The organism is Dinoroseobacter sp. PD6 (assembly GCF_028807315.1).
GTDB lineage: Bacteria > Pseudomonadota > Alphaproteobacteria > Rhodobacterales > Rhodobacteraceae > Dinoroseobacter > Dinoroseobacter shibae.
Map to the genome: position 1 here is coordinate 1 of NZ_JARAMN010000002.1, position 222,245 is coordinate 222,245.

General features: G+C 65.6%; 224 protein-coding genes, 3 tRNA genes, 1 pseudogene and 1 riboswitch (1 of these 229 running past the window's edge). Of the genes and pseudogenes, 111 read left to right on the forward strand and 117 right to left on the reverse strand.

Features of this window, described 5'->3' with window-relative positions; all coding sequences use genetic code 11:
• Positions 1 to 53 precede the first annotated feature (53 nt).
• Both trpA and PVW48_RS03375 read right to left on the reverse strand, forming a co-directional pair.
• Entirely contained in the window at positions 54 to 845 is a 792-nt protein-coding gene (gene trpA, locus PVW48_RS03370) for a tryptophan synthase subunit alpha (RefSeq protein ID WP_274580283.1), read from the reverse strand.
• 62 nt (positions 846 to 907) lie between these two features.
• Positions 908 to 2,254: an MATE family efflux transporter gene (locus PVW48_RS03375; protein ID WP_274580284.1), complete on the reverse strand. Its 1,347-nt coding sequence runs from the start codon at positions 2,252 to 2,254 to the stop codon at positions 908 to 910.
• A 256-nt stretch (positions 2,255 to 2,510) separates the two neighbouring features.
• On the opposite strand from PVW48_RS03375, the gene ychF reads away from it, so the two are divergent.
• On the forward strand, positions 2,511 to 3,608 hold the full coding sequence (gene ychF, locus PVW48_RS03380) for a redox-regulated ATPase YchF (RefSeq protein ID WP_012177631.1): 1,098 nt from the start codon (positions 2,511 to 2,513) through the stop codon (positions 3,606 to 3,608).
• A gap of 36 nt (positions 3,609 to 3,644) precedes the next feature.
• Here the strand turns inward: ychF and PVW48_RS03385 are convergent, their stop codons facing one another.
• From PVW48_RS03385 to PVW48_RS03405, 5 genes are all read right to left on the reverse strand, one after another.
• Positions 3,645 to 4,340 carry an aspartate/glutamate racemase family protein gene (locus PVW48_RS03385; protein WP_012177632.1) on the reverse strand — a complete coding sequence of 232 codons (696 nt, stop codon included), beginning with the start codon at positions 4,338 to 4,340 and terminating at the stop codon, positions 3,645 to 3,647.
• Positions 4,340 to 5,626 carry a TRAP transporter large permease gene (locus PVW48_RS03390; RefSeq protein ID WP_274580291.1) on the reverse strand — a complete coding sequence of 429 codons (1,287 nt, stop codon included), beginning with the start codon at positions 5,624 to 5,626 and terminating at the stop codon, positions 4,340 to 4,342. The genes PVW48_RS03385 and PVW48_RS03390 overlap by 1 nt, the downstream gene beginning before the upstream one ends.
• On the reverse strand, positions 5,626 to 6,147 hold the full coding sequence (locus PVW48_RS03395) for a TRAP transporter small permease (RefSeq protein WP_012177634.1): 522 nt from the start codon (positions 6,145 to 6,147) through the stop codon (positions 5,626 to 5,628). Before PVW48_RS03395 ends, PVW48_RS03390 begins: the two co-directional genes overlap by 1 nt.
• A gap of 22 nt (positions 6,148 to 6,169) precedes the next feature.
• The gene (locus PVW48_RS03400; RefSeq protein WP_274580292.1) at positions 6,170 to 7,150 is read right to left on the reverse strand and encodes a TRAP transporter substrate-binding protein; all 981 of its coding nucleotides are present in this window, start codon (positions 7,148 to 7,150) and stop codon (positions 6,170 to 6,172) included.
• Positions 7,151 to 7,367: 217 nt separating this feature from the next.
• On the reverse strand, positions 7,368 to 8,213 hold the full coding sequence (locus PVW48_RS03405; RefSeq protein WP_274580293.1) for a MurR/RpiR family transcriptional regulator: 846 nt from the start codon (positions 8,211 to 8,213) through the stop codon (positions 7,368 to 7,370).
• 203 nt (positions 8,214 to 8,416) lie between these two features.
• Between PVW48_RS03405 and PVW48_RS03410 the strand changes: the two genes are divergently transcribed.
• Entirely contained in the window at positions 8,417 to 9,097 is a 681-nt protein-coding gene (locus tag PVW48_RS03410) for a GntR family transcriptional regulator (protein ID WP_274580294.1), read from the forward strand.
• 115 nt (positions 9,098 to 9,212) lie between these two features.
• Here the strand turns inward: PVW48_RS03410 and PVW48_RS03415 are convergent, their stop codons facing one another.
• From PVW48_RS03415 to PVW48_RS03445, 7 genes are all read right to left on the reverse strand, one after another.
• A complete protein-coding gene (locus tag PVW48_RS03415; RefSeq protein WP_274580295.1) occupies positions 9,213 to 9,716 on the reverse strand; it encodes a dioxygenase in 504 nt (167 codons plus the stop codon).
• A 10-nt stretch (positions 9,717 to 9,726) separates the two neighbouring features.
• Entirely contained in the window at positions 9,727 to 10,971 is a 1,245-nt protein-coding gene (locus PVW48_RS03420) for a TRAP transporter large permease (RefSeq protein ID WP_338020464.1), read from the reverse strand.
• Between the two features lie 170 nt (positions 10,972 to 11,141).
• The gene (locus PVW48_RS03425; protein WP_274580296.1) at positions 11,142 to 11,426 is read right to left on the reverse strand and encodes a TRAP transporter small permease subunit; all 285 of its coding nucleotides are present in this window, start codon (positions 11,424 to 11,426) and stop codon (positions 11,142 to 11,144) included.
• Between the two features lie 16 nt (positions 11,427 to 11,442).
• Positions 11,443 to 11,655: a hypothetical protein gene (locus PVW48_RS03430; RefSeq protein ID WP_274580297.1), complete on the reverse strand. Its 213-nt coding sequence runs from the start codon at positions 11,653 to 11,655 to the stop codon at positions 11,443 to 11,445.
• Between the two features lie 301 nt (positions 11,656 to 11,956).
• Positions 11,957 to 12,352, reverse strand: coding sequence for a malonic semialdehyde reductase (locus tag PVW48_RS03435; RefSeq protein WP_274580649.1), 396 nt, complete (start codon positions 12,350 to 12,352; stop codon positions 11,957 to 11,959).
• A gap of 9 nt (positions 12,353 to 12,361) precedes the next feature.
• Positions 12,362 to 12,619, reverse strand: a complete 258-nt coding sequence (locus PVW48_RS03440; protein WP_274580299.1) for a hypothetical protein — start codon at positions 12,617 to 12,619, stop codon at positions 12,362 to 12,364.
• Complete coding sequence (locus PVW48_RS03445; RefSeq protein WP_274580300.1) at positions 12,619 to 13,503, reverse strand: fumarylacetoacetate hydrolase family protein; 885 nt, start codon at positions 13,501 to 13,503, stop codon at positions 12,619 to 12,621. Before PVW48_RS03445 ends, PVW48_RS03440 begins: the two co-directional genes overlap by 1 nt.
• Here PVW48_RS03445 and PVW48_RS03450 point away from each other — a divergent pair.
• Positions 13,483 to 14,046 (forward strand): YciI family protein, encoded by a 564-nt coding sequence (locus PVW48_RS03450; protein WP_274580302.1) that lies wholly within the window; start codon positions 13,483 to 13,485, stop codon positions 14,044 to 14,046. The two genes, PVW48_RS03445 and PVW48_RS03450, sit on opposite strands and share 21 nt — an antisense overlap.
• On the opposite strand, the gene PVW48_RS03455 is transcribed toward PVW48_RS03450, so the two are convergent.
• From PVW48_RS03455 to PVW48_RS03485, 7 genes are all read right to left on the reverse strand, one after another.
• Positions 14,009 to 15,508, reverse strand: a complete 1,500-nt coding sequence (locus PVW48_RS03455) for a mannitol dehydrogenase family protein (protein ID WP_274580304.1) — start codon at positions 15,506 to 15,508, stop codon at positions 14,009 to 14,011. The genes PVW48_RS03450 and PVW48_RS03455 overlap by 38 nt on opposite strands.
• The gene (locus PVW48_RS03460; protein ID WP_274580305.1) at positions 15,496 to 15,999 is read right to left on the reverse strand and encodes a hypothetical protein; all 504 of its coding nucleotides are present in this window, start codon (positions 15,997 to 15,999) and stop codon (positions 15,496 to 15,498) included. The genes PVW48_RS03455 and PVW48_RS03460 overlap by 13 nt, the downstream gene beginning before the upstream one ends.
• Entirely contained in the window at positions 15,999 to 17,003 is a 1,005-nt protein-coding gene (locus PVW48_RS03465; protein ID WP_274580306.1) for an ABC transporter ATP-binding protein, read from the reverse strand. Before PVW48_RS03465 ends, PVW48_RS03460 begins: the two co-directional genes overlap by 1 nt.
• Positions 17,004 to 17,015: 12 nt before the next feature.
• The gene (locus PVW48_RS03470; protein ID WP_012177646.1) at positions 17,016 to 17,846 is read right to left on the reverse strand and encodes a carbohydrate ABC transporter permease; all 831 of its coding nucleotides are present in this window, start codon (positions 17,844 to 17,846) and stop codon (positions 17,016 to 17,018) included.
• Positions 17,847 to 17,856: 10 nt separating this feature from the next.
• Entirely contained in the window at positions 17,857 to 18,723 is an 867-nt protein-coding gene (locus PVW48_RS03475; protein WP_012177647.1) for a carbohydrate ABC transporter permease, read from the reverse strand.
• A 113-nt stretch (positions 18,724 to 18,836) separates the two neighbouring features.
• Positions 18,837 to 20,144, reverse strand: coding sequence for an ABC transporter substrate-binding protein (locus tag PVW48_RS03480; RefSeq protein WP_012177648.1), 1,308 nt, complete (start codon positions 20,142 to 20,144; stop codon positions 18,837 to 18,839).
• Between the two features lie 114 nt (positions 20,145 to 20,258).
• Positions 20,259 to 21,293 carry a LacI family DNA-binding transcriptional regulator gene (locus PVW48_RS03485; protein WP_274580308.1) on the reverse strand — a complete coding sequence of 345 codons (1,035 nt, stop codon included), beginning with the start codon at positions 21,291 to 21,293 and terminating at the stop codon, positions 20,259 to 20,261.
• Between the two features lie 217 nt (positions 21,294 to 21,510).
• Between PVW48_RS03485 and PVW48_RS03490 the strand changes: the two genes are divergently transcribed.
• Positions 21,511 to 21,951: a hypothetical protein gene (locus tag PVW48_RS03490; protein ID WP_274580309.1), complete on the forward strand. Its 441-nt coding sequence runs from the start codon at positions 21,511 to 21,513 to the stop codon at positions 21,949 to 21,951.
• Here the strand turns inward: PVW48_RS03490 and PVW48_RS03495 are convergent.
• Positions 21,930 to 22,004 (reverse strand) — tRNA-Thr (locus tag PVW48_RS03495). The two genes, PVW48_RS03490 and PVW48_RS03495, sit on opposite strands and share 22 nt — an antisense overlap.
• 102 nt (positions 22,005 to 22,106) lie before the next feature.
• Here PVW48_RS03495 and PVW48_RS03500 point away from each other — a divergent pair.
• The 11 genes from PVW48_RS03500 (at position 22,107) to PVW48_RS03550 (ending at position 28,714) form a co-directional block, all read left to right on the forward strand.
• Complete coding sequence (locus PVW48_RS03500) at positions 22,107 to 22,286, forward strand: hypothetical protein (RefSeq protein ID WP_044027640.1); 180 nt, start codon at positions 22,107 to 22,109, stop codon at positions 22,284 to 22,286.
• 12 nt (positions 22,287 to 22,298) lie between these two features.
• The gene (gene murA / locus PVW48_RS03505) at positions 22,299 to 23,567 is read left to right on the forward strand and encodes a UDP-N-acetylglucosamine 1-carboxyvinyltransferase (protein ID WP_274580310.1); all 1,269 of its coding nucleotides are present in this window, start codon (positions 22,299 to 22,301) and stop codon (positions 23,565 to 23,567) included.
• Positions 23,564 to 24,040, forward strand: a complete 477-nt coding sequence (locus PVW48_RS03510; RefSeq protein ID WP_012177652.1) for a DUF2948 family protein — start codon at positions 23,564 to 23,566, stop codon at positions 24,038 to 24,040. Before murA ends, PVW48_RS03510 begins: the two co-directional genes overlap by 4 nt.
• A 60-nt stretch (positions 24,041 to 24,100) precedes the next feature.
• Positions 24,101 to 25,417: a histidinol dehydrogenase gene (hisD, locus tag PVW48_RS03515; protein WP_274580313.1), complete on the forward strand. Its 1,317-nt coding sequence runs from the start codon at positions 24,101 to 24,103 to the stop codon at positions 25,415 to 25,417.
• Entirely contained in the window at positions 25,414 to 25,893 is a 480-nt protein-coding gene (locus PVW48_RS03520; RefSeq protein WP_012177654.1) for a UPF0262 family protein, read from the forward strand. Before hisD ends, PVW48_RS03520 begins: the two co-directional genes overlap by 4 nt.
• 3 nt (positions 25,894 to 25,896) lie before the next feature.
• Positions 25,897 to 26,352, forward strand: a complete 456-nt coding sequence (locus PVW48_RS03525) for an arsenate-mycothiol transferase ArsC (protein WP_012177655.1) — start codon at positions 25,897 to 25,899, stop codon at positions 26,350 to 26,352.
• Between the two features lie 149 nt (positions 26,353 to 26,501).
• Positions 26,502 to 26,720, forward strand: a complete 219-nt coding sequence (infA, locus tag PVW48_RS03530) for a translation initiation factor IF-1 (protein ID WP_007205486.1) — start codon at positions 26,502 to 26,504, stop codon at positions 26,718 to 26,720.
• 2 nt (positions 26,721 to 26,722) lie between these two features.
• Complete coding sequence (locus tag PVW48_RS03535) at positions 26,723 to 27,307, forward strand: Maf family protein (RefSeq protein WP_012177656.1); 585 nt, start codon at positions 26,723 to 26,725, stop codon at positions 27,305 to 27,307.
• Positions 27,304 to 28,347: a ribonuclease E/G gene (locus PVW48_RS03540; protein ID WP_274580315.1), complete on the forward strand. Its 1,044-nt coding sequence runs from the start codon at positions 27,304 to 27,306 to the stop codon at positions 28,345 to 28,347. The genes PVW48_RS03535 and PVW48_RS03540 overlap by 4 nt, the downstream gene beginning before the upstream one ends.
• A complete protein-coding gene (locus PVW48_RS03545; protein WP_274580316.1) occupies positions 28,344 to 28,550 on the forward strand; it encodes a DNA gyrase inhibitor YacG in 207 nt (68 codons plus the stop codon). Before PVW48_RS03540 ends, PVW48_RS03545 begins: the two co-directional genes overlap by 4 nt.
• Before the next feature lie 89 nt (positions 28,551 to 28,639).
• Positions 28,640 to 28,714: transfer RNA gene (locus tag PVW48_RS03550), tRNA-Phe, on the forward strand.
• 47 nt (positions 28,715 to 28,761) lie between these two features.
• Here PVW48_RS03550 and PVW48_RS03555 read toward each other — a convergent pair.
• From PVW48_RS03555 to PVW48_RS03565, 3 genes are read right to left on the reverse strand one after another with little or no spacing between them, the layout of a single operon-like run.
• Positions 28,762 to 29,859 (reverse strand): tyrosine-type recombinase/integrase, encoded by a 1,098-nt coding sequence (locus PVW48_RS03555; protein ID WP_274580318.1) that lies wholly within the window; start codon positions 29,857 to 29,859, stop codon positions 28,762 to 28,764.
• Positions 29,856 to 30,095 carry a hypothetical protein gene (locus PVW48_RS03560; RefSeq protein ID WP_274580319.1) on the reverse strand — a complete coding sequence of 80 codons (240 nt, stop codon included), beginning with the start codon at positions 30,093 to 30,095 and terminating at the stop codon, positions 29,856 to 29,858. The genes PVW48_RS03555 and PVW48_RS03560 overlap by 4 nt, the downstream gene beginning before the upstream one ends.
• Positions 30,096 to 30,110: 15 nt before the next feature.
• Positions 30,111 to 30,335: a hypothetical protein gene (locus PVW48_RS03565; RefSeq protein ID WP_274580320.1), complete on the reverse strand. Its 225-nt coding sequence runs from the start codon at positions 30,333 to 30,335 to the stop codon at positions 30,111 to 30,113.
• Between the two features lie 141 nt (positions 30,336 to 30,476).
• On the opposite strand from PVW48_RS03565, the gene PVW48_RS03570 reads away from it, so the two are divergent.
• Positions 30,477 to 30,899: a helix-turn-helix domain-containing protein gene (locus tag PVW48_RS03570; RefSeq protein WP_274580321.1), complete on the forward strand. Its 423-nt coding sequence runs from the start codon at positions 30,477 to 30,479 to the stop codon at positions 30,897 to 30,899.
• Positions 30,896 to 31,186 carry a hypothetical protein gene (locus PVW48_RS03575; RefSeq protein WP_274580322.1) on the forward strand — a complete coding sequence of 97 codons (291 nt, stop codon included), beginning with the start codon at positions 30,896 to 30,898 and terminating at the stop codon, positions 31,184 to 31,186. The genes PVW48_RS03570 and PVW48_RS03575 overlap by 4 nt, the downstream gene beginning before the upstream one ends.
• A 42-nt stretch (positions 31,187 to 31,228) precedes the next feature.
• Here PVW48_RS03575 and PVW48_RS03580 read toward each other — a convergent pair whose 3' ends face one another.
• A complete protein-coding gene (locus PVW48_RS03580; protein WP_274580323.1) occupies positions 31,229 to 31,690 on the reverse strand; it encodes a very short patch repair endonuclease in 462 nt (153 codons plus the stop codon).
• Positions 31,691 to 31,757: 67 nt separating this feature from the next.
• Here PVW48_RS03580 and PVW48_RS03585 point away from each other — a divergent pair, with 67 nt between their 5' ends.
• The 5 genes from PVW48_RS03585 to PVW48_RS03605 all read left to right on the forward strand — a co-directional run bounded on the left by PVW48_RS03585 (position 31,758) and on the right by PVW48_RS03605 (position 40,628).
• Positions 31,758 to 33,311 carry a DNA cytosine methyltransferase gene (locus PVW48_RS03585; protein ID WP_274580324.1) on the forward strand — a complete coding sequence of 518 codons (1,554 nt, stop codon included), beginning with the start codon at positions 31,758 to 31,760 and terminating at the stop codon, positions 33,309 to 33,311.
• A gap of 64 nt (positions 33,312 to 33,375) precedes the next feature.
• Entirely contained in the window at positions 33,376 to 34,869 is a 1,494-nt protein-coding gene (locus PVW48_RS03590; RefSeq protein ID WP_274580325.1) for an ATP-binding protein, read from the forward strand.
• Positions 34,866 to 37,598 (forward strand): Z1 domain-containing protein, encoded by a 2,733-nt coding sequence (locus PVW48_RS03595; protein ID WP_274580326.1) that lies wholly within the window; start codon positions 34,866 to 34,868, stop codon positions 37,596 to 37,598. Before PVW48_RS03590 ends, PVW48_RS03595 begins: the two co-directional genes overlap by 4 nt.
• On the forward strand, positions 37,585 to 38,559 hold the full coding sequence (locus tag PVW48_RS03600; protein WP_274580327.1) for a PD-(D/E)XK motif protein: 975 nt from the start codon (positions 37,585 to 37,587) through the stop codon (positions 38,557 to 38,559). The genes PVW48_RS03595 and PVW48_RS03600 overlap by 14 nt, the downstream gene beginning before the upstream one ends.
• A complete protein-coding gene (locus tag PVW48_RS03605; protein WP_274580328.1) occupies positions 38,556 to 40,628 on the forward strand; it encodes an AIPR family protein in 2,073 nt (690 codons plus the stop codon). The genes PVW48_RS03600 and PVW48_RS03605 overlap by 4 nt, the downstream gene beginning before the upstream one ends.
• 104 nt (positions 40,629 to 40,732) lie before the next feature.
• Here the strand turns inward: PVW48_RS03605 and PVW48_RS03610 are convergent, their stop codons facing one another.
• The 5 genes from PVW48_RS03610 to PVW48_RS03630 all read right to left on the reverse strand — a co-directional run bounded on the left by PVW48_RS03610 (position 40,733) and on the right by PVW48_RS03630 (position 45,805).
• The gene (locus PVW48_RS03610) at positions 40,733 to 41,665 is read right to left on the reverse strand and encodes a hypothetical protein (RefSeq protein WP_274580329.1); all 933 of its coding nucleotides are present in this window, start codon (positions 41,663 to 41,665) and stop codon (positions 40,733 to 40,735) included.
• A 3-nt stretch (positions 41,666 to 41,668) separates the two neighbouring features.
• Complete coding sequence (locus PVW48_RS03615) at positions 41,669 to 42,871, reverse strand: DUF3696 domain-containing protein (protein WP_274580330.1); 1,203 nt, start codon at positions 42,869 to 42,871, stop codon at positions 41,669 to 41,671.
• The gene (locus PVW48_RS03620; RefSeq protein ID WP_274580331.1) at positions 42,864 to 44,018 is read right to left on the reverse strand and encodes a DUF262 domain-containing protein; all 1,155 of its coding nucleotides are present in this window, start codon (positions 44,016 to 44,018) and stop codon (positions 42,864 to 42,866) included. The genes PVW48_RS03615 and PVW48_RS03620 overlap by 8 nt, the downstream gene beginning before the upstream one ends.
• Positions 44,019 to 44,237: 219 nt before the next feature.
• Entirely contained in the window at positions 44,238 to 45,554 is a 1,317-nt protein-coding gene (locus PVW48_RS03625) for a type II toxin-antitoxin system HipA family toxin (RefSeq protein ID WP_274580332.1), read from the reverse strand.
• Positions 45,554 to 45,805: a helix-turn-helix domain-containing protein gene (locus PVW48_RS03630; protein ID WP_274580333.1), complete on the reverse strand. Its 252-nt coding sequence runs from the start codon at positions 45,803 to 45,805 to the stop codon at positions 45,554 to 45,556. Before PVW48_RS03630 ends, PVW48_RS03625 begins: the two co-directional genes overlap by 1 nt.
• A gap of 292 nt (positions 45,806 to 46,097) precedes the next feature.
• Between PVW48_RS03630 and PVW48_RS03635 the strand changes: the two genes are divergently transcribed.
• Positions 46,098 to 46,346 (forward strand): helix-turn-helix domain-containing protein, encoded by a 249-nt coding sequence (locus PVW48_RS03635; RefSeq protein WP_274580334.1) that lies wholly within the window; start codon positions 46,098 to 46,100, stop codon positions 46,344 to 46,346.
• A 1-nt stretch (position 46,347) separates the two neighbouring features.
• Positions 46,348 to 47,673 (forward strand): type II toxin-antitoxin system HipA family toxin, encoded by a 1,326-nt coding sequence (locus tag PVW48_RS03640; protein ID WP_274580336.1) that lies wholly within the window; start codon positions 46,348 to 46,350, stop codon positions 47,671 to 47,673.
• Here PVW48_RS03640 and PVW48_RS03645 read toward each other — a convergent pair.
• A complete protein-coding gene (locus tag PVW48_RS03645) occupies positions 47,670 to 48,245 on the reverse strand; it encodes a helix-turn-helix domain-containing protein (protein ID WP_274580338.1) in 576 nt (191 codons plus the stop codon). The two genes, PVW48_RS03640 and PVW48_RS03645, sit on opposite strands and share 4 nt — an antisense overlap.
• Before the next feature lie 275 nt (positions 48,246 to 48,520).
• Positions 48,521 to 49,384, reverse strand: a complete 864-nt coding sequence (locus PVW48_RS03650; RefSeq protein ID WP_274580340.1) for a hypothetical protein — start codon at positions 49,382 to 49,384, stop codon at positions 48,521 to 48,523.
• Positions 49,385 to 49,875: 491 nt separating this feature from the next.
• Between PVW48_RS03650 and PVW48_RS03655 the strand changes: the two genes are divergently transcribed.
• Together PVW48_RS03655 and PVW48_RS03660 are read left to right on the forward strand one after the other, a co-directional pair.
• Positions 49,876 to 50,388, forward strand: a complete 513-nt coding sequence (locus PVW48_RS03655; protein WP_274580341.1) for a hypothetical protein — start codon at positions 49,876 to 49,878, stop codon at positions 50,386 to 50,388.
• 30 nt (positions 50,389 to 50,418) lie between these two features.
• Complete coding sequence (locus PVW48_RS03660) at positions 50,419 to 50,823, forward strand: hypothetical protein (protein ID WP_274580342.1); 405 nt, start codon at positions 50,419 to 50,421, stop codon at positions 50,821 to 50,823.
• Positions 50,824 to 50,909: 86 nt separating this feature from the next.
• Here the strand turns inward: PVW48_RS03660 and PVW48_RS03665 are convergent, their stop codons facing one another.
• The 9 genes from PVW48_RS03665 to PVW48_RS03705 form a co-directional block, all read right to left on the reverse strand.
• Positions 50,910 to 51,272 (reverse strand): helix-turn-helix domain-containing protein, encoded by a 363-nt coding sequence (locus PVW48_RS03665; RefSeq protein WP_274580343.1) that lies wholly within the window; start codon positions 51,270 to 51,272, stop codon positions 50,910 to 50,912.
• A gap of 5 nt (positions 51,273 to 51,277) precedes the next feature.
• Positions 51,278 to 51,631 (reverse strand): type II toxin-antitoxin system RelE/ParE family toxin, encoded by a 354-nt coding sequence (locus PVW48_RS03670; protein ID WP_274580344.1) that lies wholly within the window; start codon positions 51,629 to 51,631, stop codon positions 51,278 to 51,280.
• A 100-nt stretch (positions 51,632 to 51,731) separates the two neighbouring features.
• Positions 51,732 to 51,923, reverse strand: a complete 192-nt coding sequence (locus PVW48_RS03675; protein WP_274580345.1) for a hypothetical protein — start codon at positions 51,921 to 51,923, stop codon at positions 51,732 to 51,734.
• A gap of 28 nt (positions 51,924 to 51,951) precedes the next feature.
• The gene (locus tag PVW48_RS03680) at positions 51,952 to 53,049 is read right to left on the reverse strand and encodes a tyrosine-type recombinase/integrase (protein ID WP_274580346.1); all 1,098 of its coding nucleotides are present in this window, start codon (positions 53,047 to 53,049) and stop codon (positions 51,952 to 51,954) included.
• Positions 53,050 to 53,089: 40 nt separating this feature from the next.
• Complete coding sequence (locus PVW48_RS03685) at positions 53,090 to 53,329, reverse strand: helix-turn-helix transcriptional regulator (RefSeq protein ID WP_012177662.1); 240 nt, start codon at positions 53,327 to 53,329, stop codon at positions 53,090 to 53,092.
• Between the two features lie 768 nt (positions 53,330 to 54,097).
• The gene (locus PVW48_RS03690; protein WP_012177663.1) at positions 54,098 to 58,777 is read right to left on the reverse strand and encodes a DUF3320 domain-containing protein; all 4,680 of its coding nucleotides are present in this window, start codon (positions 58,775 to 58,777) and stop codon (positions 54,098 to 54,100) included.
• Positions 58,778 to 58,989: 212 nt separating this feature from the next.
• Entirely contained in the window at positions 58,990 to 62,457 is a 3,468-nt protein-coding gene (locus tag PVW48_RS03695) for a phospholipase D family protein (RefSeq protein WP_012177664.1), read from the reverse strand.
• Between the two features lie 57 nt (positions 62,458 to 62,514).
• Positions 62,515 to 65,256, reverse strand: a complete 2,742-nt coding sequence (locus PVW48_RS03700) for a DUF3427 domain-containing protein (RefSeq protein ID WP_274580347.1) — start codon at positions 65,254 to 65,256, stop codon at positions 62,515 to 62,517.
• 406 nt (positions 65,257 to 65,662) lie between these two features.
• Positions 65,663 to 65,830 carry a hypothetical protein gene (locus PVW48_RS03705; protein WP_274580349.1) on the reverse strand — a complete coding sequence of 56 codons (168 nt, stop codon included), beginning with the start codon at positions 65,828 to 65,830 and terminating at the stop codon, positions 65,663 to 65,665.
• 97 nt (positions 65,831 to 65,927) lie between these two features.
• Here PVW48_RS03705 and PVW48_RS03710 point away from each other — a divergent pair, with 97 nt between their 5' ends.
• Positions 65,928 to 66,296, forward strand: coding sequence for a hypothetical protein (locus PVW48_RS03710; RefSeq protein WP_274580350.1), 369 nt, complete (start codon positions 65,928 to 65,930; stop codon positions 66,294 to 66,296).
• Between the two features lie 329 nt (positions 66,297 to 66,625).
• Here the strand turns inward: PVW48_RS03710 and PVW48_RS03715 are convergent.
• Positions 66,626 to 66,715 (reverse strand) — tRNA-Ser (locus PVW48_RS03715).
• A 290-nt stretch (positions 66,716 to 67,005) separates the two neighbouring features.
• Between PVW48_RS03715 and PVW48_RS03720 the strand changes: the two genes are divergently transcribed.
• Both PVW48_RS03720 and PVW48_RS03725 read left to right on the forward strand, forming a co-directional pair.
• Positions 67,006 to 67,977 carry a TAXI family TRAP transporter solute-binding subunit gene (locus PVW48_RS03720; RefSeq protein ID WP_274580352.1) on the forward strand — a complete coding sequence of 324 codons (972 nt, stop codon included), beginning with the start codon at positions 67,006 to 67,008 and terminating at the stop codon, positions 67,975 to 67,977.
• A gap of 66 nt (positions 67,978 to 68,043) precedes the next feature.
• Complete coding sequence (locus PVW48_RS03725; RefSeq protein WP_274580353.1) at positions 68,044 to 69,963, forward strand: TRAP transporter permease; 1,920 nt, start codon at positions 68,044 to 68,046, stop codon at positions 69,961 to 69,963.
• Here PVW48_RS03725 and PVW48_RS03730 read toward each other — a convergent pair.
• Positions 69,960 to 70,865, reverse strand: a complete 906-nt coding sequence (locus PVW48_RS03730; protein ID WP_274580354.1) for a LysR family transcriptional regulator — start codon at positions 70,863 to 70,865, stop codon at positions 69,960 to 69,962. The two genes, PVW48_RS03725 and PVW48_RS03730, sit on opposite strands and share 4 nt — an antisense overlap.
• Positions 70,866 to 70,965: 100 nt before the next feature.
• On the opposite strand from PVW48_RS03730, the gene PVW48_RS03735 reads away from it, so the two are divergent.
• Both PVW48_RS03735 and PVW48_RS03740 read left to right on the forward strand, forming a co-directional pair.
• Complete coding sequence (locus PVW48_RS03735) at positions 70,966 to 72,471, forward strand: proton-conducting transporter transmembrane domain-containing protein (RefSeq protein WP_274580356.1); 1,506 nt, start codon at positions 70,966 to 70,968, stop codon at positions 72,469 to 72,471.
• A gap of 29 nt (positions 72,472 to 72,500) precedes the next feature.
• Positions 72,501 to 74,876, forward strand: a complete 2,376-nt coding sequence (locus PVW48_RS03740) for a YbcC family protein (protein WP_274580358.1) — start codon at positions 72,501 to 72,503, stop codon at positions 74,874 to 74,876.
• Between the two features lie 30 nt (positions 74,877 to 74,906).
• Here the strand turns inward: PVW48_RS03740 and ade are convergent, their stop codons facing one another.
• From ade to PVW48_RS03775, 7 genes are all read right to left on the reverse strand, one after another.
• Complete coding sequence (gene ade, locus PVW48_RS03745) at positions 74,907 to 76,601, reverse strand: adenine deaminase (protein ID WP_274580359.1); 1,695 nt, start codon at positions 76,599 to 76,601, stop codon at positions 74,907 to 74,909.
• 52 nt (positions 76,602 to 76,653) lie between these two features.
• Positions 76,654 to 77,535, reverse strand: coding sequence for a bile acid:sodium symporter family protein (locus PVW48_RS03750; RefSeq protein ID WP_012177672.1), 882 nt, complete (start codon positions 77,533 to 77,535; stop codon positions 76,654 to 76,656).
• 3 nt (positions 77,536 to 77,538) lie between these two features.
• Positions 77,539 to 79,260 carry an AMP-binding protein gene (locus PVW48_RS03755; RefSeq protein WP_274580360.1) on the reverse strand — a complete coding sequence of 574 codons (1,722 nt, stop codon included), beginning with the start codon at positions 79,258 to 79,260 and terminating at the stop codon, positions 77,539 to 77,541.
• A gap of 91 nt (positions 79,261 to 79,351) precedes the next feature.
• On the reverse strand, positions 79,352 to 80,302 hold the full coding sequence (locus PVW48_RS03760) for a hydroxyacid dehydrogenase (protein WP_274580361.1): 951 nt from the start codon (positions 80,300 to 80,302) through the stop codon (positions 79,352 to 79,354).
• Positions 80,303 to 80,434: 132 nt separating this feature from the next.
• A complete protein-coding gene (locus PVW48_RS03765) occupies positions 80,435 to 81,577 on the reverse strand; it encodes a trans-sulfuration enzyme family protein (protein WP_274580362.1) in 1,143 nt (380 codons plus the stop codon).
• A 14-nt stretch (positions 81,578 to 81,591) separates the two neighbouring features.
• The gene (locus PVW48_RS03770) at positions 81,592 to 82,605 is read right to left on the reverse strand and encodes a phosphotransferase family protein (protein WP_274580363.1); all 1,014 of its coding nucleotides are present in this window, start codon (positions 82,603 to 82,605) and stop codon (positions 81,592 to 81,594) included.
• Positions 82,602 to 83,819, reverse strand: a complete 1,218-nt coding sequence (locus tag PVW48_RS03775; protein ID WP_274580365.1) for an acyl-CoA dehydrogenase family protein — start codon at positions 83,817 to 83,819, stop codon at positions 82,602 to 82,604. Before PVW48_RS03775 ends, PVW48_RS03770 begins: the two co-directional genes overlap by 4 nt.
• Positions 83,820 to 83,915: 96 nt before the next feature.
• Between PVW48_RS03775 and PVW48_RS03780 the strand changes: the two genes are divergently transcribed.
• The gene (locus tag PVW48_RS03780; protein ID WP_274580366.1) at positions 83,916 to 84,872 is read left to right on the forward strand and encodes a YihY/virulence factor BrkB family protein; all 957 of its coding nucleotides are present in this window, start codon (positions 83,916 to 83,918) and stop codon (positions 84,870 to 84,872) included.
• Here PVW48_RS03780 and PVW48_RS03785 read toward each other — a convergent pair.
• Positions 84,869 to 86,092 carry a TCR/Tet family MFS transporter gene (locus PVW48_RS03785; RefSeq protein ID WP_274580367.1) on the reverse strand — a complete coding sequence of 408 codons (1,224 nt, stop codon included), beginning with the start codon at positions 86,090 to 86,092 and terminating at the stop codon, positions 84,869 to 84,871. The two genes, PVW48_RS03780 and PVW48_RS03785, sit on opposite strands and share 4 nt — an antisense overlap.
• Before the next feature lie 406 nt (positions 86,093 to 86,498).
• Between PVW48_RS03785 and PVW48_RS03790 the strand changes: the two genes are divergently transcribed.
• On the forward strand, positions 86,499 to 87,530 hold the full coding sequence (locus tag PVW48_RS03790; RefSeq protein ID WP_274580368.1) for a hypothetical protein: 1,032 nt from the start codon (positions 86,499 to 86,501) through the stop codon (positions 87,528 to 87,530).
• Between the two features lie 33 nt (positions 87,531 to 87,563).
• Here the strand turns inward: PVW48_RS03790 and pcaD are convergent, their stop codons facing one another.
• The 4 genes from pcaD to fabA are packed head-to-tail and all read right to left on the reverse strand — an operon-like array spanning position 87,564 to position 90,980.
• Positions 87,564 to 88,394, reverse strand: a complete 831-nt coding sequence (pcaD, locus tag PVW48_RS03795) for a 3-oxoadipate enol-lactonase (protein ID WP_274580369.1) — start codon at positions 88,392 to 88,394, stop codon at positions 87,564 to 87,566.
• Between the two features lie 11 nt (positions 88,395 to 88,405).
• Positions 88,406 to 89,194, reverse strand: a complete 789-nt coding sequence (locus PVW48_RS03800) for an enoyl-ACP reductase FabI (protein ID WP_012177681.1) — start codon at positions 89,192 to 89,194, stop codon at positions 88,406 to 88,408.
• Between the two features lie 24 nt (positions 89,195 to 89,218).
• Positions 89,219 to 90,448, reverse strand: coding sequence for a beta-ketoacyl-ACP synthase I (gene fabB, locus PVW48_RS03805; RefSeq protein ID WP_274580370.1), 1,230 nt, complete (start codon positions 90,446 to 90,448; stop codon positions 89,219 to 89,221).
• A 22-nt stretch (positions 90,449 to 90,470) separates the two neighbouring features.
• Positions 90,471 to 90,980, reverse strand: coding sequence for a bifunctional 3-hydroxydecanoyl-ACP dehydratase/trans-2-decenoyl-ACP isomerase (gene fabA, locus PVW48_RS03810; RefSeq protein WP_274580372.1), 510 nt, complete (start codon positions 90,978 to 90,980; stop codon positions 90,471 to 90,473).
• Positions 90,981 to 91,162: 182 nt separating this feature from the next.
• On the opposite strand from fabA, the gene irrA reads away from it, so the two are divergent.
• Entirely contained in the window at positions 91,163 to 91,579 is a 417-nt protein-coding gene (irrA, locus tag PVW48_RS03815; RefSeq protein ID WP_012177684.1) for an iron response transcriptional regulator IrrA, read from the forward strand.
• Positions 91,580 to 91,843: 264 nt separating this feature from the next.
• Here the strand turns inward: irrA and metK are convergent, their stop codons facing one another.
• The 5 genes from metK to PVW48_RS03840 form a co-directional block, all read right to left on the reverse strand.
• A complete protein-coding gene (gene metK / locus PVW48_RS03820) occupies positions 91,844 to 93,028 on the reverse strand; it encodes a methionine adenosyltransferase (RefSeq protein ID WP_274580375.1) in 1,185 nt (394 codons plus the stop codon).
• 5 nt (positions 93,029 to 93,033) lie between these two features.
• A riboswitch (SAM-SAH riboswitch) is annotated at positions 93,034 to 93,082 on the reverse strand.
• A gap of 33 nt (positions 93,083 to 93,115) precedes the next feature.
• Positions 93,116 to 94,609, reverse strand: coding sequence for an apolipoprotein N-acyltransferase (gene lnt / locus PVW48_RS03825; protein WP_274580376.1), 1,494 nt, complete (start codon positions 94,607 to 94,609; stop codon positions 93,116 to 93,118).
• 2 nt (positions 94,610 to 94,611) lie between these two features.
• Complete coding sequence (locus PVW48_RS03830) at positions 94,612 to 95,520, reverse strand: hemolysin family protein (protein ID WP_012177687.1); 909 nt, start codon at positions 95,518 to 95,520, stop codon at positions 94,612 to 94,614.
• Between the two features lie 41 nt (positions 95,521 to 95,561).
• Positions 95,562 to 96,107: an rRNA maturation RNase YbeY gene (gene ybeY, locus PVW48_RS03835; protein WP_274580377.1), complete on the reverse strand. Its 546-nt coding sequence runs from the start codon at positions 96,105 to 96,107 to the stop codon at positions 95,562 to 95,564.
• Positions 96,085 to 97,098 (reverse strand): PhoH family protein, encoded by a 1,014-nt coding sequence (locus tag PVW48_RS03840; RefSeq protein WP_274580378.1) that lies wholly within the window; start codon positions 97,096 to 97,098, stop codon positions 96,085 to 96,087. Before PVW48_RS03840 ends, ybeY begins: the two co-directional genes overlap by 23 nt.
• A 280-nt stretch (positions 97,099 to 97,378) precedes the next feature.
• On the opposite strand from PVW48_RS03840, the gene PVW48_RS03845 reads away from it, so the two are divergent.
• Positions 97,379 to 99,487 carry a TonB-dependent receptor domain-containing protein gene (locus PVW48_RS03845; protein WP_274580379.1) on the forward strand — a complete coding sequence of 703 codons (2,109 nt, stop codon included), beginning with the start codon at positions 97,379 to 97,381 and terminating at the stop codon, positions 99,485 to 99,487.
• 65 nt (positions 99,488 to 99,552) lie between these two features.
• A complete protein-coding gene (locus tag PVW48_RS03850) occupies positions 99,553 to 99,819 on the forward strand; it encodes a hypothetical protein (RefSeq protein ID WP_274580380.1) in 267 nt (88 codons plus the stop codon).
• Positions 99,820 to 99,830: 11 nt separating this feature from the next.
• Here the strand turns inward: PVW48_RS03850 and miaB are convergent, their stop codons facing one another.
• Complete coding sequence (miaB, locus tag PVW48_RS03855; RefSeq protein WP_274580381.1) at positions 99,831 to 101,144, reverse strand: tRNA (N6-isopentenyl adenosine(37)-C2)-methylthiotransferase MiaB; 1,314 nt, start codon at positions 101,142 to 101,144, stop codon at positions 99,831 to 99,833.
• Positions 101,145 to 101,280: 136 nt separating this feature from the next.
• On the opposite strand from miaB, the gene PVW48_RS03860 reads away from it, so the two are divergent.
• From PVW48_RS03860 to rpsA, 6 genes are all read left to right on the forward strand, one after another.
• A complete protein-coding gene (locus PVW48_RS03860) occupies positions 101,281 to 102,177 on the forward strand; it encodes a hypothetical protein (protein WP_274580382.1) in 897 nt (298 codons plus the stop codon).
• 452 nt (positions 102,178 to 102,629) lie between these two features.
• The gene (trmB, locus tag PVW48_RS03865; protein ID WP_274580383.1) at positions 102,630 to 103,361 is read left to right on the forward strand and encodes a tRNA (guanine(46)-N(7))-methyltransferase TrmB; all 732 of its coding nucleotides are present in this window, start codon (positions 102,630 to 102,632) and stop codon (positions 103,359 to 103,361) included.
• A 112-nt stretch (positions 103,362 to 103,473) separates the two neighbouring features.
• Positions 103,474 to 104,826, forward strand: a complete 1,353-nt coding sequence (aroA, locus tag PVW48_RS03870) for a 3-phosphoshikimate 1-carboxyvinyltransferase (RefSeq protein ID WP_274580384.1) — start codon at positions 103,474 to 103,476, stop codon at positions 104,824 to 104,826.
• 17 nt (positions 104,827 to 104,843) lie between these two features.
• The gene (locus PVW48_RS03875) at positions 104,844 to 105,482 is read left to right on the forward strand and encodes a (d)CMP kinase (protein ID WP_274580385.1); all 639 of its coding nucleotides are present in this window, start codon (positions 104,844 to 104,846) and stop codon (positions 105,480 to 105,482) included.
• Positions 105,483 to 105,630: 148 nt separating this feature from the next.
• A complete protein-coding gene (locus PVW48_RS03880) occupies positions 105,631 to 105,921 on the forward strand; it encodes an H-NS histone family protein (protein ID WP_274580386.1) in 291 nt (96 codons plus the stop codon).
• Positions 105,922 to 106,113: 192 nt separating this feature from the next.
• The gene (rpsA, locus tag PVW48_RS03885) at positions 106,114 to 107,820 is read left to right on the forward strand and encodes a 30S ribosomal protein S1 (RefSeq protein WP_274580650.1); all 1,707 of its coding nucleotides are present in this window, start codon (positions 106,114 to 106,116) and stop codon (positions 107,818 to 107,820) included.
• A 48-nt stretch (positions 107,821 to 107,868) separates the two neighbouring features.
• On the opposite strand, the gene PVW48_RS03890 is transcribed toward rpsA, so the two are convergent.
• Positions 107,869 to 108,432: an inner membrane-spanning protein YciB gene (locus PVW48_RS03890; protein ID WP_274580387.1), complete on the reverse strand. Its 564-nt coding sequence runs from the start codon at positions 108,430 to 108,432 to the stop codon at positions 107,869 to 107,871.
• A gap of 363 nt (positions 108,433 to 108,795) precedes the next feature.
• Here PVW48_RS03890 and ihfB point away from each other — a divergent pair, with 363 nt between their 5' ends.
• From ihfB to PVW48_RS03945, 11 genes are all read left to right on the forward strand, one after another.
• On the forward strand, positions 108,796 to 109,083 hold the full coding sequence (gene ihfB / locus PVW48_RS03895; RefSeq protein WP_012177700.1) for an integration host factor subunit beta: 288 nt from the start codon (positions 108,796 to 108,798) through the stop codon (positions 109,081 to 109,083).
• 4 nt (positions 109,084 to 109,087) lie between these two features.
• Complete coding sequence (locus PVW48_RS03900) at positions 109,088 to 109,453, forward strand: LapA family protein (RefSeq protein WP_012177701.1); 366 nt, start codon at positions 109,088 to 109,090, stop codon at positions 109,451 to 109,453.
• Between the two features lie 12 nt (positions 109,454 to 109,465).
• A complete protein-coding gene (locus PVW48_RS03905; protein WP_274580388.1) occupies positions 109,466 to 110,152 on the forward strand; it encodes a phosphoribosylanthranilate isomerase in 687 nt (228 codons plus the stop codon).
• A 55-nt stretch (positions 110,153 to 110,207) separates the two neighbouring features.
• The gene (locus tag PVW48_RS03910; RefSeq protein ID WP_274580389.1) at positions 110,208 to 110,417 is read left to right on the forward strand and encodes an N-(5'-phosphoribosyl)anthranilate isomerase; all 210 of its coding nucleotides are present in this window, start codon (positions 110,208 to 110,210) and stop codon (positions 110,415 to 110,417) included.
• Between the two features lie 161 nt (positions 110,418 to 110,578).
• Positions 110,579 to 111,811, forward strand: a complete 1,233-nt coding sequence (gene trpB, locus PVW48_RS03915; RefSeq protein WP_012177704.1) for a tryptophan synthase subunit beta — start codon at positions 110,579 to 110,581, stop codon at positions 111,809 to 111,811.
• A 224-nt stretch (positions 111,812 to 112,035) separates the two neighbouring features.
• The gene (locus tag PVW48_RS03920; protein WP_274580390.1) at positions 112,036 to 112,449 is read left to right on the forward strand and encodes a hypothetical protein; all 414 of its coding nucleotides are present in this window, start codon (positions 112,036 to 112,038) and stop codon (positions 112,447 to 112,449) included.
• 81 nt (positions 112,450 to 112,530) lie between these two features.
• Positions 112,531 to 112,998, forward strand: a complete 468-nt coding sequence (locus PVW48_RS03925; protein WP_274580391.1) for a hypothetical protein — start codon at positions 112,531 to 112,533, stop codon at positions 112,996 to 112,998.
• Positions 112,991 to 113,533, forward strand: a complete 543-nt coding sequence (locus PVW48_RS03930) for a helix-turn-helix transcriptional regulator (protein WP_012177707.1) — start codon at positions 112,991 to 112,993, stop codon at positions 113,531 to 113,533. Before PVW48_RS03925 ends, PVW48_RS03930 begins: the two co-directional genes overlap by 8 nt.
• Positions 113,534 to 113,918: 385 nt before the next feature.
• Entirely contained in the window at positions 113,919 to 114,893 is a 975-nt protein-coding gene (locus PVW48_RS03935; RefSeq protein ID WP_012177708.1) for a TRAP transporter substrate-binding protein, read from the forward strand.
• A 52-nt stretch (positions 114,894 to 114,945) separates the two neighbouring features.
• Positions 114,946 to 115,491 (forward strand): TRAP transporter small permease, encoded by a 546-nt coding sequence (locus tag PVW48_RS03940; protein WP_012177709.1) that lies wholly within the window; start codon positions 114,946 to 114,948, stop codon positions 115,489 to 115,491.
• A 30-nt stretch (positions 115,492 to 115,521) separates the two neighbouring features.
• Complete coding sequence (locus PVW48_RS03945) at positions 115,522 to 116,826, forward strand: TRAP transporter large permease (protein WP_012177710.1); 1,305 nt, start codon at positions 115,522 to 115,524, stop codon at positions 116,824 to 116,826.
• On the opposite strand, the gene PVW48_RS03950 is transcribed toward PVW48_RS03945, so the two are convergent.
• Genes PVW48_RS03950 through PVW48_RS03975 form a run of 6 tightly spaced genes read right to left on the reverse strand, consistent with a single transcriptional unit; the run spans position 116,823 to position 123,912 of the window.
• The gene (locus PVW48_RS03950) at positions 116,823 to 117,575 is read right to left on the reverse strand and encodes a maleate cis-trans isomerase family protein (protein ID WP_274580392.1); all 753 of its coding nucleotides are present in this window, start codon (positions 117,573 to 117,575) and stop codon (positions 116,823 to 116,825) included. The genes PVW48_RS03945 and PVW48_RS03950 overlap by 4 nt on opposite strands.
• A complete protein-coding gene (locus tag PVW48_RS03955; protein WP_274580393.1) occupies positions 117,572 to 118,780 on the reverse strand; it encodes an FAD-dependent oxidoreductase in 1,209 nt (402 codons plus the stop codon). The genes PVW48_RS03950 and PVW48_RS03955 overlap by 4 nt, the downstream gene beginning before the upstream one ends.
• The gene (locus PVW48_RS03960) at positions 118,777 to 121,068 is read right to left on the reverse strand and encodes a xanthine dehydrogenase family protein molybdopterin-binding subunit (protein WP_274580394.1); all 2,292 of its coding nucleotides are present in this window, start codon (positions 121,066 to 121,068) and stop codon (positions 118,777 to 118,779) included. The genes PVW48_RS03955 and PVW48_RS03960 overlap by 4 nt, the downstream gene beginning before the upstream one ends.
• A gap of 2 nt (positions 121,069 to 121,070) precedes the next feature.
• Entirely contained in the window at positions 121,071 to 122,384 is a 1,314-nt protein-coding gene (locus PVW48_RS03965) for a TRAP transporter large permease (protein ID WP_274580395.1), read from the reverse strand.
• 9 nt (positions 122,385 to 122,393) lie between these two features.
• Positions 122,394 to 122,900: a TRAP transporter small permease gene (locus PVW48_RS03970; protein ID WP_012177715.1), complete on the reverse strand. Its 507-nt coding sequence runs from the start codon at positions 122,898 to 122,900 to the stop codon at positions 122,394 to 122,396.
• A 16-nt stretch (positions 122,901 to 122,916) separates the two neighbouring features.
• The gene (locus tag PVW48_RS03975) at positions 122,917 to 123,912 is read right to left on the reverse strand and encodes a C4-dicarboxylate ABC transporter substrate-binding protein (RefSeq protein ID WP_274580396.1); all 996 of its coding nucleotides are present in this window, start codon (positions 123,910 to 123,912) and stop codon (positions 122,917 to 122,919) included.
• A gap of 503 nt (positions 123,913 to 124,415) precedes the next feature.
• Between PVW48_RS03975 and PVW48_RS03980 the strand changes: the two genes are divergently transcribed.
• Genes PVW48_RS03980 through PVW48_RS03990 form a run of 3 tightly spaced genes read left to right on the forward strand, consistent with a single transcriptional unit; the run spans position 124,416 to position 127,089 of the window.
• Entirely contained in the window at positions 124,416 to 125,120 is a 705-nt protein-coding gene (locus tag PVW48_RS03980) for a GntR family transcriptional regulator (protein WP_274580397.1), read from the forward strand.
• Positions 125,117 to 125,962, forward strand: a complete 846-nt coding sequence (locus PVW48_RS03985; protein WP_274580398.1) for an HpcH/HpaI aldolase/citrate lyase family protein — start codon at positions 125,117 to 125,119, stop codon at positions 125,960 to 125,962. Before PVW48_RS03980 ends, PVW48_RS03985 begins: the two co-directional genes overlap by 4 nt.
• Positions 125,959 to 127,089: an amidase family protein gene (locus PVW48_RS03990; protein WP_012177719.1), complete on the forward strand. Its 1,131-nt coding sequence runs from the start codon at positions 125,959 to 125,961 to the stop codon at positions 127,087 to 127,089. Before PVW48_RS03985 ends, PVW48_RS03990 begins: the two co-directional genes overlap by 4 nt.
• A gap of 497 nt (positions 127,090 to 127,586) precedes the next feature.
• On the opposite strand, the pseudogene PVW48_RS20110 reads toward PVW48_RS03990, so the two are convergent.
• The 5 genes and pseudogenes from PVW48_RS20110 to PVW48_RS04015 form a co-directional block, all read right to left on the reverse strand.
• Positions 127,587 to 128,066, reverse strand: a pseudogene (locus PVW48_RS20110) (hypothetical protein); the annotation flags it as partial.
• Positions 127,948 to 128,760, reverse strand: coding sequence for an enoyl-CoA hydratase (locus PVW48_RS04000; protein WP_274580400.1), 813 nt, complete (start codon positions 128,758 to 128,760; stop codon positions 127,948 to 127,950). The gene PVW48_RS04000 and the pseudogene PVW48_RS20110, both read right to left, overlap by 119 nt.
• On the reverse strand, positions 128,742 to 129,527 hold the full coding sequence (locus PVW48_RS04005) for an SDR family oxidoreductase (RefSeq protein WP_274580401.1): 786 nt from the start codon (positions 129,525 to 129,527) through the stop codon (positions 128,742 to 128,744). The genes PVW48_RS04000 and PVW48_RS04005 overlap by 19 nt, the downstream gene beginning before the upstream one ends.
• Positions 129,528 to 129,534: 7 nt before the next feature.
• Complete coding sequence (locus PVW48_RS04010; protein WP_274580402.1) at positions 129,535 to 129,909, reverse strand: cupin domain-containing protein; 375 nt, start codon at positions 129,907 to 129,909, stop codon at positions 129,535 to 129,537.
• Positions 129,899 to 131,248, reverse strand: coding sequence for an MmgE/PrpD family protein (locus PVW48_RS04015; RefSeq protein ID WP_274580403.1), 1,350 nt, complete (start codon positions 131,246 to 131,248; stop codon positions 129,899 to 129,901). The genes PVW48_RS04010 and PVW48_RS04015 overlap by 11 nt, the downstream gene beginning before the upstream one ends.
• A 425-nt stretch (positions 131,249 to 131,673) precedes the next feature.
• Between PVW48_RS04015 and PVW48_RS04020 the strand changes: the two genes are divergently transcribed.
• From PVW48_RS04020 to PVW48_RS04050, 7 genes are read left to right on the forward strand one after another with little or no spacing between them, the layout of a single operon-like run.
• Entirely contained in the window at positions 131,674 to 132,837 is a 1,164-nt protein-coding gene (locus tag PVW48_RS04020; RefSeq protein WP_274580404.1) for an ABC transporter substrate-binding protein, read from the forward strand.
• A 3-nt stretch (positions 132,838 to 132,840) separates the two neighbouring features.
• A complete protein-coding gene (locus PVW48_RS04025; protein WP_274580405.1) occupies positions 132,841 to 133,758 on the forward strand; it encodes an ABC transporter permease in 918 nt (305 codons plus the stop codon).
• A gap of 10 nt (positions 133,759 to 133,768) precedes the next feature.
• On the forward strand, positions 133,769 to 134,659 hold the full coding sequence (locus PVW48_RS04030) for an ABC transporter permease (protein WP_274580407.1): 891 nt from the start codon (positions 133,769 to 133,771) through the stop codon (positions 134,657 to 134,659).
• An 8-nt stretch (positions 134,660 to 134,667) separates the two neighbouring features.
• Positions 134,668 to 135,768 (forward strand): ABC transporter ATP-binding protein, encoded by a 1,101-nt coding sequence (locus PVW48_RS04035; RefSeq protein WP_274580408.1) that lies wholly within the window; start codon positions 134,668 to 134,670, stop codon positions 135,766 to 135,768.
• A gap of 11 nt (positions 135,769 to 135,779) precedes the next feature.
• The gene (locus PVW48_RS04040) at positions 135,780 to 136,688 is read left to right on the forward strand and encodes a polysaccharide deacetylase family protein (protein WP_274580409.1); all 909 of its coding nucleotides are present in this window, start codon (positions 135,780 to 135,782) and stop codon (positions 136,686 to 136,688) included.
• Positions 136,685 to 137,872 (forward strand): CaiB/BaiF CoA transferase family protein, encoded by a 1,188-nt coding sequence (locus PVW48_RS04045; protein WP_274580410.1) that lies wholly within the window; start codon positions 136,685 to 136,687, stop codon positions 137,870 to 137,872. Before PVW48_RS04040 ends, PVW48_RS04045 begins: the two co-directional genes overlap by 4 nt.
• A gap of 11 nt (positions 137,873 to 137,883) precedes the next feature.
• On the forward strand, positions 137,884 to 139,074 hold the full coding sequence (locus PVW48_RS04050; RefSeq protein WP_274580411.1) for an acyl-CoA dehydrogenase family protein: 1,191 nt from the start codon (positions 137,884 to 137,886) through the stop codon (positions 139,072 to 139,074).
• A gap of 19 nt (positions 139,075 to 139,093) precedes the next feature.
• On the opposite strand, the gene PVW48_RS04055 is transcribed toward PVW48_RS04050, so the two are convergent.
• The 6 genes from PVW48_RS04055 to ruvX form a co-directional block, all read right to left on the reverse strand.
• The gene (locus PVW48_RS04055) at positions 139,094 to 140,293 is read right to left on the reverse strand and encodes a porin family protein (protein ID WP_274580412.1); all 1,200 of its coding nucleotides are present in this window, start codon (positions 140,291 to 140,293) and stop codon (positions 139,094 to 139,096) included.
• A gap of 121 nt (positions 140,294 to 140,414) precedes the next feature.
• Positions 140,415 to 141,293, reverse strand: a complete 879-nt coding sequence (locus PVW48_RS04060) for a transferrin-binding protein-like solute binding protein (RefSeq protein ID WP_274580413.1) — start codon at positions 141,291 to 141,293, stop codon at positions 140,415 to 140,417.
• Positions 141,294 to 141,482: 189 nt separating this feature from the next.
• Complete coding sequence (locus PVW48_RS04065; protein ID WP_274580414.1) at positions 141,483 to 142,328, reverse strand: hypothetical protein; 846 nt, start codon at positions 142,326 to 142,328, stop codon at positions 141,483 to 141,485.
• 59 nt (positions 142,329 to 142,387) lie between these two features.
• Entirely contained in the window at positions 142,388 to 143,005 is a 618-nt protein-coding gene (locus PVW48_RS04070; protein ID WP_274580415.1) for a methyltransferase family protein, read from the reverse strand.
• Positions 143,006 to 143,084: 79 nt separating this feature from the next.
• The gene (locus PVW48_RS04075; protein ID WP_012177736.1) at positions 143,085 to 143,321 is read right to left on the reverse strand and encodes a DUF1289 domain-containing protein; all 237 of its coding nucleotides are present in this window, start codon (positions 143,319 to 143,321) and stop codon (positions 143,085 to 143,087) included.
• Positions 143,314 to 143,799, reverse strand: a complete 486-nt coding sequence (gene ruvX / locus PVW48_RS04080) for a Holliday junction resolvase RuvX (RefSeq protein ID WP_044028430.1) — start codon at positions 143,797 to 143,799, stop codon at positions 143,314 to 143,316. Before ruvX ends, PVW48_RS04075 begins: the two co-directional genes overlap by 8 nt.
• 415 nt (positions 143,800 to 144,214) lie before the next feature.
• Here ruvX and PVW48_RS04085 point away from each other — a divergent pair, with 415 nt between their 5' ends.
• The 3 genes from PVW48_RS04085 (at position 144,215) to PVW48_RS04095 (ending at position 145,820) form a co-directional block, all read left to right on the forward strand.
• Positions 144,215 to 144,454, forward strand: coding sequence for a hypothetical protein (locus PVW48_RS04085; protein ID WP_274580416.1), 240 nt, complete (start codon positions 144,215 to 144,217; stop codon positions 144,452 to 144,454).
• An 81-nt stretch (positions 144,455 to 144,535) separates the two neighbouring features.
• The gene (locus PVW48_RS04090; protein WP_274580417.1) at positions 144,536 to 144,964 is read left to right on the forward strand and encodes a hypothetical protein; all 429 of its coding nucleotides are present in this window, start codon (positions 144,536 to 144,538) and stop codon (positions 144,962 to 144,964) included.
• Positions 144,965 to 145,220: 256 nt separating this feature from the next.
• Positions 145,221 to 145,820 carry a superoxide dismutase gene (locus PVW48_RS04095; RefSeq protein WP_012177740.1) on the forward strand — a complete coding sequence of 200 codons (600 nt, stop codon included), beginning with the start codon at positions 145,221 to 145,223 and terminating at the stop codon, positions 145,818 to 145,820.
• Positions 145,821 to 145,899: 79 nt separating this feature from the next.
• Here PVW48_RS04095 and PVW48_RS04100 read toward each other — a convergent pair whose 3' ends face one another.
• On the reverse strand, positions 145,900 to 146,301 hold the full coding sequence (locus PVW48_RS04100) for a hypothetical protein (RefSeq protein ID WP_274580418.1): 402 nt from the start codon (positions 146,299 to 146,301) through the stop codon (positions 145,900 to 145,902).
• A gap of 175 nt (positions 146,302 to 146,476) precedes the next feature.
• On the opposite strand from PVW48_RS04100, the gene PVW48_RS04105 reads away from it, so the two are divergent.
• Complete coding sequence (locus PVW48_RS04105; RefSeq protein WP_044028434.1) at positions 146,477 to 146,905, forward strand: SufE family protein; 429 nt, start codon at positions 146,477 to 146,479, stop codon at positions 146,903 to 146,905.
• A 187-nt stretch (positions 146,906 to 147,092) separates the two neighbouring features.
• Here the strand turns inward: PVW48_RS04105 and PVW48_RS04110 are convergent, their stop codons facing one another.
• The 6 genes from PVW48_RS04110 to PVW48_RS04135 all read right to left on the reverse strand — a co-directional run bounded on the left by PVW48_RS04110 (position 147,093) and on the right by PVW48_RS04135 (position 150,759).
• Positions 147,093 to 147,725, reverse strand: coding sequence for a DUF1638 domain-containing protein (locus PVW48_RS04110; RefSeq protein WP_274580419.1), 633 nt, complete (start codon positions 147,723 to 147,725; stop codon positions 147,093 to 147,095).
• Entirely contained in the window at positions 147,722 to 148,057 is a 336-nt protein-coding gene (locus PVW48_RS04115) for a YbjQ family protein (protein ID WP_012177744.1), read from the reverse strand. The genes PVW48_RS04110 and PVW48_RS04115 overlap by 4 nt, the downstream gene beginning before the upstream one ends.
• Positions 148,038 to 148,256 carry a hypothetical protein gene (locus tag PVW48_RS04120; RefSeq protein WP_012177745.1) on the reverse strand — a complete coding sequence of 73 codons (219 nt, stop codon included), beginning with the start codon at positions 148,254 to 148,256 and terminating at the stop codon, positions 148,038 to 148,040. Before PVW48_RS04120 ends, PVW48_RS04115 begins: the two co-directional genes overlap by 20 nt.
• A gap of 58 nt (positions 148,257 to 148,314) precedes the next feature.
• Positions 148,315 to 149,019 carry a corrinoid protein gene (locus tag PVW48_RS04125; RefSeq protein ID WP_044028438.1) on the reverse strand — a complete coding sequence of 235 codons (705 nt, stop codon included), beginning with the start codon at positions 149,017 to 149,019 and terminating at the stop codon, positions 148,315 to 148,317.
• 106 nt (positions 149,020 to 149,125) lie between these two features.
• Positions 149,126 to 150,151: a betaine--homocysteine S-methyltransferase gene (gene bmt, locus PVW48_RS04130; protein WP_274580420.1), complete on the reverse strand. Its 1,026-nt coding sequence runs from the start codon at positions 150,149 to 150,151 to the stop codon at positions 149,126 to 149,128.
• Positions 150,152 to 150,444: 293 nt separating this feature from the next.
• On the reverse strand, positions 150,445 to 150,759 hold the full coding sequence (locus PVW48_RS04135; protein WP_012177748.1) for a DUF1476 domain-containing protein: 315 nt from the start codon (positions 150,757 to 150,759) through the stop codon (positions 150,445 to 150,447).
• Positions 150,760 to 150,934: 175 nt separating this feature from the next.
• Here PVW48_RS04135 and purC point away from each other — a divergent pair, with 175 nt between their 5' ends.
• From purC to PVW48_RS04165, 6 genes are all read left to right on the forward strand, one after another.
• A complete protein-coding gene (gene purC / locus PVW48_RS04140; RefSeq protein WP_274580421.1) occupies positions 150,935 to 151,696 on the forward strand; it encodes a phosphoribosylaminoimidazolesuccinocarboxamide synthase in 762 nt (253 codons plus the stop codon).
• Between the two features lie 89 nt (positions 151,697 to 151,785).
• A complete protein-coding gene (gene purS / locus PVW48_RS04145) occupies positions 151,786 to 152,016 on the forward strand; it encodes a phosphoribosylformylglycinamidine synthase subunit PurS (RefSeq protein WP_012177750.1) in 231 nt (76 codons plus the stop codon).
• On the forward strand, positions 152,016 to 153,053 hold the full coding sequence (locus tag PVW48_RS04150) for a zinc-dependent alcohol dehydrogenase family protein (RefSeq protein WP_012177751.1): 1,038 nt from the start codon (positions 152,016 to 152,018) through the stop codon (positions 153,051 to 153,053). The genes purS and PVW48_RS04150 overlap by 1 nt, the downstream gene beginning before the upstream one ends.
• A gap of 12 nt (positions 153,054 to 153,065) precedes the next feature.
• Positions 153,066 to 153,737: a phosphoribosylformylglycinamidine synthase subunit PurQ gene (gene purQ / locus PVW48_RS04155; protein ID WP_274580423.1), complete on the forward strand. Its 672-nt coding sequence runs from the start codon at positions 153,066 to 153,068 to the stop codon at positions 153,735 to 153,737.
• Between the two features lie 121 nt (positions 153,738 to 153,858).
• Complete coding sequence (locus tag PVW48_RS04160; RefSeq protein WP_274580651.1) at positions 153,859 to 155,568, forward strand: sensor histidine kinase; 1,710 nt, start codon at positions 153,859 to 153,861, stop codon at positions 155,566 to 155,568.
• 27 nt (positions 155,569 to 155,595) lie between these two features.
• On the forward strand, positions 155,596 to 156,921 hold the full coding sequence (locus tag PVW48_RS04165) for a sigma-54-dependent transcriptional regulator (protein ID WP_012177754.1): 1,326 nt from the start codon (positions 155,596 to 155,598) through the stop codon (positions 156,919 to 156,921).
• A 103-nt stretch (positions 156,922 to 157,024) separates the two neighbouring features.
• On the opposite strand, the gene PVW48_RS04170 is transcribed toward PVW48_RS04165, so the two are convergent.
• The 4 genes from PVW48_RS04170 to PVW48_RS04185 form a co-directional block, all read right to left on the reverse strand.
• A complete protein-coding gene (locus PVW48_RS04170; RefSeq protein WP_274580424.1) occupies positions 157,025 to 157,882 on the reverse strand; it encodes an arginyltransferase in 858 nt (285 codons plus the stop codon).
• A gap of 70 nt (positions 157,883 to 157,952) precedes the next feature.
• The gene (locus PVW48_RS04175) at positions 157,953 to 158,393 is read right to left on the reverse strand and encodes an RDD family protein (protein ID WP_012177756.1); all 441 of its coding nucleotides are present in this window, start codon (positions 158,391 to 158,393) and stop codon (positions 157,953 to 157,955) included.
• Positions 158,394 to 158,471: 78 nt separating this feature from the next.
• Positions 158,472 to 158,882, reverse strand: a complete 411-nt coding sequence (locus tag PVW48_RS04180) for a DUF2852 domain-containing protein (RefSeq protein ID WP_274580426.1) — start codon at positions 158,880 to 158,882, stop codon at positions 158,472 to 158,474.
• 132 nt (positions 158,883 to 159,014) lie between these two features.
• A complete protein-coding gene (locus tag PVW48_RS04185; RefSeq protein WP_274580427.1) occupies positions 159,015 to 159,485 on the reverse strand; it encodes a YbaK/EbsC family protein in 471 nt (156 codons plus the stop codon).
• A gap of 106 nt (positions 159,486 to 159,591) precedes the next feature.
• Here PVW48_RS04185 and PVW48_RS04190 point away from each other — a divergent pair, with 106 nt between their 5' ends.
• The 10 genes from PVW48_RS04190 (at position 159,592) to adh (ending at position 169,987) form a co-directional block, all read left to right on the forward strand.
• Entirely contained in the window at positions 159,592 to 160,020 is a 429-nt protein-coding gene (locus PVW48_RS04190) for a hypothetical protein (protein WP_012177759.1), read from the forward strand.
• Positions 160,021 to 160,142: 122 nt separating this feature from the next.
• Entirely contained in the window at positions 160,143 to 161,102 is a 960-nt protein-coding gene (locus PVW48_RS04195) for a TAXI family TRAP transporter solute-binding subunit (protein WP_274580428.1), read from the forward strand.
• Between the two features lie 12 nt (positions 161,103 to 161,114).
• Entirely contained in the window at positions 161,115 to 162,902 is a 1,788-nt protein-coding gene (locus PVW48_RS04200; RefSeq protein WP_274580429.1) for a TRAP transporter permease, read from the forward strand.
• Positions 162,903 to 162,985: 83 nt separating this feature from the next.
• The gene (locus PVW48_RS04205; protein ID WP_274580430.1) at positions 162,986 to 163,978 is read left to right on the forward strand and encodes a TRAP transporter substrate-binding protein; all 993 of its coding nucleotides are present in this window, start codon (positions 162,986 to 162,988) and stop codon (positions 163,976 to 163,978) included.
• A 61-nt stretch (positions 163,979 to 164,039) separates the two neighbouring features.
• The gene (locus PVW48_RS04210; RefSeq protein ID WP_274580431.1) at positions 164,040 to 164,537 is read left to right on the forward strand and encodes a TRAP transporter small permease; all 498 of its coding nucleotides are present in this window, start codon (positions 164,040 to 164,042) and stop codon (positions 164,535 to 164,537) included.
• The gene (locus PVW48_RS04215; protein WP_274580432.1) at positions 164,534 to 165,808 is read left to right on the forward strand and encodes a TRAP transporter large permease; all 1,275 of its coding nucleotides are present in this window, start codon (positions 164,534 to 164,536) and stop codon (positions 165,806 to 165,808) included. The genes PVW48_RS04210 and PVW48_RS04215 overlap by 4 nt, the downstream gene beginning before the upstream one ends.
• Before the next feature lie 4 nt (positions 165,809 to 165,812).
• Entirely contained in the window at positions 165,813 to 166,694 is an 882-nt protein-coding gene (locus PVW48_RS04220; protein ID WP_274580433.1) for an isocitrate lyase/PEP mutase family protein, read from the forward strand.
• A 325-nt stretch (positions 166,695 to 167,019) separates the two neighbouring features.
• Complete coding sequence (locus tag PVW48_RS04225; RefSeq protein WP_274580434.1) at positions 167,020 to 167,283, forward strand: hypothetical protein; 264 nt, start codon at positions 167,020 to 167,022, stop codon at positions 167,281 to 167,283.
• Between the two features lie 80 nt (positions 167,284 to 167,363).
• The gene (locus PVW48_RS04230) at positions 167,364 to 168,353 is read left to right on the forward strand and encodes a GAF domain-containing protein (protein WP_274580435.1); all 990 of its coding nucleotides are present in this window, start codon (positions 167,364 to 167,366) and stop codon (positions 168,351 to 168,353) included.
• Positions 168,354 to 168,466: 113 nt separating this feature from the next.
• Positions 168,467 to 169,987 (forward strand): aldehyde dehydrogenase, encoded by a 1,521-nt coding sequence (adh, locus tag PVW48_RS04235; RefSeq protein ID WP_012177768.1) that lies wholly within the window; start codon positions 168,467 to 168,469, stop codon positions 169,985 to 169,987.
• A 55-nt stretch (positions 169,988 to 170,042) separates the two neighbouring features.
• On the opposite strand, the gene PVW48_RS04240 is transcribed toward adh, so the two are convergent.
• Both PVW48_RS04240 and PVW48_RS04245 read right to left on the reverse strand, forming a co-directional pair.
• Positions 170,043 to 170,723: an SGNH/GDSL hydrolase family protein gene (locus PVW48_RS04240; protein ID WP_274580436.1), complete on the reverse strand. Its 681-nt coding sequence runs from the start codon at positions 170,721 to 170,723 to the stop codon at positions 170,043 to 170,045.
• A gap of 145 nt (positions 170,724 to 170,868) precedes the next feature.
• Positions 170,869 to 171,936 (reverse strand): YeeE/YedE family protein, encoded by a 1,068-nt coding sequence (locus PVW48_RS04245; protein ID WP_274580437.1) that lies wholly within the window; start codon positions 171,934 to 171,936, stop codon positions 170,869 to 170,871.
• A 112-nt stretch (positions 171,937 to 172,048) separates the two neighbouring features.
• On the opposite strand from PVW48_RS04245, the gene PVW48_RS04250 reads away from it, so the two are divergent.
• From PVW48_RS04250 to PVW48_RS04265, 4 genes are all read left to right on the forward strand, one after another.
• Positions 172,049 to 173,278 carry an MFS transporter gene (locus PVW48_RS04250; RefSeq protein WP_274580438.1) on the forward strand — a complete coding sequence of 410 codons (1,230 nt, stop codon included), beginning with the start codon at positions 172,049 to 172,051 and terminating at the stop codon, positions 173,276 to 173,278.
• Positions 173,279 to 173,332: 54 nt separating this feature from the next.
• Complete coding sequence (gene msrA / locus PVW48_RS04255) at positions 173,333 to 173,995, forward strand: peptide-methionine (S)-S-oxide reductase MsrA (protein WP_274580439.1); 663 nt, start codon at positions 173,333 to 173,335, stop codon at positions 173,993 to 173,995.
• Positions 173,996 to 174,089: 94 nt separating this feature from the next.
• Complete coding sequence (locus PVW48_RS04260) at positions 174,090 to 174,959, forward strand: 50S ribosomal protein L11 methyltransferase (protein WP_274580440.1); 870 nt, start codon at positions 174,090 to 174,092, stop codon at positions 174,957 to 174,959.
• A 64-nt stretch (positions 174,960 to 175,023) separates the two neighbouring features.
• Entirely contained in the window at positions 175,024 to 175,347 is a 324-nt protein-coding gene (locus tag PVW48_RS04265; protein ID WP_012177774.1) for a hypothetical protein, read from the forward strand.
• 76 nt (positions 175,348 to 175,423) lie between these two features.
• Here the strand turns inward: PVW48_RS04265 and PVW48_RS04270 are convergent, their stop codons facing one another.
• Entirely contained in the window at positions 175,424 to 175,621 is a 198-nt protein-coding gene (locus PVW48_RS04270; protein ID WP_274580441.1) for a DUF1127 domain-containing protein, read from the reverse strand.
• Positions 175,622 to 175,933: 312 nt separating this feature from the next.
• On the opposite strand from PVW48_RS04270, the gene ruvC reads away from it, so the two are divergent.
• From ruvC to PVW48_RS04340, 14 genes are all read left to right on the forward strand, one after another.
• The gene (gene ruvC, locus PVW48_RS04275; protein WP_274580442.1) at positions 175,934 to 176,464 is read left to right on the forward strand and encodes a crossover junction endodeoxyribonuclease RuvC; all 531 of its coding nucleotides are present in this window, start codon (positions 175,934 to 175,936) and stop codon (positions 176,462 to 176,464) included.
• A complete protein-coding gene (gene ruvA, locus PVW48_RS04280) occupies positions 176,461 to 177,135 on the forward strand; it encodes a Holliday junction branch migration protein RuvA (RefSeq protein ID WP_012177777.1) in 675 nt (224 codons plus the stop codon). Before ruvC ends, ruvA begins: the two co-directional genes overlap by 4 nt.
• Positions 177,136 to 177,138: 3 nt before the next feature.
• Positions 177,139 to 178,212, forward strand: a complete 1,074-nt coding sequence (gene ruvB / locus PVW48_RS04285) for a Holliday junction branch migration DNA helicase RuvB (RefSeq protein WP_012177778.1) — start codon at positions 177,139 to 177,141, stop codon at positions 178,210 to 178,212.
• Positions 178,213 to 178,275: 63 nt separating this feature from the next.
• Complete coding sequence (locus PVW48_RS04290; RefSeq protein WP_012177779.1) at positions 178,276 to 178,902, forward strand: hypothetical protein; 627 nt, start codon at positions 178,276 to 178,278, stop codon at positions 178,900 to 178,902.
• The gene (ybgC, locus tag PVW48_RS04295) at positions 178,899 to 179,309 is read left to right on the forward strand and encodes a tol-pal system-associated acyl-CoA thioesterase (RefSeq protein ID WP_012177780.1); all 411 of its coding nucleotides are present in this window, start codon (positions 178,899 to 178,901) and stop codon (positions 179,307 to 179,309) included. The genes PVW48_RS04290 and ybgC overlap by 4 nt, the downstream gene beginning before the upstream one ends.
• Positions 179,310 to 179,404: 95 nt before the next feature.
• Positions 179,405 to 180,079: a protein TolQ gene (tolQ, locus tag PVW48_RS04300; RefSeq protein ID WP_274580443.1), complete on the forward strand. Its 675-nt coding sequence runs from the start codon at positions 179,405 to 179,407 to the stop codon at positions 180,077 to 180,079.
• A gap of 87 nt (positions 180,080 to 180,166) precedes the next feature.
• Complete coding sequence (gene tolR / locus PVW48_RS04305) at positions 180,167 to 180,571, forward strand: protein TolR (protein WP_274580652.1); 405 nt, start codon at positions 180,167 to 180,169, stop codon at positions 180,569 to 180,571.
• A 25-nt stretch (positions 180,572 to 180,596) separates the two neighbouring features.
• Complete coding sequence (locus PVW48_RS04310; protein ID WP_274580653.1) at positions 180,597 to 181,646, forward strand: energy transducer TonB; 1,050 nt, start codon at positions 180,597 to 180,599, stop codon at positions 181,644 to 181,646.
• Complete coding sequence (tolB, locus tag PVW48_RS04315) at positions 181,643 to 182,983, forward strand: Tol-Pal system beta propeller repeat protein TolB (RefSeq protein WP_274580444.1); 1,341 nt, start codon at positions 181,643 to 181,645, stop codon at positions 182,981 to 182,983. Before PVW48_RS04310 ends, tolB begins: the two co-directional genes overlap by 4 nt.
• Positions 182,984 to 183,049: 66 nt before the next feature.
• Positions 183,050 to 183,577 carry a peptidoglycan-associated lipoprotein Pal gene (gene pal, locus PVW48_RS04320; protein WP_012177785.1) on the forward strand — a complete coding sequence of 176 codons (528 nt, stop codon included), beginning with the start codon at positions 183,050 to 183,052 and terminating at the stop codon, positions 183,575 to 183,577.
• 20 nt (positions 183,578 to 183,597) lie between these two features.
• The gene (gene ybgF, locus PVW48_RS04325; RefSeq protein ID WP_012177786.1) at positions 183,598 to 184,416 is read left to right on the forward strand and encodes a tol-pal system protein YbgF; all 819 of its coding nucleotides are present in this window, start codon (positions 183,598 to 183,600) and stop codon (positions 184,414 to 184,416) included.
• Positions 184,413 to 185,666 (forward strand): tRNA lysidine(34) synthetase TilS, encoded by a 1,254-nt coding sequence (tilS, locus tag PVW48_RS04330; RefSeq protein ID WP_274580445.1) that lies wholly within the window; start codon positions 184,413 to 184,415, stop codon positions 185,664 to 185,666. The genes ybgF and tilS overlap by 4 nt, the downstream gene beginning before the upstream one ends.
• Positions 185,667 to 185,747: 81 nt before the next feature.
• Positions 185,748 to 187,664, forward strand: coding sequence for an ATP-dependent zinc metalloprotease FtsH (ftsH, locus tag PVW48_RS04335; protein WP_012177788.1), 1,917 nt, complete (start codon positions 185,748 to 185,750; stop codon positions 187,662 to 187,664).
• A gap of 139 nt (positions 187,665 to 187,803) precedes the next feature.
• On the forward strand, positions 187,804 to 188,415 hold the full coding sequence (locus PVW48_RS04340) for a hypothetical protein (protein WP_274580446.1): 612 nt from the start codon (positions 187,804 to 187,806) through the stop codon (positions 188,413 to 188,415).
• An 81-nt stretch (positions 188,416 to 188,496) separates the two neighbouring features.
• Here PVW48_RS04340 and PVW48_RS04345 read toward each other — a convergent pair whose 3' ends face one another.
• The 16 genes from PVW48_RS04345 to PVW48_RS04420 form a co-directional block, all read right to left on the reverse strand.
• On the reverse strand, positions 188,497 to 188,913 hold the full coding sequence (locus tag PVW48_RS04345) for a PaaI family thioesterase (RefSeq protein ID WP_274580447.1): 417 nt from the start codon (positions 188,911 to 188,913) through the stop codon (positions 188,497 to 188,499).
• Positions 188,910 to 189,605: a ligase-associated DNA damage response endonuclease PdeM gene (pdeM, locus tag PVW48_RS04350; RefSeq protein WP_274580448.1), complete on the reverse strand. Its 696-nt coding sequence runs from the start codon at positions 189,603 to 189,605 to the stop codon at positions 188,910 to 188,912. The genes PVW48_RS04345 and pdeM overlap by 4 nt, the downstream gene beginning before the upstream one ends.
• 41 nt (positions 189,606 to 189,646) lie before the next feature.
• Positions 189,647 to 192,070, reverse strand: coding sequence for a ligase-associated DNA damage response DEXH box helicase (locus tag PVW48_RS04355; RefSeq protein ID WP_274580449.1), 2,424 nt, complete (start codon positions 192,068 to 192,070; stop codon positions 189,647 to 189,649).
• A 48-nt stretch (positions 192,071 to 192,118) separates the two neighbouring features.
• Positions 192,119 to 193,426, reverse strand: a complete 1,308-nt coding sequence (locus PVW48_RS04360) for an ATPase (protein ID WP_274580450.1) — start codon at positions 193,424 to 193,426, stop codon at positions 192,119 to 192,121.
• Between the two features lie 36 nt (positions 193,427 to 193,462).
• Positions 193,463 to 193,972, reverse strand: coding sequence for an A24 family peptidase (locus PVW48_RS04365; protein WP_274580451.1), 510 nt, complete (start codon positions 193,970 to 193,972; stop codon positions 193,463 to 193,465).
• Between the two features lie 7 nt (positions 193,973 to 193,979).
• Positions 193,980 to 194,831, reverse strand: a complete 852-nt coding sequence (locus PVW48_RS04370) for a tetratricopeptide repeat protein (protein WP_012177795.1) — start codon at positions 194,829 to 194,831, stop codon at positions 193,980 to 193,982.
• Positions 194,832 to 194,878: 47 nt separating this feature from the next.
• Positions 194,879 to 195,493: a tetratricopeptide repeat protein gene (locus PVW48_RS04375; RefSeq protein ID WP_245533059.1), complete on the reverse strand. Its 615-nt coding sequence runs from the start codon at positions 195,491 to 195,493 to the stop codon at positions 194,879 to 194,881.
• A complete protein-coding gene (locus PVW48_RS04380) occupies positions 195,462 to 196,457 on the reverse strand; it encodes a type II secretion system F family protein (RefSeq protein ID WP_012177797.1) in 996 nt (331 codons plus the stop codon). Before PVW48_RS04380 ends, PVW48_RS04375 begins: the two co-directional genes overlap by 32 nt.
• A gap of 4 nt (positions 196,458 to 196,461) precedes the next feature.
• Positions 196,462 to 197,430 carry a type II secretion system F family protein gene (locus PVW48_RS04385; protein ID WP_012177798.1) on the reverse strand — a complete coding sequence of 323 codons (969 nt, stop codon included), beginning with the start codon at positions 197,428 to 197,430 and terminating at the stop codon, positions 196,462 to 196,464.
• A 2-nt stretch (positions 197,431 to 197,432) separates the two neighbouring features.
• Positions 197,433 to 198,887 (reverse strand): CpaF family protein, encoded by a 1,455-nt coding sequence (locus tag PVW48_RS04390; protein WP_012177799.1) that lies wholly within the window; start codon positions 198,885 to 198,887, stop codon positions 197,433 to 197,435.
• 19 nt (positions 198,888 to 198,906) lie between these two features.
• Positions 198,907 to 200,214, reverse strand: coding sequence for an AAA family ATPase (locus tag PVW48_RS04395; RefSeq protein WP_012177800.1), 1,308 nt, complete (start codon positions 200,212 to 200,214; stop codon positions 198,907 to 198,909).
• Between the two features lie 196 nt (positions 200,215 to 200,410).
• Positions 200,411 to 201,049 (reverse strand): OmpA family protein, encoded by a 639-nt coding sequence (locus PVW48_RS04400; protein WP_012177801.1) that lies wholly within the window; start codon positions 201,047 to 201,049, stop codon positions 200,411 to 200,413.
• A gap of 4 nt (positions 201,050 to 201,053) precedes the next feature.
• Positions 201,054 to 202,478 (reverse strand): type II and III secretion system protein family protein, encoded by a 1,425-nt coding sequence (locus PVW48_RS04405; RefSeq protein ID WP_012177802.1) that lies wholly within the window; start codon positions 202,476 to 202,478, stop codon positions 201,054 to 201,056.
• Positions 202,479 to 202,671: 193 nt separating this feature from the next.
• Positions 202,672 to 203,514, reverse strand: a complete 843-nt coding sequence (cpaB, locus tag PVW48_RS04410; RefSeq protein WP_012177803.1) for a Flp pilus assembly protein CpaB — start codon at positions 203,512 to 203,514, stop codon at positions 202,672 to 202,674.
• A 175-nt stretch (positions 203,515 to 203,689) separates the two neighbouring features.
• Positions 203,690 to 203,902 (reverse strand): hypothetical protein, encoded by a 213-nt coding sequence (locus PVW48_RS04415; protein ID WP_012177804.1) that lies wholly within the window; start codon positions 203,900 to 203,902, stop codon positions 203,690 to 203,692.
• A gap of 234 nt (positions 203,903 to 204,136) precedes the next feature.
• Entirely contained in the window at positions 204,137 to 204,349 is a 213-nt protein-coding gene (locus PVW48_RS04420) for a hypothetical protein (protein ID WP_012177804.1), read from the reverse strand.
• A 327-nt stretch (positions 204,350 to 204,676) separates the two neighbouring features.
• Here PVW48_RS04420 and PVW48_RS04425 point away from each other — a divergent pair, with 327 nt between their 5' ends.
• Positions 204,677 to 205,525 carry a lytic transglycosylase domain-containing protein gene (locus tag PVW48_RS04425; protein ID WP_274580452.1) on the forward strand — a complete coding sequence of 283 codons (849 nt, stop codon included), beginning with the start codon at positions 204,677 to 204,679 and terminating at the stop codon, positions 205,523 to 205,525.
• A gap of 90 nt (positions 205,526 to 205,615) precedes the next feature.
• On the opposite strand, the gene PVW48_RS04430 is transcribed toward PVW48_RS04425, so the two are convergent.
• The 6 genes from PVW48_RS04430 to tldD form a co-directional block, all read right to left on the reverse strand.
• Complete coding sequence (locus PVW48_RS04430; RefSeq protein WP_012177806.1) at positions 205,616 to 206,242, reverse strand: CoA transferase subunit B; 627 nt, start codon at positions 206,240 to 206,242, stop codon at positions 205,616 to 205,618.
• Between the two features lie 26 nt (positions 206,243 to 206,268).
• On the reverse strand, positions 206,269 to 207,285 hold the full coding sequence (locus PVW48_RS04435; RefSeq protein ID WP_012177807.1) for a PAS domain-containing protein: 1,017 nt from the start codon (positions 207,283 to 207,285) through the stop codon (positions 206,269 to 206,271).
• A gap of 17 nt (positions 207,286 to 207,302) precedes the next feature.
• A complete protein-coding gene (locus PVW48_RS04440) occupies positions 207,303 to 207,998 on the reverse strand; it encodes a CoA transferase subunit A (protein WP_274580453.1) in 696 nt (231 codons plus the stop codon).
• Positions 207,999 to 208,097: 99 nt separating this feature from the next.
• A complete protein-coding gene (gene topA / locus PVW48_RS04445; RefSeq protein ID WP_274580454.1) occupies positions 208,098 to 210,800 on the reverse strand; it encodes a type I DNA topoisomerase in 2,703 nt (900 codons plus the stop codon).
• Positions 210,801 to 211,047: 247 nt separating this feature from the next.
• Positions 211,048 to 212,187, reverse strand: coding sequence for a DNA-processing protein DprA (dprA, locus tag PVW48_RS04450; protein WP_012177810.1), 1,140 nt, complete (start codon positions 212,185 to 212,187; stop codon positions 211,048 to 211,050).
• Between the two features lie 271 nt (positions 212,188 to 212,458).
• Positions 212,459 to 213,880 carry a metalloprotease TldD gene (gene tldD / locus PVW48_RS04455; protein WP_274580455.1) on the reverse strand — a complete coding sequence of 474 codons (1,422 nt, stop codon included), beginning with the start codon at positions 213,878 to 213,880 and terminating at the stop codon, positions 212,459 to 212,461.
• 219 nt (positions 213,881 to 214,099) lie between these two features.
• On the opposite strand from tldD, the gene coxB reads away from it, so the two are divergent.
• The 9 genes from coxB (at position 214,100) to PVW48_RS04500 (ending at position 221,651) form a co-directional block, all read left to right on the forward strand.
• Positions 214,100 to 214,954 (forward strand): cytochrome c oxidase subunit II, encoded by an 855-nt coding sequence (gene coxB / locus PVW48_RS04460; protein ID WP_443112667.1) that lies wholly within the window; start codon positions 214,100 to 214,102, stop codon positions 214,952 to 214,954.
• Between the two features lie 59 nt (positions 214,955 to 215,013).
• Complete coding sequence (gene cyoE, locus PVW48_RS04465) at positions 215,014 to 215,961, forward strand: heme o synthase (protein ID WP_274580456.1); 948 nt, start codon at positions 215,014 to 215,016, stop codon at positions 215,959 to 215,961.
• Positions 215,962 to 215,964: 3 nt separating this feature from the next.
• Positions 215,965 to 216,150 carry a hypothetical protein gene (locus PVW48_RS04470; RefSeq protein WP_012177814.1) on the forward strand — a complete coding sequence of 62 codons (186 nt, stop codon included), beginning with the start codon at positions 215,965 to 215,967 and terminating at the stop codon, positions 216,148 to 216,150.
• The gene (locus tag PVW48_RS04475) at positions 216,147 to 216,758 is read left to right on the forward strand and encodes a cytochrome c oxidase assembly protein (protein WP_274580457.1); all 612 of its coding nucleotides are present in this window, start codon (positions 216,147 to 216,149) and stop codon (positions 216,756 to 216,758) included. The genes PVW48_RS04470 and PVW48_RS04475 overlap by 4 nt, the downstream gene beginning before the upstream one ends.
• Before the next feature lie 21 nt (positions 216,759 to 216,779).
• Complete coding sequence (locus PVW48_RS04480) at positions 216,780 to 217,586, forward strand: cytochrome c oxidase subunit 3 (protein WP_012177816.1); 807 nt, start codon at positions 216,780 to 216,782, stop codon at positions 217,584 to 217,586.
• 97 nt (positions 217,587 to 217,683) lie between these two features.
• Positions 217,684 to 218,385, forward strand: a complete 702-nt coding sequence (locus PVW48_RS04485) for an SURF1 family protein (RefSeq protein ID WP_274580458.1) — start codon at positions 217,684 to 217,686, stop codon at positions 218,383 to 218,385.
• A gap of 13 nt (positions 218,386 to 218,398) precedes the next feature.
• Positions 218,399 to 219,790: a threonine synthase gene (gene thrC, locus PVW48_RS04490; protein ID WP_274580459.1), complete on the forward strand. Its 1,392-nt coding sequence runs from the start codon at positions 218,399 to 218,401 to the stop codon at positions 219,788 to 219,790.
• Complete coding sequence (locus PVW48_RS04495) at positions 219,787 to 221,067, forward strand: M16 family metallopeptidase (protein ID WP_274580460.1); 1,281 nt, start codon at positions 219,787 to 219,789, stop codon at positions 221,065 to 221,067. Before thrC ends, PVW48_RS04495 begins: the two co-directional genes overlap by 4 nt.
• The gene (locus PVW48_RS04500) at positions 221,067 to 221,651 is read left to right on the forward strand and encodes a GNAT family N-acetyltransferase (protein ID WP_274580461.1); all 585 of its coding nucleotides are present in this window, start codon (positions 221,067 to 221,069) and stop codon (positions 221,649 to 221,651) included. Before PVW48_RS04495 ends, PVW48_RS04500 begins: the two co-directional genes overlap by 1 nt.
• Positions 221,652 to 221,796: 145 nt before the next feature.
• Here PVW48_RS04500 and infC read toward each other — a convergent pair whose 3' ends face one another.
• Positions 221,797 to 222,245 carry the 3' portion of a translation initiation factor IF-3 gene (gene infC, locus PVW48_RS04505; RefSeq protein WP_274580462.1) on the reverse strand. It continues 46 nt past the right edge of the window, so only the last 449 of its 495 coding nucleotides appear in the window; the start codon falls outside the window, past its right edge — the gene reads right to left on this strand; the stop codon is at positions 221,797 to 221,799.

Consider the following 222,245-nt stretch of genomic DNA (forward strand, 5'->3'; position numbering starts at 1 on the left):
GTGGGGGGCGTGAACAGCCCTTCCCGACGGGGAAGATGGGGTGGTTTCGGGCCTCAGGCCCGGTGCGCGCCCGCGGCGAGATCGGCCACGAAGCCCAGGATCTCCGGCACGGGCTTGCCGTCCTCGATCATCTTGACGATGGCGGAGCCCACCACGGTGCCGTCAGCCACGCCCGCGATGCTCTCGGCCAGCTCGGGGGTCTTGACGCCGAAGCCCACGATAACCGGCAGGTCGGTGGCGGATTTGATCCGGGCCACTTCCGGGGCCACATCGCTGGCCTGCGCTTGCGCCGCGCCGGTGATCCCGGTGATCGACACGTAGTAGACGAAGCCGGACGTGTTCTGCAGCACCTTGGGCAGGCGCGCGTCGTCGGTTGTGGGTGTGGCCAGCCGGATGAAGTTCAGACCCGCGGCCTGGGCGGGGATGCAAAGCTCGCTGTCTTCCTCGGGGGGCAGGTCCACGACGATCAGCCCGTCGATCCCGGCGTCTTTGGCATCCGCGAGAAAACGGTCCACCCCGCGGGAATAGATCGGGTTGTAGTAGCCCATCATCACGATCGGTGTCGCATCGTCGGTCTCGCGCAGGGCGCGGGCGAGATCGAGGGTCTTGTCGAGGGTCTGGCCCGCCTCCAGCGCGCGCTGGCCCGCAAGCTGGATCGTGGGGCCGTCGGCCATGGGGTCGGTGAAGGGCATGCCAAGCTCGATGATGTCGACGCCTGCCGCGGGCAGGCCGCGCACGATCTCCAGCGAGGTGTCGTAATCCGGATCGCCGCCCATCACATAGGCCACGAAGGCTTTCTTGCCCTCTGCCCGCAGCCGCGCGAATGTCTCGTCGATCCGTGTCATGGTCAGCCCTGCGTCCCTGTAGCCCATCGTTCGCAGCGGTTTGGGCCAAGGGCGCGCGGAAATCAATGCCCGATCTGCATCGCAGGTGCCCTGCCCGTAAGGTGCCAGAAGCGCAGGGGCAACATGATGGCGGCGATGGCGAGGCCCAGACCGAAGCCGACCCAGAGCCCGAGCGCCCCCAGCCCCGCCCAGAACCCGAGCGCGTAGGCCGCGGGCAGGGCCAGAGGCCAATAGGCGATAAGCGACATGGCGGTGGGCCAGCGCATGTCGCCCATGCCGCGCAGAGCGCCGAGGCTGGTCGATTGCACCCCGTCGGCGATCTGCATGCAGGCGAGGGCGATGAACAGCGTGGCGGCCAGCGCGACGACCTCCGGGTCGTCCGACAGCAGGCCCGAGAGCCAGTCGCCCGCGATCAGGAAGAAGGCCATCAGCAGGATCATCCAGCCGGTGACCACGGTCAGGGCGGCGCGCAGGATCGCGCGCAGTCGTCCGGTCTGGCCCGCGCCATGGGCCAGGCCCACCCGGATCGAGGCCGCCATGGCCATGCCCAGCGGAAACACGTAGCCCACCGCGCCGACGGTATGCACGATCTGGTTCGCGGCCAGCGCCGTGGCCCCGACCCAGCCCATCATCACCCCGATCAGGGCATAGGCCCCGCCTTCGCCCGCATAGCCCACCACCAGCGGCCAGCCATCCCGGATCTGGGCGCGCAGGCGCAGTGCGCCCGCGGGCACCGGCACCCGCCAGGGGGCGAGGCCCTTCGCGCGGCGCCAGACCAACCAGGCCGCCCCGAGGGCGAGGGTCTGGCTAAGGATGCTGGCAAGGCCCGCGCCGAGCAGTCCCAGCCCCGCGGGATAGATCAGCAGCCAGTTCAGCGGCAGGTTCACCACCACGCCGAGATAGCTGAGCGCCACCCCGGCCCAGGGACGGTCCACCGCGTCGAACAGCCCCTTGATCACGTAGAACGCCGTGAAGGGCAGCAGCCAGACCGCCATGGACACCCAGTAGCCGGGCAGGATCGCGCGCACGCTGTCGGGTTGGCCCAGCAGCCCCAGCGCAGGCAGGATCGCCAGCATCAGGGCCATGCCAAGCCCCCCGGCCGCCAGGCTCAGCCAGAGCCCGGTCTTCAGCTCGATCGCTACGCCCGGACGGTCGCCCGCGCCTTCGGCCTGTGCGATGCGGATACCTGTCATGGTCACGAGGCCCCACAGGCTGGACAGCAGGATGATGACCACCGAAGTGGTGATCCCGGCGGCGGCCAGGGGCTCTGTCCCGAGGGGGGCGATCATCACCGTGTCGATCACCCCGATCAGCATCGGGGCGGCGAGCCCGATCATCAGCGGGATCGACAGGCGCAGGAGGGGGGCGAGTTCGGATATGGTGGTGGGGATGGGAGATGCGTGGGACATGGGCAAGGCTCTGACGCCCTGCGGCGGGCCCCCGCGGAACGGTTTGCGTGTCTTGCCCCAGCCACACGGGGACGGCCGCGCCGTAGTCTTGGTCTAGCGATCCGGGCGCAGGGGGCAAGTTCGGACTCTGTGCGGGATTGCAGAGGCCGGGGGTGGCCCTGTTCCCCGCCGCGCAGGCGGTGCAGGCCCGTGCTTGCGGCGCGCGGGGCTTCCGCCTAAGACACCGGCAAACCGGATCAGGCAAAGGACACGGGCGATGGGCTTCAAGATGGGTATTGTCGGGCTGCCGAATGTGGGCAAGTCGACGCTGTTCAACGCGCTGACCCGAACGGCGGCGGCGCAGGCGGCGAACTTTCCCTTCTGCACCATCGAGCCGAATGTGGGCGAGGTGGCGGTGCCCGACCCGCGGCTTGATAGGCTGGCGGAGATCGCGGGGTCCAAGCAGGTGATCCCGACGCGGATGACCTTCGTGGATATTGCCGGTCTGGTGAAGGGCGCCTCCAAGGGGGAGGGGCTGGGCAACCAGTTTCTCGCCAATATCCGCGAGGTGGATGCCATCGCCCATGTGCTGCGCTGCTTCGAGGATGGGGATGTGACCCATGTGGAGGGGCGCGTCGATCCTATCGCCGACGCCGCCACGATCGAGACCGAGCTGATGCTGGCGGATATGGAGAGTATCGAGAAGCGGCTGCAGAACATCGTGCGCAAGGTGCGCGGCGGCGACAAGGAAGCCGTGCAGCAGGAGCGTCTGATGCGCGCGGCCATGGCGGCGCTGGAAGAGGGCAAGCCCGCCCGCGCGGTTGCGGTCGACGCGGAGGACGCGAAGGCGTGGCGGATGTTGCAGCTGCTGACCACCAAGCCGATCCTGTATGTGTGCAACGTGGATGAGGCCAGCGCCGGGTCGGGCAACGCCCATTCCAAGGCGGTGGCGACCATGGCGGCCGAGCAGGGCGCGGCCCATGTGGTGATCTCGGCCCAGATCGAGGAAGAGATCAGCCAGCTCGACCCGGAAGAGGCAGAGATGTTTCTGTCGGAGATGGGGCTGGAGGAAGCCGGGCTCGATCGTCTGATCAAGGCTGGCTACGCGCTCTTGCACCTCGAGACCTATTTCACCGCCGGGCCGAAGGAGGCGCGCGCCTGGACGATCCCGGCGGGGACCCACGCACCCCAGGCCGCGGGTGTGATCCATGGCGATTTCGAGCGCGGCTTCATCCGGGCCGAGACGATTGCCTATGACGACTACGTGGCGCTCGGCGGCGAGCAGGCCGCGAAGGAGGCCGGCAAGATGCGGGCGGAGGGCAAGAGCTACGTCGTCAAGGATGGCGACGTGCTGCATTTCCTGTTCAACACCTGATCCTGACCTTTCCAGGGGGCTCCGGTTTATGCGGGCTCAGGTCTCGGCGGGCGCGGCGGCTCGGCGGGGTTCGTGGTCGCCTCTGGGGGCGGCCACGGCCCGGATCAGGCTGATCGCGGCCTGGGTGCCGTCGATGATGGGGATGGGGCAGGTCGGGGCGAGGCTGCGGGCCATGCCCGCGAGCGGCCCGCCGCCCATGACGATGCTGCGTGCGCCCCGTTGGTGCATATCGGCACAAAGGGCTTCCAGTTCGGAGCGGAAGCGGGTCTGAACCTCGCCTGGGTCGCCGAACTCCTCCCCCGCGACGCAGGAGATGCCAAGCAGCGCGTCCGACAGGCCTGCCTCGTCCACCTTGGCCTGCAGGCCTGGCACGAGGCCCTTGCCGAAGGTCACGATACCGAACGGCCCGCCAAGGGCGCGCGCGGTGGCGAATGCGGCGCTGGCGATGCCGACCACGGGGATGCTTGGGCGCAAGGCGCGCACCGGGTCCGCGCCGGTATTGCCGAAAGAGGCCAGAACGATCCCGTCGCAGGGCCCTTTGAAGCCGCGCACGGTGTCGACCACCGCCTGCCGGGCGAGGGCCGCGTCCTGCTCGGTCACGATCAACTCCGGCCCGTAGGCGGGGCAGAGGGTGGTGAACCGGTCGCCGGGCAGGGCCATGGCATCGGCGGCCTCCCGGATGCGGTTGGTCACCCCGCGGGAGGTGTTGGGATTGATCACCAGAAGCCGCATCACAGGATCACCGACGGCAACCACAGCGACAGGGCCGGGAACAGGTTGATCAGCAACAGGGCCACCAGCATCGCGCCGATGAACATCAGCATCGAGGGAATGATCTTGGCGATGGAAATCTTGGCGATGGCGCAGGTGATCAGCACCACCGAGGCCACGGGCGGCGTCTGTTGCCCGATGCCGAGGTTGATCGTCAGGATCAGACCAAAATGCACCCGGTCGATACCCAGCTGGTCCGCGAGGGGAAGGAAGATCGGCACCAGCATCAGGATCGCGGGCGTGCCGTGGATGATGGTGCCCGCCAGCAGGAAGAACACGTTGATCGCCAGCAGGATCACCCAGTAGTTGTCGGACAGCCCGAGGATGCCTTCGGCGATGTCCTGGGGGATGCGCTGGTTGGTGAGGTACCAGCCGAGCAGGGTGGAGGTCGCCACGATGAACATCAGCATGGCCGAGCGTTTACCCGCGATGCGCAGGGTGTCGATCAGGGTGCCGAGCTTGACCGTGCGGTAGATGAAAGCGGCCAGCACGATGGACCAGAAGGCGGCGATGGCCCCGGCCTCGGTCGCGGTGAAGATGCCGCCCAGGATACCTGCGAGCACGAGGATCGGCAGGGTGAGGGGGATGGCCGCGTCCTTGCCGGTCTCGGCCACGCGGCCCCAGGAAAACGCGCCTTCGGTCGGATAGCCGCGCTTGACCGAGATGATATAGGCCGTGCCCATCAGCAGGCCGCAGACGAGGAACCCGGGCACGATCCCGGCGGCGAAAAGCTCGGCAATCGAGGCGTTCGCCACATAGGCATACAGGATCAGGTTCAGCGAGGGCGGCACGATGATCGCCATGGTCGCCGAGGTCGAGGTGACCGCGGCGGCGAAGGCGGCCGGGTAGCCGCGCTTGCGCATCTGGGGGATCATGACCGAGCCGATGGCGGCGGCATCCGACGTGGCGGTGCCGGAGATTTCCGAGAAGAACAGCGAGGTGAGGATGTTCACATGGGCCAGCCCGCCCCGGATATGGCCCACCAGCGAGGAGGCGAAGGCAATAAGCTTCTCTGCGATCTTGCCCTGGTTCATGATCTCGCCCGCGATCATGAACAACAACGCCGCCACCAGCAGGTAGTTGTTGGCCCCGCCGAAGGGGATCAGCCCCATGATCTGCGGCACGACCGCAGGGTCCAGCAGGATCATCACCGCCGCGGTCACGCCGAGCACGAAGGCAATCGGCAGCCCGGCAATCAGCAGCACGACGAGCAGGATCAGGATGATCCATCCAGGGTCCAGGAACATCAGGCGTCACTTTCCGGCAAGAGGTCGAGCGGATCGATCCGCCCGGTCACGATCCCGGCGAGCCGCACCGCGCAGAACAGCGCGATCAACGCACCCCCGAGCGGCATTGCCCCCCGAAACAGCATCATCGGCAGGTCCACGGAGATCAGCGAGCGGGCCCCGAAGCTGGCCGCCGCGATCCCGCCGTACCAGGCGAGCATCGCGCCGAACGCCCCCATCAGGACCAGATTGAGCGCGGTCACCCAGCGCTGCATCCCCGGCGGCATCACCCGCAACACTGCGTCGAAGCCGAGGTGTTCATTGGTGCGCGTCAGGTAGGCCGCGCCGATGAAGGTCAGCATGGCCAGCAGGTGGGCGGGCAACTCCTCCCCCCAGGAGACGCTGTCGTTGAGGATGAACCGGGCGAAGACCGCCCAGTTCAGAAGCAGCAGCAAGAGCCCCGCGAGCGTGATTACCATCACGTCCAGAACCGCGCCGAGCCAGCGGTCGGCGGTGTCGATGACGGTATCGAGGCGATCCATTCCGTGGGCTCCTGCGCTGGGCTTATTCGATGCCGAGGGCGGTTTTCGTCGCCGCGATCATATCGGCGCCGATCACGTCCACGAAGGTCGGGCTGTCATAGAGCGGTGCTGCGGCAGACTGGAAAGCCGCGAAGTCGATCTCGTTGACCTCCAGCTTCTCCTGCAAGGCCGCGATGGTCTCTGTATCGCTGTTTTCGCCCCACTCGAAGCTCCACGGACCGACCTCCTTGGCGACCGAGATCACGGTCTCGCGCAACTCTGGCGTGAGCGAGTTCAGGAACGGCTCGCCGATCACGAAAAAGGTGGGCAGATAGACGTGGTTGGTCAGGGACATGTAGCCCTGCACCTCGAAGAGCTTTGCAGTCTCGACCACGTTGGCGGGGTTTTCCTGGCCGTCGATGGTGCCCTGGTCGAGGGCGGAGTAGACCTCCCCGAACGAAAGCGGCGTGGCGTTGGCGCCGAGGGTGTTGAACATCTCTACCCGCTGGCGGTTGGTGGGGGTGCGGATTTTCAGACCGTCGAGGTCAGCGGGGGTCACGATGGGGCGCACATTGTTGGTGATCTGTCGGAACCCGTTGTCCCACATGGCCGCCAGCACCATGCCTGTGCCGTCGAAGCCGTCGGCCAGCATTTCGCCCGCCGGGCTGTCGATGAAGGTCTGTACGGCGGCGCGGTCCTCGAACAGGTAGGGCAGATCGAAGATCGAGGTGCGGTTGTTCACCTGTGCCACGGCGGAGGCGGAAAGCGAGGCCTGGTGCGTGCCGAAACCGAGGCCCTGCAGGACGTCTTCTTCCTTGCCCAGGGTGTTGGACATGAAGATCTGCACGTCGATCTCGCCCGGGGCGGCGGCCTCCAGGCGCTGCTCGTACTCTTGCAGGAAGACATGGGCGAAGGAGCCTTCGGGCAGGGAAGAGTTGATCTGCATGACGGCTTCGGCGGCGGCGGCCGCCGGCATGAGCATCGCGCTGGCCGCAGCGATCAGGGCAAGACGGGAAGTGGTCATGGTGTGGTCCTTTCAATCTCGGTGAGGAGGGACGAATCGATACCTGATTGTGAAAACAATTTTTCAAACACTACCACGGAGAAATAAATTTTTCACACCGTTTCTTGCGACGAGACGTGATCTGCCGCGAAATCCAGCGGTTTTTATCGACTGACGTCGGGAAACAGGCAGGGGGAGCCCCGGGTGCCAGGGGGCGGCTCCCTTGGGGGAAGCACGGCTAAAGCTCGTCGAAGCGCCGGTGACTTTCCTCGATCGCGGCCATCCGCGCGCGGCCGGCCGCGCCCGACAATTCGATGATCCGCGCGCCGATCAGGTTGCAGACCGCCATGCTGCTGACATGGTTCATCAACGGCGCGGTGGTCGAGGTCGCCGATGTCAGGTGCCAGTCCGCGCCTGCGAGGTCGGGAGTGGGGCCATCCGCGAGCACCGCAAGGGCCGCGCCGGCCTGTTTCGTCGCCTCCGCGACCGCTTGGGTCAGCTTCGGCTTGCGGCGCAGGGCGACCAGGAAGACCACGTCGCGCGCATCGAGCGAGGCGAAGCTTTCGGCCAGTGTCTCTCCCGCGCGGGGCAGCACGGTGACCAGGGGCAGCACCTGGGAGCATTGCCAGCCGAGATATTGCGCGAAGGATTGCCCGGCGCGGAACCCGACGAACCAGACCCGTGGCGCGGCGATCATCGCTTCGGCAAGGTTGTCGATCACGGTGTCGTCCAGCCCGCCATAGGTCAGCTCGAGGTTCTGCTGGGAGGCCATGAGATGACGCGCGACCGCGCCGCCGCTCTGGGGCGTGTCCGCGGACATCCGCAACAGGGCGGTCCCGGCCTGCTGCTCGTCGCGGACCGCGCGGCGCGCCTCGTCGAACGACCCATAGCCGATGCGCCGCACGAAGCGGGACACCGTGGCGTTCGACACATTGGCCAGTTCGGCGATCTCGGTGGCCGTGTAGCCCGCCATCTCGCCGGGAAAGTCGAGCACCAGTTCCGCCAGCTTGCGCTCGCTGGGGTGCAGGTCGGGCAACGCGTCGCTGACGCGCGCGAGGAACGGCTTGGGGGTCGAGACGGTCATGGCACCACGATGCGTGGCTGCGCGGGGCGCGTAAACGGGTTTTTTGCCAGAGCAGGGGGCGGCGCGGCAGCGCAGGGGGGGGATCGCTGGGCGGATGGCCCGCCGCGACATCGACGGTCAAAACATCGATTTTTCTCGATTTCGGAGCATATATCGTTTTATTGTCAGGCCACACGCAAATTCGGCGGTTCCAAGGAGCGCGCATGACCATTCAAGGTTTCGACACGCGACCCGGCGAGGGGTCGGCGACACAGCGTGCCTATCAAATGCTGCGCCACATGATCGTCACCGGCGTCTTGCGGCCTGGCGAAAAGCTCAAGATCGACGCCTTGCGGCGCAAGTTGGACACCGGGGCGTCGCCGATCCGGGAGGCGCTGAGCCTGCTGACCTCGGACAACCTGGTGGAGCGGATCGACCAGCGTGGGTTTCGCACCGCGGAGATCAGTGCCGAGAACTTCCAGGAGATCCTCAGCCTGCGCTGCACGCTGGAGGCGCTGGCGCTGGGCGAGAGCATCGCGCGGGCCACGGAGGGCTGGGAGGAGGGCGTCGTGCTGGCCCATCACCGGATGCAGCGCGCCAAGCAGGCCGGCAGCGAGATGTTCGAGCAGCGCCACAAAGAGTTCCACATGGCGCTGCTGGCCAATGCGCCGTCGCCTATCTTGCTGAAATTCTGCTCGCAGCTCTATGACCTCAACATCCGTTACAGGTACCTGGCCGGGAATGCGCTGGACTACCGGCGCCGGGATGTGAGCGATGAGCATCAGGCGATCCTCGATGCGGTCGTCGCGCGGGATGTGGACCGCGCCCGGGAGGCGTTGATCAGCCACTACAAGATGACCGGCGCCTTTCTCGCAGGGCTTCTGGGCGATGGCGCGCTCAGCTAGGTGGGGACCAGTGTGAGGTCGAATTCGACCTTGAGCCAGGGGCCGTCCACCTTGCCCGAGAGATCGAACCCCTCGGCGGGGAAGGTGCCCGCGGGTTGTTCCATGTACTGCATGATCAGATCCGACCGCACGCCGAAGACCGCGTCCTGGCTGGAATAGAGGCCGTTCGGGACGGTTTGCCAGTGTCCAACTCGGCCCCTTCGATGGGCGTGCCATTGATGCTGCGCACCACGCCCGTGGCCAGCAGGACCGGGCCGGGGTAGTGGTGCTTAAGGTCATGGCCGATGGGGATCCTGGGTGAGCCGCTCACGTGAAAGGGCCCGAGCACCGAGGAGTTGGTCCCGCCCGGCACCGTGTTGATTATGTCCACCAGCGAAGACAGGCCGAGAACGTCCGACAGCAGTACGAACTCATGCCGCTCCCGGGTGGTGAACTCGGTCATGCGTTCGAGAAACGGAATGCCCTGGTCCCATTCCGCGTGGGTCAGATTCACCTGCCTGGCAAATGCATGCAGGTGGCGGGTCAGGGCGGTCATGACCTCCTTGAACCGCGGGTCGGTGTCGCGGCCGAAATAGGCCTCAAACGCGTCGGTGAGGGTGTCCTCGGTGACGTTTCTCATCAGGCTCTCCTCAGTTCAGGATGGCAAGGCTCAGGGCCGGGAAGCGGATCAGCAGGATCAGCACCAGCAGCATCACGAAGGCGATGGGCGGGGCGCCAAGGAACACGTCCTTGAGCTTGATCCGATCATTGTCGAGCGTGGCCTTGATCACGAAACAACTGAGCCCCAGCGGCGGGGTCAACAGGCCGATCTCGGGGGCGACCACCGCGACGATGCCGAACCACACAAGGCTCAGCCCCATGGTGTCGATCAGCGGCAGGAAGAGCGGCAAGACGATCAGGATGATCGAGGCGGTGTCGAGGATCGTGCCTAGAAACAGCATCAGCACCACCAGGAGGAACATGATCCGGAAGAAATCGAGGGCGTTCTCGGCCTGGATGGTCTGCAGTTCGTTCGGCAGGCCAGCGAGGCCGAGCATCCGGGCATACATCGACGCCGCGGTGATCAAAAACAGGATGGCGGCGGTGATATGGCCGGTTTCGATCACCGTTTCCCAGAAGGAGGTGAGGTTGAACCGCCCGCGGGCGGCGGCGATCACGATGCCGAGCAGAGATCCGGCCGCCCCCGCCTCGACCGGGGTTGTCCAGCCGGTATAGATCCCGCCCGGCACCACCACGAGGATCAGCGCCGCGATCGGCAGGGTTTTCGCCGCGATCTTGGACCAGGGCATCAGGTCGCTCGTCTCGATCTTGGTGCCGCCAACGAAGGCCGAGGTGAAACGCCCCATGAACCAGATCGCCACGATATAGGCCGCTGCCAGTAGCAGCCCGGGCACGACACAGGCGAGGAACATCTCGCCCACCGATTGTTCGGCAACGAAGGAATAGATGATCAGCATCGCCGAGGGCGGGATGATCATGCCCAGCACCGAGGATCCCGCGGCCACCCCCACGGCAAAGCGCGGATTGTAGTCATGGCGCAGCATCTCGGGCACGGACATCTTCGAGAACACCGAGGCCGAGGCGATGGAGGACCCGGTCACGGCGGCAAAGACCGCGTTGGCCCCCACCGTGGGCATGCCGATCCCCCGGGTGATGCGGCGGAACCCCTGGTTCATGGCCGAGTAGATATCCGCACCAGGCCCGGCCCTGGACACGATCAGCCGCATGAAGGTGAAGAGCGGAATGGTGGCGAAGGTGTATCCCATAGCGCTGTCGCCGATGGCGATCTTCAGCAGCGCAAAGGACAGGTCCATGCTGTCGCGCATGATCCGGATCGCGATGAAGCTGACGAGGCCCAGGGCAATGGGGATAATGCACCGTGCACAGGCAGGCGCTCAGGAAGATCACGAGCTTGACCGGCCACCAGGGCGCAGTGAATACGCCGGGCGTCGAAGTAGTCCTTGGTTGCCCACATATCTAGAAACTCTGGCCAGATCGCGATGGCGACCGGCACCATGAAAAGCGCGCTGACCAGATCGATCACCTAGCTCAGGCGGCTGCCGAGGGCCGGGCGACGCGCCGGCATCAGCATCAGGAACCCGTCCGAGCGGGTCAGGCGTCCGACGCGGATCATGTCCGGCAGTTGCAAAAACACGATGAGAACCATCGAGAATTGCACCACCTCGACCGCGCCGAGGAAGGGTTTGTTGAACAGCCCGCGTGCCACGATGTCGTAGTTGATGACGACGATCATCGCCATGACCACGAAGGTGCCAGCGGCATTTGCCGCCATGGAAATGCCGCTGACAATTCTTGCGAAAAGGGTCATGGGGCCTGACGCCTGATCAGTTAGTCGCTGTGTCGCCGGACCAGTTACGCACCGGGGTGAACCCGGCCTCGACCAGCTTTTTCATGTAGGGGTTGCGCATCTCCGTGCCGGGCTGTCCGGCCACCGCGCACCCCTCGATCCCTTCGAGATAGCGCAGGTTCATGCCGGCGCCGGCGACCTTGGTCCCTTCGAGATCCGACAGCCCCGAGATCGGCGCGTGGGAGAACACCTGGTAGTCTGGCTGGGAAGTTTGGAGCTGTGGAAGATGGTCGTGACGATGCTGATGTCCCCGAGGCCCAGCTTCACGCCTTCGAGCATGCTCTTGGGCTTGGCGATGGTGCCACCATAGTTTTCCGTCCAGTCCATTTTATTATTGCCTGTCTCGGCGAGGCGCCTGCCGAGGGCCGGCCGCGGGTCCGTCTGTGCGGAACCAGTCCTGCACCGAGCCTGGGCGCGGGGTGCACGCGATCAGGGGGATGTGAGCCTGTCCGATGGTGGTGTCCTGTCTTCGCGCGCACCGCCATCAGCCCTCACAGTATCTCGCATATATCGTCAAAGGCGAAACGTGGCAGTTTCTGGAACAGGGCGGCTTCGTCCGCGTAGCCGATGTTGCACAGGAAGTTCGACTTCCAGCCATTCTCGGCAAAGAACTCCTTATCCACGATCTGGTTTGAAAACCCGGACATCGCACCCACGTCCAGACCCATGGCACGGGCCGCGATCATGAAATACGCGCCCTGCAGGGTGGAGTTGCGATACGCGGTGTTGTTGGCGTAGTCTTTGTTCCCGTCGAAGAGCGGCTTGCGGTCTTCGGGCGAGAAGAGAAAGTCGAGCTTCTGCCAATAGAGCGGGTCCCATGCGATGATCGCGGTCACCGGCGCTCTGCGCATCTTGTCGACATTCTTGGGATTGAGCGACTTGGCCAGGTGGTTTTTCTAGGCGTCACTGCGCACGAAAAGGAACCGCGCCGGGCAGGTGTTCATGCTGGTCGGTCCGGCGATGGCGATCTCGAACCGCGTGTGCAGCATCTCGTCGCTGACCGGGCGGTCGGTCCAGGCATAATGCGAGCGCGCATCGCGCAGGAACAGGTCGATGGCATCGTCGTCCAGACGCGGCTTGCGGCGGCGCAGGACGCGCACTGCCTCCTGCGCCTGCGTGCGCAGATCGGTCTGGGATTGCGCCGGGGCGGTCATCACTCCGCCGACGTTCTTGCCGCTATGGCGGTCTCGTCCACCACGGGGTTGGCGCAGGTCCCGATGCCTTCGATTTCCACCTCGATCACTTCTCCGGGGCGCAGCCAGCGGGGGCCGGGCTTCTTCGCATGGCCGACGCCGGGCGGTGTGCCGAGCGCGATCAGGTCTCCGGGCTCCAGCGTGGTGTATTCCGAGATGATCGAGAGGGTCTTGGCCGCGCCCCAGATCATGTTTTCAGTGTTGGAGGATTGCAGGATCTCATTGCCCACACGGCTCTCTATCTTCAGCCCCTTCGCGCCTTCTGGCAACTCGCCCGGGGTCACCACGATGGGGCCGACGGCCCCGGTCGCGTCGAAATTCTTGCCCGGGGTCCATTGGTGGGTCTTGCGCTGGTATTCCCGCACAGAGCCGTCGTTGAAGGTGGTGTATCCAAAGACATGCTCCAGCGCCGCGTCCTCGGGGATGTGGCGGCCGCCCTCGCCGACGATCAGCATCAGTTCGGCTTCGTAATCCAGTGTCTCGGAGCAGGCGGGGCGCACCATGGGGGCGCCGGAGGGCATGATCGAGTTGCGCCCCCGCATGAACAGGGCCGGATAGTCCGGAATCTCGTAGCCACCTTCGCGGATGTGTTCGACATAGTTCAGGCCAAGGCAGATGATGGTGCCGGGATGCGCGATGGGCAGGGCGGGGGTGATGTCGGTCACTTGGGTCTGCGGGCCCTGTCCAACGAGGCTTGCGGCCTTCGTCACAAGCTCGTGATCCCGGGTCAGCGCCGCCAGGTCGGTGCCGATTTCCGGCATCAGGGCGGTCAGGTTTGTTGCCGCCTCTTCCACGATTGCAAAGACGCCCGGCTGGCCTTGGACATGCCCAACAAGAAACCGCATGGATACCTCTCCCGCTTGCTCGACTCTTCTTTTGACGATAAACGGGCTCTGGGTAAAATAAAATCGATTTTTTGCAGGGCGGGAGAAATCTCGCAGATGCGCGCATGGGCAGACTATAAATCCGAAGCAAAGAGCAGGGGCGCTCTGGCCGAGGAGCTTTACGCGGTGCTCTCGAGCCCGGCCGGGGCGTCGGCAGATGTGCGCGTGAACCTTCCCGCGCATCTGGCGTACCAGGAAGCCAGCGGAGCGCTCTTTCTTGCGGGACCGGTCTCCGATGAGAGCGGCGAGATGATGGAGGGGATGGGCCTGATCAACTATCGTGTTGTTTCGCTTGACGCGGCGCCGGCAATCGCCGAGGCGGACCCGATGCACAGAAGCGGGGCGCGCAGCTTCGTGCTGCGGCGGTGGCTGGTCAACGAGGGGGCCCTGACCTTGAGGGAGCCTGGCAGCGCAAGGCGTGCGCTTCCGCTGACTTTGGGTTGGTACTGGGCGGGCGAGCGCGGGTTCAGGACGCCGTGGCCGTGTGCCGCTCCTTGCCGGTGATATAGCGGCGCAGGGCCGCCTCGCAGCCTTTGTCCCAGATCAGCGCGAGCCAGGCGCAGAACGCGTCCGCGAAGGGTTCCGATTGCTTGAGATCACCGTAGAGCCCGGTTTGCCCGAGCCAGAGCGCCGGATCGGTCCGCGCCGCGCTAGCCACGGGGACAAGCGCGTCCCAGAGCGGGTCGTTCGGCGCGATCTCGGTCCCGTCCTCGCGCACCCCGGCGCACATCCGCGCCCAGAGCGCCTCGACCAGCGCCAGGCCCTCGACAGAGCGTCCGGCCGCAAGCTGGTCCCGTACGATCGGCAGGACAAAGCCGGGATGCCGGGCTGAGCCATCGAAGGCCACGCGCCGGGTCGTGTCGACGATCCGCGGGTTGGCAAAGCGGGTTTCGATCAGGTTGACATAGGATGCAGGCGTCTTGCCGGGGACCGGGGCGACCGTCGGCGCGATCTCTTCCCGCTGCACCTTGCCGAAGAAGGCCGCGATGCCGGGATGGGCCATGCAGCCGGAAATCGTCTCGATCCCGAGATTCTCGCCCGCATTCGCCAACACCTGGTGGCCCGCGTTCAGAATGCGGATCTTCATTGTCTCGTAGGCATGCACATCGTCGGAGAAGGTCGCCCCGACCGCGTCCCAGTTGGGGCGGCCCGCGCAGAACTCATCCTCGATCACCCATTGGCGGAAGGCTTCGTGGGTGACGACAGCCGCGTCCCGGATGCCGAACTGAGCAGCAAGGGCCAGCTCCTTGGGGCCGGTGGCGGGCGCGATGCAATCGACCATGGAGTTGGGGAAACTGGCATGGGTGTCGATCCAGTCGGCCAGTGCCGGATCGGTCAGGCGCGCAAGGGAGACCACGGTCTGGCGCAGGATATCGCCATTGCCCTGCAGGTTGTCGCAGCTCAGGCAGGTGAAGGGACCGTGGCCCGCGGCCCGTCGCACACGGAGGGCAGCGACGATGGCGCCGAAGGCTGTGCGCGGCCGGTCCGGCTGCGCCGCATCATGGACGAGATCCGGGTGCGAGGCATCGAACCCCTTGGTTACCGGATCGATGTAATAGCCGCTCTCGGTGACGGTCATGGCGACGATCCGGATCGCCGGGTCCGCCATCTGGGCGATGAGCGGGCGGTTGCCCTCCACGATGGGCAGGTAGTCGATCATCGAGCCGATAACCTCGGCGGAGACGTTGTCGGGATCCAGTTCGATCAGGGTGGTCAGGCAATTCTGCGCTAGGAGCTTGTCGCGCATGGCCGCGTCATAGGGGCGAACCCCTGCGCCGATGATCGCCCAGTCGAGCGCTTGGCCCGCCTGCATCAGGCGGTGCAAGTACCAGGCCTGGTGGGCCCGGTGGAAATTGCCGACGCCGATATGCACGATCCCGGGCGTCAGACGGCTCCGGTCGTATCGGGGGCGTTCGATGGCCAGTTGCCCCAGGGTCGCGTTTGAGAGGGAGATCAGCTGATCCATTGTCCACCATCCACGTTGCAGGTTTGCGCGACGATAGCATCGGCCTCCTCCGAGGTCGGGGACACCGCCATGCCGGTCAGGTCTTCTGCGGGGCCCGTATCTCCGTAGGGAACAGTGGCGCCGATTTTCTTGGTCTTCTGGCCCGGGGCGTCTTGCGCATGTTCGGTGCGAAAAGCACCGATGCCGCCCCGGTATTCGTTACCTATTGCGCCGGGCGAGCGCGCCCTGAGGGTGACCTTGTGCCCGATCCGGTCAAGCGTCGCTGCCGTGTTGGCGTCATGGCTCTCCCCGAAGCGTTTTCCGCGTCGCCCCACACCGCTGATCCTATCAGCGGTCTTTTCGGCGCCACCATGGGCGATGAACTGCCAGCCCGCGGTGCCTGGTAGGCAAGGTGTGCGGTCGACCGTGATGTCGAGAACCCCCTGGTCGTAGGGTCGCCCGATCCCCCGGGCGGCCTCCGTGATCGGGGCTGAGTTCACAGCCGGATGCATCAGGAAACCCGCAGGCCCTGGGCGTCGAACTTGTGCAGCTTGTCCAGCTGCGGCGTCAGGAAGATCTTGTCGCCATGCTTGACCGGCAACTCGCCATCCACGCGCACGGTCATAGGGTCGCAATCCGGCACGCCGTGGATGTGCAGGAAGGTGTCGGAGCCGAGATGCTCGGCCACCCCGACACGACCTTCCCAAAGCCCCTCGGTGGTGCTGACGTCGGTATGCTCGGGGCGGATGCCGATGGTGGCGACCCCGTGCTTTGCGGCCTCGGTCCCCTTGATGAGGTTCATCTTGGGCGAGCCGATGAAGCCGGCGACGAACTCGTTGCGGGGGCTGTGGTACAGCTCCAGCGGCGAGCCCACCTGCTCGATATGACCGGCGCGCAGAACCACGATCTTGTCGGCCATGGTCATGGCTTCGACCTGGTCGTGGGTGACGTAGATCATCGTTGTCTCCAGCCGCTTGTGCAACTCGGAGATTTCCAGCCGCATCCCCACCCGCAGAGCCGCGTCGAGGTTCGACAGAGGCTCATCGAAGAGGAATGCCGCTGGTTCGCGGACAATGGCGCGACCGATGGCCACCCGCTGGCGCTGGCCGCCGGACAACTGGCCCGGACGGCGGTCGAGATAGTCTGTGAGATTCAGCGCCTTGGCGGCGGCGTCGATCCGGCGCTGTTGCTCGGCTTCGTCGATGCCCGCCATCTTCATCGGGAAGGCGATGTTCTTGCGCACCGACATATGCGGATAGAGCGCGTAGGATTGGAACACCATCGCCAGGCCGCGCTTGGCCGGGGGCACGTTGGTCGCATCCTTGCCGTCGATCTCGATATGGCCCGAGGTGATGTCCTCCAGCCCCGCGATCAGGCGAAGAAGGGTGGACTTGCCGCAGCCCGAGGGGCCGACGAACACTGCGAACTCGCCATCCTCGATGGTCAGATCCAGAGGCGGAATGACCTCCACGTCGCCGAAGCTTTTCGTCACCTGGTTGAGCTTGATTTGTCCCATGGGTCTAGGTCCTTATTTCACAGCGCCGAAGGTGAGGCCGCTGACGAGTTGCTTCTGGCTGAACCAGCCGAGGATGAGGATCGGTGCGATGGCCATGGTCGAGGCTGCACTGAGTTTCGCAAAGAACAGGCCTTCGGGGCTGGAATAGCTGGCGATGAAGGCCGTCAGGGGGGCTGCATTGGCCGCCGTCAGGTTCAGGGTCCAGAACGCCTCGTTCCAGGCCAGGATGAAGTTCAGCAGCAGGGTCGAGGCGATGCCCGGGATCGCCATGGGCGTGAGCACGTAGAGGATCTCTTCCTTCAGGGACGCGCCGTCCATGCGGGCGGCCTCCAGGATCTCGCCGGGGATTTCCTTGAAATAGGTGTAGAGCATCCAGACGATGATCGGCAGGTTCATCAGCATCAGGATGACCACGAGGGCGACACGGCTGTCGAGAATGCCAAGCTCGATGCAGATCAGGTAGATCGGGTAGAGCACACCCACCGCCGGCAGCATCTTGGTCGACAGCATCCACAGCAGGATGTCCTTGGTGCGCCGCGAGGGCACAAAGGCCATGGACCAGGCCGCGGGAACCGCGATCATGATGCCGAGGATGGTCGAGCCCCCGGCGATGATGATCGAGTTCCACAGGAACTTGGCGTAGTTCGACCGTTCCAGGACCGCGGTATAGTTCTCCAGTGTCCAGTCGAACGCCAGGAACACGGGCGGGTCTGCAATCGCCGTGGCCTCGGTCTTGAAGCTGGTCAGGATGGTCCAGAGGATCGGGAAGAAGATTAGCAGTCCGATGCCCCAGGCCAGGGTGGTATTGATGAGCTTGCGTTGTTGGGTAACTGCGCGGGCCATGATGTCCTCCTCACGCGTCCAGGTTCTTGCCGACGATGCGCATCAGGAAGATGGCAACGATATTGGCGAGAATGATTGCGTACACCCCTCCGGCAGAGCCGAGGCCGACATTCTGGCTTTCGAGCACGCGTTGGAAGATCAGGTAAGTGAGCGTCCGTGTGCCGAAGGCGCCGCCCGTGGTCACGAAGATCTCGGCGAAGATCGCCAGCAGAAAGATCGTCTGGATGAGCAGCACGATGGTGATGGCGCGGCTCAGGTGGGGCAGGGTGATGAAGGCGAAGCGTTTCACCGGCGGGGCCCCGTCCATCTCGGCGGCTTCCAGCTGCTCGCTGTCGAGCGACTGGATCGCCGTCAGCAGGATGAGCGTCGCGAAGGGCAGCCATTGCCAGGACACGATCATGATGATCGAGGTCATCGAGGCCTCCGACAGCCACGAAACCGGCTCGGCCCCGAAGAAGCGCCACAGATGCGCCAACAGCCCGTTGGTCGGATCCATGAACATGTTCTTCCAGACCAGTGCGGATACGGTGGGCATCACGAAGAAGGGCGCGATCACCAGGATCCGGACAACGCCCTGACCCCACATCGGCTGGTTGAGAAGGATCGCGAGCAAGACGCCCAGGGTAATCGTGATCGCCAGCACGCCACCGACGATGATCAAGGTGGCTGTAACCGAGGGCCAGAAGGCACTCGAAGAAACGAAACGAATGTAGTTGTCAAATCCCACCCAACCCAGGTCGCCACCCCGCAGGGGCAGATACTGCTTGAACGAGAACAGCAGGGTCATTGTCAGGGGGACAAGCATCCAGCCGAGGAGCAGGATGACCGCCGGAGCCATCATCAGGCGCGCCGCTGATCGGGAATGTTTGGTTGCCATCAGGCATACCTCCTCTGTTGATCGCCGACAGGCTATCTGGAACGGGAGCTGCGATTTTCGGGAATGAAAGTCCCGGGGCGCGGGCCAACCGCGCGCCCCGGGGGGAGGAGTGCTTAGCGGTAGCCGGCGGCTTCCATGGCGTCGTTGGTCAGGGCCTGGGCTTTCTCAAGCGCCTCTTCGACGGTCTGCTGACCGGCATAGACGGCGGAGAATTCCTGGCTGACTTCGGTGGCGATGCCCGCAAATTCGGGGATAGCGACGAACTGGATGCCAACATAGGGCACCGGGTCCACGGTCGGGTCGGTCGGATCGGCAGCCAGGATCGAATCCAGGGTCATCTTGGCGAACGGAATGTCCTTGTAGTTCTCGTTCTCATAGAGCGAGGTCCGCGCACCCGGAGGCACGTTGGCCCAACCTTCGTTCGCGGCCACCAACTCGATATAATCGGTCGAGGTGGCCCACTCGATGAATTCCTTGGCGGCATCGGCCTTCTGCGTGCCGGCGGGGATCGCCAGGGCCCAGGCCCAGAGCCAGTTCGCGCGCTTCTCGATGCCCTCGCTGTTCGGGGCGAGGGCGAAGCCCACCTGGTCGGCCACGGTCGAGTCGTTGGGGTTGGTCACGAAGGACGCCGCCACCGTGGCGTCGATCCACATGCCGCACTTGCCCTGCTGGAACAGGTTCAGGTTCTCGTTGAAGCCGTTGGTGGCGTAGCCGTTCGGCCCGGACTCGTTCATCATGCCGACGAAGAATTCCAGCGCCTCTTTCCACTCGGGTTGGTCGAATTGGGCGTTCCAGTCCTCGTCGAACCAGCGCGCGCCAAAGGAGTTCGCGGTGACGGTGATGAACGCGCCGCCTTCGCCCCAGCCGGCCTTGCCGCGCAGGCAGATGCCGTTGATGTCGTTCTCGCGGTCGGTCATGGCGGCGGCCGCTTCGCGGATGAACTGCCAGGTCGGCGCATCGGGCATTTCCAGCCCGGCCTTCTCCATCAGGTCCTTGCGGTACATGATCATGGAGCTTTCGCCGTAGAACGGCGCAGCATAGAGCGTGCCGTCATGGCTCAGACCGGCGCGCATCGCGGGCAGAATATCGTCGGCGTTGTAGTCCGCGGACAGATCGTCCAGCGGCACGAGCCAGCCATTGGCGCCCCAGATCGGAGTTTCGTACATGCCGATGGTCATGATGTCGAAGGAGCCGCCCTTGGCAGCAATATCCGTCGTGACGCGCTGGCGCAGGACGTTCTCTTCGAGGGTCACCCACTCGACCGTGTGGCCGGTCTTGTCGGTAAAATCCTGGGTCAGACCCTGCATCCGGATCATGTCGCCATTGTTGACGGTTGCGATTACCAGGTTTTCGCTTGCCATGGCGCCCGAGCTTACAAGGGTCAGGGCGGTGGCCGCGTAAAGTGCGTTCTTCAAGGACATCCGGAAAGTTCCTCCTCGTTGGATGATGTCATTGACCTTAACCAATGAGGTGACGCGAAGTCAAACTAGAATTTGCGCGCGTAAAATTTATAGACAGCTCATTTTTTCAACGCTTTATGCGGAATCTCGCATAATCAGACGACCTTCGAACAAGGTTTCTTCGCGCGCGGGGAGGTGGCCATCATCCTCGAGGATGCGGAACAATGTCCGCACGGCTCGAATCGCAATGGCCTCGTAATCCTGTGCGATCGTGGTCAGGGGTGGGCATGTGAAGCGCGAGAACGGGTGGTCGTCATGTCCGGCGATCCGGATCTTGCAGTCGGGGCCGTGGCCCACGGGCAGGTGCAGTCGATATGCCGCTGACAGCATCCCGATGGCCAGCCGGTCGTTGCTGCACAGGATCGTGTTGGTCTCGAACGCCCCCTCTGCAAGCAGGCGCCCGCCTTCGGTGCTGCCGATCTCCTCGAAATTCCAGCCGCCGCCCTCGGCTTGGTGCACGTGGGGCGTTTCCCCGTGCCGTTCCATGCTCTCGATATAGGCGTGCCGATGCACGAAGGCGTTCGGATGGGTGGGGTGCTTCATTTCGAAAAAACAGGGTGGCTCACCGCTGCGACACAAGTATTCCACCATAAGGTCAATGCTTTGAATATGGTTCGTGCCGACGAAGGCCTGCCCGGTCTCGGGCATGTTGGCGTCGAACAGGACCAGCGGAAAATCCTCGCTGAAGGCCCGCACGGCCTCCCGGTCCGACAGTCTCCGGCCAAAGGGGGCCAGCAAGACGCCGGCGGGTTTCAGTGATCGGAGGGACTTTAGGTTGTCGCGCTCCCGGTCCGGGCTGCCGTGGGAGCTGAGCAGGATCGGGCTGTAGCCTGCCTCAATGCAGGCTAATTCGACGCGCCGCGCGATCTCCGAGAAGAACGGGTCGGCCAGGTTCGGCACCAGAACGCCGATATTCTTGGTCTTGCGCCGGTTCTGGTTCATGGCGAAGACGTTCGGTTCATAGGCGTGCTTGGCCAGCGCGGCTTCAATCTTCTTGCGGGTGGTGGCCCGGACGCTGTCGGGGTCGTTGAAGTATTTCGACACGGTTGGGCGGGAGATGCCGCTGATTGCCGCAAATTCTTCCATATTGCGAATTTTCGGCTGAGCCATCTTAACACCTGAATTTTCAAAAAATGCCGCGCGACAAGTTTTAAGATAGGTGCCCCACCGTCTCTACGTCAAGGTCGATCTTGCGTGGCGATCACGGGCGCGTCCGGCGCTGGGGGTTAGAGCTCTTCGGTCCCGGGCGGGTTTACGCAACAAAGGGCGGCAACAAGCCGACCGCGCTGCCGTTCGATACTTCGCTATTTGACATACGCGCCAGCTTATGCGGCTTGCGTCAGCACAAGGCGATAAGGAAGCGCTCAAGAAGCAGCTTGCCGATGTTGAGCGCCAGATCGAAAACCTTCTGGATCGGCTTGTCGAAACCGAAAAAGCCTCGGTTGTCGCGGCCTGCGAAGCGCGCATCGATAGGCTGGAGCGTGAGAAGCTGGTGCTTTCCGAGAGACTGGAGAAAACAGCCCCACCGAAGGGACAGCTGGAGGATTGTATTGAACTCGCCCTTAAGTTTCTAGCAAGTCCTTGGCGTTTATACAAAAATGGAGATCACGCCATGCGTCAGCTAGTGCTTAGACTGGCGTTTTCGAGGCCGCTTCGGTACTTCCAAAATGGGATGTATAGAACACCAAAATTTTCTTTTCTTTTTCAGATACTTAGGGCAAAATTCTGGCTCAAAAAAAATCGAGATGGTGCTGCTGGAGAGAATTGAACTCTCGACCTCTCCCTTACCAAGGGAGTGCTCTACCTCTGAGCTACAGCAGCACGGGTCGTGGATATGTCACGATGGGCGGCTGATTACGCGCAATCTTAGCGCGGCGCAAGCGCAATCTGGACGGTTTTTTCGTACTGGTCTAAGACACCGATATGGGGCGAGAAGATCCGAAGGAACCGGTGGATAAGTCTGTGTCGGCGCGTGCTGCGCGCGACGCGCGCTTGAAGGCTGCGCTCAAGGCCAATATGCAACGACGCAAGGCTCAGGCCCGTGCGCGGCAGGCTTCGACGAACGAGGACGCGGCGCCGGACGATGGCTCGGAACAGGCGTAAGGACAGGCGGATATGGACCAGATCGTGATCCGGGGGGGCATGCCCCTTCATGGGGCCATTCCCATTGCGGGGGCCAAGAATGCCTGTCTGACGTTGATGCCGGCCACCTTGCTGAGCGATGAGCCTCTGACCCTGACCAATGCGCCGCGTCTGAGCGACATCGCCACGATGACCGCATTGCTGCGCTCGCTCGGGGCCGAGGTCAGCGCGCTGCAAGATGGCAAGGTCCTGGCGCTGTCGAGCCACAAGATCGACAACCATACCGCCGAGTATGATATCGTTCGCAAGATGCGGGCCTCGATCCTGGTGCTGGGGCCGATGCTGGCGCGGGATGGTCATGCGGTTGTTTCGCTTCCGGGGGGCTGCGCCATCGGCGCGCGTCCCGTTGACCTGCACCTCAAGGGATTGGAAGCGCTGGGCGCGGATCTGACGCTGACGGACGGCTATGTTCACGCCAAGGCGCCCGGGGGCCTGAAGGGCGCTGTGTTCGAGTTTCCGTTCGTGTCCGTCGGCGCCACGGAAAACATCCTGATGGCCGCCACGCTCGCCAAGGGCACCACTGTGTTGAAAAACGCTGCGCGCGAGCCTGAGATAGTCGATCTGGCCCGGTGTCTGCGCAAGATGGGGGCGCAGATCGAGGGCGAGGGCACATCCCGGATCACGGTTCAGGGAGTGGACCGGCTGCACGGCGCGACCCATCCAGTGGTGACCGACCGGATCGAGTTGGGGACCTACATGCTGGCCCCGGCCATCACTGGCGGAGAGGTCGAGTTGATCGGTGGACGGCTCGACCTGGTCGCAGCCTTTGCAGAGCGCCTCGCGGCGGCTGGCGTCGATGTGTCCGAAACCGCCCATGGCCTGACTGTCAAGCGCGCCAATGGCCGGGTCGGGGCAGTGGACGTGGTCACAGAACCCTTCCCCGGCTTCCCTACGGATTTGCAGGCGCAGATGATGGCGCTCCTGTGCACCGCGGACGGGGTTTCCGTGCTCGAAGAGCGGATTTTCGAGAACCGCTTCATGCATGCGCCCGAACTGATCCGCATGGGTGCGCGGATCGACGTCCATGGCGGGACCGCCACGGTCACCGGGGTGCCACAACTCAAGGGCGCGCCGGTGATGGCCACGGACCTGCGCGCGAGCGTGTCGCTTATCCTCGCGGCCCTCGCCGCCGAGGGCGAAACCGTCGTCAGTCGTGTCTATCACCTTGACCGCGGGTACGAGCGGGTCGAAGAGAAGCTCAGCGCTTGTGGCGCGCAGATCGAGCGGGTGAAGGAAACATGACCGAGGATGCGCGTTTCGAAGAGGGCGGCGAGCGCCCGTTGCGACTGCGGGCCGAAGATGCCGACGATTTGCAGGTCATCTCCGCCTTGACCCAGGATGCGGTGTTTCCGGCCTCCGAGATCGCCTGGCGCGCGTCGGAACGGCGTTTGGCCCTGCTCATCAATCGCTTCCGCTGGGAGGACAAGCCCCGGGCGGAGCGTCGTGGCCGTCCGGTCGAGCGGGTGCAGTCCATGCTGGTCATCGACGATGTGCTGAAGGTCCGCAGCGCCGGTGTGCAGCGCGGAGATGCGGATACCATCCTTTCGATCCTGTCGTTGAACTTCGCCGCCGGGGAGGATGGCAGCGGCACGGTCGAGCTGATCCTTGCCGGCGATGGCGCCATCGCGGCGCAGGTTGAATGCCTGAACGTCACGTTGCAGGACGTGACCCGTCCCTATCTCGCACCCTCGCGCAAGGCCCCATCCCACGATTGAGCCTTGCCTTGAGGCTCTGTGCCGCGCCGGGTAATAGATCGGCCAAGAAGGAGACACTCGATGCCCCTGTTCCTGTCCAGCGCCGAGGCCGGCTTCGAGGCCGCGTTCGCACAGCTTCTGACCATGAAGCGCGAGGATGCGGTGGATGTGGACGACACGGTCGCGGGAATCATCGCCGATGTCCGCGCCCGGGGCGATGCGGCGGTGATCGAGCTGACGTCCCGGTTCGACCGTCTGACGTTGATACCGCAGACCCTGGCGTTCAGCGCCGAAGAGATCGCGGCGGAAATCGCGAAAGTGTCCGAGGAAGACCGCGCAGCGCTTGAACTGGCCGCGGAAAGGATCCGCGCCTACCACGCGCGCCAGATGCCGCAGGATGCCCGCTGGACCGAGCCCACGGGGGCTGAACTCGGCTGGCGCTGGACCCCGGTTTCGGCAGCAGGGCTTTATGTGCCCGGTGGGCTGGCAAGCTACCCCTCCAGCGTGCTGATGAACGCGATCCCGGCCCAGGTGGCAGGGGTTGAGCGGCTGGTGATCTGTGCGCCGACCCCGGACGGGGTGGTCAACCCGCTTGTCCTGCTGGCGGCCAGCTTGTCGGGTGTCGACACCGTATACCGGGTCGGCGGGGCGCAGGCGATCGCCGCGCTGGCCTACGGCACCGAGACCATCGCGCCGGTCGACAAGATCACCGGGCCCGGCAATGCCTTCGTGGCGGCGGCCAAGCGGCGCGTGTTCGGGCGGGTGGGGATCGACATGATCGCGGGTCCGTCCGAGATCCTCGTGATCGCTGATCGCGATAACGACCCTGACTGGATCGCGGTGGACCTGCTCAGCCAGGCCGAGCATGACGAAAGCGCCCAGTCTATGCTGATCACCGACGATGCCGCCTTCGGGCAGGCCGTGGCTGCGGCGGTCGAGGCGCGGCTCGAAACGCTGGAGCGGCGCGCCATTGCGGGGCCGAGCTGGCGGGATTTCGGCGCGGTGATCACCGTGCGCAACCTGGCCGAGGCGGCGGAGTTGTCCAACCGTATCGCACCCGAGCACCTGGAGCTGTGCGTCGCGGACCCTGACGGGCTCGCCGAACACATCACCCATGCCGGGGCGATCTTTCTCGGGGCGTGGACGCCCGAGGCCATCGGTGACTATATCGGTGGACCCAATCACGTTCTGCCAACCGCGCGCTCGGCGCGCTTCTCCTCGGGCCTGTCGGTGATGGATTTCGTCAAACGCACGACACTTGCCAAAATGACCCCCGCCGCCCTCGCCGAGATCGGCCCGGCGGCCGAACGCCTTGCGATTTCCGAAAGCCTCGAGGCCCATGGCCTGAGCGTGCGCGCCCGGCTCGACCGGCTCAACAGGGGGGAGGCCGCGGAATGAGCCATCTCATCGACATCTCGATAGACGACAGTGCCCTGCCGCCGCCGACGCCCGAGATCGAGCAGGAGCGCAAGGTCGCGATCTTCGACCTCCTGGAGGACAATTCCTTCAAACTTCCCGCGCGCGAAGACCGCGACGTGCCGCCCGGTCCCTTCAGCCTGACCCTTGCGATCCGCGAGCGGCGCCTGGTCTTCGATGTTACCGGACCCGAAGGCGCACAGGTCGCGGAGTTCCACCTCTCCCTTGGGCCATTCCGCCAAGTGGTGAAGGATTATTGGCAGATCTGCGAAAGCTATTTCGACGCCGTCAAGAAGCTCCCTCCCAGCCAGATCGAAGCGATCGACATGGCCCGGCGCGGTATCCACAACGAGGGCGCCCGCATCCTGCTGGAGCGTCTCGATGGCAAGGCGGAGGTGGATATCGACACGTCCCGACGGCTGTTCACCCTGATCTGCGTGCTGCATTTCGGGGCTTGAGGCGTGGCCTTCCCCTCCTCGGTGCTGTTCTGCTGCGATCACAACGCGATCCGCTCGCCCATGGCCGAGGGCATGATGAAGAAATACTACGGCCAGCGCGCCTATGTGCAATCGGCCGGAGTGAAGAACGATCTCGACATCGACGGCTTTGCCGTCACCGTGTGCAGCGAGATCGGCGTGACGCTGGATGCCCATCGCACCCGATCCTTCGAGGACATGCAGAATTGGGGCGACGATCTCTCGTCCTTCGATCTGATCGTGGCCCTCTCGCCGGCCAGCCAGCGTCAGGCCCTCGAACTGACCCGGCTCTTTCACCTGACGGTCGAATACTGGCCGATCATGGATCCCGTCGGCATTGCCGAGGGCCGGGAGGCCAAGCTGCGCGCCTATCGGCAGACCCGCGACCAGATCCGGGAGCGGATGCTGGACCGGTTCGGGCCGGCCCAAGTCGAACCGTGACACCAAACACCGTGCCAGTTGCGGACACGGACAGTGCGGCGGTTGTTACAAATCCCGTGCTGCCGCAAACTTCGCCTTGAAATACGCCGCAAACACGCGCATATCGTGCCTCGCCCGCCATTGCGCGGTCAACCACAACTGGAGACACCATGGCCAAGGAAGAACTGCTCGAATTTCCCGGCGTCGTGAAGGAACTCCTGCCCAACGCGACATTCCGGGTCGAGCTTGAAAACGGCCATGAAATCATTGCGCATACGGCAGGCAAGATGCGCAAGAACCGCATCCGCGTCCTCGCAGGCGACAAGGTTCAGGTCGAAATGACCCCCTACGATCTGACCAAGGGTCGGATCAACTACCGCTTCAAGTAACGGTGCCCCCCGGGCCCCGCTTTATCCTCGGTTCCGGATCGCCCCGCCGACAGGAGTTGCTGGCGCAGATCGGGTATGTGCCCGATGCGATCCGTGCTGCGGATATCGACGAGACACCGCACCCCGGGGAGCGGCCCTTGGCCTATGTGCGCCGCATGGCCGTTGAGAAATCCGCGGCCCTCGAACTGGCTGAGAACGAGGTGCTGCTGACCGCCGACACGACGGTGTGTGTCGGTCTGCGTATTCTTGGCAAACCCGAAGATGCCGAAGAGGCGCGCGCCTTTTTGCGCCTGATGTCCGGGCGGCGTCACCGGGTCATCACCGCCATCGCGGTGCGCACGTCCACACGGACCTTGGCGCGCGATGTCAGCACCACCTTGCGCATGCTCCCGCTGACGGACGCGGATATCGACGCCTATCTCGCCAGTGGGGAGTGGCGCGGCAAGGCCGGGGGCTACGGCATCCAGGGCATTGCGGGCGCGTTCATTCCCTGGATCAGCGGATCGTACACCGCGGTCGTGGGCCTGCCACTTGCCGAAACCGCCGCTTCTCTGCGCAGTGCGGGTGTCACGAGGCAAGCTGGATGAAGGGCAATGTGATCGTTCTGGACCATCTGGGTGCGCGGCGTGCGGCGGCGCGGCTGACCGATGGGCGACTAGAAGACCTCGCCATCGATCCGGCCGAGGACGCGCCGCCGCTGCCCGGCGCCATCTTCCGTGCCGTGATCGACCGCCCCGTGAAGGGGCAGGGCGGCGCCTTCGTCAAGCTGGATGGGGCCATGGGCTTTCTGCGGGGCGGAAGCGCACGCCGTCCGGGGGATCGCCTGCTGGTCCAGGTCTCCGGTGTGGCGGAGCCGGGCAAGGCGGTTCCCGTCACTGACCGCGTACTCTACAAAAGCCGCTATGTGATCGTGACACCGAATGCGCCGGGCGTGAACGTGGCCCGGTCGATCCGGGAAGAGGAGCGCCGCGCCAGTCTGCGCCTGCTGGCCGAGGATGTGCTGGACGGGGCAGATACCGGGCTGATCTTGCGCTCGGCTGCGGCGCAAGCGGATGAAGACACCCTCAGGGAAGACATTTCGGAGACCCTCGCATTGGCTATGGCCGTTCAAGCGGATGCGGAAGGGGAGGGATCCGCGCTACTTCTGGATGCGCCGGACGCACATCATCTGGCCTGGCGAGACTGGTCGGACCCGGTGCCCGACGAGATCGTGACCGATCCGGGCGGGTTCGAACGGCATGGGGTCCTCGATGCGCTCCACGCGCTGGTGGACCCCCAGGTCAGCCTGTCCGGAGGGGCGTCGGTGTTCATCGAGCCTACCCGTGCCCTGGTTGCGGTAGACGTGAACACCGGGCGCGACGTCTCGCCGGCGGCAGGGCTGAAGGCCAATCTTGCAGCAGCGCGCGCATTGCCGCGACAGTTGCGTCTGCGCGGGCTTGGCGGGCAGATCGTGGTGGACTTTGCCCCGATGCCCAAGAAGGACCGCAAGCAGCTGGAACAATCTCTCAGTGCGGCGTTCCGCGCCGACCCGGTGGAGACCAGCCTTGTCGGCTGGACCCCGTTGGGCCATTACGAGTTGCAACGCAAGCGCGACCGCGCGTCCCTGCGCCGGAGCGATCTTCCTTGACCTGTCCGATCTGCCGAAAACCGACGCTGCACGCCTATCGCCCGTTCTGTTCGAAACGATGTTCCGACGTGGACCTGGGGCGCTGGCTGACCGGTGGATATGCTATCCCCTCGGAGCGCGAAGAAGACGCCGAAGAGGCTGAAGATGCGGCCCGAGAGGCCGGGTCGTCAGCCGCCCAAGACACTGATCCCACGCACCATTGAACGCGCACATTTTTTGCTACGCTCCCTCTGGACACTCCTCGACCCCGCGTCTAGAACCGGCACACCCTGAGGCGGCCAAGCCTCCCCGTGCCCGGGTAGCTCAGGGGTAGAGCAGTGGATTGAAAATCCTCGTGTCGGTGGTTCGATTCCGCCCCCGGGCACCACTTAAAAAGCTGAAATCTTTGGGTTTTGTGGTCATGTCTGGTCCTTGTTAGGATCGGGTTTGACGCTTTTCGGCGACAGGTTTGACAATCTTCGCGCGTCTCGCGTTCTCTTTTTCCAGCGTCGCCATCGTCTCGCGGTTCTTGTCGGCAAGGTTCGCGGACCGCGAATAGTGCCGCGCCATCGATGGCGTTTTCTGCCCCAACAGGTCCGCGATGCGCCGCTCATCGAGCCCAGCCTCACGCAGCGTCGTCGCCACGGTGTGGCGCAGGCCCTTGAGCGTGAGGCCCGTGGCGATCACCCCTTCCTCCTCCAGCCTTGTCTTGAAGCGGTGCCAGACGGTGGAAAAACCGTTGTAGGTCCATGCCGCGCCCTGCGAGCTGGCCAGCACGGTAGCCGCCTCATGCACGGGGATGCTGTCGAGGGCTGCCTGCAGGGTCGGGCTGACGGGAATCGCAACCTCCTCCCCCGTCTTGCCGCGCACGCCCCAGATCGTGTCGCCATCGATCTGGTCCTTGCGCAGCTTCAACGCGTCCGAGGGATCAAGGCCAGTGTTCATCATCAGCGCCAGCGCCACCCGCACATGCGGTTTGGCGCGGGTCAGGACGATGTCGCGCTCCTCGATGGTCCAGGGGCGGTTGGCATAGGCGCGGTCGCGGGGGCGGCGCTTGGGAATTACATCCTTGGCGTAGTTGGCGGCGATCAGCCCTTGGGGGATGGCGTGGCGGAACACTTCGCTCAGCAGCGTGCGCACCATGTTGGCCCGCCGCCAGCCGATCTTTTTCGCGGCCTTGTCGTGGATGCCCGCGATCAGCGGCGTGTCGATCACATGGACCGGCGTGTCTCGGATCGGGGCAAGGAAATCGGCGCATTTACGGTAATCGCGGCGCGTGGCCTCCGCCAGATTGGCGAAATGCCCGGTTTCGAAATAGCCCTTGATCAGCCCGCCCAAGGTGCCTGCACGCGGGCCTTTCTGCTTCTGCGCCGCGGCGATGGCACGGATCGTCTCGCATTGTGCCAGAAACTCGGCAGACCCCAGCGGTGCCTCGGTCAGGTCGATCTTGTGCCCCGTCGCGCGGTGGTAGCAGCGCATACGCCCGTGACGATCCTTGAATATCTTGAACCCCTTGACGCGCACATGGGTCATGACAGCCGGTCCAGGATGTCGTCGCGCGTCATCTCGACATGGTCGGCCTTCATCGTGTCGATCCAGCGATCGATGTCGCGCCGGTCCCACAGCAGGGTGCCCCGCGCCAGCTCGACGGGCCGCACGGGGCAGCTTGCCTTGAAATGCTTGATGGCGAGGCCCGTGTAGCTGGCGGCCTCGGATTGTTTCAGCATGCGCTTGTCGATCACGCTGATGTTGAGATTGGTCGTGCCCATCGGCTCTCCCCCTGATCAATTCACACTCGACACCGAACCATCCCTCTCCCTCTCGTCCCCGCGCAGCTTGGTGGCGCGCTTCTGGAACCGCTCCCAACCCGTCATGGTCAGCAGGCGGGTCTTGGGCGTGATCTCGACGAATTCGAGCCGCCCGTCGTTCATCAAGGCACGAATCTGCGCCGTGCTGAGCCCCACAAGGGCGCCAAGTTCCTTGGGTGACAGCAGTCTTTCCTGTGACAAACCCCTCTCCTTTCCTGCAAATGGACGAAAACGCATTGAATGCGGTGCTTGGCCGTGGTTCGGTGGTGGAACGCAGGCGTTAACGCACAAACGTGCGCTTATATGCGTTCATGCGTCACAACAAGCTGATTGATGGCAATAATGGTGAATCGTCAGGATACCTACCTCGGCGGCCTCGGCGCGCGCATGGCGATCGCGCGCAACGAGCTTGGCCTGTCGCAGGCCCGGATGGCCGAGGCTCTCGGCATGTCGCAGCGGGCTTATCAGAGCTACGAGACCGGCAAACGCTCGATCCCGGTGGAGGCGCTGGTCGACATGCACCGCCAGTTCGGCGTGGACCTGAACTGGATCCTGCTGGGGGTCGAAGCGGTGCGCCTGGGCCACGACCTGGCAGCGCTGGAAGGGTTCGAGACGGCGCTGGACCGTCACCTCGGCGCGACCGGCATCCGCCTGAAAAGCGAGAAACGAGGGGCGATCGTGGCGCGCTGGTATCGGTCGTTCCTGGAAGGGAAGGAAATCCCCATGGACGACGTCCACACCTGGATCGAATTGTTGAGAGAATGATGATGGAAATCGAGAAGAGCGACGCGTGGCAGCGTCACCAGCTGGCGACGGTGGAGCGGATGCAGCGCGATCTGGCGCGCTTGATGCATCCGGTGATCCGGGCGGTGGGGCTTTGCGGGGTAGCGTATCTGGTGAGCTGGGCGGCGATGATGGTGCTTGGGGCTGCTGCCGGGGCGATGGTGGTCGTGGCGGCGGTGTCGGCCGCTGTGCTGGTGCTTGGTGCTCCGGCCTTTGCCCTCGCGGTGGGGGTGGAGCGGTATCTTCGGGGGCGCTTGGAGAAGGTCTGACGAATTCGAATGGCCGATCATGAGTTTGGGCGCTAAAGCCGCTCAGGAACCCGCATACTTCTCGCCGATTTCAATGAATGATCCGCCTTCGAGTATCCAATCCGTCAATTTCTCGTCGATGAGTTCAAGATTGGCCTGCTTTTTCAGCGCGCATTCCCAGACAATCGCGATCCGCCAGCCCTCGTCCGACAGCGTTGCCACGACCTTCTGATCGCGTTGGATATTGGCCGCGAACTTCGCCGCCCAGAATTCGGGGCGCGTGGCGGGCGTCGATGCAAATCGACAGCCTTCATGTCGGTGCCAGAAGCATCCATGCACGAAAACGGCGACCCTGTGTTTGGGCAGGACCATATCCGGTCGGCCGCTCATGGTCTTGGGGTGAAGCCGGTAGCGGAACCCGCGCGCATGAAGGGCGCGGCGCAGCAAGAGCTCTGGCCGCGTGTCCTTGCCACGTATTCCCGACATCATCCGGGAACGGGTCTCCTTGTTGACAATATCTGCCATTTGGCTCCTGGCATCGCCCCGCTCACTTGGTATACAGGCACCAGTCCCCTGACGAGAGGTCCCTGATTTGCCAGCCAAATTCGGCATTGTCGATCTGTTTGCCGGTCCTGGCGGGCTGGGCGAGGGTTTCTCCTGCGTCAAGGTGGGTGACCACACCCCCTTTCACATCGGCATCTCGGTCGAAAAGGAAGCCTCGGCGCATCGGACACTCAGGCTGCGGGCCTTCCTGCGGGAACATCAGGCGCAGCATGGAACGCTGCCCCAAGCCTTCGTCGATTTCCATGCCGGGCTCTCGGATGAACCGGAATGGCACGAGATCGACGCCCATACATGGACGCAGGCCGAGGCAGAGGCGCGCTGCCTCGAACTGGGGACCGAGGACGCAGGCAAGGCCATCGACGCAGCTATCGCGAGCCTGCGCCGGGACTACGACGACACGATCCTGATCGGCGGGCCGCCCTGTCAGGCCTATTCGCTGGTTGGCCGCGCCAGATCGAAGGGGAAGGTCGGCTATGTCCCTGAGGACGATGAGCGGCACTACCTGTTCCGGGAATACATCAGCGTTCTGAACCGTCTGCGCCCGGCGGCATTCGTGATGGAAAACGTCAAGGGCATGCTCTCCTCGACCATCGAAAGCCGTCTCGTGTTCGAGATGCTGATGGAGGACCTGGCATCGCTCGGCACGGGCAAGGGCCACCAGTACGAGCTACGCGCGATCCATGTCGAAGACGGCAGGGCCAGCTTGCACGAGGCAGCGCAGCCATCCGATTTCATCGTGCGGGCAGAACGCTTCGGCGTGCCGCAGCGCCGTCACCGCGTCATCATCATCGGGATCCGCACGGACCTTGCCAAGGGCGCTAGCAGTGCCGAAATTGCCGTGTCGCATGTCGCCCGAACGGTCGATGACGTGATCGGGAACATGCCGATGCTGCGCAGCGGGATCAGCCGGGGGCAGGATGATCCGGACGCATGGCGGACGGTTGTCGCCGATGCTGCCCGGCTGCTGGCCAATCTTCATGGCGGCAAGGCGAATTCGCAGATCCGGAGCGTCTTCAAGGATGTCGCGAAACGGCTGAAGGCGGGCGGCACAGCGGCCCGCTCGGCGTCACGAATGCCAGAGGGGTATGGCACCTCCAACGACGCTCTGCTGCAGTGGCTGGAAAGGCCGGGGCTGCGCGGGCTGGCGCAGCACGAGACGCGGGGGCACATGGCTTCAGACCTTGGCCGCTACCTGTTCGCGGCCGTGTTCGGTGACGTGCATGGATACAGCCCGAAGGCCGCCGACTTCCCGTATCTCATCAGCCCGGACCACAAGAACTGGGACAGCGGGAAGTTCAACGACAGGTTCCGGGTGCAGCTGGCGGACGAGGCCTCCACGACCGTTACGAGCCACATTTCGAAGGATGGTCACTACTTCATCCATCCGGATCCCATCCAGTGCCGCAGCCTGACGGTGCGCGAGGCTGCGCGCCTGCAGACCTTCCCTGACGACTATCTGTTCCTCGGCAACCGGACACAGCAGTACGTGCAGGTGGGGAACGCCGTGCCGCCGTTCCTTGCACGGCAGATCGCTGAACTTGTACATGCTTCGCTGACAAACAAGGGCAAACTAGAGCCCTGAAATCCTTGCAATATCGAGCTCCTGTCGCCAAGTTGTTGGGAAGCCAGGAGAAACGAAGGATCGCATGCAGGAAGTTGTTTCGACACGTCGCGCCGATGCAACTCCGCATGCAGCCTCGTTGATCGAGGGTTTGAGGGATATCGGCTACTCCCTCGAGACCGCAATTTCCGATGTCATCGACAATTCGATAACTGCAGGAGCGCGGCGCGTCCGGATCGTGACCGAGACTTTCGCGGACGAGCCCCATATCGCCATCATCGATGATGGTGGCGGGATGACGGAAGAGGAACTGATTGCGGCCATGCGTCCGGGGAGCCGCCACCCCTTGGCATCACGGGATGAACCCGACCTTGGCCGTTTCGGTCTTGGCATGAAGAGCGCAAGTTTTTCGCAATGCCGTCGGCTGACCGTCGTGTCGCGGAGGGCTGGCAGGACATCGGCGGCTGTCTGGGATCTCGACGATGTCGCGGAGCGGAACGAGTGGGCGGTGCAGCTACCGGATGACGTTTCGGGAATTCCCGAGGTCGAAAAGCTGGGAGAAACCGGCACCCTCGTACTTTGGGAAAAGCTTGATCGCTTGTCGGGCGGGTACGCCCATAACGCTGCAAAGCGGGCCGAGGTGATCAATCAGCGTATTGCCGAAACGGAAAGGCATCTGCGCCTCGTCTTCCACCGTTTCATGGAAGACGCAAAACCGCTTTCGATCTCGCTGAATGGCCGGGTGCTTCCGCCTCTCGATCCATTTGCCCGAAAAAACCCGGCAACCATTCCAGACCCTGTGGAGCGGCTTTCGCTGATCCGGGGTGATGTCGAAATCCAGAGCTTCACCCTTCCGCACCACAAACAGATGGGCAAGACGGACTGGGAAGACATCGCCGGACCGGAGGGCCACCTGAAGTCGCAAGGCTTCTATCTGTATCGTGGCAAGAGGCTGATCCTGTACGGGACCTGGTTCGGTCTGTGCCGACAGTCGGAACTGACGAAGCTTTCGCGGGTCAGGATCGACATTCCGAACAGCATGGACGCCGACTGGAAGATCGACGTCAAGAAATCCTCCGCGCAGTTGCCGCCCATCGTCAGGGACCGCCTCAAGAAGGTCATTGAGCGGATTCAGGACGGATCAAAGCGCACCTACCGCAAGCGCGGTCAGAAGCTGGTCGATCACGAGCGTCTGCCCATGTGGCATCGCATCCAGGCCGAGGGGCAGATCCGTTACAGACCCAACGTCGAGCATCCGGCCTTCGCTGACTTTGCCGAAAGCCTGCCCCCAGACCTGCGCCGCGGTTTCTTCAATTGCATCGCTCTGGTCGGTGCGTCCCTGCCGATCGAGACGCTCCACGCCGACATGGCTGGGACGGCCGAAGAGATCGTGCCTGATCGGGTGGACGAGGACACCCTCGCGCAGGCCGTTCAGGCGACCCTTTCCGTTCTCATGGGAGCGCGGAAGGATATCAAGGAAATCATGGCCTTGATGAAGGACGTTGATCCGTTTCGGTCTGCCTGGGACGATACGCAGCGCATCATCGCGACGACGCTTGAAGAAAAGGAGCAGCAATGACCCCGCTTCTCAGCAGTCTCGAGGGCATGACGTCCATGTACATGGCGTCCCAGGCGGGGCCTCATACTGCACAGTCCATTCGGGACATAATCGCCCAGCTTCGCGAAACGCCGATGTTCGCGGGCAAGATTGAGGACGAGGACGCCGAGGAACTGGCGCGCCTGATCGAGGAGAAATACGGCATCAGCATGGGCTTGGGCGCCATCGTGGATGCCGAAGACTTCAAGCCCTGGCTTCATGACGCGCGGATCAATGGCGAGGTCGGGGATTTCTACTGGGGGCGGTATCGCAAGCTTCTGGGCCTGAAGGGGCTTCCCAAGTCGGTGATCGATGGCACGGACGAGGTCACGGACAAGGTGCTGGACCGCCTCGGCAACCCGAACAACCTGAGCCCCTGGAGCCGCCGGGGCATGGTCGTGGGGCATGTCCAGAGCGGCAAGACCGCAAACTATACCGGCCTGATCTGCAAGGCGGCGGATGCAGGATACCGGCTGATCGTGGTGATCGCGGGCATCCACAACAACCTGCGCAACCAGACCCAGGCGCGGATCGACGAAGGCTTCATCGGTCGGGATACCGGGCGGCTGGCCCATGCCAACAAGGCGCAGCGGCAGAAGATCATCGGCGTTGGCCAGTTCGATCAGCGCGAGTTTCCGGTGTCGCTGACAAACACCCTGCGCGATTTCAACAAGGCTACCGCAACGACCTTTACCGCGCAGCTGAGCCAGATCAACGTGCCGGTAGTGCTTGTGATCAAGAAGAACTCCAGCACCTTGAAGAACCTGCTGGAATGGCTGAAGGAACATTCCGTTCACCAGAGCACGCAGATGGTCAGCCAGCCCATGCTGCTGATCGATGACGAGGCAGACAACGCCTCGATCAACACGGCCTATCAGCGGGACGAGGTGACGCGGATCAACAGCCAGATCCGCGAGCTGCTCTCGCTGTTTCATCGCAGTTGCTATGTCGGCTATACCGCGACGCCCTTCGCCAACATCTTCATCGATCCCGACACCGATGACGAGGCGCTGAAACAGGACCTGTTTCCTAGGGATTTCATCATCGGGTTGGATGCGCCGTCGAACTATTTCGGGGCGCAGAAGATCTTCCTCGACGCGCGCGATCAGCACATCCGGCTGATCGACGACAACGAGGACGTGCTGCCGATGAAGCACAAGATCGACCATCCGGTCGATGTGCTGCCCGGCAGTCTGGTGGAGGCCGTGCGCGCCTTCATCGTGGCTCGGGCGATCCGGAATGCGCGCGGGCAGCAGGCTGGCCATGCGTCGATGCTGGTCAACGCCTCGCGGTTCACGGACGTTCAGGGGCGCTTGCGGTCGCGGATCGCGGATGTCGTGGCACGTATCCGTGACGCCGTGGCCGTCGACGCCGCAAAGGGTCCGGCGGCGCTGCGGAACCCCGAGATCGCTGCGCTGCACGCGACATGGAAACGGGAATTTGCCGACGCGGAGGCGGCCGACTGGCCATCGGTGCAGGCTCGGTTGCACGAGGTGCTGGTGGCGGCCCGCGTGGTCGAGGTCAATGCTTCCAAGCGGGCCCGGGCGTTGGACTATGACCATGTCGGGGAACACGGGATCACGGTGATCGCGGTCGGTGGCTTCTCCCTTTCGCGGGGCCTGACCCTCGAAGGGCTGACGGTCAGCTACTTCCTGCGCAATTCCATGATGTACGATACGCTGATGCAGATGGGCCGCTGGTTCGGCTACCGCCCGGGCTACGAGGACCTGTGCCGCGTCTGGATGCCTGCAGATGGCGTCGGCTGGTATGCCCATATTCACGAAGCCATGGACGACCTGCAGACCCAGCTGAAGCGGATGGAGCTTGCCAAGGCGACGCCTGCGCAATTCGGCCTCGCCGTGCGCAGTCACCCCGAGGCGCTGATCGTGACGGCGCGCAACAAGATGGGGACGGGCAAGGAGTTGCCGGTCAAGGTCGGGCTGGCGGAGAACCTTATCGAGACCACGCGGATTGTCCTCGACCACGCGCAGCTTGATGCAAACCTGCGTGCGGGCGAGGAACTCCTGTCTGTCGCTGCCAGTATGGGAATACCTCGCTCCAAACGGCCGAGGGGCTACCTGCTGTCCGGGGTCGGCGTCGAGTCGATCAGGGATTTCCTTCGAAAATACCGAACAGAACCCGGGCTTCGACCGGTAAATCCGCTTACGGATCCCAAGTTGATCAACGATTACATCGAAGCGCGGGCTGATGATGAGCTTGCGAAATGGGATGTCTTCATCGCCAGCTCCACTCGCAAGGACATGGACCCCATACCCTTTGCAGGGCTCGATATCGTGCCCTACGAGCTTTCCGTTGATCCGGACCTCGCAAAGGGCGGTGTTCTTGCCTTCAGTGGTTCCAGCCGTCGGATTGGCTCTGCCGAGGACGAAACCGAAGGCCTGACCGCAACGCAGATTGCCGATGCGCGTGAAGCATTCCGCCTTTCCCGGCCAGATCAGAAGCTGCCCAAGACCGTCAACCCGAGGATCTACCGCCAAGTTCCCGACCGCCGCCCGTTGCTGATCCTTCGTCTCGTCAAGCCGAAGCTGGACGATCCGACCATGCCGGAAGGGGTGCTTGTGTGGGGCCTCTCGTTCCCGTCCAGCAGTATCGGTGGTGGCACGGTCGAATACGTCGTGAACACGATCCGCATGCGCGAGATGTTCGGCGAGGAGGAAATCGAGGAGGAGGCGCTTGGTGATCCCGAATGACACTCCTTGGTCCGGCCTCGAGGCAGGAAAGGTCGATACGCGGCGGGTGGATGCCGCGGCGCGATGGAACTGGTTCTGGGCAGTCATGCCGCGGGCAGATGCGACGCTGGTGCTGCAGCTCAGTGATCTGCCGCGCCCCGTCCCGGACCTCCCCAAGCTCAAGAACCTTGAAATCCGCTTCCAGACCCTGCCGGGCGGCTCGATCCTCTATATCCGATTGAAGGACAACGCCCAGATGGAGCTGTTCGAGACGCTCTGCCGCGACGTGATGGCTGTGGGCGAACTCGCCGAGACGGAGGCGGAGGCCCTGGAGCGGGCCATAGGGCGCACCTTCCGGTGGCACTACCTTTTGCGCGGCGGCAAGCCGGAGGTGCTGTCCGAGGAGGCGCAGAAGGGTCTGATCGGCGAAATCGAGGTTCTGAAGCTTCTGATCGCCGAGCTTGGGCCGAAGCCCGCCCTTTCCGCATGGATGGGACCATCCGGCGCGCCCAAGGACTTCGAACTCAAGGCGGATTGCATCGAGGTCAAGGCCCGTCGCGGCGCGTCCCAGCCTTTCGTCAAGATCACCAGCGAGCATCAGCTCGCCGATGTGCCTGATCGCCGTATCTGGCTGGCCGTGCTGGCTGTCGACAAGGTGCAGCCGCCGCATGGGCGGACCCTGACCGAACATGTTGAAATGGTCACGGAGCTTCTGGAGCGCACTGAACCATCATCAGTAATGGATTGGGACCTGCACCTCGCGGATGTCGGCTATGATGCCCAGCATGACTATTCGGCATGGCGCTGGATCGTGTCCGTGCCCGAGTTTTTTGCGGTCACAGACGAGTTTCCACGGATCGCTGCACCGGTCCCGCTCGGCGTGTCCGGCGTCACCTACGCGCTGGCGCTTTCGGCCTGTTCGCCCTTCCTCAAGGCTTGGGATGATGTGCGGGCCGGCTTGACCGAAGGTGGGCAGGCATGAGCGAGCTTCAGGAATACCATCAGAACCTTATGGCCGACATCCGCCGCGAAGCCGACGCCAGTGGGATCTTCCCGGTCGAGGCCTTTTTCGACCGGATGACCGAGCGCCTGACGGAAGCGGGTGAACTCGAGGTTGCGGATCGTTCCTACTACCAGAGCGGCGAGGGCGGGCAAAGGCTCAGGATCGACGGATACGCAGGAGACCCGCGTGACAGCGGGGGCGTGTTGGGTCTGATCGTCTGCGACTTCGTAGACAGCGAAGAGATCCAGACCTTCGGAAAGGGCGATGTGCCGCCCATCCTGAACCCCTTGATCCGTTTTCTTAAAAAGGCCCGGACGGAAGATTTCCGTGATGCCCTGAACGAGGTGAGCCCCGCATTTCAGGTCTCGGACCTGATCATCACGACTTGGTCGCAGGTCACCAAGGTCAAGCTGATCCTGGTGTCGAACCGCCAGTACATCGGTCGTGACGATGCGGTGAAGCTGCAGGAACTCGATGACGTTCCGGTCACATGGTCGGTCTGGGACCTTGCCCGCTTCGAGCGCTTTGATCGTTCCGGCCAGGCGCGCGAGGACATGGTGATCGACTTCGCCGGGGACTTCGGCGGGCCATTGCCGGCGCTGAAGGCGTCACAGACGGGCGCAGCACTGGAAAGCTATCTCCTGATCGTGCCGGGCGAACAGTTGGCTTCGATCTACGACCGCTGGGGTGCAAGGCTTCTCGAGGCCAATGTGCGCTCGTTCCTCCAGGCGCGGGCCAAGACCAACAAAGGCATCCAGAAGACGATCAAGGAAGAGCCGGAGCTGTTCTTTCCCTACAACAACGGGCTGTCCGCGACTGCCGACGACGTGACCTGCGTCCGCACAGATGACGGTCTTGCGATCGCCTCGATCAGCAATCTGCAGATCGTGAACGGCGCCCAGACGACCGGTTCGATCCACACCGGGCTGAAGAATGCCCGCGAGCAGCTTCCGCAGGTTTTTGTCCAGATGAAGCTGACCGTGGTGCCGCCCGACCGGTCAGAGGAGATCGTGCCGAAGATTTCCGAATTCGCGAACACCCAGAACAAGGTGAACGCGGCAGATTTCTTCTCGAACCATCCCTTCCACATCCGGATCGAACAATTCTCGCGCAGCGTGATCTTCACGGCCCGCGAAGGCGAGCGCCATGACAGCAAGTGGTTCTACGAGCGATCCCGCGGTCAATTTATCAACGCGCGCGGGCGCCTGACGCCTGCGCAGCAGAAGAAGTTCGACCTCGAGTTCCCCAAGGCACAGCTCTTCAGCAAGACGGACCTCGCGAAGTTCGAGTACTCCGCCGCTGGGCAGCCACATATCGTGTCCCGTGGCGCACAGAAGAACTTCGCCGAATTCGCCAAGGAAATAGGGGAGGCCTGGGCCAAGAGCGATGCCCGATATGATGAGCTCTGGTATCGGCGGCTGATCGCGAAGGCCATCATCTTCAGGAAGCTGGAAACCGAGGTGCCGAAACAGCCTTGGTACGAAGGGGGCTACCGCGCGAACATCGTGACCTACGCCATGGCGAAGGTCTTCCATGACGCAACCAGCGACAAGCAGGTGCTGGATATCGATGCCATCTGGCGACGTCAGGCAGTCTCGGACGCCTTGTTGCGTGCGCTGCTCGTCGCCGCGGCCGAAGCCAACGATGTCATCACCCACCCACCGGCCGGCGTCCGGAACATGTCTGAGTGGGCAAAGCAACAGGCGTGCTGGAATGGTCTCAAGGGGAGGCAGCTCGACTACGATGACGACTTTGCCAGCTGCCTGACGCTGGTGGAGTCCGTGCGAACCGCGGTACGGGACGCGAAGGCCAAGAAGGCGTTGACCGAAGGCATCAACGCCCAGACCGAGGTGGTCAATCTCGGGGCCGAGTTCTGGGCCAAGGTGATGGACTGGGGGAAGGCTGAAAGGAAGCTGTCACCCAAGGATTTGCAGATCCTGCAGATATGCGCTTCGATGCCGCGCAGGATCCCGTCGGATTTCCAAGCGAAGCATGCCATGGACGTGTTAAACAGGATGAGGGATCAGGGTTTTGAGGTCCAACAATGACTCTTTCGGCCCACACCCGTCTTTGGCCGCTTGACTAAATTGCTACGCTGCAGCCAGCAAGATCGGAGATTTGTCTTGGCTAGCTTTCCGAGCCAATTGGTCTGCTAGTCTTCAGAAACGATCCTTAAGTGTTTGCCCACGTAGCCAATCTCGATTGCCGATTGCTCAGCGATCTCCCTGAGATGGATTCTTGCCCCGTCATGCAGTCGTGCGTGCTTTTCGAAAGTCGCGTTCTGCCCGTTACTTGAGCGAAAAACCCTATCGCCGCCATACTTTTGCATTGTTGACGCAGATTCGCCCGTCACCTTGCAGATGTAAGTGGGTGTTGGACTGTTCGTTGCGTCCCAATCAGCAGCCGAGGTATTCAGGTCCACTAACCTGCTGACAGCACTGGAAAACAGGTCAGACCCTATTGCCTTTAGTTGTTTCTCGACGTCGAGCCCAAAGACCAGATTGGGAAATAGATCAGCGCGTCTGTTCCAAAGCTCGTCAGGTGAAATACCAACTAAATCCGTGGCAATCAGTCGATCCGCTGTATCTCGAGCGCTTTCGACTGAGAAAACATTCTCTACTTCGACTGTCCTCGAATGAGCGCCATTCCGGATCAGACGAAGTGACAACGGATTCCGGTGCCAATCAGTGTTTGGTGAAAGGCTAACCGAAACCTTTGTGGCGGATATCGCGCACCACAAAAGATCGGTGCAATGGGGTAGCCCGTCAACTTCTTCATCCAAGAAATTGCCCAAATCTGCTGCTTCAACCCCATCATCGATCGGACATCGCGTCGAGAGTTGGAGCATGAATCTAGCCTTGTCTCTACTCCTGCCGAGGTAATCGCGGAAAAGTTCGGTCAAGCTCGTTCCATCGCAGACAACTATCGCGTATGGTTGATCCTTCATCCACAGATGACGGGCAATGTGCTTGCGCGCGGACAAGAACAGTAGCCCTGTCGCGACGCTGTCCAGCGCGTCCAGAGCATCTTCCCGAGATGCAAACTGGACCGACAAACCTTCACTATTGAGAACGGCTTCACGCATTGTTCAATCTATCGGCCCTAAAAGACCCAAAAGGTTTTCGTCTTTCTCGTCGAAGAATCCCTTTGGCCAGTCAGAAAGACTGCCGTCGCTCTGAAGGCGCGGGCTTGTAACATAGCTTTCCGCCCCTTCTCGAGTAAAAAAGTGGATTTTTGCTAGGTCGCTTGCCACTCTGCCACGCCGTACGTCCAGTCGAACCCCGTCCAAGAAATGATCGCTATGTGTTTCAACAACTACCTGGACACCCGCCGCCGAGGCGCGGACTGCAAGCTCTCCCATTTTGGTTTGCCCTCGGGGATGAAGGTGGGCTTCAGGGTTTTCGATGATTACGAAGTCTCCTGGTTCCGCACCAATGAGAGCTGTCAAGACTGGCAGCGCATAGGACACGCCGAAACCAACATTCGTTGCTCGGAAAGGCTTTGAGCCGACGTCACCTGAACGACTGAACGAATACCTCGCTGATAAAGCATCGATTTCTCTCATTTCGGAAATTTCTAGGTTTGCTCCAGGACTCGTTTCTTGCAGCCAAGCGGTCACCTGCCCCTCGATCGTCTGGGTCCTTTCTAGGTCTTTGATCCTCGGATCATCTTCGCCAAGTGTCCTTGAGCCATGCTCGGCTAGGTAAGCAAGGACATGCTCCCCTTGTGCCCCGAGTGATCTCATAGAAACTTGTTCTTCGGACCACGGAAGCGACTTCCTTGGGCCGAAACGCTCTGCCGCTAGGTACTGAAATCCCCTAGATGAAAAGAAGGATCGAAAAGATGGTCCTGTAAGGTCTCTAGATGCCTCTCTTGTTATGTCGAGCCATTCCCCCTCATCGCTTTTGAAAGTTTCCCTCGTTGAGCGGCCCATACGGTTTTCGCCAAATTTTAAGGACAGCCGGTCTCCCTCACGAGAGTAGGCAAACGCATACTCAGATCGTCGATTTCCACCGGACTCTAGAACAAACGCGAGCTCGTCTTCATCCGCTAAGTCGAAGAGGACATCCGCTCCAGTGCCCAAATCAACGAGATCACCAGACAATCGAAGCCTGCGTTGGATACGATTGACAGTAAAAGATTGCCGTAGAAGCAGCATCGCTTGTATGACAGTGCTTTTGCCGACGCCATTTAATCCAGACAGAACCGTGAGCATTCCCAACTCAATACGTTGAGCCCGAAAGCACTTGAAGTTCTTGAGTTCAATTGCCGACAAGGGGACGCTACGCATTTGCTAATTCTCCATCGACCAGTTCCTCGATTGTAGAAAAACGCTTGTGAACCCGGCCTGGTACACCCGTGGCGTAGGAAATCGAGACCTCGAAATCGCGGTCTTCTGAGAGGGTGGTCATGAACTTCTGATGGATAGCGGTCCCATTTTCGGCCAAGAGATTAACTTGTTGCTCGTCTAGCCTAGACAGAGCGACAGACCATGTTTCAAACAAGGCCTTGCTGATAGGGCTCTTGGAAGCATCGGGGCGATAACGCTTTCTAAATGCCTCATCCCCCAGGACCTTGTGTGAAGCGGCCATCGACCTCTTGAATGCAGATTTGAGCTCATCACGAGCATCATACGACATTTCGTTTATTCTCTTCATCGTTGCGTTCAGGAAGCCATCGAGGTCATTGTTCTTGTATTCTTTCCAATTGGAAAGGTAGAATGCGCAAAATCGTAACGCACACTCCCGAGCCGACATCCTGTCATCACTAACACTGTCCAGTGTCGCGGTTCTAAACTCTTTAGTCGAAACCAAATCCAAAAGAAATGACCGCACAGGCCCCTTATTCAGGGCATGCCTGATTTCTTGAGCATTCAAGGTCATGCCGCCAGTGTTGATCCGGCTGAAGATATTGAACATTACCTCCTCGGGCGTCCCCGGTTGGATTACATTTATCACAAGCTCAGTTTCTTCTATCCGACGCTGCATGTTGCGAGGCAGCTCTGAAAACTTTGCCTTCTCAAACTGGACGAGGTACTCCAATCCCCTTAGAGGAAACTCGTCATTCACAAAGTCGTGGATCGTCGTCATACGTTGCAAACCATCCACAACTGCCCAAACGTCTCTTAGGTCGCTTGCAACGTAGAAAACTGGCAACGGAATGCGAAGCAAAATAGACTCAATTAGTCGACCTTTTCGACCTTGGTCCCAGATCCTCGCGCGGCGCTGAAACTCAGGAGCTAGATCAATTTCATCATGGTCAATCCTTGTACAGAGCAAAGACACCGTTTTCGTTTCCCTAGCGACTTTGATTTTATCAGGGTCGAAAGGGCGTTCAATTTGCACTATATCTTGGCTTGGGTCCGACCGTTCTTCTTCAATCCCGGTCGCTTCACCGTCTTCCAGCAATTCAGTGACTACGTTTTTTGTCTCTTCCATAATTTCCGCACCGACTGAATTCGTTTGTGCCGCGCATGGGCTCTTGAGACGATACCCTACGTCGAACTTGCTTTCTATACCATCTAGGAGCTATCTGATCTTCGACTTTGCGCCCCATCGGATGCCAAAAGCAGCTTAGCTAGCCTACGATCACCGCTCCGATGTCTCAGAATAAGGAGTGTTGTGGCTGCGGCGAATGATCGGCGTTGGCCATGCACGTCATCCATCGTTCCCCGCGACCAGCCGTGCCACCCGCTGCTCGTACCCCTGCCTCACAGACGCCACCAGCCCCTCGGGAAACCCCGGCGGCATCTCCGCCAATGCCCCATCAAATGCCCGCTCCGCCCGCCCCCGAATGTCCTCAAACACCCCCGCCACCTGTTCACGCGAGAATCCCGCCGCCAGCGCCGTCTTCACGAAGTGCCGCCCGTGGATGTCCGCCACGCGGTAATGCCGCCCCGTGCCCGCGCGCATGGCGAGCTTCATGTCCTTGACCTGCAAGGTCCCCGCATCCAGCGAGGGCTGCACCGTCAGCACGTCGTAAAGCGGCGTCATGCGGAAGCGTCCGCCGGGCATCAAGGCGATGCTGAAGTTCTTGGCGTGCCCGTCCGTCGCCCCGATCAGCCAGAACAGGATCACGGCCTTCAGGAAATCCGCCCGGTCGCGCTGCGGCTCGTCACTGCCGGTCAGCAGGTCACAGATCTCCACGATCCCCGGGCCGCCCTCGTTCTGGTATTTGCGGGTCGGGGGCACCGACAGGGCCTGGCAGCAATCCTCCTGCGGCAGGCGGATCAGGCGGCCGTCGCGGGCGCGCAGCCGGTCGAAGCGCTCGATGACCAGCGCGCGCGTCTCAGCGAAATCCGCGATCTCGGTCCGTGCCACGGGCAGGCCGAAGCCCGCCAGCAGGCGCAGGCAGAAGTGCTCGTTCTCGATGCTGTCGGTCAGGTCCATTCCGTTGGGCAGGCGGCCGATGGCAGGCTTCAGGATGTGGGTCGTCGGCGTTGTGCCGGAAGGCAACACCCATCGGCCGTCATGGAACAAAAGCGCCGTTTTCTCCTGCGCACCGGCGACGGAGATGCGGAAATCCTGCTCGGCCCGGATGCCAAGCGGGGTTTGCGCCAGATCCTGCAGCATGGTGCCGATCAGGGCATCGCTCAACGGCTCACCGGTCAGCGCGCGGGCGTCGCCTGGCTGCTCGCCCTCGGGCAGGAATTGCAGCGCGCCCACGCAATCGCGCCCGATCCGGGCGAGCAGGCTGTAGGCGTCCACACCATCCGCGCCCACGCGTTCCGCCACGCGGCGGCGGATCAGGTCGCTGTCGGGCAGCAGGTTCTCGAAAACCGCGATCACGGGCGGGCCGGTGTAGCGCTCGGGTCGCAGGGGCAGGGCGCGCGAGATGGGCAGCGTGTTCTCCCAGGCCAGCCATTCCGGCGCGTAGGTGAAGGCGAAGGCCCCGTCCGGCGCGCGGAAATACTGGCCCACGCGGCGGCCGTTCATGTAGACGTCGAGCGGCGCATAGGTGCGCTTGCGCCCCATCAGAAGATGTCCTCGAGATCACGCTGGGTCATCTTGCTGCGCGGCACGATCCGCAGTTCGAGGTCGAGCGCCGCGAGCAGGTCGAAGATCGTCTCCGCCTTGGCGCCGCTGGCACCGGTCTCGATGTTGGACACCGTGCGCTGCCAGACGCCCGCGTGGGCGGCAAGCTCGGCCTGCGTCAGGCCCTTGGCCTTGCGGGCGGCGCGCAGGGTCTGGCCGAGATCCTTGGTGGTGCGGGCGATCTGATCCATCCAGGTAATCCTTTCCCGATGAGGATGATCGGGAGGTCATATGGAGTCAATACGTTCTTCGGGTGATAATTGTGATTTATGATCCCAAGGATATTTCTCATGGGGTTTGTTTTTGCCTTCGGCGGGGCAAGTGGTGCTGGATCGTCGACCGTGTATGGCATGGCTGCTTGATGCCGATCGGCATGAATTTTCCCTAGGCACAGAGATCGACAATTAGCCCATGGGCTATATGCGACGCTTATAGCTCCCGCGCTATATTGACAAATTATCGCCCTTGAGCTATCGAAATGACATGGACAGCTTGCCCGCATACCCCATCCGAAGCCTGCGCCAAGCCGGGGCCGTGCTGAAGGCGCGGCGCGCGGCGCGGAAGATCAGCCAGAAGCAGCTTGGCGAGATGACGGGAACGGCGCAATCCACCATTTCCGACATCGAGAACGGCGTCGTGTCCGTCAGCCTTGATGTCTATCTGCGCCTCCTCGAGGCCCTTGGCGCGGAACTGTCCGCGACGGATCGTATAGCCGACCCTGGGCAGCGCTAGGATGGCACGCATCGCCCGCGCGGGCCGCCGCACACGCCAAAGCACGACCGCCGTCTGGTACGAAAGGGCGCGGGTGGGCACGCTGACCCGCGCGACGGATGGGGCCATTGCCTTCACCTATGATCCCGGCTGGCTCGCGTCCGAAGCCTCTTTTCCAGTGGCCAGCGCCCTGCCGCTGACCAAGCTGAAATGGCAGGGCGATCCCGTTATCGCTGCCTTCGACAACCTCTTGCCCGATGCCGAAGGCGAGCTGCGCGAGAAAATTGCCGCGCGCGTAGGCGCACAGGGCAAGGATGTGTTCTCTCTACTGTCCGTGCTCGGGCGCGACTGTGTCGGCGCGCTGCAATTCCTGCCGTTGGACGAGGCCCCGTCCGAACAGGACATGCAGTATCGCGTCATTTCGGAAGAAGAGATGGTCGCCGACCTGAAGAACCTCGCCGCCGCGCCGCTCGCCCTGGGTGAAGACGAGGATTTCCGGATTTCCATCGCCGGCGCGCAGGAGAAGACGGCCTATCTGCGTATCAATGGCCAATGGGCCAAGCCGCGGGGCATCACGCCGACCAGCCATATCTTCAAGACGCCCATGGGCATCATTCCCGGTCCCGAGCAGATCGACCTGAGCGACAGCGTCGAGAACGAGTTGTTCTGCATGACCTTGGCACGCGAGATCGGCCTGCCCGTCGCGCATGTCGAAAAGCTTACCCTTCCCGGGCAGGTCGTGCTCTCGGTCGAGCGGTTCGACCGCGTCTGGCAGGGCGACACCCTGAAACGCCTGCCGCAAGAAGATATCTGCCAGTCGCTGGGCTACCCTTCTACCATGAAATACCAGAGGCTGGGCGGCCCCGGCATCGCGCAGATCATGGAGCTTTTGCGGGAATCGGACACGCCCATCGAGGATCGGGAGACGTTCTTCCGGGCGCAGATCTTCTTCTTCCTGATCGGGGCCTCGGACGGGCACGCCAAGAACTTCAGCCTGCGTCTGGGGCGTCGGGCGCGGTTCACCCTCGCGCCCCTCTATGACATCCTGAGCGTCGCCCCGGTCGTCCGCGCCGGACGGTTGCAGCGCAAGCGCTACCGCCTCGCCATGTCTATCAATGGGCACTACGGCATCGACGAGATCGTGCCACGCCACTTCGAGGCCGAGGGCCGCTCGGCGGGTTTACCCAAGGGCCGCGCCTTGGAGCTGTTGCAGGATATGACCGATCGGCTGGATCCTGCTTTGGAGCGGACGCTTTTGGCGGTGGGCGATCAGGTCCCAGCGGCGGTCAGCGAACCGGTCGCAAGCGATGCGATGCAGCGGGCGGCGCAGATGCAGGACCTGCTTTAGGGTTCCGGTGCCTCTGCAGCTAACCCCTCCAGCGCCTTGTCGACCTCGCGCGTCTTCGCGGCCAGCTCAGCCGCCCAAAGGATGCGGAACGCATCGGCGAATTCGACCAGGCCCCCGGCAAACGTGCGGATCGTGGTCATGTCGTCATCGGTGAACGGGATCGGGCGGCCGCGCAGTTTGGCCTCGTTCAGCTTGCGGGCAATTTGGTTGACTGCCGTGCCTTCGGTCGCGACCTGCGCGCCCCAAGCTTGCAGATGGTCGCGCACGACCGGATCGACCGGGCGCAGCAGGATGTCGGCAGCCCCCATCAGGCGGCGCAGGGCGGCGGGTTGGTCGATGATGCCGCGGCGATCAAGCGCGGCCTGAAACCCCGCCAACTGGCGCGCGCTTAGGCGGGTGCTGATCGTCGTGGTGGGGCCCTGCCGCACGCCTTTGGCCCGGCTCAGCGTATTGTAAATCGTCCGGGGCGAGACCCCGAAGCGGTGGGCTAGAGCGGCGGCAGGGGTGCCTCCAGCGCGGGCCTCGATGATCTGACGGCGTTCGTCGTCGGTCAGTTTGCGATGGTGGCGCATGTGAAGTTTACGTTCCTATTTCTTGCCAACTTCCTCCAAGCCCCCCGCCTCCCAGCGTTAGCGGAGGCGGGTCAGGGGCTTGGAGTCCATTTCTGTGGCTGTGCTTGTTGGGACGGGGCGCAGGGCACGCGATGCAGGAAACGCGATGCACTGTGCGTGAAAAACTGGACGCGGCGCAAAAGACGCGGTGCGCGATGCGAAGAGCACGCCACAGGCGACGCGCGACGCGATGCACGGGACGCGATGCGCAACGCATCTTGCGGAAAACGCGCCCCTCATGCCGCCAACCCAGTCGCGCGCAGCTGGCCATCGGTCACCAGCCCCGACGCGATAAGTGCTGCCACCTGCGGGGCGGTGATGTGTTTGCACATCGGGCTGCGGTCGCGGACCCATGCAGCGAGCCGGGCGTTGTGGTCGGCGGCAAGAACGATTTTTGCCTGCCGTTCCTCGGCCAACGCATCGAGGAACCGCTGCCATCGACGGTCAGCGAACCAGTTGTCCGCGAAACAGACCTTGGACCTCGTGAAGCCCTGGCTCTCGGTGGCGTAGGTCTGCACGGCGCGCAGCAGGTCATCTGGATCAATCCCCTCCTTCACGGCCTCCGCGATCCGAGCCAAGCACGCAGCCTTCCCTCGTTGACGGTCATTCGGATAAGCCGCCCAGATCTTTTCAAACCTTTCATCCTCAACCGCCGCCGCCTCCGCGCGCTTGCGCGTAGGTGGTTTATGGATGGTTTTAGGGTGGTTTGGGGTCCACCCTGGACCCCGTACCCCGTCCAAGGTGGACCCCGTACCGGGTTCAGTCTGGACGGGGTCCACTGTGACCCCCGTCCCGTCATCGGGTTCAGCCGTGGATTCCAAGGCCATCACGCGGGCCAGCACGATCCGATAGATCACGGTGAACCCGTTCTTGCATGGGCGGCGTCCGGTCTCGATCAGGATGCCCTCTTTCAGGAAATCGCTGATCGTCCGCTTCACGGTGCTTTCGCCCAGCTCGGTGTGGCGCTGGATCGTGCCCTTGGAACACCAGATGCCCGAGCCGTCATCGCTCGCCTTGTCGGCCAGGAACATGATGATCTGTTTGCGCGCGGCGCTGCCGAAGATGCGGTCGGCGCAGAGATTGGCGATCTTCCAGCTCATGCGCAGGCCCCCGGGAAGGGCGCGCGGCGGCGCGTCAAAGGCGACGGATCATTCCGCTTGACAGAACGGAAAACGCAGCCCCACCATCTGCCCACCGTCCATTTCCGGACCCGCAAATGGTTTGACAATCGCCCCGTAAGTGCCTGATTTTCCGTGGTGGGTTTGACAGAAATTTCGCCCGTAACCACCTGATCTTCCATCCGCAATTTGGGATTGAAAATCCTCGTGTCGGTGGTTCGATTCCGCCCCCGGGCACCAAAGCACCTCTCAGTGTGTATGATATCAATGGGTTATGGGGCAAAATTGTCCCACCGTTTTCGCGCTTGGGGAAAAGTGGGACTTTTTTGTTTGTGAGACGTTCCAAGGGCTTGAGCTCGTGAAGCGAGGCTCCTGCACCGCGAGTTTCCCGTCCTACAATGCGCCACGTTAGAACTTGACAGCCTCACTGGGACTTGGGGATAAGTCGTGAATTTGTTGTGGAGGGCTGAAGCGTGGAATTCCGATACTCTGAGGCAGGAAGCTACTACTGGACCTCGGCTCCGGATTTCGCGGGATTGGGCAAAGACAGAGTAACGATCGCTGCGTCAACCGGTTCTTTACAGAATCGGGTTAGCCGAGGAGTTCGCACACAACTTGGTCAGTTCTATGGGGTCATCGCCACCGGAGCGATCAACGCGGTTGCTGCTCACAAGGGCCTCAAGCGAAGCATGCTGGTCGGGGACGATCAGGACGCACATGAAGAGAAATACGTCCTGGTTCTCAACCCACCTCATGACGCCTGCCTGGTCGGTGACCGCTTCGAACCACGTACTTCCAAAATTGATCCGCCACCACAGCAGGTTTTTGTGATATACTTAACTCCAAACAAGAAACGAGCAGACTTCCCCGACGTGGACTACTGGATTGAGCACTGGACTTGGGTTGATGCAGACGCGACAGACCCAAGACAGCCGTTTGGCTTCCAAGAGCGCTACGACGAGCCTTGCGTCTGGGAGAGACCATAAATAGAAGAGGCCATCCGAGCGGAGGACGACGTGACTGATATAGGGCAGACGAACGAACTGGTGGGACTGGAGATTCCGGATTTCCAGCCTGTGGCTTATTTCGATAAGCACATGGACTGCATCCGTGTACTGACCCATGATCGAAGCGTATGCGAGGTCCGCATCGACGACACCTTCACTTTGCACCGCTGCAACCACCGTTCCGATACTGACCCGAAGTATGTTGGCTTCACGATAAAGGGTGTCAGGCACCTTTTTTCGGAGATAGGCTTGCCACAAGAAGGTGTGTATCGGCTCGCGGACATTGTCGATCGTATCGTTAAGACGATGCCTGGATCTGCCGTCGCAGCCATCACCGATCTGATTTTCGATCAGTACAAAGCGGTTGGCGACTTTCGGATCCACTTCGATGGAGAGGAGCATCTGGCGGCTTGACTGCCGCCAGAATCCTTGACGTTAAGCGGACGATTATTAGCGCAGAACCTGAAGCATCAGCAGCTCGGTGCCTGAACGATCAGGATTCACAGTGCTGAGTGGGGTGATCCGTGACGGCGTAAACGCTTTGGCTCGTCCGTCTCCCCCAAACCCTCAAGCGCAACCGGCGCTTTGCCGGGAAACTCGACCATGAGCTTGAGCTCTCCACCCATCGCCCGGACGTAACCTGTCAGCGTCGAAAGCAGCAAGTCGCTCTGGCGTTCGTACTTCGCGACGGTGGCCTGCTGCACGCCGAGGGTTTCCGCCAGCTGCACCTGGGTCAGCTTCTTGGCCTTCCGCAATTCCTGCAGCGTCAGGTACTCGGCATGCAGCCGATCCGCTTCGGCCTTGATCGCCGCGCGGCGGGCGGGGTCGAGGGTCGCCAGCTTCTCCTTCAGGCTCCGGGCCATCGTCGTCATCCTTTCCGTCTCTCCAGGTGGCGGTCGAACCGATCGTCCGCCCGGGCGATGAGCGACTTGTAGAACCGCTTCTCGCTACCACCCGTCTTGTCTCCGCCGACAAGCAGGATCGCCTGCCGGTCGGGGTCGAATGCGAAGGCGACGCGCCAGACGCCATCGGCGGCATTGCAGCGCAGCTCCTTCATGTTGGCATGCTTCGACCCGGTCAGGGTGTCCGCATGGGGCCGCCCGAGCATGGGGCCTTCCCGCTCGAGCAACAGCGCTCGGGCGAGGATCGCGTCCTGCACCTCTTGAGGAAGGGCATCGAATTCCGGCTCAAATTCCTCGGCAAAGGATACGGCCCAGGGCATCGGGTGAATACTACCTTGAAGCTATATAGCCTTGAAGAACTAATTTTGCAAGCACGGGCTGCATAGCGAAGGCTTCGTGTCTGCAGGCGTGGGGCGACGATCAGTCGGCATCTTTCAGCAGCCGTTGCGCCTTTTCCGCCGCTCGAGCGAGGCCGGGAATCCGCTTGCCGGGCGCTTTTGTGGTCGCTTCGAACTTGGCGAACGCTTCGAGCGGAAGCGTCGAAGTTTTGCCTTCGTCCAGCTTCAGTTTCTCGGTCTTGCTCATACCTGCCTCCAAATTCTTCTTGGTCATTTTAGTCTCGGCGCGGGAAACCGATGTATCACGGTTCGCCACCCCGCGCTTCCCCTCTTTCCGGCCCGTCTCCACCCCGCGACAACAGTTTCATCCCCGACGCGGCCAGCACCTTCTGGCGCGCGGCGCGGGTGTAGCGCGACGCTTCCTTCATGGTCGTCCAGCCGAAGATCGCCATCAGCTGCCGCTCGGTCGCGCCGTTCTCGGCCGCCAGCGCCGCGCCCGCCTTGCGCAGACCGTGGGCGGAGCAATGCTTCAGCCCGGCCTCGTCGCATTGCTTGCGGAACCAGTTGCCGAAACCGTTCGACGTGAAGGGCTTGCCGAAGGCCGTGACGAGGAAGGCGAGGTTGCCGGTGGAGGTAGCGTCAAGCACCGCCTTCAACTCGGGCAGGACCGGGATGGAGAGGGTGACGGGCTTGCGGTCACGGTTCTTGGCCTGGGTCACGGTGATCCATCCGTCCTTGATGTGCTGCGGCCCGAGCCTGACGATGTCGGACCGCCGCTGCCCGGTGTAGAGCATGAGCGCGAGCGCCAGCCGCGGCTTGCTGCCGATCGGATGATGGTCCTCGAACTGGCGGACCTCCTCCATCGTCCAGGAATGGAAGCCGTCCCCCTTGGCCTTGAGATAGGGCACGTCGCGGGCCGGGTTGCGCTGCGCCAGTTCGTACTCGACCGCGAAGGTATAGACCTGCCTGAGCGCCTTGACGAAGCCGTTGGCGGCCTCGGGCCGGTCTGCCATCTCGTCCCGCATGCGGCGGACGTGGCGGGGCTCCATCAGGGCATATGGCTTCGAACCGTTCTTCGCGCAGATCCGGTCGAGGATGCCGCGCCGGACGTACTTGGTGCGGGCGCTGAGACGCTGGTATTCGGCCGAAACGTAGTACTGCTCGCAGAGCCACTTGAAGCTGCCCTTCGATCCGCGCCGCTCGAGCGGTCCGGTCGGCGCGCGTGGCGTCGCACCCATCATGGCGGCGCGGTACTCGGCGAGGAAGTCTTCTGTTCCCGGCTGGCTCCTCAGCCGCACCTTCAGGTGCCCGGGCCGCCGCAGGTAGACGCGCACGTTGCCGTGCCGGTCGGTATCCTCGATGACGTGCTTCAGGCGGATGCTGCCCGAGCCGTCTCTCATCCTGAATGTGGGCATGGCACGCGCCGCCTTTCGTCAGCCGTCAGTCGTCCCAGGGATTGTGGTCGGAGTGATCCCCATCAGGGATCAGCTCGAACGCCCGGTCAAGTTTTTTCCGGTCCCAGACGGTGCGGGCATTGATCCGCTTGGGCGGCGGCATGCGCCGGTCGCGGACCAGGTGATCGAAGAGCGTGGGCGAGACCCCGATATAGGCCGCCGCCTCGGTCCGCGAGAGACCGCGGGGCGCGAGGGTGGGCGGTAGAATGGCGGGGCGCTTGGGCATGGCGATAGGTCTGGGTTTCGAACGCCCCAAGGATGCCGGAAAGCGAGAGAGGAACGAAGCCGAGAACGGGCGGGGTAGGCCTGTAGCGGGGAATGACAGGCGGGCGGCGGGTTCCGGCTTTCAGGGCGGTGTACCGGGTGTGCTGGCATAGTCGCATTTTGTCGTGGGATCGGCGTCGTGCCGCGCGAAAAATAAATTTAGGTCAGTGGGTTGGCACTAGTGATGCCTCAAAGGACTTGTGATTGCGGCGGATAATCTCTCCGAACAACAGCAACTTGAGGTGTCCGTGCGGCACCTCTTTTATCTCGCGCTCCCATTGTTGAGCGCGAGATGCCACCTCCCGATGCTCGGAGTTCCTGCCTCTTCTACAGAGCAGCTGCCGAGAGCAGGTTTCCACACTGTGCATATTAGTGGTCTGAAAACACTTCAAAATTGCAGGAAACCTGCACGCGACCGATTTGCATGCACGCGAAAACGCCAATCACGTCAGTGACTTGCGGCACTCGTGGCAGGCGCTTTTATCTTGCCCTTTTCCCTTCGCGCTATAGCCCAACGCCCCTAATTGCGCCGATCGTTCGCCATTGCATGCTCTGGCGCGATATTTTTGACCACGACATTTCGTTCGCTCGGCTTGACGTCGAGCACCCTATTGCGCGTCTGCGAATGCACAACCGCTGCGTTCCATGACCGCAAATGCTTCGCCCCCAAACTGCGCAGTCTCTGCTGCCAAGGCGTGAATGCGGACACAAATCCACCGGACGCATTCAGTCATTTTGGCAGGCCGTTTCGTATCGCTTCCGAAAGATCAGTGCCGACTCTCTGGAACCCGAATAGGCGAGCCACGGCCCGAACAAGGTCATCTTGCCCAACCTCACCGCTTTCCTTCAGTACCAGCTTTGCAGCGGCTGCGATCTCGCTCGGAGGCAGGTATTCGGCCTTAAGAACGGTCCCAGTTTCGCTGCTCCGATCACGGACGGGTGGTGTTTCTGCTTGCGCGGACGTCATCAGAAAGGCGCCATCCCGGCGCAGCTCAGTATCGCGTTGCAGAGCCAATCGAACAGCACGGGAGGCTGCATCGGCAATACGGTTCCCGGTGCGTGAGCGTCCGAAGGCGGCAGCGATCCGACGTGCGATCTCGTCGGCGTGTATCGGTCCCTCAATCGCTACGATGCGCGAAACAAGCTCCGAAAGCTGCTGTACCGGTGCCTCGTGCGGTTCGACCGACGAGCGGACCGAGAGCTCCGCCCGTACATAGGGCGGCGCAGTCAAAGCGAGATGCCCGATATCGATAGTCTCCGGCTGATGCTCTGAAACCTCCTCCGAAGCCGGTATGTTTGTGGCTCCTTGATTGGCTCCGCGCACTTGGACACCGTCATTGAGAGCTTCGCGTGCTTCAACAATAGCAGCCCTTAGTTTTTCGACTTCTCGTGAGCGATGGTGGAACCAGTCGGTGCTCCAAATGCGATGGAACCGCCAGCCAAGGTTTTCAAGTATGCCCTGTCTCAGCCGATCGCGTTCGCGCGCCCAGAGCGCTGCATGATAGGCAGCGCCGTCACATTCCACGGCCAGAAGATACTGACCGGGCTGGTCGGGATGTCGTACGCCGATGTCGATGCGAAAGCCCGCACTTCCAACCTGCGCGTCCGCCAAGAAACCCTCTGATCGGATCACCCGTGCGACATCTTCTTCGAACGGACTGTCGGCCTCGAGGCCGGTGACGGTGTGGGTTTCGATCTGTCCCGTCTTGGCAAAATCAAGGAACCGTTTGAGCAAACGCGGCCCTTCACGGCTGCTGCGTGACGGGTCGATATCGCCGGGATCGAATGACGCAAAGACCTCGCAGCGCACCCGCGAGCGAGAGAAAAGCACGTTCAGTCGTCGTTCTCCGCCTTCACCGTTGACCGGACCGAAGCTCATTGAAGGTAAGCGCCCGTTCGGCTCCTGAGGGCCGTATCCAACCGAGATCAGGATCACATCGCGTTCGTCGCCCTGAACGTTCTCGATATTTTTGACGAAGACGTCCTCAGACTTGCCCTCACGCAGGAACGCATCCAGCACCGGATCACGGCGGCGGGCGAGTTCGAGCACTTCTGTCAACATATTGGACTGGGCCTTGGAAAAGGCGACGACACCAAGAGAGAGCTCAGGCCAATTGCGGGCGTGATCGGCCATAGCGGCAACGACGGCCTCGGCCTCGATCCGGTTGGTTCCTTGTCGGCCCAAGCCGCTACCGCCGCGCGCATAAATGCCAGGGACGCGCCGAAATTTCAGGCCGTAGTCGGGGTCAAGCTGCAGCGGAGAGGGGGGAAGAACCAGCCGGTCTTCATAAAACTCCGCATTCGAAATCTGAATCAAAGACGGATCGCGTGATCTGTAGTGCCATTCGAGCATGCGTTGCCGCAGTCCACGGGCTTCGCAAAGCGAAAGGATGCTTTCCATATCGGCCGCTGTGGCGCCGACGACGGCTTCTTCTTCGTCGTCATTTTCCTCGACATCGTCGACCAAGCGGTCGAAGAACGACGTGGGCGGAAGCTGTTTCTGGTCTCCTACCACTACAATCTGGCGTGCCCGGGCAATGACTCCCAACGCATCTTCGGGTTTGATCTGCGAGGCTTCATCGATCACCAGAATATCGAACTCTGCGCTGCCCGGAGGCAAGAACTGCGCTACTGAAATCGGACTCATCAGCATGACTGGCTTGATGCGTTGAACCATCGGGCCGGCATTCCGCATCACCCAGCGGATTGGTTTGTGGCCGCGCTTGCGGGCGATTTCTCCACGGATGATGCCCATCTCGCCCATTGTGCCACGAGGCATCTGTTCGAAGTGCCGCGAGAGGATCAGGTTGCGTGCTGTGTCGATGCGCTCCTTCTCGAGGTCGGAGAACAGGGCTACGAGATCATGGCGATCAAGCTGCGGTAAGTCGTTGAGCTCAGGCCGGGCGCCCCTTGCGGCGTTCCAGCGGGCCTCTGCACACGCATAGGCAAATTCCTGCGCTGCGCGCTGCGGCGGAACGCGTTCGTCTGCAACGGCGTCTACAACCCCTTCAGCTCCGGCGTCGATCGCGGATGCAATGGCGCGGGCAAGCCCAACCCAATCTCCGTAGCAGGCTGTATCGCTCGCCATCTGCAAGAATGCTTCACGCATTTCCGACAACGATGCATTTTCCAAGTCGGTGCCCAAGTCGGCACGGACCACATCCAATTGTAGCCGCGTGATCGGAGCATCGATTCTCTGGCGGCAAGCGATGGATTTTGTTTTGATCTCTTTGGCCGCAGCTTCTGGGTCGGGCACTGCATCCAGGGAAGAAACAAGTTGGTCCGAAGAACCAATGTTGCCGGTTGCCCGTAGCCCGGCCAACCATTTCGAAGCGGAGGCGGCGACGGAAAAAGGGGTCCGCTCACCACGCCATGTTGGACCGAGCATCGCCTGGAGCCAGGCTTCCTCATCTGCCAGCGAGTGGCGCAGCGATTGAACCTTCATGATCTCATCGACGAGTGCCAGTCGCTCTGATGGCGACTTCGGCAAAGGTCCCGAAAGCAGACCAGCAAGTTCCGCCGATGCCCGTCGATATCCTCCGAAGAGACGAGAGAAGAACGAGGCTTGCCCCTTGGCCAATGCCGTTCGAATGCTTGTGACTTGGGCAGACCATGCAGCCTCGACGAAACGTGTTTCTGCAGACTGCTTCGCGTCGGCCCAAGATGCACCCACTGCAAGCGCTTCATCGAGGCGGGAGGAACTAACGTGCTCGAAGAGCGGAGCAATCCAGTCCTTGGCGCCCTGCGGAATACCGGCAAGCGCACTCAGCGCAGCGCCAAGAGCGTCAACCTCGCCCAATGAATTGGGCGCTGCCAAACCAGTAGCGTCAGCGAGGCGTTGGCCTTCGCTCAGGAGTATTTCGATTTCAGAAGCAGCGCCGGTGAGTTCGTCTTCAAGGCGCGCTAGGTCCGTCGGCTGTAAGTCAAGCGCACCGGTGCCTCGAAAGGGGTGCTGTTCAGGCGGGCCCGCGCGTTCCAGTGCCTCGGCATATTTGGACAGGGCAGCGCAGGCGGCGTCGCGCTTGCATTGGTCAAGCTCGTCAAGGCCCTCAAGCGGGATGCAAGGTGGCGGTGCGCCATTTCCAATGAACCCACAGATCTCGGCAATTGCGCGGAACGGTGTATCGCCGGAGGATGGCAGAGGATCATGGAGCAACGAAGTGATCCGGTTCAAATTGTCCCGTGTGCTGCGCAGTCGCGCGGGGTCAGGCGTGCCAGGCAATGCCTGGGCGCTCGCCATCAAAGTCCGTCCCAACTCCTGCGCAAGCGCCTTCTTGTTGGCTGTACGCGAGTGCAGTTCGAGGCAAATGTCGCGTAACCCTGCCCGCACAAGGCGATCGTGTACAACCGACAAAGCAGCCATCTTCTCAGCGACGAAGAGCACGGTCTTTCCGTCATGAGCAGCTGCCGCGATCAGGTTAGTAATCGTCTGGGATTTTCCGGTTCCAGGCGGTCCCTGTACCACAAGGCTTGCACCCCTCCTTACCTCCTCGATCACCTTGGTTTGTGAGGCATCAGCGTCGATGACCTGCACAATTTCCGCAGGGTCCAGGATATCGTCCAATCGATCGTCCGGCCCGAAAATGGGCGTCGGCGCTTCGAACCCTTCGGTCAACAGCCCACGCAACAAATCGTTTTCGGCAAAAGCTCCCTCGGGCCAGGTCGCGGTATCGAGATCGCGATGCATCAGAAGCTTGGCGAAGGAGAAGAAGCCGAGCTGCATTCCGTCCGCGTCCAGCGCCCATCCCGGCTGGCCGGAGATCGCGTCTCGAACCTGGGCAAAATAGTCAGAGGGTTTCCAGTCTTCGCCCTCCTCGATCTCCGGCAGTGAAATGCCGAAGTCGGTCCTGAGGCGTTGTTGCAGTGGCAAGTTAGTGGCGATGTCGTCGTCGCGGCACAGAATATCGTAGGTCGACGTCCGCTCGTTGCGGATCAGTTGCACAGGCAGCAAGATCAGAGGAGCTTCACGCAGCGTCTCGGAGGAGGGGCTTTCGCGCCATTGCAGGAAGCCCATGGCGAGGTAGAGGATGTTGAGGCCCTGCTCCTCCTCTGCTGTCTTGGCGTTCGTTGCCAGCCGAAGTAGTCTGCGTGCCTGTGCCTCCGGGCCAAGTGGAGTCTCTAGGAAGAGATCCGTTAAGCGGTCCGCACCCTCGGGGATCTCGGGCTCTGGCAGGGCCAGAAGCATGTCCTGCCCTTCGCTGGACTTATCCTTTCCCATGGCCTTGAAGCGCATCTTGCGCGATTGGCTGCGAAGAATGGCAAAGACGTCGTCGGCGCGTTCATTGATGATGTTGAGGCAATTTGCGCGTGTGTTTGCCCGGTTTACATGGACGAGGCGGTTACGAGTCCCGGTGTCCAGCAGCTTGCGGCGAGCCGCTTCGAGCACTTTCGAAATCGCTGGATCTGACAAATCACCTTCTCCGCCCAGTTTTTCATATAATTCAATAGGCTACGAGGGCGCAATATCTGTCAACCCAGTGACTTGCAGAAATGTGAGACACAAGACACCGCAATGGCAGAGCAAGCTGCTATCCCACTAAAGACCAAATCTCAGGCCCGCGATTTCAGTTCCTTCGCTGTTCGTCGCATGCTTGGTCAACGACATGCATCGTTCCTCGGTAGTCAACGGCCTAGTCTGCGGTCAGGCTCGACTTCAAAAATGACGGCAACCCGGCTCAGTACATCGATCGATTGCCCCTCTGACAATGCCGTGCACCGAGCCAAGAGCTCCTTCATCCTTTCACTTACAGCCGAGCGGACATCGTCTGGCTGTTCTTGGAAAGCTCGGCAGATCGCGTCGATCCCGAGGTAGTCGGGTATTTCGCCGCCAGACGCACTCCTTTGGCTAACCGTCTCCTTCGCCTCGATCCAGAAAACATCGAGTTCGTGTGCCCAGGCTTCTGCCAGCTTTTCCAGCGTCGGCAGAGTTAAGGAACCGAAGAGCCCTTGACCAGCATCACCTGTGTCGTGGCCTGACAGAAAATTAGCGAGAGAGGAAAGAAGTGAAACCGTTCGAGCTGGCCGAACATCCCAGTGGGTCAGATGCGCAAGGGTGCTGCCGAGACGGCTGAACGTAGCGGATATCGCGTTCAGTTCTGGGCGGTGGCTTTGCATGCCTCGGCGGCGCGTTTCGGCATAGGCGGCGGATAGGAGCCTAGCCGCTTCAACCTGGTCGCCAATGATCTCTGCGCGCCCATCGACATCTCGAACGGCAATCAAGCGAGGCGGTAGGACAGTAGGATCTTGGGGGCTGCCTGTGCGACCGCCCAAGAGGAGGACGGTGTTTGGTTCAACTGAGGACAGAAGGCAGAGTTCGGCTCCCCAGAGACCGCGAGGTTTTGCGTTCCAGACCCGGCCCAGAACGTCAGCTGGCAATACACGCCGAAGAGCTTCCAACTGGTCGAAGTAGTTGTTGGAACGGAGGATGCGCGGTTTCTTGACCTGTTCGAGAACAAGATCGGTCAGATCACCGGCAGAAAACTCAACCAGCTCTGATGGTACGTCTGCGGCGCCAACACCTGACAGGAGAGCGATGCTGGCGACACGAGCGCGCGCCTTGTGATCCGATGACAGAACCAGCCCGGGCAGGTCGAAGGTGTAGTAGTGGATGCGGGAATTGGGACTGTCGATCCGGTCGATCCGGCCCAACCCCTGAATGAGGCTCTTGACGTCGGACGTGACGCCAATGATCCCAAGTGCAGAGGCGATTTGGAGGTTGATCCCTTCCGCCATCTGGAATGTGAGGAACATGGCCCGTGGCTTTAGCGGGTCGACATGTTTCCCATCGATGCCGAAATACTCCTGCGCATCTGCTCCCGATCGGATGTGATGCAGCTTCTTACCGGTCTTGATCCGTGCACCAGGTGCGACCACGAAGACTTCGGGTCCTCTTCCGCGATGCCCAGCAAGAAGCCTGGCATAGACCTCGAGCACGCCGACCCGCTCAGCAAGAAAGATGGCATGGCCATGCTTTCGAAGGATGTCTCGCATGACGCCGGCCCGGGATTCATCAATGCTGTCGAGGTTGGGATGATTCAGAAGCCTACTGATCCGGTCGCAAATCGGAGTTTCGCTGTCCTCAGTTTCGGCATCGACTTCCTCGGGCAGCGCTCCATCCGGAACGGCAATCCCGCGGGCATTCTGTTTCTCGGCGCGTCTTAGGTTTTCTCCAATTGATGCTCGCCCGCGCTGATCGGCTTCACTGTCGCGCTCGCGGGCCCATTCTTCGCGTGCAAAGGTTATCGACGCGCGCAGCAAAGCGAGGAAGTTCCGGATGTGAATACGCGATTTGTCGTGAAGTTTGATTTCTGTGTGGGCAGCGCGTTGGGGATCAGCAGACACAAGGGTGACCCCAGTCGTAATGCACTCCGCCAATGCCTTGATCCGCTCAATGATTTGGCGCTGCTGATCACTCAGCGCCGTATCCTCTCGGTGGCTTCGGATCGTTGGGTAAACGAAAGCGCCGGACTTTCGATCCGCACTCTCCCCAATGCAATCCCGTTGGCGCCGCACGACGTATGGCGCCAGGGCGTCGGCCAATCCTTCCTGAAGCGCACTGATTTGCAGCCCGCCGGTCTCTAGCTGGCGTTCGACTTTGTTGACTTCGACCTGTAGTGCTTTCGCGCTGTCGAACAGGTCGTCCTGCACGCTTTGATCTTCGATCCGGCGGTTCATCTGGTCGAAGTGTCGCACGAGCTCTACCCGCTTTCGAACCTTGGCCATGTGTTGGTTGATCTGCTCCGTGATGGGCGGAGGCACATAGATCGAGGCGCGCTTCTCATGGAATGCAAGCAAGCCGTCCAGGCCTTGGTTTCCCATTAGCGTGGCCGACAAACAGGCGGTCCAGATCGCCGGACTGCGCTCGAAGACAAGCGAACGTGCAGAAGGTGCAAGGTATCGCGAGCTCAGTCGGTGGCTTTCATCGACGATCATTGATGCAGACGAACGGACCGCCCGGTTGATCTCGTCCAATTCCGCAGTCTCCTCCTTACCTCGCCGCGACAGGTGACTGTGCTTGATCGGTTTGAAGTTCGCAGGCGCGTTCGTTGTCCAGTTCTTCAGAACGCTGGCAGGTATCAGAGCGAGCGAGCCAAGCCGTTGTTGATCGGCGCGCTCTCCCCAGGAAAAGACCGTCTGCCCATGGCTGACCGGTAGAACTGTTGCCAGGTGTTTCCCAATGTCGGTTTTCCCGGCACCAGTTGGCGCTTCGACAAAGGCAAAGCCGTGTTCATAGACCGTCCCTGCAGCCTCATAGATAAGATCCGCCTGGAAGGGTTGAGGCGGACGTCCGGTGCTGGTTTCGCCCGCGACACGCCAGGGGGTGAAGGTCGCGGCTTCGTGAACCGTTCTGGCCACTGCTTCTTCGGGTGAAACTATGCGGATGAGCGCTCGCAGGATTTCCAGCGCTGTCTCAGTCCAATCGCGCCCCATGTCCCAATACTGCTCAGCGGCCGCGCAACGCGCAGTCGCAAGTTCGGGCCAGGCATCGGCGTCGTCCATGAATTCCAGATTGCGGCGCAAACCGTTGATCGAGAAATTGGCACTTCCCGAAAGTGCCTTGTCCCCACCTACAAAAAGCTTCGCGTGAAGCATTGGTGGACGGCGCCCTAGTTTTTCTTCTGCCAGATCGGGATCGAAAATGCGGAACTTGATGATTCCGCGCTCGATTGCATCCATTGCAAGAACTGCCCGCAGATCGGCCAAATCAACAACCGAAAAGCCCCTTGCACCAAGGAAGTGTTGGCGCGCTTCTTCGGCTACTGACCGGCCGCTGCCACCCAATACCTGTCGTGTTTCGGAGTTGGAGCCAAAGACGATGCGGATGCTGCCTTCTGGGCGTTCGCCAAGGTTTTCAATTGTTTCGAGCAAAATGGTGAGTGACGACAGGAAGTCCTGATAACCTGTCACAATCAAACAACTTGGTTGCTGTAGAACGGACTTGACCAAGCCGCTGACCGAACGCGTTGCGTTATCGCCCCAGGCCTCGTGGCGAGATTGAGGAGGTCCCTCCTTCGTGCGCACGTCACGGTCAGTCTCGCTGGCCCGCGAGAAAAAGCGTGAAATCAGTCCTTGCCGCTCCCTGGTTCCCATGTGCTGTTGTCTTCCTATGCCCCCAGGGGCAACGTCAAACTGAATTCTTTTAAGCTATCAGTCTTGATTTGGAATTCCGAGCTCCGCCCAAAGCTCGCGCGGTGCTGGTGAAGCCAATTCCCATTGTACTTCAATTGGCTTCTCACCCTGCCATCCGGCGAACCTGGGTTGCCCGCAGTAGATGAATGGGTTGACCTTGCCGTTCACCTTGTTCCCGCGGCGGATGAACATGTGGACCTCGTGGCCTTCCTCACCGCTGATGACCCGGCCATGCTTGCTGTCCTGGCGCGTCTGGTTCTGGCTGAACCATTTCAGCCGTGACGGGCTGAGAAACGCGTTCTCGTAGGTCAGGTCCTGGGTCGACACATTTGCCAGAAGGATCATTATCTTCCGGTCGGGCAGCGCCCTCATACCGGTGCGCCAGACGTTTTGCTTGTACTCTTCGCCAAAGAACTCGGCGATGTCCGGCACGTAGTAGCGCTGCCAAAGCTCCAGAGCCTGTGGCTTGCCGACAAAGGTCGCGGACGCCTCGGCGGCCTCGCGGACGATTGGCGTTTCCGCCAAGCGCCATTCGACCAACTCGCGCACAAGCGGTTCCAGCTCTCCGGAAGCGTCAGGTCGCGCCAGCCGAAAGCCGTCGCTGCTTTGGGCCAGGTGCGGGTTGAAGGCCAGCTCTGACGCGCCATCGCTCGGTTGCCGCCCGGCTACAACGTCGCGCAAGCCGGTCAAGGCGGATCGGGACAAACCCCTGGGCCGTTCCAATTCACCCAAGAGACGACCGTGAGTTGCGAAAGGACGTTCGGGCAAGGCGTCGCCCATGTCCCGGACGAAGTCGAACCAGCCGCCATGGCCCGATGTGCGGGGATCGAAGCCGTTGCGGAAGACTTCGACAGCCGTGGGGCGGATGCCGGTCCGGTCCCGGAAGTCGACAAAGAAGGCTTCGAGCTCCGCCGCGCCTTCCTTCGGGCGGAGGAGATTGCGCAAGATGTCGATGACCTGCAGCTCATAGGTGATCTCGCAGCCCTTGGGCATCTGGAATTCACCGGCCTGGAGCGCGTCCAGTTTGGTCGAGATCGAGCGATCCCCTGCGCCGGCCCGCAGAAGGGTCGCGACTTTAGTCAGGAAGCTGCGGTGGTTGCCGATATAGTCGATCACCTGCAGCACCTTGCCTTCGACGCGGCGCAGGCCGCGGCCGAGTTGCTGCAGCCAGATAATCGCGCTTTCGGTCGGGCGTAGCATCAGGACGGTGCCGATCTCGGGCACGTCCACGCCTTCGTTGAACATGTCGACCGCGAAGAGGATGTCGATCTCGCCGCGACCGAGCGCTGCCAGGGAACTTGCCCGCAGCGCGGAGCTTTGGCCCGAATGGACCGCGATTGCGTTCAACCCGGCGGTGCGAAAGTACTCGGCCATGTAGTCGGCGTGGCGCACGGAACAGCAAAAGCCGATCGCGGGGCCGCTTGCACGTTTGCGGTATTGGTCCAGCGCGTTAAGCGCTCGCGCCTCGGTGGCTAGAGCTGCGTCTAGTGCGGTCGGATCGAACTGGCCGGAGCGCCAGGGGATCTGTGCGTAATCCACGTCATCCGGCACACCGAAGTAGTGGAAGGGCGACAGGTGCCCAGCGTCGATCCCGCGAAACAGGTCGCATTCGTAGACGAGGTTTTCGCTGCAAAGGCCAAGCAAGTCGGCGCCATCCGTCCGGTCTGGCGTTGCGGTGAGGCCCAACAGGAAGCCGGGCGTGAAATGCTCGATCAGCTTCTGATAGGTGCGGGCGGCGGCATGGTGGAATTCATCGACCACGATGTAGTCGAAATGATCCCGGTCGAATTGGCGCAGGTGACCGATCCGGCCCAGCGTCTGGACCGAGGCGAAGAGGATTTCCGCGTCCGCTTCTTTCTCGGCACCCGTGTAGCGGCCGAGCTTGGCGTCTGGGCGGACCTTGCGAAAGGCCGCCATCGCTTGGGTCAGAATTTCGTCGCGATGGGCGACGAAAAGGATGCGGCCCGCCATCGCACGGATCGTGTCAAAGGCGGCCAGCCAGGTCTTGCCCAGCCCGGTGGCCAGCACGACAAGCCCGGCGCGGTGGCCCTTCGATCGGCTTTGTGCAAGCGCCGCCAGCGCCTCCTGCTGGATCGTGTGCGGCTCTGGCGGCGGGCCTTCTTCGGCGACGACGCGGGCGGTGAACTCGGGCATCGGCCGCGCCCTGCGGCGTTTCGCGTAGGCATCGACCCATGCGGCCGTCAAAGGTTTAACCTCAGGTCGCGCCAGCAGGTCCTTGAAGGCCGCTCCGACGCTGTCTGCTGCATCCTCGGAATGCAGGTTCCATTCCACGCCATCGGTCAGCGCCGATTGAGACAGGTTCGAGCTGCCGACAATCGCCGCCCCGCGCGCATCGGCGGCACGGAACAGCCAGGCCTTCGGGTGAAAGCTGAGGCCTCCCGTTTCGAACACGAAGAGCTCGGCGCCTTCCAGGTCCAGCAGGCGCGCCAACGCCGTCGGGTCGGTCGTGTCGAGATAGTCGCCCACCACGATTCTGAGCCGTCCACCACGCGCTAGCAGCTCCCGGAACCAGGGCTCAAGCAAGGCCACGCCGCTGTCCATTGCGAAAGCAATCGCAAGGTCGACTGATTGCGCCGTGTCCAGCCGTTCGGCGAGCAACGGCAGGAGCGGATCGCGACCGCCGGTTGTCAGGCGAGCGCCACTGGCTTCCCGCAGGTGGAAATGATCGTGATCGGATGAGGCGATGAAACCGGCTGTGCCTCGGCCAAGTGCCGCACCCACCTCGGTCAACATGGCCATCTGTTCCGGTCCGGTCAGGTCATCCCACGCCGGCACATGCCGAGGGGCGGGGATCAATCCGGCCTTACGGTGCATGCAGATCGGGCAGGTGAGGCGCGGGTCAGTCACACTCGTCCAGATTGACCTTCTCTACTGAGACCATTGGTAAGGATCGCCGCTGGCATGTCCAGGTGCTGGGGCGATGCGGCGCCGGCTTGATTTGATATTTCCGGCCTCAATCCCCTTCGGAAAAGTGGGACACAAATCCGAAAAAATCCAATAAACATGGTGAAAGGAAAAGTCCCACCGGATCGTAACTTATTATAATAAAAACAATATTTTATGCCGCTCCCGGGCACCATTAAATTCAGAGACTTAGACACTCAAACGTTAGGTGCGCTCAAGTGCACGTGTAATTCGTGTGTAATCAGGCCGAACTTTTAGGCTTAAGCCTGCGGATGTTGTCTTCGTCGGTGCCACTGACCCGCTCTTCTAGCCGATCCATCGCCGCTTCGATGCGCGAGCCGTTTTGATGCGCGTAGCGCGCAACCATGGACAAAGTCTTGTGACCGGAAATTCGCTGGACTGTGGTCAAGTCGAGCTAACCTCCATGCCTATAAAATAGCGCCGGCCATGCTTATCGTTAACCCCACACGTGCGAAAAAGTTGGGCGCGACCGGATGGAGGCGGCGATGGGCGAGATTTACGGGTTGTACTCCACCCGCGAAGGGCTTGTTCGCTACGTCGGCCAGACCGAGTACTCAGCCCGTAAACGCCTCGATCTCATCATCACTAAGGCGTTGGACCGCGAACCCTGTGCGCTGTACGACTGGGTTCGAGATGCTTGGCGCACCGAGCATGAGGTCCGTGCATACGTCTTGCAGGATGAGGTGATCCCAGCGGACCTCGAGATGTTCGAGGCGTACTGGATCGAGCAGTTCAGTGAGCTTCTTAACGTCAAACCACCCGCCGATCCCGCACGGTCAACCACAGACATTGGCCAGCGCATCTACGAAACGATCCATGCGCAACTCAGAGGCCAAGCCGCGGCAAGTTACTGAGCATTGGCTGGGGGTTTGCGTGAAGTACGGAGTTCCAAGCGGTGCCGTGTTCTCCGCGCTGTTGCTGCGTTCAATTCCGGTCGCATCAACCACTCGCCACCGGCATCAAAGTGTTTAGGCGGGCGCTCGAAAAGACGATTAATTTTCAGACACTTACAAGCTCAGCACTAAACTGGCGCAGTCGTGAGGTTCAGAGAATTTCGGGCCGGAGAGAACGATTTCGGGCGTTTCCGCGTGAGGGCGGTGTTCAGCCCAAACGCTACAACCCTCTAAAACAAAAAGAAAATCCGGGTGCACCAACCGGCGGAGAAACGTTTCGCTAGGGCAAGTGGCGGAGACGATGGGATTCGAACCCACGAGACGGTTTCCCGCCTACTCCCTTAGCAGGGGAGCGCCTTCGACCACTCGGCCACGTCTCCGCCGACGGGTATAGCGGGGGATGCGACGGGGGCACAAGGCACAAATGCAGGTATTTTCCCACGGTCCTCGCGCTCGGCGTTGGGGGTGCCCTGACGACCAAAAGGGCAGGGGCGTGGGCTGTCGGCGCGGCGTGCCTGTCTTTGCCGCGCGCTGCCGGGCCGTGCACAAGTCCTGAAATCCGCACAGGGCGGGTCCATTCCAGGGCCGATGGTGCTTGCGCTTGCAAACGTATGCATTAATCTTGCCGCAGTCGCGCCCGCAGAGGCGCTCAAACGGGAGGACCACACCGATGAATGCCATGAAGTTCTGGATCGCGGGCGCCGTTTCGGCCGCCGCCCTCGCCATGCCCGCCGCCGCGCAGGAGCGGCTGGCCTTCGGCGCCACCAATGCGCAATCCTCGCATTATGCCTATTTCGCCGCGCTGGCGAAGATCGTGAACAACGCCTATCCGGACAAGTACCAGGCCAGCGTCGTCGAGACCGGGGCGACGGTCGACAACCTCAAGCGGATGGACCGGGGCCAGCTCGATATCGGCCTGATCACCACCTCGGCGCTCTATCATGCGAATGAGGGGATCAAGACCTTCGCCGACGGCGCCATCGAGTCGCGCCTGCTCTGGGCCTACAGCCTCGCGCCGCAGAACGTCATCGTGCGCCGCGATGCAGGCATCGACAGTATCGCGGATCTCAAGGGCGTCCGTTTCGGCCCCGGCCAGCGTGGCAGCTCCACCGAAGCCACCTCGCAGGAAGTGCTGGCACTCTTCGGGGTGGAGCCGGACTGGGTCCGCGGCTCCAATGGCGAGCTGGCCGCCGCGATCAAGGACAACCGCGCCGTCGGCTTCATCAAGTCCGCCGTGGGCACCAAGTTCGACGCCCTGACCACCGACATCGCCACCTTCACCCCGGTGCAGGTCCTGCCGGTTCCCGAGGACAAGATCGCCATGATCCGCGAGGAACTGCCCGAGCTGTCCATCGTCGACATGCCCGGCGGCGAGATGGAAAACACCGGCGCCTACCAGACCTGGGGCTTCATGATCGGCGTGTCCGCCCGGCCCGACATGGACGAGCAGACCGCCTATGACCTGGTCAAGGCCGTGATGGAGGACGACACCGAGCAGGCCACCGCCTTCCCGCCGGTCGCCGGGATCGACCTGGCCGAGCAGACCCTCGCTTATGCCACCTCGCCCCTGCACCCCGGTGCCATCCGGTACTTCGAAGAAGCCGGCTACGAGGTGCCCGACCGCCTGCGCCCCGGCAGCTGATCTGCGGACCATCAGAAAACCGCGGCGGGCTGACCGGCCCGCCGCGACCGCTTTGGGAGGAGCGTCATGACCAGCCAGGATATCGACCCCGCACAAGTGGGCAGTGCCGAGGGCGTGCCCACCACCCTGAGGGAACGCGCCGCCGCGGGTCTGTCCCTGCTCATCGGGATTTTCGTCTTCTACACCTCCTTTTTCGGCGCGTTCGAGACACTGATCCAGCGCGCGGGCTTCGTGGCGATGATCGTCACCATGGCGGTGCTGCTCTATCCCACCGCGGGCAAGACGCGGCTGCGGCCCCTAGGCATCGTGCTCGATCTGGCGATGGTGGGCTGGGTCGCGGTCTCCGCGGTCTATGTGATCGCGAATTTCGAGCGGATCATGGTCGAGCTGCCCTTCGCCGAGCCGATCGATGCCTGGCTCGGCTTCGGCACCCTGCTGGTGATCCTGGAGCTTGCCCGCCGCACCGCGAGCGTGGTGTTTCCGATCATCGTGGGCGGCATGGTGGCCTATGCGTTTTTCGGCGATGCGATCCCCGGCTCCTTCGGGCATCGCGGCTTCGGCATCTACTATATCACCGAGGTGATGTTCCTGTCCGACCGGGGCCTGTGGGGGATGCTGGTCTCCATCGCCTCGACGACGCTCGCGGCCTTTATCCTGTTCGGCGCGCTCTTGCTGCACACCGGGGCCGGGCAGACCTTCTTCGACCTCTCGGCCCGCGCGGGCGGGGCGAGCCCCGGCGGGGCGGCCAAGATCGCCACCATCGCCAGCGGGCTTTTCGGGTCGATCTCCGGCTCGTCGGTGGCCAATATCGCCACCACCGGCAACTTCACCATCCCGCTGATGAAGCGCCTGCGCTACCCCGCGCCCTTTGCCGGCGGGGTGGAGGCCGTGGCCTCCACCGGCGGGCAACTGGCCCCGCCGATCATGGGCACCGCCGCCTTCGTGATGGCCGAGCTTGTCGGCGTGAACTACTGGACCATCGTGGCCGTCGCCTTCCTGCCGGCGCTGCTGTTCTATATCGGCGTCTTTACCACCGTGCACCTGGTGGCCAAGCGTACCGGGCTGGGGCAGGTGGATGCCGCCGACCTGCCGGACTGGCGCGCGGCGCTGGACTGGCGGCGTCTGGCGCCCATCCTCGCCGGGATTGCCGGGCTGGCCTGGGGCATCTGGAACGGCAATTCGATCCAACTGACCGCGTGCTACGGCATGATCGGGATCATGGTCGCCTACACCGTGGCCACCCTGACCGGCGGCGGCACCTGGGCCGAGGTCATCGCCACCCTGATCCGCGCCTTCCGCGATGGCGGCAAGGGCGTGGTGATCGTCGGTATCCTGCTGGTGGCGGCACAGGTCTTCGTGGCCATGGTCAACCTCACCGGTGTCGGCGTCGCCATCACGTCCCAGATCCTCGCCTTCGCCGGGGACAGCATCTGGCTGATCGCGGTGATCATGGCGGGTGTGTGCCTGATCGCGGGGATGGGCCTGCCGACCTCGGCGGCCTACGTGCTGGTGGCGGCGGTCTTCGCGCCGGTGCTGATCCAGCAGGGGCTCGACCCGGTCATGGTGCATCTCTTCGTGCTCTACTATGCCGCGCTCAGCGTCATCACGCCCCCGGTCTGCGTGGCGGTCTTCGTGGCCAGTACCATCGCGCAAGCCCCGTGGCTTGCGGTGGCCCGCGACACCCTGCGACTGGGCGGGACGGCCTATGCCCTGCCGATGTTGTTCATCGCCTATCCCGGCCTGCTGCTGGCGGGTGGCCCGGCCGAGATCGCGCTGGCCATCGTCTCGGGCACGGTCTTCGTGATGGCGGTGGCAGCGCTCTTTGCCGCGCAACCGGTGTCGCGCCTCGGGCTGGTCTCGCCGCTCTTCTGGATCGCGGTGGCGGGGCTCGCCCTGCTCCATGGCTGCCTGCCCTCGCTGGCCGCGCTGGGCCTGCTGATCCTCGGCTTCCGGCTGCCGGAGGCGCCGCGCCGCGCGGCCGCCTAGCGCAGCGCCGGGTCTGCCTCGGGCAGGGGCCGCGCGGCCAGCAGATCGGCGAGCAGAGGGTTCGGAAACCGCCGGGGCCGCGTGACCGCGAAGAACGTCTCGCGCAGGGCGGGCAGGGGGGCCAGCTCCACCAGCTCGCCACTTTGCAACTCGTCGCGCACCACGATCGGCGGCAGCACCGCAAGGCCCAGATCCTCCCGCGCGAGCAGGCGCAGGAGCGCCATGTCGTCCACCTCCGCCGCGATGCGGATCGGGAAGTCATAGCCCGCGGTCAGCGCGTCGAACCCCGCCCGGATCAGGCTCGACTGCAGGGGCAGGATCACCGGATGGGCCCGCAGATGCGCCTCGACCGAGGCTTCCCCCGCCCGCGCCCGGGCCGGAGTGCCGATCAGGCTGACCTGCTGCGCGCCCAGCTCCTGCGCGCGGTAGGGCGTGCCCGCATCCTGCAACGGCGGCTGGTTGGTCAGCAGAACGTCGTGGTTCAGCGCATCGAGCCCGCGCAGCAGCTCCTCCACCGTGCCGGACCGCAGCACCACCTCCACATCCTCGCGCCCCAAGAGGGGGCGTAGAAACGCGATCTGGAAGTTCCGCGACAGGGTCGATTGCGCCCCCACGCGCAGCACCTGCCGCCGCGCGCCGGTCTCCCGCAGGGTCGCCACCAGGTCGTCGCCCGCCGCGAAGATCGTGTCCGCGTGATCCAGCGCGATCTGCCCCGCCTCCGTCAGCAGCAGCGCGCGGCCCCGCCGCTCGAACAGGGCAAAGCCCAGCCGATCCTCCAGCTTGCGGATCTGCACCGACAGCGCCGATTGCGACAGGTTCAGCCGCGCGGCCGTGCGCGTGAGGTTCCCGTCATGGGCCACGGCCCAGAAATACCGCAGGTGGTTGTAGTTCAGATCTGCCATTCGTTCACTTTAGTAGAACGAAATCATACGAACAATGAATTTTATTTCCGCATCTCCCCCGCCTATTTCAACCCAAAGTCCTTCAGCGAGGTGTAATCCAATGGTCCTGTCCCTGATCCCCTTCCTCATCCCGATATTGCTGGCCGCCGCCGGTGCCGTGGCCTTCCTGCGCCCCGAACAGGCCCTGCGCGCGGCCCCCGTGGCCGGGCTCGCCGCCTTTGCATTGGCCGCGCTGGCCGCGCTCGGCTTTGCCGTCGCAGGCGCGCCGGCGGGGGGCGCGCGGCTCGATCTCGTCAGCGCGGTGATGCTGCCGCTGGTGGCCGGGATCGGCTGGGTCGTGCTGCGGTTTTCGGCCACCGCCCTGCGGGACGAGGCCGAAGGGCCCGCCTTTCTCGGCTGGATCGGGCTGGCCCTGGCGGCCGTCCTGACCCTCGTGCTCGCCCCGACGCTCTGGATGCTCTGGGGCGCCTGGGTGGCGCTGTCGCTCTGTGTCTACAAGCTCTTCCTGACCTATCCCGGTCGGCCGATGGCGCGGGCCGCGGCGCGGAAATACCTGCTCAGCGCGGGCCTCGTGACCGTGCTACTCGGCTTGGCCAGCTTCGGGCTGGGCACCGGCTACGGCACCACGTCCATCGTCGCGATCCAGGCCGCGGCCGAGACGGGCATCGCCCCAGCGGGCCTGGGTTGGAGCGCGGTCGCACTGATCCTCGCCGCCGTGGTCGCCAGCGCGCTCTTCCCGCTCAGCGGCTGGCTGACCGAAGCGATGGAGGCGCCCACACCCTTCTCCGCCCTGCTGCATGCGGGCATCGTGAACGCAGGGGGCGTGCTCTGCCTGATCTTCGCCGATGTGCTGCTGCTGGTGCCCGGCGCATTGGCGCTCCTGGCGATGATCGGCGGGGCCTCTGCCCTGATCGGGGCGCTGGTGATGCTGACGCAACCGGCGATCAAGACCGGGCTGGCCTGGTCGACGGTCTCGCAGATGGGCTTTTTGATGCTGCAGATCGGCCTTGCGCTCTTCCCGCTGGCGCTGTTGCACATCCTGGCCCACGCGCTCTACAAGGCCCACGCGCTGCTGAGTGCGGGCACGGCGGTCGAAACCGTGACCACTGCGCGCTCCGCCGGTCCCGTGGCCGTGCCCGAGGTCAAGGCCGTCGCCCTGGCCTTCAGCCTGGCGCTCGGGATCTACGTGTTCGGTGTCTTCGCCCTCGGCGCGGCCGACAAGGCGCCCCAGGCGCTGGCCCTCGGTGCGATGCTGATCCTGGGGATCGCCTACCTGATCGCCCAGGGCCTGGCCGGGGCCGCACCCTGGGCGCTGACCGGGCGGCTCGCCGCGGCTTCGGCCCTGGCCACGGTCGCCTATCTCGCCTTCCAGGCGGGGGCGGAAACGCTGGCCGTCGGGCACCTGCCCCTGCCGCCGGTGCCCGGCGCATTGGACTGGGCGGTGATCGTGCTGGCGGTGACGAGCTTCAGCCTCGTGGCCGCGGCGCAGACCCTGCTGCCGAACTGGTCCCATCACCCCAAGGCGCGCGCCCTCCGCGTGCACCTGAACCAGGGCCTCTACGTCAACGCATTGCTGGATCGGGCGCTCGCGCCCAAGCCCGCCTGATCCCTGAAATTCTGCCAAAGGTTGAGACCATGACCCATACAGCAACCCTGATTTCCGTCGACACCCTGACCGCCGCCCAGGCGGGCGCGGTCCAGGCGATCCCCCCGGCCTTCCCGCTTTCGGCCACCGTGGCGGTCAACCCGTTCCTCGGGCAGGCGGGCCACTCCCTGCCGGACACCGCAGCACTCTTGGGCAAGACCGCCGGCTGCGCCACCACCGCCCCGCGGAGCTGGTTCGCCGCCGAGATCGCGGCGGGCCGGATCACCAAACCGGGCGTGGCCGAAGCGCTCGCCGCCGCGGGGCTCGACTGGCCCGTGGACAAGGTGATCTCGGCGGCCAGCCGCCAGCGCCCGGCGCCGCAGGCCCTGCCCACGGTCGCCGATCTCGCCGGTGCCTCCGAGGCCCCCGGCTGGCCAGCCCAGGCAGAGGCACGGATCGCGGCCTGGGTGGCCGGGCATTTCGACCAGGGCCAGGCGCTCTGGGCCGCCGGTGCGCCCTCCGGCACCTATGCCGACTGGCTGGCCTTCGCCACCACCGACATGACCCCCGATCTCGCCGGGCTTCCGGGCTTCCGGGCCTGGCTCAAGGCCCTGCCGTCCGACCCGACCGAGGCGCTTTTGGCCGCGGTCAACACGCTGGGGCTGACCGAGGCGGCGCTGCCGCTCTACTTCCACCGGCTCGCCATGTCGCTGGGCGGCTGGGCGCAGGCCGCGCGCTACCGGCTCTGGCAGGCCGAGCTGGCGGGCCAGACCGACACCACGCTGGCCGAGCTGATCGTGATCCGCGCGGTCTGGGATGCCGGCACGCTGGCCACAAGGCCCGCCCTGGCCGCGCAGTGGGACACCGCGCGCGCCGCCTTCGCCGCCCCGGTCACGCCCAGCGAGGATGACCTGATCGACGCCGTCCTGCAGGACGCGGCGGAGCGGAGCACCCAGGCCGATCTCGCCCAGGCCTTCGCCCCCGTGGCCAAGGCCGAGGCCCGGCCCGCGCTGCAGGCGGCCTTCTGCATCGACGTGCGCTCCGAGGTGATCCGCCGGGCGCTGGAGACCTGCGATCCGGGCATCGAAACCCTCGGCTTTGCGGGCTTCTTTGGCCTCACTGCCGCCCACACCCCCACCGGGTCCTGCAATTCCGAGGCGCGGCTGCCGGTCCTTCTGACCGCCGGGGTGACGAGCAAGGCGAGCGGCGACCACGACGCCGCCCGGATCACCACCCGCGTCACCCGCGCCTGGGGCCGGTTCCGGCAGGCGGCGGTGTCCTCCTTTGCCTTCGTGGAGGCGGCGGGCCCGTTCTATGCGGGCAAGCTGGTGCGCGATACGCTGGGCCTGGGCAAGGCCGACGCGATCCCGGGCAAGCCGGTTTTCGACCCGCCCCTGCCGGAGGAGGCGCAGATCGACGCGGCGGCCACGATCCTGAACGCCATGTCGCTGAAATCCAACTTCGCGCCGCTGGTGGTGATCGCGGGCCATGGCAGCCATGTGAACAACAACGCCCATGCCAGCGCGCTGCAATGCGGGGCCTGTGGCGGCTATGGCGGCGACGTCAACGCCCGGCTTCTGGCCGACCTGCTGAACCAGCCCCATGTGCGGGCCGGTCTGGCGGCCAGGGGCATCGCGGTGCCCGAGGACACGATTTTCGTCGCGGCCCTGCACGACACCGCGCAGGACGCGATCACGCTCTATGCCGATGACCTGTCCGAGGCCCACCGGGCCGCGGCCACCGCGTCGCTGGCGCAGGCCCGGCAGTGGTGCGCCGAAGCCGGGCGGCTCGCCCGGTCCGAGCGGCAGCCGAGCCTGCCGGGCGCGACCGAACGCGACGGCATCGCCGCCCGCGCCCAGAGCTGGGCCGAAACCCGGCCCGAATGGGGGCTGGCGGGCTGCAAGGCCTTCGTCGTCGCCCCGCGCACCCAGACCGCGCCCGCGCAGCTTGACGGGCGGGTCTTCCTGCACAGCTACGACTGGGCGCAGGACGAGGGCTTCGGGGTGCTGGAGCTGATCCTGACCGCGCCTGTGGTGGTCGCGAGCTGGATCAGCCTCCAGTATTACGGCTCCGTGGTGGCGCCCGAGGTGTTCGGCGGCGGCTCCAAGCAGGTCCATAACGTGACCGGCGGGATGGGCGTGCTCGACGGCGGCACCGGGGCGCTGCGGATCGGGTTGCCGATCCAGTCGGTTCATGACGGCGGCAGCTTCGTGCATGACCCGCTGCGCCTGACGATCGTGGTCAATGCCCCGCAGGAGGCGATCACCGACATCCTCGCGCGCCATGACGGGGTGCGGGCGCTGTTCGACAATGGCTGGCTGAAGCTTCTGCGGCTCGAAGCGGATGGTACCATCTCCGAGCGCTACACCGGCGACCTGACATGGGAGGCCTTCGCGCCGGGCGCCGAGGCCGCCCAGGCCGCCTGACCGATCGGGGGCCGCCGCGCGCGGTCCCCGTCACCCGATGATCTCGAACCTGTTCACATCGACCAGCCCGCGGTCGGTGATCTTGAGCGCGGGAATGACCGGCAGGGCGAGGAAGGCCAGCTGCAGGAACGGCTCCTCCAGCGTGACGCCAAGCGCCCGGGCCGCCGCCCGCAGCGCCTCCAGCCGGTCGCGCACGTCCTCGAACGGCTCCAGGCTCATCAGCCCGGCCACGGGCAGGGCCAGCTCCGCGCGCACCGCGCCGCCCTCGGCGACCACGAAGCCGCCCTCGATCTCTGACAATCGGTTCGCCGCCAGGGCCAGGTCGGCGTAATCCACGCCGACACAGGCAATGTTGTGGTGGTCGTGACAGACCGTCGAGGCAATCGCGCCGCGTTCCAGCCCGAAGCCCTGCACGAACCCCGTGGCGATGTTGCCGTTGATCCCGTGCCGCTCGATCACCGCGATCCGCACCAGGTCGCGGGCGACATCCGGGCGCTTGTCGCCGTCGACGATGGGGATATCCGCGTGCAGATGCTCGGTCAGGATCTTGCCTTCGAGGATGCCGATCACGTCCGTGTCTTCGCGGTTCCCGGCGCAGCGGAATGCCTCCGGCCCGACGCGCGGCGCCTGAACCGAATTCCGGCCCACGGGCGGGATCGTGTCGCGCGCCGCGAAAGCCGACTCGTTCACCCGAACCCCGCCGCAGAACACCGCCTCGGCGCGGCACTCCTCCAGCGACCGCAGCGCCACGATATCCGCGCGCAGCCCCGGCGCGATCAGCCCGCGATCCTTCAGCCCGAAGGCTTCGGCCGCCGAGAGCGACGCCGCCCGGTACACCGCCAGCGGCGGCGCGCCCCGGGCGATCAGCGTGCGGATCATGTAATCCAGATGCCCGTGCTCCGCGATATCCAGCGGGTTCCGGTCGTCCGTGCAAAGGCACATATAGGGGGCCGTCCGCTCGGTCAGCAGCGGCGCGAGCGCCTCCAGATCCTTGCTGACGGAGCCTTCGCGGATCAGCACGCGCATCCCCTTTTGCAGCTTCTCGCGCGCCTCGGCGGCGCTCGTCGCCTCATGCTCGGTGCGGATGCCCGCGGCGACATAGGCGTTCAGGTCCCGGCCCGACAGCAGCGGGCAATGCCCGTCGATATGCCCGCCTGCAAAGGCGCGCAGCTTCGCCATCGCGCCGGGGTCGCGGTGGATCACGCCGGGATAGTTCATGAACTCCGCCAGCCCGATGCCCGACGGGTGGCCGCGCAAGCCCTCCAAAGCGGTGGCGTCGATCCGCGCGCCCGCGGTCTCCATCTCCGTCGACGGCACGCAGGACGACAGCTGCACCTTGATATCCATCACCGTGCGCGTGCTCGCCTCCTGGAAATACCGGATGCCGTCGGGGCCGATCACGTTGGCGATCTCATGTGGGTCGCAGATCGCCGTGGTCACCCCGCGGGGGGCCACGCAGCGGTCGAACTCGAACGGCGTGACCAGCGAGCTCTCGATATGCAGATGGGTGTCGATGAACCCGGGCACGAGGATCGTCCCCAACAGGTCCACCACCTCCGCCCCGTCGTAATCCTCCCCGGTCCCGACGATGATCCCGTCGCAAATCGCCACGTCCCCGTCGATCATATCGCCGGTGACCAGGTCCAGCACCCGCGCCCCGCGCAACACCAGGTCCGCGTGCGCATCCCCGCGCCCCTGGGCAATCCGTGTCTCCAAATCCGCCATCTGCGCCTCCTTGCCTGGGCTCAGCAGACACCGGTGCGGGGCAGGGTGCAAGTCACAGCAGGCTGTCGGGCAGCTTCTGCTCGGCGGCGGTGTTGGCGCGCCGGAACACCAGCGTCACCAGCGTCGCCACGATCACGATGAACAGCGAATAGAGCACGGGCACCGCCATGATCGACTGCGCCTCCGCCCCGTCGAAGGTGAACACGATGATCGCGATGGCAAGCGGCCCGTTCTGGATGCCCGTCTCGAGCCCCACGGTGCGCGCATTGCGCGGATGCAGCCGGAGCGCGCGCGCAAAGCCGTAGCCGATGGCGATCCCGAACACCCCCAGCCCGATCGCCGCGATATAGGTGGCGGAGGTCGTCTCCATCAGGAACTGCCAGTTGCGCGGGATCCAGCTGACCACCAGGAACACGATGAAGAACAGCGCCAGCGCCGAGCCCATGAACTCGGTCACTGCCCCCACATTGGCGTTCAGCTTGCGCAGCACCATGCCGATCGCCACCGGCACCAGCAGCAGCACGAGCGTGGCGATGATGTTCTCCCGCGGGATGTCGAGGTTCAGCGCCGAGGCATAAAGCACCAGCACGATGGGGATCATGATCACCCCCATCACCGTGGAGGTCACCGTCATCAGCACCGACAGCGCCAGGTTCCCCTTGGAAAAATACGTGAAGATGTTCGACGTGGTCCCGCCCGGCATGCAGGCCATGATCAGGATGCCCACGGCAATCGCCTCCGGGACGGTCAGGAACGTGGCCAGCAAAAAGCCGATGAACGGCATGAACCCGTATTGCGAGATTACCCCGATGGCGAGCCCGTAGGGCCGCCGCAGGGCAAGGTAGAAATCGCGCGGGGTCAGGGACGCACCCATCCCCAGCATGATCACGAAGATCATCAGCGCCAGGATCGTCTGTTCGAGGGCTCCGACCATGGCTCAGGCCCCTCCCGTGCGGGCAAGTTCCTCGGCGCGCAGGTCCTTTCGCAGGATCTTGCCCACGTTGGACTTCGGCAGCTCGTCGCGGAATTCGACCCGTTTCGGCACCTTGTAGGCTGTCAGGTGCTCCTTGCAATGGGCGCGGATATCCGCCTCGCTCAGCCCGCTATCACCCTTGACCACGAACGCCTTGACCGCTTCGCCAGTGGCCCCGTCCGGCACCCCGATCACCGCCGCCTCGATGATGCCGGGATGGGAGGCAAGGCAATCCTCCACCTCGTTGGGATAGACGTTGAAGCCCGAGACCACGACCATGTCCTTCTTGCGATCGACGATGTGGAAATAGCCATCCGCATCCATCACCCCGATATCGCCCGTGAGGAACCAGCCGTTCTGCAGGACATTTGCGGTCTCCTCGGGCTTGTTCCAGTAGCCCTTCATCACCTGCGGCCCCTTGGCCGCGATCTCCCCGCGATCGCCGATGGCGACCTGCTTGCCGTCGTCATCCAGACATGCCAGCCGGGTCGCGGGCAGGGGAATGCCGATGGATCCGCTCCGGGTCTTGCCCAAAGGCTCCAGGCTCAGGATCGGCGAGGTTTCGGTCAACCCGTAACCCTGCAGCACATCCGTCCCGGTGATCTCGCGCCAGCGCTCCGCGACCGAGGATTGCAGCGCCATGCCGCCCGCGGCCGCGAATTTCAGGTGCCTCGGCGGGGTGTCGGTGAACCAGATCTCGTTGGTCAGCCCGTTGAACAACGTGTTCACCCCGCTCATCCAGGTGATCCTGTAGTTCTCGAAGGCGCGCTTGAGGTTCGCCAGCGGCCGTGGCGACGGGATCAGGATATTGCGCGCGCCCATCCAGTAGAACCCCAGCATGTTGAGGGAAAACGCGAAGATATGATAAAGCGGCAGCGCCGTCAGAACGACCTCGCGGCCCCGCTCCAGCCCCTCGATCAGCTCCATGGTCTGTTCCATGTTCACGATCAGGTTGGCATGGGTTAGCATCGCGCCCTTGGCCACGCCCGTGGTCCCGCCCGTATACTGCAGAACCGCGACATCGTCCGGGGCGACGGCCTGGTGATAGCCCTCCACCTCGATCCGCTCGTCCGCCTGGTGACGGCGCCCAGCCTCCAGCGCGTCGGGCAGCCGGATATGGGGCACCTCGATCTCCGCGACCGAGCGGTCCCAGTATTTCTGGACCAGCCCGACGATGCCCCGGGGCAGGGCGGGCAGGAATTCCGCGATCCGTGTGACCACGATGTTCGGGATTGGGTGGCCGCGCGTCGCCTCGGGGATCTTGTCGGCGAACATGTCCACGATGACCAGCGCATGGGGTTCGGCATCGAGGAACTGCTTGCCCATCTCCTCGGCGGTATAGAGCGGGTTGACATTGACCAGCACGCAGCCCGCCTTGAACACCCCGAAGGCCGCGACGGGAAAGCTCAGGCAGTTGGGCATCTGCAACGCCACCCGGTCGCCGGGGTTCAGGCCCGCGACCTCGCGCAGGTACACCGCGAAAGCATCCGACATCTCGTCCACCTGAGCAAAGCTCAGGGTGCCGTTCATCCCGTTGGGCAGGCAGGTGGTGAAGGCCGGCGCGGTGCCATAGGTCGCGGCCACCGCCCCGATCATGTCGCCCAGGGTGCGATAGGCGGGCGTGTCTATATCGGGCCGGACGTCCGGGCCATAGAAGGCCGTCCAGGGCCGCGTTGGATCTTCCATCAATTCGCTCCCGCTGGGCTGGAGGTAAGGTAGTCCGCCCCCCGGTCGCGGTCGACCGGGATGCGGTGGGGCTGGGCAGGGGGGCTCCGGGTCAGGAGACGGCCTTCTCGGGGGCCAGCAGGGCCGCCCGCACATTGTCGACGGTCAGCGCGCTGACCCGCCTGTCGGCTTCCACGGTCACACCCGCCACATGGGGTGTCAGGATCAGGTTGGGCACGCCTCGGAACCGCGCGGCGTCCTGCGTGCCCAGGGGCTCCTGCTCGAAAACATCCAGGGCCGCGCCGCCCAGATGCCCCCGGCGCAAGGCGTCGCACACGGCCCGGGTGCTCACGATCCCGCCATGCGCGGTGTTGATCAGGATCGCCCCGGGTTTCATCGCCGTCAGGGCGGTGGCGTCGATCCTGCCGCGGGTCTCCGGCGACAGCGGCAGGTGCAGGCTCAGCACATCCGCCCGCGCCAGCAGCTCCGCATCCGAGACCCGCGTCACCTCGGTCCAGACCGGATGCCCGGGACCCAGATGCGGATCATGGCCGAGGATGGTCATGCTGAGCGGCTTGGCCAGGCGCGCCACCGCCTGGGCCACGGCGCCGCAGCCATAAAGGCCCAGCTTGCGCCCGGCGATCTCGCCGCCCTCGCTGAGCGGGCCGCGGGGCCAGGCGCCCCCTTGCATCTCGGGCGTGGACATGAATGCGCGGCGGGTCAGCATCAGCGCAGCGGTGATCACGTATTCCGCCACCGACCGGGTATTGGCCCCCGTGGCCGGATGCACCGATATGCCCCGCGCGGCGCAGGCCGCCATGTCGATATTGTCCAGCCCCGTCCCCAGCAGCCCGATCACCCGCAGCCGCGATGCCGCGTCTAGGAAGGGCCGGTCCACCTGCGTGCGGTTACGCACGATCACCCCGTCCGCTCGCGCCACGGCGACGAGGCAGGCCGCGCGATCCTCCACCAGTTCCGGCGCATAGATCACGTCGACCTCCGGCCCGAACCGCGACAGGGCGCGCGTGTCGATGGTTTCCGTGATCACCACCTGGTGCGGCATCCTGGATGTCTCCTCCCGAAGGGAGGCGCGGCGCAGCGCCCCGCGGGGTGCCACGCCGTTCCTCCTCCCGCCCCGAGAAAAGCATCTTTGCCGCCAAGGCGCTAGCCCTAACTGCGCGGAGTCGTCGCAGCGTCAACCAAGCGCCCGGTCGAGATCGGCCCAAAGGTCGCCCGCATCCTCGATCCCCACCGACAGCCGGATCAGGGTTTCGGGAATGCCGCTGTCGGGCTCGATGGTGGCGCGGTGCTCCACCAGGCTCTCGACCCCGCCCAGCGATGTGGCCCGCTGGAACAGTTCCAGCCGCCCGACCACCTCCAGCGCGGTCTGCCGGTCGCCACGGACGAGAAAGGACATCAGCCCGCCGAACCCGCCGGTCATCTGCGCCACCGCGATATCGTGGCCCGCATGGCCCGGCAGGCCCGGGTAGAACACATCCGCCACCCGCGCATCGGTGCTGAGCCGTTGCGCCAGCTCCAGCGCGGTGGCGCTCATCCGCGCCATGCGCAGCGGCAGGGTCCGCATCCCCCGCAGCAACAGCCATGCCTCGAACGGGCCCAGCACCGCGCCTGCGTCATGCCGGTCCGTGGCGATCCGCGCCCAGGTCTCGTGGCCGGCATCCGCGGTGACCAGCGCACCGGCCAGCACATCCGAATGCCCGTTCAGCCCCTTGGTGGCCGAATGCATCACCAGGTCCGCGCCCAGGCCCAGGGGCCGCGTCAGCACCGGTGTCGCCGCGGTGCTGTCCACCACCAGCAGCGCGCCCACCTCATGGGCCGCCGCCGCGGCGGCGCGGATATCGACCGTTTTCAGCCAGGGGTTCGACGGCGTCTCGACAAAGACCAGCGCCGTGGGCTCCGCGCAGGCCGACCCCAGCGCGTGGGCGTCGGCCGCGTCCACCTCCACCAGGGTCACACCGCGCCGGGCGCAGAAATCGCGCACCCATTTCGTCGTGCCCCAGTAGATGCCCGATTGCAGCACCACGCGCGCCCCGGCGGGCAGGGTGCGGAACACCGCCGCCGTCGCCGCCATGCCCGACGGGAAGGCCAGCGCCCCCGCGCCCCCCTCCAACGCCGCAAGCAGGGTCTCGACCGCGCGCAGCGCCTCGCTGTCATCGCGGCTGTAGATGTTGGCGGGGTTCAGGAGCGCGTAATCCGGCCCGCGCCGAAACGTGGTGGCCGGCTGGATCGGCGGCACGACGCCGCCCGAAGCGGTGTCCACGGCCCCGCCGCCATGGGCGGCCAGGGTGTCCGGGTGCAGGCGGGAAAGATCGCGCATGGGCGCCTCCTCGGTCAGAAGTCCAGCTTCGATACCGCAAGCCCCCGGCGCGCGAAAGCCTCCGCCAGGGGGGCGAGCCGCGCGGCATCGGCCCCCGCCGCACTCCCCGCCGCGGCCCGGTCGGCGATTCCCACGAAGATCACCGCAAAGCGGAACATCGCAAAGGCCACGTGGAACGGGCGCAAAACCGCGTCCCCCCGCGCCGCGGCGCGGTAGGCGGCGACGAACGCGCCCATCTCCGGCAGCCCCTCGGCCACAAGGTCCAGCCCCAGAACCCCGCCATATTCCTCCGGAGCCGAATGCCACGCCATGCAGGCAAAGCCCAGATCGGCCAGCGGATGGCCCAGGGTCGACAGCTCCCAGTCCAGCACGGCGATCACCCGCGGTTCGGTGGGATGCAGCATCATGTTGCCCATCCGGAAATCCCCATGGGCAATCGCCACCGCCCCGTCATCCTCGGGCATATGCGCGGCGAGCCAGTCGCGCAGGGCGTCCAGTTCGGGGATCTCGGCGGGCGAGGCGTCGTATTGCCCCGACCAGCGCGCCATCTGCCGGGCGAAGTAATCCCCGGGCCGCCCGTAATCCCCCAGGCCCACCGCCCCCGGGTCCACCGCGTGCAGCCGCGCGAGCGTCGCGGCCGTGGACAGCAGTGCCGCCCCGCGATCCGCGCGCGCCAACTCCGGCAGGGCGTAGCTCGGGCAGACCCGCCCCTCCAGCCGCGCCATCACGTAGAACGGCGTGCCCAGAACCGCCGCATCCGGCTCGAAGGCCAGCGCCTCGGGCACCGGCACCGGCGTGTCCCGAAGCGCGCGCAGCACCCGGAATTCCCGGTCCACCGCATGGGCGCCTTTCAACAGCGGCCCGGGCGGTTGCTTGCGCAGCACCAGCCGCCGGTCGCCATGGGTGACGTAGAAGGTCGGGTTCGACTGCCCGCCGCCGATCCGGGCAACCTCCGGCGCGGCATCCGCCACCCCGAACCGTGCGTCGCACCAGCGCCGCAGGGCCTCGCGGTCGATCTCCGGACTCATTCCGCCACGCGGTCCGCCACGAGCCAGCGCCAGAAATCGCGCCCCTCGTCCACCAGCATCCGGTTCAGCACCATCCGGTGCACCTCGTCCGCGCCGTCCACCAGCCGCGCCTGCCTTGCATAGCGGTAAATCCACTCCAGCACCGTGTCCCTGGAATAGCCCCGCGCCCCGTTGATCTGGATCGCCACGTCCGCCGCGCGGTGCAGCAGGTTGGCCACATGGACCTTGGCCATGGACACCTCCTTGCGCGCGAAGCCGCCCTGGTCGATCTCCCACGCGGCCTTCATGGTCAGAAGCCGTCCGACCTCGATATCCATGGCCAGCCCGCCCAGCATCAGCTGGATACTCTCGCGATCGGCCAGCCGCACGCCGAACCCCTCGCGCGTCGCCGCATACTCGGTCGCGATCTCGACGCAGCGCTTGGCCAGCCCCAGCCAGCGCATGCAATGGGTCAGCCGCGCGGGGCCGAGCCGGGTCTGCGTGACCTTCATCCCGCGCCCCTCTTCCATCAGAACGTTCTCGGCCGGTATCTCCAACCCGTCGAAGATCAGCTCGCAATGGCCGCCATGCTCCTCGGGGCCCATGATCGGGATCCGCCGGTCGATCCGCCAGCCGGGCTGGTCCGCGTCGAAAAGAAACGCCGTGTGGCCGCGTTTGGGGTCGTCCGATGTCCGCGCCAGCAGGATGAAATGCTGCGCCTCCGCCGCCCCGGTGATGTACCACTTGTGCCCGTGGACCACGTACCCGTCGCCGCGTTTTTCGGCGCGGGTCCGCATCATGCCCGGATCGGACCCGCCGCCCGGATGGGGCTCGGTCATCGCAAAGGCCGAGCGCACGCGCCCGTCGATGATCGGCTGCAGCCAGCGGTCCTGCTGCGCGGGCGTGCCAAGCTGGGCCAGCACCGCCATGTTGCCATCATCCGGGGCCGCGCAGTTGAAGCATACCGGGCCAAAGATCGAGCGGTTCGCCTCCTCGTAGAACACCGCGCGGGCGACCGTGCTCAGCCCCATGCCGCCCCGCGCGCTCGGCGATTGCGGCGCCCAGAGCCCTGCGGCCTTCGCCTTGGCGCGCACGGTCTCCAGCACCGGCAAGGCGATGTTGTCATGGGCGTCGAAATTGGCGCGATCCGCCTCCAGCGGCAGGATCTCGCCCGCCACGAAATCCGCCACGCGCGCGCGCAGCGCCTCCACCTCGACCGGCAGCTCGAAATCCATGCGGTCCTCCCCTGACGGAACCAATTCCCTGCCGAGACGGTTTACCGTTTGTGCAAGAGTTGCAACCCCTTGACCTGACCCCGGACGTGATCCCCAATGCCCAAGACCGACACAGACCCGGAGAACCCCGTGCCCGAGATGTTCCGACATGACCGCCGCCAGTGGATGAAAGCGCTGCAATCGGTGGGCGGCAAGATGGATGGCTGGAATATCGGTCTGATCTCGGCGGGCGTGGCATTCTACGGATTGCTCGCGATCTTTCCCGCCCTGGCCGCGGTGATCGCGATCTGGGGGCTGGTGGCCGACCCGATGGTGGTCGACCAGCAGATGGCGCTGGTGGGGGAGTTGATGCCCCAAGAGGCCTACCGCCTGATCGACGCCCAGATCGACGCGCTGACCCAAACCACCTCCAGCACCTTGGGCTGGGCGACCCTCCTGTCGATCCTCGCGGCGCTCTGGTCCACGCGGGCGGGGGTGAGCGCGCTGATGCGCGGGCTCAACGCGATCTACGGCACACCCAACCGCAAGAGCTGGCGGCACTACCTCGCGGCGCTGTCGCTTACGGCGGTTCTGGTGCTGGTGGCGCTGGTGGCGCTGACGGCGGTGGTGATCACGCCCATCGTTCTGGCCTTCCTGCCGCTGGGCTCTTGGACTGAACTGGCCCTGCGCGGCACCCGCTGGGTGGTGGCGATCGGGGTGCTTCTGGCGGGTCTGAGCATCGTTTATCGCTACGGGCCGAACCGGACCTGCGTGAAGATGCAGTGGCTCACCCCCGGCTCGATCGCGGTGGTGGTGCTCTGGGCCGCGGCGTCTCTGGGGTTCAGCTATTACCTGTCGAATTTCGGCAATTATAACGAGGTCTACGGCTCCATCGGGGCGGTGATCGCCCTGCTGATGTGGCTTTATATCAGTGCGTTCCTGCTCCTGCTGGGTGCGGGCCTGAATGTGGAGCTGGAGCGTCGCGCGGGCCTCGGCCCCGATGCTGCGGCCCGGGCAGAGCCGCCCGCGGCCCCGCCGACCGCCGGGGTGATCGCCGATAGCGGGTCGGTCTAGGCCGTCACGGGCGTGGCCCGGCGCGGCAGGAAGATCGCCAGGCACAGCGCCATGATGCACATCGACAGGAAAAACGGCGCGCCGGGCATGTCGATGCCGCGCGCGGGGTCGGTCGAGAAGAAGAAGATCTGCGTCATCACCAGCGGCGACAGGATCGCCGCGATCGAGCGGAAGGACGACACCAGCCCCTGCAACTCGCCCTGCTGATCGGCGCCCGCGATCTTGGACATGCAGCCCTGCAGCGCCGGGGTGACCACCGCGCCGAGGGCGATCATCGGCGTCAGGATCAGCGCGAGGGTCGGCGAGGTGACGAGGCCGAGGGCGATGAAGGCGAAGAAGTTGAACACGAAACCGTAGAGGATCGCGTTGGTCTCGCCCAGCCGCGGGATCACCACGCGGATCAGCACGCCCTGGACGAAGGCGATGGCGATCCCGAACAGCCCCAGCGACAGCCCGACCATCCCCGGCTCCCATCCGAACTGGGCGCGGGTGAAATAGGCCCAGATCGCCGGGTAGACGAAGAAGGCGAATTCATAGAGAAAAAACAAGGCCAGATAACGCTTTAGCCCCGGCAGCGCGCCGATGTGGCGAAAGGCGCCGAGGGGGTTGGCGCGGCGCCAGTCGAAGGGGCGGCGGATCTTGTCGGTGACGGTTTCGGGCAGCACGTACCAGCCCAGGATCAGGTTGAAGGTGGCCAGCACCGCGGCGGCATAGAACGGCGCGCGGGTGCCGAACTCCCCCAGAACCCCGCCGATCAGGGGGCCGACCACGAAGCCGATCCCGAAGGACGCGCCCACCAGCCCGAAATTCTTGGATTTGTCCTCGGGGCGCGAGATGTCGGCGATAAAGGCCGTCGCGGTCGATTGCGTGGCCGCGGCGATCCCGCCCACGATGCGCGCCGCCAGCAGCAGCCAGATCGACCCGGCAAACGCCATCACCACGTAGTCCGCGGCCATAACCGCCAAGGAAACCAACAGGATAGGGCGTCTTCCGAAACGATCCGAAAGGCTGCCGATGGTGGGACCGCAGAGGAATTGCATCACCGCGTAAGACGTGGCCAGCACCCCGCCCCAGAGGGCCGCCTGGCCGAGCGTGCCGCCCTCCAGCTCCCCGATCAGGTCGGGCAGAACCGGCAGGATCAGCCCGATGCCCATGGCGTCGATGATCAACGTGATCAGGATGAACACGAAGGGCAGGCGGTTGGATTTCGGGGTCGACATGGGCGCTCCGGGGGCAATGGCAGCGAGGGTAGCGCAGGCGCAATCTGTAAGCAAGAGTTTACAGTTTTGCGCGGAGTGTCATTTAATTCTGACAGATTTGCGGGCCCGACGGGCGTCGGATCGGCGTCGGACCCCTGTCGGACAGGTGTCGGGCAAGTGTCGGGCACCTCCGCGCGGCGGGGTAAGACGCGATTAAACTTTCGGGCGCGGCGACTGTCCTGAACGCGCCCAAGCGAAACGATGCTGCACCTGATCGGAATGCCGGCTTTGGGCCGCGTGTCGCGCGCAGTCGGGAGGGCGTCGACACGCAGATATCTTAGATGCGTTGCCTCCCGTTTGATATGCTCACACCCGAAGATCCAGCTTGGAACGGGTGCGGCGTTTGATGGGCAATACAGGATCATGGTTGATTTGGTTCGTGGCGCCTGCCTTCGCAGTTGTTGCTCCGGCCTACCTTGTCTCCGTCGTGTACGTCGAGTTTTCCGAAAGCGGTGACTACGGTGCAAGCCTGCTGTTCCTGGGGGGCGCTGCCGTCATGGTCGTTTGGCTGGCCGCGGCGTATCTCTGGGATTGGCGCACGTATGTCGCGTATCGCGCGATGCACGCAGCGGCGGAGACGTCCGGCAAGAAATTTGCATTGGTTCTGCGCTCATTCAGCAATCGGGATTTTCATGAACGCGAATTCCGCTTGATCGATCCGGGCACCGGCGTCGTAACTTTTCATTCCGACAGCCTGGCCACGCCCATCCAACAGAGTTGCGAAGACGCGGAGCTACACACTGTGGTTATCGGGGGCGGATTGCGCGCGTCCGGGCGCACGCGCGATCCGCCGGTTTATTTGACTTATGGCGACGACGACTGGCGGGCGGCCTTTCATGTTCTCGCCAGTGGCGCCGCAGCGATCCTGGTGTTTCCCGAGGACAGTCCTTCGGTTCGATATGAACTGGAGGTCCTGGAGGCTGAGGGACTTCTGTCCAAGACTTTCTTCATTGCACCACCCATCCCGAAACAAAGCTGGTTGGAAGTTGGCAATCAGAAAGACCGCGTTTTGGAACGATGGGACGCGCTGCGGTGTGCTTTTGCATCCGGAGGGTTCGAGCTTCCTGAGCAGGCGTCGGACGGGTTCCTATTCCAAATGGTCCTAGAGGGCGATCGATTGGTGGTCGGCTCCACGTCGTCACAGCCTTCCGACCCACGGCAAGGCTGGTCCGCCGCTCTTGCCGATCAGCTGCGATCCTTGGCCAACGCGGGAGAACGTCTGAGCGACGTCTTGCCAAGCGTACCGGCGTCAAGCCGCCTTGTGCCGTTCGACCCGCTGGATGTGCCGGGGGGAAATCAAGCTCTGGTGCAGGCGGCGATGATCGCATGTCTTTCAGGCGGCATGTCTGTTGTCACAAGCGTCGGCATCACAGTGATGTGGTTCCTGGGGTTGACGTAGCGGACAGCCTGGCGGCAACAACAGCTTTGTATATCAGGGTGGGGCTGTGCCCGGTTTGGTCTCAGGCGTCGCGGCCCCCAGATGGCCGGTCTCGCGCAGGAAATCGGTTAGCGCCTCGGCATAGGCCTCGGGCTGTTCCACATGGGGCAGGTGGCCCGCCCGGCGCAGCAGCACGAAGCGCGACCCGGGGATCAGGTTCACCGTTTCGCGCACGAGATCCGGCGGGGTCGAGCCGTCTTCGGACCCGGCGATGCCCAGCGTCGGCAGGCGCAGCCCGCTGGTCGGCGTGTAGAAGTCCGTCCCCGAGATGGCCGCGGAGCAGCCGATATACCCCTCGTCCGGGGTGGCCAGCACCATGTCGCGCCAAAACGGCAGGCGCGGGTCGGTGAGGAAGGCGCGGGAGAACCAGCGTTCGAGAATCGCGTCCGTGAGCGCCGCGACCCCGCCCGCGCGGACCCCGTCGATGCGATCTTGCCAGAGCTTGGGCGAGCCGATCTTGGCGGCGGTGTTCGACAGCACCATGGCGCGCACCAGGTCCAGCCGCTTGACCGCCAGCCCCTGGGCGACCATCCCGCCGATGGACAGGCCCACGAAGAGGCAGTCCCTGATCCCCAGATGATCGAGCAGCCCCTCGGCATCCGAGACCAGCGCACCCATAGTGTAGGGGGCGGGGGGCACGTCGGATTGCCCGTGCCCGCGCATGTCGTAGCGGACAATCCGCAAGCCCGGGGGCAGCAGGGGCAGGATCGGCTCCCACAGGCGCAGGTCGGTGCCGAGCGAGTTGGCGAAGACCACCACCGGCCCGTCGCGCGGGCCTTCGTCGCGGTAATGCAGGCGCACGCCGTCGCGGGTGAACTCAGGCATCGCCGCCCCGCTCAGATGTTCTCGGCTTGCGGCATGCCCAGGACGTGATAGCCGCCGTCGACGCGCACGATTTCCCCGGTGGTGCAGGCGCCCGCATCGGAGATCAGCCAGACCGCGGTGCCGCCCACGGCCTCCAGCGTGGCATTGGCGCGCAGGGGCGCGTTCTGCTCGGTCTGCCGGTAGGTCTTGCGCGCGCCGCCGATGGCCGCGCCCGCCAGCGTCTTCATCGGGCCGGGCGAGATCGCGTTGACGCGGATCCCGTCCGGCCCGAGATCGTTGGCGAGATAGCGCACCGCCGATTCCAGCGCCGCCTTGGCCACGCCCATCACATTGTAGAACGGCGTCACCCGGTTGGAGCCCTGGTAGGTCATGGTCAGGATCGTGCCGCCCGCGGGCATCATCGCATGCGCCCGGCGGGTCACCTCGATCAGCGAGTAGCAGGAGATGTCGAGCGAGGTCTTGAAGTTCTCGCGCGAGGTATTGAGGAACCGGCCGGTCAGTTCGGCCTTGTCGGAATAGGCGATGGCGTGGACGAGAAAATCGAGGCTGCCCCAGCGGTCCTTCAGGGTCTCGAAGGCCAGATCGAGGGAGGCATCGTCGGTCACGTCCACATCCACCAGGATGTCCGAGCCGACGCTTGTCGCCAGCGGGCGGACGCGTTTGCCGAAGCCTTCGCCCTGGTAGGTGAAGGCCAGTTCCGCCCCAGCCTCCGCCGCCGCCCGGGCGATGCCCCAGGCGATGGAGCGTTCGTTGGCGACGCCCATGATCAGGCCTTTTTTGCCCTGCAAGACACCGGTCATCGGAAATGTCCTTCTGTGGAAAAATCAGTCCAGGTAGCGCGACATCAGCAGCGTCGCATTGGTGCCGCCGAAGCCGAAGCTGTTGGAGAGCACGGAATCGAGTGTGACACCCTCGCGCAGTTCTGTCACGATTTCCTCAGGGTGGATCGCCGGGTCGAGCTCGGTGATGTTGGCCGAGGCCGCGATGAAGCCCCTGTTCATCATGATCAGCGAATAGATCGCCTCGTGCACGCCGGTCGCGCCCAGCGAGTGTCCGGTCAGCGACTTGGTGGAGGCGACGGGCGGGGTGGTGCCTTCGCCGAAGACGCGGCGCACGGCCTCGATCTCGGTCACGTCGCCCACGGGGGTCGAGGTGCCATGGGCGTTGATGTAGTCGACGCTGCGGCCTTCGGGCAGGGTGGCGATGGCCTGGCGCATCGACCGCTCGCCGCCTTCGCCCGAGGGCGCGACCATGTCGTAGCCGTCCGAGGTCGCGCCGTAGCCGGTGACCTCGGCGTAGATTTTCGCGCCGCGCGCCTTGGCGTGTTCGAGTTCCTCCAGCACCAGCACCCCGCCGCCGCCGGCGATCACGAAGCCGTCGCGGGTCGCATCGAAGGTGCGCGAGGCGGTGGTGGGGGTGTCGTTGTATTTCGAGCTCATCGCGCCCATGGCGTCGAAGAGGCACGACAGGGTCCAGTCGATCTCCTCGCCGCCGCCGGCGAAGACGATGTCCTGCTTGCCCATCTGGATCAGTTCCACCCCGTTGCCGATGCAATGGGCGGAGGTGGAGCAGGCCGAGGTGATCGAGTAGTTCACGCCCTTGATCTTGAACGGCGTGGCCAGGCAGGCGGAATTCGTGGACGACATGCAGCGGGTGACCATGAACGGCCCCATCCGCTTGGGCGCGCCCTTTTCCTTGACCGTCTTGAACGCCTGGAAGAAGTTCGAGGTGGACGGCCCGCCCGAACCCATGATCAGCCCGGAGCGTTCGTTGGAGACATCGCTGTCCTCCAGCCCGCTATCGGCGATGGCCTGTTGCATGGCGATGAAGTTGAACGCGGCGCCGGGGCCCATGAAGCGCAGGTTGCGCTTGTCGATATGGTCTTCGAGCACGATGTCCGGCACGCCGTGGACCTGGCTGCGGAAGCCGTTCTCGGCATAGGTTTCGGCGAAGGTGATGCCCGAGCGGCCCGCGCGCAGGCTGGCCTCGACCTCGGACACGGTATTGCCGATCGGGGAGACGATGCCCATCCCGGTGATGACGACGCGACGCATGGGGTGTTCCTTCGTGTTGTGCTCAGTTTTCGGAAAGAGCGACTTTCATGTCCTTGACCTGGTAGATGACCTCGCCATCGGCCTCGACACGCCCGTCGGCCACGCCCATGGTCAGGCGCCGGGTCTGCACGGCCTTGGTGAAGTCCACGAAATAGCGCAGCATCTTGCGGTCGGGGCGGACCATGCCGGTCAGCTTGACCTCGCCCACGCCGAGCGCGTAGCCGCGCCCCTGCCAGCCGCGCCAGCCCAGGTTGAAGCCCGTCAGCTGCCACAGACCGTCGAGGCCGAGACAGCCGGGCATGATCGGGTTGCCGGGGAAGTGGCAGTCGAAGAACCACAGCTCCGGCGTGATGTCGAACTCGGCCACGATATGGCCCTTGCCATGGGCACCCGCGTCGCCGCTGACCTCGGTGATGCGGTCCATCATCAGCATGGGGGGCGCGGGCAGTTGGGCACTGCCCGGGCCGAACAGCTCTCCGCGTGCGCATTTCAGAAGGTCGTCCTTGTCGAACTGCGTCGGAAACTGGGCCATGGGGTCGTTTGTCCTCGGGTCGCGGATGGGTTCTGGCTCCCTTATCACCCCCGGTTTGCCGGAGACAAGAGGCAGGCCGGGCGCAGCGTGACAGCGTGTCCCGGAATTTGCGAAGGCTTTGCAATTGATATTTCGGCGGCAAACGGCATATATGAGGGGAGGAAACGGAGAGACGGCAACAGATGCGCGCGCAAGGTTTGGAACGAGGGACGGAGTGGCTGGCGACGGGCGGGGTGCGTCCGACGAAGCAACGCGTGACCCTGGCCGCGTTGCTGGTGGGCGACGGTCGCGACCGGCACGTCACCGCCGAGAGCCTCTATGCCGCCGCGCTGGCGGGGGGGGAGCGGGTGTCGCTTGCGACGGTCTACAACACGCTGCGGGCGTTCTGCGACGCGGGGCTGGTGCAGGAGATCACGGTCGACGGCTCCAAGAGCTATTTCGACACGCGGATCGACGACCACCCGCATTTCTACTGGGAAGAGGATAATACCCTCACCGACGCCCCGGCCGAGGAGCTGGAGATCTCGCGCCTGCCGGCGATCCCGGAGGGTACGGAGATCTCAAAGGTCGATGTGGTGATCCGGCTGCGCAAGGCCTGAGACGGGCGCGGACCCAACTTGTGGCAAGAGATCGAAACGGCGCCCGCGGGCGCCTTTTTCATGCGCGACCCGCGGCGGGGCCAAGGGCGCGGGCGACAGGGGGCAGGGGCCAGCCCTGCGCGCGCTGTCGGAAATACCAGGGGACGGGCTGTGTGACCCGTCCCCGTTTCTTTTGCGCAAAATACTCCGGGGGAGGCCCGCAGGGCCGGGGGCAGCGCCCCCCAAGGCTTTTACTCAAAAGCCTTGCCCCGCGCGGAGGCGCGCTCAGACCGCGGCCTTGAGCGCCTCGGTCAGGTCGGTGCGTTCCCAGCTGAACCCGCCATCCGCTTCGGGGGCGCGGCCGAAATGGCCATAGGCCGCCGTGCGCTGGAAGATCGGCTTGTTCAGGCCCAGATGCTCCCGGATGCCGCGGGGCGACAGGTCCATCAGCTGCCCCACGGCGGTCTCGATCCGGCTCTCGTGCACCTTGCCGGTCCCGTGGGTGTCGGCATAGATCGACAGCGGCTTGGCCACCCCGATTGCGTAGCTCAGCTGGATCGTGCAGCGATGCGCGAGCCCCGCGGCCACCACGTTCTTGGCCAGGTACCGCGCCGCATAGGCCGCGGAGCGGTCCACCTTGGTCGGATCCTTGCCCGAGAACGCCCCGCCGCCATGCAGCGCCGCGCCGCCATAGGTGTCGACGATGATCTTGCGCCCGGTCAGGCCCGCATCCCCGTCCGGCCCGCCGATCACGAACTTGCCCGTGGGGTTCACCCACCATTCGGTCGCGTCGTCGATCCAGCCCTCGGGCAGCTCCTGGCGGATATAGGGTTCGACCACCGCGCGCACGTCAGCGGAGGTCATCGCCGGGTCCAGGTGCTGGGTCGACAGCACGATCGAGCTCACGCCCACCGGCTTGCCGCCTTCGTAGCGCACGGTCAGCTGCGATTTGGCATCGGGCCCCAGGGTCGGCTCGGCGCCGGATTTGCGCACCTCCGCCAGCCGCCGCAGGATCGCGTGGGCATAGCAGATCGGCGCGGGCATCAGCTCCGGCGTCTCGTCCACGGCGTAGCCGAACATGATGCCCTGGTCGCCCGCGCCTTCCTCCTTGGTGCCCGAGGCGTTCACGCCCTGGGCGATATGGGCGGATTGCTCGTGCAGCAGGTTGGTGATCTCCACGGTCTTCCAGTGGAACCTGTCCTGCTCGTAGCCGATGTCGCGGATGCAGTCGCGGGCGATCGTGTCGATCTTGCCCATGTAGTCCTTGAGCCGCTCCTGGTCGGACAGACCGACCTCGCCGCCGATGACGACGCGGTCCGTGGTGGCGAAGGTTTCGCAGGCGACGCGGGCCTCGGGCTCTTCGGCCAGGAAGGCATCGAGAATGGCATCCGAGATGCGGTCACACACCTTGTCGGGATGCCCCTCCGAGACGGATTCGGAGGTGAACTGGTAATTTTGGCGGGCTGTCATGAGAGTGCTCCATTGAATAGCGACCGCTGCGCCAGGAAGCCGTTGCAGCGTCGGTGGCATGGGGCGTATCCCCCTGTGCCCATGGCGTCAATGGGCGCGGGCCCTGGACCGCGTCATTAGCCCCACAAGTGATACAATCATCGCGATCAGCAGGGGCAGATCGCCCAGACGGGCATAAGGCGGGGTCGCCAGCGCCGGGGGCAGGGCCGCATCGAGGGTGCCCGCCACCCCCAGGGGCAGCGCGTCGGTCAGCGCGCCGGTGGCGTCGACCACCGTGCTGATCCCGGTATTGGCCGCCCGCACCAGCGGCATGCCGCGCTCGATCGCGCGGAACCGGGCCAGCACCAGGTGCTGTTGCGGGCCTGCGAACTGGCCGAACCAGGCGTCATTGGTGATCTGCAGCATCCAGTCGGCCTCGGCCAGCCGGGCGCGGCCGAAATTCGGAAAGATCGCCTCGTAGCAGATCAACGGCAGGGCGCGGCCGAGCGGGCCGAAATCCAGCACTTGCGGACCCGGCCCGGCCAGGAACCCGCCGCCCTCGGCCACGGCCAGGCCGCGAATGCCCAGGCGCGCGGCGAGATCGCCGAAGGGGACGTATTCGCCGAAAGGGACCAGATGGGCCTTGTCGTAGATCTGCGCCGGTATGCCCGTGGCGTCCAGCACCGCCAGCGCGTTGGTCGCCCCCGCCGGGGTGCCGCGCACAGCACCCAGCACCACCGGCGCGTCGCCCGCGGTCTCGGCGATCTGCGACAGGAGCGGGCCCGCGTTTTCCAGCCGGTAGGCGATCGCCGTTTCGGGCCAGATCACCAGGGCGGGCGGGGCCCCGGGCGCGGGCCGCGCGGTCAGGTCCAGCAGCCGGGCATAGAAGATCGGGATCATCCCGGGATCCCATTTCAGGTGTTGCGCCGCGTTGGGCTGGACCAGCCGCAGCACCGGCGCGTCGGGCGGGATCGCGGGCGGGTCGGGGCGCAGCATCCCCAGCCCGGTCAGCAGCGCCAGCCCCGCCGCCCCGGTGGCCAGCCCCCGTCCGAGCGGTTGGGCGCGCGCCAGCACGAGGATGCAGAGCGTCGCCAGCCCCAGCCCGTGCAGGCCCCAGAAGGCCGCGGTCTGGGCCGCGTGCGTGTCGATCCAGATCGTGCCGATCAGCGCCCAGGGAAAGCCGGTGAAGACATAGCTGCGCAGCATCTCCGCCGACATCAGCGCCAGGGCGAAGCCCAGCCCCCGGGACAGGCCGGGCCGCAGGCCGCCCGCAAGTGCCCCGGCGGCGGCCCAGAAGAGCGCGAGCCCCCCCGCCATCAGCACCAGCGCGAAGGGCGCCATCCAGCCGTGGCGGGCCACGTCCACGAGGAAGGGTTCGACGATCCAGTGCAGGGTCAGGGCGAAATAGGCCGCGCCCGTGCGCCAGGCGGTCCAGGCCCCGGCGCGCCAGCCGGAGGATCGGTCGAGCCGCGCCAGCAGCCCCGCCAGCCCCAGCAGCGCCAGCGGCCAGAGCCCGAGGGGCGCCTGCCCGAGACCGATGGCCAGCCCGCAGAGAACATCCGCGAGGCGAGGCCATCGCGCGAGGACCGGGCTGCGTGCCAAGGTTACTCCGCCGCGGGGGCCAGGGGCGCGGGGGGCGGGCTCTTGCGGACGCGGACGCGCTTGATCCGGCGCGGATCGGCGTCGACCACTTCGAACTCGACCCCGGTCTCGTGGGGGATGACCTCCCCGCGCACTGGGACCCGGCCGGTCAGCTTGAAGACCAGGCCGCCGAGGGTGTCGATCTCCTCGTCGTCGCCGGGGGAGATCAGCGAGACGCTGAGCTCGCGCTCCAGCTCGTCCAGGGGCGCCTTGGCCTGCACCAGGTAGACGCCCGGTTTCTCCCGCGACCAGAGCCGGTCCTCGGGTTCGTCATGCTCGTCCTCGATCTCGCCGATGACCTGTTCGATCAGGTCCTCGATGGTCACCAGCCCGTCGGTGCCGCCGTATTCGTCGATCACCAGCGCCATGTGCATGCGGTCCTTCTGCATCTTTTGCAGCAGCACGCCGATGGGCATGGACGGGGGCGCGTAGAGCACCGGGCGCAAATTACCCTTGAGGCTGAATTTCGGGGTCGCGCCGTTGAAGCCGTATTGCAGGGCGAGATCCTTCAGGTGGACCATGCCCAGGGGCGTATCCAGCGTGTTGCGATAGACCGGCAGGCGGGTCATGCCGCTGTCGCGGAAGACCTGGACCAGCTCGGGCAGGGTGATGTCCGAGGGCACCGCGACGATGTCGGCGCGGGGAATCGCCACGTCGACCACGCGCATCCGGCGCAGATTGCCGATGCCGAAGGCGTTGCTGCTGGGCGTGGCGCCCGGGTGCATGCCATGCTCGTCGGAGCCGTGCTCAGCTGTTTTCGGGGGTTTCAGGGCCTCCAGAACGCGTCGGAACACGTTCGGTCTGGCTGGGTGATCCGTGTCTGTTTGCGCGCGTTGCGCCGCGGGAGACGATCCGTCAGAGGTGTCGGCCATTGATCCTTTCCAAAGTGACGCCGAAGCGATTGTGCCGGAAACTATACCATAGGCGTTTCATAAGGGTTAGCCATGTTGAGGGTTTGAAGAATTTTCACCTCCAGCCCTTCCATGCGCGCGGCATCGGCGTCGGTTTCGTGGTCGAACCCCAGCAAATGCAGGGTCCCGTGCACGATCAGGTGGGTGACGTGATCGGCCAGCGGCTTGCCCGCCTCGGCGGCCTCCCGCGCGCAGGTGCCATGGGCCAGCGCCAGATCGCCCAGCTCGGCGGCCATGGGATCGCCCGGGTCGGGCAGGTGCGGGGCACCGCCGGGCGTGTCGGGCGCGCGATCCACGGCGGGCCAGCTGAGCACGTTGGTGGGCGTCGGCTTGCCGCGGAACTCGCCGTTCAGGGTGGCGATGCGGGCGTCGTCGCAGGCCAGGACCGACACCTCGAACGCGCCGGGCGGCAGGTCGAGTGCCACCAGCGTGGCATCCACGGCGCGGCCCGCGAGCGCCTCCAGGTCCAGTGCGTCCCAGGCCGCATCCTCGGTCGCGATCTCGACCGTGGCGCGGGCCGGGTGGTCAGGTCGGCTCGTCGGCGTCATAGGCTTCGATGATCCGGGCCACCAGCGGATGGCGCACCACGTCCTTGGCGGTGAAATAGGTGAAGCTCACGCCCTTGACGTCGTGCAGGATGCGCTCGGCATCGCGCAGACCGCTGGTCACGCCGCGGGGCAGGTCCACCTGGGACCGGTCGCCGGTGATCACCATGCGCGAGCCCTGGCCGAGCCGGGTGAGGAACATCTTCATCTGCATGGTGGTGGCGTTCTGGGCCTCGTCCAGCACCACGAAGGCATTTGACAGGGTCCGGCCGCGCATGAAGGCCAGCGGCGCGATCTCGATCCGCTTTTCCTCGATCAGCTTGGCGACCTGCTTGCCCGGCAGGAAATCGTTGAGCGCATCGTAGAGCGGCTGCATGTAGGGGTCGACCTTGTCCTTCATGTCGCCGGGCAGAAAGCCGAGCCGTTCGCCCGCCTCCACCGCGGGGCGGCTGAGGATGATCTTGTCCACATGGCCGCCGAGAAACATGGTCACGCCCACGGCCACGGCGAGATAGGTCTTGCCGGTGCCCGCCGGGCCGATCCCGAAGGCCAGCTCGTTGGCAAAGAGGCTCTGGACATAGGCCTTCTGCATCTCGGTGCGCGGCTCGACCGATTTCTTGCGGGTCTTGAGCTCTACCGTGCCGCCCTTGAACAGCTCCATCTGGTCGCCGGCCTCGGGGGTGGCGTCATCCTCGGGCACGCCGAGCCGGATCAGCCCGTCGATATCGCCGGGCTCGGAGGATTTGCCCGATTCCACCCGCTGATACAGCGCATGGAGCACGCCCTCGGCCTTCACCTGAGCATCGGCATCGCCGAACACCGCAAGCTGGTTGCCGCGGCGCAGGATCTGCACGCTGAGCTGATGTTCGATCTGGGCGAGGTTGCGGTCATACTCGCCGCACAGGTCGATCAGGACACGGTTGTCGGGAAATTCGATCAGACGCTCCGGGGTGGGCGGCTGGGTGGCAGGCGGGGTCGTCGCGCTCAGGGCCAAATGGAACTCCGTTCAGGGGGGCCTGCCCGCAGCGTGCCAAGCCCGGGGCGGGCTGGCAAGCGCCCATTGTCCGTTTCGCGGGCCTGCCGGGGAAAAAGCGCAGAAAAGCCGCGCCTCGGGGCGCGCGCGCCCGTGCCGGGCGCATTTGCCCGCAGGCAGGCGACAAGTCGCTTGCGCTTTCGTTAAATATGATTAAAACACTCGGGAATTATTCAGCACCTATAGCAAGTCACACCCAGCCGGGCGGCCAGCGATTCCAATCTGCGAGGGTCCCATGGATGTGACACGATTTCTGCTCTGCACGACGGCGCCGCTTTGCCTGGCCGTTTCTGCCGCCGCCCAGCAGGCGGCCCCGCCCCCCGAAGAGGACATCTTCGCCGGTCTCGTGCCGGTGGTGACCCAGTCCGGGGCCACGGCGCTCGACCCCATCGTGGTCGGGTCGGGCACCGACAACGTGGCCAGCGACACGCCGCAATCGGTATCGGTGATCTCGGCCGAGCAGATCGCGCGCGAGCAGCCGACCACGATCAACGATCTGTTCACCTCGATCCCCGGTGTCACCGCGGTCGGTTCGGAACGGGTGCTGGGCCAACGGGTGAACATCCGCGGCATCGGCAGCAGCGCCGAGGGCGACCAGAACCGGCTGATCACCCGGATCGACGGCGTGGTGAAATTCTACGAACAGTATCGCATGGGCGCGATCTTCACCGATCCCGACCTCTACCGGCGGATCGAGGTGCTGCGGGGGCCTGCGTCCTCGACGCTGACGGGGGCGGGGGCCGTGGGCGGCGTGATCGAGTTGCAGACACGCGAAGCGGCCGATTTCCTGTCCGGGCCCGAGGACGATTTCGGCGGGCGCCAGAAGCTGAGTTTCGGCACCAATGGCAACGAGGCGCTGAGCAGCACGGTGCTGGCCTTCCGGCCGGCCGAGGGGCTCGAATTCCTGACCGCGTTCACTTACCGCGAACGGGACAATTACGAGGATGGCGACGGCGAGGAGGTGATCGGCACCAATTTCGATGCGACCGCTGTGTTGCTCAAGGGGCGCTACAGTTTCGGCGAGGGCATGGCCCACAGCGTCTTTGCCACCTATCAGAACTGGGCCAGCGACGCCAAACAGGCCGAGTATGCCCAGACCGAGACCTTCGAAGCCTTCGGGCGGGTGGACCGGGACGTGGACGACAGTCTTTTCGTGCTGGGCTATGACTACAACCCGCCCGAAAACGACCTGATCGACCTGGAAGTGCGCCTGGGCTATTCCGACACGGAGGTGATCCAGGAAAACGCGACGAACCCGCTGGGCATTCCCAGCTCGCTCTTCGAGGATGCGGAATACGGCTACGAATCCTGGCAGCTCAACGTGATGAACACCTCTTTCCTGGCGCTGGGCGGGACCGAGGTGACGCTTGCCTACGGGTTCGACGCCAGCCGGCAGGAACGGGTCGGCGAGGCCACCAGCCGGAAATTCCCGACCACGCCGCCCAATGGCTTCATCGCCTTCCAGCCCGGCGGCGAGGACGAGAACATCGCCGTCTTTGCCCAGGCCGAGATCGTCACGCCCTTCGGGCTGACGATCATCCCCGGCCTGCGCTACGAGTGGGAGACGTTGACCCCGGCGGACAACAACACCAGCTTCGGCGCGGGCGACAAGGTCGAGAACGAGGCCTTCGCGCCAAAGATCGCCCTGCTTTACGAAGTGACCGATGCGATCAACGTGTTCGGCACCTATGCCCGGACCGAGCGCCTGCCAGTGCTGGACGAGGTCTATGACGGCTCCAGCGGCAATCTCGATCTGGTGCCGGAGAAGGCCGAGACCTGGGAGGTCGGGCTGTCCTACTCGGCGCTGGACGTGTTCCAGTCGGGCGATCAGCTGGTCGGCAAGCTGACCTATTTCGACACGGATGTGGAGAACCTGATCGCGCGGGCCACCACGTCGGATCCGTTCGTCAATATCGACGATGCGACCTACAAGGGCTGGGAGCTGGAGGTGGCCTACGATTCGGACCTCTGGTTCGGCTCGCTGGCCTATGCGCGGGTGCGCGCGGACGGGACCGATGATGGCGGCCCCCGCGAGCCGCTGGAGGGCATTCCCGCCGACGAGGTGTCGGTCACCTTGGGCACGCGGCTCGATCGTTACGACCTGGAGCTCGGCGTTACCGGCACCTACACCTGGGAGCAGGACCGGGTGCCCACGGGCGACGAGACCACCGACAGCTACCAGGTGGTGGATCTCTTCGCGACCTGGGTGCCGCCCGTCGATCTGGCCCAGGGCGTGGAGGTGCGGCTGGCCGCGAACAACATCTTCGACGAGGCCTACAAGCCCGCCCTCTACCTGACCGACAATGCCCGGGGGCGGAACATCTCGGTCAGCCTCGCCCTGGCGTTCTAGCGCGCCTGCGCCGGTGTTCGCCCCGGGCGGTCCGGGGCGCGTGAGTTGGAGGAGATGCCATGGGGATGGCCCGCAGACCGCTGTCGTCACAGGCCCGCAGGGCGCTGCGCGCGGGGATGCTGCGCGCCACGATCCTCGTGCTGATCGTGACGGCGACGGTGTCCTGGGCGCAGGGGTTCCAGAACAGGGTCAACTGGGGCGGGCTGCTGGCGGTCTGGGCGATGGCGGCGGTGGGGTTCGCCTGGGTCGAGCACAGGGTGCTCGCCTGCCGACAGCGCCGCGCCGCGCAGCGGGCCGCCACCGGGGGCTGGCGCAAACGGTCCGGCGACTGAGCCGGGGCGGGTCAGGCCGCGATCAGCACGCCGCGCAGGGAGTTGGCGGAGCTTTCCGCGATCCGGACGCGCACCAGGTCGCCGCGCGCGGCGTCGGGGGCGGCCACATGGACCGCGTGCAGGTGTTCGGACTTGCCCACCATCTGGCCCGGCAGGCGACCGGGTTTCTCGAAAAGCACGCGGGCCGTAGTGCCGACCTTGGCGTCCTGGATCGCGCGCTGCTGACGCGTCAGCAGGGCTTGCAGGGTTTGCAGGCGGGCATCGGCCACTTCGCCCGGCACGTCCTCTTTCTCGGCCGCGGGCGTGCCCGGGCGGGCGGAGTATTTGAACGAATAGGCCTGGCCGTAGCCCACGGCCTCGACCAGCGCCATGGTGTCGGCGAAGTCCTGATCGGTCTCGCCGGGAAAGCCCACGATGAAATCCCCCGACAGCAGGATGTCGGGGCGTGCCGCGCGGATCCGCTCGATCAGGCGGATGTAGCTTTCGGCGGTATGCTTGCGGTTCATCGCCTTGAGGATCCGGTCGGAGCCGGACTGCACCGGCAGGTGCAGGTAGGGCATCAGCTTGTCGCAAGTGCCATGGGCCTCGATCAGCGCGTCGTCCATGTCGTTGGGGTGCGAGGTCGTGAACCGGATGCGTTCGAGCCCGTCGATCTCGGCCAGATCCCAGATCAGGCCCGCGAGGCCCTTGGCATGCCCGTGATAGGCGTTGACGTTCTGGCCCAGCAGGGTGATCTCGCGCACGCCGCGCTCCACCAGATCGCGCGCCTCGCCCAGCACGCGGGCGGCCGGGCGGCTGACCTCGGCCCCGCGGGTATAGGGCACCACGCAGAAGGCGCAGAACTTGTCGCAGCCTTCCTGCACGGTCAGAAACGCGCTCGGCCCGCGTTTCGCCTTGGGCCGGGCGGCGAGGTGGTCGAACTTGTCCTCCTCGGGGAAGTCCGTATCCAGCGCCTTGGCCCCGGTGGCGGCGCGCGCGGTCAACTCCGGCAGGCGGTGATAGGCCTGGGGGCCCACCACCAGGTCCACCAGCGGCTGGCGGCGCATGATCTCGGCCCCCTCGGCCTGGGCGACGCAGCCTGCCACGCCGATCTTCAGGTCGGGCTTTTCGGCCTTCAGCGGCTTGAACCGGCCCAGTTCGGAATAGACCTTCTCGGCGGCCTTTTCGCGGATATGGCAGGTGTTGAGCAGGATCATGTCCGCGTCTTCGGCGCGATCCGTCTGCACATAGCCCTCGCCGCCCATGGCCTCGGCCATGCGCTCGCTGTCGTAGACATTCATCTGACAGCCATAGGTCTTGATGTAGAGCTTCTTGGGATCGGCCATGGCGCGGGTCTCAGAGCATTAAGGAAGGGGTTACCGCGTCCGCATACACAAAGCCCGGGCCCCTTGCAATCATGGGGGCCGTTGCAGAGCGCGCGCGGATCGGGGAAGCTGGCGGCGCGGGAGCGAAAGGACGGGCATGGAGCAGATCAGATCACCGCTGAATGCCGCAGGGGCGGCGCCGGATCTCGCGGGCTTTCTTGCCCGGGGGCGGGAGGTGCTGCGCGGCGGGCCGGTGGCGTTGATCTTCGCCGAGGACGGGGTGGAGCTGGCCTCGACCCTCGCGCATCACCTGGCGCAGGGGTTCCGGGCGCTGGTGCTGTTCGCGCCCGATCACCTGGCGGTGCCGGAGGGGCTGGATGCGCGCGTTCACCGGGTGCGCTGCGACCGGTTCGGGGCCGAGGACGTGGCCGCGACCGTGACGGCGGTGGCGCGGCGGGCGCCGGGGACGTGGTTCTATTTCGGGTTCAACGCGGAGTACCTGTTCTATCCCTATTGCGAGACCCGCAGCGTGGGCGAAATGCTGGCGTTCCACACCGAAGAGCGGCGCGATGCGATGCTGACCTATGTGGTGGACCTCTATGCCGGGGACCTGGGCAAGGCGCCCTCGGGGGTGTGCCGGCAGAACTGCTACATGGATCGGTCGGGCTATTACGCGCTGGAGCGGATGGATGCGCGCGGTATCCGGGCGGAGCGGCAGTATGATTTCTACGGCGGGCTGCGCTGGCGGTTCGAGGAGCATGTGCCCGCCACGCGGCGCCGGATCGACCGGATCGCGCTGTTCCGGGCGCGGCCGGGGCTGACCCTGCGGGCGGATCACACGTTTTCGGACCCGGAATACAACACCGTGTCCTGCGCCTGGCATCACAACCTGACCGGGGCGGTGTGCTCGTTCCGGGCGGCCAAGGCGCTGAAGGCGAACCCGGGCAGCAGCCACCAGATCCCGACTTTCTGGTGGCAGAACTCGGTCTGGTTCGAATGGAAGAGCACGCAGTTGCTGGGGCTGGGGCTGATCGAGCCGGGGCAGTGGTTCTGAGAAGGCGGGCCGGGGAGGGGGCGCGGCCCCCGTCGCTGCGCGCCCCCCCGGAGTATTTTTACACAAATGAAGGAGGGGCGGCGGGCGACCGAGGCGCTTCAAGCGGCATTCGTAGGGGTCTTGGGACACCATTCTGCCGGTCCCCGAGCCGCATGCGCAAGGTCGGGCGGTTAAGCTTAACGGGGCTTTCGTTGCCGCGGGGCGGTGCGCGTGAGGCGGGGTGATATCGGGGCGGCGCCATGCCTGCGTCCCCGAGGTTGGGTCGTTAACCTTGACGCGCCGTTTGGCGAGCCCGCGCCTCTGGCGGATCTGGCGTGACCTCGCCCGAGGCGTCTGTCTGATTTCATCTATGCGAAAACACTCCGGGGGGCGCGCATTGCGCGCGGGGGCAGCGCCCCCTCCGGCCTCTGCCCCCTTGACCCACGAGCCGGGCTTTGTCATCCCCCGGCGCCATGAGCGATGATGCGTCCCACCCCCCCAAGACCGCCCCCTCCGGCGCGCCCTGGCGCAATTTCTATGGCCGCCGCAAGGGCAAGGGCCTGCGCCCGTCCCAGGAGGCCTACCTGGAGGAGGACCTTGCCGCGCTCTCCCCGGGTCCGGTGTCCTGGGAGGCGAACCCGGAGCGTCGCCCGCTCGATCTGGCCAGCCGGTTCGGGGATCGCGAGATCTGGCTCGAGATCGGCTTCGGCGGGGGCGAGCACATGGTGCACCAGGCCGCGACCTATCCGGAGATCGGGCTCATCGGGGCGGAGCCCTATATCAACGGGGTTGCGATGCTTCTGGGCAAGATCCGGGCGGCGGGGGTCGAGAACCTCGCCGTGCATCCGGGCGATGCGCGGGATCTCTTCGATGTGCTGGCCCCGGGCAGTGTCGCCAAGGCCTTCCTGCTCTATCCCGATCCCTGGCCGAAGAAACGCCACCATCGCCGCCGCTTCGTCACCCCCGAGCATCTGGAGCCCCTGGCGCGGGTGCTGCGGCCGGGTGCGGAATTCCGCATCGCCACGGACATTCCGGACTATGTCCGGCAGGCCCTGGAGGAAGTGCCGCGCGCGGGCTTCGACTGGCTGGCCGAGGGGCCGGAGGATTGGCGGCGGCCCTGGGGCGACTGGATCTCCACCCGCTACGAGCAGAAGGCGCTGCGCGAGGGGCGCACGCCCCATTACCTGACCTTTCGCCGCCGCTGAGACGGGCGCGGCCCCGCCCGCACCGGGCCGCGCGGGCGGAAAATCGCCATGGACCCGCTGGCGGGCTTGGTCTACTCCTCGCCCACGTTTGAAGACCCCTGCAGGAGAGCCCATGTCCGCCCACGGTGACCCGATCCCCATGACCGCCCATCCGTCCGGACCGCTCAGCGGCACAGCGCAGGTGCCCGGGGACAAGTCGATCTCGCACCGGTCGCTGATCCTCGGTGCGCTCGCGGTGGGGGAGACGCGGGTCACCGGGCTGCTCGAAGGGCAGGACGTGCTGGACACCGCGCGGGCGATGCAGGCGTTCGGGGCGGAGGTGATCCAGCACGGGCCGGGGGCCTGGTCGGTGCATGGGGTCGGCACCGGCGGGTTTGCCGAGCCCGAGGATGTGATCGATTGCGGCAATTCGGGCACCGGCGTGCGGCTGATCATGGGGGCCATGGCCACGACGCCGATCACCGCGACCTTCACCGGCGATGCGAGCTTGCGCAGCCGTCCCATGGGCCGGATCACCGACCCGCTGGCGGGGTTCGGGACCACCGCCGTGGGCCGCCGGGGCGGGCGCTTGCCCATGACGCTGACCGGGGCCGCGGACCCGGTGCCCGTGCGCTACACCGTGCCGGTGCCGTCGGCGCAGGTGAAATCCGCCGTCCTGTTGGCGGGGCTGAACGCGCCGCGGCAGACCGTGGTGATCGAGGCCGAGGCGACCCGCGACCATTCGGAGCGGATGCTGCGCGGCTTTGGCGCCGAAATCAGCGTCGAGCGCGCGCCCGAGGGCAATGTCATCACCCTGACCGGCCAGCCGGAGCTGCGCCCCCAGACCATCGTGGTGCCGCGCGATCCCTCTTCGGCCGCCTTCCCGGTGGCGGTGGGGCTGATCGTGCCCGGCTCCGACGTGCTGGTGCCGGGTATCGGGCTGAACCCGACCCGCGCGGGGCTCTATACCACCTTGCAGGAGATGGGCGCCGAGCTGAGCTTCGAGAATATGCGCGAGGAGGGCGGCGAGCCCGTCGCGGACCTGCGCGCGCGCTTTAGCGACGCCATGCAAGGCATTGAAGTGCCACCTGAACGCGCGCCTTCCATGATCGACGAATACCCGATCCTGAGCGTGATCGCCGCCTATGCCACCGGGCGCACGGTGATGCGCGGCGTCAAGGAGCTGCGCGTCAAGGAGAGCGACCGGATCGACGCCATGGCGCGCGGGCTGGAGGCCTGCGGTGTGCGGGTGGAGGAGGACGAGGATACCCTGATCGTGCACGGGATGGGGCCGGGGGGTGTGCCGGGGGGGGCCACCTGCGCCAGCCATCTCGACCACCGGATCGCCATGAGTTTCCTGTGCTGCGGGCTGGCCGCGCAGACCCCCGTCTCGGTCGACGATGGCGGCCCGATCGCCACCAGCTTCCCGATCTTCGAGCCGCTGATGACCGCGCTGGGCGCGACCCTTACCCGCGACAAAGCCTGACCCGAACGGAGCCGCCGATGAATTTCGCCATTGCGATCGACGGGCCCGCCGCGGCGGGCAAGGGGACCATCGGGCGGGCCATGGCGGCGCATTTCGGCTTTCCGCATATGGACACCGGGCTGCTTTACCGTGCGGTGGGGCGGCGGGTGCTGTCGGGCATGCCGGCGCTGGAGGCGGCGCGCGCGCTCACGCCCGAGGATCTGCAGGCGGACGGTCTGCGCACGGCGGAGGTGGGGCAGGCGGCCTCCCAGGTCGCGGCCCTGCCGCAGGTGCGCGCGGCGCTGCTGGATTTCCAGCGCGCCTTTGCCCAGCGGGCGGGGGGCGCGATCCTCGATGGCCGCGATATCGGCACGGTGATCTGCCCGGATGCGGCGGTGAAGCTCTTTGTGACCGCCTCGGACGATGTGCGCGCGCAGCGCCGCCATGCGGAGCTGACCGCCAAGGGCGCCGATCTGACCCTGGAGGCGGTTCTGGCCGACCTGCAGGCGCGCGACGCCCGTGACATGCAGCGCGCCGATGCGCCCTTGAAACCCGCCGAGGATGCCATGGTACTCGATACTTCGCGGCTTTCCATTGACGAGGCGGTGGAAAAGGCCATTGCACTGGCGACTGCGCGCATGGCGGCCCGGGAATTCTCCCCAATTCGTCCGAATTAAGCAGCCCTTTCCCAATGGCCCATAAGCTGCAATTCGCCCAACCCGGCGAATGCCTCTTGCGTTGGGTCAATTTTTCGGCAAATCAGTCGCCCGAGGGAACATAACAAAGAAAGTGAAGGATATGGGGATCGACCTGTCAAATATGTCGATGGAAGACCTGACGGCCCTTGAGAAAGATATTGCCAAAGCGAAGGCCACGCTGGAGAAGAAGCGCATCGCCGAAGCCCGCAAGGCAATGGAAATGGCCGCCAAGGAGTACGGCATGACGGTGGAGGACGTGCTGTCCTCCGGGCCCGATCGCAAGTCCGGCCAGAAGGGGGTCGCGAAATACGCCAACCCCGCCAACCCGGATCAGACCTGGACCGGCCGCGGGCGTCAGCCCACATGGTATCGCGAGGCCATCGCGGCGGGCACGGACCCCGCCAGCATGGAAATCTGACCGCGCGCGCAGCCCCGCCCTTGGCGGGGTTGCGCCCCATGGCCCTTGCGCGTATAGACGCGCCCATCGAGCACGCGACGCAAGATCGCAAGGCAAGACTGCAGGGTCCGGCAAAAGCCGCGGCCCTGATTGCTTTGGGAGATCGCGACGCACCCGACACCAAAGACCCGTGGAAACAACCACGCGGCCCGTATAAACACGACAAAGGAAACACGAGACCACATGGCTCAAAGCGCAACCATGGAGGAATTCGAAGCCCTCCTGCAAGAAAGCTTCGAAATCGACACGCCCACCGAAGGGTCTGTCGTCAAAGGCAAGGTCATCGCAATCGAAGCGGGACAGGCCATTATCGATGTCGGCTACAAGATGGAAGGCCGCGTCGAACTCAAGGAATTCGCAAACCCCGGCGAAGCGCCCGAAATCGCAGTGGGTGACGAGGTCGAGGTGTTTCTCGACCGGGTCGAGAATGCCCGTGGCGAAGCGGTCATTTCCCGCGACAAGGCCCGCCGCGAGGAAGCCTGGGATCGCCTGGAGAAAGCCTACGAGGACGATGCCCGCGTCGAGGGCGCGATCTTCGGCCGGGTCAAGGGCGGCTTCACGGTCGATCTCGGCGGTGCCGTGGCGTTCCTGCCCGGCTCCCAGGTCGATGTGCGCCCGGTGCGCGACGCAGGCCCGCTCATGGGTCTCAAGCAGCCGTTCCAGATCCTCAAGATGGATCGTCGCCGCGGCAATATCGTGGTGTCGCGTCGTGCGATCCTCGAAGAGTCCCGCGCCGAGCAGCGCGCCGAGGTTATCGGCAAGCTGAACGAAGGCGACGCGGTGGACGGCGTGGTCAAGAACATCACCGAGTACGGCGCGTTCGTCGATCTCGGCGGTGTGGACGGGCTGCTGCACGTCACCGACATGGCCTGGCGCCGGGTCAACCACCCCTCCGAGATCCTGGCGATCGGCGAGACCGTCAAGGTCCAGGTCATCAAGATCAACAAGGAAACCCACCGTATCAGCCTCGGCATGAAGCAGCTGCAGGACGATCCGTGGAACCTGGTCGAGGGCAAATACCCGCTGGACAGCGTCCACACCGGCCGCGTCACCAACATCACCGATTACGGCGCCTTCGTGGAGCTGGAGCCGGGGGTCGAGGGGCTCGTGCACGTCTCGGAAATGTCCTGGACCAAGAAGAACGTCCATCCGGGCAAGATCGTCTCCACCAGCCAGGAGGTCGAGGTCATGGTGCTCGAGATCGACACGGTCAAGCGCCGCGTCTCGCTCGGGCTCAAGCAGACCATGCGCAACCCGTGGGAGGTTTTTGCCGAAACCCACCCCGAGGGCACCGAGGTCGAGGGCGAGGTCAAGAACATCACCGAATTCGGTCTGTTCATCGGTCTCGAGAACGACATCGACGGCATGGTTCACCTCAGCGATCTCAGCTGGGATCAGCGCGGCGAGGAAGCCATCCAGAACTACCGCAAGGGCGATGTCGTCCAGGCGGTCGTGTCGGAAGTGGATGTCGAGAAAGAGCGGATCTCGCTGTCGGTCAAGGCGCTGGGCGGGGACAAGTTCGCCGAAGCCGTGGGCGGCGTGAAGCGCGGCTCGATCATCACCGTGGAAGTGACCGCCATCGAAGACGGCGGGATCGAGGTGGAATACGAAGGCATGAAGTCCTTCATCCGCCGCTCGGACCTGAGCCGCGACCGGGCCGAACAGCGCCCCGAGCGGTTCGGCGTGGGCGACAAGGTCGATGTGCGCGTGACCAACGTGGACAACAAGACCCGTCGTCTCGGCCTGTCGATCAAGGCCCGCGAGATCGCCGAAGAGAAGGAAGCCGTGGAACAGTACGGCTCTTCCGACAGCGGCGCGTCCCTCGGCGACATCCTCGGCGCGGCGCTCAAGAAAGACTGAGCCAGCCCACACGAACACGGAAAAGCCCCGCCATCGCGCGGGGCTTTTTCATGGCGGGTCATGGGGTGCAGGGGCGTCCTCCTCCTCATCCCAGTAAACCTCCGCAACGAGCCTCGTCGCGATCCAGATCAGCCCGAACAGGGCCGGATCCGACAGCACGTTGAAGACCACCCAGTGATCCGTGCTCAGGGCGCGCCGCGCGATCTCGTTCGCCCCGGCGGCGAGCAGGGCGAGGCAGACCCACGCACCATGCAGCACCGGCCAGCCCCGCGGCACGAGCCGAAGCTTGTAGTCGAGCGTGCGCTGCAACAGGCTCGGCCGCGCGCAGGCCCCGACAGCCAGGATCGCCGCGAAGGCCAGCGCGCCCACCGTCGGCCGCAGCATCACGAAGGTTTCGTCCCCAAGCACCAGGCCCGCGCCCGTCAGGACCAGGATCAGTACGAAGGTCGCCACGGCGAGCCAGGGCACGGCGCGGTCCCATCGCCAACGCAGACCGACCGCGAGGGCCGTGGCCACGACCGACAGCCCGGCGGCCCAGAACAGACCGCCAAAGACGTGGCCCGCCAGAAACGCGAGCCCCGGCAGCAGTTCGAGAAACAGACGACGATCCATGCCGCAAAGGTGGTGCGCATGGCTCCTCTGGGCAAGTTGCCGCCCAGGGGGCGGAGGCCGTGCCGCGGGCGCGATCCTTTGGACCGGAGGCGGCGCGCGAGCCGGGTCGCCGGTTGGCCTCAAGCCGCCTGCGGGGCGCAAACCCTTGCGAATCGGTGACCTTTGCGGAACGCGGCCTGCGCCCGCGCCCATGCCACCGGTGCTGCCACATTTGGCGGCCCCCGCGCTAAAGCGAGGGAATTGCGCTTCTTTCTCCGGCGCCAAACCGTCATTAGTCTTTTTCACATCGCCGCTTTGCCGCTATAGTCGACCGGCAATCACGGGGAGAGGGTGCCCCGGACGAAGCTGAGGGAGGGTGCATACATGATCCGGTCGGAACTCATCCAGATCGTGGCGGACGAGAACCCGCATCTGTACCAGAGAGATGTCGAGCGGATCGTGAACACGGTGTTCGAGGAGATCATCGAGGCCATGTCGAACGGCGACCGGGTCGAGTTGCGCGGCTTCGGCGCCTTCTCCGTCAAGCACCGCGATGCCCGCACCGGGCGCAACCCGCGCACGGGCGAGGCGGTTGCGGTCGAGGCGAAATCAGTGCCCTTTTTCAAGACCGGAAAGCTGCTCCGGGATCGGCTGAACGGAAAGGAAGACTAACCCCATGCGCCTGATCAAATACGCGTTTCTCGCAATCCTCGGGATCTGCCTTCTGACCATTGCCTTCGCCAATCGCGACATCGTCACGCTGACCCTGTTGCCGGCGAACATGGCGGCCTTTGCCGGGGTGAACTTCTCGGTGCAGGTGCCGCTCTATTTCGTGGCCTTCGGGGGGATCGCGGCGGGGCTGCTGATCGGGTTCTTCTGGGAGTGGCTGCGCGAGACCAAGCACCGCAACGAGGCCTCCCGCCAGCGCACCGAGGCCCGGCGCCTGAAGCGCGAGGTCGAGCTGATGAAGAGCCGCAAGGCGGTCGAGGACGGCAAGGACGAGATCCTGACCCTGCTCGAAGACCAGGCCAGCGCGCGCTGAGCCCCGCACCCCATGCCCGTTCTCGTTGATCCCGCGCCCCGGGGCGCCGCCCGGACGGGCGTGGTGCAGGTCAAGATCTGCGGGCTGAGAACCGCAGCGGACGTGGATGCCGCAGCCCGGGCCGGGGCGCGCTATGGCGGCTTCGTGTTCTTTCCCAAATCCCCGCGCCACCTGGAGATCGACGCCGCGGCTGCCCTGGCCGCCGAGGCGCCGGTGGGGCTGGCGAAAGTGGCGCTGGTGGTGAACCCGTCCGACGCCGATCTGGACGCGCTGCTGGCCCGGGTGCCGGTGGATATCCTGCAGCTTCATGGCCTCGAAACCCCCGCGCGCGTGACCGAGATCCGCACCCGGACCGGCTTGCCGGTGATGAAGGCCGTGGGGATCGCCGAGGCCGCCGATCTGCCCGCCATCGCCGCCTACGAGGCGGTGGCCGACCAGATCCTGGTGGATGCCAAGCCGTCCCGGGACGCCACGCTGCCGGGCGGCAACGGGCTGGCTTTCGACTGGCGGCTGCTGCAGGGGCGGGTGTGGCGCAAGCCCTGGATGCTGGCGGGCGGGCTGACGCCCGAGACGGTGGGTGAGGCGATCCGGCTGACCGGCGCGGCCCAGGTCGATGTCAGCTCGGGGGTCGAGTCGGCACCGGGGGTGAAGGATGCCGGGGCGATCGCGGATTTCGTGGCCGCGGCGCAGAAGGCTTAAGCCCTCGTTAACCTGTCTCGGGCACCCTGCGGGCATGGCTGTGCTTCCTCCCCAGATGACCGCGGATGTCTGGCTCGCGCAACTCTTCGGCTCGAACGAGGCGCGGCGCGGCGGGGTTGTCAAACGCAAGGTGCGCGATGTGGAGCGGTTGGTGGGCCGCAAGCGATTTCTTGACGAGCTGGACCGGCTGGGGTTCCAGGCGGTGGAGAACGGGCGGCATTTCGTGGTGTTCTGCAACGCGCTGCCGATCACCCGCCTGCGCTGAGCCCGGGCCGGGCAAGGGCCTTCGAAGGCCCTTGGACAACCCGCTTGCAAGCGGGTTGACACGCGATTTGGAAATCGCGTCTCCAAGGCTTTTCGAAAAGCCTTGTTTACCCCCTGCGGCAATCGCACTACACCGGCCCAAACGCCAGTTTGGAGACCGCCATGCCAGACGACCTGATCAATTCCTTCATGACCGGCCCGGACGAGAATGGCCGGTTCGGCGATTTCGGGGGCCGGTTCGTCTCCGAGACCCTGATGCCGCTCATCCTGGAGCTCGAACGCCAATACGAGTTCGCCAAGACCGACCAGGCCTTCTGGGACGAGATGCACCATCTCTGGACCCATTACGTGGGCCGGCCCAGCCCGCTCTATTTCGCCGAACGCCTGACCGAGCGGCTGGGTGGCGCGAAGGTCTACCTCAAGCGGGACGAGCTGAACCACACCGGCGCGCACAAGATCAACAACGTGTTGGGCCAGATCATCCTCGCCCGCCGCATGGGCAAGACCCGCATCATCGCCGAGACCGGCGCGGGCCAGCACGGCGTTGCCACGGCCACGGTCTGCGCCAAGTTCGGCCTGAAATGCGTGGTCTATATGGGCGCCCATGATGTCGAACGCCAGGCGCCCAACGTCTTCCGCATGAAGCTGCTTGGCGCCGAGGTCGTGCCCGTCACCTCCGGGCGCGGCACGCTCAAGGACGCCATGAACGACGCGTTGCGCGACTGGGTCACCAATGTGCGCGAGACCTTCTACTGCATCGGCACGGTCGCGGGCCCGCACCCGTACCCGGCCATGGTGCGCGATTTCCAGGCGATCATCGGCCAGGAGGCCCGCGAGCAGATGATGGAGGCCGAGGGCCGGCTGCCCGATACGCTGATCGCCGCGATCGGCGGGGGCTCCAACGCCATGGGCCTGTTCTACCCGTTCCTCGACGACAAGGAGGTCGCGATCATCGGGGTGGAGGCCGGCGGCAAGGGCGTCAACGAGAAGATGGAGCATTGCGCATCCCTGACCGGTGGCCGCCCCGGCGTGCTCCATGGCAACCGCACCTACCTGCTGCAGGACGATGACGGCCAGATCCTCGAAGGCTTCTCGATCTCCGCCGGGCTGGACTATCCCGGCATCGGACCGGAGCATGCCTGGCTGCACGATATCGGACGGGCGAAATATGTCTCGATCACCGATGCCGAGGCGCTCGACGCCTTCCAGCTCTGCTGCGAGACCGAGGGCATCATCCCCGCGCTGGAGCCGTCGCACGCGCTGGCCCATGTGGCCAAGATCGCGCCGGACCTGCCCCGCGACCACATCATCTGCATGAACATGTGCGGACGCGGCGACAAGGACATCTTCACCGTCGCCAAGGCGCTGGGTCAGGACATGTCCGGCGCGGTCTGAGCGCAAGCCTCTGATCTGGCGCAAAAAACCTTCGCGTCCCCGGCAGGTTGGGGCGCGATCCGTCCTCGAAATCTCGTCTATACCTTCGGTTTACGGCGGTCCGCCGGGGGTTTAGGGGGGCGGCACTAAACCCCGCGCCCATGTCCCGGCCCCCGTGCGGTGGGCTAGTCCGACGATACGGACCGGGCATCTCGCCCGGCCCCCTGTCAGAAAGGACCTCCGAGATGAAACCGATTTTCTCCGCTTCCCTGATCGCGCTCCTGGCCGCCGGTGCAGCCCATGCAGGCGCGGTCCCCCCTGTCGCGGTCATCCACCAGGTGCCGGGCCCGCAGATCGTGCTGGCCAGCAGCGACGCCGACCCGTTCGACGGGTTGCGCGAGGCCTGGCGCGATGCGCGCGAGCAGGTGCGCAGTGACTGGCAGTCGGCGCGCGGGCATTTCGAAGGCGACCGGGACGAAGACGATGACCGGGATGACGACCGCGACGACGACCGGTATGAAGACGACGACCGGGACGACCGCGATGACGATCGGGACGACGACCGCGACGACCGGGATGACAGCGACGATGATCGCGATGACAGTGACGACAGCGACGATAGTGACGACGACGGGGATGACGACGGTGACGACGACTGAGTAAGCTGCCCCCGACACGCAGCAAGCTGAGGCGCGGCGCTCCGGACCCCCCCCGGCGCGCCGTGCCCCACGGAGGACCCAATGGCCCAGACACGCCGCCATTTCATTGCGCAGCTCGGCGCGGCCCTCGCCGCCGGGCCCGTCCTTGCGCAATCGGATCCGACCCGCGCGGTCCTGGACCGGATCCAGGACGAAGGCTTTATTATCGAGCGATTGAGCCGCACCTGGCTGGGCCGGGTCCGGATCATCTCCCGGCGGGGCACGGTGACCCGCGAAACCGTGGTCGATCCGCGCTATGGCGAGGTCCTGCGTGACCTGCTGCGCGATCCCGCCCGGCGTCAGGACAATGACGGCCCGGACGATCTCCGCAGCGGACGATCCGGCGGGCGCGATGATGACCGGGATGATGATCGCGATGACGATTCCGACGATGACGGCGATGACGACTCCGACGACGGGGATGACGGCGACGATGGCGACGACGGCGACGATGGGGATGACGGCGACGACGGCGACGACGGCGACGATGGGGATGACGGCGATGACTGAGATCACCGCCGTCCGCGCGCGCCGCTCCGTCTCTCTGACGGTGGTTCTGTGTGTCCAGGTCGTCTGCGCCTTTTTCTTCGTGGCCGATATCACGCTGTCGGTGCTGGGCATCCCCTTTGCGCCGCTCAGCTGGCAAGTGATGGAACTGATCGAGATCGGCGCGGCCCTCGGCCTGATCATCGGGGTGGCCGTGGGCATCCTCGCCCTGCGCGAGGCCCGCGCGCGCACCGCCGTGGCCGAGCGCGCGTTGCAGGCAGCCTCCGGCGCGTTCATGGACCTGGTGGAAGAGCGTTTCACCGAATGGGGCCTGACCCCGGCGGAACGGGACGTGGCGCTGTTCGCGCTCAAGGGCCTGACCCTGCAGGAAATCGCGGCCATGCGCGCCACCTCCGAGGGGACGGTGAAAGCCCAGACCAACGCGATCTATCGCAAGTCGGGCGTGGCCAACCGGGCGCAGTTGGTCTCGCTCTTCGTCGAGGACCTGATGGGGGAGGCGATCTCGAGACCCGGTGTCGACGCGGCCCCGGCCCGTTAACCTATTCGGAAAGTTGAATGTTTCGCATGCGAAACAAATATCTGGAAGCCCTTGATCCCCGGCGATTTCGCGAAAAAATTTGTCGGCGGTCTCGGGCCCGGGACCGGGCCCGCCGTTAACCTGCGCGTCCCGCGCGCGGCTGCCGCGTCCACGACCCGGCGCTTTGTGATGCGCGTCGCCGCGCAACCGGGCAGGTGCACGATCCGCAGGCATCGACCCAGCCCGCAGGGCTTGCACACCCTGGTCAGACATGCCCTTATCCCCCTGTCAGACATACCAAAGCCCCCCCGGGCCAGAGCACGGCCGCGCGCGCATCCCGCGCCGATCCGTGCCCGCGGCGAGGGCCAGCAGCGGCATGTTCGACCCATAAAACAGGGAGCCAACAATGATCCGTTTCAAGACCTTCGCCGCCAGTGCCGCGGCGGCCACCCTTCTGGCGCAGGCCATCCCGGCCGTGGCCGAAACCGCCTGGGACATGGCGACACCCTATCCGGATGCGGAATTCCACACCCGCAACATCACACAATTCGCCGAGGACATCGCGGCGGCCACCGATGGCGGGCTGACCATCACCGTCCATTCCGGCGCGTCGCTGTTCAAGCACCCGGAAATCAAGCGCGCGGTCCAGAACCAGTTCGTGCCCATCGGCGAGGTGCTGATGGCCAACCTGTTCAACGAGGATCCGATCTTCGGCGCCGACAACATCCCCTTCATCGCCACCACCTACGAGGACGCCAAGGCGCTCTGGGACGCGCAGCGCCCGCTGGTCGAGGCCAAGCTGGCCGAGGATGGCATCCGCCTGCTCTATGCGGTGCCGTGGCCGGGGCAGGGGTTCTATACCAACAAGCCGCTGGAGACGGGCAGCGACCTCGAAGGGCTGCGGTTCCGGACCTACAACGCCACCACCGCGCGGATGGCCGAGCTGCTGGGCGCCTCGCCCACCACCATCGAGGCGGTGGAGATCCCGCAGGCGTTTTCCACCGGTATCGTGGATGCGATGGTCACCTCCGGCGCCACGGGCGCGCGCACCAAAGCCTGGGACTTCACGACCGAGTTCTATGACCTGCAGGCGTGGCTGCCCAAGAACATGATCATCGTCAACGAAAGCGCCTTCTCCGGCCTGCCCGAGGATCAGCAGCAGGCGATCCTCGACGCCGCCGCCGCCGCCGAGACCCGCGGTTGGGAGATGAGCGAGAGCGTGGCGACCGAAACCGTGGCCGAACTGGGCGAGAACATGACCGTGCATGCGGCCAGTGAGGCGCTGATGTCCGACCTTGCCGCCGTGGGCGAGACCATGGCCGCCGAATGGGCCGAGAATGTTGGCCCCGATGGGCAGGCCCTGCTCGATGCGCTGAAGTAAACGACACGAGGGGCGCCGGGCAATCGGCGCCCCTCTGCGCGAAAGGACGGGCATGCTGACACGGACCCTCGACAGGATCTACACCGCCGCGGGTGCGCTGGCGGGCGTCTTCCTGGTGCTGATCTGCGTGATCGTCACCGCCCAGATCGTCGCCCGGCAACTCGAGACGATCATTCCCTCTGCCGACCAGTTTGCGGGGTTCTGCCTGGCGGCCACGTCTTTCCTGGGCCTGGCCTACAGTTTTCGCAGCGGAAGCCATATCCGCGTGACGCTGTTCACGCAGCTGTTGCGCGGCCCCGGCGGGCGGCTCGCGCTGATCCTGGCGCTGGCCGTGGGGGCCGCGATTGCCGCCACGCTGGCCTGGCACACCAGCGCCATGGTGGCGCAGAACTTCGCGCGCGGCGAGGTCACTTCGGGCCTCGTGCCCGTGCCCCTCTGGATCCCGCAGATCGGCATGGCCCTCGGTGTGATCCTGTTCGCCGTGGCGATCGTCGAGGATCTCGTCCGCGCGATCCTCGGCCACCAGACCCTGTTCGACGCAGCGGAGCGCAAGCTCAAGGACGCGCAGGAGGCGGGCGAGCCCGTCGACCCCGTTTGACCCCCAAGCCCCTCGCATAAGGCCGCGCCGATGGACCCCGATATCATCTCTCTCATCCTGATCGGTGCGATGCTCGCGATGCTCGCGGCGGGCATCTGGGTGTCGCTGACGCTGATGATCGTGGGGTTTCTGGGCATCGCCCTGTTCTCCAACGCGCCGGCGGGCGCGATCATGGCCACGACCATCTGGGCGCAAAGCTGGTCCTGGGCGCTCACGGCCCTGCCGCTCTTCATCTGGATGGGGGAGATCCTGTTCCGCACCAAGCTGGCGGCCAACATGTTCAACGGCCTCGTGCCCTGGATGAACGCGCTGCCGGGGCGATTGCTCCATGTGAACGTGGCAAGTTGCGGGCTGTTCGCCGCCGTCTCGGGCTCGTCGGCGGCCACCACCGCCACCATCGGCCGGATCACCATCCCCGAGCTGGAAAAGCGCGATTACGACCAAAACATGATCGTGGGCTCGCTCGCGGGCTCGGCGACGCTGGGCTTCCTGATCCCGCCCTCGATCATCCTGATCGTCTACGGGGTGGCCGCCGAGGTGTCGATCAGCCGCCTGTTCATCGCGGGCATCCTGCCGGGGCTGATGCTGATGGTGCTCTTCATGGGCTACATCATGCTGTGGTCGCTGATGCATCCCGACCGCACCCCACCCGCAGAGCCGCGCATTCCATACCTGGAACGGATCAAGGCGACGGCGGGGCTCTTCCCGATGCTGGGCCTGATCTTCGCGGTGATCGGGTCGATCTACGCGGGGCTTGCCACGCCGACCGAGGCGGCGGCGGTGGGGGTTCTGGGCGCGCTGCTGCTCTCGGCCTTGTCGGGCACGCTCAACTGGGCCTCGTTTCGCGACAGCGTCGCGGGGGCCACGCGCACCACCTGCATGATCACGCTGATCCTGGCGGGGGCGGCGTTCCTGTCGGTGGCCATGGGCTTCACCGGCATCCCGCGCAACCTCGCCGCCTGGGTCGGGAGTTTCGAGCTGAGCCAGTTCCAGCTGCTGCTGGCGCTGACGCTTCTCTTCGTGGTGATGGGGTGTTTTCTCGACGGGATTTCCATCGTGGTGCTGACCGCGTCGGTGATCATGCCGATGGTGCAGGGGGCCGGGATCGACCTGATCTGGTTCGGGATCTACCTGGTGGTGGTGATCGAGATGTCGCAGATCACGCCGCCCGTGGGCATCAACCTCTTCATCCTGCAATCCATGACCCGCCACGACCTGCTGACCGTGGCGAAAATGGCCTTCCCGTTCTTCCTGGTGCTGGTGCTGGCGACGCTGCTGCTGATCCTGTTTCCGGGGATCGCCACCTATCTGCCGAGCCTGATGACCCGCGGTTAGTGGTCTTCGAGGATCCGGCCGCGCCCGCGCACCCGGTCCGTGATCCCGGCCTGCCGCATGGCGGCCCAGGCGCTGACCGTGTTGATGGCGATGGCGGGCTTGCCGAGCCAGCGCTCGGCCTCGGCACAGACCGCCGCCCCGGCAAGGTTCGTGCCCACCTGCACCAGCGCGTCGACCTCTGGGGCATCCAGCGCCTGCAATTCCGCGCGGATGCGTGCCTCGGGGACCTGCGCGATGGCGCGCGGGCTGGCGCATTCGAGCCCCTTCAGGGCGGTCACCTCGAACCCCGCCTCGGTCAGCCAGCCACGCACCTGTTCGTCGCCCTTGGGCATGTGCGGGGTCAGCACGGCGATGCGTTTCGCATGATACGCCCGCAGCCCCGCCGCCACCGCGTCCGAGCCGAGGATCACCGGCACGCCCGCGTGCGCCGAAAGCTTCGCCTTGAGGTCCTCGGACCCCGCCAGCCCGCCCCAGAACGCCTCCAGCGCCACGCCCATGATCAGGCTGTCGACCCCAGCGGTCATGACCTGGTCCGTGGCGGTCTCGATCCCGGCGCGCATGGCGGCCACGTGGTCGAGGAAATTGTCGGTCGAGATCTTCTTGTTCGAGATCGGGATCCGCCCGATATGGAAGGTCACGCCGGGCACGCGCACCGCATCGGTCTCGGGCTGCACGATGGTGTTGGTCGAGGGCACGACGACGCCGATCTTCTGGCGGGCGCCCAGTGCATCGGGGGGCGTATCGGTCATGGGGCTTTCCTTCCTTGGTCTTCGAGCTGCCGCAACCCGGTCAGCAGCGAGGCGTTCATCACCCAGGCCTTGTGCCGGGCGGGATCGGCGCAGGTGCCCTGCAACTCGGTGCGGGCGGCGGCCTGTTGCTCCGGCGTCCTGGCCTCCAGCCGTTTCTTGTTCTGGATCGTCTGGGCCTGCACGTAGTCCTTGGCGATCTGCCGCCGCTCGGCGTCATAGGCATCGAACAGGGTCTCGGCCTTGCCCGGGTCGGCCACGGCGCGGGTGATCTTGTCGGCCAGGTTCACCGCGTCATGGATGCCCGAATTCATGCCCAGCCCGCCGAGCGGGTTATTCACATGGGCCGCATCCCCCGCGAGAAACACCCGCCCCTTGCGAAACGCCGCCGCGACCCGCTGGTTGACCGCATAGATGTTGCGATGGATGATGTCCGCCAACCCCAGCGCAGGCTCCAGCCCGACCATCTGCGCACTGACATAGGCATCCGAGAGCGCATCCGTGCCGCTGTCGGCGGCGGGGGCGGGGAAGACGATGCGCCACAGGCCCGGCGGGCCGTCATGGGGCACCTTGAACAGCGCACACCACTGGCTGGGGTCCAGCACGTAGTTGCGCACCCGGAAATCGCGGGCGAAGAAGTCATGGGGCGTGGTCAGCACGAGGAAGCGTTCCTCGTAGGTGAACCCCTCGAACGCGATGCCGAGCCCCTTGCGCGTCGCACTCCGCCCCCCGTCGCAGCCCACGAGGTAGTCGGCGCGCAGGGTCTCGCCGGTGCTCAGGGTTACGTCCACACCGTCGCCGTCCTGGGCAAAGCCGGTGACGGCGGTGCCGAGCCGCAGGGTGCCGGGGCGCAGGGCCTCGATCGCCTCGGCATTGGTGTCGGCCACCTTGAACTGCTCGCATTGCAGGGCGAAGGGGTGGGGGGTCTCCCCCTCCAGCAGGCCATAGTCGAACTCCGCGATGATGCTGTCGGTGGCCCGGTCGCGGAACTGGAAGACCGGCGCCTTCAGCCCCTTGGCGCGGATCGCAGCGCCGCTGCCCAAGGCGTCGAGCATTTCCAGCGTCGGCGGTTGCAGGGTGGCGGCGCGCGGATCGGCCGGCAGGCTCTCGGCCTGCTCGCAGAGCGTCACGTCCAGCCCGGCACGCAACAGCGCCAGCGCCAGCGACGTGCCGACCGGCCCGGCCCCGATGACAACGATATGGGTCATGTCTCCTCCTCGGTGGGGTTGAGCGCGGCCCAGACCCGGTGCGGGCTCGCGGGCATCTGCAACCGGCGCGCGGCCTCGGGCCCGATGGCGTCGCAGACCGCGTTCATCACGGCGGCCAGCGCGCCGACGGTGCCGCTCTCGCCCGCGCCCTTGACGCCCAGCGGGTTGGCAGTGGTCGGCGTGGGCGTGTGCAGCACTTCGATGCGGCACAGGTCCGTCGCGCGCGGCACCGCGTAATCCATCAGCGATCCGGTCAGAAGCGCGGCGTCCGCGTCATGGACGATCCGCTCCATCAGGGCCTGTCCGAGCCCTTGGGCCACGCCGCCATGGACCTGCCCCTCGACCAGCAGCGGGTTGATCACCGTGCCCACGTCGTCGGCCACGGTATAGGCGGCGAGTTGCACAGTACCGGTGTCCGGGTCGACATCGACCTCCGCCACATGGGCGCCGTTGGGGAAAGTGCCCGCCTCGGTCGCGACGAACGCCTCGGCGGTGAAGGTTCTGCCCGTGCGGGCCGTGACCTCGGCCAGCGGGATGGCCCGGTCCGTGCCCGCCACGCGGAAGGCGCCCTGTGCGAACACGAGGTCGCGCGCGGCCACCTCCAGCAGATCGGCCGCCTCGGGGCGCGCCGCCTCGAGGATCTGCGCGCTGCCCGCCTGCATCGCCGCGCCGACCGAGCCCATGGTGCGCGAGCCGAACGTGCCGGTGCCGCGCGCGATCTCGCCGGTATCGCCGCCGCGCACGGTGACCGGGCCGCGCCAGCCCAGCAGCCGCTCGGCGATCTGCGCAAAGGCGGTGGCATGGCCCTGGCCCGCATCGCCCGCCCCGGTGCGGATCTCCAGCCCCTCGGGCCCTGCGATCAGCTGCGCGTATTCCGGCAGTTGCGCGCCCTTGGGCCCGCCGCCCGCAGGCTCGATCGCGCAGGCGATGCCGAGCCCCCGCAACCGGCCCCGGGCGCGGGCGGCCTCCCGTCGCGCGGCGAAACCGGCGGCATCGGCCCCGGCCAGCGCGGCGCGCAGGGCGGTCGGGAAATCCCCGCTGTCATAGGTGAACCCGTGGGGCGTGGCCCAGGGCATCTGGTCCGGGCCGATCATGTTCCGCAGGCGCAGGGCCACCGGGTCGCGCCCGGTCTCGGCGGCGGCGAGCTCCACCATCCGCTCGATCACGTAGATCGCCTCGGGCCGTCCGGCCCCGCGATAGGGGGCCATATGCATGGCGTTCACGTGGACCCCGCGCATCACTGCATGGATCACCGGCGTGCGGTAGACCCCGACCAGCCCCGGCAGGTTCGAGGTCATGGGATGGCCAGACATCTGCCCCATCTGCGCGCCGATGGGGGCATAGCCGTCCACCTGCAGGGCGAGGAACGTACCATCCGCGTCCAGGGCCAGGGCCGCATCCACCGACTGCTCGCGCGAGGCGGTGTCGGCGAGAAACCCCTCGCTGCGCGTGCCCTGCCAGCGGACCGGGCGGCCCGTGGCGCGGGCGGCCAGCAGGGCGAGCGCGTCTTCGGGAAACGCCCCGTTGCGCATTCCGAACGACCCGCCCGTGTCGGTCTTGCGCACCCGGATCCGGTCGAGTGGCAGGTCCAGCACATGGGCCAGCTCCCCCTGCACCCGGTGCGGGGCCTGGGTGCCGGTCCAGAGCGTCATGTGCCCCTCGGGCGAGCAGGTCGCGAGCGCGCCGCGCGGCTCCAGCGTCATGGCGGCGACGCGGCTGATCTCGATCCGGGCGCGGGTGACATGGGCGGCCCATGCGGCGGCCGCCTCGAACGCGTCCCGGTCGCCCAGCTCGTAGGTGAACGCGATGTTGCTGTCGCGGTCGGGCCAGACGCGCGGAGCCTCCGGCGCGGCCCCGGCGCGGGCGTCGGTGACCACGGGGGCTTCGGCCACCTCCAGTGCGACCGCGTCCGCCGCGTCGCTGGCCTGACCGGCGGTCTCGGCCACCACGACCGCCACCGGCTCGCCCACCCAGGTCACGCGGTCGGTGGCCATCGGCAGGAACGGTGTCGGCACCACGTCGCAGCCCTTGGGCACGTAGCGCAGCGGGAAGGGCCGCAGCCCCGCCTGGTCCGCCCCGCTGAGCACGCACACCACCCCGGGCATGGCGCGGGCCGCGTTCAGATCCAGCGCGGTGATCCGCCCGGCGGGGTAGGGGCTGCGCACCACCTCCATCCACAGCGCGTCCTCGGCGGGCACGTCCGCCACGAAACACCCGGCCCCGCGCACCAGACGGCCATCCTCGTCGCGGGTCTGGGCCGTGCCGAACCGGGTCTCGGGACGTGCCATGCTCAGAACCTCAGCCCCGGCAGCCACAGCGCCAGCGCAGGCACCGCGATCAGCCCGACCAGCAGGATCAGGTCACAGATCAGGTAAGGCGCGGCCGCCCGCACGATGGTCCAATAGGTCGTGCCCGGCGGCGCCACCCCCTGCATCACGAACAACAACAGGCCAAAGGGCGGTGTCGTTCCGCTCATCTCGATGGCCAGCAGCATCACGAGGCCGAACCAGATCGGATCGAACCCCATGGCGGCGGCGATGGGAAAGAAGATCGGGATCGTCAGCAGCATCATCGAGATCGCGTCGACGAACATACCCAGGATCAGCAGCACGACGAACATGATCAACAGCATGGTGATCGGCGCGAATTCATAGGAGGTCGCCCAGGCGATCATCCCCGAGGTCGCCCCGGAGAACGCCAGCACCTGGCTGAAGGTCTTGGACGCGATGATGATGAAGAACACCATGACCGTCACCCGCAGGGTGCCTTCGAGGGATTTCGCGACCATGTCCCAGCTGAACCGGCCATAGAGCACCGACAGAACCAGCACCGACAGCACTCCGAAGGCCGCGGCCTCCGACGGGGTGGTGATGCCCAGCAGGATCAGACCCACGACGCAGAACACCACCAGCGACATGGGCAGGATATAGGTGCAGATCAGGCGGATCTTTTCCCAGAACGGGGCCGTCACCACGTCATAGGCGGGCGCAGCCTCCGGGTTGCGCCGCAGTTGCAGCCAGATGGTGGCGGTGTAAAGCAGCGCCAGCACCAGCCCCGGCAGCACCCCCGCCAGCAGCAAGTCCGCGATGCTGATCTGCGCGATGGAGCCCAAGAGCACCGCCAGCGTCGAGGGCGGGATCAGGAGCGCCAGCCCCCCCGAGCCGATGATCGGGCCGATGGACATGTGGCGCTGGTACTTCCGCTCTTCCATCTGCGGCAGCAAAAGCCCCCCCATCATCGCCGTATTGGCCATGTTGGACCCCGACAGGGCCGCGAAGATGGTGCCGCAGAGAACGGAAATGTAACTGAGCCGCCCGGTGGACCGGCCCATGGACCGATCGAGCGTTTCGATGATCTTCAGCGCGATGCCGGAATGGAAAAACAGGTTCCCCATCAGCACGAACATCGGCACCGTGACCAGCACGAAGCTCGACACAGCCTCCCCGGTATTGGCGACCAGCTGCTCGACCCCGATCAGCCCGCCCATGAAGATATAGGCCCCGATCAGGTTCGCGATGAGGAAGGCAAAGGCCACGGGCACGCAGAGCGCCATCAGCCCGATCACCATCCCGAGCATCAGAAGGGCCGCTTCCCACCATTCCATGAGCATCTCTCAGAGACCTTCCTGGTCGGCGGAAACACCCTTGTAGAGGCTCTCGCGGGTCACAAGCATCCGGATGAACTGCACCGTGCAGAGGGCGAAACAGATCACGACCGGTACGAACAGGAGCCAGCGGTCGAGGAAATTCGCGCGCATGTCACCAACGCCGATATTCTGGATCGTGATCGGAATGGCGAAGGCGGTGACGATGGCGCAGGCCACCGCGCACAAGACCACCACCGCCTTCTCGATGGGGCCGGTGACGCGCGCGGGCATCAGTGTCCGCAGCGCCTCCATCGACACATGGCCTTTCTCGCGCAAGAGCCACGGGGCCGCGAGCGCGGTGGCATAGAGCAGCGCGTATTCGGTGATCGCCACCACCCAGTTGATCTGGAACATGCGCAGGGTGCGCGTGGTCACGTCGTAGACGATCGAGACGAACATGAACGGGATGATGAGTGCCGCGAAAATCGCCAGCCCGTTCAGGAGCTTGTCAAAGCCCCGCCAAAACCCGTTCATGTCCGCACTGCCCCGATCAGCTGCCGTTGGCCGCGTCGATGATGGCGCGATACTTGGCGGCCTCGTCCTCGCCCAGGGTCTCGGCCACGTTGACCCAGAACGTGTCCTGGAAGGCGGCGGTGACCTCGGCGGCGCCCGCGCCCTCGAGCACGACATCCTGCACGCCCGCCTCGGCCAGGGCGGCGGTGTCCACCGCCTCCAGCGCCTTGGCGGCGTCATAGGCCAGCATCTCGTGCTTCTGGATCATCTCCATCAGGTAGGCGCGCTGCTCCTCGGTCAGCCCGTCGAATTTCGCGGCGTTCGCGGCGATGATCGTGTTGCCCTGGCGCCAGGTCGGGAAGATCCGGTAGCGCAGGAAATCCTGCCACCCGCCGGAGCTGACCCCGATGGTGGTGAACCCGATCCCCTCGACCAGCCCGCGTTCCAGCGCGGTATAGATGTCGCCTGCGGGCACATCGACCCGGGCGATGCCGAGCGCCTGGTACATCGGGTCATAGGATGCGCCGCCGCGGATCTTGAGCCCCGAGAAATCCATGGTGCCGTCATCGTCGATCTTGGGTTCGGTGATGGTGTAGAACTGGAAATTGTATCCCGTCCCCATCGCGCCCAGGAACGCCACGCCCGCGCGCTCCCGCGTGCCGGCATCGATGGCGTCGTGCAGCCCCGCGGCGCGCAGCTTGTCGGCAGGCACCGCGGCGGCGTCGAGCGGGGTCAGCTCCGGCACCTGGCGCTGGTAATAGCCTGCCGGCCCGAAATAGAGGTCGATGATCCCGCGCGAGACCGCGTTCATCTGCTCGTTCCGGGGCAGGATCTCGGTGCCGCCGCGCAGGTCGATTTGCAGGATGCCCGCGCCATTGGCGTTCACGTCCTCGACGAAGGCGAAATAGCTTTGCATCAGGTCGTTTGTCGCGGGCAGCGAGTAGACCGCGCTCAGCCGGGCCTCCTGGGACAGCGCCGGGGCCGCCAGAAGAAGGGCCGCGCCGGCGGCGAGAAGTCGGGTATGCAGTGTCATGGGCTGAAGGCTCCCTGGTGGTGTTGGCAGATGCGTGCCCGCTTTTGGCGCGGGTCGTTGGTGTCATGGCGCGGAGGGCGGGGGGCTGCGCGCGCATTGCGCCTCGCCCGACCGGAGTCCCCCGAAGTGCGCCACATGCGACAAAGGGTACATTTTTTGCCCTGCGCGACAAGCTTTTGTATGCAGAATTTGTGCAGATCTCGGTGGGTTTTGGCGTTTGGGTTGTGCGAATTATCATAAGCCGCTGATTATTATATAAAAAACTTTCAGATGGTGCTGGCGGAGTTTTCCGGCTTGAGCATTGGTGCCTCATCTGCATGCAGAAATCCGCCGCGGATGCCTGTTTTTCGGGAAACTTCCGAAATCCGCAGGTTCTGCCCGTCAAGTGCATGCCGAAACGGGCGCAACCCGGCGCAAAATGCCGCCCTGGCCCGATTGCCCTCGCTCGACAGGGCGGTTCTGTATACTAAATCTGAACAAACGCCCGGTGCCGAGGAGCCTGCATGTCCACCACCCCCCCGCGCATGAACGCCGCCGAAGCGGCCTACCGGACGATCCGGGCCAAGATCGTGTCGGGCGAGCTGGCGGAGGGTGAGCGGCTGACCGAGAAGCGGCTCTCCAAGGACCTGGGCCTGTCGCGCACCCCGATCCGCGAGGCGGTCGGGCGGCTGATCCTCGAAGGCTTCGTCGAGCGGCAATCGGGCTATACCACCCGGGTCGCGCGCTTCCCCGAGGACGAGATCGCCCAGGTCTTCGAGATCCGCGGCGTGCTGGAGGCCTACTCCGCCCGCCGCGCGGCCCGGCACGCCCGGCCCGAGGACATCGCCGAGATGCGCGAGGTCTACGCGGTGATGGCGGCCAACTCGCCGCCCCGCTCCGAGGCTGCCTACCAGGTGCTGACCGAGGCGAATGAGCGGTTTCACAAGATCATCCTGCGCGCGGCCCAGTCGCCCAAGCTCACCGCGCTGATGACCATGGCGCTCGATGTGGGGATGGTGGTGCGGACCTACCGGATCTTCACCGAGGCCGACCTGACCCGCAGCCTGCACCACCATGGCGAGCTGATCGATGCCATCGCCGCCCGCGCCCCCGACTGGGCCGAGAGCGTCATGCGCGCCCACCTGCTGGCCGGGGCGGCGCGGGTGGCCGAGCATACGGGCGATATCGGGCAGAAGACGCCGCCGCCGGATGTGAAGGCCGCCGAATGACCGCGCCGCGCGCCCTGCGCTCGTTCCTGTTCGCCCCCGCCAACCGGCCCGCGATCTTCGACAAGGCGCGCGGGTCGGGCGCCGATGCGGTCTGCCTCGATCTCGAGGACGCGGTGCCGCCGGACCAGAAGGCCACCGCCCGCGCCCCGGCGCTGGACTGGCTGGTGCAGGCGGCGGACCCGGGCTGCGGGGTGCGGATCAACGGGTTGCGCACGCCCGAGGGGCTGGCCGATATCGCCGCACTCTGTGCCGCGCGGCCGGGGCCGGGCTTTGTCCTTCTGCCCAAGGTCGGCGCCACGGCGGAGGTGCAGATCGCCGCCGAAGCGCTGGAGGCCGCGGGCAGCGACCTCGTCCTCGGCGCGCTGATCGAGACCGCTGAAGGGCTGGAGGCGGTGGCCCGGATCGCGCGGGCTTCCGACCGACTGGGCTTCCTGCTCTTCGGTGCGGTGGATCTCGCGGCCGATCTCGGCGTGGACGGCTCGGATGCGGCGCTCGCCTATGCCCGGGGGCGCGTGGTCCATGCGGGGCGCGCGGCGGGGCGCCCGGTGCTCGACGTGCCCGCGCTGGATTTCCGCGACTTGGCGGCGGTGGGCCAGGCGGCGGCGCGCGCCAAGGCCCACGGGTTTTCCGGCAAGGCGGCGATCCACCCGTCGAACATCGCCGTGATCAACGACGCCTTCACCCCCGGCGCGGAGGAGATCGCCGAGGCGCAGGAGGTTCTCGCCCTGTACGAAGCGTCGCCCAACGGGCTGGTCGTGCGCAACGGCAAGCTGATCGAGAAGCCGGTGATCCGCGCGATGGAGGCGCGGCTGGCGCTGGCGCGCGCGGCGGGGCGGCTGTGACCGACGCGGCGCGGCTGCGGGCGCTGGACGACCGCTTCGCCTTTCTCGAAGACCCCTCGACCCAGGTGATACCGGGGTCGGGCACGGGGCCTCTGGCCGGACTCCGCATCGGGGTCAAATCCAACATCGCCGTGGCCGGGCAGGCCTGGACCGCCGGGATCGCCGGGCGCGGCGAGGTGCTGGCCGAGGCCGATGCCGAGGTCATCGCGCGTCTGCGCGCCGCCGGGGCCGACCTGCTGCCGGGGCTGACCATGGACGAGGCCGCCCTGGGGGCGGCGACCGAGACGAGCGGCCTGCGCGCAACGCAAAACCCCTTTGCCCCGGGCCACAGCGTCGGTGGCAGCTCCGGCGGCGCGGCGGCGGCGGTGGCCTGCGGCGCGGTGCCCGTGGCGCTGGGCAGCGACACGCTGGGCTCCGTGCGGATCCCGGCGGCCTATTGTGGCGTGCTGGGCTTCAAGCCGGGGGCAGGGGTGCTGCCGCTGGGCGGGGTGGTCCCGCTGGACCCCGCGCTCGACACGCTGGGCCTTTTGGCGCGGCGGGTGGCGGATCTGCGCGCGGTCTACGCGGTGCTGGCGCCGGAGGCCGTGGCCGAAACGGCGCAGGTGGTGCAGCTGGCCCCGCAAGCGGACGTGGCCTGCGCGCCCGAGGTGCAGACGGCCCTGGCGCGCGCGGCGCGGCTGCTCGACGCCAGCGGTCCCGACCGGCTGGAGGGGTGGGAGGCGGAGGCCCTGCGCATGGCGGCCTTCACGCGGGTCTGCGCCGCGGCGGCCACGACCCTCGCCGATCAGCCCATTGCCAGCGTCGCGGTGCGCAGCGCCATGGCCTACGGCGCGCGGCTCACCCCCGACGGGCTGGCCCGGGCCGAGGCGCTCTGCGACCGGGTCGCCGCGGCCCTGCGCGCGCGGCTTCCCCCTGGCACCGTGGCGCTGACCCCGACCACGCCGACCCCGGCCTTTGCCCGGGGCACCCCGCCGCCCGCCGATCAGGCCAGCTTCACGGTGCTTGCCAATCTCGCCGGTCTGCCCGCGATCTCGGTGCCGATGGGGCCTGCGTCGGTGCAGCTCATGGCCGGGCCGGGGCAGGAGGGCACGCTTCTCGCCCTCGCCGACCGGCTGAGCGCGGCCTAGCCTGCAAACTCCAGGTCGATGGTCATCGCCAGATGCCCGGCCTCGGTCCGCGCCCACATGCGCGCGCCGCCCTCCGTCGGCTTACCCTCGATCCAGAACGCGTCTGGCGCAAAGAGCGGGCTGACCGCGCGGATCGTCGCCGCCCGCAGGGGCCGGTCGCCGGATTGCGCCTGCCCGAAGGCGATGAGCAGCGTCGCGGTCAGCGGTCCGTGGACCACCAGGCCCGGATACCCCTCGACCTCCCGCGTGTAATCCGCGTCGTAATGGATGCGGTGGCCATAGAAGATCAGCGCGGAATACCGAAACAGCATCACCGGGTCCGGCGTGATCCGCTGCGACCAGGCCGCGTCCCCGGGGGCCTCGGTGGGCGCGGGCGGCGGCGCATCCGGGGCGGGCGGATCGCGATAGACGATGTTCTGGGTCTCTGTCAGGCACAGCCCGTCCGCATCGGCAAAATCATGGGTCACGGTCACGAAGCCCAGCCGCCCCGACCGGCCCTGTTTCAGCCGCACCTCCCCGATGGTGGAGGTCTTCTCCGCCCGGCTGCCGATCAGCAGCGGGCGATGCCAGTCCATCCGCCCCCCGGCCCACATCCGCCGCGGCAGGCCGAGATCGGGCAGGAACCGGCCCAGCCGCTCATGCCCGTCCGGTCCGAGATCCGAGGCGCGGATCTTGGGGTTGAAATAGAGGTATTGCCAGAAGGGCGGCAGCGCGTCGCCCTCGGCCAGAACCGGCGCGCGGTCCAGCGTCAGCTCCAGGTGGGTGGCCTGGCGCAGGTCGATCCGGTCCCGGGTGGTCTCGGTCTGGCCGGTGGCGGGGTGGGGCGTCTGGGGGGCTGTGGTGGTCCGGGTCGTCACGTCACTGTCCTTTGAACTCGGGGCGGCGTTTTTCGGCGAAGGCGCGCTGGCCCTCGCGGTAATCGGCGCTGTCGTAGCAGGTTTTGACCAGCGCGTCCGCATGGGATGCGGCGGCGGCATCGCCGGGGCGGGCGAAGGCCGCCAGCCCCGCCTTGACCGCGCGCAGGGTCAGGGGCGCGTTGGCGGCGATGGTCCGGGCCAGGGCATCGGTCTCGTCCATCAGCATGTCCTCGGGCACCCGCCGGTTGACCAGCCCCCAGCGTTCCGCCCGCGCCGCATCCACCGGTTGCGCGGTATAGAGCAGCTCCGCCGCCGCCGCGGGCCCCGCGATCCGCGCCAGTGCCGCCACCTCGTCCGCGCCGATGGCCAGACCCAGCTTGGCGGGGGTGAAGGCGATGTGCGCGGTCTCGCTCGCCAGTCGCAGGTCGCAGCGCACCGCGATCTCCAGCCCGCCGCCGATGCAATGGCCCCGGATCGCCGCCAGCACCGGCATCGGCAGGGCGGCGAGCCCCTCCAGCGCCCGGGCCACCGTGCGGTTGTAGGCCGCCACCCCCTCGGGCGTCGCCCGCACCTGCGGGAACTCCGAGATATCGGCGCCCGCACAAAACGCCCGGTCCCCCGCGCCACGCAGCACCACGACCCGCGCGTCGCTTGCGGCCAGCTCCGCGGCCAGATCGCCCAGCCCCTGCCACATCGCCAGCCGCATCGCGTTCAGGCGGTCGGGATTGTTCAGGGTGATCCGCGCCACCGGCCCCTCCCGGTCCAGCAGCAGGCGGCCCTCGGCCAGCGCCCGGCTCATATCCGCCCCGTCCATTGCCCGCCGCCATCCATGTCGATCACCGTGCCGTTGAGGTATTCGATCCGCGGCGAGGCCATCATCACGCAGAGCGCCGCGACCTCCTGAGGCGATTTCGGGCGGCCGTAGGGGAACTTCTCGGGATCGACCAGCTCCTGCCAGCGGGCCTCGTCGCCGAACTCCGCCTGGGCCTTGCCCTTGAAGAACTGCGTCATCCGGTCGGTGAGCGTCGGCGACGGGTTCACGCCCAGCACGCGCACACCTGCCCCCTGCGCTTCGGCCCCCAGGGCCTGGGTGAACCCGATCAGCGCCGCATTGCCCGCCGCCCCGCAGATATAGGCCGGGCGCACCGCGCGCCCGCCCATGCCGATCACGTTCACGATCACGCCCGCGCCGCGCGCCGCCATGTCCGGATAAAAGAGCTGGCACAGGTGGATATAGCCGAACACCTTCAACTCCCATCCCGTCCGCCAGTCCGCCATGGTCAGGTCCGCGAGCCTGCCCGCCTTGATCGCACCGGCATTATTGACCAGCACATCCGGGGTCGGCACGGCGCCGTGCAGGGCGCTTCGGCCCGCATCCGTGCCGAGATCGGCGGCGAAGATCCCGGGCCGGTGCCCGGTCGCGGCGGCGACGGTCTCGGCGGCGGCCTCCAGCCGGGCGGCATCGCGCGCCACCAGGGTCAGCCGCGCGCCCTCGGCGGCAAAGGCGGTCGCGGTGGCCAGCCCGATGCCCTTGGAGGCGCCGGTCACCAGCACGGTCTTGTCGGTCAGGGTCAGGTCCATGGGGTCCTCAGGCGTAGTACTGGATTTCGAAGAACAGGCACCCCTGCGGCGACGCGAACGGCCCGTGCGGCGTGCCCGGCGGGCGGCAGGCATAGCCCGGGGCCGCATGGGCGCTGCCGCCGCGGCCCTCCCGGTCGCAGCCCATGATCAGGGTGCCCTCGATCAAATAGACCTCCTCCCAATAGTCATGGAGGAACACGTCCGGTGCCACGGTGCCCGGCCGGAACCGGATCAGCCGGGTGCGCACGCCGCGCTCGGCCTCCTCGTCCAGCACATCCGAGAGCATCTTCTGCTCCACCCCCGGCGCACCGCCGGGGACCTGCTCCCAGCCTTCCGACAGGTCGAGATCGTGATAGGGCACGGGCGGGCGGTCAAGGCTCATGGGGGTCTCCTTCGGGATGGGTCGCGCCCCGCAGGGCGGCGCTCAGGGCGGTCAGGTCGGGTTGCGCGGGCAAGGCGCGGAGCGCCTCGTGCAAGGCCCGCGCGGCGGGGTCGGGCACACCGCCGTCGCGGCAGTTGGTCAGGAACTTGGCCTCGATCGCCTCGGGGGCAAGGGGGGCCTCGGGGTCGCCCGGGGCATGGGGCGCATGGGCGGTGTGCACCGCGCCACCGGCATCGGTGATGCGCAGGGTCGCGCCATAGGCGCCGGGGAAGGCCGCGCTCAGCCCCGGATCCTCGACCAGATGCACGCGGGCGCGCAGGGCGGCGATCTCCGGCGCGTCCCGGCAGGCGGGATCCTCGAAATCCGCACGGGCAGGCGCGCCCCGGGCCAGGGCGGTCGCAACGCAATGCTGCAGGCTGAAGCGCGCCGAATGGGCGTCCTGCGGGGCAGGGGCGTCACAAAAGGCAATCGCGGCGGCGTAAGTCGCGACCTCGATCCGCGCGGGCGCGACGCCGCGCGCCCGCAACTCCAGGGCCGCGGCAATCGCCGGGTGGGTGTGGCGGCAGGCCGACCAGGGCTTGAGGCTGACCTCGTGCAGAGCCCAGTCGCCCCGGGCCTGCGCGATGCCCGCCGGGTCGGCCCCGGGATACATCGTGGCAAACACCCCCAAAGGCCCCTCCAGGATCTCCAGCGGCGCGCCGATCCCGGCCCGTGCGGCCCGGGCGGCGGTGATCCCGGCCCGCGCCGCGTGCCCGGCGGCCAGCTGCTTGGCATGGCCCGGCTCCAACCGGCATTGCCACAGCCCCGCCGCCTGCATCCCCGCGTGCCCCAGGGCGTGGGCCTGCGCCTCTGCTCCCAGCCCTTGGGCCCGCGCCGCCGCCATGGCCGCCCCGAACACCCCGCACGCGGCGGAATTGTACCAGGCCGAATACCCCCCCGCCGCCGCCGCAACCCCGATCCGCAGCGCAACCTCGTAGCCCGCCAGAAGTGCGCGCAGCAGCGTCTGTCCCGTGGCACCCGCGTCCCGCGCCGCCACCAGCGCGGCGGGGCAGACCACGTCGCCCGCATGCAGGATCGACCGGCGGTGCAGGTCGTCCATCTCCAGCAGCGATCCCAACGCGCCCAAGGCAAACGCCGCTGCCTCCGGCGCGTGCCCGTCGAACCCCGACAGCGCCCCGCGCTCCAGACCGGCGGCGGCGGCGAAGGCCCGCTCCGGCGCGCTGCCGCGGGTGGCCAGCACGATCCCCACCCAGTCCGCCAGGTGCACCGCGGCCCGCTCCAGGTCCCGCGCGGTGGCGGCCCGGTCGCATATCTCCACCAGATCTGTTGTGACTGTCACGGCCTCGCACCCTCGATTTCGTATACATTTAGACCGCTTCGCAGCCAAGATCGACCGGATTTTCGAGGCTTCCGCATCTCTTTTTGGCGGGCGTTTCGGCGGTGATCTCCCGTGTGATCAGTGCAAAGATCTGAAAAAATTACAAAAAACCTGTCCTGCGTCCGCCTGACGCAGGAAATCACCCCTGTCATCAATTCTGTCGACAAAATGCACTTTTCTTTCCGGCCCGCGCCCCTATCTTTTGCCCATCGCCCCCCGAGTCCCCAGCGGCCCTGGGGGGCACGTTCGGGGCAGTCGGCGGCACGGAGGGCGCAGTGCATGTCGACATCACGGCCGGGGAACCCGGCCAAACAAAGCGCCCGCATATCCCTTGAACCATAACGAGACGCCGTTCGGGATGCGGCACCAACAGGAGAGTTTCGAGAATGAACCAGCTCGATTTCAACCGGCGCCAGTTCATGGCGCTCATGGGCGCGGCGACCGCGACCACGGCCCTCGGCAGCCGGGCCATGGCCTCCGAGGCGCTGAAGTTCTGGGCCCCGGGCATCGCGCGCGTGGGCAACCAGGACTGGTCCGACATGGAAGCCCGCGCCGGCATCAGCATTGCCAATATCGCCAAATCCGCCCGCGCCGACGAGGCGATCCAGAAGATGGTCGTGGGCGACGGCAACGCGCTTTACGATGCCATGACCGACAATGGCGGCGGCATGGAAGACGCGCTCGCCTCGCAGAACGCGATTGTCGAGCTCGACCCGTCCCGCATTCCCAACTGGGCCAACCTGGTGGACAGCTACAAGGAGGGTGGGTCGTCCTATGACACCATCCGCCACGAGGGCCGACTGGTCGCCGTGCCCTATATCTCCAACGCCGACAGCCTGGCCTTCAACCACGACGTGATCGGCGAAGAGCTGACCAGCTGGGAGGCGCTCTTCGACGAGCAGTTCCGCGGCCGCGCGGCGATGCAGAACGACTACGGCCCGACGCTGACCAACACCGCGGTCTACCTCAAGCAGTCGGGCAAGCAGGATATCGAGAACCCCTCCGACATGACCGAGGCCGAGGTGAAGGGCGTCTGCCAGTTCCTGATCGACCTCAAGAAGAAGGGCCATTTCCGCACCTTCTGGGACGGGTTCCAGAACGGCGTCGACCTGCTGGCCTCCGAGGAAGTGCTGGTCTCCTCCTGCTGGGAGCCGATCCAGATCATGGCCGCGCGCAAGAACGGCGCCGACATCCGTTACGGCACGATGACCGAGGGCCATCAGGCCTGGAACAACATCATCATGCTGACCCGCGGCGGGCAGGAGCGGGGGATGGAGGACGCCTTCTACGCTCTGGCCAACGTCTATCTCGACCCGTGGTTCGGGGCGCGCACCCTCGCGGGGCTCGGCTTCACTCCGCAGATGACCGGGGTGAACGCGTATGTCGAGGCCAACGCGGCCGATTTCGACGACGACACCCGGGCGACCCTGGCCGAGCGTCTGGCGCGCAAGGACGCGCGCATGGCCAAGCCCGGCAACGCCTGGCAGAACGTGTTCCCGACCAATATCCGCGCCTACCAGGACTGGTGGGCCCAGGTGCAGGCCGCCTGAGCCGTGGCAACGCTCGACACCAATTCCCCCGGCCCGGCAGACCGCCAGGCCGGGGAGACCCGCGCGGTCTGGCGCGAGCGCGCGGGCGCGTGGGCGTTCTACGTGCCGCTGGCCTTCATGGTGGTGTTCTTCGCCCTTCCCATGGCCCTCACGGTGGTGTTCTCGTTCTTCGAGCGCACGATGTTCTGGATGGAGCCGGGCTTTACCCTGTTCTCCTACAACAACTTCTTCTTCTCCGCGCGGCTGGAGAATTTCCTCGTCTCGATGAAATACTCCGCGCTGGCGGTGATCATCTGTTTCGTGCTGGGCTTCCCGGTCGCGGTGTTCATCCGCCGCTCGATCCCGCAGGTGGCCCAGCACCGGGTGATCCTTCTGTTCATCCTGCCCTTCATGGTGTCCGAGATCATCCGCGTCTTCGCCCTGCGCCCGGTTTTGCAGCGCAACGGCCTGATCAATTCCACCCTGATGGACTGGGGCCTGATCGACGAGCCGATCACGGCGCTGCTCTACACCCATACCGGCGTGGTCATCGGGGAGGTGCTCAGCTTCCTGCCCTTCATCGTCTTCGCGGGCTTTCTCGCGATGGAGGCGGTGCCGAAATACATCTTCGAGGTCTGCGACGATCTCGGCGTCGGCCACCGGCGTCGGTTCACCGATATCATCCTGCCGCTGGCGGCCCCGGGGATCTTCGCGGGGGCGGTGTTCATCTTCGTCAACGGTCTGGGCGTCGCCCTCCTGCCCAACATCCTCGGCGGGCCGGGGGCGGTGAATGCGGGCCTGATCGCGACGCAGGCGATCACGGCGCTCGACTTCCCGCTGGCCATGGCCGTGAGTGCCATCATGATGGCGACGCTCATGGGGCTGCTCTACATCGGGCACCGCCTGTTTGACCTGACCAAAATCCTGACCCCGCTGAACTGAGGCCCCGGACATGACCGACGACTACGCCAATCCCTGGGCCTACCGGCTGAAATGGGCCTACATGCTCCTGCTGGTCACCACGCTGATGAGCCCGGTGATCTACGTGATGTACATCTCGTTCAACGCCAACGGTTTCGGCGCGCGGGCCTACGATTTCACGTGGGAGTGGTACCGCCTCGTCTTCTCCGACGAGCTGTTGCTGAACGCTTTGCGCTGGACCTTCTCGCTGGCCATCGTGGTCACACTCATCACGGTACCCTTCGCGGTGCTGGCGGCGAAATACTACAAGACCGCGCAGAACAAACTGCCCGTGGTGTTCCTGCTGCTGGCACCGCTCTTCGTGCCGCCGGACATCCTCGGCTCGGCCCTGCTGGTCTATTTCAAGTCCCTGAACTCCAGCTTCATCTGGCTCGGGGACCAGCTGGGCACCGCGGCCTTCGACGGCTGGTTCCGGCTGAGCTTCTTCACCGCGACCGTGGGGCTGATCATCTACACCATTCCTTACGCCTTCATCGTGGTGCTGATCACCATGGGCCGCTACCGCACCGAGCAGACCGAGGCCGCCCGCGCCTGCGGGGCGGACGGCTGGCGCGCCTTCTGGGATATCGAGTTTCCCCAGATCCGCGCGGGCGTGTTCAGCGCATGCTCGTTCTGCATCATCCTGTGCTTCAACGAATACACCCGCACGAGCCTGCTGAAGGGCGGGTTCGACACCTTCACCACGGTGCTGATCTCACAGATGCTCAACACCGGCATGTCGCCGCAAAGCTACGCGATGTCGTCGATGGTGGCGTTCACCGCCATCGCGATCATCGGCAGCATCATTATCTTCACCCTGATCCGCTCCGAGAGCCTGACCCGCACCGCGCGGGCCAAGGCCGAGCCGATCATGTCGTCCTGAGAGGTCCCATGCACCAGACCACACCACCCGCCGTCGAGGTCAAGGGCCTGTCCAAGCATTACGGCCCCGTCAAGGCCCTGCGCCAGATCGACCTGACCATCGCCGCGGGGGAGTATTTTGTCCTGCTCGGCCCCTCTGGCGGGGGCAAGACCACCCTCCTGCGCACCATCGGCGGTTTTCACCGCCCCACCGAGGGGCAGGTCCTGCTCCATGGCCGCGACATGAGCCACCTGCCGCCCGACAAGCGCCCCACCACCATGGTCTTCCAGGCCTACGCCCTCTTCCCGCATATGACCGTGCTGCAAAACGTGTCCTACGGGCTGAAAGTGGCGGGGATGGACAAGGCCACCGCCCAGGAAAAAGCCGCCGCCATGATGGATGTCGTGGGCCTTGCGGGCTTTGCCGAGCGCAAGCCGCACGAGCTGTCCGGTGGCCAGCAGCAGCGGGTGCAGCTGGCCCGCGCGCTGGTGCTCGACCGCGATATCCTTCTGCTGGACGAACCGCTCGCCGCCCTCGACGCGCAATTGCGCAAGGATATGTGCTTGGAGCTGAAACACCTGCAGGAAAAGGTCGGCATCACCTTCATCCACGTCACCCACAACCAGGAAGAGGCGATGACCGTCGCCGACCGCATAGCACTCGTGGCCGATGGCCAACTGGTCGAACAGGGGGCCGCGCGCGACATCTACCGCGCCCCCATCAAGAAATTCACCGCTGGCTTCGTGGGCGAGAACAACCTGCTCTCCGGCACCGTGTCGCAGGTCAACGGCGTCTCCTGCATGGTCGAGGTGGCGGGCGCGCAGCTTTCCGTGCCCAAGCGCGGGCAGGAGGTGACCCAGGGCCAGGCGGTGGATCTCTCGATCCGCTCCGAACTGGTGCAACTGTCCAGGGTGGATGCCTCCAACGATCCGGGCGACGGCCATTCCATCCTCGGCAGCTATGACGAGGCGGTCTATCTTGGCCTGACCACCTCGCATCTGGTGCGCCTGCCCAACGGGGTGGAGATGACGTCGCGCACGATCTCCGACGCGCTGGGCGATCTGCCCACCCCGGGCGACCCGGTGCGCCTGTCCTGGCAGCCCGACGCCATCCGCCTGCACACGAGCTGAGGAGCCTCCCGATGTGGCCCAACCCCCGCGTTCCCTATGAACTTGCGTCCGACCGGGCGATCCTGCCGCCCCTGCGCGGCAAGTCGCTGATCGTGCATGTGGTGATGAATATCGAATACTGGCCCTTCGACCGCCCCATGCCGCGCGGCATCATCCCCGCCCCCCACGGGGCCGCGCCCGCGCCGCCGGATGTGCCGAACTACGCCTGGGTCGAATACGGGATGCGCTGCGGCATGCCGCGCATCATGGGGCTGCTGGCCGATCGCGGCATCCCCGCCTCGGCCTTCATCAACGCCCAGGTGGCCGACGTATATCCCAGCCTCATGGCCGCCACCGTCGATGCGGGATGGGAGCTGGTCGGCCATGGCTGGTTCCAGCAGAGCCTCAAGGCCGTGGACGACGAGCGCGACGTGATCGCCCGCAGCCTCGACCGGCTGGCGCAGGTGCAGGGCCACCGCCCGCGCGCATGGCTCGGCTGCGGGCTGGGCGAGACCTATGACACCCCCGACATCCTGCGCGAAGAGGGGATCGAGTTTCTCCATGACTGGGCGCTCGATGACCTGCCGGTCTGGATGCGCACGAAACACGGGCCGATAGTCGGCCTGCCCTATACGTTCGAGCTCAACGACGTGCCGGTCTACGCGATCCAGAACGGGTCCACCGACGAATATCTCAAGCGGGTCGAGGCCACGGTGGAGATCTACGCCGCCGAGACCGCCCGCACCGGCCAGCCCCGGATCATGACGCTGGCGCTGCATCCGCATATCATCGGCGTGCCCCATATCGCGCATCATTTCGCCCAGGCGCTCGACCTTCTGGCGGCCCGCGACGACACGGTCTTCACCACCTCCAGCGAGATGGGCGACTGGTTCACCGCCGCCCAAGCCCCCGGCGCCGCCGTCACGGAGAGCCCCGCATGACCGAGAAGTCCACCGCCCTGTCGCATCTCAAGGTGCTCGACCTGACCCGCGTGCGCGCCGGGCCGACCTGCTGCCGGGTGCTGGCGGATTTCGGCGCCGACGTGATCAAGATCGAAGCCCCCCAGGGGGTCGATCCCAACGCGGGCATGTCCGGCGCGCGCCACGGCTACGACATGCTGAACCTGCACCGCAACAAGCGGTCCATGACCCTGAACCTGAAGAAACCCGAAGGCCGGGCGCTGTTCCTGCGGATGGTCGAGACGGCGGATGTGGTGGTCGAGAACTTCCGCCCCGACGTGAAGGACCGGCTCGGCATCGGCTATGACGACCTCGCGGCGGTGAACCCGCGCATCATCCTCGCCTCCATCTCCGGCTTCGGCCAGGACGGCCCCTATGCGCGTCGCGCGGGCTTCGACCAGATCGCGCAAGGCATGGGCGGGCTGATGGGCGTGACCGGCATGCCCGGCGGCGTGCCGATCCGCGCGGGCGCCGCCGTGGCCGACAGCGGCGCGGGGATTTTCGCCGCCACCGGCATCCTCGTGGCCCTGGCGGAGCGGGAGAAATCCGGCAAGGGCCAGTGGATCGCCACCTCGCTGCTGGAGGCGCAGATCGCGTTGATGGATTTCCAGGCCGCGCGCTACCTGGTCGACGGCGACGTGCCGCCGCCCGCGGGCAACGATCATCCCTACGTCACCCCCATGGGCGTGGTGGAGACCGCCGATGGCTATCTCAACCTCGGCGTGGGCGGGCAGGGGCAATGGGTCGCCTTCTGCAACGTGATCGACCAGCCCGAACTGGCCGAGCACCCGGATTACGCCACGGACACGGCGCGGTTCGCCCATCGCGGCGCGCTCTGGGATCACCTGCGCCCGGTCTTTGCCCAACGCACCACCGCCGACTGGGTCCTGGCGCTCGAGGCAGGCGGCGTGCCCGCCGGGCCGATCTACACCATGGACGAGGTCTTCGCCGACCCGCAGGTGCGTCATCTCGGCATGGCCGCGCCCGTCCACCACCCGGTCCGGGGCGAGACGGCCCTCGTCGCCACGCCGATCAAGATGTCCCGCACCCCGCCCAGCGTCCATGCCAGCGCCCCCGACGCGGGCGCCCAGACCGACGAGATCCTGGCCGAATACGGCCTGAGCCCCGAAGAGGTCGCCCAGTTGCGCGCGGCCCACACAATCTGAGAGGACACGAGATGAACCAGATCGACACCAACGCGATCTCCATGCCCGTCGGTCCCCAATGGCCCGACATCCGCGAAGCGGTCGCACGCCTCTGCGCGGATTTCCCAAACGACTACTGGAACGATCTCGACAAGCGCGACGCCTATCCCGCCGATTTCGTGAAGGCCCTGACCGAGGCGGGCTTTCTCGGCGCGCTGATCCCCGAGGCCTATGGCGGCTCGGGCCTGCCGCTCTCGGCCGCGGGCGCAGTGCTGGAAACGATCCACGAGACCGGCTGCAACGCCGCCGCCTGCCACGCCCAGATGTATACCATGGGCACGGTGCTGCGCTACGGCTCCGAGGCGCAGAAACAAGCCTACCTGCCCGGCATCGCCACGGGCGATCTGCGCCTGCAGGCCTTCGGCGTGACCGAACCCACCACCGGATCCGACACCACGCAACTCAAGACCCGCGCCGAGAAGACCGATACAGGCACCTACCTGGTCAACGGGCAGAAGGTCTGGACGTCCCGCGCGATGGAAAGCGACCTGATGCTCCTGCTGGCGCGCACCACCCCCGCCGACCAGTGCACCAAGCGCTCCGACGGGATGTCGGTCTTCCTGCTGGACATGCGCGACGCGCTTGGCAACGGGCTGGAGTTGCGCAAGATCGACGCGATGATCAACCACAACAGCTGCGAGGTGTTCCTCGACAACCTCGAAATTCCCGCCGACACCCTGATCGGCGAGGAAGGCCGCGGCTTCCGCTACATCGTCGACAGCATGAATGCCGAACGCATCCTCATCGCCTATGAATGCATCGGCGACGCCAAGTTCTTCATCCGCAAGGCGGTCGAGTACGCCAACGAGCGGGTCGTCTTCGGCAAGCCCATCGGCGCCAACCAGGGCCTGCAATTCCCGATCGCGGATGCCTATGCCAAGATGTGCGCCGCCGAGTTGATGGTGAACAAGGCCGCCGCGATCTTCGACGCGGGCGGCAAGGCGGCCGAAGAGGCTAACATGGCCAAGCTGCTGGCCGCCGACGCCTCCTGGGCCGCGGCGGAAGTCTGCATGCAGACCTATGGCGGCTTCGCCTTCGCGCGCGAATACGGGATCGAACGGAAATGGCGCGAGGCCCGGCTCTACCAGACCGCGCCGATCTCGAAGAACATGATCTTCGGCTATCTCGGCCAGCACGTCCTGGGCCTGCCGCGCAGCTACTGACCGGGGCAGGGCGGCGGGCTCAGAACCGCCGCTCCAGCCCGATCTGAACTTCGCTCTCGGTATAGCTGTAGGCGTCGATGTCCGACCGGCTGCGGGTATGGCTGACCCGTGCAAAGGGCGAGAACCCGTCACCCAGGAACAGGTCGGATTTCTGCACCGTCAGCGCGACCTGCACCGCGCGCTCGTTCGGGCTGGCGGTGAACAGGGGGCTGGGGTCGCGGAAATCCCGGTACCGCAGGGACAGCTCGGGCCGCAACGTGATCGCCCGGACCGCGTCATAGCTGCCGAAGACCCGCAGCTCGGTGTCGCGGTAATCCTCCAGGTCGAACGCCACCCGGTTCTCTTCCACCCGCAGCGCCGCGCCGAGCGTCGCGCGCCCGCCCACGGAGCGCCGCAGGCCAAGCTGGGCCGCCACCGCGTGCCCGTCCCGGTCGTCCGAAACCGCGCTGTCCAGCACCGCCCAGGACGCCGCGCCAAAGACCGACACGCCGCCCGCACTGCGCCGCTCGAAGGACAGATCCACGCCGAAGCGGTCCTCGAACCCGTCTCCCGCCACGTGGCGGGTCCGCCCGAAGGCCGCGGCCACGACCGAGCTCCGCGCGCCCAGAAATCGCACCCCCGTCCGCGCGCCGATTGTGATGTCGTCGTACCGCGCCTCTGGCCCCTCCAGCGCATCGAGATCGACCCCCGCGAACCCCACAAGCTCCGTCGCCCCGACCCGCGCCAGCCCCTGCCGCCAGCGCGCCGCCCCCGTCACCCGCAGCCCCGGCTCGGTGTCGGTGTCCCGCTCCAGGGTGAAGGGCAGCACCGTGCCCGCGATCTCCAGATCCACCGTATCGCTGTCATAGCGCCGCCGATTGCCCAGGGTGACAAGCCCCACCGACAGGTCCCAGTCGAACCCCCGCCGCGCGTCGATCGCCCGGATGAAGCCCAGCACCCGCAGCCGTGCCGGCTCCGGCAGGTCGGTGGAGAGAACGGCGAAGAACTCCTCCCGCGCCCGGCTCCACTGTTCGGCGGCGAAATAGGCCCGCGCCAGTTCCAGCCGGACCCGCACCAGGGTCGGGTCTCCCGCCAGAATGTCGAGAAAGAGCGGGATTGCCGCCGCTGCCTGACCGCCGTTCAGCAGGGCAAGCCCGCGCAGGAACCGCGCCTCGATCGCCGCGCCATCGACGGGCAGGGTGCTGCGCGCGGCGCCGGGCAGAGCGGGTTGCGCCGCCACGGGTGCCGCGACTGCCAGGCAAGCGCACAGCCCCGCGACCAGGGACAGGATCCGCGGGCCGCACCGCCACCAGGTCGCCGGTCGCCGCCCCGGAGGGGTCCGCATGCCTGCGCCGCCGCGCTCAGTTGCCGCCGAACGCGCCGATATGCGCCACGCCGCCCGGCCCGCTCAGGCTGTAGGTCCCGGCCACCTCCTCGGCATTGGGGCCATGGAACACGCCCTGCGCCTCCCCCGCCGAGCCCAGCCCGGACACCGCCGCGGTGAACTCCGCGCCCGAGACCGGCCCACTGCCGTCGAAATCCAGCTCCGGGGCGGGAATTGTGTCCGAGGTTGCGAGGGAAATCGCCTGCGTCTGCGTGCTGAGGATCTCCGCCTGCCTGAAATCGGTCGTCACCTCGATGGCCGAGATGGTGAGATAGCCCTCGCCATCGGCCCGTCGCGCAAACCCGGCGCCCTCACCGACATAGGTGGCGACCTGCCCGGTGGGCAACCGCGCGCTGGGCGTCCGCGCGCCATAAGCCCCCGCGCCCAATGTGCCGCGCTCCGCGCCGAACCCGTCCAGCCAGGCTCCGAGGGTCTGGTACTCGAACGGACCGCCCCGGCCGCCATCGAGCAGCAGCGCGAAGCGCCGCCCATCATCGCTTTCGAAGAAGACGACGGGGCCATCCACCTGGACTGTGGCCCCCTGGTCCAGATCGAACGCGACGGCGGAGTCGGGGGCCCGGATCGCCACGCGCGGTATCACGCCGTTGGCGGTTGTCAGCCGCAGCGTGCTGTCCTCGGTGTCCGACAGGTTCGAGAGGCTGAGTTGTCCGGTGACCGGATCCACCGCGAAGCGCGCGGTGCGGGCCTGGCCTTGCAACTCCACGGTGCCGGTCTCGGGCAGGTCGTTGAAGGAGGTGAACGGGGTCGCGGAACCGGAGCCCCCGCCGCCGCCACAGGCCGTCAGCACAGGGGCCAGCACAAGCAGCGCGACAGATCGTGAAAGGGTCTTTGACATGGGGGCCTCCCTGAACAGTTGAGCGAGCCCAGGCCGGTCGCGGCACCGGCATGGGATACGCCATGGCCCATTTTACCGCCGCGGCCCTGCCACTGGTCTGATCCAGGTCATGGAACCGGCCCTGCGCAGCCGAACGCGGGCCCGGTTGCCGCCGCGTCCCCGCCCGTCGCGCACCACCGTTGCGGCGGCTCAGGGCGCCGCGATCCCGTCCGCGGGCTTGTAGAGACTACCCTTGTGCAGCGTCCAGTGGTCCTTGTGGCGCTGGCCCAGCCCGTCACGGGACAGGTAGGCCTGCAGGCTGGGGCCGGGGACCGTCCGGAAACCCGCGAAATGGCGCCGCAGGGCGTCATGGTCCGCCCCCTCGGTGGCCGCGATCACCGATGCGATGCTCGGGCCGATGTCATGCCCGACGAAGGACCGCATGGCCATCTGCTCCAATGTCTCGACATAGGCCGCGCGGGTCTCGAACTCCCGCAGCAAGAGCAGCGCCGCCATCACCCCGCTGCCTGCCGCGAAGGCGATCTGCTCGCAGGCACCCGCCTCGATGTTGCGGCGGCAGACCTCGGCACTCAGCGCTAGGAAGGGATCCCCGGGCCGATGCACGAACACGATCCCGTTCAGCAGCATCTCGCCCCCCCGGGCAATGAGAAACCGCGCCAGCGGATCGGGCTGATCGCGATAGAAATCGGTGATTTCCGCGATCAGGCCGTGATACCCCCCCGACATCCATCCCGCCAGCACCGGCGCAAACGCCTGTTTCTGCGCCCAGTTGGCATCCACGTAAAGCCCGCCGCGCTCCAGCAGCACATGCAATCGGAAGAAATCCGAGGCCATCGCATAAGGGCCGCACCGGCGAAACGCCGCCAACTCCCGCCCCATGCCCCGTGCCTCGAAGAACCGCTCCGCATCGCGGGCCGAATAGACCCGTGTCTCCAGCCGCGCGTCCCCGCACCAGCTGTCGAGGCACCCCTGCACCGGGGCGGGGATCTCGTCCTGGTACCAGAAGAGAGAGACCGGAAGTTTCGCAGCATCCATCCCGCAGCGATACGCAAGCGCCGCGCGCGGCGCAACCGTCCGCGGCCCGCCCCCGCGCCTCAGAACAGCGGCAGGGTCGGCAGGGCGTGGATATCCTTGAGATGCTCGGTCAACTCGCTGACCGGGATCAGGCTCAGAAACACCAGCGCATCGAAGAAATTGCGCCGCAGGGTGCCGGTGTCGAACGTGACCGTGGCGGGGGAGGAGAACTGCCGCAGCCGGGGCAGGATCCGCGGTGTGCGGGCGGCATAGGCGTCATAGGCCGGGCCGAACTCCGCCCGCAGGAACGCCTCTTCCTTGCGGGCGATGTCACTGAGCACCAGAAACATCAGCGTGGTCATCAACACGGTCAGGATCAGCGAGCCCAGCATCAGCCCGAAGCCGAACACCGCCAGGGTCGAAAACAGGTACAGGGGATGGCGGCACATGGAATATGGCCCGTCCTGCATGACCAGCGCGTTCTTGCGGCTGCCGATATAGAGGATCGACCAGAACCGCCCCAGAACCCCGGCGATCACCAGCAGCATGCCCGTGCTCTCGACCAGGTCCATCACACCCTCGCCCAGGGGCAGGCCGGGCCGGGTGAACAGCACCAGCGGCACCATGACCAGCATCACCGCCCTGAGCGTGTTGATCCGGCGCTTCTGGTTCGCGGGCAGGACGGCAGCAGTTTTCATGGAAAGACCCCCGGTGACACCGCGGACATAGGCGGCGCCCCGGGGTCCGGCAAGTGGCGTCGCGCCCCCGGCCCGCCGCTCAGAGCTTCGGTGCGATCCGCGCGGCCCGGCCGCCCCGCCGCCGGGTCAGCAGCGACCGGCGCTCTTCCAGGCTGTCCATCACCGACCGGCGCTCCTCGGGCGCCATCTTCGACCAGGCGCCGATCTCGTCGATCGTGCGCAGACAGCCGGTGCAGAGCCGGCTCTCGGGATGGATCACGCAGATCTTCACACAAGGGCTCTCGATCTCCGCGCGCCGCCACACCTCGTCACTCATCCAAAGCCTCCCTGCGCATGTGCCCGAACCGGTCGAGTGCGCCTTGCAGGATATAACTCGCCGCCACGTGGTCGATCACTTCCGCGCGCCGGGCCCGGGACGTGTCCGCCTCCAGCAGCGCACGTTCCGCCGCCACAGTGGACAACCGCTCGTCCCAGAACGCAATCGGGATCGGCCGCCGGGCCGTGAAATTCCGCGCAAAGGCCCGGGTCGACTGGGCCCGCGGCCCCTCGCTGCCGTCCATGTTGCGCGGCAGGCCCAGAATCAGCCCGCCCACATCGCGGGCGTCCATCAACGCCTCCAGCCGCGCGGCATCGAGGCCGAACTTCTTGCGCTTGACCGTCTCCAGTGGCGTGGCCACGGACCACATCAGGTCCGACACCGCCACCCCGATGGTCGCGGTTCCGAGGTCCAGCCCCATCAGCGCCCGCCCCGCGGGCACCACGGCGCGAAACGCCGCCAGATCGTCGAAAATCATCTCCATCCCGCCTCCTACCGCGCCGGGGCGGGGCCGAAAACCCCGCATGTGGCAAACCGTGGCCGCAAGGTGCGGTCTGCTCTGGCAATCCGGCCCCGCCCTGCCCAAAATGCCCGCAACACCCCGGAGACGACATGCACCGCACCTGCATCCCTTCCAGCACCAATGCGGCCCGGCGCGACAAGGCAAGTCGGCTGCGCGACCCGACCGGCAACCGCGCGCCTCTCTGCCCGACACCGTCCCCCGCCGGGGCGTTCCCAGATCGCGGCGCCATCCCCCTCCGATCGGCACATCCCAGCCGACCGACCCGCCCGGTTTTCGCAAGCAACGGCCCAAATCGACCGGGGATTTCCGCTCAGATTGCCACCCCTGCGGACCTCGGTGAATGCTGCCCTCTCACAGTGGAGGACAGATCATGTCAGACTACGAAAACCGGACACCGACGACCCGCGGCAGCAGTGGCGGGGGGCGGGCTCTCTATTGGGCGCTGGGCATCCTCGCGGTGCTCGTCCTCATCATCTTGCTCTTTGCCGGGGGCGATCCTGGGCCTGCAGACGGGCTCGAGGACGCGGCCCCGCCGGCCCCGTCGGCTCTGCCGGAGACCGGCCTGCCCGACGCCGCTGCGCCCGAGCAGCCCCCGGAGACCGCGCAATAACCCGACCACTCACGGACCAGCGGCGCACCCGACCCCGGGTGCGCCTGCCACCGCGCGTCGGACCCCCGGCGCGGTTCGGCCATGACGGGCAGGTTGCGCAATCGGCTGCCCCGCGCGGTGGCGGTGCTCGGCCTTGCGATCTACATCCTCGGCACGTTTCTCAGCCTTGCTCTGGGTCATCCGGAGTTGTTCCAGCGGTTCGGCGCCCTGGGCGTGGCGGCGGCCATCCTGTTCTTCACCGACCGGCTGACCCAGATCGAGCTGACCCGCCAGCGCGCGGTCGAGGCCCTGCTGCATGAATACGGTCTGCGCTTCGAGGCACTGCATGCCGGTATCCGGCCCGAGGAGATCCCCGAGGCCGGTTACACGCTCGATTTCCTCGCCGAGGAATCGGCCTTCACCCGGCTGCGCCGCAAGGCCGAGGCGATCAGCGCGGGCAACACGGGCCTGCTGTCGGTGGCGACGCTGCAATGGGGGTTCGGCGATCTCGCGGTGCGGGCGCTGCTATGACCGGGTCGGGGGCGTGACGGGACCGGGAGCGCGGCGGATCTTTCCGGAGTGTTACCGCACCGCGCGGAGGTGCCCGACACTTGCCCGACACATGTCCGACCGGGGGCCGACGCCGATCCGACGCCGTGCCCGCGCCGTTTTCGGGGCCCGTCAGAGGCCAAATGAGTTGCCCGCGCAGGGGTGGGGGGCCTTGACCTTGCCCGGTCGCGGCCTCTTATTGCCCCTGTAAGTCTTCACGCGCGAGAGGGGCCCAGAAATGGCTTTTGAACTTCCCGACCTTCCCTATGCTCACGACGCCCTGGCGTCCAAAGGCATGTCTGCAGAGACGTTGGAATACCACCACGACCTGCACCACAAGGCCTATGTGGACAACGGCAACAAGCTGATCGCGGGCACCGAGTGGGAGGGCAAGTCCCTCGAGGAAATCATCACCGGCACCTATGACAAGGGCGCCGTGGCGCAGAACGGAATTTTCAACAATATCAGCCAGTTGTGGAACCATAACCAGTTCTGGGAGATGATGGGCCCGGGCGATGCCGGCATGCCCGGCGAGTTGGAAAAGGCGCTGGTCGAGAGCTTCGGCTCGGTCGACGAGTTCAAGTCGCAATTCTCCGCCGCAGGCGCCGGGCAGTTCGGCTCGGGCTGGGCCTGGTTGGTCAAGAATTCCGACGGCTCCCTGGCGGTGACCAAGACCGAGAACGGTGTCAACCCGCTCTGCTTCGGCCAGACCGCGCTGCTGGGCTGCGATGTGTGGGAGCATTCCTATTACATCGATTTCCGCAACAAGCGCCCGGCCTACCTGACCAACTTCCTCGACAACCTGGTGAACTGGGAAAACGTCGCATCCCGCATGTGATCCCCCTTGGGATCATGCCACAACGCCCGGGTCTTGGCCGGGGCGTTTGTATTTGAAATGGCTGGTTTTTTCGGGCGTGTCAGGGCCGGACGCTGCGGGAATTGCTCTCGGCCGTGACCACGACGCGGCTCACGCCCTGCAACTGGATGTCACTGAGAAACCGCGCCACGACCACCTCGCGGGAACGTTCGGTGCCCGGCGGGGTCGGCAGGGCCGGGGGGGCGACGCGGAACTCGAAGGCCAACTCGCCATTCACCGGATCCTCGGTCAAAGGCACCAGCTCCGCATCCCAGTAACCCTGGGCCGCCGGCACCCCGACCGCGGTGATCACCACGCCCCCGGGCAGCCGGTCGCGCTGCACGCTGCGCACGCTGCGGACCGGGCCGCGCTGGTCGACGACGAAAACCTCGGGCGCGGGCTCCAGCCGCTCGATCTCGGGCGCGCCCGCGAGAAAGTCGCAGCCCGCCAGCGCGAGTGCCATGGATGCCAAGAATACAGACCGCACGACCTGCGCCCTCCCGTTCGTCATGTCTCCGTGTCCTAACGGATCGCGGCGGGCTTGGAAAGACGGCGCCGGGGCGCAGGGCGGCTTGTTTGTGCTGGACCTCGGGGCGCGGGGCTCCTACCTGAAGAGCAGAACGAGAAACGAGGAGCCCATGGCCACCGAAGCCTTTGAAGAGATTGCCGATACGTTCGAGTTCCTGGAGGATTGGGAGGATCGCTATCGCCATGTGATCGACATGGGCAAGGCGATGCCACCCCTGGACGAGGCGTTCCGGGTGCCGGCGACCAAGGTTGATGGCTGCGCCAGCCAGGTCTGGCTGCGGCCGATGATCGAGGGGTCGGGGCCGGAGGCGCGGTTCGATTTCCAGGGCGAGAGCGATGCGATGATCGTGCGCGGGCTGATCGCGGTGCTGCATGCGCTCTATGGCGGGCTGGCGGTGCGCGAGGTGCTGGAGGTGGACGCCCCGGCGGAGCTGGCGCGGCTGGGCCTGCACGATCACCTGTCGGCGCAGCGCTCCAACGGGGTGCGCGCCATGGTCGAACGGGTGCGCAAGCTCGCCGCCGAAGCGCAGGTCGCCTGAGCCGGGCGCGGGCAAGCGGTTTCGAAACCGCTTGGCAGGCGGCGGGCGCTGCGCTCGGCAGATCCGGCGCTGCGGCCGCATCGCAGGCGCGCCACGGGCGCACCACGCCGGGCGCTTCGCAGGATGTGCGACCGGCGCCCAAGCGGTTTCGAAACCGCTTGCCCCGGTCCGGCCCGTCGCGCGCCGCTCAGGCCCGGGCGAGGGCCGGGGCCAGGTCACCATAGCCGGTAAAGCGCCGCTCGAACGCCAAGCCCAGCCGATCGGCGCAGGCGCGGGCCTTTTCGGTCAGGGCGGGATCGTCGGTCTGGGCCTGGTAGACGAGCTTGGTGTAGTTGCCGAAATAGGCATCGCGGAGCTCCGGGTGCCGGTCGAGCCCCATGGGCCGCCACACGAACGCATCGAACTGCCGGACCAGGAAATCGGTGAGGTAGAAGGCGGTAAACTCCGTCTCCGCCCGGGCGGCGAAGGCGTCGTTGCCCTCGAAGAAGCTGTAGCAATGGGGGCCTGCGACCATCTCCACCCCCAGGGCGGCGCAGCGCGCCTGCAGCATCCCGCCGGTGCCGCAATCGGCATAGACCACGAACACCCGGGCGTAGCGGTCCCGGTTGGCGCGCACCGCCGCCTCCACCGCGTCGGGGATGCGGTCGGGGTAGAGGTGCAGATTGGCCGGCAGGCAGGTCAGGCTCAGGTGGTCCCAGCCGTTGAGCTGTTTCAGCGCCAGGATCTCATGGGCCAGCGCCCCGCAGGCGATGAGCAGCACCGTGCCCTGGCCCGTGGGCGCGAGCCCCTCTTCGGTCAGGGTGCCGTCATCGGGGATCACTTCAGCCGCACCGCCGTGCCGTAAAACAGCACCTCCGAGGCGGCCTGCTGGATCGTGGAGGTTTCCATCCGGCAGGCGACGATGGCGTGGGCGCCCATCTCGAAGGCCTGCTCGACCATGCGGTCATAGGCCTGCTCCCGCGCGCCGGCCAGAAGGCTGGCATATTCCTTCACCTCGCCGCCCACCAGGTTGCGCAAGCCCGCCACGATGTCCGAGCCGATATGCTTGGCCCGCACGGTGGAACCGCGGACCATGCCGAGGGCATGGTCGATCTCCCGCCCCGGCACGGCCTCGGTGGTCACGACCAGGATGTCACTTCTCGAGATGATCATAATGGTCGTCCTCCCGGTTGCCGATCCGGTCCGAAATCACCCGCCAGACCACGAAGGCAATGAGCCCCAGCGGGATCATCACCGCGAGCCCGAGGCCCGGGCTGAGCATCGCGCCGAGCACGGTGCTGGCCACGAAGACCGTCACCCCCGCGGCGACCACGACGATCACCAGCATCAATACGAATCTGTCCAGCGGCATGGGGTCTCCTGTTCCGGTTCCCCCTTATATGGGCGGGCAATCGGTCAGAAAGAAGGCCTCAGCTGGCCGCCAGCTGGTTGTGCTTGCGCAGGATGAAGTCCTTGGCGGTCTCGACCGCCACGGCGGCGTCGCGGCAATAGGCGTCGGCGCCGATCGCCTTGCCGAATTCCTCGTTCAACGGCGCGCCGCCCACCAGCACGATGTAGTCGTCGCGGATGCCTTTCTCGACCATCGTGTCGATCACCACCTTCATGTAGGGCATGGTCGTGGTCAGCAGGGCGGACATGCCGACGATATCGGCCTGCTCGCGCTGGGCGGCTTCGAGGTAGTTCTCCACCGGGTTGTTGATGCCGAGATCGACCACTTCGAACCCTGCGCCTTCCATCATCATGGCGACAAGGTTCTTGCCGATGTCGTGGATGTCGCCCTTCACGGTGCCGATCACCATCTTGCCCATGCGCGGCGCGCCGGTTTCCACCAGCAGCGGCTTGAGGATGGCCATGCCGCCCTTCATCGCGTTGGCCGCCAGCAGCACCTCGGGCACGAAGAGGATGCCGTCGCGGAAGTCGTTGCCGACGATGGTCATGCCCGCGACGAGCGCTTCGGTCAGGACCCGGTAGGGGGCCCAGCCGCGTTCCAGCAGGATCTCGACGCCCTCGGCGATCTCGTCCTTGAGACCGTCATAGAGGTCGTCATGCATCTGCAGCACAAGCTCGTCATCGGAAAGCTCGGAGAGGATGATATCGTCTTCTTCGTCTGCCATGATGTCCTCGACAGGTCGGAAATTGCGGTTGAGAGTGTCGTCGTTGCGGGCGGCGGGCTGCGCGGATTGCGACATGACCGACGCCGTCACCGACGCCAGGGCCCGGTCAGGAGGCGCGGCGTCTGCGGCGGGGGCGGTCGGCCGGCTTGGGGCCCCCGGCCTCGGTGCCGTCTGCGGCCGAAGAGAAACCGCCCAGGGCCTCGGTGATCTCGTCGAGGGAGGGGCGGGGCATGTCGGCGGCGGAGGCGTCCAGGGCTGCGCGCATGTGCCGGAGATGCTCGAACGTGGTGCCGCAGCAGCCGCCGATCACTGACGCGCCCGAGGCGCGGGCGAGGGTGGCGTATTGGGCCATCAGCTCCGGCGTGCCATCGTAGTGGATATGCCCGTCGACATATTTCGGGATGCCCGCATTGCCCTTGGCGATGATCGGGCGTTCGGTGCCCGCGGCGGCAAAGCCCAGCACGGTGCGCAGCAGGTCCGAGGCCCCGACGCCGCAATTGGCCCCGAAAGCCACGGGCGGGTGGGCGAGTTTCTCGACCATGCGGGCCATGGTGGCGGAGGTGGTGCCCATCATGGTGCGCCCGGCGGTGTCGAAGCTCATGGTGCCGCACCAGGGCATGTCCGCGCGGGCGGCGGCCTCGGCCGCGGCGGCGTATTCCTCGGGAGCGGAGATCGTCTCCACCCAGAGGATGTCGGCGCCGCCTTCCTTCAGTCCCTCGGCTTGTTCATGGAACATCTCGACCGCGATGTCGTGGGTAAGCGGGCCCATGGGCGCCATGATCTCGCCTGTCGGACCCATGGAGCCGGCCACCAGCACCTTGCGGTCGGCCTTGTCGGCGACGCCCCGCCCGATCTCGGCGGCCAGGCGGTTCAGCTCCCGCACCCGGTCCTGGGCGGCATGGAGTTTCAGCCGCGAGGCGTTGCCACCGAAGCTGTTGGTCAGAAACAGGTCGCTGCCCGCATCGACCGCGCCCTGGTAGAGCGCCGCGATCCGGTCCGGATGATCGGTGTTCCAAAGCTCCGGCGCATCGCCCGAGGACAGGCCCATGTTGAACAGGGTCGTGCCCGTGGCCCCGTCGGTCAGCAGGATGCCACGCTCGGCCAGAAGGGGGGTCAGCGGGTCACGCGCCATGGGGGAAGCCTTTCAAACGGGATAGGGGCCGCCGGGGCGGCCGCCATTTGCGCCTCTGTCGCACGGGGGCGGGTTATGAGGCAATTTCATAATTCTCATAATCTTCTTCGAAGTGGCGCATGATCGCGGGGAGCGTGCCCCGCGGGGGTGCGGCCCGCGCGCGCCGCGCGGATCGGCGCCTCCGGTGCCCCGGTCACGCCTTTCGGGGCCCGGGCCGCCGGCGCATGTCGCGCCAACAGCCGGCACGCGCGCGGTGTCGTGCAGCAGGGGGCGCCGTGCGGGTGCGGGGGCGCTCAGGCCTCTTTCATCACCTGGGCCTTGGCCTCGATCAGCAGCTCGGCCATCTTGGCGCGGATCGTCGCCTCGTCGGCGAGGTTGCCCAGGTCGCCGGACACCTTGCGGAACACGTCCTCGTGCCCGGCTTCCTCGAAATCGGACTTGATCACTTCGCGGGCATAGGCGGCGGCATCCTCGCCGGTCTTGCCCATCAGCTCCGCCGCCCAGAGCCCCAGCAGTTTGTTGCGGCGGGCGTCGGCCTTGAACTGCATTTCCGCGTCATGGGCATATTTCGCCTCGAAGGCATTTTCGCGATCGTCGAAAGTGGTCATGTCTGGTCCTCTGGCGCCGGATGATACTCACCTCAGATATGCGCCGCGGGCCCGGGGGCTGCAAGGGGCCTGCGTTTCCTTGCGGCGACTTGCAGCATCGCATGCCTTGCCCTATAGCGGGCGCACCGTGCCGCCGACGGACTGGCCCGGCCCCGTTCCCAACCGGAGACATCCCATGGCACGCCGCAAGAAGATCTACGAAGGCAAGGCCAAGATCCTGTATGAAGGCCCCGAGCCCGGGACCATCGTGCAGTATTTCAAGGATGACGCCACCGCCTTCAATGCCGAGAAACGGGCGACGATCGATGGCAAGGGCGTTCTGAACAACCGGCTCAGCGAGTTCTTCATGACCGGGCTGAACGGGATCGGCGTACCGACTCATTTCATCAAGCGGCTGAACATGCGCGAGCAGCTTGTCCGCGCGGTGGAGATCATTCCGATAGAGATCGTGGTGCGCAACACGGCCGCCGGGTCCATCTCGAAGCGGTTGGGCATCCCCGAGGGCACGGCCCTGCCGCGGCCTATCGTGGAGTTCTACTACAAGGATGACGACCTGGGTGATCCCATCGTCAGCGAAGAGCATATCATCGCGTTCCAATGGGCCAGCCAGCAGGATCTGGATGACATGGTGGCGCTCGCATTGCGGGTCAACGATTTCATGTCCGGGGTGATGCTGAGCGTCGGGATCAAGCTGGTGGATTTCAAGATCGAGGTCGGCCGGGTGTTCGAAGGCGACTACCAGCGCCTGATCGTGGCGGACGAGATCAGCCCGGACAGCTGCCGACTGTGGGACATCAAGACTGGGCAAAAGCTCGACAAGGACGTGTTCCGGCGCGATCTGGGCAACCTGGCCGATGCCTATACCGAGGTAGCCCAGCGGCTCGGGGTTCTGCCCAAGAACGCCACGCCCATGACGAAGCCCACGCTGATCAACTAAGCCGCGATGCGTGCCCGCGCGAATGGTTGAACCCGGGCAATCGGCGCGCTAAAGCAGGCGAAAACCCTGTCCGGATCGGAGTGTCGCCCATGAAAGCCCGCGTTTATGTCATGCTCAAGGACGGTGTTCTGGACCCGCAAGGCGAGGCGGTGCGCCATGCGCTTGGCACGCTCGGTTTCGACGGGGTCGAAGGGGTGCGCCAGGGCAAGGTGATCGAGCTGGACCTGGCCGAGGGCACGTCGGAGGCGACGGTCACCGAGATGTGCGAGAAACTGCTCGCCAACACGGTGATCGAGAGCTACCGCGTGGAGCTCGGCTGATGCGGGCGGCGGTTCTGCGGGCCTATAACGAGGATCTGGTCCTCGAGGATGTGCCCGAGCCGGTCTGCCCCGAAGACGGTGTCGTGCTCAAGGTTCTGGCCTGCGGCGTGTGCCGGTCCGACTGGCATGGCTGGGTCGGGGAGCATCCGCGGGTCAAGCCGGGCCAGATCGGCGGGCACGAGTATTGCGGCGAGGTGATCGAGGCCGGGCCGCGGGCGGCCTTCAAGCCGGGCGACCGGGTGGTGGCGCCTTTCATCCTGGCCTGCGGGTCCTGCCCGTCCTGCCAGGCGGGGGCCCAAAACACCTGCCCCAACCAGCGCCTGCCGGGCTTTGTCGAGCCGGGTGCCTTTGCCGAATACGTGGCGGTGCCCTTCGATCACAACCTGTCGCGACTGCCCGACAGCCTGTCGCCCACGGTGGCTGCGGGGCTGGGATGCCGGGTGACGACCGCGTGGCATGCGCTGACCGGGCGGGCGGCGGTGCAGGGCGCGGAATGGGTCGCGGTGCATGGCACGGGCGGGATCGGCCTGTCCTCGGTGATCCTGGCCAATGCGCTGGGCGCGCGGGTGATCGCGGTGGATGTGGTCGACGAGAAGCTGACCCATGCCGCGCAGCACGGCGCCGAAGTGACGCTGAACGCCCGCGAGGGCGACGTGGCCGCGCGCATCAAGCAGATCACTGGCGGCGGTGCCCATGTGGCGATCGAGGCGCTGGGCATTCCCGAGACGGTGAATGCTTCGCTCGAATGTCTGCGGCCCCTGGGACGGCATGTGCAGGTGGGCCTGCCCACGGGCCACACCGCGCGGATGGAGATCAACATGTCCGCGATCTATCAGGGCAACCTGGCGGTTTACGGCACGCGGGGGATGCCGTCGTGGCGCTACCCTTCGCTGCTGAGCCTGATCGAGACCGGGCGGGTGGACATGTCGCCGCTCATCGCCCGCGAGATCGGGCTGTCGGGCACCTCGGCCGAACTGCGCGCCTTCAACGGTCCGACCCCGCCGGGGGTGGCCGTGATCACCGATTTCCAGAGCTGAGGGAGCGCCGCCATGAAAGCCGCCATCATCGTCTTTCCCGGATCGAATTGCGACCGGGACCTGGCCGAGGCCTTCCGCAAGACCACCGGGGTCGATCCGGTCATGGTCTGGCACAAGGACACCGCGCTGCCCTCGGGCATCGACATTGTCGGCGTGCCGGGGGGGTTTTCCTTCGGCGATTACCTGCGCTGCGGGGCGATTGCGGCCCAGTCGCCCATCGCGCGCGCGGTCAAGGGCTTCGCCGAGACCGGCGGGCCGGTTCTGGGCATCTGCAACGGGTTCCAGGTGCTGTGCGAGACCGGGATGCTGCCCGGGGTGCTGATGCGCAACGCGTCGTTGAAGTATATCTGCCGCCCCGTCACCTTGCGGGTCGAGACCACGCAGACACCCTTCACCGCCGCCTATGAGGTCGGGGAAGAGATCACCGTACCCATCGCCCACCATGACGGCAATTACCGCGCCGATGCCGACACGCTCGACCGGCTGGAGGGCGAGGGGCGTGTCGCGTTTCGCTATGTGGACAATCCCAACGGGTCGGACCGGGACATCGCGGGGATCGTGTCGGAAAACCGCCGCGTTCTGGGCATGATGCCCCATCCGGAGCGCGCCTTCGAGCCGCTCCATGGCGGGACCGACGGAGCGCGGCTGTTCTCGGGTCTGCTGGACGCGCTGGCGCCGGCCTGAGCATCGGCGGCGCGCCGCCCGCCGGGGCCTGCCTGTGCTTGTGAGCGCAGGGCAACCGGCGTATTCCTGAACCATGGCGGAGCCGCGCGTCGATCCTTCGAGTGCCTTGTCCCGTGCCAATATGGTGGCGCGCGGCGTTGCCGTGGTCTTGGCGCTGGTCGCGGTCGCGGTGGTCTGGGTCACGAACATCTGGCTGACCGACCGCTTCACCGAGACGACGCGCAACCGGGCCGAGCTGCGCCTGTCGCTTTATTCCAACGCCATCGTGTCGGAGTTGCAGCGCAATTCGGTGGTGCCGCTGCTGTTGTCGCGGGACCCGGTCATCATCAGCGCCCTGAGCAATGATGACCATCTCGCCACGTCGCAGCGCCTGATCTCGCTGCGCGAGGAGATCGGCGCGGCCTCGATGCAGCTTCTGAACGAGTCCGGGCGCACGGTGGCGGCCACTGATCGCACGAAACTGGGCACCCAGCATCGCAACGCACCCTATTTCGTCGAAGCCCTGCGCGCCAACGGGACGGTGTTCACGATTACCGAGACCGAGTCCGGGCGGCTGGATTTCGCCTTCTCGCGCCTGATCGAGTTCGATCAGCGCGTGCTCGGCGTGATGGTGGTGGAGGTCGATCTGCGCAAGCTGGAGACGCGCTGGTCCGGCGGGTCGGATGCGATCATGGTCACCGACAGCGCGGGCAAGGTGATCCTCGCGACCGAGCCGCGCTGGCGGAGCCGCACGCTGGCCGAGGCGCTGGATGCGCAATCGGCGCCCACGGCGATTTCGCGCGCGATCCAGGCCACGGGAGAATGGACCGGGCGCGCGCCGGAGACGTACCTGTTGGGCGAGGCGGTGTTGGAGCTGGAGATGCTCGTGCCGTTCCGGGGCTGGCGGCTCTATTCCTTCGTCACCTATTCCTCGGTGCGGGAGCGGGTGAACGCGGTTCTCGCGCTGGAGATCATGACCTTCGCCATCCTGATCGCGCTCGGCTTCTACCTGCTGAGTCGCCGGGCGGTGTCGACCTCGGCGATCTTCCAGCGGGAGTCGGCAGAACTTCGCCTTCTGAACGAGCGGCTGCAGCAGGAAATCGCCGAGCGGGAGCGGGTGGAGAAGACCCTGGAGCAGGCCGAACAGACCCTCGCGCAGAGCCAAAAGCTCGCCGCGCTGGGGGAGATGTCGGCCGCGGTCAGCCACGAGTTGAACCAGCCGCTGGCGGCGATGAATACCTATCTGGCGGGCGCGCGGCTGTTGTTGCAGCGCAAGCGGCCGGACGAGTCGCTGAGCTCTTTCGCCCGGATCGACGATCTGATCGACCGGATGGGCAAGATCACGCGGCAGCTGAAGTCCTTTGCGCGCAAGGGCGAGGATGCGTTCCAGATCGTGGATCTGCGCGAGGCGCTCTCGGCGGCGCTGGCGATCATGGAGCCGCAGATCAAGCAAGAGTTTGTAAATATTGAAAGAAACATGCCCAAACAGCCGGTTCTGGTGATGGGGGACCGGATCCGGCTGGAACAGGTGATCGTCAACCTGCTGCGCAATGCGATGGATGCCACGGCCGGCACGCCCAACCCGGTGGTCGAGATCGACCTGACCACGGGCGAGACCGCGCGGCTGTCGGTGCGCGACAACGGTCCGGGCATCACGGATTTCGAGCAGATCTTCGAGCCGTTCTACACCACCAAGCGGCCGGGCGACGGGGTCGGGCTGGGCCTTGCCATTTCCTCGGGGATCGTGTCGGACCACGGGGGGCGGTTGATGGCGCGCAACCGGACCTCGCGCGGGGCGGTGTTCGAGATGCGATTACCCCTCTGGACGGCGGACAGCCAAGCCGCAGAATAGCCGCCAAGACAGTCGAGGAGACACCAGATGCCCAAGGCCATGAAAATCGCCATCGTCGATGACGAACAGGACATGCGCCAGTCGATCAGCCAGTGGCTTGCGCTGTCCGGCTATGACACCGAAACCTATGCCAGCGCCGAGGAGGCCCTCAAGGGGATCGAGGCCGGGTATCCCGGGATCGTGTTGTCGGACATCAAGATGCCGGGCATGGACGGCATGGCGCTGCTCAAGCGGTTGATGAGCATGGACAGCGCCCTGCCGGTGATTATGATCACCGGCCATGGCGATGTGCCCATGGCGGTGGAGGCGATGCGCCTCGGGGCGTTCGATTTCCTGGAAAAGCCGTTCAATCCCGACCGGATGAGTGCGCTGGCGAAACGCGCCAGCGATACCCGGCGCCTGACCCTGGAGAACCGCGCCCTGCGGCGAGAGCTGGGCGATGGCACGGTGCTGATGCGCAAGCTGATCGGGGCCTCGCCGGCCATGGCGCGGCTGCGCGAGGATATCCTCGATCTCGGACAGGCGGACGGGCATGTGCTGATCGACGGAGAAACGGGCACGGGCAAGACGCTGGTGGCCCATGCGCTGCACGCGGTGGGGCCGCGGGCGGGCAAGCCCTTCGTGGTGCAGAGCTGTGCCGCGGTGGACGATCTGGAGAAGCGGCTTTTCGGCCCGGCGGAGGAGGGGATGCCCCTGCCGCTGGTGGAGCAGGCCCGCAGCGGCACCCTGTGCCTGGAGGATATCGAGGCGATGCCTTCGGAGGTGCAGGCGCGGCTGCTCGGTCAGCTCAACGACACCAGCGCGGGCATCGAGACCCGGATCATCGCGATCTGCAACCTAGCCGAGGATGGCAAGACGATCGAGGATCGCCTGCGTCCGGACCTGTTCTACAGGCTTGCGGCCATGCGGATCACCCTGCCGCCCCTGCGCCAGCGCGGGGAGGATATCCTCACGCTGTTCTCGCACTACGCGGACATGTTCTGCGAAGAATACGGCTGCGACGCGCCGCAAGTGGCCGCGCAGGAGGCCGCGCAACTGTTGCAGGCGCCCTGGCCGGGGAATGTGCGGCAGCTGATCAACGTGGCCGAGCGCGCGGTGCTGCAGAACCGGCGCGGGTCCGGGTCGATCACCTCGCTGCTGATGGCGGACAATGCGGAGATGGGGCCTGCGATCACCACCGAGGGCAAGCCGCTGAAGGAATATGTCGAGGCGTTCGAGCGGATGCTGATCGACAACACCATGCGCCGCCACAAGGGGTCGATCGCGGCGGTGATGGAAGAGCTGTGCCTGCCCCGCCGGACCCTCAACGAGAAGATGGCGAAATACGGTCTGAGCCGGGCCAATTACCTCTGACGGGTCGGGTCGGCTGCCTGGATCGCCGGGCTGCTGCGTTCCTCGAACGGTTGGGGTCGGCGGCACCGGGGCGGGGTAGAGATACCGCGCGCCCGTTTGGGTGTCAGCCTTTCCTGCGGTCCGTCGGCAGGGTGTCGGGCAGGTTGATCTTGGCGACCTGCTCGGCGATCGGGTCCACGTTCAGCGGGTGGGTATCGCGGCTGTGGCTTTCGGGGTCGCCGATGGGCTGCCATTCACCATTCTTGTAGATCTCCAGCCCCGAGAAACTGGCCTTGTAGCCCATCTTGGGACTGCCGGGCACCCAGTAGCCGAGATAGACATAGGGCAGGCCCGCCTCGCGCGCGATCTCCACGTGGTCGAGGACCATGAAGGTGCCGAGGGACTGGCGCACGAGGTCCGGGTCGTAGAACGAATACACCATGGACAGCCCGTCATCGAGCACGTCGGTCAGGCATACCCCGGCGAGGTTGCGCGGCGCGCGCTTGCGGTTGGGTGCGGCCTCGGCGCTCTGGCGGTATTCAACCACGCGGGAGCGCACGGGCGTTTCCTCGATCATCGCGGCGAACTCGAAGATGTCCATGTCCGCCATGCCGCCTTCGGCATGCCGCGCGTCCAGGTATTTGCGGAACAGGCTGTACTGATCCTCGGTCGCCCAGGGCGAGGTCGCCTCTCGCTCCATCCCCGCGTTGCGCTTCAGCGTGCGCCGCTGGGAGCGGGACGGAGTGAAGGCCGAGACGTCGATCCGCGCCGACAGGCACGCGGTGCAATCGGCGCAGCTGGGCCGGTAGAGCACGTTCTGGGAGCGCCGGAACCCCTGCTTGGACAGGGAATCGTTCAGGGTCTCGGCGAACTCCCCTTGCAGGGCGGTGAACAGCTTCCGCTCCATGCGCCCGTCGATGTACGGGCATGGCTGCGGCGCCGTCACATAGAATTGTGGCGCGAGAGGAAGGGTGTGACGCATGGGTTTCCGAATTCAAGACTTAAGCGGACGGTAGCAAGGGATTTGCCGCCCGCCAAGTCATCAGTTCGTTTCAGAGCCGGCTGCGCCGGTTCAAGGCAACAGTCCCGAGGATATGGTCGGTTAGTCCCTGTTTCCGCTCGCTCATCAGCATCAGCGCGATGGAGACGAGTTGCAGTGGGAAGATCGCCACTGAAACGTGATAGCCCAAGGTATGAAGCAGCGCGGTCAGCATGTCGGGGCGGGCGCCCCGGGCGTCGCGGATCTCGATGCTGGCAAAGCGCATCCCCCAGGTCGCGCCGCCCATGGTCAGGGTCGTCCAGCGGTAGAGAAAGCTGACCATCAGCGCCAGGAACGGCAGGTAGAACAGTGCCGTGAACAGGGTGATCGGCACCAGCACCACCGTCATCGCCGCGATCGCCAGGAAGTCCACACACCAGGCGATCAGGCGCTTGGTGGGCACATCCGCATACATCTCGGCATTGGCATAGGGATCGGGCAGGGCGGTGGACATCGCGGGGGGGACCTTTGTCAGCTATGGGGTTCAGATAGGCAGGCTGCCCCGCCCGGACAAGCCGGGCAGGGCAAGGGATCAGGCGCCGGCGGGGGCGGGCCCGTCGGTGTCGGGTTTCGGGGTGTCCTGGGCCATGCGTGCGCGGTCTTTCATGAACTGGTCGAACTCGGACTTGTCTTTGGCCGCCCGGAGCCGGTCGAGGAAGGCTTCGAAGGCTTCCTGTTCGTCCTGCAGGCGGCGCAGGGTGTCGGCCTTGTAGGCGTCGAACGCGGTGTTGCCCGAGGATTTGAAGCCATGGGTCAGGCTGTAGGATTTGCAGGTGCTTTGCGATTTGAACATTTTCTTTCCCCAGATCATGTAGGCGAGAAGGGCGAGGCCGATGGGCCAGAAGAAGATGAAGCCGAGGACCATTGCGACGATCCATGCGGGCTTCCCTTTGCGGTCGAGCCACATCTCTGCTTGAGAAGGCCAGGTTGCAACGGTGCTCATGTGGGTGCTCCAATCTTGGTGTGCGTTAATGTGAATTCGCTTCACATCACAGCAGATGGGCGCGGGCCGGGCCGGTGACAAGAGGCAATGTTAAAATAATTTACTTCGGCGGAATCCGGAGGTTTGGCGTTGTTATCCGGTGAAATCCGCCAGAACTGCCCCCGACAGCCGCAGCAATTCCGGTGGCGCGATGGGGAAGATATGGCGCGGGGTGCCCGCCGCGCCATAGACCGTGTCGAACGCCATGAGCCGTGGGTCGCACCAGGCGCGGATCGGGGTCAGATGGCCCACGGGCGACACGCCGCCGATGGCGAACCCGGTCTGGGCCCGGATCAGGGTGGCATCCGCCTTGCCCAGGGGCGCGCCCGCCACCGCACTGGCTTTGGCCGCATCGACCTGGTTGCCGCCAGCGGTCAGAAAGAGCACCGCCGCACCGCTGCCCTCGTCGCGGAAGATGATCGATTTGGCGATCTGGTCCAGGGCGCAGCCTGCCGCGTCGGCCGCCTGCTGCGCGGTGCGGGTCTCGGTCCCCATCTCCAGCACCGTGCCGTCCAGCCCGGCGGCCTGCAAGGCCGCGACCACCCGTTTGAGGCTCTTGCTCATGGCGAAGGCTCCTTTTCATTTCCCTAGGGGTTTGAACACGGCGCTTCACGAATTGTAAAACCGAATATGGAACCTTCGCGGCAAAGGGTTTTTGAAAGCGTCCTACATGGATTCCAGTCGCCGCTACATTCTGCTCAGCGTGATCATCCTGTGTGCGGCGCTGCCCGCGATCGGGGCTTTCCTGCTGTATTTCGTGACCCAGAACCCGACCTTGCGTCCGCTCGGGCTGACAAAGGAACAGCTTGTCGAATTCGAAGGCGATGCGGAGGCGTTGGCGATCCGGGTCACGGTCGATTGGGGGCGGGACCAGGTGCCGGAGGCGCGCAAGGCGGAGTTGCGGGCGCTGATTGCCGACAGGCTGATCATCTATACCGACGATTTCGCGATCACCATGCGCGATGTGCCGGGGGACCGGGTGGGGGTGACCTTCAAGGTGGGCGCGAATGAATACGGGCCCATGGCGCCAGAGCAGATGATGGATGGTATCATCCCTTCGCTGATCGCACTGGACATGACAAAAAAGGCACGGGAGTAACGGCGCCTGTCGCGGCGATGCAGGGCAGGGATCAAGGCACGGAGCAGGGCGCCGGGATTCTTCGGCTTGCGCTCCGCGCGCGGGTGCGTAGGCTCGCCGCGAACCAGTTTGGGAGGACTGTCATGACGTTTCTGAAACCCTTCGTGGTCGCGGCTGCCGTTGCAGCCTGCGCCATGGGCACCGCCGCCGGGGCCGAGACCCGGATCACCTATAAATCCGCCAAGGCGGGCTCGTCCTATTACCAGATGGCGGTGCAGATCTCCGAGGCGATGAAGGCGGGCACCGATGGCGCGATCTCGGTCACGGTCGAGGAAAGCCAGGGCTCGGTGCAGAACGTGATGGAGGTGCGCGCGCGCGGCGGCGACTACGTGTTCACCACCCCGCCCGCGCTGATCGGTCTGGCCCAGCGGGGGGCCGCCATGTTCGAGGGCAAAGGGAGCCCGGCCTTCGACGAGATCCGCGCATTATTTCCGATCCCGTCCCTGACCATGCATTTCGTGATGTCCGAGGCCAGTGGTGTCACCAGCTTCGCCGAGATGGAGGGCAAGACCATCCTGCTCGGCAGCGGCTCGTTCGGGGCGCGGGAGGGCGAGAAATACCTCGGCCTCTTCGGGCTGGAGGGCAAGGTCACCATTGCCGATAGCGAGCTGTCCAACGCGGTCAACGCGCTGAAAAACGGCCAGATCGACGGGTTCGTGACCGCGGGCTCCTATCCGGCGCCAAACGTGATCGAGGCGGCGGCCTCCACGGGGGTGACGGTGCTGTCGCTCAGCCCCGAGCAGATCGCGGAGACCGGGCGCACCGCCCTGACCATCCCGGCGGGCACCTATGCCGGGCAGGAGGCTGACATCGACACCACGTCGCTTCCGGTGGTTGCCTACACGACCACGAAGATGGACGAAGAGACCGCCTATCAGCTCACCAAGACCTATTGGGAGACCAAGGCCGAGATGGCGGGCGATGCCAAGTGGTGGGACGGGGTGTCGGTGGACATGCTGTCCAACATTACCACGCAGATCCACCCGGGGGCCCTGCGCTATTACAAGGAAGTGGGCGCAACCCTCAGCGACGCGCATATGTAAGCGCGCGCCCCGGTGGAGGCGGTCGAGGACCGGGCGGTCCCGCGCAGGCAGGTGTGGATCGCCCTGGGGGCGCTGACGGTGGCGTTTCATCTGGGGCTGATCTTCTACGGGCTGGTTCCCAACCTGGTGGCGCGGCCCTTGCACATGGCGCTGATCCTGCCTTGGGTGTTTCTGTTCGCCGCCGCCACCCCGGTGGCGCGGATCTCGGGGGCTGTTCTCACGGGCCTCGGCATTGCCGGGTGCCTCTGGATCGCGCTCAACCACCAGATGTTGCGCAACCAGTACGGCTTTCTCGAAAGCGGGTTCCAGGTCGTGCTGGCCCTTACAATGTTGCTGATCGCGATGGAGGGAGCGCGTCGGGCGATCGGCTGGCCCCTGCCACTGGTGGCGCTCCTGGCGCTTCTCTACGGGCTTTACGGGCAGCATATCCCCGGCGAGTTCGGCCATGCGGGCACGCCCCTGCGCAGTTTTCTCGGCACGCTGGTGGTGGCTGAGGGCGGCCTCTGGGGCAGCCTGACGGGGGTGTCCGTGGGCGTGGTGGCGGTATTCGTGATTTTCGGCGCGGTGCTGAATGCGGGCGAGGCGGGGCAGGGGTTCATGAACGTGGCCGCGGCCGCCGCGGGGCGGCTCCGGGGCGGGGCGGCCAAGGTGTCGGTCCTGTCCTCGGCGCTCTTCGGGTCGATCTCGGGCTCGGCCTCGGCCAATGTCGCCTCCACCGGGGCGATCACCCTGCCGGCGATGACCAAGCTCGGCTATCCGCGGCGGCTGGCGGCGGCGACCGAGGCGGTGGCGTCCTCGGGCGGGCAGATCATGCCCCCGCTCATGGGGGCGGGCGCCTTCGTGATGGTGGAGCTGACCGGCGTCCCCTATTCCGAGATCATGCTGGCGGCCCTGCTGCCTGCGATCCTTTATTTCGCGACGGTCTGGCAGGGGCTGAACGCCTTCGCGTCGCGCTATGACCTCAGGCCCATCCCCGTGGAGGATCGGCCCGCGCGCAGGCAGGTTCTGATCACCTCCGGCTTTTTCCTGGTGCCGTTCTCCACCCTGCTGATCGTGATGTTCGCCCTGGGCTACACGCCGCAATACGCCGCCGCGCTGGCGATCTTCACCGGGCTTGCGCTGCTTTTTGTCGACGTCTCCCTGCGGCCGAACCCGGGGCAGGGTTTCGCGCGGCTGGCCGAAGCCTTGCTTAACGCGGGCAAGCAGGTGTCGATGATCGCGGCGATCATCATCTGCGCCTCGATCATCATCGGGGTGCTGGGGATTACCGGGCTGGGGGTGAAGATCACCTCGGTGATCCTGTCGGGGTCGGGCGGTGCGCTCTGGCCTGCGCTGCTGCTGACCGCGCTCGCGTGTCTGTTGCTGGGGATGGAGGTGCCGACGACCGCGGCTTACGTGATCTGCGTCTCGGTGGCCGGTCCGGCGCTGATCGAGCTGGGGTTGGAGCCGTTGCAGGCCCATCTCTTCGTCTTCTGGTTCGCGCTGCTGTCGACCATCACGCCGCCCGTTTGCGGCGCGGTCTTCATCGCCTCCGGCATGGTGCAGGAGAACTGGCTGCGCGTGGCGCTCACGGCCATGGCGCTGGGCGTCGGGCTTTACGTGATCCCGCTGGCGATGATCGCCAATGACGCGCTGATCCGGCTGTCGACCGAGCCTGCCGCGGCCTTGCTGGCCCTGCTGGTGGTCGGCGCGGGGCTGGGCGGGGTGTCGCGAGGGCTGATCGGGCGCGAGCCATGGCCCTTGCGTGTCGCGTTTTGCGCAGGCGGGCTTGGCCTGTGCTTTGCCGCGCTCTGGGTTTGAGCGCGCCGCACGGGAGCGCTTGCCAATTCGTCGCAGCACCGTAAAGTCGCGTCAGTCAAAAAAAGACCACTGGGAGGAAGACCATGATCAGAGACACTCTGATACTTGCGGCCTGCGCGTCCGTCATCGGCAGCGCGGCCCTTGCCACCGAGAAGATGCGGATTTCGCTGCAACTGCCGCTGACCAGCCATCTGGGCGAGAACCTGCAGCTTTTCGAGAAGGAGGTCGAAGAGCGCACGGGCGGTGCCATCGACGTGGAAATCTATGACAGCGCAACCCTTTACCGCGACAAGGAAGTGCCCGCGGCCGTCGGCTCCGGCGCGATCGAGGCCGGGGTGGCATCGCTGACGCAGTATGTGGGCGACGCGCCGGTGGTGGACGTGTTCTACATGCCCTTCCTGTTCAACACCGAAGAGAAGGTGCGCGCGGCGGTGGCCGAAGGATCGCCCGTGCGCGAGATCCTGGAGACGGAGATCGCCAAGACCGGCGGCGAGGTTCTCTATTGGCAGGCCTATGGCGGCGCAATCCTGCTCAGCCAGGATGAGCCGATCCGCACCCCCGAGGACATGCAGGGCAAGAAGGCGCGGGTCTTCGGCAAGACGCTGGGCGATTTCGTGACCGCCGCGGGCGGCGCGCCGACGCTGATCTCGGGTTCCGAGCAATACCTGGCCTATCAGCGCGGCACGGTCGATGTGGGCATGACCGGTGTATCGGGCGTGAAATCCCGCAAGCTGTGGGAGGTGATGGACACCATCACCAAGACCAACCACGCCAATATCGAGTTCGTGGTGGTGGTCAACAGCGACTGGTGGAACGGACTGGATGCCGAGACCCAGGGCCACATCAACGCGGCCGCACAGGTGGCACAGGATGATGTGCGTGACCGTATGGCCGCGATCGAAGCCGAAGCCTACGCTGCCGCGGGAGAGAACGGCATGACCATCGTCGAGTTGACCGACGAGGAGCTTGCCAAGTGGCAGGCCGTGTCCCAGCCGGTCTATGACAGCTATCTCGCGGCGACGGGTGAGGCGGGGCGACAGATCCTCGACGCGCTCGGCGTGAACTCCGGCTCCTGACGAAACGCGTCTTTGCGCAATCAACCGGGCGGTCCTGCGCGGCCGTCCGGAAAGGCCTTTCATGTCCTTGATAACTTCCCTGTCCCGGTACGCCTGCATCTGCGGTGCGGTGCTGATGGCGTTGACCGGCGTGATGCTCACCTACGAGGTGGTGGCGCGGTATTTCTTCATCCGGCCCACGATCTGGGCGGCGGAGCTGAGCCAGCTCTGCCTGATCTGGGGCTGCCTTCTGGCCATGGCGCATCTGCTCACCTTGCGGCGGCATATCACCGTCAACGCGGTCACGGGGCTGTTGCCGCCCGGCGCGCAGAAGGTCTGCGCGGGCATCGCGCTGGTGGTGGTGATCGTCTTTTCGGTTATTGTGACCGTCTACGGCTTTGACATCTTCTACACCAGCTTCGAGCGGGGCCGGACCACGGGATCGCTCTTGAACCTGCCGGTGTGGATTTCCGAGTTGTCGGTGCCGCTGGGCTTCGGGCTGCTGACCCTCCAGGCGGGGGTCGAGCTGATCCGGCTCAAGGGCTCGGACACCACGAGCCTGGGGGCGACCCACGAATGACCATCATCCTGATCCTTGTCGCGCTCTTCGTGCTGTTGCTGCTGGGCGTGCCGGTGGCCTTCGCGCTGGGGGGCATGGGGTTGGCGATGCTGATCCTCGGGGGGTTCTCGCCCCTGATGGCGCCGCAATCCATCCTGTCCACGCTGGACGGGTTCATCCTGTTGGCGGTGCCCCTGTTCCTTCTGATGTCCAACCTGCTGCTGAAGGGCGGGGTGGGGCGCGATCTGTTTGCGGCCGTCCAGGCCTGGGTCGGGCATTGGCCCGGCGGGCTGGCGGTGGCGACGATCCTGAGCTGTGCGCTGTTTGCGGCGATCTCGGGCTCGTCGGTGGCGACGGCGGCGACCATCGGCACCGTGGCGATCCCCGAGATGATCAACCGCGGATACGAGAAGAAATTCGTCTATGGCCTGCTGGCTGCCGGGGGGACGCTGGGCATTCTGATCCCGCCCTCGATCCCGATGATCGTTTACGGCTTCGTGACCGAGCAATCGGTGATCGCCTTGTTCCTGGCCGGGATCGGGCCGGGGCTGTTGCTGGTCACACTCTTCGTGCTGTTTGCCATGCTGCATGCGCGGCTGTCGGGGACCTATACGCCCGTGCCCAAGGCGACCATGGCGGAACGGATGAGCGCCTCGAAACGGGCGCTGCCCTCGGTGGCGCTGGCCGCACTGGTTATTGTCGGGCTTTACTCCGGGGCCTTCACGCCGACGGAGGCTGCGGCCATCGGCTCGGCCGCGGCGCTGGCCATCGTCACTCTGTGGCTGCGGACCCTGACCTGGGCGACCTTCTGGGAGGCGGTGCGCGAAAGTGCGATCACCACCGCCGCGATCCTGCTGATCGTCGCGGGGGCAAAGGTGTTCGGCAAGGCGATCGCGCTCTACCGTATCCCGCAGGATATCTCGGCTTTCCTGACCCAGGTGATCGACGGGCCGATCATGTTCATCGTGGTGGTGTCGCTGGTGCTCTTGCTGATGGGGCTGGTCTTCGAGGCGTTGTCGATGATCCTGATCATGACGCCGGTGCTGTTGCCGGCGGCGATGGGGCTGGGCTTCGATCCGATCTGGTTCGGCATCTACATGGTGATCATGGTGGAATGTGCCTTGATCACGCCGCCGGTGGGATTGAACCTCTATGTGATACAATCGGTGGCGCGCACGACCCTGTCCAATGTGGCGCGCGGGGTCTGGCCCTTCCTCATTCTGATGCTGGTGACGGTGGGGGTGCTCTATGCCTTCCCGCAACTGGCGCTGTATATTCCTTTCCAATGGTGATGCGATGAGTGCTGCCCGAACCCTGCGGAACCTGCTGGCGCAGGACCGCTGCCACGTGATGCCGTGCTGTTTCGACGCGCTGTCGGCCAAACTGATCGCGCAGGAAGGCTATGATCTGACCTTCATGTCAGGGTTCGCGGCCTCGGCCAGCCGGATCGGTGCGCCGGATCTCGGCCTGATGAGCTATGGCGAGGTGGTGGACCAGGCCCGCAACATCACCGAGGCGGTGGACATTCCCCTGATCGGCGATGGCGACACCGGCTATGGCAATGCGATGAATGTGCGCCGGACCGTGACGGGGTTCGCGAAGGCGGGCTGTGCCTCGGTGATGATCGAGGATCAGCTTGCGCCGAAACGCTGCGGCCACACGCCGGGCAAGGCGGTGGTGGGGCGCGACGAGGCGTTCGACCGGATCCGGGCCGCTGTGGACGCCCGGGAAGAGACCCGGGCCGCGGGCGGCGATATCCTGATCCTGGCGCGCACCGATGCGCGGCACGAGCACGGGCTGGCCGAGGCCATCGACCGTGCGGCGCGTTTTGCCGAGCTGGGGGCGGATATCCTCTTCGTGGAGGCGCCCAGGACCGAGGCGGAAATGCGCACGGTCTGCGCCGAACTACCGGGGCCGAAAATGGCCAATATCGTCGAAGGCGGCGCCACGCCGGACCTGCCCAATGCGGCGCTGCACGATATCGGCTACGCGATTGCGGCCTATCCCCTGTCGCTGATGGCGGCGGCGATGCAGGCGATGGTGCGCACGCTGCGCGGCATGCGCGACGACCGCCGGCCGGACCTGATGGACTTCTCAGAGCTGCGCACCCGGATCGGGTTCGATGCCTATTATGCGGCGTCAGAGCGCTACGCCTCATCCCGGCGCACGCCCGACTAGCGCGGCTACCCGGATGCGGTCCGGTGCTGTCCGGGCCGGTTTTTGGGATGCAGTCTTGTCGTGCTTGTCGGGGACAGGGAATTTGTCCCGTTGCCTCCTGCCGCCGTCTTGGTCGTCACGCGCTTTGGCGCGGACTGGGTGGGGTGCGAGATTGTCATAAAAAACAAGACATTGAGCCGAGAAGCTCAAGTTCTGCGACACCATTTCCGACAGTTTTTATCAAGAAATAATTGCAAGCCGTAACGCGATGTGCTGTTCTCGGCCTTGTCGAGCCACGTTTCCTGCGCAGCCCACCCGGCGCTCTTGCTCAAACAAGGAAACGCAGATGGCACATGACTTCCACTGGCTCCTCGCGATGCACACGACCGCGGACCGCTTTGGTGACGGGCTGAAGCCTGAACTTGCGGCCCTGCTGGGCGGGGACGCGACCCGGTTCGGACCCGATGTGCGCCCGCTCGGGCGGGTGCCGGTCTCCGCCGGGCCGGCGGATCAATTCGCGACCAAAGCGCAATTGGCCAAACTCGGGATTCCCTTTATCGCTCCGGCAACGGGGGTGCATGCGGGTCTGGAAACCGCGGACAGCACCTGACCCGCGGTCTTGGACAGGCCGGTTCGGGGCCGGAGCGGCCGCATCCAGGTCGGTGGTAACCGGGTCGAAGGAACTGGGGGATGCAGATGACACATGGTTTTGCGCAGCATGTCGAGAACGTGGTGGCCACGGTGGCGATGCCCTCTGCGGCGGCGCAGTCGCGGCTGGCCGCATCCTGGTGTCGGTCCTTCAAGACCTACCAGCTGCATCCGGGCTATCGCAGGCGTCCCGAGCGGCTGTCGGGTCGGGATTTCAACCTGCGCAAGGATGAGAACGACGCGCTGATCCATGCGGCGGGCTCGGCGCTGGATCACCTGTTCAAGGTGCTGCGGATGTCGGGCTGCGCGGTGTTCCTGGCGGACCGGGAGGGGTGCATCCTCGACGGGCGGTCCGGCACCGGCGATGCGGACGGGTTCGAGAGTTGCAACCTGAGCCCCGGCGCCGATTGGAGCGAGGCCTCCGAAGGCACGAACGGGATCGGCACCTGCCTGAGCGAGGGCCGCGCCGTGACCATCGACCGAACCGATCATTTCTCGGCCCGCAACATCGCCATGACCTGCATCGGCGCGCCGGTTTTCGGGGCCAGGGGCGAGTTGGTGGGCGCGGTGGACGTGTCCTCGGCCCGGGAGGACCACACGCCGGGGCTGAATGCGCTGATGGCTGAAACCGTGGCCCAGGCTGCGCGCAATATCGAGGCGGCGCTGTTCCGGCAGGCTCATCCCCGGGCGCGGATCGTGGTGGCCGAGACCGACGGCACGGGCCCGGTGGGGCTGCTGGCGATCGACCAGGACGATGTGATCACTGGCGCGACACATGCCGCGCGCCGGTCCATGGGCGTGGCGCGAGACACCCCGTTCGCGCCCATGCCCGCCGCCGATGTGTTGGGCCGTCCCGAGCCCCATCGCGGCTTCGACCGGGCCGAATATGCCGCCGTCAAACGCGCCCTGCTGCGGGCCGGCGGCAATGTCAGCGCGGCGGCCCGCGACCTCGGGGTCGGGCGCGCGACCCTCTATCGGCGCATGAAGCGGGTCGGTCTCGACGAAACCTGTCGCAACCTGTCTCAGAACTGAGACAGGTGCGGTGCATCACCGGTATGCGCCCCCAAGACAGCCGATTTCACAACGCTCTACACTGTAGGCGTTATTCGGGTCGCACTGGCCCACAAGCCCAGGAGGAATTCATCATGAATGAGATGACACAGGTCGACGACACCCTCGTCTCGCCGTTCAAGGACCGCTACGACAACTTCATCGGCGGCAAGTTCGTGCCCCCGGTCGAGGGACGCTATTTCGACAATGTCACACCGATCACCGGCGAAGTCGTGGGTCAGATCGCGCGCTCTTCGGCGGCGGATGTGGAGCTGGCGCTGGACGCGGCCCACGCGGCCAAGGATGCCTGGGGCAAGACCTCGGTCACCGAGCGCGCCAATATCGTTCTGAAGATCGCCGACCGGATTGAGGAAAACCTCGACATCATCGCCAAAGCGGAAACCTGGGACAACGGCAAGCCGATCCGTGAGACGACCCTGGCCGACATCCCCCTCGCCGTGGATCACTTCCGCTATTTCGCGGGTGTGCTGCGGGGCCAGGAAGGCTCCATGTCCGAGATCGACAACGATACAGTGGCTTATCACTTCCACGAGCCGCTCGGCGTCGTGGGCCAGATCATCCCCTGGAACTTCTCGATCCTGATGGCGGCCTGGAAACTGGCGCCCGCGATTGCCGCCGGCAACTGCATCGTGCTGAAGCCGGCCGAGCAGACCCCCGCCGCGATCATGGTTCTGGTGGAACTGATTTCCGACCTGCTGCCGGCGGGTGTTCTGAACATCGTCAATGGCTATGGCGGTGAAGTGGGCGCGGCGCTGGCGACCTCCGACCGGATTGCGAAGATCGCCTTTACCGGGTCCACCGCCACGGGCCGCAAAATCATGGAGGCCGCCACGGTCAACCTGATCCCGGTTACGCTGGAGCTGGGTGGCAAGTCGCCGAACATCTTCTTCAAGGACGTGATGGCCGAGGATGACGCCTTCCTCGACAAGGCGGTCGAAGGCTTCGTTCTGTTCGCGTTCAACCAGGGCGAGGTCTGCACCTGCCCGAGCCGGGCGCTGATCCACGAGGACATCTATGAAGAGTTCATCGCGCGCGCCATCGCCCGGGTGAAGGCCATCGTGCAGGGCGACCCGCGCAAGATGGAAACCATGGTCGGGGCCCAGGCGTCGAAAGAGCAGAAGGACAAGATCCTGTCCTACTTCCAGATCGGTGTCGAAGAGGGGGCCGAAGTGCTCACCGGCGGCAAGGTCGCTGACGTGTCCGACGATCTGAAGGATGGCTTCTATATCGAGCCGACCATCCTGAAGGGGCACAACAAGATGCGTGTCTTCCAGGAAGAGATCTTCGGCCCGGTCGTGTCCGTGACGACCTTCAAGACCGAAGAGGAAGCGCTGGAGCTGGCCAATGACACCATGTACGGCCTCGGCGCCGGGGTGTGGTCGCGGGATCAGAACACCTGCTACCGCTTCGGGCGCGGTGTCCAGGCGGGGCGCGTCTGGGTCAACAACTACCACGCCTATCCGGCCCACGCGGCCTTTGGCGGGTACAAGCAGTCCGGCATCGGGCGTGAGAACCACAAGATGATGCTCGACCATTACCAGCAGACCAAGAACATGCTGGTCAGCTACAATCCCAACAAGCTCGGCTTCTTCTGAGCCTTGGGCATACGTTGCACGCGCGGGGCCTTGGCGGGCCCCGCGTTTTTCATGCCTAGCGTTCGGGGTCGAGGCGGGAGATTTCCGCCGCGATCAGCGCGCCAATCGCCGCCGCGCCGCGGGCGTTGGGGTGAATGTTGTCGCGGGCGAAAAACTCCGGGGTTTGCGGGCCCATCACGGGATCGGCATCGACGAAGAACACATCCTCGCGCTCTGCAGCAAACCGTGCCAGGCGCGCATCCACCACCCGCAACTCGTCGGCGCAGCGATCCGTGCGCCCGCCAAGCCCGGTGGGGCCGTAATAGCCCACGATCAGCACCCGGCGCGCGCCCTCGGCCAGCACGCCGCGCACCAGGTCCGGCCAGGTCCCGCGTGTACCGTCGGCGGAGACCATGGCGTCCACCTCCGCCTCGCAGCGGTTACAGCCGCAATCCCGGTTCAGGTCGTTCGCGCCACCGTTCATGATGACCCAGTCCCAGTCACCGTTTTGGTACTGGTTCTCCACCGCGCGGACAAAGAGGGTGCTGCGCCGCAGGCGTGCGCCCGCGCGGGCGTTGTTGTCGACAGGCTCGCCCAGGATTTGCGCCACATGGGCCGGGATCGCCAGAGCGCCATTCCAGGTCATCACCGAGTCGCCGATCACCTGGATGCGTGGGGACGCCGACGCGGGCGCGGCCAGTCCCGACCAGGCCAGGGCCAAGGCCATGACAAGGCCCTGTTGCAGTCTCCGAAACATGTCGCTTGCCCTTCTGTCGTCCCCATGCCCCCTGTCACTTGGGGCGTCACGGGGCGTAGACAACCGGCGCGGCCGCGCCCGGATCGCAGGCTCGGTGCAAAAGGCGGTGCTCAAAGTGACTTGCGCCCACGTTCTCGGGCGAGGGTTACTCCGCGGGCACGCCGCGGATGCCACGCTGATCGACCAGCAGGTCGGTCAGTACCGCTCCGATCCACATGCAGGTCAGCGCCAGCCAGGCGGTCCCCACGAAGATCGACCCGCCCGTGACGCCGGCGCCAATCGCGCAGCCCCCGGCCAGCATCCCGCCGAAGCCCATCAGCGCCGCACCCGTTATCGAGCGGGTCATGGAGCCTGCGCCTTCGAACCCCTGTAGTTTCAGATCGCCGCCGATCCAGGCACCGAGAAAGGCGCCGAGAAACACGCCGGGCACCAGGCCGATATCAAATTCCAGGACCGGGTTCGGGATGAGAAAGAACATCAAGGTGTTCGCGGAAGGCCCCGTAAAGGTGACGCTTTCGATCTGTACGGGGTCGAAGGCGACCGCGCTGAGGGCAAAGGTCAGAACCCAGCCAAGCGCCACCGCAAACCCCACGCCAGAAGCCATCACCAGCACCCGCGTGCCGATCCGGTTGCGGCGCGCGATCTCCAGCGCCAGAACGGCGAGGACGAGTCCGAGCACGAGCCCACTTCCGCGCGGCAGCCCCAGCGCGTTCAACAGGTTCACGTTGCGCCCACCCTCGGTCATCCAGAGCGCGGCGAGCCAGTCGCGCAGGGGCGCCAGTACGCCTTGCAGGGCCATGATCGCGACCACGGCGAAAATCAGGCCCGAGACCACCGAGCGCAGGTTGCCCGTCGCCGCGAGCACCAGAAGCCGCCCGGAACATCCCCGCGCGAGCACCATGCCCACCCCGAACATCAGCCCCCCGAAGATCGCGCCGGACCAGGACCCGGTCACCGCCATCATGCGCGCATCCTCCACCCGCATTAGGCCCAGAAGGGTCGCCCCCTGCACCCAGACGAGCGCGGTCGAAAAGCACAACAGCCACACCGCCATGCGCCGCCCGAACTGCCCGCGGGCAAACTCCACGCAGGCCGCGCGCAGGCAGAAGGACGACCGCTGGGCGGCAAATCCCAGCACCATCCCTGTGATCAGGCCAAAGAGCGCGGCGGTCGGTGCCTCGCCGATTCCGTCCACCAGAGGCAGGATGTCCATGGCCCTCTCCCATTCGAAATTTGGAATATGTGTGTCACGGACGGGCCCCGCGGGCTTTGACCCAGATCAGTTTTTTCTCGCCATGCCCGGTCTTCGGGCGTAAATCGCAATCATGCGACTCGTGCCCCTTGCCGAAGCCGCCGAACTGCCCCGTTGGCGGCAACCGGTGACGCTGCTGTTCCTGATGGCCTTTGCGATGCCCATCGCGTTTGCCACCTGGAGCGCGCTTCTCAACAATTTCGTGATCGAGCGGGCGGCCTTCACCGGTGTGGAGATCGGCTGGCTGCATACGGTGCGGGAGATCCCGGGCTTCCTCGCCGTGGGTGTCATCGCCCTGATCATGATCATCCGCGAACAGGTTCTGGGCCTCGCCTCGCTCTGCCTTTTGGGGCTGGCCAGTGCCATGACCGGGTTTTTCCCGACCTATTACGGCATTCTGGCGCTGACGCTGCTCAGTTCCATCGGGTTTCACTATTATGAGACGGTCAATCAGTCCCTGCAACTGCAATGGATCGCCAAGGACCGCGCCCCGCAGACCCTGGGCTGGATCGTGGCGGCGGGCTCGGCGGCGTCGCTCCTGAGCTATGGCACGCTGGTCGTCAGCTGGAAGGCCTTCGATCTGAGCTACAGCTTCGTCTACCTGACATCGGGCGGGATCACGGCGGCGATCGCGCTGTTTTGCATGTTCGCCTATCCGCAATTCGAGAGCCCCAATCCGCAGAACAAGCGCATGGTACTGCGGCGGCGTTACTGGCTTTACTACGCGCTGCAATTCATGTCCGGGGCGCGGCGGCAGATTTTCGTGGTTTTCGCCGCCTTCATGATGGTTGAGCATTTCGGCTTCGAGGTGCATCAGGTCACGGCCCTGTTCCTGATCAACTTCCTAGCCAACATGCTCTGTGCGCCGCTCATGGGCAAAGCCGTCGCGCGGTTCGGGGAGCGGAACGCGCTCGCCTTTGAATATACCGGTCTGATCTGTGTCTTCTTGGCCTATGGCGGCATCTATTGGCTGGGCTGGGGGATGATGGTGGCCGCGGCGCTCTATGTCCTGGATCACCTGTTCTTCGCACTGGCTTTCGCGCTGAAAACCTATTTCCAGAAGATCGCGGACCCCGCGGACATCGCGCCCACGGCCGCGGTGGCCTTCACGATCAACCATATCGCGGCGGTGTTCCTGCCGGCCTCGCTGGGCTACATGTGGGTCGTGTCGCCGGCGGGCGTTTTCTGGCTGGCCGCTGCCATGGCTGCGACCTCTTTGTGCCTGTCGTTGCTGATCCCGCGCCATCCGGGCCCGGGGCACGAGACGATCTTCCAGTCCCGCCTCGCCACCCCGGCGGAGTAGCAACGCGCGCCCTGCATGCCTATATCAGGGGAACCCAAGACAGGAGCCACCGCGATGTTTTTCATGAGCCGCAAGAAAGCCGAGATGGTCCGCGCCGAAGACGCCCTGCCGGGACGTGCGGCGGCCATTCCGACCGCAGACACCCATTTCCTTTCGGGCCGCCCGCTGACCCTCAGCGTGCCCGAGGGCATGGAGGTCGCGATGTTCGGCATGGGCTGTTTCTGGGGCGTGGAGCGGATGTTCTGGAAGCTCGATGGCGTATGGCTGACCATGGTGGGCTATGCGGGCGGCTTCACTCAGAACCCCACCTACCAGGAGGTCTGCACTGGCCAGACCGGCCATAACGAGGTGGTGCGCGTGGTCTATGACCCCAAGGTCATCTCCTACGAGACCCTGTTGCAGGTGTTCTGGGAAGGTCACGATCCCACGCAAGGGATGCGCCAGGGCAATGATGTGGGCACCCAGTACCGCTCGGGCATCTACACCACCACTGAGGCCCAGGCCCAGGCGGCTCGGGACAGTCGCGCGGCCTATGCCGACCAGTTGCGCAACGCGGGCTTCGGGGCGATCACCACAGAGATCGTTCCCGCGCCGTCCTTCTACTTCGCCGAGGATTATCACCAGCAATACCTGGCGAAGAACCCAAACGGCTATTGCGGGATCGGCGGGACCGGCGTGAGTTGCCCGATCGGCACCGGGATCGCCAAGGCGGGCTGACACGTGCGGCGCCCTTGCCCTGCGGGGGCGCCCGTGAAATACGAGCGGCGCGTGTCGCCGCCGCGTTCCAAGGTGGCCGGAACGGAGCCCGCTTATGCCGACCTATACCGCCTACACGACCTTGCCGGGAAAGGCGCCCGCCGAAGAGCTCGGCGCGGCGCTGGAAACCCTGACGCCCGTGCCCACGGGGGTTGGTGTGTTCGAGATCGAGGACGGCTCCGGGCTATGGGAGGTCGGGGCATATTTCATCGAGGCGCCGGATGAGACCGCGCTCGCGCTGCTGGCCGCGGCCTTCGATGCCAGACCCTTCAGCGTGTCGGAACTGCCGGAGACCGACTGGGTGGCCAAGGTCAAGCGCGAGCTGGCGCCCGTCACGGCGGGGCGGTTTTTCCTTTATGGTAGTCATGACGCCGACAAGGTGCCTCCGGATGCGGTGCCCCTGCTGATCGAGGCGGCGATGGCGTTCGGGACCGGGCATCACGGCACGACCCAGGGCTGTCTGCGTGCCTTCGATGCGCTCCTGAGCGCTGGACAGGCGCAGGGTCCGGTGCTCGATGTGGGGTGCGGGACGGCGGTGCTGGCCATGGCGGCAGCACGGGTTTTCGACACCACGGTGGTGGCCAGCGACATCGACCCGGTGGCGGTGGATGTGGCCGAGGCCAACCTGGCCGCCAACGGCATGGCGGGCCAGGTGATCTGCGTGGAGGCGACCGGGCTCGATCACCCCGAGATCGCGGGGGCAGGGCCCTTCGGCGTGATCTTCGCCAATATCCTCAAGGGGCCGCTGATCGATCTCGCTCCGGCGATCACGGCCGCACTCGCGCCGCAAGGGCACGTGATTCTTTCAGGGCTTCTGAACGAACAGGCCAGTGAAGTGATCAATGCCTACGCAGACGCAGGATTGTCCGTGGTTGCGCGGGACGAGATCGGAGAATGGACCACTCTGACCCTGAAAATGCCATAATCTGTCGTCGCCGCGAGGGCCGCGCGTTATCTTCAAATTGTGTTCAAATTTGGAGAGTTTTGCGATGTCTGATCAGGACAATCTGGCGCTTTTCGGGGATCGGGTGGCGCGGCTGTCGTCTACACGGGACGCAAAGCAGCGCCATGGCATCGTCTGCTGCGCGCGCCAGGAGCGGAGCCGCCGAACATGGCTCCCGCTGGGGCGCATTCTGGGGGTTCTGGCGATTTGCGTGGTGCTGAAGGCCTTCGCCATCGCCTATCTGTCGGAAGGCACCTACCGGACGCATTTGCTCTATTTCGATCAGACGAACATGGTGGAGAGCCTGCTGGCCGCTGCGCTGGCACCGGATCCGCTGTCCCTGAAACTGTCGCGTCACTTGCCGCTCTAGCCCGGGCGGGATGCAAGCGCCTAACGCAAAAGGCGCGCCAGTGCGGGCGCGCCTTTTTGTTTTCGGATCGGGTGGTTCAGCGTTGGCGGGCGACTTCCTCGATGTCGCCGCGCGCGAGACCGATATCGTCAAGCTCCCGGTCCGACAGGCGGTTGAGCTCGTTCCGGATGACCCGGGCATCGTTCCAGGCAATCACGGAGCCGAACAGGCTCGAAAAGAAGCCCTCGGCGCGGGGGAACAGGACGTGCGGGCGGGAAGTGTCGAAGACTGCCATTTGGCGATACCTTGTAAGCGGCGTGTGGCCGGGGTGGGTTGCGTTCTGGGCGGCAGTTAAGGCGGAGGATAGGGCTTTGCAACGGTCGGAAACTGCATGTTCGCCATGCAGTTTTGTCATGCCTTGCAAGAGGGTTCAGGGCCCTCAAAGAAAACCAGAAAAACGACCTTCCGAATGTCGTTTTTCGCCCGCTTCCGACGCAGAGGGGCGGTGTGCGGCTGCAATCTGGTGATTGTCCCGGGCGGCAAGGGTGTTGGCAGATGTTCGCGTTTCGTGCTAGTTGTTTCAAAACGAGCAGAAAAAGAGATGGGCATGCGTGTTCTGGGCATCGATCCGGGCCTGCGAAACCTCGGCTGGGGCGTGATCTCGGTCCAGGGGAGCAGGCTGCGGCATGTGGCCAACGGTCAGATCCGCTCGGAGGGCAGTGAGCTCGCGCAGCGCCTTCTCAGCCTCTATCGCCAGTTGACCGAGGTCGTGGTGGGCCATGCGCCGGATGCGGCGGCGGTGGAACATACCTTTGTCAACAAGGACGCCACGGGCACCCTGAAGCTCGGGCAGGCCCGGGGCATCGCCCTGCTGGTGCCTGCGGCGGCCGGGCTGGAAGTGGCGGAATATGCCCCCAACCATGTGAAGAAATCCGTGGTCGGTGTCGGCCATGCCGCCAAGGAGCAGGTGCAGCACATGGTCAAGCTGCAACTGCCCGGGGTCGTTCTGACTGGGGCGGATGCGGCGGATGCCCTGGCGATCGCGATCTGCCACGCCCACCACCTGCAGTCCCGGGGCAAGCTGGTTGCCGTCAACCGGACGGTAGCCGCGCCCGATGGATTGCGGAGCGTGTCATGATCGGGCGGCTGTCGGGGGTCCTGGTCTATCGCGGGCGGGATCACATCGTGCTGGATGTGCGCGGCGTGGGCTATGTTGTGCAATGCTCCGAACGCACCCTGGCGGGGATGCCCGCGCCGGGCGGGCCCGTGGCGCTCTTTACCGAACTTCTGGTGCGCGAGGATCTGTTACAACTTTACGGATTTCCCACGCTGCTGGAGAAGGAATGGCACCGGCTTTTGACATCTGTGCAGGGGGTGGGGGCCAAGGCCTCCATGTCGATCCTGTCGACCCTGGGGGTGGACGGGGTCGGGCGGGCGATCGCGCTGGGTGATTGGGGCGCGTTGCGCAAGGCCCAAGGTGTGGGTCCGAAGATCGCGCAGCGGGTGGTCAACGAGTTGAAGGACAAGGGGCCGGAGGTGATGGCCATGGGCGGGACGCTGGAGGCCGCGTTGGACGGTGTCATCGAGGACGGCATGGCCGCCTCGGAGGGCATCGAGCCCCCCTCGGCGGCGCGCCCGGCGGTGCCGTCCGCCGCCAGCGACCAGGCCGGGGCGCTCTCGGCGCTGGTCAATCTGGGCTATGGGCAGGGCGAGGCGGCCAGTGCCGTGGCCACCGCCGCGGGCGAGGGGGCCGTGGGCGAGACCGATATCATCCGCGCGGCCCTGCGCCTGTTGGCGCCGAAAGGATAAGCGATGCAGAGCGATCCGACCTTGCGCCCCGAGCCCTTGCCGGACGAGCGCGACGGGGCCGACCGGGCCTTGCGGCCGCAATCCCTCGACGCGTTCATCGGGCAGGCGGAGGCGCGCGCCAACCTGCGGGTTTTCGTCGAGAGCGCCCGCCGCCGGGGCGAGGCCATGGATCATGTGCTGTTTCACGGCCCGCCGGGTCTGGGCAAGACCACCCTGGCGCAGATCATGGCGCGCGAACTCGGCGTCAATTTCCGCATGACCTCTGGTCCGGTGCTGGCCAAGGCGGGGGATCTGGCGGCGTTGCTGACCAACCTGGAGGCGCGCGACGTTCTCTTCATCGACGAGATCCACCGGCTGAATCCGGTGGTGGAGGAGGTGCTTTATCCCGCGCTGGAGGATTTCGAGCTCGATCTGGTGATCGGCGAGGGACCTGCGGCGCGGACGGTGCGGATCGAATTGCAGCCTTTCACCTTGGTGGGGGCGACCACGCGGCTGGGGCTGCTGACCACGCCCCTCAGGGACCGGTTCGGCATTCCGGTGCGGTTGCAGTTCTATTCGGCCGAGGAGTTGGAGCAGATCGTGGCGCGGGGGGCGCGGATGCTCGATGTGCCGGCCGAGCCGTCGGGGATCGCCGAGATTGCCCGCCGCGCCCGGGGCACGCCGCGCATTGCCGGGCGGCTGTTGCGGCGGGTGGTGGATTTTGCCCTGGTCGAAGGCGATGGCACGATCACCCGTGCGGTGGCCGATGGCGCGCTGACGCGGCTGGGCGTGGACCGCGCGGGGCTCGATGGGGGGGACCGGCGCTACCTGAGCCTGCTGGCGGACAATTACGGCGGCGGCCCGGTGGGGATCGAGACGATCTCGGCGGCGCTGTCGGAGGCGCGCGACGCGGTCGAGGAGGTGATCGAGCCCTACCTGTTGCAGCAGGGGTTCCTGCAGCGCACGCCGCGGGGCCGGATGCTGGCGCGCAAGGCCTGGGCGCATCTGGGACTGGAGCCGCCCCGGGCACCTGGCGGCGCACCGCAGAGCGATCTGTTCGAAGGTCCCCCCGCGGAAGGGCCGCCGACGGAGATTTGAGGTCCAGGCCGAAAGACTTTATGCCTCCGGGGGGAGTATTTCTGCAAAGGTGAAGGGCAGGGCGTGCAGGCAGACGAGATCGAGGCGTTGTTTACCCGCGGGGATGGAAGCTACCTTTGTGCGCGCTGGGGGCGGCCTCAGGCGCCGGTCGTGTTCGGGGTTGACGACGCGACGCTGTCGGTGGTCAAGGGCGCGTTCGAGGCGGTGGCCCGGCTGGCCGGGATCGAGATCGCCGAGACCGATCCGGAACTGGGCGCCAACCTGATGGTGTTTTTCTTTCGCGATTGGGCGGAGTTGCCGGAGGTGCCGAACATGGACCGGCTGGTGCCCGAGCTGGGGCCGCTGGTCGCGCGGCTGGAGGCGGCGGAGGCCAATCAGTACCGGTTTTTTCGCTTCGATACGGAGGGCGGGATCAAGGCGGCTTTCGTATTCCTGCGCATGGATGCGCATCTTTCGGCGGTCCCGGCGGAGACACTGGCGCTCAGCCAGGCGGTGCAGACGATCCTGCTGTGGTCCGACAGGGCCTTCACCGAAACCTCGCCCCTTGCGGCGACGCAGGGCGGCGCCACGTTGCTCAAGCCCGAGATCGCGCAGGTCATCCGGGCCGCCTATGATCCGGTGCTGCCCGTGGCGGCGACGGATCCGGCCCATGTCTTGCGGGTCGCGGCGCGGATCGGGGCGACGCAATGAGCGTCCATCGCTTCGATCTGCGGGTCTATTACGAGGATACCGACCTTGCGGGCATCGTCTATTATGCCAACTACCTGAAGTTCATCGAGCGTGGGCGCAGCGAGTATCTGCGCGCCCTCGGCATCGACCAGACCGCCCTGCGCGACACATCGGGTGTGGTCTTTGCCGTGCGCCGGGTGGAGGCGGACTACCTGCGTCCGGCAGTCTTTGACGATCACCTGTGCGTGACCACCGCGCCCCGTCAGGTCACCGGGGCGCGCATCGTGCTCGACCAGGGGGTGCTGCGCGGCGAAGAGGTGCTGTTTTCTGCCTTGGTGACAATCGTTTGCCTGTCGGGCACGGGGCGGCCTGCGCGAATGCCACGTGAGGTTGTCGCGGCCTTCGGGGCAGAGGCGAAAACGCGCTAGAGCCGTTCTGCAGCCTTTCAAAAACCCGGCAAAGCGCGTATCTTGTCGGCATAACAAACGGCCCCCGAAGGGCTGGAGACAGGACTGAGCAGGCCATGACACCCGAGATAGACTTCTCGTTTCTCGCGCTTTTCGCGCGTGCGACCCTGACCGTGCAACTGGTGATGATCCTCTTGATCGGGATGTCCTTCTGGTCCTGGTCGATCATCATTCAGAAATGGATCACCTTCCGCAAGGCGCGGGCCGAGGCCGAGGCGTTCGATGCCGCCTTCTGGTCGGGCGATCCGCTCGACGACCTGTTCGACGAGATCGGACCAACGCCCGAGGGCGCGGCGCAGCGGGTTTTTGCCTCGGGCATGACGGAATGGCGCCGCTCGCACCGCGACACCGGGGATCTGATCCCCGGGGCGCAGCAGCGGATAGACCGGTCCATGGACGTGGCCATCGCCAAGCAGAGCGAGCGTTTGCAGAACGGGCTCAACTTCCTCGCGACCACCGGGGCGACGGCGCCTTTCATCGGCCTGTTCGGCACGGTCTGGGGTATCAAGCACAGCTTCGAGCAGATCGCGATCCAGCAGAACACCAACCTCGCCGTGGTGGCACCGGGCATCGCCGAGGCGCTGCTGGCGACGGGGCTGGGGCTCTTGGCGGCGATCCCGGCGGTGGTGGCCTATAACAAGCTGTCGGCGGATGCGGACCGGATCGTGGGTGGCTACGAGGCCTTTGCCGACGAGTTCGCAACGCTCCTGTCGCGGCAGTTGGACGCCTGAGCCGTGAAGGCCAGAGTTTCCAGTGGGGCGGGCGGCAGCGGCGGGCGTCGGCGTGGGCGTCGGTCGGGCCGGGGCGGGGCCAAGGCGATGTCCGAGATCAACGTCACCCCCTTCGTGGATGTGATGCTGGTGCTCCTGATCATCTTCATGGTGGCCGCACCCCTGCTGACCGTGGGTGTGCCTGTCGATCTGCCCGAGACCAACGCCCAGGCCCTGCCGGGCAGCGAGGAGGAGCCCCTGACCGTCACCGTGGCCGCCGATGGCCGCGTGCTGATCCAGACCACGGAAGTGCCGCGCGATACGCTGATCCCGCGTCTGCGCGCCATCGCGGCGGAGCGGGAGGGCGACCGGCTGTTCCTGCGCGCGGATACGGGGATTTCCTATGGCGAGGTGATGCAGGTCATGGGCGCGCTCAATGCCGCCGGGTTCAACAATATCGGGCTTGTGACCGAAACCGGCGGCCCCGATTTCGACGGTGGGAGCGAGGGCTAGGCCCGCGATGGTGCGCCTGCCGCATATCGAGACCGGGACCTATATCTCCGGCGCGGGGCATCTGGCGCTCTTGGCCTGGCTCGCCCTGGGCGGACTTTTTTACTCCGCGCCCGAATTGCCGGTGCCCTCGGCGGCCGAAGTCGTGTTGTTCAGTGAGGCGGAGTTTGCCGCGATGACCCGGGCGCCGGAGGTTGCCGAGCCCGCCCCCGCCCCGCAGCCGGAGCCAGCGCCCGAACCCGCTCCACCCCCCGAACCCGCTCCACCCCCCGAACCTGCGCCAGCGCCGGAACCCGTCCCGCAGCCGGAACCCGAACCCGTGCCGATCCCCGAGCCGGAGCCCGCGCCGCCGCCCCCGGCAGAGCGCGTGGCACCCGAGCCCGTGCCGCAGCCCGAGCCGGAGGCGCAGGTCGCGCCAGAACGGCAGGAGGCCGTCACCCCCGACAATTCCGGGACCGAGGCCGTGCCTGCGGAAGAGGCCACGGCCCCCGAGGCCGCGACCACACGCATCATCACCGAGGCCACCGAGACCGATCCCGAAAGCCAGGCCCCGGACCTGATCGCCAGCCCGCGCCCGCCGGCGCGCCCCGACCGCCCCCGGCCCGTGCCGGTGGAGGCCCCACCCACACCCGAAGCGCCGCCGGAAACGCCCGCCGAGACCACGCCGGACCCGGTCGCCGATGCAGTCGCGGCTGCCGTGGCAGAGGCCGTGGAGACCCCGAGCGCGGTGAGCCGCCCGGATGTGCCCGTCGGTCCGCCCCTGACCGCGTCCGAACGGGACGGTCTGCGCGTGGCGGTTCAGCAATGCTGGAACGTGGGTTCGTTGTCGTCGGATGCGCTGCGCACCACGGTCACGGTTGCAGTGGAGATGGAGCAATCGGGTCGCCCCGTGATCAATTCCATCCGCATGATCGGCTCTGAAGGCGGCTCGGACGCGGCGGCGCGCCAGGCCTTCGAGACGGCACGCCGGGCAATCATCCGCTGCGGCAGCGCCGGTTTCGATCTGCCGGTTGAGAAATATGCCCAGTGGCGCGATATCGAGATGACATTTAACCCCGAAAGGATGCGGATCCGATGAAACGAGCCTTCTTGAGTGCCTTGAGCGTCGGTTTGGCGGCGCTGTTTCTGACCGGACCGGCCCAGGCCCAGAGTAATCCCGGCCCCCTGCGGATCGAGATCACGGAAGGGGTGATCGAACCGCTGCCCATCGCGGTGCCGCCGTTTCTGGCCGAGACGCCAGCGGCGCGCCAGTTCGCCCGCGACATCGCGCAGGTGGTGGCCGATGATCTGGAAGGATCGGGGCTGTTCCGGGCGATCCCGGAGAACGCCTTCATCAGCCCGATCACAAGCTTCGACTCGCCGGTGCAATATGCCGACTGGAAGGCGATCAATGCCCAGGCGCTGGTTACCGGGTCGGTGTCTGTGGCAAGCGACGGGCGGCTCGTGGTCAAGTTTCGGCTGTTCGACGTGTTCTCGGATGCGCCCCTGGGCAAGGGGCTCCAATTCGTGGCGAGCCAGTCGAGCTGGCGGCGCATGGGTCACAAGGTCGCCGACGCGGTCTATAGCCGGATCACCGGGGAGGGCGGGTATTTCGACAGCCGCGTGGTTTTCGTGTCGGAAACCGGCCCCAAGAATGCGCGGCAAAAGCGGCTCGCGATCATGGATTACGACGGTGCGAACGTGCAGTTCCTGACCGACAGTAGCGCGATCGTGCTGGCGCCGCGCTTCTCGCCCACGGGCGATCGGGTGCTTTATACATCTTACGCGACGGGACGGCCGCAGATCACGCTGCTCGATGTGAATTCCGTGCGCAGCCAGGGGCTTGGCTCCGCCCAGGGTGGCGAGATGAGTTTTGCCCCGCGGTTCTCGCCGGATGGGCGGTCGGTGGTGTTCTCGCTGACCAATGGCGGCAACAGCGATATCTACCGCCGCGATCTGTCCAGCGGGGCGCAAACCCGGCTGACGGCCACCCCGGCCATCGAGACAGCGCCGAGCTTCTCGCCGGATGGGCGTCAGATCGTGTTCGAGAGCGACCGAAGCGGGTCGCAGCAACTCTACGTGATGTCCGCCACGGGCGGGGAGGCGCGGCGCATCAGCTTCGGCCCCGGGCGCTACGGCACGCCGGTCTGGTCGCCGCGGGGGGACCTGATCGCGTTCACCAAGCAGAACCAGGGCCGCTTCCATATCGGGGTGATGCGCACGGACGGCTCCGAGGAGCGGCTGCTGACGTCGTCTTTCCTCGATGAAAGCCCGACCTGGTCGCCCAACGGGCGGGTGATCATGTTCACGCGGGAAACCTCCGGCGCGGGGGGGGCGCCATCGCTCTATTCGGTGGATATCTCGGGCCGGAACTTGCGGCGCGTGCCGACCCCGGGGGCGGCGTCGGACCCGGCCTGGTCGCCGCTACTGCCCTGAGATCACCCGGTGCAGGGCGCAAAAAGACATGTTACAGTGCACAAAAGAGAAATCGAGGAGCGGGCAATGACACATTTTCACACTTCGCGGCTGCGTGCGCCCCTGGCGCTGATCGTGGCGCTGGCGCTCTCGGGCTGTGCGGGTTCGGGCGGGCTGTTCGGCGGCGGCGCGGGCGGCGGCACGGCCGGCAGCGGAGCCTTGAGTTCGGGCGATTTCGGGGACCCGACCTCGCCGGCCTATTTCCAGCAGGCCATCGGTGACCGGGTTCTGTTCGCGGTCGACCAGAGCACCTTGAGCGGCGAGGCGCAGCAGGTCGTGTCCCAGCAAGCCCGGTGGCTGATGGATAACGGGGCCTACACCGCCGTGATCGAAGGTCATGCGGACGAACAGGGCACGCAGGAATACAACCTCGCCCTCGGCGCGCGCCGGGCCAGTGCCGTGCGCGACTTCATGGTCTCGCAAGGGGTGGCCGACAACCGGCTGAGCACGGTGACCTTTGGCAAGGAGCGCCCGATCGAGGTCTGCTCCGAAGAGCGGTGCTATGCCCAGAACCGCCGCGCGGTCACGGTGCTGAGCGCCGCGCCCGGATCCTGAGGGGACGGGTCATGACCGGGATGCGCAGGATCGTCGGGCCGGCCATGGGCGTTCTGCTTCTGTCGAGCGTCACCGTCACGGCGCAGGACCGGGATCAGACCCTGGCCGATATCCGGCAGGAGCTGTCGGTGCTCTATGTCGAGCTGCAATCCCTCAAGCGGGAGCAATCGACCACGGGCGCGCCACAGATCAGCCTGCCGCCCAACGCGTTGGACCGACTCAACACGCTGGAGCAGGAGTTGTCGCGCCTGACCGCCAAGACCGAGCAGCTGGAGTTTCGCATCGACCGGATCGTCCGCGACGGGACCAACCGGATCGGGGACCTGGAATTCCGGTTGGTGGAGCTGGAGGGCGGGGACCTGTCGCAGCTGGGCGAGACCACGACCTTGGGCGGCGAGGACGTGCCGCGCCCGGCGCCCCCCGTTCCCGGTCCGGGACCCGAGACGCCGCAGCTTGCCGTGGCCGAGCAGGCCGATTTCGATGCGGCGCAGGCGCTGCTGGACAATGGGGATGCGGCCGGGGCGGCCGAGGCCTTCGCAGCCTACACCCAGACCTATCCCGGCAGCCCGTTGGTGGCCGAGGCGCATTACCTGCGCGGCCAGGCCGAGGCCGCGCAAGGCCAGTGGAGCAGGGCGGCGCGCGCCTATCTCGAAAGCTTCTCCGGCTCTCCTGACGGACCGCGCGCGCCCGAGGCGCTCTACCGGCTGGGGCTGAGCCTCGCCGAGTTGGGACAGCGCGACGAGGCCTGCATTACCCTGCGCGAGGTCTCCGTCCGCTTCCCCGGCGGCGCGCCCTCCATAGGGGCGAACACCGCCCGCGGCGAGCTGGCCTGCCCATGACGGATCCCGCGGCGCCGGGACAGGCGCTGGCGGAGGCGATGCAGCGCTGGGTGCCGGATGCCCGCCGGATTGGCGTCGCGATGTCGGGGGGCGGCGATTCAATGGCCCTTTTGCACCTTCTGGCGGACTGGGCGGCGCAGAGCGGTGCGGAGCTTCGGGCGGCCAGCGTGGATCACGGCTTGCGCCCCGAAGCGGCGGATGAGATCGCATTGGCCGCCAAGACCTGCGCTGCGCTGGGCATTCCCCATGACAGTCTGACCTGGGACGAGGCGCCTGCGGGCAACCTGCAAGCCGCGGCCCGTGACGCGCGCTACCGGCTTCTGTCGGACTGGGCGCAAGCGCAGGGCTGCGCCGTGGTTTGTCTCGGCCATACCCAGGACGACCAGGCGGAAACGGTGCTCCTGCGTCTGCTGCGGGGCTCGGGCGTGGATGGGCTTGCGGCCATGCGTCCGAGAACGCTGCGCGCTGGCACGGTCTGGCTGCGGCCGCTCTTGGCGGTATCGCGCGCGGCCTTGCGCGCGGACCTGACGGCGCGGGGCGTCGCATGGGCCGAAGATCCAAGCAACGCGGACCTGCGCTTCGATCGGGTGCGCGTGCGGCAGGCGATGGCGGCGCTCGACCTGCCGGTGGCGCGGCTCGCGGACACGGCGCAGGCGATGGCCCGTGCGCAGGAAGCCCTGGGTCGGCGTGCGGCGGAGGCCGCGCAGGCCGGTGCGGTGCGGTTCGAGGACGGCGATATCCTGCTGACGGCAGATGCCTTGTCCGCGCTGGACGCAGAGACACGGCTGCGTCTGCTGGCCGAGGCGCTGCGCTGGGTCGCCGGAGCGGCGTACCGGCCGCGCCTTTCGGCCCTGACCGGGGTCTGGGACGGTCTGGAGGCCGGGCAGGGCGCGACCCTGCACGGATGCCGCCTTCTGGCGGGCGTTTCGGCCTGGCGGGTGTGCCGCGAATACCGTGCGGTTGCTGCGCTGGAGGTGCCCGCGGGCGCGCTGTGGGACGGGCGCTGGCAGCTGCGCCTCGCGAAGGATGAAACACGCCCGGATGTGACTGTCAGAGCGCTTGGACAGGCCGGATTGGGCCAGATCACGCGTCCCGATCCCGGCCCGCCCCATCCCAGCCTGATGTCAACACCGGCCTTGTGGCGGGGCGACGAGGTTCTCTCGGTTCCGCGCCTGAACTTGGGTCTGTCAAGCCGGGTTGACAGGCAACCTGAGCCCGCTTTGTTCATTTCCGGGTTGATTCCGCATTGAACTGATCGGTTTGGTGGCTATTTTGTAAGACAACCGTACCGGCGCGCCGACCTGAGCGCGCGTCCTTGAGGAGAATCATTCGTGGGCAATTTGCGAAACGTCGCGTTCTGGGTTGTGCTGTTCCTGCTCATCCTGGCCCTGTTCAACCTGTTCAGCGGGGGGCAATCGACGGTCAACTCGCGGGCCATCACCTATTCCGAATTCGTGGACCGCGTCGAGCAAGGCGATGTCGCCAGCGTCGTTCTCGATGGCGAGAATGTCACCATGCGCACTGGCGACGGGCAGCAGCTGACCACCGTGAAGCCCGAAGGGGTGGACGTGACCGGACTGCTTCTGGAGGAAAATGTCCAGATCGAGGCCCGCGCCCAGGAGCAGAGCGGCATCCTGTCCTATATCGGCACGCTGCTGCCCTTCCTGATCCTGATCGGTATCTGGATCTTCTTCATGAACCGGATGCAGGGCGGCGGACGGGGCGGGGCCATGGGCTTCGGCAAGTCCAAGGCGAAACTGCTGACCGAAAAGCAGGGGCGCGTGACCTTCGATGACGTTGCTGGCATCGACGAGGCAAAGGACGACCTCGAAGAGATCGTGGAGTTTCTGCGCAATCCGCAGAAATTCTCGCGGCTGGGGGGCAAGATCCCGAAAGGCGCACTGCTTGTCGGACCTCCGGGCACTGGTAAGACGCTGCTTGCGCGCGCCGTTGCGGGCGAGGCGGGTGTGCCCTTCTTCACCATCTCGGGCTCCGACTTCGTCGAGATGTTCGTGGGCGTCGGCGCCAGCCGGGTGCGCGACATGTTCGAGCAAGCCAAGAAGAATGCGCCCTGCATCGTCTTCATCGACGAGATCGACGCCGTGGGCCGGTCCCGTGGCGTGGGCTATGGCGGCGGCAATGACGAGCGCGAACAGACCCTCAACCAGCTGCTGGTCGAGATGGACGGGTTCGAGGCCAACGAGGGGATCATCATCGTGGCGGCGACCAACCGTCCGGACGTGCTCGACCCTGCACTGCTGCGCCCGGGCCGGTTCGACCGCCAGGTCCAGGTCCCGAACCCGGACATCAAGGGGCGCGAGAAGATCCTGGGCGTCCACGCCCGCAAGGTGCCGCTGGGCCCCGATGTGGATCTGCGCATCATCGCGCGCGGCACGCCCGGTTTTTCCGGCGCGGATCTCGCCAACCTCGTGAACGAGAGCGCGCTGATGGCGGCCCGTGTCGGACGCCGCTTCGTGACCATGGAGGATTTCGAATCCGCCAAGGACAAGGTGATGATGGGGGCAGAGCGTCGGTCCATGGTCATGACCGAGGAAGAAAAGGCTCTGACCGCCTATCACGAGGCGGGCCACGCGATTGTCGGCCTGAACGTGCCGCAGCATGACCCGATCCACAAGGCGACGATCATCCCGCGCGGCCGGGCCCTCGGTTTGGTGATGTCCCTGCCGGAGCGCGATCAACTGAGCGTGACCAAGACCAAGTACATCTCGAAAATCGCCATGGCGATGGGCGGCAAGGTGGCTGAAGAGCTGAAATTCGGACCGGAGAATGTGACCTCGGGGGCGACCTCGGACATTCAGCAGGTCTCGAAGATCGCACGGGCCATGGTGACCCAGTTCGGCTTTGCCGAGGAATTGGGCCATGTGGATTATGCCAACGAACAGCAGTCCTACCTGGGCAGCTATGGTGGCGGTACCAATCACAGCCAGGAAACCCAGAAGATCATCGACCAAAAGGTCAAGGAGATCATCGACGAAGGCTACAACACGGCCAAGCGCATCCTGACCGAGAAGAAGGACGAGTGGGAACGTCTGGCCCAGGGCCTGCTGGAATACGAGACCCTGACCGGGGCGGAGATCCAGAAGGTGATCAACGGCGAGCCGCTGAACCGCGGCGATGACGAGGACGATACCCCGACCTCGGGCACCCCATCGGTCACGGCGATCCCGAAAGCCAAGTCCCGCTCCAAGCCGCGCGACGGCGGGATGGAACCCGAACCGAGCACCTGACGCCCGGCCCTGTTGCAGCAGGGGAACAAAAACAATCAGAGGCGCTCCTATCCGGGGGCGCCTTTTTTGCTGAGCTTCCACTTCCGCGTGGCTTTGGGATATCCCGGGGGCTCCCTTTTGCGACACAGGAAGGCCCGAGATGTCCAGGTTCGGATTTGCTTTTTCAGGTCTCTTGGTACTTTTCGCCGCGGTGTTTGGTTTGTCGCCTTTCATGGGCGGCATGGCCTCTCTGGTCGAAGAGAGCGGACCCCTGGAAATCGGCACGATCCTCATCCTGGCTGTAAGCGCGGCTGCCTTTTTCGTCCTCTTTCCCCGGTCCACTTGGCTGAAGGCGCTTCCCGTGCCGGTTGCCCTGCTGCTCCTTGCCAAGCGCGAAGCGGAGCAGGACTGGTGGATCGTTGACGAGCGTCTGCTCACGATCAGTTTCTATACCGAGGAAGGCTTCACGGCGACGAGTGTCGTGGGGGCCATAATCGCCGCGATTGTAGTTATGAGTGGACTGATCCTGTGCTTTCGCGGTGTCCCACTTTTCCTCCGGGCGGTTGCTGGCAAGCAAGGCTGGGCACTCGCTCTGATGGCTGCGGTCTTTGCCGCGGCACTTGGGCAGGTCATGGAAGAGTTGGAAGGTCTGTTCGTATTGGTCACCGGGTCGGGGTGGCTGGCGAGGTTTTTTGAAGAGGGCTTGGAGCTGTGTTTTGCATATCTTGTGCTGGTGTCTGTGGTTTTGGGCGCTCGGTCCGTCGCAAGATGACCGGTTGTGGCCCAACGGGTCTGAAACAGAAGGTGGCCTCGGGTCAATGGCCGTTTCCCGTGCCTAAAAACGGCGGTTCGATCAGGCCGTAGCGGATACAGGTATCATGGTCCCCTGCATCAGGGCGACCATCTCACCATCGTCGCGAAAGACCTCTGCCGTGACCACCACCAGCCGCTTGCCCGCGCGGATGACCCGGCCTTCGGCGCGCAGGAACGCGCCCGTGCCGGGGGCGAGCAGGTTGATCTTCATCTCCGATGTCACCACCTCGCGGTCCGGCGGCATGGTGGTCAGCGCGGCGTAGCCCGCGGCACTGTCTCCCAGCGCGAAGGTCAGCCCTGCATGGGCGAAGCCGTGCTGCTGCTGCGCTGCCGAACGGATCGGGGCTTGCAGGACCACGTGGCCCGCGCTCACCGATAGGATCTCTGCACCAAAACTGCCCATGAGGCCCTGGCGCGCGAAGCTTTCGGCGATGCGGGTTTCGATCTCTGCGGTCACGGGGTGGCCCTTTCGCGATCTTTGCGTCGGGGCATCGGAACTGCCCGTGGCGGCGTGCCGATGAGAATGGCCCGTGCCGTCGGTGCCATCAAGTCCTGCAACACCGGCGCGTCGCACTGAAGACCGCCGGTATAGGCGCCATAGGCGGGCAGGATCAGGCGCCGGTCATCCACGAGGAAACAGGCCCGGGTCACGGCACGCCCGCCGCGCAGGGCGAGGCGGCATTTGGGGTGGTAATGGCCCGACACTTCGCCCGCCGCACTGTCGGGTGTCGCGATGTGGCGAAAGGTCAGCGGGCGGTGCACATGTTCTGCCTGGTGTGCGCCTGCCAGCGCTACGGGGCCGGGGTCGTGATTGCCCTCGATCCATATCCAGCGCCGACCGGCCTGCAACCGCGCGATCCAGTCCAGATGTGCCCGAGGCAGGGCGTCGGCCGCGGCGCGGTCGTCGAAACTGTCCCCGAGGCAGATCACTTCGCGGGCCTGTGTGCGGTCGATATCCGTGGTCAGCCGCGTCAGCGTTTCCTCGGCCTCATACGGGGGCAGCAGCGCACCGCCCCGCCGGGCAAGCCGTTCGGACTTGCCCAGATGCAGATCGGAGACCACAAGGAGCCGCGCCGCGGGCCACCACAAGGCGCCGCTCGGGAGGGCATGCAGGTTCGCGCCCGCGAAGATGAAGCCGTGTGTGTTCATGCTTTGGTCCAACCGCATTTTCGGCCCGAGCGCAAGTCCCCTCAGGCGGGCAGGCCGGCCTCCTGCATCAGGGCCTCGGCGGCCTGGGCGAGCAGGCGATCCTCCGCTGCGCCGGCCACGGGCACCGTGCCGCGTTCCAGCAGCAGCGGCGCCGCCAGCGGGCTGATCCGGTCGAGCCTGCGGTGGTCCACGCGACCCGTGGTACGCGCGAGAAGCTCCTCGATCCGGCCGAAATCCACGAGGCCGCGCCGGGCCTCTTCGCGGGTGATCTGCATCAGCACGTGGTCGGGATCGTATTTCAGCAAGGTGTCGTAAAGGATGTCGGAGGAAAACGTCGCCTGCCGCCCGGTCTTGCGCCGCCCGGGCGTGTTGCGGTCGATCAGCCCGGCGATGATCGCGGCGGCGCGGAAGGTGCGCTTCATCACCGCGTTGCCGGAGAGCCACTGCTCGAAACTGTCGCGCAACCCGTCGGGCCGCACGAGCGCGGCGGGATTGCGGACCTCTTCGAGCCCCCAGAGCATGGTGGCGTAGTCCGTCGCAACGAAGCCGATGGGGGCGAGCCCGGCCAGCTCCATCCGCTGGCTCAGCAGCAGGCCCAGCGTCTGCTGAGCGTTCCGGCCCGCGAAGCCGTAGCACACAAGGTACTGCCGGTCCTCATGACCGAAGGTTTCCATCAGCATCCGGTCGGCTTCTGGCAGTTTGGAGACCTGGCGTTGCAGGTGCAGCCATTCGCGGGTCGCCGGGGGCAGTTCGGGCCAGTCCGGTTGGCGGAACATCTCGAGGATGGTCTGGCTGAGCTGGGTGGAGGTGGCGAATTTCGTGCCCATGAAGGTGGCGATCTTGGGCTGCTTGTCCGCCCGGCGGGTGACCTCGACCGTCAAGTCGTTCAATCCTTCGTAGCGAACGATCTGCCCGCCGATCAGGAAGGTGTCGCCAGGGGTCAGGGTGGCGGCGAAGCCTTCCTCGACCTCGCCGAGGGGCGTGCCGCCGCGCCGGTTCTTGAGCCTGACCTTGAGGGTTTCGGTGTCGATAATCGTGCCGATATTCATTCGGATCTGGCGCGCGGCACGGGGGTCACGCAACTGCCACATCCCGTCCGGGCGGTGCAGCAGCCGCTGCCAGCGGTCATAGGCGCGCAGGGCGTAGCCCCCCGTGGCGCAGAATTCGAGGCAATCGTCGAAGGCGGGGCGGGTCAGGTCGCGATAAGCGCCTGCGCTCGTGACCTCGGCAAACAGGGCATCGGCATCGAACGGCCCCGCCGCCGCCACGGCGAGGATATGCTGGCACAGAACATCGCGCGGCCCTTCGGCGCGCGGCTCCCCGTCGAGCTTGCCGTCCGCCATGGTTTTCAGCGCCGCATGGCATTCCACGACCTCGAACCGGTTGGCGGGCACCAGCAGCGCCTTGGAGGGCGCGTTGTAGCGGTGATTGGCGCGGCCGATCCGCTGCACCAGCCGCTTGACGTTCTTAGGCGCGCCGACCTGGATCACGAGGTCCACATCGCCCCAGTCGATCCCGAGATCGAGAGAACCGGTGCAGACGATCGCCCGCAGCGCGCCCTCGGCCATGGCGGCCTCGACTCGCTGGCGTTGCTCGCGCGAGAGCGATCCGTGGTGAATGCCAATGGGCAGCGCATCCTCGTTGGCGAGCCAGAGCGCGTGGAAGAACAGCTCCGCCTGGGCGCGGGTGTTGTGAAAGATCAGCGTGGTCTTGTGCGCCTTGACCGCCTGCAGGATCGCCGGAATGGCATAGCGCCCGCCGCCGCCGCTCCAGGGTGGGGCCTCGTCGGTTTGCAGCATGGTTATGTCGGGTGCAGGGCCGGGGTCGGCGAGCAGGATGTCGCACGGATCGGGATGCCGTGCGAGAAATCGGGCGATGGCCGGCGGGTCCTCTACCGTCGCCGACAGTCCGACCCGACGCAGGCCTGGGACCAGCGATTGCAGCCGCGCGAGGCCCAGCATCAACTGGTCGCCGCGCTTGGACTCGGCGAGCGCGTGGATCTCGTCCACGATCACGCGCTGCACCCCGGCGAAGGTGCGCGCCGCATCCTCGTAGCTGAGCATGAGCGCGAGGCTTTCCGGCGTTGTCAGCAGGATATGGGGCGGGTCGGCGCGCTGCCGCTTGCGCTGGGTCTGGCTGGTGTCACCGGTGCGGTCCTCGACCCGGATGGCCAGACCGGCCTCCTCGATCGGGCGGCGCAGGTTGCGTTTGATGTCCGCCGCGAGCGCCTTGAGCGGCGAGATGTACAAGGTATGCAGTCCGGGCGGGGGGGCGGGGCCAAGCTCGGCCAATGTCGGCAGGAATCCGGCCAAAGTCTTGCCGCCCCCCGTGGGCGCGATGAGCAGAAGCGCGGGATCCTGAGACCGGGCCAGCATCTCGCGTTGATGGGGGTGGAGCGCCCAACCCTGGGCGGCGATCCAGCGCGTGATTTCGTTGGGCAGGGAAGGGGGCGGGGCAGCGGGCATCCCCGGGAGATAGTCTGCAGCCGCGTCGGGGCCAAGGGGGATGGCGCGTCAGTGTGCGATCTCTGCGTCGTCCACATAAAGGTTGGACCAGGCGCGGTCGATCAGGTCGGGCGTCATTTGCCGCGGGATGCCTTCGTAGTCGCAAACCGCGATCATCTGATCGATCAGGAAATTGGCATGGAAATTGGCATAGACATGGTCCACCTCCGGGTATTTCCGGCTCATCAGGTGGATCAGGCTGGTCTCGTCCAGGGGCATCTTCTTGGCCTTGGCCACGAGGCCGAAGATCTTGAGGAACTCTTCCTTGGTGGGGCCGTCGATCTTGAGCTTGAAGAAAACCCGCCGCAGGGCGGCATTATCGAAAATCTCGTTAGGGTGGAAGTTGGTGGAAAAGATCACCAGCGTGTCGAAGGGCACGACGAATTTCTCGCCCGATTGCAGGGCGAGGATGTCATATCCGGCCTCCATCGGCACGATCCAGCGGTTGATGAGCGCCTGAGGCGGCTCGGCCTGTCGGCCCAGGTCGTCGACGATGAAGATGCCGCCCGTGGCTTTCAATTGCAGGGGTGCGGCATAGGTGCGGGCCACCGGGTTGTAGACAAGGTCCAGCATCGCCAGCTCCAGCTCACCACCGGTGATCACCGCCGGGCGGCGGCAGCAGACATAGCGTTTGTCATGGGTGGTTGCGCGTCTCAGGCGGCTGACGGTTTGTGCAGGCGGTGTTACGGGGGTGTGGACCACGGGGTCGAAGACGGTGATGATCTGCCCGCCATAGCTGATCGCGTGGGGGACGTAGACATGGTCGCCCATGGCGTCGCGGATCCCGTTGGAGATCGAGGATTTCCCGTTGCCCGGCGGCCCGTAGAGCAGCACCGACCGGCCAGAGGTCACCGCCGGGCCAAGCTGCTGCAACAGACCCTTGGGCAGCACCAGGTGCTCCATGGACTGGCCGAGGGTTTCGGGGGTCAGGGTGACGTTCTTGATCGACTGGCGTTTCGTTTGCTCGGCAAAGTGCTCCAATGGGACCGGGACAGCGCCGTAGTATTCCGATTGGGTCAGCGCATCGAGAGCACGCGCCTTGCCGTGGTCGGCCAGGGCAAAGCGCATCTCCTCCGAGCCTTCGGAGGTGAGCGAGCCCAGTGCCTCGACCAGCTTCAATTGCCGTGCGGTATCGACCAGCTCCTGAGTCAAAGGCACGGGAATGTGCATGGCTTCGGCCATCTCGGAGACCCGCGTGAGGGACCGCCGAAACATCGTTTTCAGCAGCAGATCCTGCAACATGGTCGCAGGCAAGTCGAGCTCCGCGATGCTGCGGGGGCTGACCGGTGCGATCGAAGGGGGGGCGTGTTGATTCATCTCGGTCCTCCGCCGCGTCACAGTCGCAGCGGAGATTTAAGAAAGCGTGACCTGCGGAAGAAGAACAGGCAGCAAAAAGTAGAAAATCAGCGTCCCGCTCAGGGCGAGCCCCATGGGAAAGTCGCGTTTGCGCGTCCAGCTTTCCCAATCCGGGGTAAGTCGCCGGACCGGAGGCAGCATCCGCGCGAGGCGATGGGTCGCGAAGGCGCCGAGCAGGATCGCGGAGAACAGCACAACCACCAACAGCGCGTCCTGCAGCGCCACGAACGGGGCCATCGCGGCGGCGAACTTCGCGTCCCCCGCCCCAACGAGGCCCGCACTGGACATCACGAAGCCGACCGCCAGCACGGCGATCACATGGACCCATCGCCATGCGTAATCCAGCAGCGGCAGGGCCAAGAGGCCCACGATCGCGAACATCCCCAGCAGGAGCAGAACCGACCTGTTGGGGATGCGCATGAATTTCATGTCGCTCCAGGCCACGAACAGGCAGATCGGCAAGATGAACGGCAGAAACCAGAGAGCTTGGGAAACGGTCACTGCCATGGTGGGATCAAGCCTCGCTGTCCAGCGTCCTCAGCGCGCGCACAGCTGCCTCGAAATACTGGGGATGGGTGTCTATTGCATCGCGCAGCAAGCCGCGCCCGGTTGCAATATCCCCCTGTTTGATCGCGGATAGGGCAAGAGTGTGCAACAATTGTGCCCGCTCGGTCTGGGTGACGCGCACGGGCGGCAGCGCGTAGTTGCGCTGCGCACCGCGCGCGAGCACCAGGTTGTTTTTTGCGGTGAACAGATCCGGGTCGTAGCCGAGCGCGTCGTTGAACAGCTTCTCGGCGCCCCGGAAATCCCCGCGGCTCAGCTTGGAGAACCCCCAGTTGTTCAGCACGCCGGCAGGGCGTGTGGTCAGCCCCACGGCAATCTCGTAGAAGCTGTCGGCAGCGCGCCAGTCTTTCTCGCTGTCGGCGACGATAGCCTCGAGCCGGTATCGCTGAAATGTCTCGTAGGTCGGCGGAATGGCGTCGAGCTGGGCCTTGGCCGTCTCCCACTCCCCCGCGCGGATCAGGGCACCGGCATATTCAACCCGGTCGGCATGGCTTGCCGCGTCCATGGCAACCACATTGCGCCAGGCGGTGACCGCAGGATTGACACTGTTGTTGCGGATCAAGGCTGCCGCCAACCCGCGCTTGAGGTCGATGCGGTCGGGTTTTTCTGCCACGGCGCGCGTGAAATAGGCCACGGCCTCCTCCGGGTCGGCAGAGTTCAGCATCAGCTCATTGAGGTTGTGTTCGTCGATGACATTGACCGCTTCAAGCTCGCGGGTCACATCGATTTCCTCCGACGGCGTGCAGGCGGTAACTGCCAGCAACACCAGGCCCATGGGGGCCAAGGCCTGCAAATGGCGCATTGTCGCGTCCTTCAACTGCTCTGGTCGGGTTCGATTTCAGGTATGTGTCAGGGTGAGATCAGTGCGTAACTGCCATTTCCCTGCCAGACCAGATCGAACTCCTTGTTTTCGCTGGGCTGAGAATAGCGCAGCGCGTCTCGTTTTTCGAGAGCCAGGCTCAGGTTGTTGCGAATGTCGTCCGAATTGCCACTGTCCAGCGCGAAAGCCTGCCGGAAGACGCGGGAGGCTTCGCCGTAATCGCCTTTTTCCATCAGCAGAACACCCAGATTGTTCCAGCCCGGCACATAATCGGGGTACTCCTCCACCGCCCGGCGCAACAGCGTTTCGGACTGGTTGAGGCGGCCGAGTTTCAGGTTCGCCGAGCCGATCCCGGACAATATCTCCGCTGTCATGCCCTGCTCGGCACCGGCGCGGAAAAAGGCACGCAGGGCCAGCTCGTACTCGCCGGCTTGCATCAGGCGGTTGCCGACCAGGACCCCGTCCACCGCTGCACCATCCGAGGCAAGCGCAGTAGGAGGGAATGGGCCGTCAACGGGAAATGCACCTTCATCCGAAGGGACGTCCGTGCACGCTGCCATCAGGCCGATACCCGCGAGCACGAGCCAGACCATCGGTCGTCGCGTGATGTAGTCAGGGACCGCCGCGTTGGGACAGGCTTTCATAGATGCTCCACATCGATGGCCCGATCAGAATGATCAGCAGTGGCGGCACCGTAAACATCATCGTCCCGAGTGTCAGCTTGGTTGGCAGAACATTCGCTTTTTCCTCGGCGCGCATGACCCGTTTGTCACGCATCTCCCCGGCATAGACCCGCAGGGCATCCGCGATCGAGGTGCCGAAGGACTGCGACTGGATCAGAACGGTGACGAAGGAGGTCACGTCCCCCACGCCGCAACGTTCGGCCATGTCCTTCAGCACGGTGATCTTGTCCTTGCCAGCCTTGATCTCGAAGGCGACCATCTCGAATTCATCGGCGAGGTCGGGATAGCCCGCGCGAATCTCATGGGCGACGCGGATGATGGCCTGATCCAGGCCCTGTCCCGCTTCGACGCACACGAGCATGAGGTCGAGGCTGTCGGGAAAACCGTTCGTGATTTCCTCCTGTCGCTTGTCGATCCGCTTGTCGACCCAGTATTTCGGCAGGTAGTAGCCGCAAAAGCCCGGCACCAGGGTGGTCAGAGTGGCCTTGGTGACGTCTGGGTCTTCACCGCCGCCGAAAAAGAAGGTGTAGATCACCCCGATCGACAGGAACCCGAGGCCGAGCGCCAGTTGCGCGAAGTGAAAGATCTGGACCGAGGATTTCTGTCGGTAGCCGGCCTGGATCAGCTTGAGCCGGATCGCCGACAGCTCTTCGTTATCTTGGGGCTCGAGGTATTGCGAGAACCGCTCCAGCTTCTTGCCGGGATCGTCCTGGCGCAGTTGCTTGCCCTTGCCATCCTCGGCAGCGCGCTTCGCGGTGCCCAGCCGCTCCTGCTTGATCTTCAGGAGCGGATCCTTCTCCTTGCGGAGCAGAAAGGGCAAGGTCAGCAAGATCAGCATCGCGCCAAGGAATCCGGCGGCCAGAACCGGACCGAGCGGGCCGAGATAAGCGACAAGAAGGGTGTTCAACTGCTCCAGGATCGCCATGGCTCTAGACCTTGATGTTCACCATCATCTTCATGAAGATGATGTTGATTGTCAGAAAGACCGCGACCACGACACAGGCCGGGATGAAGGCGGGGGTGTCCTTCACGTCCGCGTAGTAATCCGGCTCCATCAGGTTGATCCCCACAAGGGCGAGAAACGGAAAGCCAGACAGGAACATCCCAGACCACTTCGCCTCCGCGGTGATGGCTTTGACGCGGCGGAAAAGCTTGAAGCGCGCTCGGATCACCTTGGCGAGCCCGTCAAGGATTTCGGCCAGGTTGCCTCCCGACTGGCTCTGGATCGACACGGCAACCGCGAGGAAGCGCAGGTCCTGCATGTCCATGCGCTCGGCCAGTTCCTTCAACGCTTCGGTGACATCGCGCCCATAGGCGGCCTCATCGGCAATCATGCCGAATTCCGTGCCAAGCGGATCGGCCACCTCCTTTGCGACGATGTTGATCGCCGATGAGAACGGATGCCCGACCCGCAGGGAGCGTACCATCAGCTCCACTGCGTCCGGCAGCTGTTCCTCGATCATCGCGAGCCGCTGCTTGGCCTTCTTGTTGACCCACATGTAGACCGCGCCGATTCCGATCGCGACCGACGCCACGACACGCACCGCCAGGGAGGCCTGGGTGCCGAGTGTCAGACCGACAAAGGACACGCCCATCAATAGCACCATGATCATGATCAGCGCTGCGGGAGAAAACGCGATGTTCCCCTTCTTGGCCTTGTCGGCCAGCATTGCGTAAAGGGGCAGGATCGAGGTCGTCTTGTGCTGCGACATCTCCTTGCGAAGCTGGTCGAGCACGGCGTCCCGCGTGGCGCCTTTGTCGAGCATGTCGAGGCGCCGGTTGACCTTGCTGTTCAGGCTGATCGACTTCCCGAAGGCGACCAGGTATATCCCCTCGACCAGGAACAGCACGCCGACGAAAATTCCGATATAAATCAGGGGTTCGATGCTGATGGTCATGTCTATTCCTTTGTCGGCTCGTAGATCGAAGCCGGAATGTCATAGCCCCATTGCTTGAAGCGCTCCGAGTAGTGCGAGCGCACGCCGGTTGCAGTGAAGTGACCCTTGATCTTGCCGTCGGGCAGCAGACCTGTGCGCTGGTATCTGAACACCTCCTGCATGGAGATGATGTCCCCCTCCATCCCGGTGATCTCGGTGATCGACACCATCCGGCGCGATCCGTCCTGCAGGCGCGAGGCCTGCACGATCAGGTTCACGGCCGAGGAGATCTGTGCCCGCAAAGCCCGGATGGGCATCTCGATCCCGGCCATGGCCACCATGTTTTCCAGTCGACTGACCCCGTCCCGGGCGGAGTTTGCGTGGATCGTGGTCATCGACCCGTCATGGCCGGTATTCATGGCCTGGAGCATGTCGATCACCTCCTCGCCACGGGTCTCGCCCACGATGATCCGGTCCGGGCGCATCCGCAGGGCGTTGCGCAGACAGTCACGCTGGGTCACGGCGCCCTTGCCCTCAACATTCGCGGGCCGGCTTTCCATCCGGCCCACATGCACCTGCTGCAACTGGAGTTCCGCGGTATCCTCGATGGTCAGGATACGTTCGGAATTGTCGATGAAGGAACTCAGGGCATTTAGCGTGGTCGTCTTGCCCGAACCCGTCCCGCCGGACACGATCACGTTCAGCCGACACGCGACGGCGGCTTGCAGATAGACCGCCATTTCCTCCGAAAAGGCGCCGAAATTGACCAGCTCATCAATTCCCAGCTTGTCCTTCTTGAACTTCCGGATCGACACCAGGCTTCCGTCGCAGGCAATCGGCCCGACCATGGCGTTGAACCGCGAGCCGTCCGCGAGGCGCGCGTCGACATAGGGGTTCTGTTCATCAACACGCCGCCCCACGGCGGAGACGATCTTGTCGATGATCCGGAGCAGATGTTTCTCGTCCCGGAATTTTACGTCTGAAAGCTGAAGTTTGCCCGCCTTTTCAATGAAGACGCGGTGCGGTCCGTTCACCAGGATGTCGTTGACATCCTCGTCCTTCAGCAAGGGCTCGAGCGGGCCGAGACCGCGCACTTCGTCGTAAAGCTCTTCATAAAGGGTGCGGCGTTCGTCCTTGTTCAGGGCGACGCTCAGGGTTGCGAGCGATTCGGTGACGATCTGGGCGATCTCTGCGCGCAGTTCTTTCTCGCTCGCGCTTTCCAGTGCCGACAGGTTCAGTTCTTCGAGCAGCTGTTTGTGCAGGGTCACCTTGAGCTCGTTCAGCTTCTGCTGGCGCCGGGCTTCCTTGTCCTGAGCTTCCGGCGTGGCGGGGGCTGTTTCGGGCTTGGGCTTCGGACGCATCTTGGGCTTGGCCGTCTCCGGACCCGAGCCTGGCGCGGGCTCGGTCGCGATTGCGCCCGCCGCGATCGCAGGAGGGCGTGGCTTTGCCGGCGCGTCTTTTCGGTACTTGGCAAACACGGAATGAACCTATCTGAGCTCAGCCATTGGCGGCCTCGGCACCAGTGCTGACGTCGTGGAGGGATTGTGCGAGCTTCGCGATTTCCTTCCGAAGCGGGTTTTTCCTCGCACGCAAGGCGAGGGGTGATCCATGATCGTTGGACTCGGCGACCGCCTTTCCCCCGTCAGGCAGTTTCTCTCCGAAGGAGATATCGAGGCTTTCGGCCATCCGCTTGACCCGGGCCTTGCCCGCCAGATCGGTCATCTTGGGGGCCCGGTTCAGCACGAAACGCAGCTTTTCCACGGGAAGATCTTCGAATTTCAGAGTCTTGACGAAGCGCAGGGCATTCTGGGCCGAGCGCAAGTCGAGCTCGATCACAGGAAAAAACACGTCCGCCATGCGCAGGGCCGTCTCGGTCCAGTTCACCAGTGCGCTGGGCATGTCGATCACGAGATAATCGAACATGCCCGCAGCGGTGGAGATCAGCTTGTCCATGTCTTCGGGGGGCAGAAGGTCCAGAGGCAGGATCTCGGCGGGGGAGGTGAAGACGCTCAGTTTGCCGTCGACGATCTGCAAGGCCTGTCGGAACGCATCATCGTCGAGGCTGTCCACGTCGCTCATCAGCTCGAAGATCAGATCCTTGCGCGGTAGATCCAGATAGGTCGCGACCGATCCGAACTGCTGGTCCATGTCCATCAGGCCAACGCGCGGTGTCGTGCCTTTCAGCGTTGCCAACTCCCACGCGAGATTGACCGCAAAGGTGGTGGCCCCAACGCCGCCCGCCAGCCCCTGCACTGCAAAGATCGTACATCCCCCTGCGGTCCGCGTCGGCAAGGTGGCCTCGGTCGCCGGGATCTCCGCGACATTGACCGCATCGGCCAACGGGATCGGCGGCCTTGCAGCCCGCGACAGCCGCTCCACCGCTTCGGTCAGCCCTTGCTCGGGGATCGGGTAGGGCAGGAATTCTCGTGCCCCGGCCTGCAACACCTGGTGCAGAACAATGGGGTCAAGCTCATCCGCGATGAGCAGGACCGAAATCGACAGCTCCGTCGCCTTGCGCACGATATCGAGCACCGTGTCGACATTGCTCTCGTCCTCGAGGTCCAGGGCGAGCGCGAGGACCTGCACCCGCGCAGCATCGGGCTGGTCGAGAAAATCCAATGCTTCGGAGATCCGCAAATCGCCCCAAGCGTCCTGGAAGCGTGCCTCCATCTCGTCGATCAGGATCTCGAAATTCTGAACGTCACGCGAAACTGTGCAGGCGAGGATTGGCGCCTCGTCTGTAGGGATCTCCACCCCTTGGGTTTCATCCGTGTTCTTGCCGCTCAGAGGGGCCACTGCCGTCATTTTCTCACCTCAGGGGGGCCGGCGGGGCCGGACCCGATCTGCCCGTGGATTTGGGCCTACTATGCGCGGTGAGGGTAAACAGGGTGGTAATGGCGCGGGAAACGCAGCCCCGAGAGCGCGCCAAAAACAGAGCATTTGATGAAAAAGCCCCGCATCCTGCGATGCGGGGCCCGGGGCTTGCGGCGCGGGTTGCGCATTACTCCTCGGTGGCGTTTCCAGTCTCGGTTTCCATGATGCGCCTCTCGTATGTGGCGCCTTCGACGAACTCGCGGTTCACCACAGCGGCATATTTGCCGTCCAGGTGGATCGGATCGTTCTCCAGGAATCCACTCACCTCCGTTACCGTGCGGCGGTTGCGCATTTCGCGATCCTGCGTGACCACGAGCGGTTGGGTTTCCCCAAGTGAAACAAGTGCCTGAAGCTGCTCGGGCTGGACGCCGCGGCTCACCAGGTAGTTGACCACCGTGGTGGCGCGGGCCTGGCCGAGACGGCGGTTATAGGCGGCCGACCCCACCAGGTCGGTGTGCCCGAAAACCGAGAATCGCAACTCGGGGAATTGCTTGATGAAGTCGGCCTGCACGTCCAGTGCCGCGCGTGCCTCGGAGGTCAGGGTGCTCTGGTTGAAGGCGAAATTCACCGTGCTCGGCACTTCGCGGGCGAAACGCTGCGCGAGACTGATGGAGGCCGACAATTCGCCGGTCTGCACCAGTGTATTGTTCATGGTCGCGTCGCCGAACCCGCCCTCGTCAACCTCGCTTCCGATTTCCGAGTAGGCACAGGCGCCGAGGGCGGCGGTCAGCGTCAGGGCGATGAAGGCAGAGGATGTCCGGCGCATGATCTTACTCCAAAACATAGCCGTAGGATCCGGAGAAATCCTGCTGCGCGACTTCTCCGGCAGCGCCGCGGCGGGGTGTATCCTCCCGCACGAGATTGCCGTTGAGGAAGAATTCCCGCTCACTGGGGATGCGGACCCGGTCGGTTGGCAGCACAAGGGCTTCGCCACGGGTGGGTGAGACCAGGTGCGCGGTCACGATGATGACCAATTCCGACTGGCTCCGGGCGTAGTCGGCGCTGCGAAAGAGGGCACCGAGCACGGGGATATCTCCGAGCCACGGCACTTGCCCCGCGAAATCCCGGAAATCGTCTTCGAGCAGCCCGGCGATGGCGAAGCTGTCACCGTCGCGCAGTTGCACGGTGGTCAGGGTTTCGCGGCGGCTGAAGCCCTGCACGGTCAGCGAATCGGTGATGATCGAGGCACTGGAATCGAGCGCCGAGACCGCAGCCCCCAACTCCAGGTTGATCACGTCGTCGTCCAGCACGGTCGGAATGAAATCCAGTTCCACGCCGAAGGGCTTGTATTCCACCGAGATCCCGCCATCGCCATCGGCCACCGGGATCGGATATTCTCCGCCCGCCAGGAACGAGGCTTCCTGCCCGGACAGGGTGGTCAGGTTCGGCTCGGCCAAGGTACGGACGACCCCTTTGCTTTCAAGGGCCTCCAGAAGAATGCCGAGGCTGACATTCCCGATGTTGAAACCGAGTCCGATGGTGCCCGCCGCCTCGGGGTTGAGGGTGAACTCGGTCGAATTGGCGCCGCCGATCGAGCCGCCATCGGTCAATCCGCCGGAGCCGAGGCCAACGGAGAATGCGCCATCAGTGCCGCTGTAGATCGCCGTAAGGCCGCCGGAAAGCTGCTTGCTGACCGAGCGCTGCATTTCCGCGAACCGCACTTTCAGCATGACCTGCTGACTGCCGCCGATGCTCATCAGGTTGGACACCCGGTCCGGCGCATAGCGCTGCGCGAGGTCCAGGGCGCGATCCATCGCGGTGACGCTGGAGGCTGTTCCGCTCAGAACCACGCCATCGTTTGCGGTGCGTACTTCGATGTTCTCGCCGGGCAGGATCTGCTCCAGCCGCTCCTTGAACTCGGCGATATCCGGCGTGACTTGAACGTCCACGTTCGTGATCAGCCGTCCATCCGCGCCGAGCAGGGTCATGGTGGTGCGCCCCTGGGATTTGCCCAGCACATAGATGCTGCGATCCGACAGGGTGGCGATGTCTGCAATGCCCGGATTTGCGACGGAAAGCTCGGCGAAAGGAATGTCGCTTTCGACCACGACCGCGCGGTTCATGGGCACTTGCAAGGTCGAATCTGCTTGGCCCTCCTGCACGCGCAAGACCTGCGCCATGGCCGGAGCGGTACCAATCGATGCACCAAGAGCGAGGCCCAGAAGCCCCGCGGTCACCCAAAGTCTCATTGTCATGTGATCCTGCCTCTATGACCACTCTCAAAACGGGGTCTTACGCCCCTTATCGGACAAGCATGCCCTCTTTTGCGGTTTCAATCAAGAATCATGCGGTTAGAGGCCGCTCTTCGACCGGGCAGGCCGGTGATAACGCGAAGCGGTGACCATTTTGCAACGGTCACCGCGTCTTCATGAGGTCACAGTAGGGAAATCAGTTGGTGCAGGGGATCGGGATTTCGACCACTTCGGACCCGCGGCGGGTGCGGATCGTACAGACTTCCTTGACCTCCGCGCGTTCGATGACTTCTTCCTCTTCCACGATGCCGAGCAGTTCGTCCTGGTTGACTTCGATATTGCCAACAAAGGCATCGTCGGCGGCCCCCACCAGCGACAGGGACAGGCTGCCGGTACGCTGCGCCTGGGCGAGACCTGCGACTTGCTGCGGCGTGGCCTCCACGGTGACGGTGCGCGCAATGGTCGGGGCGGTGCGGTCCATATCGGCGTTCTGGTCGATGCCGATGATCTGCATGCTGGACTGGATCAGCTTGGTGACGTCTTGCCCCTTGGACGAGCCACTCCAGTAGACGTCGACCCGGTCGCCGGGCCGCAAGAAGCCGGAGACGCCCGAGGTGACCGTGACGCTGATGGCGAACGCCCGCATGCCCTTGCCGAGACGGGACGAAACACCCGCATCCTGGCCGGGTTCGGTGACCTTCACCGCAAGGACCGGCTCATTGGCTTCCATGGCGCGGGTGGCCGTGCGCAACCGGCCCTCGGCATCCGGGAACAGGCCTTCCTCGGTCTGGAACGCGCCTTCGGGCAACGCGTCCGCGGGCCAACGGACCTTGCGCACGTCATCCTTGCCGATCTTCTCGCCGTAGCGGATCGGTGTATCCATGACATAGACCTCGACCACGTCCACTGCGGCCGCGAGTTTCTGCTGCTGTTTGGCGACAACGGTCTGATACTGGTCAAACCTGTCTTTTGCCATCATCACCGCAAAGCCAGCCAGGCCGACCCCGAGGAGCAATACCAGTCCAAAAACCAAACGCATGATGTGCCTCATTGATGAAGGGTCGCGGCGGCGGGCCGCTTCCGGTGCAGGCTACAGGTTTCTTGCGACGCAGGATGGGCTCAAATGAGGCCCTTCTGGGGCGCGAAGCCGTGCCGAAAGACATGCGAAAGGCCGCACCCGCAGGCGCGGCCTTGTACAGGCGCCGATGCCGATGTCAGTCGGCGGGCGCGGCCGGGAACGACGTGTTGATCTGGTCGGTTTCCAGCTGGGTGTCGATGTCGCCGGACAGGTTTGCGATCCCGCCGGACACGACGCCGTACACGGCGATGCCGAGGCCCACGATGGCGGCGGTCAGCACGACCCAGTCCACGGTGACAGCGCCGTCTTCTTCGGAGCGGAAGGTCTTTGCAAGCTTGAACAGTTTCATGGTTTTGATCCTTGATCCTTGATCCTTGGTTTCTCACCGTCGCGGCGCCCGTAAGGTGTCCGTTTCGATGCTGCCAATATCGCCTTGAAACGCGGCGGGAATATGGTGGGTTTTGGGTGTTTGGCGGATCTTTTCGCAGCAAATCCATGCGAGTGGACCTTTGGAAAAGCGCTTTGCGCATGCAAAGGGGGCCGCGCGTTTTGCGCAGCCCCCTCGCGAGTTCCGGTCTCGGGCTTAGTCGGCGGGCGCGGCCGGGAACGACGTGTTGATCTGGTCGGTTTCCAGCTGGGTGTCGATGTCGCCGGACAGGTTTGCGATCCCGCCGGACACGACGCCGTACACGGCGATGCCGAGGCCCACGATGGCGGCGGTCAGCACGACCCAATCCACGGTGACAGCGCCGTCTTCTTCGGAGCGGAAGGTCTTTGCAAGCTTGAACAGTTTCATGTCTCAGGTCCTCTTGGGTTCCATGTCAGTGTCTTACCGATCTTGAACCCGGCGATACGCTATGCGCCGTTGTCCGTTTCGGAATGCTGCAAAGATGCCGGAGAATTCTGGCAAGACTTGGCCCGGTTCTCGACAGAAACCGGATTTCGGTTCTTTGGGTCCGAGATTCTTGTGGAATTTGAAACAATCTGGGTTGTCTTGGGGGGATTACTTGCCGCACCTTTGGAAAATCGCGCGAAATCCTTAACGAAAAACATGGGTTCTCTCGATTTTTGTCTCGGGTGAGGCCGAGGATTTGCTAGGATTGTGTCAAAACGAGCAGGTTAGATGGCACAGACACCCCTTTCCGCCTCGGTCGCGGCGTTTCTGGCGCTGGCTGTCGGGCTGACCGACGCGGCCGCGCAGGCCACAGAGGCGACTCGGCCTCCCCCTGCGGCTGATTTCACCTTCAAGAAGATCACGCCCCCTGCGTCCGGGGCGACCCGCCGGATCACCGTGCAGATCGTACCGACCGTTCCGCCACCGGCTCCGGTGCTGGTCACGCCCGGGGATCAGCCCGCGCGGCCCCGTCCGAACGAAGATCCCGCAGTGGGGGCGTTCTGGTCTGCTACGGGGACCGAGTTGCAGACCGCCAGTCCGGCCAGGTTCCTCACAGCCGTGGATTTTGTCACGGGCGACGGGGGTCGTGATCTGCCGACCCCGGGCCTCGCGACCCTGCAAGGGCTCGCTGCCGCTCATGGCCGTACCATTCTTGCCAGCACGATCGGCACGCGGGTCTCTCCGGCGCTTGTCCTGTCGGTGATGGCGGTGGAATCCTCCGGTCGGCCCGACGCGGTCAGTCCCAAGGGCGCGCAGGGCCTGATGCAGCTGATCCCGGCTACCGCCGCGCGGTTCGACGTGGACGACCCGTTCGATCCGGCCGATAACATCGCCGGGGCGGTGCGCTACCTCGACTGGCTGATGGGCACGTTCGACGGCGATGCGATCCTGGCGCTGGCGGGCTACAATGCTGGGGAGAATGCGGTGAAAGGGGCAGGCGGTGTGCCCGACTACCCAGAGACACGGGCTTACGTGCCCAAGGTGCTGGCGGCCTGGCGCGTGGCGCGCAGCTTGTGCGCGTCACCGCCGCAACTGGCATCGGATGGCTGCGTCTTCACCACGATGGCCGTGAACTGAGCAGGCCCGAAGGGCCAAAATAAGCGCGACCGCGCTGCGCAAGGCGAGAAAGTCCAGGACCGGTGCCGTTCCTTGCGCAGCAGCGAAGGCTCAGACGATCGTGGCTTCGGTCGCGGCGCGGATCTCGTCCTCGGTCACGCCCTCGGCGCATTCGACGATCTTCAGACCGCCCTCGACCACCTCGAGCACGCCGAGATTGGTGATCACCAGGTCCACGACACCCTTGCCGGTCAGCGGCAGGGTGCATTCCTTGAGAAGCTTGGTTTCGCCGCGCTTGTTGGTGTGATCCATCACCACGATGACCCGGCCGACACCGGCCACCAGATCCATCGCGCCACCCATCCCCTTGATGAGCTTGCCCGGGATCATCCAGTTCGCCAGATCCCCGTTCTCGGCCACTTCCATCGCGCCGAGGATCGCCATGGCGATCTTGCCGCCCCGGATCATGCCGAAGCTCTGGGCGCTGTCGAAATAGGCCGTCTGGGGCAGTTCGGTGATCGTCTGCTTGCCCGCATTGATCAGGTCGGCATCGACCTCGTCCTCGGTGGGGAAGGGACCCATGCCCAGCATGCCGTTCTCCGATTGCAGGGTCACGGTGATGCCCTCGGGGATGTAGTTCGACACCAGCGTCGGGATCCCGATGCCGAGGTTGACGTACATGCCGTCCTGCAATTCCTGCGCCGCGCGCGCAGCCATCTGATTGCGGTCCCATGCCATGAGGGGAAGTTCCTTCTCTGTCGTCTTCAATTGCCCGCGGGCACGTCGATAATCACGACGGTTCCGGCTGCGCCGCGGACATAATTCAGGGTGCCTTCGAGGCTGTCGATCAATTCGGTCGCGATCCGTCCGCCCAGGGTCTGCGTCGCCGGTACGGGCATATCTTTGGGAATGCCCACGCCATCGTCGGAGATCACCACTCGGAAGCCGCCTTCGGTCAGGGCGATCACTTCCATCCGCACGGTGCCCGCATCGAGCCCGACAAAGGCATGCTGGAATGCGTTGGTCAGCACTTCCGACAGGATCAGCCCGGTCCGCGTCGCAGTTTCCAGATCGGCTTCGAACCGGCCGACCTCGATGGAGAACGCCACGCCCGGCCGTCCGTCGGAATGAGCGATCGCATTGGCCACCCGGGTCAGGTAGCTACCCATTGAGATCCCCTGCCGATGCGCGTCGCGGTCCGACAGGCGCATCTCTTCATAAAGAAGCTGCAGGCACTCGATCCGGCGGGCGAGGGCCGCGAAGCCTTCTTCCGAGCCCATCCGGTTGGACTGGTCCCGGATGATGTCGATCAGCATCGACAGGTCTTGGCGCACCCGGCGCTGCACGGCGTTGAGTTGTTTCTCGATGCTCAGTGTGGAGCTGTCGATATCGCGGTCCGACATCGCCTTCTGGATGCCGATGAAATAGTGACATTTGCCGTCGTCTGATTTGACCGGCGCGATGATCAGTCGGTTAAGGAACGGCTCGCCACTCGCGCGGTAGTTCAGGATGTCGACAGTCACGTCCTCTTCGCGCTCGATCGCGCGGCGCAACTTCGCAACATCGGCATCGTCGGTCATGCTGCCTTGCAGGAACCGGCAGTTCCGGCCGATCGCCGCGGTGCGCGAATAACCGGTCACCCGCTCGAACGCGTCGTTCACATAGACAATCGGGTTGTCATGGATGTTGGGATTGGTCAGCACCATGGCCACCCGCGCGCGCGAGAATCCGGCCAGCGCCTCCCGATCATCCAGCACTGTTCCTAGCGTGCGTGGCTTCATCTGCCTTCCCCCCCTTGTCAGGCGGCGCGTGTCGTCCGCTGCTCGATCCGTTTTTCGTGCTCCCCCTGGACGAGGCGGTGCACATAGATGCCGGGCAGATGGATGGTATCCGGGTCCAGTGTGCCGGTCGGAACGATCTCCTCCACCTCGGCGACGCAGACCTTGCCACACATCGCGGCGGGCGGGTTGAAATTCCGAGCGGTCTTGCGGAACACGAGGTTGCCGGTCTCGTCCGCCTTCCAGGCCTTCACAATGGACAGGTCGGCGAAGATCCCTTCTTCGAGGATATAGGTCTCGCCGTTGAAGTCCTTGTGCTCCTTGCCCTCGGCAATCACGGTGCCCACGCCGGTCTTTGTGTAGAAGCCCGGAATCCCGCAACCACCCGCGCGCATCCGCTCGGCCAGGGTGCCCTGGGGGTTGAACTCGATCTCCAACTCGCCCGACAGGTACTGCTGCATGAACAGGTCGTTCTCGCCGACATAGGACGACATCATCTTCCTGACCTGCTTGGTCTGCAGCAGGAGCCCGAGGCCGAAATCATCCACCCCGGCATTGTTGCTGGCGATGGTCAGACGCTTGACGCCGCTTTTCTGGACCGCTTCGATCAACAGCTCTGGAATGCCACACAGGCCGAACCCTCCCGCCGCGATCAGCATGTCATCGAACAAGAGCCCCTCAAGCGCCTCGGCGGCCGAGCCATAGATTTTCTGCATACTGCACCTTCGAAATAGCTTGGCCCTGTTCTGACGCCGCGCATCCGCGGTGTCAATCTGCCGGGCCCGAGGCGCCCGCAATTCCGTCAGGCGCCCGGGCTATTTCGCAGAGGTCTTCTTTGCGGCGGTTTTCTTCTTGGTCGCGGCCTTTTTCTTGGCGGGGGCCTTCTTGCCGGACTTGGCGGCGCGTTCCTCGATCAGTTGCACGGCCATCTCCATGGTGACCTGTTCGGGGTCGGTCTCCTTGGGGATGGTGGCGTTGATCTTCTCCCATTTCACGTAGGGGCCATACTTGCCCTTCATGATATTGACGGGCCCGCCTGCCTCCGGGTGCTCGCCCAACTCGCGCAGGGGTTTGGCCGCCGCGCCGCGCCCCCCGCGGGAGGCGACCTTTTCGGCCAGAAGCTGCACCGCGCGGTTCATGCCCACGGTCCACACCTCCTCGATATCTTCGAGATTGGCGTTGGTCCCGCCCCGGTCCGACGTGCTGTCGGCATGTTTCAGGTAGGGCCCGTAGCGCCCGATATTGGCCCAGACCGGCACGCCGTCTTCGGGGTGCAGCCCGATCTGGCGGGGCAGGGACAAAAGCATCACCGCCTTGTCCAGTTCCAACTCCTCCGGCACCCAGCTTTTGGGGATCGACTGGCGCGGCGGCTTCTTGTTCTCCTCGGTGACTGCCCCGCGCTGCACGTAAGGCCCGAACCGGCCCTTGAACACGCGGATCTCGTCGCCACCGTCCTCGCCCAGCAGCTTGCCCTCGGGCGGGATGCCGCTGGCCTCTTCCATGCCCGGCGGGCCGAAGGGCCGGGTGTAGCGGCATTCGGGATAGTTCGAGCAGCCGATGAACGCTCCGCCGGACCGCGCCGTGCGCATCGACAGCTGCCCGATCTCGCAATTCGGGCAGAGCCGCGGCGGCTTGCCATCTTCGCGCGGCGGAAAGAGATGCGGCGCCAGCACCTCGTTGATCTTCTCCAGCACCTCGGTGATGCGCAACTCGGAGGTCTCGGCGATCGCAGCGGAAAAATCGCGCCAGAACCGGTCGAGCACATCCTTGTAGTTGCGGTCCCCCGCGGACACCTCGTCGAGCTGATTTTCCAGATCGGCGGTGAAGTCGTAGCCCACGTATTTGCGGAAGTAGTTGACCAGGAACGCCGTGACCAACCGGCCCTTGTCCTCGGGGATCAGCCGGTTCTTGTCCTTGGTGACATAGCCGCGGTCTTGGATCGTTGTGACGATCGAGGCATAGGTCGACGGTCGCCCGATGCCGAGCTCCTCCATCCGCTTGACTAGCGTCGCCTCGGTGTAGCGGGGCGGGGGCTGGGTGAAATGCTGCTGTCCAAACACCGCGCCGTTCTCGGACAGAAGCCCGCCCGGGCCCCGCTGCATTCCACTAGTGGGCGCAGCCTCGACCACGTCGTCCTCGCGCGACCCGGCCTTGGCGAAGGCCGCCTCCATCCCGCCCTTGTGCAGCGGCGCGGGGTCGCCCTGGCCGATCTGGGGCAGGCGGCGCTCGTCCTCGGCGGTGCTCTCCTCGTCCTGTCCTTCGGTATAGACCTTCATGAACCCGTCAAAAACAACGACCTGCCCGGTGGCGCGCAGCGCGATCTGGCCATCGGGCGATCCGATCTCGACCGTGGTCCGCTCCAGCCGTGCCGCGGCCATCTGGCTGGCCAGGGTCCGCTTCCAGATCAGGTCGTAAAGCTTGCGCTGATCGGGCTCGGTGACCTTCAGGTCCTCGGGCGCACGGCTCATTTCCGTCGGCCGGATACACTCGTGGGCTTCCTGGGCGTTCTTGGCCTTGTTCTTGTAGATCCGCGGGCTGTCGGGCAGGTACGCAGCCCCGAACCGTTCCTTGATCGCATCGCGGGCCATGGTCACCGCCTCGGGCGCCATGTCGATCCCGTCGGTCCGCATGTAGGTAATGTAGCCCGCCTCATAGAGCCGCTGAGCCGTCGACATGGTCTGACGCGCGCCGAAGCCGAACTTGCGGCTGGCCTCCTGCTGCAGCGTCGAGGTCATGAAGGGGGCCGAGGGGTTGCGGGTGCCGGGCTTGGCCTCGACCGACGTCACGCTCAGCTTGCGCGACGTAACCGCCTGCACCGCAAGCTCCGCCGCCTCCGCCGTGGCGAGGTCGAACTTGTCAAGTTTCTTGCCCGCAAGCTCGGTCAGCCGCGCCTCGTAGGTCTGGCCGCGCGGGGTCTCCAGCACCGCGCGCACGGACCAGTATTCCCTGGGATCGAAGGCTTCGATCTCCATCTCTCGCTCGACGATCAGCCGCAGGCAGACCGACTGCACCCGTCCGGCCGATTTCGCGCCGGGCAGCTTGCGCCACAACACCGGGCTGAGGTTGAAGCCCACCAGATAGTCGAGCGCGCGGCGGGCCAGATACGCCTCGACCAGTTCCATGTCCACGTCGCGCGGGTTCTTCATCGCCTCGGTCACCGCGGACTTGGTGATGGCGTTGAACACAACGCGGCTGACATCGGTCGATTTCTTGATCGCCTTGCGCTTGGTCAGGGCTTCCTGAAGGTGCCAGCTGATCGCCTCGCCTTCCCTGTCGGGGTCGGTGGCGAGGATCAGCGTGTCGTCATCCTTCAGTGCGTCGGCGATGGCCTTGACATGCTTGCGACTGTCGCTCGCGATCTCCCACAACATCTCGAACCCGTGCTCGGGATCGACCGATCCGTCCTTCGGGGGCAGGTCGCGTACATGCCCGTAAGAGGCAAGAACCGTGAAGTCGCTGCCGAGATATTTGTTGATTGTCTTGGCTTTGGCGGGCGACTCGACGACGACAACGGGCATGGGATGTCCTGAAAAAAAGGCGGGTCAATTGCGCGCTAGATGTGGCGGCTTGGTTTGGAATGTCAATGCCGACCGGTCCCGGCGAGGCGCCTTGGCGCGGGCGCGCCGAGCCGAGTTGGCAACCGATCCCGCGCAAATGGGCGCGCGGCGCAGGCCGCGTACGGACGCGCGCGCAACAGGTCTGCTGCGCAGCGCAGGGGCCGTTTCGGCAAGCCGGCCAAGCGGTTCCGGCCTGCGCTGCAACGTCTCAGCATCCCAGGCTCAGCATTCCCCCGGGGGCACGGGTGATCTGACCGGACATCTCCAACTCCACGAGGGCCGCGTTGACTTGCGCCGCGGGCAGGCCGAGGGCGCGAATGACCTGATCCTCGGGCAGCGGCGTGGCGCCGAGCGTGGCCAGAACGCGACCGCGCAACTCGTCCGCGGAGGGCCGGCCAAGCTCCGGCGCAGGCGCGGCGGCGGGCTCCGGCGATGGCGCTGCGGCCTCGGGCGATAGCGCCAGCAGGATGTCCTCGGCATTGCGTACCAGGGTCGCGCCATCGCGCAGCAACTGGTTGCATCCCGACGCGCGCCCGTCGAACGGGTGCCCGGGGGCGGCCATCACCTCCCGCCCCTGGTCGGCGGCATCCCGCGCGGTCAGCAGGCTGCCCGATTTCACGGTCGCCTCGACCACCACCACCGCGCGCGCCAGGCCGGAAATCAGCCGGTTGCGGCGCGGGAAATGCCGCGCCTGGGGCTGCATGCCGAGCGGTTGTTCCGACACGATCAGTCCCTGCTTGGCGATGCGCTTGAACAGCTCGGTATTTTCCTTGGGATAGATCACATCGAGCCCGCCCGCGACCACGGCGATGGTGCCCGTGTCGATCGCGGCGTCATGGGCGGCGGCATCGATCCCGCGTGCCAGCCCCGACACGATCACCTGATCCTCGCTGCCCAGCCCCTTGGCAAAGGCGCGGGCCAGACGTTGGCCGATGGCCGAGGCATTGCGCGCCCCCACGAGGGCCACGGCGGAGCGTTTGAGCAATTCGACATCGCCAAGGCACCACAGAAGCGGTGGTGCGTCGTCGATGCTGGACAGCCGGTCCGAGTAGAGCGTCCCGCCCAGGGCCGCGAGCCGCGCGCCCATCTTGCGCCCGGTGGTGTATTCCTTTTCGACCCGGTCGCGCGCGATCGGGCGCAAATCCTTCAGCCCAGCCGCCGAACCGACCTCGGGCAGCGCATCGAGCGCTGCGCGCGCAGTGCCGTATTCGGCAAGAAGCTTGTGAAACGTGACGGGACCGACCCGGGGGCTGCGGATCAGTTGCAGCCAATCCAGCGCCTCGTCCACGGAGCGGGGCGCCTGCGGGGTGTCATCATCGGGAAAAAGCGGCGCGATATCCTTGGCCATGGGTCAAGAGTCCTTCTGGCAACTGTCCCGCCCGACGCCTGTTTTTTCGGGAAGACTGGATCAGACGGATACCGAGAGGGGTCGTTTGCGCCTCCGGTCTGAGGTGGTGCGAGGGTGGGTGGGTCGACAGAGACAACAAACACCCGGCATCCGCCTGATCTGGAACTACCTTTGGCCTCAAATTCTTAATGCGAGGTAAAAACTTTAAAAAAATCGCGGGCGAAAGCCGTTTTTTCGCCGCGCGGTGTTCGTGTTTCGGTCTGGCGCCCCGTCACGCCGCCGATCCGCCCACGGTCAGCCCCCCGATCATCAGGGTCGGCTGGCCCACGCCCACCGGCACCCACTGGCCCGCCTTGCCGCAATTGCCCATCCCGGGATCGAGCGCCATGTCGTTGCCGATGGCGCGGATCTGCTGCATCGCGGTAGGCCCGTCGCCGATCAGCGTCGCCCCCTTGACAGGCGCGCCCACCTTGCCGTTCTTCACCCGGTAGGCCTCGGTGCAGGAGAAGACGAACTTGCCGTTGGTGATATCCACCTGTCCGCCGCCGAACCCGACCGCGTAGATCCCGTCCTTCAGGTCCGCCACGATCTCCCTCGGCGCGGCATCCCCGCCCAGCATATAGGTGTTGGTCATCCGCGGCATGGGGATATGCGCGTAGCTTTCCCGCCGACCGTTGCCCGTGGCCTCCACCCCCATCAGGCGCGCGTTCTGGCGATCCTGCATGAACCCCACGAGGATGCCGTCCTCGATCAGCGTCGTCTTGTGCGAGGGCGTGCCCTCGTCGTCGACCGTGAGCGATCCGCGCCGGTCCGGGATCGTACCGTCGTCGAGCACGGTCACCCCGGGGGCGGCCACCCGCTGGCCCATCAGCCCGGCGAAGGCCGAGGATTTCTTGCGGTTGAAATCGCCCTCGAGCCCATGCCCCACCGCCTCGTGCAACAAGATACCGGGCCAGCCGGGGCCAAGAACCACATCCATCACCCCCGCGGGCGCAGGCTCCGCATCGAGGTTCACGACCGCGACCCGCAACGCCTCCCGCGCCACGCCCTGCCAATGCTCCGCGCCCATCAGGCTCGCCAGCCCATAGCGCCCGCCCCCCCCCGCCGAGCCGCTCTCGCGGCGGCCGTCCTGTTCGACGATGATCGACACGTTGAGCCGGGTCATCGGGCGCACGTCGCGCACCCGGTGGCCCTCGGGGCGCAGGATCTCGACCTCCTGGATCGACGCGGCCAGGGAGGCCGAGACCTGCACCACGCGCGGGTCGAGCGCGCGGGCATAGGCATCGATCTCGCGCAGGGTTTCGATCTTCACGCCGAAGGCGGCGGCATCCATAGGGTTTTCATCCGTATAAAGACGCCGGTTCGTGGCCCCCGGCGCCTCGGCCAGCACCCCGCCGCCGTCGCCCACCGCCAGCCGCGCGGTCGTCGCCGCACGCCGCAAGGCCGCCTCGGACAGTTCGGTGGAATGGGCATAGCCCGCCGTTTCGCCACGCACCGCACGCAGCCCGAACCCCTCGGATGCGTCGTAATTCGCCGTCTTGATCCGCCCGTCATCCAGCAGGAGCGACTCCGACCGCCGCCGTTCGAGGAAAAGCTCCCCGTCATCTGCCCCGGCAACCGCCTCGCGCAGCACGCGAAGCGCCACGTCGGGATCCAGCGAAGTCTCGAAAGGGCGGAACGCAGCGTCAGTCATCGGGGTTTTCCTTGATCCATGTCAAATCGCGACACGAAGGCGCAGGTGGAGCGCTTGTGTGCCTACCAGATATATGGTTCACAAGTGTCCGGACACAACGGCATACCGTACCAGACGGGTCTGCCGGGCGCTTTGCGCATCGAAGCATCGGGTGCGGGGCGATCCGTATCTGAACAGGGCATCGCGCGGCTCTGGCCGCGACATAACAGGGAACGACTCATGGCAAACATGACCCGGATCACCGGAGGTCTGGCGGCTGGGATGGCCGCTCTTGGCGCGCCGGCATTTGCAGACAATCGCGAAGGCATGGAGATCATCGGCCAACCCATTCCGGGCGGCATCGGGTTCCAGCCCGCGGCGACCGAACTGGCGCGGGAACTGCAATGGCTCGACGGGCTGCTGCTGGTCATCATCACCGCGATCGTGCTGTTCGTGACGGCCCTGATCGCCTGGACGATCGTCCGCCACAACGCCAGGTCCAACCCGGTCCCGGCCCGGTTCAGCCACAACTCCCCGATCGAGATCACCTGGACCGTGGTGCCGATCCTGATCCTGGTCTTCATCGGCGCCTTCTCCCTGCCCGTGCTCTTCAAGCAGCAGGAAATTCCCGAGGCGGAGGTGACCATCAAGGCGACCGGTTACCAGTGGTTCTGGGGCTACGAGTATCCCGAGCATGATTTCGGCTTCGAATCCTTCATGCTGGCGCGCGACGAGCTGGCCGAATACGGCTACGAGGACGAGCATTACCTGCTGGCCACCGACACGGCCATGGTCGTGCCCGTGGACACCACCGTGGTGGTGCAGGTGACCGCAGCGGACGTGATCCACTCCTGGACCATCCCGGCCTTCGGCGTGAAGCAGGATGGCATCCCCGGGCGTCTGGCGGAACTGTGGTTCTCGGCCGAGAAGGAAGGCATCTATTTCGGCCAGTGTTCGGAACTTTGCGGCAAGGATCACGCTTATATGCCCATTACCGTCAAGGTGGTGAGCAAGGAAGAATATGCGCGTTGGCTCGACACCGCGATCGCGCAGTACAACGGTACCCCGCGTACCGTGGACTACGCCGCCAAGTGACGTGACCCGCGTCGGCCCGCATGCGGGCCGACCCTTTTCGTGAGAGCCAGCGAGATCCCATGAGCGACGCAAGCTTCGACAGATCCATGCCCCTGAGCGGCGAAGGCAGCTTTGGCGACTATCTCGCCCTGCTCAAGCCGCGCGTGATGTCCCTGGTGGTGTTCACCGCCCTTGTGGGGCTGCTCGTGGCGCCGGTATCGTTGCACCCGATGGTGGGGTTCTGCGCAATCCTGTTCATCGCCGTGGGGGCAGGGGCCTCCGGCGCGCTGAACATGTGGTGGGACGCGGATATCGACCTGATCATGAAACGCACCGCGGGCCGCCCCGTTCCGGCGGGCAAGGTGCAGCCGGGCGAGGCGCTGGCCCTGGGTCTGGGCCTGTCGGGTCTGTCGGTGGTGATGCTGGCTCTGGCCACCAACCTTCTGGCCGCGGGGCTTCTGGCCTTCACGATCTTCTTCTACGCGGTCGTCTATTCCATGTGGCTCAAACGCTCCACGCCCCAGAACATCGTGATCGGCGGGGCCGCGGGTGCCTTTCCTCCGATGATCGGCTGGGTGGCGGCGACGGGCTCGGTCAGCCTCGAGGCGGTGCTGATGTTCGCGCTGATCTTCATGTGGACGCCGCCGCATTTCTGGGCGCTCGCGCTTTTCATGAAATCCGACTACCACGATGCGGGCGTGCCGATGCTGACAGTGACCCACGGGCGCAAATCGACCCGCACTCATATCCTGGTCTATACCGTGCTGCTGGTGCCGGTGGCGCTCGGCCTGGCGCTGACCCCGGTCGCGGGCCCGGTTTATCTCGCAACGGCCCTTGTTCTGAACGCGATCTTTCTCAAGGGTGCCTGGGACATCTGGCGCCGTGACGAGGCGCAGGCGGAAGCAGATAAATACGCGACCGAAAAACGCTTCTTCAAGTTTTCGCTGCTCTATCTCGCCCTGCATTTCACCGCGCTGCTGGCCGAGGCAATCCTGACCCGCAGCGGTCTTTGGACCTTCGGAGGGTAGACCATGGCATTCGGCAAAGATCACGAGTTGCACACCCGGCGCGCCGGGCGAAATTTCGGCGTCGCGGGCCTGCTGGTCGGCTTCGCCGCCATCGTCTTTGGCCTCACGGTGGCCAAAGTGTCCGAGGACGGCCCCATCGAGGGGTTCGACCATGTCGCAAGGCCCCAACTTGTGGAGCGTGGAGAATGAGCGAAACACAGACCCAACCGCCGAGCCATGGCAAGACCGCTTTGAAACTGGTCGGCGTGGTGGTGACCATGGGGGCGCTGGCCTGGGCCGCGGTGCCATTTTACGACTGGTTCTGCCGGGTCACGGGCTTCGGCGGGACAACCAATACTGCTGAAACCGGCTCCGACGTGATCCTCGACCGGACCATCAAGATCAAGTTCGACGCCTCGCTGGAACGTGACATGCCCTGGCAGTTCAAGCCCACGGTACACGAGGTCGAGATCCGCATCGGCGAGACCGGCCTCGCGTTCTACGAGGCGCACAACCCCACGGATGTGCCCGTCGCAGGCTCTGCCAGCTACAATGTTGCGCCGTTCAACGCGGGCGGCTATTTCACCAAGATCGACTGTTTCTGCTTCGAAGAGCAGGTGCTGATGCCCGGCGAGACCGTGCTGATGCCGGTCACCTTCTTTGTCGATCCCGAAATCGTCGACGATGCGGAGGCCGCGGCGAACTCGCATATCACCCTGTCCTACACCTTCTACGAGATCGACATGCCCGAGCCCGCAGAAACCGCGGCTTACCTTCCAGCCGTCGATCCGGCCCCGCAACCCCAAAGCTATAACTGACCTGCCTGAGGAGAGCCCCCAATGGCACAACAAAAAAATCACGACTATCACATCCTGCCGCCCTCGATCTGGCCCTTCGTCGGGTCGGTCAGCGGGTTCATCATGCTGTTCGGGGCGGTGCTCTGGATGACGGGGCAGGGCCCTTACATGTTCCTCGTCGGTCTGGCGGGCGTGATCACCACCATGGTGGGCTGGTGGACAGAGGTCGTGCGCGAGAGCCATGCAGGCGATCACACCCCGGTGGTGCGGATCGGCCTGCGCTACGGCTTCATCTTCTTCATCATGTCCGAAGTGATGTTCTTCGCGGCCTGGTTCTGGAGCTTCTTCAAGCACGCGCTCTATCCGATGGACCCCGGCGGCATGAGCCCCGCGGTGGACGGCATCTGGCCGCCCGCGGGGATCGAAACCTTCGACCCCTGGCACCTGCCGCTGATCAACACGCTTATCCTGCTGTGTTCCGGCGCGGCGGCGACCTGGGCGCATCACGCGCTGGTGCATGAGAACAACAAGAAGGACATGAAGACGGGGCTCTTGCTGGCGATCGTGCTCGGCGTGATCTTCACCGGCTTCCAGGCTTATGAATACACCCATGCGGCCTTCGGCTTCGCGGGTAACATCTACGGCGCCAACTTCTTCATGGCCACAGGCTTCCACGGGGCGCATGTGATCATCGGCACGGTGTTCCTCTTCGTGTGCTACCTGCGGGTGCGCCGCGACCACTTCACCGCCGAGAAGCATATCGGCTTCGAGGCCGCGGCCTGGTACTGGCACTTCGTCGATGTGGTCTGGCTGTTCCTGTTCGCGGCGATCTATGTCTGGGGCTCCTGACCCCACACTCTGAACGCGCCATGCGGCCGGGCCCTGTCCCGGCCGTTTGCACGTCTGCCGAGCCCTCCTCAATCCACCCCCGCCCCAAAGGAGCCCCATGCTGCGCCTCGGTATCCCCCTCGCATTCGGCCTGATCGGCACCGCGATCCTGCTCGCCCTTGGCAACTGGCAGGTCAACCGGCTGGGCGAGAAGGAAGCGTTTCTGGCCGCCATCGACGCGCGGATCACCCAGGCCCCCGTGGACCTGCCCGCAACCATCGACCCGGAGGCCGACCGCTTCCGCGCGGTCGAAGTCCGCGGCCGCTACACCGGCCAAGAGATCGACGTACTGGCCAGCGCCAAGGGGGTCGGCCCGGCCTACCGCGTGATCTCGGCATTCGAGACCGACGACGGGCGCCGCGTGCTCATCGACCGCGGTTTCCTGCCCGTGGCGCAGCGCGACGCCCCGCGGACATTCCCCGAGGCGCGGCTGCAAGGCAACCTGCACTGGCCGGACGAGGTCGACAGCTTCACGCCCGAGCCGGACACGGGCGACAACACCTGGTTTGCCCGTGACGTGCCCGCCCTGGCGGCAGCCCTCGACACCGAGCCGGTGCTCATCGTCCTGCGCGCCACGTCGGAGCCCGACCCCTTCGCGACACCCTATCCACTGGACACCAGCGGCATTCCGAACGATCACCTCGAATACGCGGTGACATGGTTTTCCCTCGCCGCCGTGTGGTTCGGGATGACACTCTATTTCCTGTGGCGTATGAGGCGTCCAGACCGGGGCGCGTCCCGGGCGACGGACGAGCAATAGTCAAGGCAAGCGTATGCGTTACATCTCTACCCGCGGGCAGGCCCCGGCCATGGCCTTCCACGAAGCGATGCTGGCGGGGCTGGCGAGCGATGGCGGGCTCTACGTCCCCGAAACCGTGCCCACCCTCACCGAGGCCGAGATCCGCGCCATGGCCGGTCTGCCCTACGAAGAGATCGCGTTCCGGGTGATGATGCCCTTCCTGGGCGACAGCTTCACCGAAGGAGAATTCCGCACCGACATCGCCACCGCCTATGGCGGGTTCGGCCATGACGCCCGCGCGCCCCTGAAACAGCTCGGGCCCAACCATTTCCTGCTGGAGCTCTTCCACGGCCCGACGCTTGCGTTCAAGGACTTCGCCATGCAGCTCATCGGGCAGCTCTTCCAGCGGGAGCTGACCCGGCGCGGCAGTCGCGTGACCATCGTGGGCGCCACCTCCGGCGATACCGGCTCCGCGGCGATCGAGGCGTTCCGCGGCATCGCGTCCGTGGATGTGTTCATCCTCTATCCACATGGCCGGGTCTCCGAGGTGCAGCGCCGCCAGATGACCACGCCCGTCGAAGACAACGTCCATGCCCTCGCCCTGCACGGCCATTTCGATGACTGCCAGGCGCGGCTGAAGGACATGTTCAACGACCACGGCTTCCGCGACGGCGTGCGGCTGGCGGGCGTGAATTCGATCAATTGGGCGCGGGTGCTGGCTCAGGTCGTCTACTACTTCTCGGCCGCGACCAGCCTCGGCGCCCCGGACCGCAAGATCAGCTTCACGGTCCCCACGGGCAATTTCGGCGACATCTTCGCAGGCTACATCGCGCGGCGCATGGGCCTGCCCATCGACACCCTGGTGATCGCCACCAACCAGAACGACATCCTGCACCGCTGCCTGACCACCGGCGCCTATGAGACCGACGCGGTCATCCCCTCGATCAGCCCGTCCATGGATATCCAGGTCAGCTCGAATTTCGAGCGGCTCCTGTTCGACATTTACGACCGGGACGGGGCGGCGGTGGCGCAGCTGATGGACGAGTTGAAGACAAAGGGCGGCTTTACGCTGTCGCAAGGCGCGCTGACCCGCCTGCGCGAAGGCTTCGCCTCGGGCCGCGCGTCCGAGGATGAGACCTCCGCCACCATCACCCGCGCACGCGACACCATGAACGAGCTTCTGTGCCCGCATTCGGCGGTGGGCGTCCACGTGGCCGAGCAGCATATCGAGCCCGGCGTGCCCATGGTCACGCTGGCCACCGCGCATCCGGCGAAGTTCCCCGCCGCGGTGGAGGCCGCGACCGGGGTGCATCCGCCCCTTCCGCCGCGGATGGAAACGCTCTATGAGCGGCCCGAACGCCTGACCGAAGTGCCCAACGACCTCGGCGCGCTGCAAACCCTTATCCGCGAACGGATCGACCCATGACCCAGACCCCCGACAGCCAGACCCAGTTGACCGAGCTGGCCAACGGGTTCCGGATCGTGACCGAACACATGCCGGGCCTGAAATCGGCGGCCGTGGGCATCTGGGTGCTGGCCGGCGGCCGTCACGAGCGGCTGGAACAGAACGGCATCGCCCATTTCCTCGAACACATGGCGTTCAAGGGGACCGAGAAACGCTCCACCCTCGGGATCGCCGAGGCGATCGAGGATGTGGGCGGCTATATCAACGCCTATACCTCGCGCGAAGTCACCGCCTATTACGCCCGCGTGCTGGAGGCCGATGTGGGTCTGGCGGTGGATGTGCTGGCCGATATCCTGCGCAACCCTGTCTTCGCCCCCGAAGAGATCGAGGTGGAGCGCGGCGTGATCCTGCAGGAGATCGGACAGGCGCTCGACACGCCCGACGACGTGGTCTTCGACTGGCTGCAGGAACGCGCCTTTGCCGACCAGCCCATGGGCCGCACGATCCTCGGACCCGCCGAGCGGGTGCGCGGCTTTGCCCGCAACGATTTCTTCGATTTCGTGGGCGAGCATTACACGCCCGAAACCATGATCCTGTCCGCGGCGGGGGCGGTCGATCACGACGTCCTCGTGGCCCTGGCCGAGAAGCTTTTTGGCGACATGGCCCGCCGTGACCGGGCCGACGCTGCCCAGGCGCGCTTCACCTGCGGCGAGGCGCGGGTGATCAAGCCGCTGGAGCAGGTCCATTTCGCCATGGCCCTGCCCGGGCCGGGCTACCGCGATCCGGCGGTCTATACCGCGCAGGTCTATGCCACGGCACTCGGGGGCGGGATGTCGTCGCGCCTGTTCCAGGAGGTGCGCGAGAAGCGCGGCCTGTGCTATTCGATCTTCGCTCAGTCCGGCGCCTATGCCGAGACCGGGATGATGACGATCTATGCGGGCACCTCCGGCGACCAGATCGCCGAGCTGTGCGAGATCACCCTGCGGGAGATGCAGCGCGCCGGCAATGACATGAGCACCCAGGAAGTCGCCCGCGCCCGGGCCCAGATGAAGGCAGGGCTGCTGATGGGGCTGGAAAGCCCGTCCTCGCGCGCCGAACGCCTTGCCCGGCTCGTGGGTGTGTGGAACCGGGTGCCGTCCCTGGACGAGACCATCGCCCGGATCGACGCGGTCACCACCGGCGACGTGAAGGTCTACGGCGCCGAGCTGTGCCAGAGCGGGGATGTGGCCACCGCGCTTTATGGCCCCGCCGACGCGGCGCCGGATCTGGCCGCGATCCGGGAGCGCCTGGCGGCCTGATGCTTCTACGCCGGCCCGCACTCCGGATCGAGACGGAGCGCATGACGCTGCGCCCGCCGTCCCACGCGGATTTCCGATCCTGGACCGCCCTGCGCGCGGCCAGCCGCGCATTCCTGACCCCGTGGGAGCCGACCTGGTCGCCCGATCACCTGAGCCGCAAGTCCTTCACCAACCGGGTCTACTGGGCCAACCGGTCGATCAAGGGCGAGACCGCCTATCCGCTCTTTTTGTTCGAACGCGGCAGCCAGGACCTGCTGGGGGCGATCACGCTCGACAATGTCAAGCGCGGCCCGGCCCAGTCGGCCACCCTGGGCTACTGGATCGGTGCGCCCTATGCCCGGCAGGGGTTCATGCGAGAGGCGATCACCGCGCTGACCCATTACGCCCATACGGAAATGGATCTCAGTCGCATCGAGGCGGCCTGCCTGCCGGAGAACACGGCCTCTCGCGGCGCGTTGGAGAAATGCGGGTTCAAGTACGAGGGCGTCGCGCAAAGCTACCTGCAGATCGCCGGGCGCTGGCGCAACCATGTGCTCTACGCCAATTTGCGCGGTGACCGCCGGGGCCGCACCGACGTGCGCTGAGCGCGGGCCGCTGGCCTGCGGTGGTGCGTATTTTCGGAACAGTGACAGGGACATGCGCGCCATCCGGCCTGCGGCGCGCGCCTTGCGGGCAACAAAAACGCCGCTTGATCCAAGCGGCGTCTTCGGTCGTGTCGGTGTTTTTCGGTTACTTCGCCAAGGGGCCGATCATCATCACCATCTGGCGGCCTTCCATCTTCGGCATGTTCTCGACCTTGCCGATTTCCTTGGTGTCCTCGGCGACCCGTTCCAGCAGTTCGCGGCCCAGGTTCTGATGCGCCATTTCCCGTCCGCGGAACCGCAAAGTCACCTTCACCTTGTCGCCGCCTTCAAGGAACTTGAACACGTTGCGCATCTTGACCTGGTAGTCATGGGTGTCGGTGTTCGGACGGAACTTGACCTCCTTGACGTCGATGGTCTTCTGCTTCTTGCGGGCCTCGCTCTCGCGTTTTTGCTGTTCGTATTTGAACTTGCCGAAATCCATGATCTTGCAGACCGGCGGATTGGCGTTTGGCGAAATCTCCACCAGATCGAGCCCGGCTTCCTCGGCCATGCGCATGGCTTCTCGGGGGGTGACGACCCCGGCGTTTTCGCCGT

Excerpts from the sequence above, each read along its gene's own strand:
- PVW48_RS03860 (WP_274580382.1), top strand. The coding sequence starts at position 101,281 with ATGGAGCAGATCAGATCACCGCTGAATGCCGCAGGGGCGGCGCCGGAT.
- PVW48_RS03760 (WP_274580361.1), bottom strand. The coding sequence starts at position 80,302 with ATGCCGCACCAGGTGGTGATCACGGAAACCATCGACACGCGCGCCCTG.
- PVW48_RS04430 (WP_012177806.1), bottom strand. The coding sequence starts at position 206,242 with ATGGCATGGGACCGCAATCAGATGGCTGCGCGCGCGGCGCAGGAATTG.
- PVW48_RS04495 (WP_274580460.1), top strand. The coding sequence starts at position 219,787 with ATGACCCAGACCCCCGACAGCCAGACCCAGTTGACCGAGCTGGCCAAC.
- PVW48_RS03725 (WP_274580353.1), top strand. The coding sequence starts at position 68,044 with ATGACCAGCCAGGATATCGACCCCGCACAAGTGGGCAGTGCCGAGGGC.
- ruvA (WP_012177777.1), top strand. The coding sequence starts at position 176,461 with ATGATCGGGCGGCTGTCGGGGGTCCTGGTCTATCGCGGGCGGGATCAC.
- PVW48_RS04040 (WP_274580409.1), top strand. The coding sequence starts at position 135,780 with ATGTGGCCCAACCCCCGCGTTCCCTATGAACTTGCGTCCGACCGGGCG.
- PVW48_RS03770 (WP_274580363.1), bottom strand. The coding sequence starts at position 82,605 with ATGAGTCCGGAGATCGACCGCGAGGCCCTGCGGCGCTGGTGCGACGCA.
- PVW48_RS03640 (WP_274580336.1), top strand. The coding sequence starts at position 46,348 with ATGGCACGCATCGCCCGCGCGGGCCGCCGCACACGCCAAAGCACGACC.
- PVW48_RS03700 (WP_274580347.1), bottom strand. The coding sequence starts at position 65,256 with ATGGCCATGTTGACCGAGGTGGGTGCGGCACTTGGCCGAGGCACAGCC.
- coxB (WP_443112667.1), top strand. The coding sequence starts at position 214,100 with ATGGCAAACATGACCCGGATCACCGGAGGTCTGGCGGCTGGGATGGCC.
- PVW48_RS04135 (WP_012177748.1), bottom strand. The coding sequence starts at position 150,759 with ATGACCACTTTCGACGATCGCGAAAATGCCTTCGAGGCGAAATATGCC.
- ruvB (WP_012177778.1), top strand. The coding sequence starts at position 177,139 with ATGCAGAGCGATCCGACCTTGCGCCCCGAGCCCTTGCCGGACGAGCGC.
- PVW48_RS03710 (WP_274580350.1), top strand. The coding sequence starts at position 65,928 with ATGGGCGAGATTTACGGGTTGTACTCCACCCGCGAAGGGCTTGTTCGC.
- irrA (WP_012177684.1), top strand. The coding sequence starts at position 91,163 with ATGCGCGCGCAAGGTTTGGAACGAGGGACGGAGTGGCTGGCGACGGGC.
- PVW48_RS03570 (WP_274580321.1), top strand. The coding sequence starts at position 30,477 with ATGGTGAATCGTCAGGATACCTACCTCGGCGGCCTCGGCGCGCGCATG.
- PVW48_RS03630 (WP_274580333.1), bottom strand. The coding sequence starts at position 45,805 with ATGGATCAGATCGCCCGCACCACCAAGGATCTCGGCCAGACCCTGCGC.
- PVW48_RS04185 (WP_274580427.1), bottom strand. The coding sequence starts at position 159,485 with ATGAGCAAGAGCCTCAAACGGGTGGTCGCGGCCTTGCAGGCCGCCGGG.
- fabA (WP_274580372.1), bottom strand. The coding sequence starts at position 90,980 with ATGGCCCAGTTTCCGACGCAGTTCGACAAGGACGACCTTCTGAAATGC.
- PVW48_RS03595 (WP_274580326.1), top strand. The coding sequence starts at position 34,866 with ATGACCCCGCTTCTCAGCAGTCTCGAGGGCATGACGTCCATGTACATG.
- PVW48_RS03750 (WP_012177672.1), bottom strand. The coding sequence starts at position 77,535 with ATGGTCGGAGCCCTCGAACAGACGATCCTGGCGCTGATGATCTTCGTG.
- PVW48_RS04100 (WP_274580418.1), bottom strand. The coding sequence starts at position 146,301 with ATGGCACTCGCGCTGGCGGGCTGCGACTTTCTCGCGGGCGCGCCCGAG.
- PVW48_RS03470 (WP_012177646.1), bottom strand. The coding sequence starts at position 17,846 with ATGGCCCGCGCAGTTACCCAACAACGCAAGCTCATCAATACCACCCTG.
- PVW48_RS03520 (WP_012177654.1), top strand. The coding sequence starts at position 25,414 with ATGAGCCATCTCATCGACATCTCGATAGACGACAGTGCCCTGCCGCCG.
- PVW48_RS03780 (WP_274580366.1), top strand. The coding sequence starts at position 83,916 with ATGCCCAAGACCGACACAGACCCGGAGAACCCCGTGCCCGAGATGTTC.
- PVW48_RS03875 (WP_274580385.1), top strand. The coding sequence starts at position 104,844 with ATGAATTTCGCCATTGCGATCGACGGGCCCGCCGCGGCGGGCAAGGGG.
- PVW48_RS03385 (WP_012177632.1), bottom strand. The coding sequence starts at position 4,340 with ATGCGGCTTCTGGTGATCAATCCCAACACCTCCCGCGGGGTGACCAAC.
- msrA (WP_274580439.1), top strand. The coding sequence starts at position 173,333 with ATGTTTTTCATGAGCCGCAAGAAAGCCGAGATGGTCCGCGCCGAAGAC.
- PVW48_RS04240 (WP_274580436.1), bottom strand. The coding sequence starts at position 170,723 with ATGTTTCGGAGACTGCAACAGGGCCTTGTCATGGCCTTGGCCCTGGCC.
- PVW48_RS04215 (WP_274580432.1), top strand. The coding sequence starts at position 164,534 with ATGACCATCATCCTGATCCTTGTCGCGCTCTTCGTGCTGTTGCTGCTG.
- PVW48_RS03910 (WP_274580389.1), top strand. The coding sequence starts at position 110,208 with ATGACCGCGGATGTCTGGCTCGCGCAACTCTTCGGCTCGAACGAGGCG.
- ruvX (WP_044028430.1), bottom strand. The coding sequence starts at position 143,799 with ATGATTTTCGACGATCTGGCGGCGTTTCGCGCCGTGGTGCCCGCGGGG.
- PVW48_RS03830 (WP_012177687.1), bottom strand. The coding sequence starts at position 95,520 with ATGGCCGACACCTCTGACGGATCGTCTCCCGCGGCGCAACGCGCGCAA.
- PVW48_RS03955 (WP_274580393.1), bottom strand. The coding sequence starts at position 118,780 with ATGACCCATATCGTTGTCATCGGGGCCGGGCCGGTCGGCACGTCGCTG.
- PVW48_RS03645 (WP_274580338.1), bottom strand. The coding sequence starts at position 48,245 with ATGCGCCACCATCGCAAACTGACCGACGACGAACGCCGTCAGATCATC.
- PVW48_RS04340 (WP_274580446.1), top strand. The coding sequence starts at position 187,804 with ATGTCCAGGTTCGGATTTGCTTTTTCAGGTCTCTTGGTACTTTTCGCC.
- PVW48_RS04115 (WP_012177744.1), bottom strand. The coding sequence starts at position 148,057 with ATGATCATCTCGAGAAGTGACATCCTGGTCGTGACCACCGAGGCCGTG.
- PVW48_RS03965 (WP_274580395.1), bottom strand. The coding sequence starts at position 122,384 with ATGGAATGGTGGGAAGCGGCCCTTCTGATGCTCGGGATGGTGATCGGG.
- PVW48_RS04050 (WP_274580411.1), top strand. The coding sequence starts at position 137,884 with ATGAACCAGATCGACACCAACGCGATCTCCATGCCCGTCGGTCCCCAA.
- PVW48_RS03490 (WP_274580309.1), top strand. The coding sequence starts at position 21,511 with ATGCGGCTTGCGTCAGCACAAGGCGATAAGGAAGCGCTCAAGAAGCAG.
- PVW48_RS03465 (WP_274580306.1), bottom strand. The coding sequence starts at position 17,003 with ATGGGACAAATCAAGCTCAACCAGGTGACGAAAAGCTTCGGCGACGTG.
- PVW48_RS04005 (WP_274580401.1), bottom strand. The coding sequence starts at position 129,527 with ATGGACCTGACCCTGACCGACAAGACCGTGCTGGTGACCGGCGCCTCC.
- ybgC (WP_012177780.1), top strand. The coding sequence starts at position 178,899 with ATGAGCGTCCATCGCTTCGATCTGCGGGTCTATTACGAGGATACCGAC.
- PVW48_RS04030 (WP_274580407.1), top strand. The coding sequence starts at position 133,769 with ATGACCGACGACTACGCCAATCCCTGGGCCTACCGGCTGAAATGGGCC.
- PVW48_RS04365 (WP_274580451.1), bottom strand. The coding sequence starts at position 193,972 with ATGGCAGTGACCGTTTCCCAAGCTCTCTGGTTTCTGCCGTTCATCTTG.
- PVW48_RS03610 (WP_274580329.1), bottom strand. The coding sequence starts at position 41,665 with ATGCGTGAAGCCGTTCTCAATAGTGAAGGTTTGTCGGTCCAGTTTGCA.
- PVW48_RS04020 (WP_274580404.1), top strand. The coding sequence starts at position 131,674 with ATGAACCAGCTCGATTTCAACCGGCGCCAGTTCATGGCGCTCATGGGC.
- PVW48_RS03415 (WP_274580295.1), bottom strand. The coding sequence starts at position 9,716 with ATGAGAAACGTCACCGAGGACACCCTCACCGACGCGTTTGAGGCCTAT.
- PVW48_RS04500 (WP_274580461.1), top strand. The coding sequence starts at position 221,067 with ATGCTTCTACGCCGGCCCGCACTCCGGATCGAGACGGAGCGCATGACG.
- PVW48_RS04475 (WP_274580457.1), top strand. The coding sequence starts at position 216,147 with ATGAGCGAAACACAGACCCAACCGCCGAGCCATGGCAAGACCGCTTTG.
- PVW48_RS03775 (WP_274580365.1), bottom strand. The coding sequence starts at position 83,819 with ATGGATTTCGAGCTGCCGGTCGAGGTGGAGGCGCTGCGCGCGCGCGTG.
- topA (WP_274580454.1), bottom strand. The coding sequence starts at position 210,800 with ATGCCCGTTGTCGTCGTCGAGTCGCCCGCCAAAGCCAAGACAATCAAC.
- PVW48_RS03635 (WP_274580334.1), top strand. The coding sequence starts at position 46,098 with ATGGACAGCTTGCCCGCATACCCCATCCGAAGCCTGCGCCAAGCCGGG.
- fabB (WP_274580370.1), bottom strand. The coding sequence starts at position 90,448 with ATGCGTCGCGTCGTCATCACCGGGATGGGCATCGTCTCCCCGATCGGC.
- thrC (WP_274580459.1), top strand. The coding sequence starts at position 218,399 with ATGCGTTACATCTCTACCCGCGGGCAGGCCCCGGCCATGGCCTTCCAC.
- PVW48_RS04170 (WP_274580424.1), bottom strand. The coding sequence starts at position 157,882 with ATGCGTCACACCCTTCCTCTCGCGCCACAATTCTATGTGACGGCGCCG.
- PVW48_RS03925 (WP_274580391.1), top strand. The coding sequence starts at position 112,531 with ATGGCCCAGACACGCCGCCATTTCATTGCGCAGCTCGGCGCGGCCCTC.
- PVW48_RS03455 (WP_274580304.1), bottom strand. The coding sequence starts at position 15,508 with ATGGATCAGCTGATCTCCCTCTCAAACGCGACCCTGGGGCAACTGGCC.
- PVW48_RS03375 (WP_274580284.1), bottom strand. The coding sequence starts at position 2,254 with ATGTCCCACGCATCTCCCATCCCCACCACCATATCCGAACTCGCCCCC.
- PVW48_RS04470 (WP_012177814.1), top strand. The coding sequence starts at position 215,965 with ATGGCATTCGGCAAAGATCACGAGTTGCACACCCGGCGCGCCGGGCGA.
- PVW48_RS04095 (WP_012177740.1), top strand. The coding sequence starts at position 145,221 with ATGGCTTTTGAACTTCCCGACCTTCCCTATGCTCACGACGCCCTGGCG.
- PVW48_RS04085 (WP_274580416.1), top strand. The coding sequence starts at position 144,215 with ATGTCAGACTACGAAAACCGGACACCGACGACCCGCGGCAGCAGTGGC.
- PVW48_RS03445 (WP_274580300.1), bottom strand. The coding sequence starts at position 13,503 with ATGCGGTTTCTTGTTGGGCATGTCCAAGGCCAGCCGGGCGTCTTTGCA.
- PVW48_RS04165 (WP_012177754.1), top strand. The coding sequence starts at position 155,596 with ATGCCCAAGGCCATGAAAATCGCCATCGTCGATGACGAACAGGACATG.
- infA (WP_007205486.1), top strand. The coding sequence starts at position 26,502 with ATGGCCAAGGAAGAACTGCTCGAATTTCCCGGCGTCGTGAAGGAACTC.
- PVW48_RS03970 (WP_012177715.1), bottom strand. The coding sequence starts at position 122,900 with ATGAACGGGTTTTGGCGGGGCTTTGACAAGCTCCTGAACGGGCTGGCG.
- PVW48_RS04150 (WP_012177751.1), top strand. The coding sequence starts at position 152,016 with ATGCGGGCGGCGGTTCTGCGGGCCTATAACGAGGATCTGGTCCTCGAG.
- trmB (WP_274580383.1), top strand. The coding sequence starts at position 102,630 with ATGAGCGATGATGCGTCCCACCCCCCCAAGACCGCCCCCTCCGGCGCG.
- PVW48_RS04120 (WP_012177745.1), bottom strand. The coding sequence starts at position 148,256 with ATGCCGCTGGACAGATTCGTATTGATGCTGGTGATCGTCGTGGTCGCC.
- PVW48_RS04375 (WP_245533059.1), bottom strand. The coding sequence starts at position 195,493 with ATGAAAGCCTGTCCCAACGCGGCGGTCCCTGACTACATCACGCGACGA.
- tolB (WP_274580444.1), top strand. The coding sequence starts at position 181,643 with ATGAAACGAGCCTTCTTGAGTGCCTTGAGCGTCGGTTTGGCGGCGCTG.
- PVW48_RS03555 (WP_274580318.1), bottom strand. The coding sequence starts at position 29,859 with ATGACCCATGTGCGCGTCAAGGGGTTCAAGATATTCAAGGATCGTCAC.
- PVW48_RS03985 (WP_274580398.1), top strand. The coding sequence starts at position 125,117 with ATGACCGCGCCGCGCGCCCTGCGCTCGTTCCTGTTCGCCCCCGCCAAC.
- PVW48_RS04225 (WP_274580434.1), top strand. The coding sequence starts at position 167,020 with ATGGCACATGACTTCCACTGGCTCCTCGCGATGCACACGACCGCGGAC.
- PVW48_RS03670 (WP_274580344.1), bottom strand. The coding sequence starts at position 51,631 with ATGCCCTGGGCCGTATCCTTTGCCGAGGAATTTGAGCCGGAATTCGAT.
- PVW48_RS03615 (WP_274580330.1), bottom strand. The coding sequence starts at position 42,871 with ATGCGTAGCGTCCCCTTGTCGGCAATTGAACTCAAGAACTTCAAGTGC.
- PVW48_RS03510 (WP_012177652.1), top strand. The coding sequence starts at position 23,564 with ATGACCGAGGATGCGCGTTTCGAAGAGGGCGGCGAGCGCCCGTTGCGA.
- PVW48_RS03425 (WP_274580296.1), bottom strand. The coding sequence starts at position 11,426 with ATGACCCTTTTCGCAAGAATTGTCAGCGGCATTTCCATGGCGGCAAAT.
- PVW48_RS04360 (WP_274580450.1), bottom strand. The coding sequence starts at position 193,426 with ATGAATCAACACGCCCCCCCTTCGATCGCACCGGTCAGCCCCCGCAGC.
- PVW48_RS03580 (WP_274580323.1), bottom strand. The coding sequence starts at position 31,690 with ATGGCAGATATTGTCAACAAGGAGACCCGTTCCCGGATGATGTCGGGA.
- PVW48_RS03500 (WP_044027640.1), top strand. The coding sequence starts at position 22,107 with ATGGGGCGAGAAGATCCGAAGGAACCGGTGGATAAGTCTGTGTCGGCG.
- PVW48_RS04060 (WP_274580413.1), bottom strand. The coding sequence starts at position 141,293 with ATGTCAAAGACCCTTTCACGATCTGTCGCGCTGCTTGTGCTGGCCCCT.
- PVW48_RS03755 (WP_274580360.1), bottom strand. The coding sequence starts at position 79,260 with ATGGAAGATCCAACGCGGCCCTGGACGGCCTTCTATGGCCCGGACGTC.
- PVW48_RS04195 (WP_274580428.1), top strand. The coding sequence starts at position 160,143 with ATGACGTTTCTGAAACCCTTCGTGGTCGCGGCTGCCGTTGCAGCCTGC.
- PVW48_RS03735 (WP_274580356.1), top strand. The coding sequence starts at position 70,966 with ATGGTCCTGTCCCTGATCCCCTTCCTCATCCCGATATTGCTGGCCGCC.
- PVW48_RS03440 (WP_274580299.1), bottom strand. The coding sequence starts at position 12,619 with ATGACCGCCCCGGCGCAATCCCAGACCGATCTGCGCACGCAGGCGCAG.
- PVW48_RS03945 (WP_012177710.1), top strand. The coding sequence starts at position 115,522 with ATGGACCCCGATATCATCTCTCTCATCCTGATCGGTGCGATGCTCGCG.
- aroA (WP_274580384.1), top strand. The coding sequence starts at position 103,474 with ATGTCCGCCCACGGTGACCCGATCCCCATGACCGCCCATCCGTCCGGA.
- PVW48_RS04435 (WP_012177807.1), bottom strand. The coding sequence starts at position 207,285 with ATGAAGCCACGCACGCTAGGAACAGTGCTGGATGATCGGGAGGCGCTG.
- PVW48_RS03980 (WP_274580397.1), top strand. The coding sequence starts at position 124,416 with ATGTCCACCACCCCCCCGCGCATGAACGCCGCCGAAGCGGCCTACCGG.
- PVW48_RS04045 (WP_274580410.1), top strand. The coding sequence starts at position 136,685 with ATGACCGAGAAGTCCACCGCCCTGTCGCATCTCAAGGTGCTCGACCTG.
- PVW48_RS04075 (WP_012177736.1), bottom strand. The coding sequence starts at position 143,321 with ATGAGTGACGAGGTGTGGCGGCGCGCGGAGATCGAGAGCCCTTGTGTG.
- PVW48_RS04035 (WP_274580408.1), top strand. The coding sequence starts at position 134,668 with ATGCACCAGACCACACCACCCGCCGTCGAGGTCAAGGGCCTGTCCAAG.
- PVW48_RS03975 (WP_274580396.1), bottom strand. The coding sequence starts at position 123,912 with ATGACACTGCATACCCGACTTCTCGCCGCCGGCGCGGCCCTTCTTCTG.
- PVW48_RS03405 (WP_274580293.1), bottom strand. The coding sequence starts at position 8,213 with ATGACCGTCTCGACCCCCAAGCCGTTCCTCGCGCGCGTCAGCGACGCG.
- PVW48_RS04245 (WP_274580437.1), bottom strand. The coding sequence starts at position 171,936 with ATGGACATCCTGCCTCTGGTGGACGGAATCGGCGAGGCACCGACCGCC.
- PVW48_RS03540 (WP_274580315.1), top strand. The coding sequence starts at position 27,304 with ATGAAGGGCAATGTGATCGTTCTGGACCATCTGGGTGCGCGGCGTGCG.
- PVW48_RS04125 (WP_044028438.1), bottom strand. The coding sequence starts at position 149,019 with ATGGCAGACGAAGAAGACGATATCATCCTCTCCGAGCTTTCCGATGAC.
- murA (WP_274580310.1), top strand. The coding sequence starts at position 22,299 with ATGGACCAGATCGTGATCCGGGGGGGCATGCCCCTTCATGGGGCCATT.
- PVW48_RS03625 (WP_274580332.1), bottom strand. The coding sequence starts at position 45,554 with ATGGGGCGCAAGCGCACCTATGCGCCGCTCGACGTCTACATGAACGGC.
- pdeM (WP_274580448.1), bottom strand. The coding sequence starts at position 189,605 with ATGAACACACACGGCTTCATCTTCGCGGGCGCGAACCTGCATGCCCTC.
- PVW48_RS04380 (WP_012177797.1), bottom strand. The coding sequence starts at position 196,457 with ATGGCGATCCTGGAGCAGTTGAACACCCTTCTTGTCGCTTATCTCGGC.
- PVW48_RS03850 (WP_274580380.1), top strand. The coding sequence starts at position 99,553 with ATGGCCCGCAGACCGCTGTCGTCACAGGCCCGCAGGGCGCTGCGCGCG.
- PVW48_RS03590 (WP_274580325.1), top strand. The coding sequence starts at position 33,376 with ATGCAGGAAGTTGTTTCGACACGTCGCGCCGATGCAACTCCGCATGCA.
- tolQ (WP_274580443.1), top strand. The coding sequence starts at position 179,405 with ATGACACCCGAGATAGACTTCTCGTTTCTCGCGCTTTTCGCGCGTGCG.
- purC (WP_274580421.1), top strand. The coding sequence starts at position 150,935 with ATGGCACGCCGCAAGAAGATCTACGAAGGCAAGGCCAAGATCCTGTAT.
- metK (WP_274580375.1), bottom strand. The coding sequence starts at position 93,028 with ATGACAGCCCGCCAAAATTACCAGTTCACCTCCGAATCCGTCTCGGAG.
- PVW48_RS03730 (WP_274580354.1), bottom strand. The coding sequence starts at position 70,865 with ATGGCAGATCTGAACTACAACCACCTGCGGTATTTCTGGGCCGTGGCC.
- PVW48_RS04010 (WP_274580402.1), bottom strand. The coding sequence starts at position 129,909 with ATGAGCCTTGACCGCCCGCCCGTGCCCTATCACGATCTCGACCTGTCG.
- PVW48_RS04180 (WP_274580426.1), bottom strand. The coding sequence starts at position 158,882 with ATGAGCACCGTTGCAACCTGGCCTTCTCAAGCAGAGATGTGGCTCGAC.
- PVW48_RS03890 (WP_274580387.1), bottom strand. The coding sequence starts at position 108,432 with ATGGATCGTCGTCTGTTTCTCGAACTGCTGCCGGGGCTCGCGTTTCTG.
- PVW48_RS03740 (WP_274580358.1), top strand. The coding sequence starts at position 72,501 with ATGACCCATACAGCAACCCTGATTTCCGTCGACACCCTGACCGCCGCC.
- tolR (WP_274580652.1), top strand. The coding sequence starts at position 180,167 with ATGTCCGAGATCAACGTCACCCCCTTCGTGGATGTGATGCTGGTGCTC.
- PVW48_RS03410 (WP_274580294.1), top strand. The coding sequence starts at position 8,417 with ATGACCATTCAAGGTTTCGACACGCGACCCGGCGAGGGGTCGGCGACA.
- pcaD (WP_274580369.1), bottom strand. The coding sequence starts at position 88,394 with ATGCCTGAGTTCACCCGCGACGGCGTGCGCCTGCATTACCGCGACGAA.
- PVW48_RS03940 (WP_012177709.1), top strand. The coding sequence starts at position 114,946 with ATGCTGACACGGACCCTCGACAGGATCTACACCGCCGCGGGTGCGCTG.
- PVW48_RS03800 (WP_012177681.1), bottom strand. The coding sequence starts at position 89,194 with ATGACCGGTGTCTTGCAGGGCAAAAAAGGCCTGATCATGGGCGTCGCC.
- bmt (WP_274580420.1), bottom strand. The coding sequence starts at position 150,151 with ATGGCGCGTGACCCGCTGACCCCCCTTCTGGCCGAGCGTGGCATCCTG.
- PVW48_RS04230 (WP_274580435.1), top strand. The coding sequence starts at position 167,364 with ATGCAGATGACACATGGTTTTGCGCAGCATGTCGAGAACGTGGTGGCC.
- PVW48_RS04065 (WP_274580414.1), bottom strand. The coding sequence starts at position 142,328 with ATGGATGCTGCGAAACTTCCGGTCTCTCTCTTCTGGTACCAGGACGAG.
- PVW48_RS03900 (WP_012177701.1), top strand. The coding sequence starts at position 109,088 with ATGCGCCTGATCAAATACGCGTTTCTCGCAATCCTCGGGATCTGCCTT.
- PVW48_RS03720 (WP_274580352.1), top strand. The coding sequence starts at position 67,006 with ATGAATGCCATGAAGTTCTGGATCGCGGGCGCCGTTTCGGCCGCCGCC.
- PVW48_RS03605 (WP_274580328.1), top strand. The coding sequence starts at position 38,556 with ATGAGCGAGCTTCAGGAATACCATCAGAACCTTATGGCCGACATCCGC.
- purQ (WP_274580423.1), top strand. The coding sequence starts at position 153,066 with ATGAAAGCCGCCATCATCGTCTTTCCCGGATCGAATTGCGACCGGGAC.
- PVW48_RS04160 (WP_274580651.1), top strand. The coding sequence starts at position 153,859 with ATGGTGGCGCGCGGCGTTGCCGTGGTCTTGGCGCTGGTCGCGGTCGCG.
- PVW48_RS04425 (WP_274580452.1), top strand. The coding sequence starts at position 204,677 with ATGGCACAGACACCCCTTTCCGCCTCGGTCGCGGCGTTTCTGGCGCTG.
- ychF (WP_012177631.1), top strand. The coding sequence starts at position 2,511 with ATGGGCTTCAAGATGGGTATTGTCGGGCTGCCGAATGTGGGCAAGTCG.
- tilS (WP_274580445.1), top strand. The coding sequence starts at position 184,413 with ATGACGGATCCCGCGGCGCCGGGACAGGCGCTGGCGGAGGCGATGCAG.
- PVW48_RS04070 (WP_274580415.1), bottom strand. The coding sequence starts at position 143,005 with ATGAAAACTGCTGCCGTCCTGCCCGCGAACCAGAAGCGCCGGATCAAC.
- PVW48_RS03680 (WP_274580346.1), bottom strand. The coding sequence starts at position 53,049 with ATGAGAGACGGCTCGGGCAGCATCCGCCTGAAGCACGTCATCGAGGAT.
- PVW48_RS04260 (WP_274580440.1), top strand. The coding sequence starts at position 174,090 with ATGCCGACCTATACCGCCTACACGACCTTGCCGGGAAAGGCGCCCGCC.
- PVW48_RS04385 (WP_012177798.1), bottom strand. The coding sequence starts at position 197,430 with ATGACCATCAGCATCGAACCCCTGATTTATATCGGAATTTTCGTCGGC.
- PVW48_RS03675 (WP_274580345.1), bottom strand. The coding sequence starts at position 51,923 with ATGACCAAGAAGAATTTGGAGGCAGGTATGAGCAAGACCGAGAAACTG.
- PVW48_RS04220 (WP_274580433.1), top strand. The coding sequence starts at position 165,813 with ATGAGTGCTGCCCGAACCCTGCGGAACCTGCTGGCGCAGGACCGCTGC.
- PVW48_RS04370 (WP_012177795.1), bottom strand. The coding sequence starts at position 194,831 with ATGCGCCATTTGCAGGCCTTGGCCCCCATGGGCCTGGTGTTGCTGGCA.
- PVW48_RS04355 (WP_274580449.1), bottom strand. The coding sequence starts at position 192,070 with ATGCCCGCTGCCCCGCCCCCTTCCCTGCCCAACGAAATCACGCGCTGG.
- PVW48_RS04440 (WP_274580453.1), bottom strand. The coding sequence starts at position 207,998 with ATGCAGAAAATCTATGGCTCGGCCGCCGAGGCGCTTGAGGGGCTCTTG.
- PVW48_RS03950 (WP_274580392.1), bottom strand. The coding sequence starts at position 117,575 with ATGACCGATACGCCCCCCGATGCACTGGGCGCCCGCCAGAAGATCGGC.
- purS (WP_012177750.1), top strand. The coding sequence starts at position 151,786 with ATGAAAGCCCGCGTTTATGTCATGCTCAAGGACGGTGTTCTGGACCCG.
- PVW48_RS03475 (WP_012177647.1), bottom strand. The coding sequence starts at position 18,723 with ATGGCAACCAAACATTCCCGATCAGCGGCGCGCCTGATGATGGCTCCG.
- PVW48_RS03685 (WP_012177662.1), bottom strand. The coding sequence starts at position 53,329 with ATGCCCAAGCGCCCCGCCATTCTACCGCCCACCCTCGCGCCCCGCGGT.
- PVW48_RS03395 (WP_012177634.1), bottom strand. The coding sequence starts at position 6,147 with ATGGATCGCCTCGATACCGTCATCGACACCGCCGACCGCTGGCTCGGC.
- PVW48_RS04190 (WP_012177759.1), top strand. The coding sequence starts at position 159,592 with ATGGATTCCAGTCGCCGCTACATTCTGCTCAGCGTGATCATCCTGTGT.
- ybgF (WP_012177786.1), top strand. The coding sequence starts at position 183,598 with ATGCGCAGGATCGTCGGGCCGGCCATGGGCGTTCTGCTTCTGTCGAGC.
- PVW48_RS04480 (WP_012177816.1), top strand. The coding sequence starts at position 216,780 with ATGGCACAACAAAAAAATCACGACTATCACATCCTGCCGCCCTCGATC.
- PVW48_RS03575 (WP_274580322.1), top strand. The coding sequence starts at position 30,896 with ATGATGATGGAAATCGAGAAGAGCGACGCGTGGCAGCGTCACCAGCTG.
- PVW48_RS03930 (WP_012177707.1), top strand. The coding sequence starts at position 112,991 with ATGACTGAGATCACCGCCGTCCGCGCGCGCCGCTCCGTCTCTCTGACG.
- PVW48_RS04405 (WP_012177802.1), bottom strand. The coding sequence starts at position 202,478 with ATGACAATGAGACTTTGGGTGACCGCGGGGCTTCTGGGCCTCGCTCTT.
- PVW48_RS03450 (WP_274580302.1), top strand. The coding sequence starts at position 13,483 with ATGCCCAACAAGAAACCGCATGGATACCTCTCCCGCTTGCTCGACTCT.
- ruvC (WP_274580442.1), top strand. The coding sequence starts at position 175,934 with ATGCGTGTTCTGGGCATCGATCCGGGCCTGCGAAACCTCGGCTGGGGC.
- PVW48_RS04400 (WP_012177801.1), bottom strand. The coding sequence starts at position 201,049 with ATGCGCCGGACATCCTCTGCCTTCATCGCCCTGACGCTGACCGCCGCC.
- cpaB (WP_012177803.1), bottom strand. The coding sequence starts at position 203,514 with ATGCGTTTGGTTTTTGGACTGGTATTGCTCCTCGGGGTCGGCCTGGCT.
- PVW48_RS04210 (WP_274580431.1), top strand. The coding sequence starts at position 164,040 with ATGTCCTTGATAACTTCCCTGTCCCGGTACGCCTGCATCTGCGGTGCG.
- PVW48_RS03620 (WP_274580331.1), bottom strand. The coding sequence starts at position 44,018 with ATGGAAGAGACAAAAAACGTAGTCACTGAATTGCTGGAAGACGGTGAA.
- PVW48_RS04000 (WP_274580400.1), bottom strand. The coding sequence starts at position 128,760 with ATGGACGGGGCGGATATGAGCCGGGCGCTGGCCGAGGGCCGCCTGCTG.
- PVW48_RS04420 (WP_012177804.1), bottom strand. The coding sequence starts at position 204,349 with ATGAAACTGTTCAAGCTTGCAAAGACCTTCCGCTCCGAAGAAGACGGC.
- PVW48_RS03785 (WP_274580367.1), bottom strand. The coding sequence starts at position 86,092 with ATGTCGACCCCGAAATCCAACCGCCTGCCCTTCGTGTTCATCCTGATC.
- trpB (WP_012177704.1), top strand. The coding sequence starts at position 110,579 with ATGCCAGACGACCTGATCAATTCCTTCATGACCGGCCCGGACGAGAAT.
- PVW48_RS03390 (WP_274580291.1), bottom strand. The coding sequence starts at position 5,626 with ATGTTCCTGGACCCTGGATGGATCATCCTGATCCTGCTCGTCGTGCTG.
- PVW48_RS03560 (WP_274580319.1), bottom strand. The coding sequence starts at position 30,095 with ATGGGCACGACCAATCTCAACATCAGCGTGATCGACAAGCGCATGCTG.
- PVW48_RS04395 (WP_012177800.1), bottom strand. The coding sequence starts at position 200,214 with ATGACGGCAGTGGCCCCTCTGAGCGGCAAGAACACGGATGAAACCCAA.
- PVW48_RS03480 (WP_012177648.1), bottom strand. The coding sequence starts at position 20,144 with ATGTCCTTGAAGAACGCACTTTACGCGGCCACCGCCCTGACCCTTGTA.
- PVW48_RS04090 (WP_274580417.1), top strand. The coding sequence starts at position 144,536 with ATGACGGGCAGGTTGCGCAATCGGCTGCCCCGCGCGGTGGCGGTGCTC.
- miaB (WP_274580381.1), bottom strand. The coding sequence starts at position 101,144 with ATGGCCGATCCCAAGAAGCTCTACATCAAGACCTATGGCTGTCAGATG.
- dprA (WP_012177810.1), bottom strand. The coding sequence starts at position 212,187 with ATGGCCAAGGATATCGCGCCGCTTTTTCCCGATGATGACACCCCGCAG.
- PVW48_RS03460 (WP_274580305.1), bottom strand. The coding sequence starts at position 15,999 with ATGCATCCGGCTGTGAACTCAGCCCCGATCACGGAGGCCGCCCGGGGG.
- PVW48_RS03400 (WP_274580292.1), bottom strand. The coding sequence starts at position 7,150 with ATGACCACTTCCCGTCTTGCCCTGATCGCTGCGGCCAGCGCGATGCTC.
- PVW48_RS03485 (WP_274580308.1), bottom strand. The coding sequence starts at position 21,293 with ATGGCTCAGCCGAAAATTCGCAATATGGAAGAATTTGCGGCAATCAGC.
- PVW48_RS04265 (WP_012177774.1), top strand. The coding sequence starts at position 175,024 with ATGTCTGATCAGGACAATCTGGCGCTTTTCGGGGATCGGGTGGCGCGG.
- PVW48_RS03695 (WP_012177664.1), bottom strand. The coding sequence starts at position 62,457 with ATGGGAACCAGGGAGCGGCAAGGACTGATTTCACGCTTTTTCTCGCGG.
- PVW48_RS03960 (WP_274580394.1), bottom strand. The coding sequence starts at position 121,068 with ATGGCACGTCCCGAGACCCGGTTCGGCACGGCCCAGACCCGCGACGAG.
- PVW48_RS03880 (WP_274580386.1), top strand. The coding sequence starts at position 105,631 with ATGGAAGACCTGACGGCCCTTGAGAAAGATATTGCCAAAGCGAAGGCC.
- adh (WP_012177768.1), top strand. The coding sequence starts at position 168,467 with ATGAATGAGATGACACAGGTCGACGACACCCTCGTCTCGCCGTTCAAG.
- PVW48_RS04270 (WP_274580441.1), bottom strand. The coding sequence starts at position 175,621 with ATGGCAGTCTTCGACACTTCCCGCCCGCACGTCCTGTTCCCCCGCGCC.
- PVW48_RS04105 (WP_044028434.1), top strand. The coding sequence starts at position 146,477 with ATGGCCACCGAAGCCTTTGAAGAGATTGCCGATACGTTCGAGTTCCTG.
- PVW48_RS03650 (WP_274580340.1), bottom strand. The coding sequence starts at position 49,384 with ATGAGCTGGAAGATCGCCAATCTCTGCGCCGACCGCATCTTCGGCAGC.
- pal (WP_012177785.1), top strand. The coding sequence starts at position 183,050 with ATGACACATTTTCACACTTCGCGGCTGCGTGCGCCCCTGGCGCTGATC.
- ade (WP_274580359.1), bottom strand. The coding sequence starts at position 76,601 with ATGGCGGATTTGGAGACACGGATTGCCCAGGGGCGCGGGGATGCGCAC.
- PVW48_RS03665 (WP_274580343.1), bottom strand. The coding sequence starts at position 51,272 with ATGGCCCGGAGCCTGAAGGAGAAGCTGGCGACCCTCGACCCCGCCCGC.
- tldD (WP_274580455.1), bottom strand. The coding sequence starts at position 213,880 with ATGACTGACGCTGCGTTCCGCCCTTTCGAGACTTCGCTGGATCCCGAC.
- ihfB (WP_012177700.1), top strand. The coding sequence starts at position 108,796 with ATGATCCGGTCGGAACTCATCCAGATCGTGGCGGACGAGAACCCGCAT.
- PVW48_RS03920 (WP_274580390.1), top strand. The coding sequence starts at position 112,036 with ATGAAACCGATTTTCTCCGCTTCCCTGATCGCGCTCCTGGCCGCCGGT.
- ybeY (WP_274580377.1), bottom strand. The coding sequence starts at position 96,107 with ATGACGCCGACGAGCCGACCTGACCACCCGGCCCGCGCCACGGTCGAG.
- hisD (WP_274580313.1), top strand. The coding sequence starts at position 24,101 with ATGCCCCTGTTCCTGTCCAGCGCCGAGGCCGGCTTCGAGGCCGCGTTC.
- PVW48_RS03905 (WP_274580388.1), top strand. The coding sequence starts at position 109,466 with ATGCCCGTTCTCGTTGATCCCGCGCCCCGGGGCGCCGCCCGGACGGGC.
- PVW48_RS04415 (WP_012177804.1), bottom strand. The coding sequence starts at position 203,902 with ATGAAACTGTTCAAGCTTGCAAAGACCTTCCGCTCCGAAGAAGACGGC.
- PVW48_RS04175 (WP_012177756.1), bottom strand. The coding sequence starts at position 158,393 with ATGTCCACCGCCCTGCCCGATCCCTATGCCAATGCCGAGATGTATGCG.
- PVW48_RS03765 (WP_274580362.1), bottom strand. The coding sequence starts at position 81,577 with ATGCGCGATCTTTCCCGCCTGCACCCGGACACCCTGGCCGCCCATGGC.
- PVW48_RS04485 (WP_274580458.1), top strand. The coding sequence starts at position 217,684 with ATGCTGCGCCTCGGTATCCCCCTCGCATTCGGCCTGATCGGCACCGCG.
- cyoE (WP_274580456.1), top strand. The coding sequence starts at position 215,014 with ATGAGCGACGCAAGCTTCGACAGATCCATGCCCCTGAGCGGCGAAGGC.
- PVW48_RS03935 (WP_012177708.1), top strand. The coding sequence starts at position 113,919 with ATGATCCGTTTCAAGACCTTCGCCGCCAGTGCCGCGGCGGCCACCCTT.
- trpA (WP_274580283.1), bottom strand. The coding sequence starts at position 845 with ATGACACGGATCGACGAGACATTCGCGCGGCTGCGGGCAGAGGGCAAG.
- PVW48_RS04205 (WP_274580430.1), top strand. The coding sequence starts at position 162,986 with ATGATCAGAGACACTCTGATACTTGCGGCCTGCGCGTCCGTCATCGGC.
- PVW48_RS04250 (WP_274580438.1), top strand. The coding sequence starts at position 172,049 with ATGCGACTCGTGCCCCTTGCCGAAGCCGCCGAACTGCCCCGTTGGCGG.